Annotated in this window: 191 protein-coding genes, 2 tRNA genes, 1 pseudogene and 1 riboswitch; of the genes and pseudogenes, 76 read left to right on the forward strand and 118 right to left on the reverse strand. The window is 57.4% G+C overall.

Features of this window, described 5'->3' with window-relative positions; all coding sequences use genetic code 11:
- Positions 1-103 precede the first annotated feature (103 nt).
- Complete coding sequence (locus GOV88_RS14765) at positions 104-508, reverse strand: PaaI family thioesterase (RefSeq protein ID WP_171123645.1); 405 nt, start codon at positions 506-508, stop codon at positions 104-106.
- A gap of 388 nt (positions 509-896) precedes the next feature.
- On the opposite strand from GOV88_RS14765, the gene GOV88_RS14770 reads away from it, so the two are divergent.
- A complete protein-coding gene (locus tag GOV88_RS14770) occupies positions 897-1,103 on the forward strand; it encodes an AlpA family phage regulatory protein (protein ID WP_171123647.1) in 207 nt (68 codons plus the stop codon).
- Between the two features lie 195 nt (positions 1,104-1,298).
- Here the strand turns inward: GOV88_RS14770 and GOV88_RS14775 are convergent, their stop codons facing one another.
- Positions 1,299-2,135, reverse strand: coding sequence for a MobA/MobL family protein (locus tag GOV88_RS14775; protein ID WP_371808249.1), 837 nt, complete (start codon positions 2,133-2,135; stop codon positions 1,299-1,301).
- A 110-nt stretch (positions 2,136-2,245) separates the two neighbouring features.
- Between GOV88_RS14775 and GOV88_RS14780 the strand changes: the two genes are divergently transcribed.
- Complete coding sequence (locus tag GOV88_RS14780) at positions 2,246-2,473, forward strand: hypothetical protein (protein ID WP_171240914.1); 228 nt, start codon at positions 2,246-2,248, stop codon at positions 2,471-2,473.
- Between the two features lie 103 nt (positions 2,474-2,576).
- On the opposite strand, the gene GOV88_RS14785 is transcribed toward GOV88_RS14780, so the two are convergent.
- The 12 genes from GOV88_RS14785 to GOV88_RS14840 all read right to left on the reverse strand — a co-directional run bounded on the left by GOV88_RS14785 (position 2,577) and on the right by GOV88_RS14840 (position 16,858).
- Positions 2,577-4,358 carry a thiamine pyrophosphate-binding protein gene (locus GOV88_RS14785; RefSeq protein ID WP_171240915.1) on the reverse strand — a complete coding sequence of 594 codons (1,782 nt, stop codon included), beginning with the start codon at positions 4,356-4,358 and terminating at the stop codon, positions 2,577-2,579.
- Entirely contained in the window at positions 4,358-5,767 is a 1,410-nt protein-coding gene (locus GOV88_RS14790) for an aldehyde dehydrogenase family protein (protein ID WP_171240916.1), read from the reverse strand. The genes GOV88_RS14785 and GOV88_RS14790 overlap by 1 nt, the downstream gene beginning before the upstream one ends.
- Positions 5,748-6,662 (reverse strand): sugar phosphate isomerase/epimerase, encoded by a 915-nt coding sequence (locus GOV88_RS14795; RefSeq protein ID WP_171240917.1) that lies wholly within the window; start codon positions 6,660-6,662, stop codon positions 5,748-5,750. Before GOV88_RS14795 ends, GOV88_RS14790 begins: the two co-directional genes overlap by 20 nt.
- Before the next feature lie 154 nt (positions 6,663-6,816).
- Positions 6,817-8,007, reverse strand: coding sequence for a Gfo/Idh/MocA family protein (locus GOV88_RS14800; RefSeq protein WP_171240918.1), 1,191 nt, complete (start codon positions 8,005-8,007; stop codon positions 6,817-6,819).
- A complete protein-coding gene (locus GOV88_RS14805; RefSeq protein WP_171240919.1) occupies positions 8,000-8,674 on the reverse strand; it encodes a hypothetical protein in 675 nt (224 codons plus the stop codon). Before GOV88_RS14805 ends, GOV88_RS14800 begins: the two co-directional genes overlap by 8 nt.
- Positions 8,664-9,851 (reverse strand): Gfo/Idh/MocA family protein, encoded by a 1,188-nt coding sequence (locus GOV88_RS14810; RefSeq protein ID WP_254449242.1) that lies wholly within the window; start codon positions 9,849-9,851, stop codon positions 8,664-8,666. Before GOV88_RS14810 ends, GOV88_RS14805 begins: the two co-directional genes overlap by 11 nt.
- A complete protein-coding gene (locus tag GOV88_RS14815; RefSeq protein ID WP_170353336.1) occupies positions 9,841-10,668 on the reverse strand; it encodes a citryl-CoA lyase in 828 nt (275 codons plus the stop codon). Before GOV88_RS14815 ends, GOV88_RS14810 begins: the two co-directional genes overlap by 11 nt.
- Positions 10,665-12,590: a bifunctional sugar phosphate isomerase/epimerase/4-hydroxyphenylpyruvate dioxygenase family protein gene (locus tag GOV88_RS14820; protein WP_371808250.1), complete on the reverse strand. Its 1,926-nt coding sequence runs from the start codon at positions 12,588-12,590 to the stop codon at positions 10,665-10,667. Before GOV88_RS14820 ends, GOV88_RS14815 begins: the two co-directional genes overlap by 4 nt.
- Entirely contained in the window at positions 12,557-13,852 is a 1,296-nt protein-coding gene (locus GOV88_RS14825; protein WP_170328647.1) for a TRAP transporter large permease, read from the reverse strand. Before GOV88_RS14825 ends, GOV88_RS14820 begins: the two co-directional genes overlap by 34 nt.
- Positions 13,849-14,424: a TRAP transporter small permease gene (locus tag GOV88_RS14830; RefSeq protein WP_171125991.1), complete on the reverse strand. Its 576-nt coding sequence runs from the start codon at positions 14,422-14,424 to the stop codon at positions 13,849-13,851. The genes GOV88_RS14825 and GOV88_RS14830 overlap by 4 nt, the downstream gene beginning before the upstream one ends.
- Before the next feature lie 30 nt (positions 14,425-14,454).
- Positions 14,455-15,465, reverse strand: a complete 1,011-nt coding sequence (gene dctP / locus GOV88_RS14835; protein WP_170429695.1) for a TRAP transporter substrate-binding protein DctP — start codon at positions 15,463-15,465, stop codon at positions 14,455-14,457.
- Positions 15,466-15,565: 100 nt separating this feature from the next.
- Positions 15,566-16,858: a Gfo/Idh/MocA family protein gene (locus tag GOV88_RS14840; RefSeq protein ID WP_254449243.1), complete on the reverse strand. Its 1,293-nt coding sequence runs from the start codon at positions 16,856-16,858 to the stop codon at positions 15,566-15,568.
- On the opposite strand from GOV88_RS14840, the gene GOV88_RS14845 reads away from it, so the two are divergent.
- The gene (locus GOV88_RS14845) at positions 16,857-17,510 is read left to right on the forward strand and encodes a GntR family transcriptional regulator (protein WP_170353340.1); all 654 of its coding nucleotides are present in this window, start codon (positions 16,857-16,859) and stop codon (positions 17,508-17,510) included. The genes GOV88_RS14840 and GOV88_RS14845 overlap by 2 nt on opposite strands.
- A gap of 381 nt (positions 17,511-17,891) precedes the next feature.
- Here GOV88_RS14845 and GOV88_RS14850 read toward each other — a convergent pair whose 3' ends face one another.
- Positions 17,892-18,299 (reverse strand): ectoine synthase, encoded by a 408-nt coding sequence (locus tag GOV88_RS14850; protein ID WP_171240921.1) that lies wholly within the window; start codon positions 18,297-18,299, stop codon positions 17,892-17,894.
- Positions 18,300-18,316: 17 nt separating this feature from the next.
- Positions 18,317-19,066, reverse strand: coding sequence for an SDR family oxidoreductase (locus GOV88_RS14855; RefSeq protein WP_171240922.1), 750 nt, complete (start codon positions 19,064-19,066; stop codon positions 18,317-18,319).
- A gap of 118 nt (positions 19,067-19,184) precedes the next feature.
- On the opposite strand from GOV88_RS14855, the gene GOV88_RS14860 reads away from it, so the two are divergent.
- The 8 genes and pseudogenes from GOV88_RS14860 to GOV88_RS20370 form a co-directional block, all read left to right on the forward strand.
- Entirely contained in the window at positions 19,185-20,018 is an 834-nt protein-coding gene (locus GOV88_RS14860; protein ID WP_171240923.1) for a LysR substrate-binding domain-containing protein, read from the forward strand.
- Positions 20,019-20,156: 138 nt separating this feature from the next.
- Entirely contained in the window at positions 20,157-23,729 is a 3,573-nt protein-coding gene (locus GOV88_RS14865) for an AAA family ATPase (RefSeq protein WP_171240924.1), read from the forward strand.
- Positions 23,730-23,756: 27 nt separating this feature from the next.
- Complete coding sequence (locus GOV88_RS14870) at positions 23,757-24,014, forward strand: DUF4242 domain-containing protein (protein ID WP_171211291.1); 258 nt, start codon at positions 23,757-23,759, stop codon at positions 24,012-24,014.
- 114 nt (positions 24,015-24,128) lie between these two features.
- On the forward strand, positions 24,129-25,544 hold the full coding sequence (locus tag GOV88_RS14875) for an FAD-binding oxidoreductase (protein WP_171123677.1): 1,416 nt from the start codon (positions 24,129-24,131) through the stop codon (positions 25,542-25,544).
- 299 nt (positions 25,545-25,843) lie between these two features.
- Positions 25,844-27,109, forward strand: coding sequence for an amidohydrolase family protein (locus tag GOV88_RS14880; protein WP_371808251.1), 1,266 nt, complete (start codon positions 25,844-25,846; stop codon positions 27,107-27,109).
- A gap of 3 nt (positions 27,110-27,112) precedes the next feature.
- Positions 27,113-28,324, forward strand: coding sequence for a carbohydrate porin (locus tag GOV88_RS14885; protein WP_254449244.1), 1,212 nt, complete (start codon positions 27,113-27,115; stop codon positions 28,322-28,324).
- 28 nt (positions 28,325-28,352) lie between these two features.
- Positions 28,353-28,523 carry a hypothetical protein gene (locus GOV88_RS20360; protein ID WP_217358923.1) on the forward strand — a complete coding sequence of 57 codons (171 nt, stop codon included), beginning with the start codon at positions 28,353-28,355 and terminating at the stop codon, positions 28,521-28,523.
- 15 nt (positions 28,524-28,538) lie between these two features.
- Positions 28,539-29,594 (forward strand): annotated as a pseudogene (locus GOV88_RS20370) (dipeptidase); the annotation flags it as partial.
- Positions 29,595-29,602: 8 nt separating this feature from the next.
- Here GOV88_RS20370 and GOV88_RS14895 read toward each other — a convergent pair.
- A complete protein-coding gene (locus GOV88_RS14895) occupies positions 29,603-30,178 on the reverse strand; it encodes a DUF2796 domain-containing protein (RefSeq protein ID WP_371808252.1) in 576 nt (191 codons plus the stop codon).
- 203 nt (positions 30,179-30,381) lie between these two features.
- On the opposite strand from GOV88_RS14895, the gene GOV88_RS14900 reads away from it, so the two are divergent.
- The 10 genes from GOV88_RS14900 (at position 30,382) to speB (ending at position 41,420) form a co-directional block, all read left to right on the forward strand.
- Positions 30,382-31,653 carry an imelysin family protein gene (locus GOV88_RS14900; RefSeq protein WP_171240926.1) on the forward strand — a complete coding sequence of 424 codons (1,272 nt, stop codon included), beginning with the start codon at positions 30,382-30,384 and terminating at the stop codon, positions 31,651-31,653.
- Between the two features lie 133 nt (positions 31,654-31,786).
- The gene (locus GOV88_RS14905; RefSeq protein WP_171126224.1) at positions 31,787-32,080 is read left to right on the forward strand and encodes a bacterioferritin-associated ferredoxin; all 294 of its coding nucleotides are present in this window, start codon (positions 31,787-31,789) and stop codon (positions 32,078-32,080) included.
- The gene (bfr, locus tag GOV88_RS14910; protein ID WP_171123687.1) at positions 32,028-32,513 is read left to right on the forward strand and encodes a bacterioferritin; all 486 of its coding nucleotides are present in this window, start codon (positions 32,028-32,030) and stop codon (positions 32,511-32,513) included. Before GOV88_RS14905 ends, bfr begins: the two co-directional genes overlap by 53 nt.
- On the forward strand, positions 32,500-34,014 hold the full coding sequence (locus tag GOV88_RS14915; RefSeq protein ID WP_171240927.1) for a di-heme oxidoredictase family protein: 1,515 nt from the start codon (positions 32,500-32,502) through the stop codon (positions 34,012-34,014). The genes bfr and GOV88_RS14915 overlap by 14 nt, the downstream gene beginning before the upstream one ends.
- Entirely contained in the window at positions 34,014-35,024 is a 1,011-nt protein-coding gene (locus GOV88_RS14920) for an imelysin family protein (RefSeq protein ID WP_171240928.1), read from the forward strand. Before GOV88_RS14915 ends, GOV88_RS14920 begins: the two co-directional genes overlap by 1 nt.
- Before the next feature lie 3 nt (positions 35,025-35,027).
- Positions 35,028-36,110, forward strand: a complete 1,083-nt coding sequence (locus GOV88_RS14925; protein ID WP_171240929.1) for a DUF1513 domain-containing protein — start codon at positions 35,028-35,030, stop codon at positions 36,108-36,110.
- A gap of 101 nt (positions 36,111-36,211) precedes the next feature.
- Positions 36,212-38,101 carry a biosynthetic arginine decarboxylase gene (gene speA, locus GOV88_RS14930; protein ID WP_171240930.1) on the forward strand — a complete coding sequence of 630 codons (1,890 nt, stop codon included), beginning with the start codon at positions 36,212-36,214 and terminating at the stop codon, positions 38,099-38,101.
- A gap of 14 nt (positions 38,102-38,115) precedes the next feature.
- Positions 38,116-39,327: a saccharopine dehydrogenase family protein gene (locus tag GOV88_RS14935; protein ID WP_171240931.1), complete on the forward strand. Its 1,212-nt coding sequence runs from the start codon at positions 38,116-38,118 to the stop codon at positions 39,325-39,327.
- 84 nt (positions 39,328-39,411) lie between these two features.
- The gene (nspC, locus tag GOV88_RS14940; protein ID WP_171240932.1) at positions 39,412-40,581 is read left to right on the forward strand and encodes a carboxynorspermidine decarboxylase; all 1,170 of its coding nucleotides are present in this window, start codon (positions 39,412-39,414) and stop codon (positions 40,579-40,581) included.
- Positions 40,578-41,420 (forward strand): agmatinase, encoded by an 843-nt coding sequence (gene speB / locus GOV88_RS14945; RefSeq protein WP_171123701.1) that lies wholly within the window; start codon positions 40,578-40,580, stop codon positions 41,418-41,420. Before nspC ends, speB begins: the two co-directional genes overlap by 4 nt.
- Here the strand turns inward: speB and GOV88_RS14950 are convergent.
- A complete protein-coding gene (locus tag GOV88_RS14950) occupies positions 41,417-42,007 on the reverse strand; it encodes an HD domain-containing protein (RefSeq protein ID WP_171123703.1) in 591 nt (196 codons plus the stop codon). The two genes, speB and GOV88_RS14950, sit on opposite strands and share 4 nt — an antisense overlap.
- 100 nt (positions 42,008-42,107) lie before the next feature.
- On the opposite strand from GOV88_RS14950, the gene GOV88_RS14955 reads away from it, so the two are divergent.
- Positions 42,108-42,938 carry a LysR family transcriptional regulator gene (locus tag GOV88_RS14955; RefSeq protein WP_171240933.1) on the forward strand — a complete coding sequence of 277 codons (831 nt, stop codon included), beginning with the start codon at positions 42,108-42,110 and terminating at the stop codon, positions 42,936-42,938.
- On the opposite strand, the gene lptF is transcribed toward GOV88_RS14955, so the two are convergent.
- The 3 genes from lptF to GOV88_RS14970 form a co-directional block, all read right to left on the reverse strand.
- Entirely contained in the window at positions 42,935-44,074 is a 1,140-nt protein-coding gene (gene lptF / locus GOV88_RS14960; protein ID WP_171240934.1) for an LPS export ABC transporter permease LptF, read from the reverse strand. The genes GOV88_RS14955 and lptF overlap by 4 nt on opposite strands.
- A 91-nt stretch (positions 44,075-44,165) precedes the next feature.
- Positions 44,166-44,609, reverse strand: a complete 444-nt coding sequence (locus tag GOV88_RS14965; RefSeq protein ID WP_171123709.1) for a hypothetical protein — start codon at positions 44,607-44,609, stop codon at positions 44,166-44,168.
- A gap of 131 nt (positions 44,610-44,740) precedes the next feature.
- Positions 44,741-44,816 (reverse strand) — tRNA-Trp (locus GOV88_RS14970).
- Between the two features lie 142 nt (positions 44,817-44,958).
- On the opposite strand from GOV88_RS14970, the gene GOV88_RS14975 reads away from it, so the two are divergent.
- Positions 44,959-45,663, forward strand: coding sequence for a DUF374 domain-containing protein (locus GOV88_RS14975; RefSeq protein WP_171240935.1), 705 nt, complete (start codon positions 44,959-44,961; stop codon positions 45,661-45,663).
- On the opposite strand, the gene GOV88_RS14980 is transcribed toward GOV88_RS14975, so the two are convergent.
- The 5 genes from GOV88_RS14980 to GOV88_RS15000 form a co-directional block, all read right to left on the reverse strand.
- A complete protein-coding gene (locus GOV88_RS14980; RefSeq protein WP_170385336.1) occupies positions 45,660-45,905 on the reverse strand; it encodes a MoaD/ThiS family protein in 246 nt (81 codons plus the stop codon). The genes GOV88_RS14975 and GOV88_RS14980 overlap by 4 nt on opposite strands.
- Positions 45,898-48,153: a xanthine dehydrogenase family protein molybdopterin-binding subunit gene (locus tag GOV88_RS14985; RefSeq protein WP_171240936.1), complete on the reverse strand. Its 2,256-nt coding sequence runs from the start codon at positions 48,151-48,153 to the stop codon at positions 45,898-45,900. The genes GOV88_RS14980 and GOV88_RS14985 overlap by 8 nt, the downstream gene beginning before the upstream one ends.
- A complete protein-coding gene (locus GOV88_RS14990; RefSeq protein WP_171126237.1) occupies positions 48,153-48,632 on the reverse strand; it encodes a (2Fe-2S)-binding protein in 480 nt (159 codons plus the stop codon). Before GOV88_RS14990 ends, GOV88_RS14985 begins: the two co-directional genes overlap by 1 nt.
- Complete coding sequence (locus tag GOV88_RS14995; RefSeq protein WP_171240937.1) at positions 48,629-49,495, reverse strand: xanthine dehydrogenase family protein subunit M; 867 nt, start codon at positions 49,493-49,495, stop codon at positions 48,629-48,631. Before GOV88_RS14995 ends, GOV88_RS14990 begins: the two co-directional genes overlap by 4 nt.
- A 129-nt stretch (positions 49,496-49,624) precedes the next feature.
- The gene (locus tag GOV88_RS15000) at positions 49,625-52,837 is read right to left on the reverse strand and encodes a reductive dehalogenase (protein WP_171240938.1); all 3,213 of its coding nucleotides are present in this window, start codon (positions 52,835-52,837) and stop codon (positions 49,625-49,627) included.
- A 76-nt stretch (positions 52,838-52,913) separates the two neighbouring features.
- On the opposite strand from GOV88_RS15000, the gene GOV88_RS15005 reads away from it, so the two are divergent.
- Positions 52,914-53,816, forward strand: a complete 903-nt coding sequence (locus GOV88_RS15005; protein WP_171211274.1) for a LysR family transcriptional regulator — start codon at positions 52,914-52,916, stop codon at positions 53,814-53,816.
- Here GOV88_RS15005 and GOV88_RS15010 read toward each other — a convergent pair.
- Positions 53,807-54,658 (reverse strand): LysR substrate-binding domain-containing protein, encoded by an 852-nt coding sequence (locus GOV88_RS15010; RefSeq protein ID WP_171240939.1) that lies wholly within the window; start codon positions 54,656-54,658, stop codon positions 53,807-53,809. The two genes, GOV88_RS15005 and GOV88_RS15010, sit on opposite strands and share 10 nt — an antisense overlap.
- Positions 54,659-54,761: 103 nt before the next feature.
- Between GOV88_RS15010 and GOV88_RS15015 the strand changes: the two genes are divergently transcribed.
- On the forward strand, positions 54,762-55,463 hold the full coding sequence (locus GOV88_RS15015) for an SDR family oxidoreductase (RefSeq protein WP_171126242.1): 702 nt from the start codon (positions 54,762-54,764) through the stop codon (positions 55,461-55,463).
- A 2-nt stretch (positions 55,464-55,465) separates the two neighbouring features.
- Here GOV88_RS15015 and GOV88_RS15020 read toward each other — a convergent pair whose 3' ends face one another.
- Genes GOV88_RS15020 through GOV88_RS15030 form a run of 3 tightly spaced genes read right to left on the reverse strand, consistent with a single transcriptional unit; the run spans position 55,466 to position 60,001 of the window.
- Entirely contained in the window at positions 55,466-56,737 is a 1,272-nt protein-coding gene (locus GOV88_RS15020; RefSeq protein ID WP_371808165.1) for an NAD(P)/FAD-dependent oxidoreductase, read from the reverse strand.
- A 40-nt stretch (positions 56,738-56,777) separates the two neighbouring features.
- Complete coding sequence (locus GOV88_RS15025; RefSeq protein WP_171240940.1) at positions 56,778-57,812, reverse strand: ACP S-malonyltransferase; 1,035 nt, start codon at positions 57,810-57,812, stop codon at positions 56,778-56,780.
- Positions 57,809-60,001, reverse strand: a complete 2,193-nt coding sequence (locus tag GOV88_RS15030; RefSeq protein WP_171240941.1) for a dehydrogenase E1 component subunit alpha/beta — start codon at positions 59,999-60,001, stop codon at positions 57,809-57,811. Before GOV88_RS15030 ends, GOV88_RS15025 begins: the two co-directional genes overlap by 4 nt.
- Positions 60,002-60,238: 237 nt before the next feature.
- Between GOV88_RS15030 and GOV88_RS15035 the strand changes: the two genes are divergently transcribed.
- Positions 60,239-61,153, forward strand: a complete 915-nt coding sequence (locus tag GOV88_RS15035) for a LysR substrate-binding domain-containing protein (RefSeq protein ID WP_171240942.1) — start codon at positions 60,239-60,241, stop codon at positions 61,151-61,153.
- Positions 61,154-61,289: 136 nt separating this feature from the next.
- Here GOV88_RS15035 and GOV88_RS15040 read toward each other — a convergent pair whose 3' ends face one another.
- Both GOV88_RS15040 and GOV88_RS15045 read right to left on the reverse strand, forming a co-directional pair.
- The gene (locus GOV88_RS15040; protein WP_171240943.1) at positions 61,290-62,447 is read right to left on the reverse strand and encodes an acyl-CoA dehydrogenase family protein; all 1,158 of its coding nucleotides are present in this window, start codon (positions 62,445-62,447) and stop codon (positions 61,290-61,292) included.
- 113 nt (positions 62,448-62,560) lie between these two features.
- On the reverse strand, positions 62,561-63,127 hold the full coding sequence (locus tag GOV88_RS15045; protein ID WP_171240944.1) for a TetR/AcrR family transcriptional regulator: 567 nt from the start codon (positions 63,125-63,127) through the stop codon (positions 62,561-62,563).
- Positions 63,128-63,433: 306 nt separating this feature from the next.
- On the opposite strand from GOV88_RS15045, the gene GOV88_RS15050 reads away from it, so the two are divergent.
- The 6 genes from GOV88_RS15050 to GOV88_RS15075 all read left to right on the forward strand — a co-directional run bounded on the left by GOV88_RS15050 (position 63,434) and on the right by GOV88_RS15075 (position 71,840).
- Positions 63,434-63,898 carry a nuclear transport factor 2 family protein gene (locus GOV88_RS15050; protein WP_171240945.1) on the forward strand — a complete coding sequence of 155 codons (465 nt, stop codon included), beginning with the start codon at positions 63,434-63,436 and terminating at the stop codon, positions 63,896-63,898.
- Positions 63,899-63,910: 12 nt separating this feature from the next.
- Complete coding sequence (locus GOV88_RS15055) at positions 63,911-64,531, forward strand: pyridoxamine 5'-phosphate oxidase family protein (RefSeq protein WP_171240946.1); 621 nt, start codon at positions 63,911-63,913, stop codon at positions 64,529-64,531.
- A 327-nt stretch (positions 64,532-64,858) separates the two neighbouring features.
- Positions 64,859-67,333 (forward strand): heavy metal translocating P-type ATPase, encoded by a 2,475-nt coding sequence (locus GOV88_RS15060; protein ID WP_171240947.1) that lies wholly within the window; start codon positions 64,859-64,861, stop codon positions 67,331-67,333.
- Entirely contained in the window at positions 67,330-67,719 is a 390-nt protein-coding gene (gene cueR, locus GOV88_RS15065) for a Cu(I)-responsive transcriptional regulator (protein ID WP_171123737.1), read from the forward strand. The genes GOV88_RS15060 and cueR overlap by 4 nt, the downstream gene beginning before the upstream one ends.
- A 77-nt stretch (positions 67,720-67,796) precedes the next feature.
- Positions 67,797-68,669 carry an NAD(P)-dependent oxidoreductase gene (locus GOV88_RS15070; RefSeq protein WP_171240948.1) on the forward strand — a complete coding sequence of 291 codons (873 nt, stop codon included), beginning with the start codon at positions 67,797-67,799 and terminating at the stop codon, positions 68,667-68,669.
- Between the two features lie 105 nt (positions 68,670-68,774).
- Positions 68,775-71,840, forward strand: a complete 3,066-nt coding sequence (locus GOV88_RS15075) for an aminotransferase class III-fold pyridoxal phosphate-dependent enzyme (RefSeq protein WP_171240949.1) — start codon at positions 68,775-68,777, stop codon at positions 71,838-71,840.
- Positions 71,841-71,892: 52 nt separating this feature from the next.
- On the opposite strand, the gene GOV88_RS15080 is transcribed toward GOV88_RS15075, so the two are convergent.
- Both GOV88_RS15080 and hemP read right to left on the reverse strand, forming a co-directional pair.
- A complete protein-coding gene (locus tag GOV88_RS15080) occupies positions 71,893-72,369 on the reverse strand; it encodes a hypothetical protein (RefSeq protein ID WP_171240950.1) in 477 nt (158 codons plus the stop codon).
- Entirely contained in the window at positions 72,366-72,533 is a 168-nt protein-coding gene (hemP, locus tag GOV88_RS15085) for a hemin uptake protein HemP (protein WP_171126255.1), read from the reverse strand. Before hemP ends, GOV88_RS15080 begins: the two co-directional genes overlap by 4 nt.
- 220 nt (positions 72,534-72,753) lie before the next feature.
- On the opposite strand from hemP, the gene gph reads away from it, so the two are divergent.
- A complete protein-coding gene (gene gph, locus GOV88_RS15090) occupies positions 72,754-73,431 on the forward strand; it encodes a phosphoglycolate phosphatase (protein WP_171240951.1) in 678 nt (225 codons plus the stop codon).
- 269 nt (positions 73,432-73,700) lie between these two features.
- Here gph and GOV88_RS15095 read toward each other — a convergent pair whose 3' ends face one another.
- From GOV88_RS15095 to GOV88_RS15115, 5 genes are all read right to left on the reverse strand, one after another.
- Entirely contained in the window at positions 73,701-74,456 is a 756-nt protein-coding gene (locus GOV88_RS15095; RefSeq protein WP_171123749.1) for an ABC transporter ATP-binding protein, read from the reverse strand.
- Between the two features lie 9 nt (positions 74,457-74,465).
- On the reverse strand, positions 74,466-75,221 hold the full coding sequence (locus GOV88_RS15100; RefSeq protein ID WP_171123751.1) for an ABC transporter ATP-binding protein: 756 nt from the start codon (positions 75,219-75,221) through the stop codon (positions 74,466-74,468).
- Positions 75,222-75,233: 12 nt separating this feature from the next.
- Positions 75,234-76,439, reverse strand: a complete 1,206-nt coding sequence (locus GOV88_RS15105; RefSeq protein ID WP_171123753.1) for a branched-chain amino acid ABC transporter permease — start codon at positions 76,437-76,439, stop codon at positions 75,234-75,236.
- Between the two features lie 3 nt (positions 76,440-76,442).
- Positions 76,443-77,474, reverse strand: coding sequence for a branched-chain amino acid ABC transporter permease (locus GOV88_RS15110; RefSeq protein WP_171240952.1), 1,032 nt, complete (start codon positions 77,472-77,474; stop codon positions 76,443-76,445).
- A 105-nt stretch (positions 77,475-77,579) separates the two neighbouring features.
- On the reverse strand, positions 77,580-78,926 hold the full coding sequence (locus GOV88_RS15115) for a substrate-binding protein (RefSeq protein WP_171123757.1): 1,347 nt from the start codon (positions 78,924-78,926) through the stop codon (positions 77,580-77,582).
- A 669-nt stretch (positions 78,927-79,595) separates the two neighbouring features.
- Between GOV88_RS15115 and GOV88_RS15120 the strand changes: the two genes are divergently transcribed.
- Both GOV88_RS15120 and GOV88_RS15125 read left to right on the forward strand, forming a co-directional pair.
- Entirely contained in the window at positions 79,596-80,441 is an 846-nt protein-coding gene (locus GOV88_RS15120) for a LuxR family transcriptional regulator (protein WP_171240953.1), read from the forward strand.
- A complete protein-coding gene (locus tag GOV88_RS15125) occupies positions 80,441-80,932 on the forward strand; it encodes a prepilin peptidase (protein ID WP_171240954.1) in 492 nt (163 codons plus the stop codon). Before GOV88_RS15120 ends, GOV88_RS15125 begins: the two co-directional genes overlap by 1 nt.
- Positions 80,933-80,935: 3 nt before the next feature.
- Here the strand turns inward: GOV88_RS15125 and GOV88_RS15130 are convergent, their stop codons facing one another.
- From GOV88_RS15130 to urtA, 15 genes are all read right to left on the reverse strand, one after another.
- Positions 80,936-81,919 (reverse strand): type II secretion system F family protein, encoded by a 984-nt coding sequence (locus GOV88_RS15130; RefSeq protein WP_171240955.1) that lies wholly within the window; start codon positions 81,917-81,919, stop codon positions 80,936-80,938.
- A 12-nt stretch (positions 81,920-81,931) separates the two neighbouring features.
- Positions 81,932-82,960: a type II secretion system F family protein gene (locus GOV88_RS15135; RefSeq protein WP_171240956.1), complete on the reverse strand. Its 1,029-nt coding sequence runs from the start codon at positions 82,958-82,960 to the stop codon at positions 81,932-81,934.
- 11 nt (positions 82,961-82,971) lie between these two features.
- Complete coding sequence (locus tag GOV88_RS15140; protein ID WP_171126260.1) at positions 82,972-84,369, reverse strand: CpaF family protein; 1,398 nt, start codon at positions 84,367-84,369, stop codon at positions 82,972-82,974.
- Positions 84,370-84,418: 49 nt separating this feature from the next.
- Positions 84,419-85,621: an AAA family ATPase gene (locus GOV88_RS15145; RefSeq protein ID WP_171240957.1), complete on the reverse strand. Its 1,203-nt coding sequence runs from the start codon at positions 85,619-85,621 to the stop codon at positions 84,419-84,421.
- An 11-nt stretch (positions 85,622-85,632) separates the two neighbouring features.
- Positions 85,633-86,271, reverse strand: coding sequence for a TadE/TadG family type IV pilus assembly protein (locus GOV88_RS15150; protein ID WP_171240958.1), 639 nt, complete (start codon positions 86,269-86,271; stop codon positions 85,633-85,635).
- Positions 86,268-86,759: a TadE/TadG family type IV pilus assembly protein gene (locus tag GOV88_RS15155; RefSeq protein WP_171240959.1), complete on the reverse strand. Its 492-nt coding sequence runs from the start codon at positions 86,757-86,759 to the stop codon at positions 86,268-86,270. The genes GOV88_RS15150 and GOV88_RS15155 overlap by 4 nt, the downstream gene beginning before the upstream one ends.
- Positions 86,756-88,312 (reverse strand): Tad domain-containing protein, encoded by a 1,557-nt coding sequence (locus GOV88_RS15160; protein WP_171240960.1) that lies wholly within the window; start codon positions 88,310-88,312, stop codon positions 86,756-86,758. The genes GOV88_RS15155 and GOV88_RS15160 overlap by 4 nt, the downstream gene beginning before the upstream one ends.
- A gap of 27 nt (positions 88,313-88,339) precedes the next feature.
- Complete coding sequence (cpaB, locus tag GOV88_RS15165) at positions 88,340-89,191, reverse strand: Flp pilus assembly protein CpaB (protein ID WP_171240961.1); 852 nt, start codon at positions 89,189-89,191, stop codon at positions 88,340-88,342.
- 163 nt (positions 89,192-89,354) lie between these two features.
- Entirely contained in the window at positions 89,355-89,537 is a 183-nt protein-coding gene (locus GOV88_RS15170) for a Flp family type IVb pilin (protein ID WP_174834558.1), read from the reverse strand.
- A 54-nt stretch (positions 89,538-89,591) separates the two neighbouring features.
- Positions 89,592-89,774, reverse strand: coding sequence for a Flp family type IVb pilin (locus GOV88_RS15175; protein ID WP_174834559.1), 183 nt, complete (start codon positions 89,772-89,774; stop codon positions 89,592-89,594).
- A gap of 283 nt (positions 89,775-90,057) precedes the next feature.
- Positions 90,058-90,753 (reverse strand): urea ABC transporter ATP-binding subunit UrtE, encoded by a 696-nt coding sequence (gene urtE, locus GOV88_RS15180; RefSeq protein WP_171240962.1) that lies wholly within the window; start codon positions 90,751-90,753, stop codon positions 90,058-90,060.
- A gap of 3 nt (positions 90,754-90,756) precedes the next feature.
- Positions 90,757-91,497 carry an urea ABC transporter ATP-binding protein UrtD gene (gene urtD / locus GOV88_RS15185; RefSeq protein WP_171123781.1) on the reverse strand — a complete coding sequence of 247 codons (741 nt, stop codon included), beginning with the start codon at positions 91,495-91,497 and terminating at the stop codon, positions 90,757-90,759.
- Positions 91,494-92,723: an urea ABC transporter permease subunit UrtC gene (gene urtC, locus GOV88_RS15190; protein ID WP_171240963.1), complete on the reverse strand. Its 1,230-nt coding sequence runs from the start codon at positions 92,721-92,723 to the stop codon at positions 91,494-91,496. The genes urtD and urtC overlap by 4 nt, the downstream gene beginning before the upstream one ends.
- 3 nt (positions 92,724-92,726) lie before the next feature.
- Positions 92,727-94,679 (reverse strand): urea ABC transporter permease subunit UrtB, encoded by a 1,953-nt coding sequence (urtB, locus tag GOV88_RS15195; protein WP_171240964.1) that lies wholly within the window; start codon positions 94,677-94,679, stop codon positions 92,727-92,729.
- 61 nt (positions 94,680-94,740) lie between these two features.
- Positions 94,741-96,021 carry an urea ABC transporter substrate-binding protein gene (urtA, locus tag GOV88_RS15200; protein WP_171126269.1) on the reverse strand — a complete coding sequence of 427 codons (1,281 nt, stop codon included), beginning with the start codon at positions 96,019-96,021 and terminating at the stop codon, positions 94,741-94,743.
- Between the two features lie 398 nt (positions 96,022-96,419).
- Here urtA and GOV88_RS15205 point away from each other — a divergent pair, with 398 nt between their 5' ends.
- The 9 genes from GOV88_RS15205 to ureG all read left to right on the forward strand — a co-directional run bounded on the left by GOV88_RS15205 (position 96,420) and on the right by ureG (position 101,877).
- Positions 96,420-97,235, forward strand: coding sequence for an urease accessory protein UreD (locus GOV88_RS15205; RefSeq protein ID WP_371808253.1), 816 nt, complete (start codon positions 96,420-96,422; stop codon positions 97,233-97,235).
- Position 97,236: 1 nt separating this feature from the next.
- Entirely contained in the window at positions 97,237-97,539 is a 303-nt protein-coding gene (locus GOV88_RS15210) for an urease subunit gamma (RefSeq protein ID WP_152460019.1), read from the forward strand.
- Positions 97,540-97,554: 15 nt separating this feature from the next.
- Complete coding sequence (locus GOV88_RS15215; RefSeq protein WP_171123792.1) at positions 97,555-97,716, forward strand: peptidase M23; 162 nt, start codon at positions 97,555-97,557, stop codon at positions 97,714-97,716.
- The gene (locus GOV88_RS15220; protein ID WP_171123794.1) at positions 97,713-98,018 is read left to right on the forward strand and encodes an urease subunit beta; all 306 of its coding nucleotides are present in this window, start codon (positions 97,713-97,715) and stop codon (positions 98,016-98,018) included. The genes GOV88_RS15215 and GOV88_RS15220 overlap by 4 nt, the downstream gene beginning before the upstream one ends.
- Positions 98,018-99,778: an urease subunit alpha gene (gene ureC / locus GOV88_RS15225; RefSeq protein WP_171123796.1), complete on the forward strand. Its 1,761-nt coding sequence runs from the start codon at positions 98,018-98,020 to the stop codon at positions 99,776-99,778. The genes GOV88_RS15220 and ureC overlap by 1 nt, the downstream gene beginning before the upstream one ends.
- A 115-nt stretch (positions 99,779-99,893) precedes the next feature.
- Positions 99,894-100,118 (forward strand): hypothetical protein, encoded by a 225-nt coding sequence (locus GOV88_RS15230; protein WP_171123798.1) that lies wholly within the window; start codon positions 99,894-99,896, stop codon positions 100,116-100,118.
- A gap of 28 nt (positions 100,119-100,146) precedes the next feature.
- Positions 100,147-100,599 carry an urease accessory protein UreE gene (locus tag GOV88_RS15235; protein ID WP_171123801.1) on the forward strand — a complete coding sequence of 151 codons (453 nt, stop codon included), beginning with the start codon at positions 100,147-100,149 and terminating at the stop codon, positions 100,597-100,599.
- The gene (locus GOV88_RS15240; protein ID WP_254449246.1) at positions 100,565-101,236 is read left to right on the forward strand and encodes an urease accessory protein UreF; all 672 of its coding nucleotides are present in this window, start codon (positions 100,565-100,567) and stop codon (positions 101,234-101,236) included. Before GOV88_RS15235 ends, GOV88_RS15240 begins: the two co-directional genes overlap by 35 nt.
- Entirely contained in the window at positions 101,233-101,877 is a 645-nt protein-coding gene (ureG, locus tag GOV88_RS15245; RefSeq protein ID WP_171240965.1) for an urease accessory protein UreG, read from the forward strand. The genes GOV88_RS15240 and ureG overlap by 4 nt, the downstream gene beginning before the upstream one ends.
- Positions 101,878-101,950: 73 nt before the next feature.
- On the opposite strand, the gene GOV88_RS15250 is transcribed toward ureG, so the two are convergent.
- The 7 genes from GOV88_RS15250 to GOV88_RS15280 form a co-directional block, all read right to left on the reverse strand.
- Positions 101,951-102,964, reverse strand: coding sequence for an iron ABC transporter permease (locus GOV88_RS15250; protein ID WP_171240966.1), 1,014 nt, complete (start codon positions 102,962-102,964; stop codon positions 101,951-101,953).
- A 1-nt stretch (position 102,965) separates the two neighbouring features.
- Positions 102,966-103,913 (reverse strand): ABC transporter substrate-binding protein, encoded by a 948-nt coding sequence (locus GOV88_RS15255; RefSeq protein ID WP_171240967.1) that lies wholly within the window; start codon positions 103,911-103,913, stop codon positions 102,966-102,968.
- Positions 103,914-103,925: 12 nt separating this feature from the next.
- Positions 103,926-104,717, reverse strand: coding sequence for an ABC transporter ATP-binding protein (locus GOV88_RS15260; RefSeq protein WP_171123809.1), 792 nt, complete (start codon positions 104,715-104,717; stop codon positions 103,926-103,928).
- Positions 104,714-105,070 (reverse strand): DUF1636 family protein, encoded by a 357-nt coding sequence (locus tag GOV88_RS15265; protein ID WP_171240968.1) that lies wholly within the window; start codon positions 105,068-105,070, stop codon positions 104,714-104,716. The genes GOV88_RS15260 and GOV88_RS15265 overlap by 4 nt, the downstream gene beginning before the upstream one ends.
- 100 nt (positions 105,071-105,170) lie before the next feature.
- Positions 105,171-105,377, reverse strand: a riboswitch (cobalamin riboswitch).
- 94 nt (positions 105,378-105,471) lie between these two features.
- Positions 105,472-106,269, reverse strand: a complete 798-nt coding sequence (locus tag GOV88_RS15270; RefSeq protein WP_171240969.1) for an iron chelate uptake ABC transporter family permease subunit — start codon at positions 106,267-106,269, stop codon at positions 105,472-105,474.
- Positions 106,269-107,000 carry a metal ABC transporter ATP-binding protein gene (locus GOV88_RS15275; protein WP_171126275.1) on the reverse strand — a complete coding sequence of 244 codons (732 nt, stop codon included), beginning with the start codon at positions 106,998-107,000 and terminating at the stop codon, positions 106,269-106,271. The genes GOV88_RS15270 and GOV88_RS15275 overlap by 1 nt, the downstream gene beginning before the upstream one ends.
- Positions 107,001-107,002: 2 nt before the next feature.
- Positions 107,003-107,515, reverse strand: a complete 513-nt coding sequence (locus GOV88_RS15280; protein ID WP_171123816.1) for a Fur family transcriptional regulator — start codon at positions 107,513-107,515, stop codon at positions 107,003-107,005.
- A gap of 56 nt (positions 107,516-107,571) precedes the next feature.
- Between GOV88_RS15280 and GOV88_RS15285 the strand changes: the two genes are divergently transcribed.
- The 5 genes from GOV88_RS15285 to GOV88_RS15305 all read left to right on the forward strand — a co-directional run bounded on the left by GOV88_RS15285 (position 107,572) and on the right by GOV88_RS15305 (position 112,039).
- Positions 107,572-108,579 carry a zinc ABC transporter substrate-binding protein gene (locus GOV88_RS15285; RefSeq protein ID WP_171240970.1) on the forward strand — a complete coding sequence of 336 codons (1,008 nt, stop codon included), beginning with the start codon at positions 107,572-107,574 and terminating at the stop codon, positions 108,577-108,579.
- A gap of 303 nt (positions 108,580-108,882) precedes the next feature.
- Positions 108,883-110,097, forward strand: coding sequence for a GTP-binding protein (locus GOV88_RS15290; protein WP_171240971.1), 1,215 nt, complete (start codon positions 108,883-108,885; stop codon positions 110,095-110,097).
- Entirely contained in the window at positions 110,094-110,729 is a 636-nt protein-coding gene (locus GOV88_RS15295) for a DUF1826 domain-containing protein (RefSeq protein WP_171240972.1), read from the forward strand. The genes GOV88_RS15290 and GOV88_RS15295 overlap by 4 nt, the downstream gene beginning before the upstream one ends.
- Positions 110,729-110,986, forward strand: a complete 258-nt coding sequence (locus GOV88_RS15300; protein ID WP_171211237.1) for a DUF6525 family protein — start codon at positions 110,729-110,731, stop codon at positions 110,984-110,986. The genes GOV88_RS15295 and GOV88_RS15300 overlap by 1 nt, the downstream gene beginning before the upstream one ends.
- Positions 110,987-111,190: 204 nt before the next feature.
- Positions 111,191-112,039 carry a 1-acyl-sn-glycerol-3-phosphate acyltransferase gene (locus GOV88_RS15305; protein ID WP_171240973.1) on the forward strand — a complete coding sequence of 283 codons (849 nt, stop codon included), beginning with the start codon at positions 111,191-111,193 and terminating at the stop codon, positions 112,037-112,039.
- Positions 112,040-112,061: 22 nt separating this feature from the next.
- On the opposite strand, the gene GOV88_RS15310 is transcribed toward GOV88_RS15305, so the two are convergent.
- Positions 112,062-112,742: a GntR family transcriptional regulator gene (locus tag GOV88_RS15310; RefSeq protein WP_171240974.1), complete on the reverse strand. Its 681-nt coding sequence runs from the start codon at positions 112,740-112,742 to the stop codon at positions 112,062-112,064.
- Positions 112,743-112,852: 110 nt separating this feature from the next.
- Here GOV88_RS15310 and GOV88_RS15315 point away from each other — a divergent pair, with 110 nt between their 5' ends.
- The 5 genes from GOV88_RS15315 (at position 112,853) to GOV88_RS15335 (ending at position 117,328) form a co-directional block, all read left to right on the forward strand.
- A complete protein-coding gene (locus GOV88_RS15315) occupies positions 112,853-113,890 on the forward strand; it encodes an AbrB family transcriptional regulator (RefSeq protein WP_171241011.1) in 1,038 nt (345 codons plus the stop codon).
- A gap of 211 nt (positions 113,891-114,101) precedes the next feature.
- Positions 114,102-115,502 (forward strand): selenium-binding protein SBP56-related protein, encoded by a 1,401-nt coding sequence (locus tag GOV88_RS15320; protein ID WP_171123830.1) that lies wholly within the window; start codon positions 114,102-114,104, stop codon positions 115,500-115,502.
- A gap of 3 nt (positions 115,503-115,505) precedes the next feature.
- Positions 115,506-116,165: a hypothetical protein gene (locus GOV88_RS15325; protein WP_171240975.1), complete on the forward strand. Its 660-nt coding sequence runs from the start codon at positions 115,506-115,508 to the stop codon at positions 116,163-116,165.
- Between the two features lie 324 nt (positions 116,166-116,489).
- The gene (locus tag GOV88_RS15330; RefSeq protein WP_171123834.1) at positions 116,490-116,795 is read left to right on the forward strand and encodes a hypothetical protein; all 306 of its coding nucleotides are present in this window, start codon (positions 116,490-116,492) and stop codon (positions 116,793-116,795) included.
- Between the two features lie 359 nt (positions 116,796-117,154).
- A complete protein-coding gene (locus tag GOV88_RS15335) occupies positions 117,155-117,328 on the forward strand; it encodes a hypothetical protein (RefSeq protein WP_171123836.1) in 174 nt (57 codons plus the stop codon).
- A gap of 57 nt (positions 117,329-117,385) precedes the next feature.
- Here the strand turns inward: GOV88_RS15335 and GOV88_RS15340 are convergent, their stop codons facing one another.
- The 6 genes from GOV88_RS15340 to GOV88_RS15365 form a co-directional block, all read right to left on the reverse strand.
- Positions 117,386-118,693, reverse strand: a complete 1,308-nt coding sequence (locus tag GOV88_RS15340; RefSeq protein WP_171240976.1) for a TRAP transporter large permease — start codon at positions 118,691-118,693, stop codon at positions 117,386-117,388.
- Complete coding sequence (locus GOV88_RS15345) at positions 118,693-119,190, reverse strand: TRAP transporter small permease (protein WP_371808254.1); 498 nt, start codon at positions 119,188-119,190, stop codon at positions 118,693-118,695. Before GOV88_RS15345 ends, GOV88_RS15340 begins: the two co-directional genes overlap by 1 nt.
- A 66-nt stretch (positions 119,191-119,256) precedes the next feature.
- Positions 119,257-120,264 (reverse strand): TRAP transporter substrate-binding protein DctP, encoded by a 1,008-nt coding sequence (dctP, locus tag GOV88_RS15350; RefSeq protein WP_171241012.1) that lies wholly within the window; start codon positions 120,262-120,264, stop codon positions 119,257-119,259.
- 98 nt (positions 120,265-120,362) lie between these two features.
- A complete protein-coding gene (gene leuD, locus GOV88_RS15355; RefSeq protein ID WP_171240977.1) occupies positions 120,363-120,974 on the reverse strand; it encodes a 3-isopropylmalate dehydratase small subunit in 612 nt (203 codons plus the stop codon).
- Positions 120,974-122,380 carry a 3-isopropylmalate dehydratase large subunit gene (gene leuC, locus GOV88_RS15360; protein ID WP_171240978.1) on the reverse strand — a complete coding sequence of 469 codons (1,407 nt, stop codon included), beginning with the start codon at positions 122,378-122,380 and terminating at the stop codon, positions 120,974-120,976. The genes leuD and leuC overlap by 1 nt, the downstream gene beginning before the upstream one ends.
- The gene (locus tag GOV88_RS15365; RefSeq protein WP_171123847.1) at positions 122,377-123,180 is read right to left on the reverse strand and encodes a GntR family transcriptional regulator; all 804 of its coding nucleotides are present in this window, start codon (positions 123,178-123,180) and stop codon (positions 122,377-122,379) included. The genes leuC and GOV88_RS15365 overlap by 4 nt, the downstream gene beginning before the upstream one ends.
- Before the next feature lie 146 nt (positions 123,181-123,326).
- Here GOV88_RS15365 and GOV88_RS15370 point away from each other — a divergent pair, with 146 nt between their 5' ends.
- The 7 genes from GOV88_RS15370 to aspT all read left to right on the forward strand — a co-directional run bounded on the left by GOV88_RS15370 (position 123,327) and on the right by aspT (position 132,469).
- Positions 123,327-123,893, forward strand: coding sequence for a tautomerase family protein (locus GOV88_RS15370; RefSeq protein WP_171240979.1), 567 nt, complete (start codon positions 123,327-123,329; stop codon positions 123,891-123,893).
- Positions 123,890-125,584 (forward strand): hydantoinase B/oxoprolinase family protein, encoded by a 1,695-nt coding sequence (locus GOV88_RS15375; protein ID WP_171240980.1) that lies wholly within the window; start codon positions 123,890-123,892, stop codon positions 125,582-125,584. The genes GOV88_RS15370 and GOV88_RS15375 overlap by 4 nt, the downstream gene beginning before the upstream one ends.
- Positions 125,581-127,641 carry a hydantoinase/oxoprolinase family protein gene (locus GOV88_RS15380; RefSeq protein ID WP_171240981.1) on the forward strand — a complete coding sequence of 687 codons (2,061 nt, stop codon included), beginning with the start codon at positions 125,581-125,583 and terminating at the stop codon, positions 127,639-127,641. Before GOV88_RS15375 ends, GOV88_RS15380 begins: the two co-directional genes overlap by 4 nt.
- Positions 127,642-128,262, forward strand: a complete 621-nt coding sequence (locus tag GOV88_RS15385) for a cysteine hydrolase family protein (protein ID WP_171127123.1) — start codon at positions 127,642-127,644, stop codon at positions 128,260-128,262. It abuts the gene before it with no gap.
- The gene (locus GOV88_RS15390) at positions 128,259-129,125 is read left to right on the forward strand and encodes an oxaloacetate decarboxylase (RefSeq protein ID WP_171240982.1); all 867 of its coding nucleotides are present in this window, start codon (positions 128,259-128,261) and stop codon (positions 129,123-129,125) included. The genes GOV88_RS15385 and GOV88_RS15390 overlap by 4 nt, the downstream gene beginning before the upstream one ends.
- Positions 129,106-130,476, forward strand: a complete 1,371-nt coding sequence (locus GOV88_RS15395) for an FAD-dependent oxidoreductase (protein WP_171240983.1) — start codon at positions 129,106-129,108, stop codon at positions 130,474-130,476. The genes GOV88_RS15390 and GOV88_RS15395 overlap by 20 nt, the downstream gene beginning before the upstream one ends.
- A gap of 292 nt (positions 130,477-130,768) precedes the next feature.
- Positions 130,769-132,469, forward strand: coding sequence for an aspartate-alanine antiporter (aspT, locus tag GOV88_RS15400; RefSeq protein ID WP_171240984.1), 1,701 nt, complete (start codon positions 130,769-130,771; stop codon positions 132,467-132,469).
- Between the two features lie 260 nt (positions 132,470-132,729).
- Here the strand turns inward: aspT and GOV88_RS15405 are convergent.
- The 4 genes from GOV88_RS15405 to GOV88_RS15420 form a co-directional block, all read right to left on the reverse strand.
- Positions 132,730-132,806, reverse strand: a tRNA-Arg gene (locus tag GOV88_RS15405).
- A gap of 64 nt (positions 132,807-132,870) precedes the next feature.
- Positions 132,871-134,253 (reverse strand): HAMP domain-containing sensor histidine kinase, encoded by a 1,383-nt coding sequence (locus tag GOV88_RS15410; RefSeq protein WP_254428856.1) that lies wholly within the window; start codon positions 134,251-134,253, stop codon positions 132,871-132,873.
- Between the two features lie 18 nt (positions 134,254-134,271).
- Positions 134,272-135,690 carry an NAD(P)/FAD-dependent oxidoreductase gene (locus GOV88_RS15415; RefSeq protein ID WP_171240985.1) on the reverse strand — a complete coding sequence of 473 codons (1,419 nt, stop codon included), beginning with the start codon at positions 135,688-135,690 and terminating at the stop codon, positions 134,272-134,274.
- A gap of 4 nt (positions 135,691-135,694) precedes the next feature.
- Entirely contained in the window at positions 135,695-136,426 is a 732-nt protein-coding gene (locus GOV88_RS15420; RefSeq protein WP_171240986.1) for a TVP38/TMEM64 family protein, read from the reverse strand.
- 297 nt (positions 136,427-136,723) lie between these two features.
- Between GOV88_RS15420 and rpmH the strand changes: the two genes are divergently transcribed.
- From rpmH to GOV88_RS15480, 12 genes are all read left to right on the forward strand, one after another.
- Positions 136,724-136,858 (forward strand): 50S ribosomal protein L34, encoded by a 135-nt coding sequence (gene rpmH / locus GOV88_RS15425; protein ID WP_005980833.1) that lies wholly within the window; start codon positions 136,724-136,726, stop codon positions 136,856-136,858.
- A gap of 25 nt (positions 136,859-136,883) precedes the next feature.
- Positions 136,884-137,309: a ribonuclease P protein component gene (rnpA, locus tag GOV88_RS15430; protein WP_171126074.1), complete on the forward strand. Its 426-nt coding sequence runs from the start codon at positions 136,884-136,886 to the stop codon at positions 137,307-137,309.
- A complete protein-coding gene (yidD, locus tag GOV88_RS15435; protein WP_219635857.1) occupies positions 137,306-137,563 on the forward strand; it encodes a membrane protein insertion efficiency factor YidD in 258 nt (85 codons plus the stop codon). Before rnpA ends, yidD begins: the two co-directional genes overlap by 4 nt.
- A 56-nt stretch (positions 137,564-137,619) precedes the next feature.
- Positions 137,620-139,236, forward strand: a complete 1,617-nt coding sequence (locus GOV88_RS15440; RefSeq protein WP_171240987.1) for an acyl-CoA dehydrogenase family protein — start codon at positions 137,620-137,622, stop codon at positions 139,234-139,236.
- A 44-nt stretch (positions 139,237-139,280) separates the two neighbouring features.
- A complete protein-coding gene (gene ttcA / locus GOV88_RS15445; protein WP_171240988.1) occupies positions 139,281-140,174 on the forward strand; it encodes a tRNA 2-thiocytidine(32) synthetase TtcA in 894 nt (297 codons plus the stop codon).
- 43 nt (positions 140,175-140,217) lie between these two features.
- The gene (locus tag GOV88_RS15450) at positions 140,218-141,789 is read left to right on the forward strand and encodes a putative bifunctional diguanylate cyclase/phosphodiesterase (protein WP_371808255.1); all 1,572 of its coding nucleotides are present in this window, start codon (positions 140,218-140,220) and stop codon (positions 141,787-141,789) included.
- Positions 141,790-141,912: 123 nt separating this feature from the next.
- Positions 141,913-143,742: a membrane protein insertase YidC gene (gene yidC, locus GOV88_RS15455; RefSeq protein WP_171240989.1), complete on the forward strand. Its 1,830-nt coding sequence runs from the start codon at positions 141,913-141,915 to the stop codon at positions 143,740-143,742.
- A complete protein-coding gene (locus tag GOV88_RS15460) occupies positions 143,739-144,476 on the forward strand; it encodes an MOSC domain-containing protein (protein WP_171240990.1) in 738 nt (245 codons plus the stop codon). Before yidC ends, GOV88_RS15460 begins: the two co-directional genes overlap by 4 nt.
- Entirely contained in the window at positions 144,473-145,126 is a 654-nt protein-coding gene (yihA, locus tag GOV88_RS15465; RefSeq protein ID WP_171126065.1) for a ribosome biogenesis GTP-binding protein YihA/YsxC, read from the forward strand. Before GOV88_RS15460 ends, yihA begins: the two co-directional genes overlap by 4 nt.
- A 301-nt stretch (positions 145,127-145,427) precedes the next feature.
- Positions 145,428-146,291 (forward strand): acetylglutamate kinase, encoded by an 864-nt coding sequence (gene argB, locus GOV88_RS15470; RefSeq protein WP_171240991.1) that lies wholly within the window; start codon positions 145,428-145,430, stop codon positions 146,289-146,291.
- 18 nt (positions 146,292-146,309) lie between these two features.
- Complete coding sequence (locus tag GOV88_RS15475) at positions 146,310-146,996, forward strand: ferredoxin (protein ID WP_171240992.1); 687 nt, start codon at positions 146,310-146,312, stop codon at positions 146,994-146,996.
- Positions 146,993-147,490 carry a histidine phosphatase family protein gene (locus GOV88_RS15480; protein WP_171126060.1) on the forward strand — a complete coding sequence of 166 codons (498 nt, stop codon included), beginning with the start codon at positions 146,993-146,995 and terminating at the stop codon, positions 147,488-147,490. Before GOV88_RS15475 ends, GOV88_RS15480 begins: the two co-directional genes overlap by 4 nt.
- 46 nt (positions 147,491-147,536) lie before the next feature.
- Here GOV88_RS15480 and GOV88_RS15485 read toward each other — a convergent pair whose 3' ends face one another.
- The 20 genes from GOV88_RS15485 to GOV88_RS15580 all read right to left on the reverse strand — a co-directional run bounded on the left by GOV88_RS15485 (position 147,537) and on the right by GOV88_RS15580 (position 166,717).
- Positions 147,537-148,328 (reverse strand): amino acid ABC transporter ATP-binding protein, encoded by a 792-nt coding sequence (locus GOV88_RS15485; protein ID WP_269149813.1) that lies wholly within the window; start codon positions 148,326-148,328, stop codon positions 147,537-147,539.
- A 12-nt stretch (positions 148,329-148,340) separates the two neighbouring features.
- Positions 148,341-149,639, reverse strand: coding sequence for an amino acid ABC transporter permease (locus GOV88_RS15490; protein WP_171126058.1), 1,299 nt, complete (start codon positions 149,637-149,639; stop codon positions 148,341-148,343).
- 3 nt (positions 149,640-149,642) lie between these two features.
- Complete coding sequence (locus GOV88_RS15495; protein ID WP_171126056.1) at positions 149,643-150,875, reverse strand: amino acid ABC transporter permease; 1,233 nt, start codon at positions 150,873-150,875, stop codon at positions 149,643-149,645.
- Positions 150,876-151,000: 125 nt separating this feature from the next.
- Positions 151,001-152,017: an amino acid ABC transporter substrate-binding protein gene (locus GOV88_RS15500; protein WP_171126054.1), complete on the reverse strand. Its 1,017-nt coding sequence runs from the start codon at positions 152,015-152,017 to the stop codon at positions 151,001-151,003.
- A 207-nt stretch (positions 152,018-152,224) separates the two neighbouring features.
- Positions 152,225-152,932 (reverse strand): ATP12 family chaperone protein, encoded by a 708-nt coding sequence (locus tag GOV88_RS15505; protein ID WP_171240993.1) that lies wholly within the window; start codon positions 152,930-152,932, stop codon positions 152,225-152,227.
- A gap of 4 nt (positions 152,933-152,936) precedes the next feature.
- Positions 152,937-153,608: an HAD-IA family hydrolase gene (locus GOV88_RS15510; protein ID WP_171240994.1), complete on the reverse strand. Its 672-nt coding sequence runs from the start codon at positions 153,606-153,608 to the stop codon at positions 152,937-152,939.
- On the reverse strand, positions 153,605-154,648 hold the full coding sequence (locus GOV88_RS15515; protein ID WP_171240995.1) for an RluA family pseudouridine synthase: 1,044 nt from the start codon (positions 154,646-154,648) through the stop codon (positions 153,605-153,607). Before GOV88_RS15515 ends, GOV88_RS15510 begins: the two co-directional genes overlap by 4 nt.
- A 109-nt stretch (positions 154,649-154,757) precedes the next feature.
- Positions 154,758-156,071, reverse strand: coding sequence for a replication-associated recombination protein A (locus GOV88_RS15520; RefSeq protein ID WP_171126046.1), 1,314 nt, complete (start codon positions 156,069-156,071; stop codon positions 154,758-154,760).
- 4 nt (positions 156,072-156,075) lie between these two features.
- Entirely contained in the window at positions 156,076-157,461 is a 1,386-nt protein-coding gene (locus tag GOV88_RS15525) for a trypsin-like peptidase domain-containing protein (protein WP_171240996.1), read from the reverse strand.
- 137 nt (positions 157,462-157,598) lie between these two features.
- Positions 157,599-158,489, reverse strand: coding sequence for a DUF2950 family protein (locus GOV88_RS15530; protein ID WP_171240997.1), 891 nt, complete (start codon positions 158,487-158,489; stop codon positions 157,599-157,601).
- A 1-nt stretch (position 158,490) separates the two neighbouring features.
- A complete protein-coding gene (locus GOV88_RS15535) occupies positions 158,491-159,795 on the reverse strand; it encodes a DUF3300 domain-containing protein (protein ID WP_171240998.1) in 1,305 nt (434 codons plus the stop codon).
- Positions 159,796-159,927: 132 nt separating this feature from the next.
- Positions 159,928-160,350 carry a 50S ribosomal protein L17 gene (rplQ, locus tag GOV88_RS15540; protein ID WP_039538314.1) on the reverse strand — a complete coding sequence of 141 codons (423 nt, stop codon included), beginning with the start codon at positions 160,348-160,350 and terminating at the stop codon, positions 159,928-159,930.
- 117 nt (positions 160,351-160,467) lie between these two features.
- A complete protein-coding gene (locus GOV88_RS15545) occupies positions 160,468-161,484 on the reverse strand; it encodes a DNA-directed RNA polymerase subunit alpha (protein WP_058276312.1) in 1,017 nt (338 codons plus the stop codon).
- 115 nt (positions 161,485-161,599) lie between these two features.
- A complete protein-coding gene (rpsK, locus tag GOV88_RS15550) occupies positions 161,600-161,989 on the reverse strand; it encodes a 30S ribosomal protein S11 (RefSeq protein ID WP_008757289.1) in 390 nt (129 codons plus the stop codon).
- 15 nt (positions 161,990-162,004) lie between these two features.
- Positions 162,005-162,373 carry a 30S ribosomal protein S13 gene (gene rpsM, locus GOV88_RS15555; RefSeq protein WP_171126038.1) on the reverse strand — a complete coding sequence of 123 codons (369 nt, stop codon included), beginning with the start codon at positions 162,371-162,373 and terminating at the stop codon, positions 162,005-162,007.
- 208 nt (positions 162,374-162,581) lie between these two features.
- Positions 162,582-163,595, reverse strand: coding sequence for a DUF1214 domain-containing protein (locus GOV88_RS15560; protein WP_217358925.1), 1,014 nt, complete (start codon positions 163,593-163,595; stop codon positions 162,582-162,584).
- 80 nt (positions 163,596-163,675) lie between these two features.
- The gene (locus tag GOV88_RS15565; RefSeq protein WP_171126036.1) at positions 163,676-164,320 is read right to left on the reverse strand and encodes an adenylate kinase; all 645 of its coding nucleotides are present in this window, start codon (positions 164,318-164,320) and stop codon (positions 163,676-163,678) included.
- Entirely contained in the window at positions 164,317-165,681 is a 1,365-nt protein-coding gene (secY, locus tag GOV88_RS15570; RefSeq protein ID WP_171126034.1) for a preprotein translocase subunit SecY, read from the reverse strand. The genes GOV88_RS15565 and secY overlap by 4 nt, the downstream gene beginning before the upstream one ends.
- Before the next feature lie 109 nt (positions 165,682-165,790).
- Positions 165,791-166,264 carry a 50S ribosomal protein L15 gene (rplO, locus tag GOV88_RS15575; RefSeq protein ID WP_171127071.1) on the reverse strand — a complete coding sequence of 158 codons (474 nt, stop codon included), beginning with the start codon at positions 166,262-166,264 and terminating at the stop codon, positions 165,791-165,793.
- Positions 166,265-166,504: 240 nt separating this feature from the next.
- Positions 166,505-166,717, reverse strand: a complete 213-nt coding sequence (locus tag GOV88_RS15580; protein ID WP_171126031.1) for a DUF1127 domain-containing protein — start codon at positions 166,715-166,717, stop codon at positions 166,505-166,507.
- A gap of 443 nt (positions 166,718-167,160) precedes the next feature.
- Here GOV88_RS15580 and GOV88_RS15585 point away from each other — a divergent pair, with 443 nt between their 5' ends.
- A complete protein-coding gene (locus GOV88_RS15585) occupies positions 167,161-168,435 on the forward strand; it encodes an adenylate/guanylate cyclase domain-containing protein (RefSeq protein WP_171126029.1) in 1,275 nt (424 codons plus the stop codon).
- Positions 168,436-168,592: 157 nt separating this feature from the next.
- On the opposite strand, the gene rpmD is transcribed toward GOV88_RS15585, so the two are convergent.
- The 19 genes from rpmD to rplB form a co-directional block, all read right to left on the reverse strand.
- A complete protein-coding gene (gene rpmD / locus GOV88_RS15590) occupies positions 168,593-168,781 on the reverse strand; it encodes a 50S ribosomal protein L30 (RefSeq protein ID WP_074736195.1) in 189 nt (62 codons plus the stop codon).
- Between the two features lie 13 nt (positions 168,782-168,794).
- The gene (gene rpsE, locus GOV88_RS15595) at positions 168,795-169,358 is read right to left on the reverse strand and encodes a 30S ribosomal protein S5 (protein WP_170356677.1); all 564 of its coding nucleotides are present in this window, start codon (positions 169,356-169,358) and stop codon (positions 168,795-168,797) included.
- A 172-nt stretch (positions 169,359-169,530) separates the two neighbouring features.
- A complete protein-coding gene (gene rplR / locus GOV88_RS15600; protein WP_170356678.1) occupies positions 169,531-169,890 on the reverse strand; it encodes a 50S ribosomal protein L18 in 360 nt (119 codons plus the stop codon).
- Between the two features lie 11 nt (positions 169,891-169,901).
- Positions 169,902-170,435, reverse strand: a complete 534-nt coding sequence (rplF, locus tag GOV88_RS15605) for a 50S ribosomal protein L6 (protein ID WP_170373361.1) — start codon at positions 170,433-170,435, stop codon at positions 169,902-169,904.
- A gap of 11 nt (positions 170,436-170,446) precedes the next feature.
- Entirely contained in the window at positions 170,447-170,839 is a 393-nt protein-coding gene (gene rpsH, locus GOV88_RS15610; protein ID WP_155148687.1) for a 30S ribosomal protein S8, read from the reverse strand.
- Positions 170,840-170,852: 13 nt separating this feature from the next.
- Positions 170,853-171,158 (reverse strand): 30S ribosomal protein S14, encoded by a 306-nt coding sequence (gene rpsN / locus GOV88_RS15615; RefSeq protein WP_010437098.1) that lies wholly within the window; start codon positions 171,156-171,158, stop codon positions 170,853-170,855.
- Between the two features lie 19 nt (positions 171,159-171,177).
- Positions 171,178-171,738 carry a 50S ribosomal protein L5 gene (gene rplE / locus GOV88_RS15620; protein ID WP_171126026.1) on the reverse strand — a complete coding sequence of 187 codons (561 nt, stop codon included), beginning with the start codon at positions 171,736-171,738 and terminating at the stop codon, positions 171,178-171,180.
- Positions 171,731-172,042 (reverse strand): 50S ribosomal protein L24, encoded by a 312-nt coding sequence (gene rplX / locus GOV88_RS15625; protein WP_170356681.1) that lies wholly within the window; start codon positions 172,040-172,042, stop codon positions 171,731-171,733. The genes rplE and rplX overlap by 8 nt, the downstream gene beginning before the upstream one ends.
- Before the next feature lie 2 nt (positions 172,043-172,044).
- Positions 172,045-172,413, reverse strand: a complete 369-nt coding sequence (gene rplN / locus GOV88_RS15630; RefSeq protein WP_008757934.1) for a 50S ribosomal protein L14 — start codon at positions 172,411-172,413, stop codon at positions 172,045-172,047.
- 76 nt (positions 172,414-172,489) lie between these two features.
- Complete coding sequence (rpsQ, locus tag GOV88_RS15635) at positions 172,490-172,720, reverse strand: 30S ribosomal protein S17 (RefSeq protein ID WP_068340771.1); 231 nt, start codon at positions 172,718-172,720, stop codon at positions 172,490-172,492.
- A gap of 4 nt (positions 172,721-172,724) precedes the next feature.
- Positions 172,725-172,931: a 50S ribosomal protein L29 gene (gene rpmC / locus GOV88_RS15640; protein WP_010437082.1), complete on the reverse strand. Its 207-nt coding sequence runs from the start codon at positions 172,929-172,931 to the stop codon at positions 172,725-172,727.
- Between the two features lie 428 nt (positions 172,932-173,359).
- Entirely contained in the window at positions 173,360-173,980 is a 621-nt protein-coding gene (locus GOV88_RS15645) for a 2OG-Fe(II) oxygenase family protein (RefSeq protein ID WP_171126024.1), read from the reverse strand.
- A gap of 71 nt (positions 173,981-174,051) precedes the next feature.
- Positions 174,052-175,419: a sodium:proton antiporter gene (locus GOV88_RS15650; protein ID WP_174834560.1), complete on the reverse strand. Its 1,368-nt coding sequence runs from the start codon at positions 175,417-175,419 to the stop codon at positions 174,052-174,054.
- A 23-nt stretch (positions 175,420-175,442) separates the two neighbouring features.
- Positions 175,443-175,907, reverse strand: coding sequence for an HPP family protein (locus GOV88_RS15655; RefSeq protein WP_171126023.1), 465 nt, complete (start codon positions 175,905-175,907; stop codon positions 175,443-175,445).
- A gap of 305 nt (positions 175,908-176,212) precedes the next feature.
- Complete coding sequence (rplP, locus tag GOV88_RS15660) at positions 176,213-176,626, reverse strand: 50S ribosomal protein L16 (RefSeq protein ID WP_058283513.1); 414 nt, start codon at positions 176,624-176,626, stop codon at positions 176,213-176,215.
- A gap of 12 nt (positions 176,627-176,638) precedes the next feature.
- Positions 176,639-177,349, reverse strand: coding sequence for a 30S ribosomal protein S3 (rpsC, locus tag GOV88_RS15665; RefSeq protein WP_008758042.1), 711 nt, complete (start codon positions 177,347-177,349; stop codon positions 176,639-176,641).
- Positions 177,349-177,729, reverse strand: coding sequence for a 50S ribosomal protein L22 (gene rplV / locus GOV88_RS15670; RefSeq protein ID WP_039538267.1), 381 nt, complete (start codon positions 177,727-177,729; stop codon positions 177,349-177,351). The genes rpsC and rplV overlap by 1 nt, the downstream gene beginning before the upstream one ends.
- A gap of 3 nt (positions 177,730-177,732) precedes the next feature.
- Positions 177,733-178,011, reverse strand: a complete 279-nt coding sequence (gene rpsS, locus GOV88_RS15675; RefSeq protein WP_005980699.1) for a 30S ribosomal protein S19 — start codon at positions 178,009-178,011, stop codon at positions 177,733-177,735.
- 3 nt (positions 178,012-178,014) lie between these two features.
- Positions 178,015-178,857, reverse strand: a complete 843-nt coding sequence (gene rplB, locus GOV88_RS15680; protein WP_171126021.1) for a 50S ribosomal protein L2 — start codon at positions 178,855-178,857, stop codon at positions 178,015-178,017.
- A gap of 594 nt (positions 178,858-179,451) precedes the next feature.
- On the opposite strand from rplB, the gene GOV88_RS15685 reads away from it, so the two are divergent.
- Positions 179,452-179,745, forward strand: coding sequence for a hypothetical protein (locus GOV88_RS15685; RefSeq protein ID WP_171240999.1), 294 nt, complete (start codon positions 179,452-179,454; stop codon positions 179,743-179,745).
- The gene (locus GOV88_RS20505) at positions 179,735-180,148 is read left to right on the forward strand and encodes a hypothetical protein (RefSeq protein WP_171241000.1); all 414 of its coding nucleotides are present in this window, start codon (positions 179,735-179,737) and stop codon (positions 180,146-180,148) included. Before GOV88_RS15685 ends, GOV88_RS20505 begins: the two co-directional genes overlap by 11 nt.
- Positions 180,149-180,364: 216 nt before the next feature.
- Here the strand turns inward: GOV88_RS20505 and GOV88_RS15695 are convergent, their stop codons facing one another.
- The 7 genes from GOV88_RS15695 to GOV88_RS15725 all read right to left on the reverse strand — a co-directional run bounded on the left by GOV88_RS15695 (position 180,365) and on the right by GOV88_RS15725 (position 184,861).
- Positions 180,365-180,568: a hypothetical protein gene (locus tag GOV88_RS15695; protein WP_171126015.1), complete on the reverse strand. Its 204-nt coding sequence runs from the start codon at positions 180,566-180,568 to the stop codon at positions 180,365-180,367.
- A gap of 3 nt (positions 180,569-180,571) precedes the next feature.
- Positions 180,572-180,982, reverse strand: a complete 411-nt coding sequence (locus tag GOV88_RS15700; protein ID WP_171241001.1) for a hypothetical protein — start codon at positions 180,980-180,982, stop codon at positions 180,572-180,574.
- An 11-nt stretch (positions 180,983-180,993) separates the two neighbouring features.
- Entirely contained in the window at positions 180,994-181,290 is a 297-nt protein-coding gene (locus GOV88_RS15705) for a 50S ribosomal protein L23 (protein ID WP_008757532.1), read from the reverse strand.
- The gene (rplD, locus tag GOV88_RS15710; RefSeq protein ID WP_170694153.1) at positions 181,287-181,904 is read right to left on the reverse strand and encodes a 50S ribosomal protein L4; all 618 of its coding nucleotides are present in this window, start codon (positions 181,902-181,904) and stop codon (positions 181,287-181,289) included. Before rplD ends, GOV88_RS15705 begins: the two co-directional genes overlap by 4 nt.
- Positions 181,901-182,626, reverse strand: a complete 726-nt coding sequence (gene rplC, locus GOV88_RS15715; protein WP_171126011.1) for a 50S ribosomal protein L3 — start codon at positions 182,624-182,626, stop codon at positions 181,901-181,903. Before rplC ends, rplD begins: the two co-directional genes overlap by 4 nt.
- Positions 182,627-182,644: 18 nt before the next feature.
- Complete coding sequence (gene rpsJ / locus GOV88_RS15720) at positions 182,645-182,959, reverse strand: 30S ribosomal protein S10 (protein ID WP_008756422.1); 315 nt, start codon at positions 182,957-182,959, stop codon at positions 182,645-182,647.
- A 174-nt stretch (positions 182,960-183,133) separates the two neighbouring features.
- On the reverse strand, positions 183,134-184,861 hold the full coding sequence (locus GOV88_RS15725) for an amidohydrolase (RefSeq protein WP_371808256.1): 1,728 nt from the start codon (positions 184,859-184,861) through the stop codon (positions 183,134-183,136).
- Positions 184,862-185,213 lie beyond the last annotated feature (352 nt).

Consider the following 185,213-nt stretch of genomic DNA (forward strand, 5'->3'; position numbering starts at 1 on the left):
CAGATCCTCTCTTAGCTCAGGCGGCCATCTGTCCCAAAATCCCTGATAACGGACAAGATAAAAAGGCACCCGTCATACGAATGGCGGGTGCTCTCGGAGGCCTTCAACCTGCGCGCAAGTGGGTGGTTGTCATGTCGATCAACAGACGACCCGTCTCTCCGCGAACTTCGGTGCGAATGACAATGAGTTTACCACCGCGTTTGACCGTGGTGGATGTTGCGATCAGATCGCCCGTCCTTTCATTACCCGACAAGACTGTGTGAAGATCAACGGCGAGTGGAAAACCGGACCCGTCTTCACCAATGCTTTCCAAATCGCCGATTGCACAGAGGGTCGCTGCGATGTCGGCAAACCAGATCAAGGCACCAGCGTGCATTGTTCCGAACGGATTCTTCGCGGATTCGGTTACCGGCATCTTGGCAACCACGCGTTCGGGCTCGCGGCTTTCAATGTTAAAGCAGATTTCGCCTTTCCATTCATTCGCAGCCAGCTTTTCTCTGATGGTCATCCCTACACCCTCGATTTTCGGTGACGAGAGCAAGCTTGCATCTGGAACAACTGAACTCGACCCAGAACTTGCGCAATCGGGTTTTCGAAGCAACTGACGGAAGGTGTCGCAACCGGACATTGGGACATTCGCCGTGAAAGCCCGAAAGGTCTGTAGGGCCGCCGCTCTTCCTGAGCGCTGCGAAATTCTCATTCCTGCGCTATAGATTCTAACAGAAAATCCGACAAGCCTGCCATTCAGCAGACAAATCACAATTGCCAACACGTTTTGACGACATTGCGTTTTACTTTGCCGCTAAAAAAGTTGGCCGCCAAATTTCGGATTCTTGGCCTTTGTCCAATATCAGGCGCGCGGACCTCGCCGCGAACCTGACAATGGAGACCATACAGTGCCCTACGCCCTCGAAAACTCACTCCAAGATTCACTCGTCGATATCAAGACCGTCTGCGCGACTCTGTGCCGGTCACGCGCCAGCATATACCGTGACATCCAACGAGGTGATTTCCCGGAACCTATCAAACTGGGCGGTTCGTCTCGCTGGCGGATGTCGGACCTCAACAAGATCGTTGACCCTGACGCACCGATGGCGGCCTAAACTGCCCCGGCAAGAAAATCCCCACCTATGATCTAACTCCCAATATCCCACGCTCTGCCCCGCCTTGTCGGGGCTTTGTCGTTTCTGGTGGGGGGGGATTGGTGAATTTCCTGTTCGGGGGCCTCTGGGTGCAAGCGGCGTTGCCCCTCACGAGGCAAAAGCCGCGCCCGCAAAGTGTCGCGCAACATGATCAACTCACGATAAACCCGCCGAACACGACGCCTGCGGTGCATCGCCTGTCTTGGCCATCTCGGCATACGAACGAAGATCAACCCGCGCGTGGGAGCCAATCTTGCGCAGGGCCGCGTTGGTCCGCTTTTCCCATTCTCCGCGGATACGCTTGATTTCTCCGGGGCCTGAGGTTCTGTCGTCAAGAACACGCGTTTTCTCACCAAAATCGCCAGTGATCCTATCAACCTTCCGCGTCGTCATCAGGATGTGGGCGTGGAAATTCAGGTTGGTCTTCGATGGCTTGAAGAGCCTCTGCTCGTAGTCTTCTCGCGTCAGTTCGAGTTTGCCCGCACTGTGCAGTTTCTCTTCCTCAGGGCACAAGAAACGCGGCGCGTGAATGTCGGCTTGAACAGCAATGCCGTATTCATCGCGAAGCCAGAGGCAGAAGCCGCGGACAAGCCCAACCTGCTCGAGAAGCGGTAGCTCGCGTGGCAAGGATGGGCGCAGTTCGCGGATGACTCTTGCATTCCTTCGGCGCTCAGAATGTTCGGCTGCGTTCCAGAGCTCCTCGGCGTTTCCTGTCCAGTTGATCAATTCATGCGACAGGAGGCCACCCTTTCTGCCCGGCGAAAACCGTCGTCCAACCCGCGCATCCCGAAAGGTGGTGCGCGCGGTGTAAGCGGCGGATTTGACGGCGGAGCGACCGTCGGCCCGAGAATGCAGGATGACTTCGAGTCTGCTGGCGGGGTGTATCATGTAAAGGACATCGGGCCCCAACCCGATCTCCGCACAAAAAAGTCCGCGGCAGGCGCGCAGGCAAACCCCAAGTTTGCGTAACTGCGCGCATTGCCCAGCGGGCATGCGGACGGTCGCTCACACGGCGGCCTGGCGGACCTATGTTTTCACGCAAGGGGAGCGAAGTCGGGATCCAGGCCGCATTTCCTGTTCGACCACTGAAAAGGGAGGACGAAATGGCGGACCTGGATCAACAAATCGAACAGGCGCCCGCGAGGCTCAGGGACCTCCAGGCCCGGGCGAGCGTGCAACGGCGTCGCGATGAAACGCGCAAAAAGATTATCTATGGCGCTGCTGTTTTGAAGCTTCTCGAGGAAATTGAGAGAGACAAAGCTGATCGGTTGCTCAAGCTTCTGCACGAACGTATCTCACGCGACTCAGATCGAGAGCTGTTAGGGCTGTAAACCCAGTTAGATCTTCTTGAGGCACTGCACGCTCTCAGAAGGGTTGGCTGACTTGGGTCTATTGAAAGAAAAAAACTGGCGCGGCTTACCGCGCTCAGTATCGTCAGGTCGCGACGTGAGAAACATCCTTGTCCGGCGAATAAATGTCCAGGATGTTCCAATGACCGGTCGTTGGTGTCGGGTTGTTGATCATTGGCACATCCAGCACGGTTGGCTTGCCGCTGGCGATTGCCGCTTCCAATGCAGGCAACAACTCGTCAGCAGCGCTGAGTCTGTGCCCTTCCGCGCCGTAGGCTCGCGCTATGTCGGCATAGCCCGGTCCGTTTGTGGGTGCGGCGGCTGATCCGGGGAACGTGGTTCCATAGGTCAGACCGTAATGCGCCTTTTGCAGACCTGCTATGGTTCCGAAGGCATTGTTGTTCATGACCAGCCAGATAATGCCCAGATCGAGTTCGACGGCCGTTGCCAGCATCGACGGGTTTTGGCCGAAACCACCATCGCCAACAAGGCTGATCACCACACGATCAGGTGCTGCCAGTTTCGCGCCGATCGCACCCGGAGGACCGAAACCCATCGTCGCGAACCCACCCGGGGTCAGGATTGAACCCGGCGTCAAAATGTCAAACTGTTGCCCGACACCGTTCTTGTTCCACCCAACGTCAGTGGTGATGATGGCATCCTCGGGCAGTGCCTTGCGGGTATCTGCCAGAATACGCTCGGGCATCATCGGAAAGGCTGCTGAGGCCGCCATTTCCACGTTGTGCGCTTTGAAATCCGTTCGGAAGTCGGCGATCTTCTGTTCCAGAGCGGGGCGTTTGAAACCGTCCGGATACATCTCTCGGGCGACCCGGTTGAGGGCGCGCAAAGCGGCCTTGGCGTCAGCAACGACGCCGATCTCGGTGGGATAGTTCCGACCGATTTCCTGCGGTTCGATGTCGATATGGATGACCTTCGAGCCGGGAATGTTGAACGTATAGCCGGGATACCAGCTGGAACAATCGGCCTCTTTGAACCGGGTTCCCACCGCAAAGATGTAGTCCGCATTCAAGCAGGACTGGTTGACCAATTCGGTGCCCCAAAACCCGGTCATTCCCAGTACAAGCGGATGGTCGTCTCGCAACGCGCCTTTACCCATCAGGGAATGCGCGACTGGAAGGCCCATATGTTCAACAAATTCTCGCAACTCCTCGCTGGCCTGTGCCAGAAGAATACCACCCCCGACATAAGCGACTGGGTTTTCGGCTTTAGCCAACGCTTCGACAATCTCTCCCGCTGTCTCGTCGTCAACCGACGGTTTCTTGAGCGCGCGCGTGTTGTCGCGGATACGGTCGAAACTGTCCGAGGGGATCACCTCTGAAAAGATGTCCATGGGGACATTGACCAGTACCGGTCCGGGCTGGCCGCTTTCAGCGAGATGAAACGCCTTTTCCAGAATCTCGGCTATCAGGTCGGCGCGATCCACGCGCCAAGCGCGCTTCACGAAGGGTCGGTAAATCTCCCATTGGGCTGCGTCTGCATGCAGGTTCACTTCCTGATGCGGATGTTTACCGTAGTAATGCGTGGGAATGTCACCCGCGATCACGACCATCGGGATACAGTCCAGTGCGGCGTTGGCGACCCCGGTGGCGCAATTGGTCAGCCCCGGGGAGAGATGGGACAGCACCACCGAGGCCTTGCCCGTCACGCGGGCATATGCATCCGCCGCGTGGCTGGCGATTTGTTCGTGTCGTACTGTGACGAAATCGATAGGACTTTCCGCCAGCGCAGCCAGAACCGCAATATTCGTGTGCCCGCACAGGCCGAAAACGTGCTTGACCTCACGGCGTTCGAGAAAGTCAACGATATGTTCGGCAACGGTTTTGCCGTCCAGTTTCGCTCCGTCCATCACGCGACCTCCTGTCCGTAGAACTCACCGAACAGGTCCGGCTCCGAGGGGCGATCCTCAGGGATCGGACGACTGACCCAAGTGTAGTTCATCATGTGTTTCATGGTGACGTTTTCGTTGGTGATGTTGCCGCCCCAGATGCCACAGCCCAAGCTACTGGTCATAGGCATGCCATTGGTCCAGGCACCCGCATTGGCCTTGGACTGAGGCTGTCGCACCATCATACGGCTGACCGGAGCCAGACGCGCCAACCGGTCGATGTGATCGTCATTGTGGCTGTAGATGCCGCAGGAATGGCCCTTGCCCCCGGTGTTGTAGATCTGGCTGACCGTTTCCAGCGCATCATCGAACGTTTCGAAGTGATAAAGCGCCATCAGCGTGGTCAGTTTTTCCTTGGAGAACTTGTGCTGCGGGCCGATTTGCCCCTGGTTTTCAACCATCAGAAACTTGCGATCTTCGGGGATGCTAAAACCGGCGACCTTGGCCGTTTGCTGCGGCGGACAGGCGATGGTCGGAAATGTACGGTTTCCCTTTTCATCCCACATGGCCGCTTCGAGCATGGCCTTCTCTTCATCCGAACACAGGTAGCCGCCCTCGGCTTGCAGCGCCTTGATCATATCGTCGTAAACTGAGCGCTGGATGATGATGTTGCCGTCGGCCGAGCAGCCCGACCCAAAGTCGGAGGTCTTTGAAATGCGAGTGTTCTGCGCGGCGATGTCCAGATCGGCGGTTTCATCGATGACGATGGACGAATTGCCCGCGCCGACGCCATAGGCCGGACGCCCTGAGCTGTAGGCCGCTTTAACCATGGGCTTACCGCCAGTGGCCAAAGTCAAGTCGCAGATCTCCATCAGATGTTGCGTCAATGGGATCGAGGGTTTGCGAATGGATTGAAACAAGTCCTCGGGGGCACCGGCAGCACGACAAGCTGCACGCATAACCTCGACCATTTCGAAGGTCGTATGAGCGGTTCGCGGGTGCGGGCTGAAGATGACGGCATTCCGGGCGTTGGCGGCGGAAACGCCGGTCACCGGTGGTGTCATCGCTGGGTTAGTCATTGGGATCAGGGATGCGATGACGCCAGCAGGTTTGGCATATTTCACCAGACCTTTTTCCTCATCAACCTCGACGATGCCGGTCGAGGGTGTGCGCAAGACATCTCGCAGCACCATGTGAATCTTGAAGCGCTTCGCTGGGCGGCCTTCGCGATCTCCGATACCGCTCTCATCTACGCCTTGTTGAGCCAGACGCGTGAAGGTTTTCTCATTACCCGCATACCACGCAATGGCCTGAGACAGGCGGTCCAGCCTGTCCTGATCCCAATCCTCGATCTCGGCCATGGCGGCGCGGGCGCGTGCCAGCATATCTGCCGCCGTGTTGCGGTCGTTTTCAGTGAGCTCTTTGCCCATGATGATCCTCTTGGTGTTTTGGAATTGTAGCATCGGGCATACGACGCTGTGACCGCGCCTCGCCAAATGTTCGCTTGGCGTGGCTGAGACAGCGACGCGCGTGTTCTTCATATCCCAACTCGGCAACGCGGCTTTGGTTGGGCAGTTCGATGGAATAGTCGACGGGCGGCATCCGTTCGATGATGCCGGTGAAGTCAATCCAGCCTTCGCCGGGATAGAGCCGCGCATCGCGGGCCAACTGGATCATGCCCTCACGCGTATCCGCGATGCCAGGCAGGCAATCAGAGATATGCAGGAAATGAAACAGATCCGAGGGGACGTGTAGCAACTCTCCCAAATCCACGCGGCTGAGGTGCAGGTAGAGCGTATCGACCAGAATACCGCCGTTGGGCTGATCGGAGGCACGCACGATATCAAGCGCCTCATCCAGAGTGCGCAAGCGGGAGAAGCTTGGAAACTCAAGGTCCACTGTTAGCCCATACGGAGCCGCCAGTTCGCAGGTCTCAGAATAGACGTCGATCAGGAAGTCACGATCATCGCGGGTGTTGGTCCACGCGCTCATGATCATACGCTTGGCGCCCAGTTCCCCGCCAATCTCCAGCGACGGCTCGAAACTGCGCGGATCGACATCTTCTGTGATGCGCGCAAGTTCGACATCGAGGACTTTCAAGCCAGTGGTAGAGAGAGCAGTTTTGGTGGCATGCACCTGTGCCTTGTCGATTGGAGATTGAGTGAATTCACCGGGCACATGCATCGGAATGAAGCGGGGGCTGACGGCATCGTAACCGGCCCGCGCTGCGGTATAGACCAACTCGGGCGGCGTACAGCCAATCAGCGTCAGATGCGCCAAGGAATAGAGAGAGGGGCTTGCGCCAGCCTCTTCGGGTTTCACCATGAACGGCAGCTCCACGTGTCTGCGAATCTCAAATTCATCACACGTAGTAAAAAATATCTGATATTTTTTAAAATATCAACTTTTAATACTGAGCAGGAAATGAAAGCGCCCGGGCAACTGCCCGGGCGTGTTTTTCATTCTTGTTGGCAGAGCCTTAGAGAGTGACCCAGTCACCTCCGGACTGGTGAGAGCGCACGGAGGCTCCAATAAACCGGACGCCATCTGCACCTTGTTCGACACTGGGATAAGTAAGCCAATCATCCGGAACGGTAACGCCATCCCGACGCGCGGCTACGGCCATAGCAAATTCCGTATAGAGGTTGGCCCAGGCTTCGATAATCCCTTCTGGGAAGCCGCGCGCGGTCCGGATTAGACGTTCTGCGCCGGGGCCGATGCCATGCCCGTGACCTCGGCTGATGATACGATCCGGCTCACCGAACCGATTGAACTTCAGCTGTTCCGAATTCTCCAGGTCCCACTCGAGACCTCCTTCGTTCCCGAATATGCGCAACCGCAACCCTCCCCGATTCCCGGGGGCAAGGCGTGTCGCCATCAGGGTTCCCGGAACCTCGTTTTGATAGCGGGTGAACATGAATGCTGTGTCTTCCAAAGGCTTTGGCGCGCCGCAGACATGAAACTCAGCCCGTAGGTCGGTCAAGGGCAGGCCCGAGACAAAACTGGCGAGATGCGCGGCATGGGTGCCGATATCGCCGACACAGCTGGTCGGACCAGAAATCTTTGGGTCCAGCCGCCATTTGACGTGGGGCGCATCAGCCACATCATCGGGCGTCATCCAGTCTTGCATGAACTCGACGTGGATTTGGTTGATTTTACCGATGCCGCCTTCCGCCACGATTTGTTTGGCCTGACGGATTACTGGAAAACATGACATCGCATAGCCGACAGCAAAGATGTGTCCCGTGCGCGCGGTAATCTCCTCAATCCCTTCGGCCTCCGCGACTTCGTTGGTCAGGGGCTTATCGCACAGCACGTCAATGCCCGCCTCCAGAAAGGCTTTGGCCGCTTCGAAATGAACGTGGTTCGGGGTGGTGATCATGACGGCATCTACGCCATCCGGGCGCGCCGCCTCGGCCTGTGCCATCTCGTCGAACGACGCATAGCACCTGTCTGCCGGCAGGAACCACTCGGCCCCGCGCGCCTTGCTTCGCGCGGCGTCAGAACTGAGCGCTCCTGCGACGACCTCCCACCGGTCGGTCATCCGCGCGGCCGTTGCCTGCGTGACAGAGATCCGTCCGCCGCCGATAACGCCCAGCCGCAAACGGCGAGGCAACCGGGGGAATGGACCGTCAAAGTTCAGGTCTTCGGGTAAAAGTCTCTCAGCCATTCTGAACCTCCATTTCCGGGACCCGTACGCCTTCCGGCAGCATTTCCACCGCCATGAAAATGCTGGGGGTAATCGTCTCGTACTGATGCCAGGGATAGTTGCCTTCGGCGTCATACATCGGTTTGTGCGTCGTGCCGGGGGCCATGAATTCTTCGAGGTAAAGGGATTCAACATCCCGCTCACGGCATTGCTGCATTTTCCCAAAGCCTACGATTTGTGTATGCACTTCGCGAAACCCCGGTACCGGGCAGAACGGATGATCCTTGTGCAATCCGACATTCAGCGGCACCGAGCCGGAATGGTACATGGTCAGCCCAACGTTACCCACAAAGACCTTTGGGGACATGTAGTGGCTGACACCGCGTAAACGCTCCTCTTGGCGAACATCAAAAGCAGATGGCCATGTATCTTTCACCCATGCGAACAACTCGTTGTCATCGGCATGGGCGTCGAAATCGTGGACAATGACTGCACGTTCCACGCCGCTAAGCGTGCTGTCTTGCACGATCACAGAGGAAAGCGGTGCAATGGTCTGATCCTCGACAGAGAGATTTCGCCCCCCAAGGTTAAGGACGATGGCGCGACCCTCGATAGAAATTCTGCGCTCGTCAGTTATGTGCTGGACGCGAAAGAATGGCTGAGCAAAGTCGAGTGTCTCAATCGGCATGAACCAATTCCTTCCTCTCATCGTTAAGGAAATCGACCGGCAAAGGCTCCGGAGCCGCGCAACGGCTTTCTATCGTCTGATAGGCGCCAAATTTTGGTGCCCGTTCGATCGCGTCCATGACCTCGAAAACGTGGTAGGCGAGCGCTCCACTTGCGCGGGGTTGGCGTCCTTCTTGCGCCGCCAGGGCCAGATCCAAAAGGCCGAGCCCGCGGCTGTCTTCATTGAATCCATGTTTGTTTTTGACCACTTGCCAGTCCTCGCGACCTGTTGGACGGGGCTGATGAGACCAGCGCGAGGTGTCCCGCGTTTTCAGCCAAACATCCCCTTGAAAGATATTGGCACCATGAACCGGGTCTGGGTCTGGGATGCTGATGGTGCCTTTTTCACCGTAGATCTCGAACCGCGGCGTTTCGCTGTCCCAGACGTCGAAGCTCATGGTCATCGACCCTATAGCTCCGGAGGAGAACTGCAGCAGGCTAAGGGAGTGCGTGTCGACCTCGACGTCCATCCATTCGCCGTTGCGAGGGCCGTTTTCGATCATCCTTTTGTCGAAAGTGCATCGCGCCATTCCGGCGACCCGGTCAACCGGACCAAGGCAGCAAACCATGGCGGTCAGGTAATATGGCCCAAGGTCCAGCAAGGGCCCGCCACCGGCCTGGTAGTAGAAATCCGGGTTGGGATGGTGGCGTTCCGTCCCGTGGGTACCGACATGGGCAAAAACCCCTGTCGGTTTGCCAATGGCACCCTCATCGATCAAGCGCCGAACGGTTTGCCAACGACCGCCCAGAAATGTGTCGGGTGCGCAACCGACCAGTAGCTCCTTTTCAGAGGCCATGTGCAGAATCGTCTTACCATCCGTTCGATCCATAACCAGCGGCTTCTCGGAATAGACGTGCTTGCCCGCCTCCAACGCACGCAGGCTGATTTCGGCATGCGCCGCCGGAATTGTCAGATTCAGAACGCAGTCAATCGTCGGATCGTCAAACACCCCATCTGGCGCACAGGCCTTGGCGATACCGTATTGATCTGCCTTGGCGCGGCTTTCCGAAGGGTCAAGGCTTGCGCAAGCCACGACCTCAACGTTTGAGAATTTGGATAGTGTTTTTAGATAAATATCGCTGATACGACCACAGCCGATAAGGCCGACCCGGAAGGATTTCGATGTCTCACGTGTCATCATTCCTGTCTTCGTAGAGGGGTAAGTAATTAGGGGGCATCGGCCCTTTGTTGCGGCCACCCTGGTTCATCTGTTCCCAAGCGTGGGCGAGTATTCCGACCGAGCGGGACAGGCAGAACAGCCCTCGCGACAAGGGCGCAGGAAAGCCAAGTTCGCAGAAGATCACAGCTGTCGCGCCGTCAATATTCATAGCAATTGGCCGACCGCCTCGTTGACGACCGAGTTCGGCTTGAACCTCTTCTCCGATATCGGCAAACCGGCCAGAAACTGTGCCTTCTGCCGCCGCATCTCGAACAAGTTGCATCAATCGGGGTGCGCGTGGATCGACAGGTTTGTGAAACCTGTGACCAAAGCCCGAGACGATCTTGCCATAGGTCTCGCGCCAGCTGTCCAGACCGTCCTTCACTGCGTCATTCAACGATGCTCCGCAATCCATGCGAGCTGCGATATCATAGTACAGCTCTGCACACTGCTCTCCTGCCCCGCCGTGCACGTCGCCCAGCATGTTCACCGCAGTCGCCATCGCGTTATTGAGACCTACCCCGCAGGTGGCGGCCATACGCGCAGCCGCGATTGAGGGAGCCTGTGGGCCGTGATCCACGCCTGCGACCAAAGCGGCTTCGAACAGGCGCGCTTGCGCGTCGCTGGGTAGATCGCCCCGCACCATAAGCCAGATCATCTGCGGGAAAGATACGTTTCCGATCAGGTCCTCTATGGCGTTGCCACGAAAAGAGATCTGTCCGGGTTTCATGTCGATGATGGAGGTACGCCACCATTGGCGAACGGCGCGCTCATCGTCTGTCGTCTGCGCGGTCATTGCGTCTGCACCTCTTTCACCGGCTGAGTTTTGCTTTGCGCAGCAAGGCGAATGGGTGCATTGCGCGCGCCATAACCGGCATAGCCCATACGGCGTTCAACAATTTCGAAGAAGAAGCCGTTAAAGATGGGGCGGCTGTATATCTGAAAATACTCAGCACCCGCCGCCCGATCGTAGAGAATGTTCCCCCTGCGCAATTGGGCGACCAAATCGTCATCCAATCCGAATGTCGCTTGCAGATCAGCGTAGTAGTTCTCCGGGATGGACAGGCTGGGAAAGCCTGATTTGCGCAACTGATTCGACGTTTCAAAAATATCGTCCGACTGGAAGGCGATGTGCTGAACACCGGCCCCAAACCCATCTTCAAGGAATGACGCTGCCAGTGTTCTACGCCCAACGGCCCCGTTCAGGTTCAGGCGCACTTCGCCTTCGGGACTTTCGATAGCCTGGCTTTGCACGACACCGGACGGGTCGGCGACGTTCACGATAGGAGACTTTGCCATCTCAAAAGTTGAAATGTAGTAAAGCAGCCAACTTTGCATCTCATCGTGACGCATGGTCTGTGCCAGATGGTCGATACGGCGCAGACCGGCAGGCTGGGTCGCTTTGGTTTTGGCAACTGGCTCGAACTCGATGTCCCAAACTCGATGCAGATCGGATTTCTCATCTATGAAATGGACGACATTGCCGCCAACACCTCGGATGGCCGGGATGTCCAGTTCCCCGGTCCCCACCGGCTGTGAGAAATTCGGCGCGCCCAGCGCGGTCGCGCGCTGAACCGTCTGATCCGCGTCCTTGACGCGCAACCCCATGTCGCAGACCGAGGGGCCGTGGCCCAGAAATGCCGAATGTGCGAAGCCTTCCTTTTCGGTATTCACAACGATATTTATCGCGCCCTGCCGCCACAGCTCGACGGACTTGGATACGTGTTTTCGCTCCATTCGAAAACACATTGCTGACAACATATCTGCCAGCTGCGCGCCGCTTGTTTCGTCGGCTGTAAATTCGACGAATTCGAAGCCTGACGCATAGACGCGTTCCGGCAGGTTCCGGATGCCGAAGTCGGTTCCCGGCTCGGTCCGGGATACCTCATCCAGGAGGTTCACCAGCGACCTGTAGCTGTCTCGGGCCAGTGTTCGGCCACCGGGTTGAGGAGCTGCTTCGTTGACGCGTGCAACCGACCAAGGCCCTTTGTATCCGGCGCGGGACAACACGCGAACGAAGCCCGCAAGGTTCAGCGACCCAAGCCCCGGCAGAAGCCCAAAGTGCCGCTTGAGCCGACGTATATCCATCTCAAGCCGGGGTGCATCGGACAGTTGCACATGGACCAGCCGCTCTCCGGGAATGTCCCGAAGGCGGGCTGGTTTGGATCCGTCGGCAAGCGAGAAGAAGGAATTCAAAGCCAACCCCAGATTAGGGCTGTCGACAGCATCAACGACGCCTAACGCCTGTTCATCCGAGTGAATAAGATCCGACCATGGCAAGCCCATATAGGCCAGACGCATCCCCATTTCTTTAGCGATTTGGGCCGCCTCGCCAAGATCTGCGATTACCTGTTCTTCAGTTGCAGTGGCATCGACGTCGAAGGCAGACCCGATTAGCAGTAATTCCGTTCCCAACTCGGTCATCAGGTCGAGTTTGCGTTTCAGCCGATCAAAGGCGCGCTCACGTCCGGCTTCGGGCTGGCCTTCAAGATTATGGAAGGGTTGTAACAGGCATATCTTCAGGCCGAGGTCCGATGCAATCTTGCGGACTTGCGATGGCGGTCCGTCAAAAGCGGTCAAATCCGGTTCGTGTAATTCGACACCCCCGAATCCCGCGTCAGCGATAGCACTCAGCTTTTCAGCCAGATCACCGGGGATCGACGTTGTCGAAACCGACAGGCACATTATCCCTGATATCCAAACATACGCGGCAACCACAGGACCAGATCCGGCATCAGCATCATTATCACCAAGGCGAAGATGAGAACCGCGAGGAAGGCCCAGATTTCGGAGATGATTTCGCGCAGCGGAATGTCCGTCACGGCATTGATCACAAAGAGTAGAATGCCATAGGGCGGCGTGATCAAACCGATCATTGAGTTCACGACGACCAGCACTCCGAAATGCACCAGATCAATCCCGAGCGCTTCGCAGGTTGGAATGAACAGGGGCACGATCACCAGGATGATCGTTGTTGCGTCTAACACGCATCCCAGCGCGAGGATCAGCAGGTTTACGAGGATCAGGAATACAATCGGGCTAACATCCGAACCCTCCAGCAGTGCCGAGATCGACTGTGGAATCTGTTCCTGAATGACGATGAAGTTCAGAATGAACGCGCCACCAATGACCACCCCGACGGCGGCGGAGGAGCGCGCGCTGTCGACGAACACTTGATAAAGGCCACGGAAGGTCAGCGCGCGGTAGAACAACGCTGCCAGTAGCAGAGCGTAGAATGCAGCAACTGCGGCGGCTTCGGTCGGAGTGGTGACGCCGCCATATATACCGTACAGCAGGATTGCGGGCATCAGCAGTGCCGGAAAAGCGTTGGCGGTTTTAGCCGGCAATTCGCGCAGAGGAACAGGTTCTTCCAATGCAAAGTTCCGCTTTCCGGCCAGATAATAGTTCATCGCCATGAGGACGACGCCCATGATCAGGCCCGGAAGAATACCGGCCAGGAACAGCGACCCGATAGAGGCCTTGGAAACGAGCGCGTACAAAACCATCGGGATCGAGGGCGGAATGATCGGGCCAATCGTCGCCGACGCCGCCGTGATCGCGGCTGCGTAACCTCGGCTGTAGCGGCCATCCTTGGTCATCATCTCAATGATGATTTTACCGATCCCCGCGGCATCCGCGACGGCCGAGCCGGACATACCCGAAAAGATCAGAGACGCTACCACGTTGACGTGCCCGAGACCGCCCTTGAACCGACCAACAGCGGCGACGCAGAAGTTCAGCAGACGGTCCGTGATCGAGCCCGCGTTCATGATATTGGCGGCGACGATGAACAAAGGCACGGCAAGCAGGATCGTGCTTTTGTAGAAGCCCTGCAGGATCTTCTCGCCTGCGAGTGCTACGTCCAGCCCGGCCGTGCCCAGATACACCAATGAGGCCAAAAGGATGGAATATCCGATAGGTGTCCCGATGCCTGCCAAAAGAAAGAGAGCGAGCAGGCAGGAAAGAAGTTCAAAACTCATTTCTTAACTTCCTCGTCCCCTTCGACGTCGACACGGGGATGATCGTCAACGACGTTGTACCCAACGACCAGCTCCAACTCTGTCTTTGGTGGGCCATTGCGCATGACGTCGAAGAATAGCCACGCGTAGCGCGCTGCGACGACCAGCATGAATACCGCGTAAATCGAGAATACTGTGCGCAAAGGTATCTTCTCGCCGGAAAACGGATTGCGGACAGTCGATGTCTTGCGGATTTTCATCCAATCGATGTAGTCCCACGTCGGAAGGAAGCTGTAGAGCATACCGACCACGATCGCTGCGGCCGCCAGCATCGCAAAGACCTGCCGCACGCGCATCGGCACGGAAAGGTAGATGATGTCGAACTTCACGTGATCCCGTTCTCGCACTATGAAAGCGCAACTGAAGAAGATCACCCAGACCCACAGAATGCCGATGAGTTCAAGCGTCCATCCGGCGGGGGTAAAGAAGTACCGCAGAAGTATTTGTAGAAGGAAGATCAGGAAGATTGCCGCCAGCATCCCGCCGGCAATCGCTTCGGTCAGTCGGGAGAACCCCTTAATAAAGGCTTTCATTGTGGTTCTCCCTCCATTGTCTTACTGGGCTCAGTTGCCCAGAGCGTTGATCTGATCCAGAACGCCTTCGGGCCATGAGCCAGCGAACTCGCTGTCCAGATACATAGACTGTACCTGATCGCGGAACGCTGCCAGATCGGGTTCGTAGATCTCCATGCCCTGCTCTTTCAGGAAACTGACAAGATCCTCTTCTTTCTGAAGCTGCTTCTGACGGCCCGACTCAGCGGCTGCGTCCGCAGCTTCCTGAACCTTGGCTTGCTGTTCCGGCGTCAACCCGTCCCAAACTTCTTTGCCAATGGCGATGTAGTTCAAGTCGACCAAGTGCGATGTCAGGATGATCTGATTGGTCACTTCGTAAAACTTGGCATCAACCACGGTCGGCAATGGGTTGTCCTGACCGTCAACGGCACCGGTTGACAGAGCTGTGTAAACCTCTGAGAACGCCATTGGTGTCGGGGCGGCACCCAACGCTTTGCCAAGGAACTGCCACGCATCTGTGCCCGGCATCCGCAGGTTCACACCCTCCAGATCAGCCGGGGTGCTGACGGTCAGTTCATCCTTGGGTTGGCGCAGGTTCACCTGACGACGGCCCAGATACATGACCGACAGCAGTTTGACGCCCAGCTCTTCTTCGGCTTTTTGCTTGAAGGCATCCATCAAGGGATCGTTGAAGACAGCCACCTGATGCGCGGCGTCCTGGTGGACATAGCCTGCGGTAAAGATCGAAAACTCGGGGAAGAACTGTGCCAGTTCCTGCGCCGAGGTAATCGACATTTCCAGGTTACCCCGGCTGATGGCGTCCAACTCCGTACCTTGGGCGAAGATTGTGCCGTTATAGCTGGGCTCATAACTTGCGAAATCAGCGACCATGGGTGCGAAAACCTCGGCCATAGCGACCGAGCGCTGATCGGTCTCCGACCCTGATGTTGCGAGGCGAAGTTGGACTTTGTCTTCCGCCAGCGCACCACTTGTTGCGCTAAACAGAACACCGGTTGCGACCAGGGCTGATACAGCAGCCCGGCGGGTAAGTTTGGTAATCACTTTGCTCCTCCCTGAGACATCATGATGCTTCTTTTTTGCGATTCAGAGTTTTGACCTATTTTGGACATTTTGCAAGATTTTTTACAAAATATCTGATATTTTAGACTGCCGTCATACCTACCACTGGTGTTTTTTGTAAGTTTTTGATCCTGACCGTATCACCTGTTCTGCAGGAATTCTGAATAGCTTCAATAACTTGAAGCGTTCTGAAGCCTTCCCATCCAGACACAATCGGTTCTGCTTCGTGTCGAGCTACCTCAACAAAGTGCCTAAGCTGATTGACCAGAGGGTCAGACGCCCCCTTCTTCAGCGCGGTCGATGAGATTGGCGTCCACCAGTCCCTTTGCTCACTCTGGTAACTCCACAGGCGAAGATCGGGAACGGACAACGAACCATGAGAGCCACCTATCATGTAGCTACTCTCAGTGGTTGAAGGATAGATTGGATATTCCTGAGACGTCATCTCCCAGCTCCATGGAGCAACGATGCTGTCGGACACACTTATGGTCCCAATCGCCCCACTTTCGAACGTCAACAGAGCACCGGCAACATCTTCGTTGTCATAACCGCGCTTGGATACAGCCGACTGAGCCTGAACGGTCACGACTTCTCCGGCCAAATACCGCAGAAGATCGACGTCGTGGACCAGATTGACCGAGATGGGCCCTGCACCTGGTTTCTTTCGCCAGGGCGCAGCATCAAAATACTCGTCTGGCTTATAGAACCAGCAATTCGCATGGACAGCGCGCACATCTCCAATCTTCCCATCGGCTATGGCTTCCTTAGCCGACCGGATCAGAGGATTGTGTCGACGATGATGTCCGACCATCAGTGGCACATTGGCCTTCTCCGCTGCTTGAACAAGCTCAAGTGCAGCGGTGGCTTCTACGGCGATCGGTTTTTCGACAAGAACGGGACAACAATTTCGAACACACGTGAGGCCTTGTTCGACATGAAGCGTGGTAGGGGTCGCAAGAACAGCTCCGTCCGGCGCCTGGTCTGCAAACATTTCCTCAAGGGTCGCGTAACATGCGACTCCGTGCTCAACGGCGTAAGCACGACCGTCATCGCTGGGGTCGACCACCGCGACGAGATCAACATGGCGCAACGCTCGGATAGCGTCCGCGTGGCGGCGTCCAACAAGACCAATGCCGACAATGGCAATGCGAAAATTCTTAGACACTTTGTTTCCTTCCGGAGGGTCTGGAAAATCCCGAAACCGATGATTGCGATCGGGCTGCTTTGCCCAACTTGGCCACGACCGTATTGGGGTTTTCGCGATTCCGCAATAATGTATGATATTTTTACTTATACCATACATCAGTTTGGATTGCTGATGTCTCTGAAAAATGCTAATTGAACGAGGAAACTGATAATATCGGGTGAAACGCATGGCGAAACAGCCGTCTACGATAGGTGCAAGCACCTATCAGCGCATCAAGCGGGACATCATCTTCGGGGAGCTGCAGCCCGGCTCCAAACTGAAGCTGGACGCCTTGAAGGAACGCTACTCGGCAAGCCTTTCGACACTTCGTGAAACGCTGAACAGGCTCGCCAGCGACGGATTTGTCGAAGCTCCCGAGCAACGGGGTTTCCTGGTCACACCAGTATCACGAGAAGACCTGACCGAGATATCAGAGCTGCGAGTCCTGTTGGAATGCCACGCGTTGGAATTGTCCATTGCGAATGGCGACACGGATTGGGAAGGCAACCTCGTTGCCGCACACCACAAACTGCACCTGATGGAACAGCAGCTTCTCAAGGGCGACGAGTCCGAGAAAGAAACCTGGAAACGATATGATTGGGAGTTTCACCAAGCGATGATCGCGGCCTGCAACTCCAAAAACCTTCTGTCTCTGCACTCCATCATCTACGACAAGTACTTGCGGTATCAGATGCTTGTGCTGACTTATCGCGGCGAAGAGGCGGTCAAGGAGCACAAGGGCATGTTCGATGCCGCGCTGGCCAGAGACGCCGACACGGCGAAGAGGCTGTTGGAAGATCACATTCGAAATGGCCTCCAGCATACCTTGGAGGCTATGTAAGACGTTCCCCTTGCCGCAATAGCGACAGCCTTCAACGCAGAGCACCCCGGTGAAGGCGAATTTCTTTTGATCGAATTCGCCAGTCAGGGCACCGCTACGACAATTGACCTTTCGGCTTACCCCTTGAAGGTCACGGCACGCATATTTTACAGAGTGTTAATGTGTGGGGTTTGTGTCCAAGACGGACCTCCGCTACCATTATCCCCCTCATTTTCCGTTAGGTACGTGAACTTCCCGCCGTTGGTTTTGCGTGGAATGTGCACTGGGTGACAATCCGGATAACAGCAGATGAAAATTCACCTGCGAAATGTGTTGGGATTCGCTGCTCGGGCGTTGCATGAGTTGAAACTGCGCCGCACATCGCATCCTTGGTTGGGCTGTTCAGACCTCGCCGCCATCATCGTGATCCAAGGGCGCATAGCTTCCATCCTTGCGATGCACTTCCCGTCCACTTAGCGGCGGATTGAAAACGCAGACTAGCCGCAGGTCCGTGTCTGTCGCACGCACCACATGCCGGTCGTGTAGATCCAGCGCATACAGGGTGAATGGCTCAAGGGTGTGCCATGTGTCATCGTCAAACGCCCTGATCTGCCCTTTACCTTCGATACAATAGCACGCCTCGAAATGATGTTTATATTCAAGTTCAAGCGCAGCACCCTTTTTGATGATCGTGTCCGTCAGCGAAAACCCCAATCCGTCAGAGGCAAGCAGCAACCTTCGGCTGCTCCACCCCGGACCAGAGACGTCCCGATCTGTCTCAAGGATATCTGCAAGTGCTGTAACAATCATCTTTCTCCGCCTTTTTGCTATCGCACCGCCCGGTTCATTCCACCGTCGGACAGTATACTCTGACCATTGATATACCGCGCGGCGTCGCTGGCAAGAAACACGCAGGCCTGCCCGATTTCCTCAAAGGTAGCGGGCCGTTGGGCGGGGATTTCCCGACGGGCCCGATCGGACAGGTTCACATTCTCGCAGAATCCGGGCAGCAGGTTGTTCATGCGAATGTTGTGCCGGGCGTAACGATCACCATACAGCTTCGAGAAACTGTGCAAGGCACCGCGCAGCACGCTCATGGGGTAAGGCGCACGCGGCTCTACAGCGTTCATGGATGAGATATTGACGAATGCACCGCCGCCCTGCTCGATCAATATGGGCGTGAGGATGCGGGCAATTTTGACAACGTTCAGCACGTACATGTCCAAACTTTCGTGCCAAAGCGCATCGCTGAGCTCCAGCAGCGGCCCGTCAAAATCCGGATCGAATCCGACGGTTTTGATGGCTTCGGGCACCGTCCCACCGTGGCCCATATTACTGACGATCGCGTCAATCCGCCCGTACTTGCTTATGGTGTCGTCGATCATTGCTTGCAGATCATCGACATCCAGCACGGACCCCCTGCGTCCAATACCGCCAAGTTCCTCTGCCAGTTCAACCGAACGGTTAGATGGGGACATCAGCGAGACCTTGTAGCCGGCTTTCGCCATTTCAATGGCGCATCCCCGGCCGATACCTTGTCCGGTTCCCGTCATCAGGGCGACCTTAAGTTCGGGCATGATCTTTCCTTTCTTCAGGCAGACTACTTATGAGATTTACTCAATCGAAATCAGCCTAATTGCTGGAAAGGAAGCAGTACTATCGAGTTTTTGGTATCCTGATGTTAGATATTCTCACATGATTGAAAATCTCAGACACCTACGGGCCCTTCAAGCGTTTGATGAAACGGCGACCCATTCCAGCCTGACAAAGGCAGCGGATGTGCTGAACGTCACCCACGGGGCGATCAGCCGTCAAATCAAGCTACTGGAACTGCATCTTGGCGCGGTGCTTTTTCATCGTCGTCCCAATGGAGTCGAACTGACCAAGGCCGGGGAACGCTTGTATCAATCGACGCGAGGGGCGTTTTCCGCATTGCAACTGGGTGTGTCAGAGGTAAAGCGGATTCGTCATCGCCAGTCGATTACAGTGTCGTTGTCCACATCTCTGGCGCTCAAATGGCTTGTCCCATTGCTCAGTTCGTTTCAACAGGAGCATCCGGGTATCGCCCTGCTGCTGGACACAAATGACGCCTATGCGGACTTCGACAGGTCCGAGGTCGACATAGCCCTGCGTTTCGGCAAGCCCGGCTGGGGCGAGCTGTATCATGAGCAAATAAAGCAAGAAGAGTTGATTGTCGTCGCCGCGCCATCGCTTGTTGAAAAACAACGACGACCAATGCACGCCGAGGAGGTTGCTGACCTCCCGCTCTTGCACGACGCCTTCAACGTTGGATGGGAAAGTTGGGCTGCGCAGGTTGGGCTAAGCCCCGAGCGGATCAAGTCACAGAGTGTCAAATACGTGGATAGCGCCGTTTTGTTGGAGGCCGCTATTGACGGACAGGGCGTGGCCTTGGCAAGAAACCTGCTGGCCGCCAGAGACTTGGAACTTGGCCGACTAATCCGCCTGGATGACAGCAGCGTCCCACTGGACCGTGGGCTGTATTTCGTCTGTCGCCCCGGCGATCAGTAGCGGGTCACAGTGAGAATTTTCAAGAAATGGCTCATGTCGATTTGAGGATTTGCCTGTTGTACCGAAGTCAGCATCACCACCTACAGGTTCAGACTCGACGTTCTTGATTAGTATTCAACAACTCAGCATGATCCAAAGATGGGAGTTGGGATCGAAAATTGGCTGAACGGTCTTGGTCTGGACCAGTATGTTGACGCTTTTGTCCAGAATGACGTTGACGCGCGGGTCTTGCCACTTTTGACCGCGGAAGACCTGAAGGAATTAGGCGTCAGCCTCGGTCATCGCAAAATTCTGTTGGCGGCGATCTCTGATCTGACACCCGATGACGCGCCCGCGCCCAAGGCTGTGGACACGGACCCCATCGACCGGCCCACCCGATCAACCCCCGTGCCAGAAACATCGGACAGCGCAAGCCCGGTCGCCGAGCGACGCCACCTGACGGTTATGTTCGCTGACCTTGTTGGGTCGACCGAATTGACGAACCGGCTGGACCCAGAGGACATGCGGATCTTATTGCTGAACTATCAGGACGCAGTCGCAGGGGCCGTCAGTCGATATGGCGGGTACGTGGCGAAATATCTGGGCGACGGGCTTCTTGTATTCTTCGGCTGGCCGCGCGCCTACGAAGATCACGCCATTCGCGCGGTCAAGGCCGGGTTGGATGCGATCAACCGCGTCAGAGAGCTTCGAACACCTGATGGGGACCAACTGTCGGCACGGCTGGGCATCGCAAGCGGCGATGTCGTGGTCGGGAACACCGTCACCGAAAACACTTATGAGGAAGGCGCCATGACCGGCCCGATCCTCAATCTGGCGGCACGGATTCAGGAACATGCAAAACCAAATACGGTTGTCGTTCCCGAAGAAGAAACCGAAGCTGCCCTGCATCGTATCTTTGAGTTTGAAACGCTCGGGGAAGTGGATCTGAAAGGGTTCAAAGACCCCCGAACCTTGTTAGAGGTGGTGGCCGAACGCAGTGCCGAAAGCCGGTTCAAGGCCTCCCACGGGGACGAAAGCACCAGCGCCCTTATTGGGCGGGATTACGAAAAGGGCATCCTTCTACAATCGTGGCAAAGGGCCCGTAACGGACAGGGCGAGGTGGTTCTTCTGTCGGGCGAACCGGGCATTGGCAAATCCCGTCTGACAGAAGAGTTCCTGGCTGACTGCACGACGGATGATCAGGCAGACGTTATCCGGCTGAACTGTTCTCCATACCTGACCAGCAGTCCCTTCCATCCGGTCACGGAACGAATTTCCCAAGACGCAGGTGTCGAGCCCGATTTCGACGACAATCAAATTTTGGAACATGTGCGCGACATGCTCAGTTCGCGCCCCGGGCTGAATCTGGAAAAGGTTCTGCCGGTTTTCGCCGCTCTGGTTGCCCCGCGCAGTGCGCTGGCCCGACAGATTCTTGAATTGTCACCACAAGAACAACGCGACCTTACGATCCAAACTCTGATCAAGACGGTCAAGATACGGTCGAACGCACGACCCGTGATCCTGTGCGTGGAAGATGCGCATTGGATCGACCCTTCGACTCAGGCCCTGTTAGAGCGGTTCAAAACGATCTGTGCCGACCTACGCCTGATTATCCTGATTACCCACAGACCAGAATGGGAGTTGGGCAAGAGCGAAGGCGAAGCGCATGTTCAAACACTGAAATTGCGGCGCTTCGATTCCGCTCACGTCGCGAATTTAATCCGCAATATCTCGGGGGCAGAGCCTGATCAGAAGATGATCAATCTGATCATCGAAAAAACCGACGGCGTGCCGCTGTTTGTCGAGGAACTGACGCGCGCAATCCTAGAGGCCGGAGGTCAGGACAACGTCGCCATTCCCTCTTCGCTCAAGGGTGCTTTGATGGCCCGTCTGGACGCCGTTTCTCAAACCGCAAAGCGGGTTGCGCTGACGGGGTCGGTCATTGGCCGTGAGTTCGACCCGGTCTTGCTGGGCGCTGCCATGGGAGAAGACAAGTCAAGCGTTCAGACAAGTCTGGATGAGTTGTCCCGTACTGGCCTGATTTTCGAAAGCGGGCATAACCGTGGGCATTTTGTCTTTCGCCATGCCCTGATCCGCGACACGGCCTATCAATCCATGCTTGGCTCTACCCGGCGGCAACAACATGCAGATGTCGCACAGGCCCTGAATACGCTACGATCCGCCGAAATTGCACGCCGGCCCGAACTGGTCGCCCGCCATTTATCCGAGGCCGAGGACTGGGCCGCTGCTTTCGACAAGTGGCGCACAGCAACCGAAATGGCCCTTGCCCGGTCCGCCAGCCAAGAGGCAATGTCCAATGCGCGCGAGGCGCTTATGGCGGCCCAAAATATGGGCGCTGGGATCAGCGTGGAAACGATTGTCGGGCAGATTCTTGTTGGCAGAAGCTATGACAGCCTTGGCGAGTTGCCGGAAGGGATTGCGGTTCTCAAGAAGGCGTCAGACGCCGCCTGTCAGATTGGCGATATCGGATTGGCGGCGGATGCCGCCAACCATTTTGCGGATTCCTGCATGATGTCCAGCGAACGACACGCCGAAGCCATAGAGCTTTGCAGAGACGCTCTGGACGCCCTGCCGGAAGAAGATGAAACCCGCCGCTGCCGCCTGATAAGCCAGCTTGCACGGGCATATATCTTTGTCGGCCAATTAGCCGAGGGTTCCCGATATGGACAGCTTGCCATGGAGCTTTCAGCGAAACTTGGGGATCACAAGTCCCAGTTTTCGGTCATGATGATGCATTATGGCGCGCCCTTTGTCGCCAGAAAGGAAAGCGAAGCACGTAACTGGCGCGAGAACCTAGAAGCAATGCACAAAGTTGCCGAAAAGCTTGGCAGCATTGATCAGGGTCGCGACAGAACCCTAAGCCTGTTTGTGGGTGCGGAAATGGCAGATCGCCAGCTCATGGAGCACTCGCTTGAGTTGTTGACCGAAATATCCAGAAAGGACAATCACCTACAGCTTTACTGGGTGCAAAAACATGCGCGCGCAATGGTTGCCATAATGGACGGAGACTTTGAGGCGGCGGAGAAACACGCGACAGAAGCCGTCAAAATTGGCCGAAAGACGCATGGTGAGCATGTCGAAGGCGTCTATGGCGTTCAGATGTTCACGATCCGTCGCGAACAGAACCGATTGCACGAAGTGGCGCCAGTCATCAAGAAGCTGATGTCGGAAAGCCCCGGCGATGTCGCTTGGAAACCGGGGTTCGGGCTGATCGCAGCCGAGCTTGGGTACAAGGAACCGGCCGAACGTATTCTTAACGAAATGGCTGAAAACAATTTCGTTTTGCCGCCCGACGCGATGTATACGACGACCTTGTCCTACCTTTCTGACATCAGCGTCGCCGTCGAACACAAGCGGCACGCGGAAGCGCTTTTTGAAATTCTCAAACCCTACGAAGAGCTGACGATTACAGCAGGCGCAACCACGGTGTGTGCCGGTGCCGCAGCGCGGCGTCTGGGCAGCCTTGCCGCTTTGCTGGCGGATTGGGAGGCGGCCGAGCGCCTTTTCGAAAAGGCAATCGAGATCGACACGCGGATGGCCTCGGTCCCCTGGATTGCGCATAGCAAGGCGGCTTTTGCCTCGGCGCTGCGGCGTCGAGGGCGCGCGGCCGACATACGCCGGGCATTTCAACTGGAAGCGGAAGCGTTGGCAACGGCACAAAAATTAAGTATGGTTTCCCTTAGGTCAAAGCTTGAAGGAACTGCCGTTTGACCCCTTAAAAATGCTTGGGGGAGCATGATGCCAAGATACATTATCGAAAGAAATTTTGCAGAACAGCTTGATGTAACAAACGACGACAAGATCAAGATTAAAGAAATCAACGACGAAGAAGGGATCGAGTGGATTTTCTCGTTCCTCAGCGCGGATAAGCGAAAAACCTACTGCCTGTACGAAGCCCCGGACGAAGAAAGTTTGCGCAAGGCGGCCAAAAGGCTGAATATCCCAGCCGACGTCATTACGCCGGTCGACCGGATCGACCCCGGAATTTTTGCCTGAAGCCCAACCGTTCTCCTACGGATCAAAAATCACATCAATACCGGGAACAGGTGGATCTTCGATTACTGGGGCAGTAGCGCAAGAAACCTTTTATGCAAATGAAAGGTTATCCCAATGTTTGATTTGAAGTCGCTGCACGGCGATATGGTAACGGTTGATCAAGACGCGCTCGATGCCCTTAGCGCATCGCTCAGGGGGGGCGTTTATCTTCGCGGCAGCCCCGAATACGACGAAGCCAGAACGACCTGGAACAGTATGGTCGAGCGATACCCCGGTTTCGTGATCCGGGCCTTGGGCGCCAGCGATGTTCAGAAGGCGGTCAATTTCGTGCGCGATGCCGGGTTGGTGATGTCTGTCAGATCTGGCGGCCACCAGATTGCAGGTCACGCGGTTGCGGACGAAACAGTCATGCTGGACCTGTCGCATATGCGATCCGTCCACGTTGACCCGATTGCAAAATCTGCGCGGGTCGCTCCGGGTGCCCTGCTTGGCGATGTGGACCGCGAGACACAGGCCCACGGTCTTGTCGTTCCGACCGGTATCAACTCGACCACAGGGATAGCCGGACTTACGCTTGGCGGTGGCTTCGGCTGGACCACGCGGAAGTTCGGCATGACAATCGACAATCTGGTATCGGCTGAGGTTGTTACGGCAGAGGGCGAAATTGTCACCGCATCCGCCAGCAGTCACCCCGAGCTGTTCTGGGCGATCCGTGGGGGCGGCGGAAACTTTGGCGTCGTGACGTCCTTTGAGTTTCAATTGCATGACTTGGGGCCAGAGGTCCTGTCAGGCTTGATTGTGCATCCCATTGAAAACGCCCCTGCGCTGTTGGCAGAATATGCCAAAATCGCGGACACATCACCGGACGAGCTGACCGTCTGGAGCGTCATGCGAAAGGCCCCGCCATTACCCTTCCTGCCGGAAGAGTGGCACGGACGAGAAATCCTGATCTTTGCCGCCTGCTATGCCGGTGCAATGGAGGATGGCGAAAAGGCCGTCGCCGGGTTGCGCGCGTTGGGTGATCCGATTGTCGATGTTATCTCGCCGCATTCCTTCGTGGATTGGCAGGCTGCTTTCGATGCTCTTCTGACACCCGGCGCTCGAAATTATTGGAAAAGCCACGATTTCGAAACGTTGTCTTCGGATGCGATAACGGGATTGCTGGACGGCATTGCCACGCTTCCGGATCCGGCGTGCGAGGTGTTCATTGCCCATGTCGGGGGTGCGATGGCACGGGTTGGAGCAGATTCAACGGCCTATCCACAACGGTCGGCGCATTTCATCATGAATGTGCACACACGTTGGGAAGATCCCGCCAAGGACGCCGAATGCATCGACTGGGCGCGTACTCTGTATGACAGGATGCAGCCGCACGCGACCGGCAGCGCCTATGTGAACTTCATGCCCGAGGATGAGGCCGACCATATGGCTGGAGCCTACGGCGCGAACGGCAGCAAGCTGTCCAAAATCAAGGGCAAGTACGACCCCGGCAACCTGTTTAGGGTCAATCATAATATCCTGCCGACCTGAACGGCACAGGGTTATGCCATCCGACGGCGGCCCAAACACGGGTCGCCGTCAAGGGTGATCGAACCGTGACGCTCATTGTTCGACATACGCAAATGCGCCCTTTTCAAATCTTTGACACCGCGCGGGCATCCCCGTCATATTCAAAAATATGATAGAATAAGAATCAACTTGATCAGGAGGGATGGATACGGCTTTCCAAGATTAGCCTGCTCATAGCACTCGTTTTTTCGGGCGCTGCTTTTGCGCAGGACGCCACGCCCAAGCAAACGCTTTTCACCAACGTACATGTCTTCGACGGCGTGAATGAACAACGGGTCGAAAACGCAAACGTTCTGGTCGAAGGGAACCTGATCAAAGCTGTCTCGACCTCACAGATAGACGCGCCCAATGCCACTGTGATCGACGGTGAAGGCCGCACCCTGACGCCGGGGTTTATCGAAACGCACGCGCATCTGATGCTGATGGGGCCAAGCATTCCCGCGATGGAAGCCAATGCCACGTGGGAGGATTTCGGCATCCACGGCACGCGTATGGCCGAGATGTACCTGATGCAGGGCTTCACAACTGTACGGGACGCCGGAGGCGCGAATGGAGGGCTGCGCCGGGCCATTGATTCAGGGCAAATACTTGGTCCGCGTTACTATCCGTCAGGTGCGTTTCTCGGCACGCGGGGCGGACATGCGGATTTCGCCAGCTTTACCTCTCCACCCGGCGCGTCGACGAATTTCAGCCGCCTGAACATGGCACAGGAAGTTGACAGCGTTGCAGACGTTCAGAAATTTGGCCGGAACAACTTTCGGATGGGCGCGACGCAGTTGAAATATATGCAGTCGGGCGGCGTGGTGTCTGCCTTTGACCCGTGGCAACTGCTGGCCGGATCCCCCGAAGAAATTGAGGCCGCCGTGCAGGTTGCCAGTGAGTACGGCAGTTACGTCATGGCACATTCCTACCGGAAAGAGGCCATCATGAATGCGCTCAACGCGGGCGTCAAAAGCATCGAACACGGGTTTTCCTTTGATTGCGAAATCGCCGCACTGATGAACGAGAAAGGTGCCTACATCACGACCAACCTGACCGCATTCGACCCCGGCCTGTTGGAAATTCCCGCCGTTGCCAGCGTGCCGTCCAGCCTCGCCAAGGCCAAGTCTGCGTCCGAGACCTTTGCTGGCTATATCGACAACATGAAGGAATGTCCTGTCAAACGCGGGTTTCAGACCGACTGCGTCGGCTCGGTCGAAGCCTGTAATATCCAGATTGCCTATGAGAAGAAGCTCAACAACGATTTCTTCGGCCCCTTCGTGTCCATGACAACGCTGACCTCGACAGGTGGTGAGATCGTTGCCCTGTCCGGCGATTTCATGAATCCCTACCCTGCGGGCAAATTGGGTGTGATCGAAGAAGGCGCCTATGCCGACATCCTGCTGATCGACGGCAACCCGCTCAAGGATTTTTCCGTCGTTGGCACCGGTGATCAGTGGTTCGGCGCTGATCCGCGTCCCGAAAGCCCCGAGACCATTCGCCTGATCATGAAAGACGGGGTGATCTACAAGAATACGCTGGAGTAACGCTTGCCTATTCACTGGCCCGAGGGGTTCGGGACGATCAAAATGCTCGGCGCGTCACTGGCGTTCATGTCTTGCGGCACTGCAGCTCTGGCGCAGGGTTTGTCCGGGCCATCATCTGTCGGCGCAGAGCTTGAGCCCGGTGACGGGTTGACCGATCCGCAATACCGATCAGACTTTCCCCGCAGTATCGCGCCGAACTGGTTTGCGTGGAAAGATCGCCTTGCCGAGAATGGCTTTCGGTTCAACATCGACTATCTCGCACTTGGACAGACAACGAATGCTGATCTGGGCGAAGCCGAAGCCGCCGGAAGTATCGCGCGGTTCTATGGGAACTGGCAAGCAAGCGACCTTGGCTCGCTGACCTTCAAGATCGAAGATCGCCGCAGCTATACCGATGTCGCGCCGCAGTTTCTGGGACTAGACGGGGGGGCGCTGTCGATCACCGGCACCGCATTCAACGATAGCGGGCTTCTGCTGACCAATCTGTTCTGGACCCAGCGCGCCGAGAACGGCGCATGGACCCTGCAGGTCGGGCAAATCGACGTGACAGATTTCGTCGATATCTACGGGCTGGTCAGCCCCTATAGCGGCTTTCAAAACCTCGCCTTCAACACAAACCCCACGATCAACACCCCCAATCAGGGGCTGGGGATCGCCGGGGGGCTTAAACTCAACAACAACCTATACGCGGTGGCCAGCATCGCCGACGCCAACGCGGATCCGTCCGACCCGAATTTCAACGTGTTCAGCGACGGCAACCTCTTTAAGTCGTTAGAACTGGGCTATACCTCTGCCTTTGATCGTATCTACTTCGACAATGTCCACCTGACCCTTTGGCATGCAGACGCCGCAGAAGACGGCAGCCGCGCCGAAGACTACGGTGCCGCCTTTTCCGCAGCGTGGTTCGTTGGCAACACGTGGATGCCGTTCCTTCGCGCAGGTGCCTCTAAGGGAACGGCAGCTCTGTACGACCGATCCGTCTCGACCGGTATCGGGTATTATGGGCGCAACACGGACCTTGCCGGTCTGGGCCTGAACTGGGCCGAGGCGCGCGGCGTGGACGGGGATCAGATCACGCTCGAAGCGTTTTATCGGTTCTCGATTGCGCCGGGGCTGCAGATCACGCCGTCTGCCCAATTCATTTCCAACCCGCTGCTTAATCCCGATCAGGACAGCATCGCCCTGTTCAGCCTTCGCACGCGCATCGTCTTCTGACATCCGCCTATCCCAAAGGAGTATCCTGATGAACAAATTGATCGCCGCCGGTATTTTGGCTCTGTCTTTGGGTACCCCGATCCTTGCCAGCGAGGAAAGCAAAACCTGGGACGCATCTGATGAGGCCAAGCAGTTTGTTCAGGACACGATTGTTCTGGGTATGCTGGCCAGCCCCTATGGCACAGGTTGGACGGAATAGGACCAGCTTCACACCTATTTCGAACGCGCCCGAGACAACGGTATAACCGGGCACGAAATGACGCTTGCGGCGGCGGGCATGTCTTTTGAAGCGCTGCTTGAACAGCACTATCACTTTCGGGCGGCGATGGCCCAGCAGCCAGAGAACTACCTGATCGTGAACGAAACACGCGACATCGAAGCAGCCCATGCCCAAGGTAAGACGGCTGTGATCTGGAACAGTCAGACAGCCACGGCTCTGGACGGCGACCTGACGAAAATGGCGCTACTCAAGGACATGGGGATCAAAAGCATGATCCTTGCCTATAACGACATTTTCAGAACCGGTTCGGGGCAACTGGCGGCGTAAAACGGGCGTGACATTGGCCTGACGCCGTGGGGCAAGTCCGTCATCGACGAAATGGTGCGGTTTGGGATCTTACTGGACCTTAGCCATACCGGGTCAAAAACCGCCAATGATGCTATGGATTACATTGACGAGACCTATCCCGGCGTCCCGTATGTCTATACCCATTCGGTTCCTGCCGGGCTGTACAAAAACGCGCCAGAAGCCACCGCGCGCGGGTGCTATCGCGCGATCCCCGACGATGAAGCCCTGCGTGCCGCCAAGTCGGGCGGCTATGTCTCGCCCACATTTACGGAATGGATGATGGACGGCATCTGGCCCGAGGATATCTCACCCCAGCAAGCTGCGGACATGATCGACTATTACGTGCAACTGGTGGGCGTTGATCACGTGGGGATCGCCACGGACGACATGTTCTCACTCGAACTTGTGGTGCAATTCGCGACGGCCAATGCCAGCATGTATGACGACGGTGGTTACATGATTGACGCCTTCAACAAAGGCGCAACCGGCAACGGAGAGCTTGCCAAGATTTTGGCCGCCGTTACAGACGATCTGTGGGCGCGCGGTTACAGCAACGAGGACTTGGCGAAGATTTACGGCGGCAACAAGATGCGGGTCTATGCGCAGGTTTGGGAAGGCAAACCTCCGCAACAGTTCCTGCAGGAATACCCCGAACGCCTGCGCATGCGGCAGGAATTTCGGGATCTTTTCCATTCTCGCTGAACCGAAAGTCAGCGCGCGGGGGCTACGCTTAAAACCGGCGTTGTGCGGGTTACCTGCTGTGTGCTGATTCCTTCGGCTTCGGTGATTTTCACCGCCAATGTCTTGGCGCTTGGGAAACGATCAAAATACCGGAACTCGATTTCCCTTAACGCGTCCATGTTCTGACACCTGATCTCATAATCGGCGTGAAACTCAGAATTTTTGGCCTGATCTCTTTCTCCGCCCTTGTCGGAAATCACGCCAAAGCGTTTTCCCGGCAGTGTGACATTAGCCGAGGTTGCAAAGCACCTTGCACTGTCAGCCATGCGAAACAATTCCAGCGGGTCAGACAGGCGCGAGACTGCAATCGCCACACGTGTTTGGCTGTCTTGTTCGACACTCAATTGATCCATGATTTCCGAACCGGGGGCAGACAATGACAAAGTGATCTGCCATCCGAAATTGCTATATTCAGGCGGCCTGACCCGACCTGCCCATACGCTTTGGACTGCGTGGATGGCACGGCGATTGCGGTAATCAAGGCCAAAACTAAAACAAAAAACTTCTTTAACACGGCAACACCCAACCTGAGCTCTGCGCCTCAAAAATAAATCTGTATTACACCCCGTACAACCACAACACGAGCCCCCAAGACCCCACCAAATATGGGGAGTGCGCGGGCTTCGAGGAGGAAAATATCCGACAATAAAAGTCAGGTTGACATTGTTGACTATTTCACTCAGTTATCAATTAGCAAGCGTCGTGATGCCCGCCAAATACCGTTTCAGCAATGGAAGACTCTACCCCGATGACAAAGTTATTTGCCGCCACCAGCGTCCTGACCCTTACCGCAGCGACCGCGTTTGCCGCGGGCGATACTCATTCGAAATCCGATGTCCTGACCACTTATGCCGACATTGCCGAGGCGAAATACGAAGACAGCCTGATTGCAGCAAAGTCCCTGCAGAAGGCCGTGAACGCGCTGATCGCACAACCGTCAGATGCAACACTGAACGCTGCCCGGGCTGCATGGATCGCAGCGCGCGTGCCGTATCAGCAGACCGAAGTTTATCGTTTTGGAAATGCCATTGTCGACGATTGGGAAGGCAAGGTTAACGCGTGGCCGTTGGACGAAGGGCTGATCGACTATGTCGATGCGTCCTATGGCGGCCCGAGCGACGAAAACGAATTCGCTGCGCTAAACGTGATCGCCAATCCCAGCTTCGACCTTTCAGGCGAAACAATTGACGCCACCGAGATCACCCCGGCCCTTCTAAGTGATACTCTGCACGAAGCGGATGGGATCGAGGCCAATGTCGCGACCGGCTATCACGCCATTGAATTCCTGCTATGGGGTCAGGACCTGAACGGCCACGGTTCTGGCGCAGGAAACCGTCCTTTCACGGACTACGTGCAGGGCAATGCATGCACAGGCGGCAATTGCGACCGCCGCGCGCAGTACCTGAGTGCGGCCACCGACCTGCTGGTCAGCGATCTGGCTTGGATGGCCGATCAATGGAAAGAAGGCGGCGAAGCGCGGGCCGCTCTGGCCGTGGACGAAACCGCCGGTGTGTCTGCCATTCTGACCGGAATGGGTTCGCTGTCTTACGGTGAACAGGCAGGTGAGCGGATGCGCCTTGGCCTGATGCTGAACGATCCCGAGGAAGAGCATGATTGCTTTTCTGACAACACGCACAACAGCCATTACTATGACGGGCTTGGTATCCAGAATGTCTATCTGGGCAGCTACACCCGCATAGACGGCACCCCGGTCAGCGGTGCATCTCTCTCTGATCTGGTGTCGTCAAGCAATCCGAAACTGGACGCCGAGATGAAGATCAAGCTGGCGAACACAATGCAGGCGCTGGGGCGCTTGAAATCCACGGCTGAGGCCGGGTTTGCTTATGACCAGATGCTCGAGCGTGGCAACGAAGGCGGTGAACAACTGATCATGGGCGGCGTTAACGGTCTGGTCGATCAGACGAAGACGATCGAGCGGATCGTCACAGCTCTGGAACTGGACCAGATCGAGTTTGAAGGCTCGGACAGTCTGGACAACCCAAACGCTGTTTTCCAGTAACTCAAGCATTGCCGGAGGCGCGTCTTTTGCCACGCCTCCGGCATCCTTGATCCCGCAGACCCACCAGTTGACTCTGGACCAAAAGTAAATAACTTACTAATTAAGTAAGAAATATATCGAGCACCGAGTCGTTATGATCGTATGCCACTGCACAAATATAACGGATCACGACATCCAAACAGCGATTGACTGGATGCGCTCGGCTGATCCCTTCGCGGTCATCACGCCCGGAAAGATCTACCATGCCCTTGGAAAGTCTGCGGATTGTGGCGGTTGCATGCCGCTTTTCTTAGACACGATGCGGTCCAGCGACAAACTGGAAGTCCCAATGCAGCTTCGTGCGTTGCGCACCGATGCATCACAGGAGAATACGAATGAAGGGCGACCCAAAGGTCATAGAATATCTAAACAAGTCTCTGCGGCATGAGTTGACGGCCGTTAGCCAGTACTGGCTTCACTATCGTCTGCAGGAAGACTGGGGTCTTGGTCACATGGCCAAGAAAAGCCGCGAGGAAAGCATCGAAGAGATGGGGCATGCGGACAAGCTGGTCGAGCGGATCATCTTTCTTGGCGGCCATCCAAACCTTCAGAAACTGGACCCTTTACGCATCGGGCAAACCCCAAAGGAAACACTCGAATGCGACCTGGCGGCAGAGATCGACGCCAGGGCCCTCTACAAGGAAGCGCGCGAATATTGTCAGAGCGCCGGGGACTACGTCACCATGTCTCTGTTTGAAGGATTACTGGCCGATGAAGAAGGGCATATTGATTTTCTTGAAACGCAGCTTGATCTGTTTGAAAGGATCGGCGAGGCCAATTATGCACACCTCAACGCATCGAAAATGGATGAAGGCGAGTAAGCTTTCGTTTGCGGTGGCGGCCGTTTGTGCGACGACCCCATCCCTGTCGGCCGAATTACAGGACCTGCACTTAAACGTCATCCCCACCACCGAAGACGAAAAATCCCGGATTGCGGCTGTCACGGCTACTCCGTTGGATTTCGACGCCCCACAACGGTTTGAAGAACTACCTGCGGGTGCAGCAACCGTGCGCCTGCGCACCGACGCGGATGCGTTTTCCCAACCGTCCGGCAATCTGGAATTCGCCCAGGAACTTGACTTCAAAGTCGGCAATGGGCTGTTCAAAAAAATCTGGGTCTCATCGCCGTCCTCCACCCTGGCTTCGGATGGGTTGGGGCCGCTATACAACGCGCGCTCGTGTCAACGCTGCCACCTCAAGGACGGTCGGGGGCACACGCCGAATGGGCCGGATGACAACGCCATTTCGATGTATCTGCGTGTGTCGATCCCCGGCGGGGATCCGATACAGGAGATCAAAGACTACATCGCCACACAGCCCGAGCCGAACTACGGCGGACAGATGCAGGACCTGTCCCTGCTCGGTCACCCGGCGGAATACAGGTTGGACATCACTTACGAGGACGTGCCCATAAAGCTTTCGGGCGATGAAACTGTCGTCTTGCGCAAACCAACGTATAAGGCCGCTGATCTGGGCTATGGCCCTCTGCACCCCGATGCGATGCTCAGCCCGCGTGTCGCACCGCAGATGATCGGGTTGGGACTGCTTGAGGCGATCCCCGTCGATGACCTGCTCGCCAAGGCTGACCCCGACGATGCAGATGGCGATGGTATTTCGGGCCGACCGAATATCATCTGGTCGATCGAATATGGCGCGCCGATGATGGGCCGCTTTGGGCATAAGGCTGGTATGCCGACGATTGCGCAGCAATCCGCTGCGGCCTTTGCCGGGGACATCGGAATTTCAAGTCCCCTGTACCCGGCAGCGTATGGGGACTGCACTGAATTGCAGGCAGAGTGTGTAAGCGCCCCGCACGGAGACGGTGACGATCGCACGTTTGAAATACACCAGCAGGGCATGGATCTGGTCGTTTTCTACAGCCGCAATCTGGGTGTGCCAGAGCGTCGTGACGTGGACGATGCCGAAGTTTTGCGCGGCAAGCGCGTGTTTCACGACAGCGGGTGCGCCGCGTGCCACACGCCATCACACGTCACGCACCGGCTGGAAGACCGGCCCGAGCATAGTTTCCAATTGATCTGGCCCTATACCGACCTGTTACTGCACGACATGGGCGAGGGTCTTGCCGACAACCGTCCCGAGTCCCGCGCGACAGGCCGCGAGTGGCGTACACCGCCGTTGTGGGGAATTGGCCTGACGGAGCAGGTTTCGGGGCATACCCAGTTCCTGCACGACGGTCGCGCGCAATCGCTGCTGGAAGCTATCCTGTGGCATGGCGGCGAAGCTCAGGTGGCACGCGACAAGGTTGTCACGCTGCCCAAGGCGGACCGTGCGGCCCTCATCCGGTTTTTGGAGAGCCTGTAGTGCGTGCCGTTCTACTCGCTTGCGCTCTGATGACCCCTTTGCCCGCAACAGCTCAGGACCGAGGGCCGATCCTGACGGACGTGGTCGAAGGGCACATCCTGCCCGGCAATGCGCGTTTGTCCAAGGCAACCGGCGCACTTAGCAGCGCGGCGCAAGGGGATTGCGCAGCCACATCCCCCGAATTGCGCGCGGCTTATCATGCTGCTTTTGATCGCTGGATTACAGTAAGTCATTTGCGGTTCGGTCCCTCCGAGACCGACAACCGGGCCTTTGCGCTGGCGTTCTGGCCCGATACTAAAGGGTTCACAACCAAGGCGCTGTCAGGTCTGATCGCAGTTCGGGATTCCGCCTTCGAAACGCCCGAAGGATTTGCTGAGACGTCAGTCGCCGGGCGCGGTTTCTTTGCGCTGGAGATGATGCTGTACGACCCCGCCTTCATGGAAACCGAAGACGAGCCGTACCGATGCGCCCTTGTTCAAGCAATCGCAGTCGACATCAATCACAACGCCAATGCGATTGATGCGGATTGGGTGTCATACGCAAGTCAAATCACCAAACCCGGAGGCCAAAGCGCATTCCGCTCGGACAATGAAGCCATGCAAGAGCTGTACAAGGCGCTTGTCACGGGGTTGGAATTCACGGCCAACACCCGCCTCGGGCGGCCATTAGGAGCGTTCGACCGCCCCCGGCCCAAGCGTGCCGAGGCGCGGCGATCTGAACGCTCGTTGCGCCATGTCGAACTGTCCCTGATCGCATTGTGGGATCTTGCGGCGCGATTGTCGTCTGATCACCCCGAGATTGACACCGATCTGGCCGAAGCGTTCGAAAAGGCCATCGATCGCGCGCAGCGTTTGGATGATCCGAGGCTTGCGGGCATCGCGACACCTCAGGGGCGATTGCGGGTTGAAGCTCTGCAACAGTCGATCAACGACATCCGGTCGGTTGCCACTACTGACCTTGGCCCGACATTGGGTATCAACGCCGGGTTCAACGCATTAGATGGTGATTAAGGTATGACCAGCCGCCGCCGATTTCTGGCAGGACTGGCTGCGGCTAGCCTTGCCCCCACCCAAGGATGGGCGGCCGTCGGTGCGCCCGACTATCTGGCCGCCGCCCTGTTTCCTGATGGATCACACCGTTTGGTCGGTTTGTTGGCGGATGGAAGTATTCTGTTCTCACTGATCTTGCCCGCCCGAGGCCACGCCGCCGCCGCGCACCCCCATCGCCCGCAGGCTGTTGCCTTCGCGCGGCGACCGGGGACCTTTACCGTGATCATCGACTGCACAACAGGTGCGCAAACCGCGGCGTTAAACGCGCCTGACGGCAGACACTTCTACGGTCACGGCGCATTTTCACAGGATGGCACCCGACTATTCACAACAGAAAATGACTACGAAGCCGGAGAAGGCGTGATCGGTGTCTGGGAGACGGCACAATATACTCGGTTGGGCGAGTTTCCGTCAGGGGGAACCGGCCCCCATGACATTCGCCTTATGGCGGACGGGAAAACACTGGTCATCGCCAACGGAGGGATTGAAACGCACCCCGACACCGGCCGCACCAAGCTGAACCTGCCGGTCATGCAGCCGAACCTCACCTATCTGGACCTCGACGGCTCCATGCTTGAACAGGCCGAATTGCCGCCGGGGCTGCGCCAGAACTCGATCCGTCATCTGGCGGTCCGGCCTGACGGGCTGATTGGGTTTGCGACCCAATGGCAGGGTCAAACCATTGAACACCCGCCCCTGCTTGGCCTGCACAGACCGGGCGACGAAATCCGCTTATTATCCGCCCCGAATGCGTATCAAAGCAGGTTGCAAGGCTATGCCGGCAGCATCGCTTTTTCCGGCGATGGTGCATCGGTCGCGATCACCTGTCCCCGCGGAAACGCTTTGCACCAATTTCGTGTCGAGGACGGTCAATTGATAGGTGCTTTCGAACTGGATGACGTCTGCGGACTTGGCACCGGCGGAGACGGGTTTGTGTACACCACAGGCACCGGCGCGGTTGGAACGCTGGGCGCGACGGTCAAAACGTCGGCCCGGCAGGACTGCCAATGGGACAACCACCTGATCCCCGTGGGACGTCCGGCGTAATTTGGGCAAATCCACCCCTTAGATTACACTTGGAAGAATCAAACAGCTACCGTATTGGCGGGCGAAACACCGGCTCCCCTCTGAGTTAAGGACTGACTCGATTGAAACAGACGCCCGACGCACCGCATTCCATCTACGGGGTTGATAAATGGGGCAAAGACCTGATCGAGGTGACGAAGCAGGGTGAAATCGGTCTGCGCAATCCGCTCGCTCCCGACGCTGCCGCGATCAGCCTGCCCGGGATTCTGGCCGATCTGGATGATCGGGGGATCAAAGCCCCGATGCTGCTGCGGGTTTCCTCTTATCTGGAACATGAAATTGCGCATCTGAACGAAAGCTTCCGCGACGCCATTGCGCGCGTGGGCTACAAAGGCTCCTATCGCGGCGTCTTTCCGATCAAGGTGAACCAGCAAGCGCAGGTCGTCGACCGCATCGTCGAGTTCGGTAAGAAGTACAATTACGGGCTTGAGGCCGGATCAAAACCCGAACTGGTTGTGGCGCTGGCGCATCGCCTTGCGCCTGAGGCGTTGATTGTCTGCAATGGCGTCAAAGATGCCGAGTTCATCCAACTGGCCATCCTCAGCCGCAAGATCGGCTTTAATACCGTGATCGTTCTGGAAAGCCCGAAAGAGGCCGACACAGTGATCAAGGTCTATAACGAGCTGGGCATCGAACCGCTGATCGGCGTGCGGGTGAAGCTGACCAACCAGATCAGCGGCAAATGGGAAGAAAGCTCAGGCGACCGCTCGGCCTTTGGCATGAACACTGACCAACTTGTCGCAGCGGTGGACAAACTGCGCGACGCGGGGCTGTTGCATTGCTTGAAACTGCAACACTCGCATCTGGGCAGTCAGGTACAGGACGTCAACGACGTGCGCCGTGCTGTGGGCGAAGCGTGTCGCTACTACACCGAACTCACGCGCGAAGGCGTGCCGATGACCCATCTGGACCTCGGCGGCGGCATGGGCGTGGATTACACGGGCGAGAAGAAAGCCGCCGAGAACTCGATCAACTACACGGTCGAGGAATACTGCGCCAACGTGGTCGAAACCGTGGCTTATGCCATGGATGAGGCCGAGATCGCCCACCCAACGCTTGTCACCGAAAGCGGGCGGGCCGTGGTGGCTACATCCTCGATGCTGGTGTTCAATGTGTTGGAAAGCACGCTCTACGACGCCCCAACCGGCCCCGAGGTTGAACCCGACGATCATCACATGGTCGCTGACCTCGCAGCCGTTCACGGATACCTCAGCAAAACCCGCCTACAGGAATGCTGGAACGACGCCACATTCTATCGCAACGAACTGCGCGCGCTGTTCAGACGCGGCTATGTCGACCTGCGCCAGATGGCGCGCGCTGAACGAATCTACCTGTCGCTCATGGCCCGCCTCAAGGCGCTGGCCGCAAGCGATGATCTGGACACGGATGTGGATGACCAGCTTGAGAAAGTCGCCGATATCTACCACTGCAACTTCTCTCTGTTCCAATCCCTGCCCGATGTCTGGGCCATCGACCAGCTACACCCGATCGTGCCGTTGCAGGGCCTGAACAAAACGCCCGACCGGCGCGCTGTCCTGTCAGACATCACCTGCGACAGCGATGGCAAGATCGACCAGTTCATTCTGGCCGACGGTGTCTCACCCAGCCTGCCGGTGCATTCGCTGCCGGATGAGGGCGAGTACTTCATGGGCGTCTTTTTCGTCGGCGCCTATCAGGAAACGCTTGGCGATCTGCACAACCTCTTTGGCGACACCAACGTCGTCACCATCGACCTGCGCGCCGATGGCGGCTTCGACCTGCTGCATGAACAAGAGGGCGACACGATCAGCCAGGTCCTGTCCTATGTCGAATTCGACCCGCAAGACTGCGTCGCCGCTTTCCGCAAAATGGTGGACGAGGCGATCTCGACCGGTACTCTGCAAGCCAAGGACCGCAAAACCCTGATGAGCGCCTATCGCGACTCGATCAACGGCTACACCTATTACGAATAAGAAGGAGACAGACCATGGGCAAAACACTGGTTGTCGGCGCCGGCGGCGTATCCCACGCAGCCGTGCACAAAATGGCGATGAATTCAGATATATTCACCGAAATCACGCTGGCCAGCCGCACGAAATCGAAATGCGATGCCATCGCAGCGGCCGTCAAGGATCGCGTTGGCGTGGATATCAAGACCGCCGAACTGGACGCCTACAAGGTCGAAGATACGGTCAAACTGATCAAGGAAACCGGTGCTGAAATCCTTGTGAACCTCGCCCTGCCCTATCAGGATCTGGTGCTGATGGATGCGTGCCTCGAGGCCGGAATCCACTATCTCGATACCGCGAACTACGAGCCCGAGGATGAGGCCAAGTTCGAATACCACTGGCAATGGGCCTATCAGGAGCGGTTCAAAGCGGCGGGCCTGACCGCCATCCTCGGCTCGGGCTTTGATCCGGGCGTGACATCCGTGTTCGCCAAATGGCTGAAGAAACACAAGCTGGAGACAATCCGCCAGATCGACGTTCTGGATGCCAATGGCGGCAGCAACGATCAGGAATTCGCCACCAACTTCAACCCCGAAATCAACCTGCGCGAAGTGCTGGCCGAGGTCCGCCACTGGGAAGGTGGCGAATGGAAACACTCCCCCGCCATGACCCACAAGGTCGAGTTCGACTTCCCCGCCATCGGCCCCAAAAACATGTACCTGATGTATCACGAGGAACTGGAGTCACTCAGCACCCACTTCCCCGAAATCGAGCGCGCCCGATTCTGGATGACCTTCGGCGACGCCTATATCATGCACGCCAAGGTACTGGAAAATGTCGGCATGACCCGCATCGACCCGGTGATGCATGACGGCAAGGAAATCATACCTATCCAGTTCCTGAAAACCCTTCTGCCCGATCCCGGCGATCTGGGCGCGGAAACCAAGGGCAAAGCCTGCATCGGCGACATCGCCACAGGTCAGGCCAAGGATGGCTCGGGCGAGAAGACCTTTTACATCTACAACATCTGCGACCATGAGGAATGCTACGCTGAGGTCGGCTCCCAGGCCGTCAGCTACACCACTGGCGTCCCCGCCATGATCGGCGCGGCACAAGTGCTGAAAGGCAACTGGCGCGAACGCGGCGTGTGGAACATGGAACAACTCGACCCGGATGACTTCATGGACATGCTGAACAATCACGGCCTCCCGTGGCAAGTCCACGAACTCGACGGCCCAGTCGAGTTCTAGATCCGGAACTTCATCTGGCCAAAAATATCCCGGGGGGTCCGGGGGGCTGGCCCCCCGGCCTCTCCACAATCGGAGACGCCTGACATGTCCGACATGATGACCACCCAAGCCGGCGACGCCGGTGCCTTCCGTAATTTCGATCTTAACCGCGTCCCCACCCCTTGCTTCGTGGTCGACGAAAAAGCCGTCGAACGAAACCTGACCATCCTCTCAGACATCGGCACCCGGTCAGGCGCGCATGTTCTCAGCGCGCTCAAGGCGTTTTCGATGTTCTCTCTGGCCCCGCTGGTGCGCCAGCACCTTGGTGGCACCTGCGCCAGCGGCATCTACGAAGCGCGTCTGGGCCGCGAGGAATATGGTGGCGAGGTCGCAACCTTCTGCGCCGGGTACAAGGACGCGGATATCGACGAGATCCTGTCGCTGTCGGACCACATCATCTTCAACTCTCCAGCGCAAAAGGATCGGTTTCTGAGCAAGGCCGAAAGCGCCAAAGTTCAGGTCGGCCTGCGCATCAACCCAGAACATTCCGAAGGCGAGATACCCAAATACGACCCCTGCGCGCCCTGCTCGCGCCTTGGCACACCGGTCAGTCAACTGACCGCCGAAACCTTGAACGGGGTTGATGGCCTGCACATGCACACGCTCTGCGAACAGGGGTTCGAACCGCTGCAACGCACGTGGGCTGCAATCGAACATAAGCTCAAACCCTTCCTCAGCCAACTCAAATGGCTGAACCTCGGCGGCGGGCACCATATTACCCGCAACGATTACGACCGCGGCGGGCTGGTGGGTTTCATCAAAGCCATCCGCACCGAATACAATATCGACATCTACCTCGAGCCCGGCGAGGCAGTCGCCTTGGACGCGGGTATTCTGGTCGGAGAGATCCTCGACCTGCCGACCAATGGCATGAGTCTTGCGATCACCGATATCTCGGCCACCTGCCACATGCCCGACGTGATCGAAGCCCCCTATCGCCCCGCCCTGATGGACGAGGCCGCAACAGGCCATACCTACCGTCTGGGTGGCCCCTCATGCCTCGCGGGCGACGTGATCGGCGACTACACGTGGGACAAGCCGCTGGAAATCGGCCAGCGTTTTGCCTTCCTCGATCAAGCGCATTATTCGATGGTCAAGACCAACACGTTCAACGGCGTTCCCCTGCCCACCATCGCCCTGTGGAATAGCGATACGGACGACCTGAAAATCATCCGGCAATTCGGCTATGACGACTTCAAAGAGAGACTCTCATGAGCATCTTCCTCGACAGCGAACTCACCGCCGCGGAACGCAGCGAATCCGCCCGCTTTCGCGTGATCCCCGTGCCGCTCGAACGCACCGTGTCTTATGGCGCGGGCACGGCCAAGGGCCCCGAAGCCATCATCGAGGCCAGCAATGAGTTGGAGCGCATTACCGGCCATGCCGAACCCTGCGTCGAGGGGATCTTTACCGAACCCCCGCTGGACTGCGACGGCCCGCTGCCCAAGGTGATGGAACGGCTGGCCCAACGCACCGAGGCCGCCATCCGCGCAGACAAGGTGCCGGTGACGCTGGGCGGGGAGCATTCGCTCAGTTACGGCGCGGTAATGGGCGTGGCACGGGCGCTTAACCAACCCATAGGGATCGTGCAGATCGACGCCCACGCCGATTTGCGCAACGCGTATCAGGGCGAGAAACACTCTCACGCGTCGGTTATGCACCTGCTGGCCGAGCAAGGCGTCAAACTGGCCCAATTCGGCGTCCGCGCCTTTTCCACCGAAGAAGCCCAAAGCCGTCTGAAAAACCACGTCTTCCACGTGGATGCCGAGGAGTTGGTCACCGGCAATATCCACGCGGTCAACCTGCCCGAGGATTTTCCCGAACTGGTCTATGTCAGCTTTGACGTAGACGGTCTGGACCCGTCGCTGATGCCCGCCACCGGCACCCCGGTTCCGGGCGGGCTTGGATATTACCAAGCCCTGCGCCTGGTCGAACACGCCCTGAAGGGCCGCAAATGCGTAGGCTTCGACGTGGTCGAGCTGGCCCCCGACGGCAATGCAGCGTGGGATTTTACCGCGGCACAAATCGTCTATCGACTGATGGCAGCCTGTTAACCCTCGGACGTTTCATTCAGTTCCATGTGCCCTTCACCCTTGCTCAGGACGCGGCGCAACATAGGCTCAAAGAACTCCAACGGTTTGGTCGGATAGTCCGGGTCAAACGCCTTCTGATCGTATTCGTGGCAGAAATAGCGGCAGTCCTCCCAGTACGGGCTGTCGCGGTACTTGTCGCGGGCATTACGATCTCCGCCCCAATGATGATTGTAGTAATACCCTTGAAAGACACAGTGATGTTTCAAAATCCAATAGGTCTTTTCGCTGACATAAGGCTTCATCATTGCGGCTGATAACTCACCATGATTGTAGGGGGACAGAATATCGCCAGTGTCATGGATCAAGGCCGCTACGACCAATTCCTCATCCGCGCCATCCTCATAGGCGCGGGTCGCGGCCTGAAGACTGTGCTGGTAGCGATTCACCGGATAAGGCGTCCAATCTTCGTCCAGCGAGCGGATCGCATCCAGAATTCGGTCGGGCAGAGCGGCGTTATAGGCCTCTTCATATTCGATGACGGCATCCCAGTCGGCTTTGGTCGCCTCCTCGAAACTGGTCCAGGTGGGTTTGTGGCTTTTGTCCAGCATCGCGCGGTCCTTTGGCTGATTTGTTCAGCGAGGATAGCGCAAACTGCTTGCCCAAAAAAATGAATTGATTTTATCACATCAATCAAAAAATACTTTCAATATGCAAATCAAAGCCCTTGAGACCTTTCTATGCGTTGCCGAGTCAGGAGGCTTTCACGCGGCGGCCCGCAAGCTGAACATCACCCAGACGGCTGTCAGCGCCCGTATCCGATTGATCGAAGAAGAAACCGGAAAGCCCCTATTCACACGCGGTGCCGGGGGTACAAGGCTGACAGAATTCGGACGCCAATTCCGACCCTATGCGGAACAGATGCTGTCGCTTTGGTCCTTTGCATCCCGCGATCTGCCTGCACAAACACAGAACCGGATCGCTTTGCGGTTAGGTGCGCAACTCAGCATTTGGGACCCCTTGCTGGTCGACCTCGCGGTGCGCTTTGAACAGCGTCTTGGGCAAATTCTGCTGACGCTGAATTATGATCACGATCTGAACATGGTCGACGCCGTGGCGACCCATGTACTTGACGCTGCGCTGACACATGAAAAACCAACAGATGCGCGGGTTGAGTGTAAGGAACTTGTCCCAGAACGGTTGATATTGGTTCAGGCAACAACCAACCTGCACGATCCCGTATTCGTTAATCTGGAATTGGGCGAGGTCTATCAGGATCACATTCGGTCAATCGCGCGACAGGCGTCGACTCAATCGGTCTTTCTGGGAAACTGCATGATGGCCCTGCGCTATATCCTCAAGAGGGGCGGAACCGGCTATTTCCCCGAATATCTCGTTGCTGAGTATTTACACGCTGGCGATCTATGCCGCGTGATCGGTTCGCGCGACCTTTTGCTGCCTGTTTACCTGATCGCCCGGAAGAACAGCCCTGCCCTGGAAAGTGTTCTGGGGTGCGTGACAGACCTTAGAGGAGCAAGCTAGGCCGCAGTCGGCATTGGTGTCGCATTTCGTCGTCTGGTCCGCAAAAGCGGGCGTCCTGCGATCAACAGAAACACGCATGAAATCAAGATGCCCAAAATCGCTGGTAGGTAAAGCAATATCCACAGATCCGGATCGTCGATCACGACAGGTGACACAAATCCCCGAACGCCCTCGAGCAGAACCAGAATCGTAAACGCCCCGAAAATCTGCGGCCACAGCCCGAACCTTGAGAAACTTCCCAACATCAAAGTGGCATATCCGGCCATCGCGACCGCCACGCATATGGCAATCCACGAAAACCTCTGATGCAGTTCGTCGATCAACTCACCTTCGCTGAACTCCCCTGCCGCGATAATCTTGTCCCGGCTTTGCAAAAGCTCGAGGGTGGGAATGGCTTCGAGACTGCGATTCTTTATCCGGTTGGTGTTTGTCATCCCAGAGATGTCATAAGACGCGTCCTCAAACAGGGTCGAAGACAGCGTTCGCCCATCTTTGGTCAACCGCAAAGCGACCCCGTCCACCATCACAAGGTGTATCCCCTCGCCACTATTGACCAGATAGGCGGTTTTGCTTGAGTAGCTGACCGGATTATCCTCATCCCGACGGTCAGAGACGAACACCTCGTACAGCGTCCCGTCCAGGTCAATCCGCCCGATATAAACCGTCACACCAACCGCGGGGTGCATAAACTCACCCTCATTCAATAGCTGGGCGGTGACATCGCCTGCGACCTCGGCCTGACGTCGTTCAAGCTGATCAACGGACGCGGGGCGCAGGAACACACTGATCGCAGCCATCATCAGCCCGGTTATCAGCCCAAACAGAAACACGGCGCGCGCCAACCGCCACGGGCTGGACCCGGTGGCCAACATGACCGTAAGTTCGCTTTCCCGGCTCAGACGATTGGTGGCATAGACGGCGGCGGCGAACACCGCCATCGGCATCACGGTTCGTATCAGGGTGGGAAGGGTCAGGGCGGTAAATTCCAGAAACACCATTGCCGACTGCCCGCCGCTGATCACGCGGTCAAATAGGCTGACCGACCGGGTGATCCAGAATACACCCACCAGAACCAGGGTGAAAAAGCCGAACAGAATCAGCAGTTGCCGCAGGAAATAGCCATCGAAGCGCGACATGAGACTCCATCCGTCTGATCAAGTTCCCGCCGACAGTATTGTATTCGGAAAGCCGTGGAAACCGCGTTTGGACACTCGGCTGAATTTTACCTCAATCCGGCAGCAAGTGAATTGTCAGATAGCACAAAAGCTGAAAACCACCCTGAACCATATGGTTTTCTTCCAGATCGAATTTCATGACTGTCTGGTCAGACAGAAAGAACGCAAGCCACAGGCCAATTGACACCACAAAGGCCGTATCCACGCGTTTGATCCAAAGCTTCTTGTTCTGGTAAGGCGTTGCAACTGCGATCAAAAACAGCAAGGCCGCAATCAAAGCCCAAGCGATGATACCGACAAACAAGGCGATATCCACGGCCGGAGTCGCTCCGAACTGCTCAAGTGTTTTTTGCAGGAACGGATAGTTGTGCCCATCGAACCACGGCGTAGACGTGTACCCAAGAAGCTCCAGACCACCGACAAAGTCGGTGAGGAACGCAAAAGCCCACCATACGAACCAGAACGCAACAAGGCTTTGTTTAAAGAAAATACGCATGGATTGCCCCCAAAACAGCAAAAACTCATCAAGAACGCGACCAACACTACTTGATTTGCTGAAAATTTAGAAACTCCGGTCAGAATGCTACGGTGCCGACGGCACAGGCTCGCCTGAGATTTTGATGGAAATGGCAGGGGCAGCAGGGTTCGAACCCGCGACCTACGGTTTTGGAGACCGTCGCTCTACCAACTGAGCTATACCCCTAAGGTGCGCCTCAGATATGCCAGCCGCGCGGCGGACTCAAGAGGCTTTTTGAGATTCAGCCACAGTTATGTATTTCACAAACAAGTTGCGCGCGGCGTTGAGTTCTATAAGACACATTTTCGCCAACAGAAGGACGCCTGACGTGAACCTCCGCAAGAAAATTGCCGACAGCGAAGCCGTTCTGAACTGGGCGGCCCGGCGGATCGCAAGCTATATCCGGATGGTCAACCGCAATACCAAGTGGCAACGTATCGGGTACGAAGAACTTGACCAACTGGCCGATCAAGGCGAACCGGTCATCGTTGTTCTGTGGCATCAGCGACTGGCGCAGTCGCCCTATTTCTTTCCATTGGACAAGGGTCGCATCTGTTCGATCACCTCGTCGGCACGTGCAGGCAGCATGGTAGGCCGGGTGCAGAAACTGTTCGGCATGGACACGATTGCCATGTCCAGCCACAAGCGCCACGTCGCCTTGTCGCGCGAGGTTCTTGGAAAGATGAAACAGGGTATCTCGATCGGGATCGCCGCCGATGGTCCGCGTGGGCCTGAACGCGTATCTTCAACCGTGCCCCTGATCTGGGCGCGCACGTCGGGCAAACGGGTCTTTGGCATCACATTCTCAGCCAAACACGGAAGCGAGGCTGGAACCTGGGATCGCCTACTGATGCCGCGCCCGTGGCGGAACGAAGGCGTCTTTTTGTGCCGCGAATGGACGGATCCCGTTCCGCGCAAAGCGACCGAAGACCAGATCGAAGCGCTGCGCCTCAGCCTTGAAAAACATATGAACGACATCACAGCCGAGGCTGACCGGATGGTTGGGCGCGAGCCGTGGTCGCCGAAGGGCTAACCGCCCCTCAGCCTTTGCATCAGATAGATTTCGCTGCCTTCAGGGATCGGCTCGGTCAGACCGCTGGCTACAACGCGCCCGTCAATCGCGATGGACACGCCGGCATCTATCGGCCCTTGAAGCTGAGGATGTAGCCGCACCAGTTCCTGTAGCAGCTCACCCGTGGTTTTGGCATCGACCTCCACCACCTGCTGGCCCCCGGTCAAAGACCGAAGACCAGACCAGAGGTGAACCTCAACCATTGTTCCTAAGCGCGGCCAGAATGCGCGGCGGGGACATCGGCAGTTGCTTCATTCGAACGCCCGCCGCTTGCGATACCGCATTTGCGATAGCGGCCAGAGGCGGCACGATTCCTGTTTCACCCACTCCGCGCACGCCGAACGGGTGGCCAGGGTTGGGGACTTCGACAATCACCGTGTCGATCATGGGCAGGTCACTGGCGACGGGGATGCGATAGTCAAGGAAGATCGAGTTTTGCAGCCGACCATCCTCGCCATAGATATATTCCTCGTTCAGCGCCCAACCGATCCCTTGTGCAGCGCCACCTTGGTACTGGCCTTCCACATAGGTCGGGTGGATAGCCTTGCCCGCGTCCTGAATGACCGTATAGCGCGTGATGCTGGTCTTACCCGTTTCCGGGTCAACTTCGGCATCCACAATATGCGTGCCGAAGGATACACCTGCACCTTCGGGCGTCGCCTCGAAATGGCCCGAGATCGGCCCCCCGGTGCTGCCCATATTGGCCGTGATATCAGCCAGTGGCATCGGATCGAAATCTCCGGCATTGGGGCCAGACGGGACAGCGCAACCGTTTTCCCATTTTACCGCGTCCACGGGGATGCCCCACTTGGCCGCCGCGCGTTCGCTCAGTTTCTCAACCGCATGGCGCGCCGCTTTGATGGTCGCCAGACCGCTGGCATAGGTCACGCGTGAACCGTGGCTGACATCGTTATAGCCCAGCGTCGCCGTATCCGCGATTGTCACACGGATGTTTTCATAAGGGATACCAAGCACTTCGGCCGCCATCAGCGCCATCGACGCGCGCGAGCCACCAATATCCGGCGTCCCCACCATCAACTGCGCCGAGCCGTCCTCGGACAGGGCCAGCGACACGCTTGTCTCGCCGCCGTGGTTGAACCAGAACCCGCAGGAAATCCCGCGCCCCTGCCCTGGATTCAGTGGGGCCGAATAATGCGGATGCGCCTTGGCCGCTTCCAGCGTTTCAACCAGACCGATCCGCTGATAGCGCGGGCCATAGCTGGCCTTGGTCCCTTCATGGGCCGCGTTTTTCAGGCGTACATCGACCGGGTCCAGACCCAGCTTCTTGCACAGCTCGTCAATCACCGACTCAACGGCAAACGCGCCCATTGGCGCACCCGGCGCGCGATAGGCCGCCTGTTTCGGACGGTTGGCCATGACGTCATAGCCGATCTGCTTGACGTTGGTCAGGTTGTAAGGCGCAAAGGCGCACATGGCGGTCATGTCGCCGGGCGCGCCCGGGAATGCCCCACCCTGCAAGCGGAACACACCCTGCGCGGCAGAGATTGTGCCGTCCTTCTTCATCCCGATTTTGATATCCATCGACGCCGAAGCTGTCGGACCGGTCGCCCGGAACACCTCGGATCGGGTCATCACAACTTTAACGGGCCGGTTGGCCTTGCGGCTGAGTGCCAGCGCGACAGGTTCGATGAATACCGTTGTCTTGCCACCGAAACCGCCTCCGATCTCGGATGCGGTGACGCGCAATTGCGAGGTTTCGATGCCCAAAAGCGCCGCACAGGTTTTTTGCGCGATCCAGTGGCCTTGAGTGGTACACCACAGCTCACCCTTGCCGTCAGTGCCCAGCATCCCCAGACAGGCATGCGGTTCGATATAGCCCTGATGGGTGGCTTCGGTGACGAAACTGTCTTCGATCACCAGATCTGCCTCGGCGAACCCGGCCTCGACATCGCCATGGCCGCTTTCGTGATAACGCACGACGTTGGGATGCATCCCCTCGGGCACGGAATAATCCGCAGCCCCTTCGCGGATGACCGGCGCATCCGGGGCCATCGCCTTGTCCACGTCAGTGACGTGGGGCAGAACCTCGTACTCGACCTCGATCAGTTTCAACGCGTCGCGCGCGGCCAGAGCCGATGTCGCCGCAACAGCCGCAACTGCGTGCCCGTCATACAGCGCCTTTTCCCCCGCCATGACGTTTTCCAGCACATTCCAGAACTCACCTTCCAGGCCGGGCATGAACGGCACTTCGGCGAAATCGGCGCGGGTGACGACGGCTTTGACGTCCTTCAACGCCTCAGCTTTGGACGCGTCGATCTTCACAATCCGCGCATGGGCATGGGGCGAGCGCAGGATCGCACCGTGCAGCATCCCCGGGGCTGACATGTCCGCGCCAAACTTGGCCCGGCCCGTGACCTTGTCCAACCCGTCTGGGCGGTTCGGGCGAGTGCCGACAAAGGTAAATTCTGTCTTACGATCGTCCAGAGCCATTACGACGCCTCCCGCAATTCTTCTGCCGTTTCCATCACGGCGCGAATGATCTTGTCATAACCGGTGCAGCGGCAAAGGTTGCCTGCAAGCCAGTACCTGGTTTCTTCCTCGGTCGGGTTGGGGTTCTTTTCCAGCAGCGACTTGGCCGCCACCAGAATGCCCGGTGTGCAGATGCCACATTGCAGGGCGGCATGGTCGATGAACTTCTGCTGTAACGGGTGCAGCACGTCACCATCCGCGATACCTTCGACGGTTTCGATCTGCTTACCCTCGGCCTCGGCACCCAACATCAGGCACGAACAGACCAAACGGCCATCGACGGTGACGGAACACGCGCCGCAGTCGCCGGTTCCGCAGCCCTCTTTCGCGCCGGTCAGGTTCAGCTTGTCGCGCAGACAGTCCAACAAGGTTTCACGGGGGTCGCACAGAAAATCGACCTCATCCCCGTTCACGGTGGTGGATACGTGGAGCTTACTCATGCTTTTTCTCCCTTCGCGCGGGCATAGGCGATTTTCGCGGCACGTTTGGCCAGAACGCCAGCGACCTCGGTGCGGAATGCGATCGTCCCGCGTTTATCGTCAATCGGGTTGCAGGCTGCAGAGGCCGCTGCCGCCAGCGCATCCAGCGCCGCGTCGTCCAGCGTGCTGCCGATGATGGCTTTGGCGCAATCTTCAACTAGCAGGACGGTGGGGGCGACCGCGCCCAGCGACACACGCGCCTCGACCACAGTATCGCCATCCAGACGCAGGCTGACACCTACGCCGACCACGGCGATATCCATCTCGGTGCGCGGAATGAACCGCAGATAGGCGTCGCCCGCGTTGTCCCCGCGCACAGGGATATTCACGGCTGAGACAACCTCGCCCTTGGCCAGCGACGTTTTGCCGGGGCCGGTGGGGATGTCTTCGACCGCCACCTCGCGCTCACCTTCGGGGCCGATGACCGTCACAGTCACGCCTGCCGCAACCATCGCAGGCACCGAATCCGCCGCCGGAGAACCATTGCACAAGTTGCCGGTCAGCGTTGCGCGGCCCTGCACCTGCGTGGATCCGATCAAATCCATCGCCTCAACCACGCCGGGCCAGTCGCGGCCAAGCTCGGGGTGTTCGCTCATCTCGGCGCCGGTGGCGGCAACGCCCAGCGTCCAGCTTCCATCAGCGTTGCGGGTTATGTCGCTGACACCGTCGATTTTCTTGATGTCGATCAGCGTGTCGGGCGTGACCAATTCCGAGCGCAACTGCACCAGAACATCCGTTCCGCCAGCCAGAAAGCGGGTAACGCCCGTTGCGTTTGCAGCCAGAGCCGACGCCTCGGCGAAACTGGCGGGGCTGTGATAATCCATGAAAATACCTCGCACCTGTTGATCAGGATTCACTGGGGTTCGCAGGGGACGTTAGTGCAGCACCGCCCCGGCGTCCATGGCTGGAACGACCAAATTTTGCGATTCAAAATGTCATTTCTGAACTTCCGATCAGAGGTCGATCTCGATCACACCATCTTTTTGCGCAGCTCGGCTTTGGCAAAGGATGATCGCCCCCTCGCGCTGCTTGTTGGACAAAACGAAATCACGGTGTTCGACCTCACCCGAGACCACGCCGCATTTACAGACCCCGCAGATGCCGTCAGCGCATTTCACATCCACGTGTATACCCGCCTCATTCAACACCTGCGCGGCGTCCTTGTTTGCGGGCACAGTCAGATCGCGGCCCGACTTGGCCAGCCGCAAGGTGAATTCGTGATTCTCGTATTCGGGTTGTTCGGGGACCGAGAAATACTCCAGATGCCGCGCCTCATCGGGAAAGTCCTGACGCTCAGCCGCCTGCATCACCCCGTCCATGAACCGATCCGGTCCGCAGGTATAGACATGCCAACCGTCCTGATAGCCTTTCAAGATCACATCCAGGTCGGCGCGCGTGCCTTCGTCCGAGAAATGATAATGCACATGATCCGCCCAAGGCATCCCCGCCAAGTCTTCCAGATACCCGGCCCCGGCGCGGGTGCTGGCGGAATAATGCAGTTCGAACGGTTTGCCCAAGGCGTGCAACCGATGGGCGAAGGCTATCATCGGCGTTATTCCGATTCCGCCGCCCATCAGAAAACTCTTGGTCGCGCCTTCGTCCAGTTCAAAATGGTTGATGGGTTTCGAGATGAAGACCTTGCGCCCCTCGTTGAAAATCCGGTGCAGCAGGGCCGAGCCGCCGCGCCCGTCATCCTCGCGCAGCACACCGATCTGATAGGTCATGCGGTCGGACGGGTCGCCGGACATGGAATACTGCCGCAGGAATTCCGGCGCGACCAGAACGTCCAGATGCGCGCCAGCAGTCCATTCCGGCAAAGGCGAGCCGTCCAGAGTAGAGAATTCGTACTTGGTCACATCTGCCGTCATCTTACCGACCTTCGTTAGTTCAACCCGCATCACCGGAGCATCGCCCGCGATCGCATAGCGGTGAATCACCGACATATCACCCGCAGCTTTGCGGTCCTTGTATTCATCTGCGGTCACCATTGCCTGATACGCGGCGATCCCGGCCTCACGGTCCATGGCAAAGGGATAGGGCCAGGGATGCGGCGCAAGGTAGGCGGGGTAGACCGCAAGCGTCTGGTCTTCGTATTTCAGATCAAGATCGGTTTGCAGGTCTCGTCGGTTCAACGGATGCTCGGTCGGGCGGTAAGCGCCGTCCGATTGCACTTCGATGTCCCACCACCATTTCTTGATGTCGTTCAGGCCGCCATTGCCGACAGTGTCATCCAGTTTCGCCAACGCGGGCGCGGCCTGAGGGATGTTCATCGCGGCCCATCGGAACGGACGCTCTTTGAAGATTCCCTCTAGGTTCCACGGGCAGGTCTTCATGCACCGCCCGCACATTGCACCGCCCGGCGTGGTCACGCGGTAGGTGGCGCATTTCTGGCTGTCGGATTTCCAGATTTCATAGCCGTTGAACATCAGCTTTGGCCCGGCGGTGATCGCGCCCGAGGGACATTCGCGGGCGCATTTGTTGCAAGACTCGCAAAAGGTTTGCAGGCCGAAATCAATCGGCTTGTCATGGGCCATCGGCATATCCGTTGTCACCGCACCGGACTTCAGGCGCGGCCCAAGGTAGGGATTCAGGATCACCTCTCCGATCCGGCTGACCTCACCCAACCCGGACAACAACAGGAGGGGCGGTTGCAGCACCTCACCATCCATTACCGTATGCGCGCGGGCCTTGTACCCGAGGTTACGGATCTGCTGCGCGATCACTCCACCCAGAAGCGAGAACCGCAGATAGGCGCGCATCGACTGCGCGACGCTGATCCAGTCATCGCCGCTGGCGCCCTCCATCGTTTCATAGCCTTGGTCGATGATCATGCTGATGGCTTGGTCGTGGGGCGGATTGATCTCCTCGCCCGTCGCATCATGGGAGTACCACGCCCACTCGGGGCAGCGGCTAAGGCCCACCGCATCAACGCCCAGAAAATACGTGGCCGCCTTGATATTCGCGGCATTGCGTGCGGTATCGGTTGGTGGCGAAGTGTCCGCGCTTTCCCCATCCTGCAACAACACAAACGCGCCCAGCGCGCGGCGTTGCGCGAAACTGGGGGCCGCTTTGCGAACGTAATAACCGCCTTTCGCCGCGTCCTGCAGGTTTTTCCCCATGTCGCCGAATTGTGCCCGTGCGAACATGTCAGCGCGTTTGGGGACGCGGGCGACGTTTTCTTCGTCAATATACGTGGTGGGCGCGTCGACCCGCTTGAGTTTTTCAAACGGATGCGCCCCATCCACATAGCGCCGTTTGGCATAAGCGTCGCGATTCAGCGCGTTCTTGGCAAACCCCGTACCCAGCCACCAAGCGGGGCCTTGGGTGTGAAACCACGGCTGCCGGGCCATCGGCGCCAATGGCAGATCATGCGCGATCTCCATCTCGGTCGTCACGGCAGCCAGCCCGAACCGTTTGCCCAGCCATGGGGCAACGACCTCTCCGTCCTCGACCGAACACAGGCCCGCCGCGACGGCGAGCTTTCCCAGATCAACCTCGGACGACATGACCGTGTGCGCCCGCGCGTCAAACCCCAGAATGCGGATGTAATTGGCGATGACCACCGCGTTCTCGGTGGCCAGCAGACATGCGCGGTGGTCCTGCGCGTTCATGATCCAGTCGGACCCGGGTTCTTCCGGATTTGGGTCGCGGTTGTATTCGTACAGAAAGACAATCGCATGACGATGACGGTCCATGGGGCGCGGCTCGGCCTCCATGCTTTCCTTCAAATCGGCCATGATCAGGTCGATGCCGGACGCCAGCGTCTTGGTCTGGCGCGTCTTCAACGCATGGGCCAGACGGTCAATATCGGGGTTGCGGCGGGGTTCGGACAGCAATGCCTCGGCGGGAAGCGGACCGCAGCCCATCATGGATGCATCGTTGAAATATCCAAACGCCTTCAGGTGGTTGGCACGCTCTGTCGGATCTGTGGGTATCTCGGACGGCACCGGGTTCACGAACCCGTCGCGGGTCGCATCCATCATCGCCTGAAACTCACCCATCGCATTCACGATGCTTTCGGGCTGATTAGGGCGCTGGAAACTGAGAACCGGCATTTGACGGGCCCCAGACATATCTGGCATCGCGGTCTGCCGGGCCAGCCGTTCCAAAGGGTACGACCCCATATGTACCGACCTGTTCCTGTCCGAGAAAAAGCGGATCCCCATCGCGTGCCTCCTGTTTGCTCAACGTCATCTAAATCGTCATGGACCACCAATCCATTCATGAATTATCATAGACGGCATGAGCAAAATTGATTTCACTGACCTTGATGGCAAAGTTCTGCGCGTCTTTTTGACGATACTCGAGGAGAACTCGGTCTCAAAGGCTGCGGACCGAATGGGCGTTACGCAATCGGCGATCAGCCATACGCTGGCCAAGCTGAGGCAGGTTCTGGGAGACCCTTTGTTTGTTCGTTCAGGTCAAGGCCTGATACCGACCGAACGCGCCCTGTCCCTGAAAGAACCGGTGCAAGGCGTGCTTGATGGATTGCGGGCGCTGACCGACGATCGCCCGTTCGATCCGCTATCCGAGGAATTGCACGTTCAAATCGCCACAAACGACATGCCGCGAGAGTTGATCTTCCCCAAACTGCTCCGCTTGGTCCGTTCCGAAGGTATCAGACTGCGGCTTGGCTTTATTCCCTCGGGCGTACCGGATCCGGACCTGCTGCGCAGCGACCGGTGTCAGTTGATGCTGTCCCCATTGCCACCGGATGGGCCAGACATCTTTCAAAAGCGTGTCCTCAGCAGCCCGCTGATGATCTATTACGACGGAACCCGCCGCCAGCCGCCAACCGATTGGAAAACATATTGCGAAACCGAACATGTCGAGGTGCGGTTCACGGACGGGCGCAGTTCGCGCGCGGTCATGCGGGGTGTGGACCAAAACCAGATCAGGCCCGCCACGGTCACCTTACCCCATTTCAACGCCATCCCATCCTTTGTGAAAGGAAGCGACCTGATTTCAACCGACACGGCCTTGATGAGGCACGGTCCCCTCGCCGCGTTGGATTGCGCACCGTTACCGTTTCACTGTGAACCGGTCTCGATCTACATGGTCTGGCATCAGAGGTTTGCCAATGACCCCGCGCATCGCTGGTTGCGGGGACGAATAGAAAACATAGCGGCCACGCTTCACGATTGAGACAGCAGCCAGTTCTTCATCAACGCAACCAATTCGGGCTGCCGCGGTTTTGCCGGGCTGACAACATGGAACCCGAGGTCTTCGATCAGAACATCCGACAAGGGCCGTTCAAGCCGTCCCGATGCAAGTTCCGTCGCGACCAGAGGTTCATGTGCCAGTGCAATCCCCTGCCCCGAGGCAGCGGCGTCAATGGTCAGACTCGTCTGGCTGAAACTCATAACTCGAGGCTTGCCAACCAGCCCAAGGCGTTCAAGGAACAGCGGCCACAACCCATGCGTATCGTTCAGAAGAACGTGGTCCAAAAGGTCCGCTGGTCGCGTGATCTCCCCTGCCAATTCGGGGCTGCAGACCGGAACGAACGCATTTGAAAACAAAGGGGTTGATGTCAGGCCCGCCCCAAACGGCGCTCGTCCCTGCCGCACGGCGATGTCCACGCCGTCACCCTTGAAATCCGCCAGCCGTTCCCGCGCATCAATTTTCACCGAGATGTCGGGGTGCTTGTCTGTCAGATCTGGCAAACGCGGCACCAGCCATTTTGAAGCGAAGCTTGGTGTCACTGAAACAACAACTTGCTGATCGCTGGACAATTCATCCACGGCCTCTTCAATCAACCTGAACGCCCGGCGCAGTGGCGCATGAAAACGGCGACCCGCCTCGGTCAGCGCCAAACCGCGCGGCAGACGTTCAAACAGCTTTTCGGCCAATCGCGCCTCAAGCCCACGGACCTGTTGCGCCACGGCACCCTGAGTGACGCCAAGCTCCTCTGCTGCAAGCCGGAAATTCAAATGCCGGGCCGCAACTTCAAAGGCGTGGAGCGCGTTCAATGGGGGCAGGGCTGCCATTTGCTTATCCTGTAGTTTTTCTACAGCATAAAGACAGAAGAACTGATTGGTCAAACCACCAGTCAGAGCGCATCTTTAGAGCACTAGACATCGGAGGCTTGAGATGACGAAAGTAGCGCTAATTACAGCAGGCGGCAGCGGCATGGGGGCAGATTCTGCCCGCCGCTTGGCCGCCGACGGGTTCAAGGTGGGCATCCTGTCCTCGTCGGGCAAAGGCGAGGCATTGGCGCATGAACTGGGCGGGGTCGGCGTGACCGGGTCGAACCAGTCGACAGACGACCTGCAAAAACTGGTCGATGCAGCGATGGCCCATTGGGGACGCATAGATGTGCTTGTGAATTCCGCGGGGCACGGGCCGCGCGCGCCCATTCTGGATCTGACCGATGAAGACTGGCACACGGGAATGGATGTGTATTTCATGAACGCCGTCCGGCCAACGCGGCTGGTGACGCCGATCATGCAGGCGCAAGGCGGTGGCTCGATCATCAACATATCGACTTTTGCTGCGTTCGAGCCTGACCCCGTGTTTCCAACCTCGGGCGTGTTCCGCGCTGGCCTTGCCGCCTTCACCAAGCTGTATTCAGACAAATACGCCGCTGACAATATCCGCATGAACAACGTCCTGCCCGGCTTTATCGACAGCCTGCCCGAGAACGAGGATTTCCGCGCCCGCATTCCTATGGGCCGATATGGGCGCAGCTATGATGAGATCGCCTCGGTCGTTGCATTGCTTGCGTCAGAAGGCGGGGGTTACATCACGGGCCAAAACATACGCGTTGACGGCGGCATTACCCGGTCGGTCTGAATTCAGAACCGCGCTTTGACAAAATGAGTCAACGCCGCGCCGGTTTCAAAATAGGCGCGGCGCAGGCCGGTCCAGCTTTCGCAGTATTCCGACACCATCGGGACGGGCAAGAGATCGGGATCTTCGCGCAACAGGCTTTCGGCCACCAACCGGCCAAACACGGTTCCCGGCCCGATGCCTCGCCCGGAATACCCATGGACAGAAAGCGCGTTTGGGCCAATCTCGGTGATCTTCGGGATATGATCCGAGGTCATCGCGATCCGCCCATGCCAGCCCTCAGTCAACGGCAGGTCGGACAGTTGCGGGAACAGTTCGGACAATTTGCGCCGAATCCAGCGCCTGTGCGCTCCACTCCCCGCGTGTGAAAGATCACCCATCGCACCGATAATGAACCGATCATCCTGATCGACGCGGAATGAGGTCATGATCAACCCAGTATCCCAACACCCTTCTCCGCCCGGCAAAATGCTGGCCCGCAGGTTGTCCGACAAGGGGGCGGTGGAAAACTGGAAATAGTAGACGGGGACATAAGCCGGTGCCGACGCCGCAAGGCTTTGATGATAGGCGTTTGTGGCCTGAATCACGGCTTTGGCTCGCACTGAGCCTCGTTCCGTTTCAAGCACCCAGATATCCCCGCTACGGGTCAACGATTGAACCGGGCTGCGCGTGAAAACCTGCGCCCCGGCCTCGGACGCAGCCCGTGCAAGCCCGCGCACATAGCCCAGCGGCTGAATGGTTCCGGCCCGCGGGTCAAACAGTGATCCGTGGAAAGCCGCGCTGCCTGTGCGTTGGCGCGTCTGATCGGTGGATAACAACTCAACCGGCGCACCCACTGCGCGTTGCTGCGCGTAGCGGTTTTGCAGATCTTTCAAACCCGCACCGGAATGGGCGCAATGCACGGTTCCGTTGCGCACAGGTTCGCAATCAATCGCGTGCCGCTCGATCAGTTCAAAGACGTCGGCAGGTGCGACAGCAAGCAGGTTGATCAGGCGATCCCCTGACGCTGCCCCCAGATGTGCCCGGATATCCTCGGGTGGCAGCCACAATCCGGCATTTGCAAGACCCACATTGCGGCCTGACCCGCCATGCCCGATCTCTTGCGCCTCAAGCAAACAAACCGACGCCCCGGCACGCGCAGCGGTCAACGCCGCCGCGCAGCCGGTATACCCCCCGCCGATCACCGCAAGATCGACGGTCAGGGTATTTGTCAGCACAGTGCTTTCGACCCGTTCGCGGCAGGTCTGTTGCCAAAGGGACTGGTCATGGTCGCGCACGGGCTGCTCCTTGAAAATTGGTCGGATCATCCAGCTTGCATCAGCCGGTTGCAAGGGCCCTTTGGTCCTCGCGCCCCATGGCAAGAAGGACCGGTTGCGTGTCCTGCCGTTCCTGAAACGCGGCCTTGTCCTTCATCCCACGCCAATTCGCCTGCACCAGTGATTGCGCAACAGCACCGCTCAGCGTTGCGCCGGGACCGGTGACTATGAAAAGGTCAGGTGCGAATTCGCGGGCCGCCGTCTGTACGGAACGGGTGAAGTCGTAGGCCTCCGTCACCTGATGCCCCAACGTATAATCCCAAAGTTCCTGCGTATACGTAGCGCCCGGCCACCAAACCTTGCCCCGCCCGTCGATAAGGGGCCGGGTCGGTTGGCTGAAAAGTTCAACCCCTAGGCGCGACCGCCCCTTAGCGGCGACTGGCGCTTGCAGAGGTGTATGGAATGCGGCGTGGTTCGCCAGTCGCATTGGGAACTGATTTTGGACAACAGGCTGAGAGGTTTCAAAGGCCTTCAGCCCCACCTCATTGCCCGCCAGCACAAGCATACCCCCCAAGTCGATCGACAATGCCAGATCATGACCGTCGATCGCATTGATCCGCGCGACATCGGCCAGCAACTCCGCCTTGCGGACCGGATCGTTTTTCCATGTCTCATCCGTAAAGGGATAGACAAGCTGCCCGCCAATCAGGTGATCCTGCATCAACGTCCCCATGGTGTTCACGACGCGGAACCCGTTCTCGGGCGACAACGCACCCGCCACGGCCAGGGCGATATACCACCCCATCGAGTTCCCGGTGACAGCGACCACCTCGATATCGTCAGCCAGATCCAAGGCATCCGATAAGGATGCCGCATAGATCAAAGGCGAGGCGACATCCCCCCGCGAGTATTTGCTGACCGAAAAGCGCCCCGCGCCGTCCAGATCAGTTACCCGCTCTTGTCCGGCCTCAGCACGAAGATCGTCAAACCGGTGGAGCATGTCCATGCGGTCTGCGTGGTGGCGATGCAAATATCCCAACTCAGGCTTATTATAAGTGCCCCGCCCGGGGCAGATGACAACTGCGGTGCGGGTCATGATCGGCCTCCGGTCAGCTTGAGCGCAGCTTCAACGATGCTTTCTTCTGACGGTAAAGGCGCGGCATAGGCGGGGCCGGTCGCGATAAAGCAGTCCTCAGCAACGACCCGTGCGACAGGGGTATCGGCGCTGTTTTCGGCAAAAAAGGCCATCAACGCCTCGGACTGGCTTCCGGTCCGGCGGCATTCATCCATGATCAGGATATGTTTGCATCCCTTGGTCGCCGCGCGCAGCGCTTCTGCCGGTAGTGGCGCAAGCCAGCGCATATCAATGACACGAGGCTTTAGCCCAGCCGCCCGCAAAGCAGGCAGCGCCTTTTGCGACAGGTAGTGCCCGTTGCCATAGGTGACGATCGCCAGATCGGTCCCGTCACCGTGCACCCCGACCTCTCCAATCGCGATGCGTTGATCCGGCGAGGGATAGGTCGTCATCCACCCGGCATCCTGAGCTTCGTGCAGATCGCGCATGGGATACAGCGCGATAGGTTCCAGAAACACCACAACACGTTGTTCTTCCCGCGCCAGCCGCACGCATTCACGCAGCATCTGCGCAGCGTCCGATCCTGTCGAAGGGCAGGCGATAATCACCCCGGGAATATCGCGCAATACGGCCAGAGAGTTGTCGTTGTGGAAATGCCCCCCGAACCCTTTCTGATACCCCAGACCCGCAATCCGCAGAACCATCGGGTTCGAGAACTGGCCGTTCGAGAAAAACGGTAGGGTTGCCGCCTCGCCCCTGATCTGGTCTTCGGCATTGTGAAGATAGGCGAGGAACTGGATTTCGGGGATCGGGATGAACCCGTTATGCCCCATGCCGATTGCCAGCCCCAGAATTGATTGCTCGTCCAACAGCGTATCAATAACCCGATCCGGCCCGAACCGTTGTTGCAGCTTTTGCGTCACGCCATAGACGCCGCCCTTGCGACCGACATCTTCGCCCATACAGACAATCTCGCCATGCTCCAGCATCAAATCGGTCAGTGCCCAGTTAATCAGTCGGCTCATGGGTTGGGGATCGTCCATCGCGCGTAGATCGCTTCCAAACGCGCGCGTGCGTGCCTCGGCGCTTGGGCCATTGGTGGGCTTGCAGGCACGTGTTGGGGGAATCAGGCTTGCCATGACCTCAGCCGCGTCGGCCAGGTGCGGGCGCGAAGCGGCCTCGGCTGCGATACGCTCAGTTCGGGCGCAGGTGTCATTGTAAATCTTCAGCGCCTGATCGGGCGTCAGCGCGCCTGCCTGACCCAACAGTCGCACCGAATGCAGTAGAGGATCATTCGCTTCATCCGCTTCAACTTCGGACTTTGTCAAATAGGTCGTGGGCACGTCCGCCCCGGCATGACCATAAAGGCGCACAGTGCGCAGATGCAGAAACGCTGGCTTGCGCCGGGTTCGGACGTAGTCAGCAGCTTCTTTAGCCACGGCAAAAGTTTCAAAAATGTCCAAACCGTTGGCTTGGAAGTACTTTATCCCCGGTCGGTGCTGCATGGACGCCTGAATCCAACCGGTGGGCGTCTTCACCGAAATGCCGATCCCGTTATCCTCGCACACAAACAAAAGAGGCAACGGCGTTGACTGAACACTGGTCCAACCCGCCGTGTTGATCGCGCCCTGAGCTGTCGAATGGTTGGCCGACGCATCACCAAAGGAACACATCGCTATTCCATCTTCAGGCAGTTCCCGGTGTTCGGGATCGTGACGCCGTGCCGCGCCCAATGAATAGGCCGCGCCAACCGCCTTGGGCAGGTGGCTGGCAATCGTAGACGTCTGCGGCGGGATCATCAGCGCCTTGGACCCCAAGACCTTATGCCGCCCTCCCGATGTCGGCTCTTCTTTCGAGCAGGCAAAGCTTAGCAACATGTCCCACGCTATCTGCTGACCCGGCACTTGCTCGGACCGCGCAATTTGAAACGCCGCATCGCGGTAATGCAGGAACGCGATATCGGTCGGGCGCAATGCATGAGCCACCGCAGCCATCCCTTCGTGCCCCGAGGAGCCGATGGTATAGAACCCCTGCCCCGCCTTCTGCATCGCACGGCTGGTCCGGTCCAACGCCCGACTAAGCACCTGCGACCGAAACAGGGAAACCGCGTCTGTCTTGTTCAACCCCGGGCAAGGCAATGGGCCGTCTGGCAGATCCCCCTGTGCGACCCGGTTCAGAAAATTGTCGTGAACGATCTGAGCGCGATCCATCAGCGGCCTCATTCAAAAACTGTTTCGCAGCAGCATCCACGATGGGATACTCTCTTTGTCACAGGCTTCACACGGTTTTGGCAACGGAAAGTCGCCGTTGCACCTTGCACCGCCAACACATCCCATCCGGCCCGGCCCCAAGGCACCTTCGCCACAAGTGAACCCAGATCTCTGTATCGGACTGGCGCACACGAAAGGCCAGTGATATTCCATTCAAAAGGTATGAGGAAATATCATATGATTGCGCCTCGTCGGTTTCTGCCCTCGATCCCCTCGCTGCTGGCGCTTGAGGCCGTGGATCGTTTGGGAAGCGCCTCGGCCGCTGCCGAAGAACTGTCCCTGACCCAAAGCGCAATCAGTCGGCAGCTCAAGACTTTGGAAGAACAGTTGGGCGTCGACCTCATCCAACGCAGTCATATGCGGCTTCACTTGACGCCTGCGGCACAGGAATATGTTCAGGTGGCCCGCGCGACCTTGCATCAGTTGGCGCAGGCTTCGTTGAAACTAAAGGCCAACCCGACCGGCGGATCCCTGAACTTTTCGATACTGCCCGCGTTCGGAATGCACTGGTTGGCGCCACGCCTTCAGGACTTTGCCCGCAAGCACCCCGAGGTCACGGTGAACCTGAATACACGCCTGCGCCCCTTTGATTTTGACAGGGAACGCTTTGACGCCGCAATCCATTTCGGCCGCAAAGACTGGACCGGCGTCAACTACCTTCCCATCATGCGAGAAGACGTCCTGCCGGTCTGCGCGCCCGCGCTGCTACCCGACCAGAACGGCAACATCGAGTGGTTGCTGAAAGCGCCCCTTCTGCAATTGGAAACGCGCCCCGACGCGTGGGAGAAATGGTTCGCCGTTCAAGGGCACGAGGTTTCGGGCATTCAGGGAATGCTGTTTGACCAGTTCTCGACAATGTGCCAGGCAACCATTCATGGGCTGGGCGTTGCATTGCTGCCCAGCTATTTGGTTGATGATGACCTAAAGTCTGGACGACTGGCCCTTGCCTGGGACGGTCCGGGTTTCAGTCTGGGCGATTTCTACCTTGTTTGGCCGCAATCCAGAGCAGAGCCTGAGCCGCTCAAGTCATTCCGGCTCTGGCTGCAAGATCAGGTTGCGGTTTCAGATACCGACAGCTCTGACGCGGACTAAGCCAGCGCCGCCTTCAACTTAACTGCCAGTTGGCAACGCGCGCGGCAGGTGCGGGCAAGGCCCGCACCTGCCATGCCCAACGGGAGGAGGTGTTTCGACAGAAACATCGACGACGGGCGGGAAAGCCTCTTTCGATCTAGGTATCCAGCGAACGGGCGATCAATTCCTTCATAATCTCGTTGGTGCCACCGTAAATCATCTGAACCCGCGCGTCCGTGTAAAGGCGGGCAATGGGATACTCCATCATGAACCCGTAACCACCGAAAAGCTGAAGGCATTCATGCATGACTTCGTTTTGCGCCTCGGACCCCCAATATTTGGCCATGGACGCCGTCGCAGCGTCCAAAGTTCCTGCCTCCAACTTGGCAATACAATCGCTCACAAAGCTGCGCAGAATTTCGGCCTTGGTCTTGCACTCGGCTAGCTTGAAGCGGGTGTTCTGGAAATCCATGACACGCTGCCCAAAGGCTTTGCGTTCCTGCGTGTATTTCACCGTTTCGGCGATTGCGTAATCAATAGACCCCAGCGCGATGATAGCGATCGTCAGACGTTCCCACGGCAGTTGTTTCATCATCTGGTAGAAACCCTGCCCTTCTTCGGGCCCGATCAGGTTCGTCATCGGAACCTTCACGTCTTCAAAGAACAGCTCGGCCGTATCGTTGCCTTTCATACCCAGTTTTTTCAGGTTGCGCCCTTTGCGAAACCCTTCGGCGCCATCTGTTTCGACGGCGACCAGTGAAACTCCCTTGGAGCCCTCGGACTTGTCGGTTTTCGCCGCAACCAGAATAAGGTCGGCAGATTGCCCATTGGTGATGAAAATCTTAGAGCCATTCAGGCGATAGCAGTTCCCGTCCTTTTCTGCGGTTGTACGGATGGACTGAACGTCAGATCCCGCCCCAGGTTCGGTCATCGCCAATGCGCCAACCATTTCGCCAGAGGCCAGCTTGGGCAGCCACTTTTGTTTCTGCTCATCGCTTCCGTAGGCAGTAATATAGTGGGTCACGATGGACTGAATTCCATACCCCCAACCTGCGTCCCCATGTGAGGTTTGCGCATACATCGTGATCGCGTCAAACCCAATGTCGCCGCCAACGCCGCCGTATTCCTCGGGGATGGCACCCGCCATCAGCCCCATATCCCCGGCCTTGCGCCAGAATTCCCGGTTAACAACACCGTTGTCGTTCCACCGTTCGATATTCGGCACCAGTTCATCTGCCATAAATCGGCTCGCCATTTCAGCGAACATCTTGTGTTCTTCTGTCGCCCAAGCGGATGTAGCAGAAAACAGAGACATAGAGCGTCCTCCCAAAAACAAATTTTGCGCACCGTAATCTGCACCGACAAACGATCCAATGCGTGCAGAGACACACAACGCAACGTCATTTCAGGAATTCGAACAGGCCGAAACTAACTCAGCAACGCCGCTTCCAGAAGAACCTTTGCGGCGGCCTTGGCTTCGCGGGCCGGGTCGCAGGATTTGAGCAGAACCGCCGTTACGATGGCCCCTTCTTTCAGCAATAGAATCTGACAGGCAAGTGCCTCAGGGGCAGACGCGCCTGCCCTGCGTGCAAGATCGGTGAAATACTCCAACAGCAGGCGTTTATGTTCGGCCGCCTGAACATGGATCGGATGCGTCTTGTCCTGAAACTCTGCACCGGCCTTGATGAACATGCAGCCGCGAAATCCATCCTCTTCGAACCATTCGCCCAAGGCGTCGAAACTGGCGATCAACTGATCAGCCGGCGTGTCGGCAAGTTCTTCTATGCGACGCAGAAACCAGTTTCTAAAGTTCTCGTCCCGCAAACGCAGCGCAGCAAGGATCAATTCCTCTTTGGTTCGGAAATGCTTGTACATCGAGGTCTTGGACACGCCAGTTTCCACCACCAGTTTATCCATACCCGTGGCGTGGAATCCGTCTTGGTAAAAGACCTGCAGGGCCTTGCGGACCAGTTCATCTCGTTTGTTTGGGCGCATTTATTAGCTCAATCCTTGACTGATCTGTACATATTATTTTGATCTGAAAACTACAACCTCTTTCCAAATCTGCGGGGGAATATCTCAAATAACACAAGAACCTTACAATACAGCCCCAAGAAAAATATCGACGTGACACTTGACAAACATTACCGATCTGTACACCTTCAATTACAACATGTACCGATCAGTAAACCTTTGGAGCTTCCAGATGAGACGCCGTGCCAGCCCCTTCTCACCTCAGTATGTCCCCATTCTTCTGACCATCGCATTGCTTGCGGCCTCATTGACCTGAAAGGAACCAGAATGACACGCCCCCCTCTTCCCCCGTTCACGCAGGAAACCGCCATTCAAAAGATTCGGATGGCTGAAAACGGCTGGAACAGCCGCGATCCGGATGTCGTCACGCCCGCCTACACCGAAGACAGTCAATGGCGTAATCGCGCCGAGTTCATTACCGGCCATGCAGAAATCCACGCCTTTCTGACGCGAAAGTGGCGGAAAGAACTGGATTACCGATTGATCAAAGAACTTTGGGCACATTCAGACAGCCGGATTGCCGTGCGCTATGCGTATGAATGGCACGATGACAGCGGTCAGTGGTTCTGCTCATACGGGAACGAGAACTGGGAATTTGCTACTGATGGCCGGATGGCTAAACGTCATGCGTCATTGAATGATGTGCCGATTTCGGAAGAAGACCGGCTGTTTCACTGGCCCAGCGGCCCCCGGCCTGATGATCACCCCGGCCTGTCAGATCTCGGCCTGTAGAAAGGACAGCCCATGCCCCGTGCATTTTCCGAACTGATGTTCACGCCTGCCGTTCGCGCCCATCAGGAACGTATGGGTTCTGCCAAGACCTATGCCAAGTTTCTTGAGGGCGGCCCCCAGCAAGGTCATGAGATTGGCCCCGCAGAAAAAGCGTTTATCGAAGCCCGGGATGGGTTCTATCAATCCACGGTGTCCGAGACCGGCTGGCCTTATGTTCAGTATCGCGGTGGGCCTGCCGGATTTCTGAAAGTGTTTGGCCCGACAACGATTGGATACGCCGACTTTTCCGGCAACAAGCAGTATATTTCTCGTGGGAATCTGGACGGCAACGACCGGGTGGCCATGATCCTGATGGATTATGCAAACCAGCGCCGATTGAAGATTCTGGGGCGGGTCGCGTTCACCGAAGGCGAAGCCGCCGCAGCCAGCCTGTTTCCCGATGAAGCCGATGCTGTGGCAGAACGCGCCGTCATTATTCGGGTCGAGGGGCTGGATTGGAATTGCCCGCGCCACATCACACCACGTTTTACCGAGGCGGAACTGCGCCCCCACCTGAACACGCTTGGTCAACAACTGGCGCAGCTTCAGGCCAAAAACGAGAAACTGAAACAGCAACTGGCAAGCCGATCCTGAAACGGCTTGCCGGAAGTCCTGATTATGTTCTGTAAGCAAGGAAGCAGTTCATGCCGCGTTCCACGTTGAATTTCGCTTTTATTTGCCTGATTGGCTGTACCCTGTCGACCGGAGTTCTGATGCTAGGCTTTTTTGCATCTCCCGAAGCGGTGCGTTCTTCTCCTCCGGCTACCTACAACTCTTTGTTGCTGGAGCATCTCGCGAAGCGATAAGGCAGATGGGGCTTAATTCTTCTTCAAAATACACATATATCCACTCGCACCCCCTTGACCTTCCCGTGACTGGAACCCTCATTTAGAGGGTGAAAAGCACTTCGGGATGAGTCGGATGACTACACCGCAGAAAATTCAATTGAAAATCACCGGAATGGGGTGTGCGTCCTGCGTTGGTCGCGTTGAGGCTGCTCTGGATGACGTTCCGGGCGTCACATCGGCCGCGGTCAATTTTGCTACCGAAACCGCACAGGTCTCATTTTCCGGGCCAGTTGAGTCGCTGACACACGCGCTGGATCAGGCGGGCTATCCCACTGCTATTGCTCATACGACGCTGAATGTTTCCGGCATGAGCTGCGCCTCATGCGTGCGCAAGATCGAAGGGCTTTTGTCAGGTGATCCAGCCGTCGTTGAAGCGCAGGTCAATCTTGCGACTGAAACTGCGACGGCGACGTATGTGGACGGGGCAACCACCGCACAGGCGCTGGCGGACCTCTGTACCAAAGCGGGTTATCCAGCCCGTGTCGCGCAAGAGGACGGTGAAGCAAACCACAGCAAGGCGCAGGAAGCCAATTCGCTGACTCGCGCCACACTGTTTGCCGCAATGCTGGCGCTGCCCGTTTTTGTGCTGGAAATGGGCGGGCACATGATCCCAGCCTTTCATCATTTGGTTCACGCCACGATTGGAACTCAGACAAGCCACCTTATTCAGTTTGGCCTGACCACTCTTCTTCTGCTTGGACCGGGTCGGGTCTTTTACGCGAAAGGCATCCCTTCCTTGCTGCGCAGGTCCCCGGACATGAACGCGCTGGTCGCCATGGGAACCGGGGCGGCCTATTTGTATTCGGTTGTCGCGACTTTTGCGCCGGGCGCCTTGCCGGAAGGCAGCGCCAATGTCTATTTCGAAGCGGCATCCGTCATCGTCGTCCTGATCCTTCTGGGTCGCGCGATGGAGGCACGCGCAAAGGGGCGCACTGGTGCTGCGATCCAGAAGCTGATCGGCCTGCAACCCAAATCGGCCAGGGTGGAACGGGACGGCACAATGATCGACCGCCCGATCTCGGAGATTGTGGTGGGCGATATCCTTCAGATCAGACCAGGTGAGCGTGTTCCGGTGGACGCCGAAGTTCTGGAAGGCACGTCCTTCGTGGATGAAAGCATGATTACGGGTGAGCCGATCCCTGTTGGAAAATCCAAGGCGGATCAGGTCGTGGCTGGCACCATCAACGGCACTGGGGCGCTCCGGGTAAGGGCAGCGCGCGTTGGTGCCGATACTGTTCTAGCACAAGTCATTCGGATGGTTGAACAGGCGCAAGGTGCAAAATTACCTATACAGGGGCTGGTCGACCGTATCACCGCGTGGTTCGTGCCAGCGGTTATCGGTGTTGCAGCACTAACGATTGCGGCTTGGTTGATGTTTGGGCCTGCGCCCGCCTTGCCGATGGCCTTGGTCGCAGGTGTTTCGGTTCTGATCATTGCGTGCCCCTGCGCCATGGGGCTGGCAACACCGACGTCGATCATGGTGGGCACGGGCCGCGCAGCCGAATTGGGTGTTCTGTTTCGCAAGGGCGATGCTCTGCAACAGCTTCAGCAAGCCAAGGTCGTTGCGTTGGACAAGACCGGGACACTGACACAGGGACGCCCTGAACTTGAAACTATCGTGACGGCCAACGGGTTCGACAACGATCAAGCCTTACGGCTTGCGGCATCGGTTGAATCCCGATCCGAACACCCGATTGCAACTGCGATCACGCGCGCAGGGCCTGCGGTGCCGCCCGATGCGTCGGACTTCCAGTCACTGACAGGCTTGGGAGCTCGGGCCTTGGTTGACGGGCAAGAGATTATCATCGGGTCGCTCAGGCTAATGCGGCAGTACAACGTGGATGTGTCAGAGTTGAAACAGGACGCCGACCAGCGCGCGGCCGAGGGCGCAACCCCCTTGTTCCTGGCTGTCGACAGCAAGGCCGCCGCAATGATTGCAGTTTCAGACCCGCTCAAACCCGGCACTGCTGAGGCCCTTGGCAGGCTACATGCGATGGGGCTGACTCTGGCGATGGTCACCGGGGACAATAGCGGCACGGCGCAGTCGCTTGCCCGGAAACTTGGTATTGATCACGTGACGTCCGAGGTATTGCCGGACGGCAAACTGGCCGCGATCAATGACCTGCGCGACCAGTTTGGATCGCTGGCTTTTGTCGGGGATGGCATCAATGACGCCCCGGCGCTTGCAGCAGCGGATATTGGTATTGCGATTGGTACTGGAACCGACGTGGCCATTGAAACGGCGGATGTGGTGCTCATGTCAGGTGATCTGCGCGGTGTGGCGAACGCGATGGATATCAGCCGCCGCACCATGCGGAACATCCGGCAGAACCTGGGCTGGGCGTTTGGATATAACGTCTTGCTGATACCGGTTGCGGCAGGCGTGCTTTTTCCCTTTGGCGGGCCATTGCTGTCCCCAGCCTTGGCCGCCGGAGCAATGGCGCTTTCCAGTGTTTTCGTAGTCACAAATGCGCTGCGCCTGCGCCGGGTCCGGGCCACTTTGCCTGAAAGAGAGCACACAGAAACTCAGCAAACGGTGGCACCATGAATATCGGTGATGTTTCGACCCAGACCGGGTTACCCGCAAAGACGATCCGCTATTACGAAGACATCGGACTGGTCAAACCCCTGCGCGATGACAACGGGTACCGCCGGTTCCGCAGTCAGGACATACACAAGCTGAATTTTCTGGGCCGCGCCCGTGCATTGGGCTTTACGATCGAAGACTGCCGCACATTGATGGCCCTATACGAAGACGACACCCGCGCCAGTTCCGACGTCAAGAAGGTCGCGCGCGCGCATCTGGCCCAGGTCGAGGCCAAGATCGCTGACCTGAACGCCATGCGCGATACGTTGGGACACCTGATTGACGCATGTGCGGGTGATGATCGGCCCGACTGTCCAATCCTGCAAGATTTGGGAGGCAAAGCATAACACGGGGTTGCCCTTTGCACGCAGCTTTGGTTTGTCTCTGCTGAACGACCCAACCGGGCATGAGAGAGGATCACCAAATGGCAAAAGTCGCATTCCTTGGATTGGGTGTCATGGGCTACCCAATGGCCGGCCATCTGCAGGCCGCAGGTCACGACGTAACCGTCTACAACCGAACGCAAGCCAAGGCCGAAGCATGGGTTGCCCAGCATGGCGGTGCAATGGCCGCGACACCGCATGAGGCAGCCGAAGGTGCTGAGTTCGTCATGTCCTGCGTCGGAAATGACGACGACTTGCGCATGGTGTGCACCGGCGAAGATGGCGCGTTTCACGGGATGTCTGACGGTGCGATTTTTGTCGACCACACAACTGTTTCTGCCAAGGTGACGCGCGAGTTGTACGAGGCGGGCAAAACCCGTGGGATCGCCTTTGTCGATGCCCCGATCTCGGGCGGGCAGGCGGGGGCCGAAAACGGGGTCTTGTCAATCATGTGCGGCGGCGACCAGCTGGCCTATGACACGGTAGAGCCGATCATGCAGGTCTATTCCAAAATCTGCCGTCGGATCGGCGACAGCGGCGCGGGGCAGATGACGAAGATGTGCAACCAAATCGCCATCGCTGGTTTGGTTCAGGGCCTTAGTGAAGCGTTGCATTTTGCCGAAAAAGCCGGGCTGGACGGCCGGTCGGTGGTTGAGGTGATCAGCCAGGGCGCGGCAGGAAGCTGGCAGATGGCGAATAGGTACGAGACCATGCTGGACGACCATTTCGATCACGGCTTCGCTGTTGACTGGATGCGCAAGGATTTGGGCATCTGCCTGAGCACCGCAGATGAAACAGGTGCGTCTCTGCCTGTGACGGCTCTGGTTGATCAGTTCTACAAGGATGTGCAGAAACTGGGCGGCGGGCGCTGGGACACCTCGTCCCTGATCAAGCGTTTGCGCGCGTTGGGATGAAGCAAGGGGGCTGTCTGCCCCCTCTTGGGCCGCGGCCCAATTCACCCCCGAGGATATTTAGGGCCAGATGAAGAGGACCCCGCTGAACGCGGGACAGGAATTCGAATGAGCGACTTGATTGGTTTCTGGACAGGCGCATTGCGCCAGCATTGGGGTCTGGATGCGCGACTGACCCGTTTGGATGGCGAATACGACCTTAACTTTCTGGCGCAGGCGACAAATGGTCAGGACTATGTGCTCAAAGTCATGCGCGCCGGATGTGAGCAGGAACTCGTGGACCTTCAGGTCAAAGCTTTGGATCACATCGCGCACGTTGCGCCGGGATTGCCCTTTCCGAAGGTGATACAAGATCTTGAAGGTGTGGTACTGCCACAAATTGAAGATCAGGAAGGTGCGCCGCGTCTAGCGTGGCTGCTGGAACGCCTTCCGGGGCAATGTTACGCCAAGGCCGCGCCTAAATCCGAAGACCTGATACTCAGGCTGGGGCGCGTATTGGGGGCAACAGATCGCGCATTGGAAGGGTTTTCGCATAGCGGGTTGAACCGGGCCAGCTTCAAGTGGGACCTGACGCAGGCCGGCTGGATTTTGGAAAAGTTGGACGCGATTACGGACACCGCGCAGCGGGTGCTTTTGACAGAGATTTGCACCGAATTTACAGCGACCTCAGCTGCGCTTGCCACGTTGCCGAAACAGGCGATCCACAACGACGCCAATGATTACAACATTCTGGTCGAAGGCGATCTGGGTCAGCGCCAAAGCGTATCCGGGCTGATAGATTTGGGCGACATGTGTGCCGCCCCCCGCGTGTGCGATCTGGCGATTGCCGGGGCGTATATCGTTCTGGATCACCCTAGACCAGAACATGCGCTGGCCGCTTTGGTGCGCGGGTATCACGCGGCCAATCGTTTGCGTCCGGAAGAGGTTGACCTGATCTGGCCTTTGTTACGGATGCGGCTGGCGGTATCGGTTGTGAACTCGACCTTGATGGCGGCTGAAAACCCTGATGATCCGTATGTTACGATCAGTCAGGCCCCGGCGTGGCGGTTCCTGGAGAACAAGGCGGTGAATGGTGGCCTGATGTCTGCGCGGTTGCGTGTGGCCTGCGGGCTGCCTGTCACCGACGGCGCCGAGCATGTCCTTACCTATCTGCATGAGCATCGCGGACAGTTTGCCCCAATGTTCAGGCAAGACTTGACCGATGTGCTGATGGGGTCTTTGTCGGTGGAAAACTGTGTCTGGCCGCAGAATCCTTTCGACATGCCTTTGGCCGAGGCCGCGCGCGTGGGCGAGGAGTATGGTGAGGGCCCGTGGCTGGGTTATTACAACGAGCCGCGCCTGATCTATGCCGAGCCGGGATTCCGCAAGGGACCGTGGAAAGCGTCAGATCGGCGAACGGTACATCTGGCCGTGGATGTGTTTGCCCCGGTGGGCACCTTGCTACACGCACCGTTAAGCGGACGTGTTGAGGCGGTCGAGAACCGTGACGCCCATCTGGACTACGGCGGTGTGGTGATCCTGCATCATGAAACGCCCGAGGGGGATGCGTTCTATACGCTCTATGGTCATCTGGACCCCGAGGTGTGCGAGCGACTGAAACCTGGTGATCCCGTAGCTCAGGGCGCGGCATTCGCGCGTCTGGGGGATGCCAGCCAGAACGGCGGCTGGTCCCCACATGTGCATTTCCAGCTGGCGATGACCACGGACGGAATGCAGAATGATTGGCCAGGTGTTGGTGATCCCGATGAGATGGAGCTGTGGCACGCGGTTTGCCCGAACCCCGCAGCCCTGTTGAACCTGCCCGATGACAAGGTGTTCTATCGCCCGACAGACAAACAGGCGATCCTGAAGGGGCGGCACGAGCACTTTGGCGGCAATCTCAGCCTGACGTATGACGACCCGGTGATGCTGGTGCGCGGGTGGAAACACCACCTGTTCGATGAATGGGGGCGCCCTTACCTGGACGCCTATAACAACGTCCCCCATGTGGGCCACGCACATCCGCGAATTCAGGCGGTGGCGGCGGATCAGTTGCGGAGGATGAACTCGAACACCCGCTATCTGCACCCGGCACAGACCGCTTTTGCAGACAAGGTGCTGTCGAAACTGCCCGATCACTTTGAGGTCTGTTTTTTCGTCAATTCCGGCACCGAGGCCAATGAACTGGCCCTGCGGCTGGCGCGCGCGCATACCGGGGCCAAGGGGATCGTGACGCCGGATCACGGTTATCACGGCAATACGAATGCGGCGGTTGCGATCTCGGCCTACAAGTTCAACAAGCCCGGCGGCGTGGGTCAGGCGGATTGGGTCGAACTGGTCGAAGTGGCCGACGATTATCGCGGATCATTCAAGCGCGACGATCCCGGCCGCGCTACAAAGTTCGCGGATTTAGTGGACCCTGCGATTGCCGCTTTGCAGGACAAAGGGCACGGCGTTGCCGGTTTCATCGCCGAGACGTTCCCTTCGGTCGGGGGTCAGATCATCCCGCCCAAGGGTTATCTGCCCGCAGTCTATGAAAAAATCCGCGCCGCCGGAGGGGTGTGTATCGCCGACGAGGTGCAGACCGGGCTGGGCCGTCTGGGTGAGTATTACTTTGGCTTCGAGCATCAGGGCGCGCTGCCCGATATTGTGGTCATGGGCAAACCCATCGGCAACGGGCACCCTCTGGGTGTGTTGGTCACGACCAGGGAAATCGCGCAAAGCTTTGACAACGGGATCGAGTTCTTCTCGACCTTCGGTGGATCAACCTTGTCCTGCCGGATCGGGAAAGAGGTGTTGGACATCGTCGATGATGAGGGGTTGCAGGACAACGCCCGCGTGATGGGCGCGCGGCTGATGAACGGGCTGCGCGCGATTGAGGGTGATTTTGCCTGTGTCGGCGACGTGCGGGGCATGGGCCTGTTTCTGGGGGTCGAATTGATCAACCCCAACGGGTCCGAGGGCACCGAGATCTGCAAATACGTCAAGAACCGGATGCGCGATCACCGCATCCTGATCGGCAGCGAAGGGCCCAAGGACAACATCCTGAAAATCCGCCCGCCCCTGACGATCGAGGCGGATGACGTCGACATGATCCTGTGGACGCTGCGCGATGTGCTGTCCGAGGTGGGTGACTATGCCCCTGCCCCGGCCTGCGACCATGATCACCACCACGCCGGATGCGGCTGCTGTTGAGCCAGAAAAACCCCGGCGCGAGGAGCGTGCCGGGGTCTAACGCGCCCGCCACTTAGTGCAGCACGGTCGCTGGGGGTTGGTGGCCAGTCGTCGGCATGGGGACCGCTGACGTCATACGTCGCAGCGCCAGCCCCAGTTCTTCGGATAGCGAAGCCAAAGCCGGGGCAAAATCCGCCCGCACAATTAGCGATGCCATCATCATGGCATCCTCGCGTGCGCCTTCGGAGGCCGATGCGATCATCTGGGCAAAACAGTTTTCATCAGCACCCAGGCACGAGCATCCCAGCCCATGCCGGATCAAGGGCCGACGTCCATGATGGGCGCATAGGGAACACAACCTGTCCAATGTCATCATGGCCGCGTGTCCCATATCCGCGCCCAGCGCGATCTGAAGATCACTGGCCGCATCCACACGTGACTGACCGCCATCGCTCCATAAACGCAGGTACATTACGGCACCGGCCTCGATCGGGCTTAGATCCGACAGGCGACCGACGGGTGCCCCGCCGCGCGACGTTTTACTGTTCATTTTGTCAGGATCAACTTACCGGCGCGGGTGATGCGCAACGTATAGAGCTGATCACCCAGTTCGATATGCGCAAGATTGCCTCCCTTGGTCAGGTCTTCGGCCTTGTGCGAAGGCAACATGGACACAGCGTAGGACTGAGCGGGGTTTGGGGTCTGCATATTCATTAGGGCAACTCCAGAATATCTTGGCGCATGGCCGATTGTGTTCGCAATTCAAGTTTCTGGCTGGCCCGGTTCCGGGTTTGCTGACTGACTTGCCGATAATCTGATAAATTTACTCAGGTATGTCAAGAGGCATAATCGGATGCTTAATCGACCTTCCTCAATTGCAAGGCGCTCCGGTTGGAGATAGGTGTCTCGCGACGATCAAAAGGGGGATTTTTCGATGACCGCAACAATCATGTTCGACCTTGACGGCACGCTTGTCGACAGCATCCCCGACATCGCTGCCGCGGCGAACAAGATGCTGCAGGACACCGACACAGCGCCCTTGCCACAGGACACGATCAAACAGTTTGTCGGTAACGGCCTTCCGAAACTGGTCGAACGGGTGATCCTGCACTGCGGTCTTCCCTTAGCGCACCACGCGGACCTGACGCAAAAAATGCTGGCATACTACAATGCGGCCTCCAGCGACCGGACCGTTCCTTATCCCGGCGTTGCCGAAGCCCTGGCAGAACTGCAAGAAATGGGGTGCGTCCTTGGCGTATGCACCAACAAACCCGAGGCCCCTGCCCGACACATTCTAAGCGCACTTAAGCTGGATCGTCATTTTGACACCGTGTTCGGAGGAGATACGCTGCTGGTCCGCAAGCCGGACCCTGCCCATTTGAACGCAAGCTTTGATGCTGTTAAATCCGCTGGTCCGCGCCTTTATGTCGGCGACAGTGAAGTCGACGCCGAAACAGCGCAGCGGGCAAAGGTGCCGTTCCTGTTGTTTACGGAAGGGTATCGAAAAACACCAATTTCGGAAATTCCACATTCGCGCGCCTACGACCACGCCAGTGAATTGGCCGCGCTTGTAGTTGACGTGCTGGACGAGATGGGCCAACCGACCTCGTGAAAGCGAGGGGCCAGCATAGGGGGTAAGTCGCCAGCCCCTCAGGGGAAAAGTGGTAATGTCCGCGGTTATTCCTTGGATAAGCCCGTGTTAACCACTTACGCTGGGGCAAGATATAGGGGGTTTCCCGTAGTCCCCTTTAACCTCCTGTTAGTTCAAAACTTTTAAGCGAAAATTTCGTAAGAAGCAGCCGTTTCGCCAAAAGAAAAATGGCGGAATGAAAAACCCATCCCGCCATAACAGAACTGAACAATTTTTCCGTTCGGCCTGTGTCAGATGGCCAGATACTCTTCGCGCAGTTGGGAGTTCTCAAGCACCTCGCTGGCGGTGCCGTCAAAAACGATGCTGCCCGTATCCAGAATGATAGCTCGATCCGCCAGTTCCAACGCTCGCACAGCGTTCTGTTCGACGATGATCGTTGTCATGCCTTGCTGTTTGACGTGGACCAGCGTCTTTTCGATCTCATCCACGATCACCGGAGCCAACCCCTCGTAAGGCTCGTCCAGCAACAATACCTTGATGTCGCGGGCCAGGGCCCGCGCGATCGACAGCATCTGCTGCTCACCACCCGACAGGGTCACGCCCTCTTGCTTGCGGCGCTCACCCAGACGGGGAAACAACTCGTAAAGCCGCTCTAGTGACCACCCGATCGGAGGCGCGATCTGGGCTAATTGCAGATTTTCCTCGACCGTGAGGCCGGGGATGATCCGCCGGTCCTCGGGCACCAGACCCAGGCCCGCGGCCGCCGCTTCGTAGCTGGTCATGTTGTGCAGCGGTTGATGATCCAGCCAGATTTCGCCATGGCGCACGTCAGGCTCACCCACCCGTGCAATCGAGCGCAGGGTCGAGGTCTTGCCCGCTCCGTTCCGGCCGAGCAGAGCCAAAATCTCGCCCTCATGCACGTTAAAGCTGACACCTTGCACGATGTAGCTTTCGCCATAGTAGGAATGCATGTCCCACACCGACAGGAAGGCAGGCGCGGTGGTGGCCATATTCGCGTTTTTTGAAAAGTCAGGTTTCTCGTTCATAGCTTTTCCTTACGCAGCCTCGCCCAGATAGGCTTCGCGGACCTTGGGGTTACCGCGAATATTCTCCGGAGTGTCCTCGACCAGTGGCGTCCCCTGCGCCAGAACGGTGATCCGCTCGGCCAGACTGAAGACCACATGCATATCGTGTTCGATGATGGCGATGGTGATATCGCGTTCATCCTTGATCTGTTTCAGCAGGTCGATCGTGTTGTTCGTATCGGCCCGCGCCATGCCCGCCGTGGGTTCATCCAGCAGCAGCAGACGCGGGTTCTGGCTGAGGCACATGCCGATCTCAAGCCGCCGTTTATCTCCGCGTGACAAGGATGCGGCGTGCATCTCGCGTTTGTCGGCCATGTTCATCTCTTCCAGCATGGCTTCGGCCTGTTCGACGATGTCCTTCTCATTGGCAATCGTTTCATAGGCGTGCATCCGAAACGCACCATCCCGCATGGCAAAGATCGGGATCAGCATGTTCTCCATCACCGTCAATTCGCCAAAGATCTCGGGCGTCTGGAAAACGCGACTGATGCCCATCTGATTGATCTGGTACGGTTCAAGCCCCAGGACCGAGTTGTTGTCGAACAGAACCGACCCGGTATCCGGCATCAGCTTGCCCACCAGACAGTTCAGCAGCGTCGACTTGCCCGCACCGTTTGGCCCGATGATGGCGTGAACCGAGTTTTCCTCGACGTTCAGGTTCACATCCGTCAGCGCCTTGAGGCCACCAAAGCGTTTACTGACGTCTTTTACTCGCAGAATTGCCATGATCGCCCTCCTTTATTCCGCTGGCTCAGTCTTGCCCGACGGTGCATCGTCGGTGCCTGATTTTTTGCGCTTGAACCATTTCATCAGGCGCTGCCCACCTTCTACAAGGCCACCCGGCAGATAGATAACGACAAGCATGAACAGGATACCCAGGGTCAGGTGCCAGCCTTTTCCGATGAAAGGGTGGATTAGGAACACAACGGCGTCTTCCAGACCGTCAGGCAGGAAAGCGAACCAACTGTGCAGGACGTTGTCGTTGATCTTCGAGAAGATGTTCTCGAAATACTTGATGAAGCCCGCGCCCAGAACCGGGCCGATCAGCGTACCGGTACCACCAAGGATGGTCATCAGAACAACCTCGCCCGAGGCTGTCCACTGCATCCGTTCCGCCCCGGCCAGCGGGTCCATCGCAGCCATCAGGCCACCGGCCAGACCAGCATACATGCCCGAGATCACAAAGGCCGCCAATGTATATGGCTTGGAGTTCAGACCGGTATAGTTCATCCGCTGCTGGTTTGACTTTACCGCCCGCAGCATCATGCCAAAGGGCGAACGGAAGATGCGGATTGCCAGATAGAACACCACCATCATGACAATTGCACACAGGTAGTAACCTGCGTTGAAGTCAAAGCTCCAGGCGCCCACATCCAGCGTATAGGTCGCCCGCATGGGCAGGCCGAACAAATGCGGCAGGTCCGGCGCATTGGCGCCCTGCAGAATTTGCGGATCATCCGCATAGACCTGAAGGCCGGTTTCACCATTGGTCAGGTTGAACTTGGGGTTCGACAGCACCGAATAGGCCAGAGCAAAGCTCATCTGTGCAAAGGCCAACGTCAGGATCGAGAAGTAGATACCCGAACGCCGCAGGCTGACAAAGCCAATCAGAAGCGAGAACAACCCGGCGACGACGACACTCAGCGCGATGGCCGGAATGACATTATAGCTGAGCAGTTTGAACATCCAAACGGCCGAATAGGATCCCACGCCCAGAAAGGCCGCGTGGCCAAAGGACAGATACCCGGTCAGGCCAAACAGGATGTTGAAGCCAATGGCAAAAATGCCAAAGATCACAAAACGCTGCATCAGGTCAGGGTAGCCCGCGTTGAACTGCGCCATGGCGCTGTCCGACGGGAATGGGTTCAGGATGAAGGGGGCCAGCAGCGTCAGGATGCCGACGATGATCAGCAGGCTGGTGTCTTTTTTGTTCAGTCCCAACATTGATTATTCCTCCATCACGCCTTTGCGCCCCATCAGACCGCGCGGTCGCGTCAGCAGCACGATAATGGCGACAAGGTAGATGATGATCTGGTTGATGCCCGGTATCGTGGTCGTGGCCCAAGTAGTCGAGGCAAAGCTTTCAAGAATGCCCAACAGGAACCCGGCCAGCACCGCTCCGGGCAGCGATCCCATGCCGCCCACAACAACCACAACGAAGCTGAGCACAAGGAAATCCATACCCATGTGATAATTCGGCGGGTTAAGCGGCCCGTACATCACACCAGCCAATCCTGCCACCGCGGCGGCGATGCCGAACATGATGGTAAAGCGACGGTCAATATTGATGCCCAGCAAACCCACGGTTTCGCGATCCGCCATGCCCGCCCGAACGACCATACCAAAGGTCGTGAATTGCAGGAATGAGAACACAGCGCCAATTATGGCTACGGCAAATCCGAAATAGACCAGACGCCAGATCGGGTAGATGATCGCGTTCGGATCGAAGCCGATCATGGTGCCCAGATCAACCGAACCGCTCAGCGCGTCAGGTGGCGGGGTCTGGATCGGGTTGGCACCGAAGAAATACTTGACGATCTCTTGCAGAACAATGGCAAGGCCAAAGGTCACCAGGATCTGGTCTGCATGAGGGCGCTTGTAGAAATGTTTGATCAGACCACGCTCCATCAAGTATCCGACCAACAGCATGATCGGGATCGCAAACAGGATCGCCAGGGGAACGGACCAGTCGATGATGGTCGCTCCGACCTCGGGCCCGAACCACGCCTGAACATAGGGGGTTTCCACTTTCAGCGGATTACCCAGAAAATCGGTCTGGGTTTCGTCAAGGGTTACGAAGCTCAGGTTCATGAGCTTTTGCAGGGTAACGGCGCAGAAAGCCCCGATCATGAACAGCGCCCCGTGCGCAAAGTTCACAACCCCTAGCGTTCCGAAAATCAGCGTCAGCCCCAGCGCGATAAGCGCATAGGCCGACCCTTTGTCCAGACCGTTCAGAATTTGCAATAGGATGGCGTCCATTGGCCCCACCTCGAGATTGGTCAGCGTAGATTGAGTGGCTTAGCAGGCCATCATGCCTGCCGAAAATGTCTGGCCGCCGTCAGGCAGCCAGACCATTACCTCAGGTTATGCGCCCGGGTTGCACTGACCCAGTTCGCCACCGGCGAACATTGGGTGCTCGGGATCGTATTCGACCTGCGCACGTGGCGTGATCTCAACGATTTCCAGCGTGTCATACGCGTTGGTCGGGTTTTCATTACCCCGCACAACCAGCACGTCTTTGAAGCACTGGTGGTCGGCACCGCGATACCAGGTCGGGCCGTTGCCCAAGCCGTCGAACTCGAAATCTTCCAGAGCTTCGACAACACCGCAGGGATTGAAGGTCCCCGCACGCTCACAGGCATCCGCATAAAGCAGGGTCTGCGCATAGCAAGTCTGGGCCGAGTTTGATGGCGGTTTGCCATACTTCTCGCCAAAGGACTTCACGAAGGCCTTGGTGCCTTCATCCTGCAACTGCCAGTTCCAGTTCATCGAACCCAGAACGCCCTTGATGTTCTCGCCCGCACCGGCGGCCATCAGTTCGGAATAAAGCGGCACGACGATCTTGAAGTCCTTGCCGTTGGCAACCTTGTCGAGCAGGCCGAACTGGATCGCGTTGGTCAGCGAGTTCACCATGTTGCCGCCGTAGTGGTTCAGAACCAGCACGTCCGCGCCCGAGTTCAGAACCGGAGCGATATAGGACGAGAAGTCTGTCGACGCGAGTGGTGTTTTCACCGTGTTGACCGTTTCCCATCCCAGAGCTTCGGTCGAAGCGACGATCGACTCTTCCTGGGTCCAGCCCCAGTTGTAGTCAGCCGTCAGGTGATAGGCGCGGCGCTCGTTGCCCATCTCTGCCGCCAGCACCGGTGCAAGGGCTGCACCTGACATATAGGCGTTGAAGAAGTGGCGGAAGCCGTTGGCCTTCTTGTCCTTGCCGGTGGTGTCATTGGCATGGGTCAGACCCGCCATAAAGATCACGCCCGCTTCCTGGCACAGGCCCTGAACCGCAACGGCCACGCCCGAGGACGAACCGCCATTGATCATCACCGCGCCGTCTTTTTCGATCATCGACTTGGCCGATGCGCGTGCGGCGTCCGACTTGGTCTGCGTATCGCCGGTGACGAACTCGACCTTCTTGCCAAGGATACCGTTCCCCTTCAGGGCCTTGGACGAAAACGTGTTCAAACAGCCTCCGTCGCCTTCGCCGTTCAGATGCTCAACCGCCAGTTGCTGCGCGAGCAACTCGTCATTACCTTCTTCGGCGTAAGGACCTGTTTGTGGGACGTTGAATCCCAAAGTGACAGAGGACCCTGTCGGTTCGTTGGTGTAGGCAGCAGCCGACGAAGCGGTAAAGATCGTAGGCAGGGCCAGACCGGTTCCCGCAACGGCACCGGACTTCAGCACGCCGCGGCGTGTGACAGATTTATTGGTCATTAATTCCTCCCATTTCCCATTTTCCGCCCTCTGGCTCCTCTTCCATCGGACGAAATCGCATTTCTGCGTGCAGTAAGTATGGTGGCGCTTCTGAAAAATTCACAACAACCCATTAATTTCGAAGGAATCTTATGTAAACAAATACACAGAAACGAGAATGTTTTGTAACTGTTTTGATACCAGTGATCGTTAGGCTCTATTTTCATTCAATTAAATAGTAAAAATGCTCACCCTCGGCATTCAGGCCCATCCCGATATTTCTGCAAACCATGAGTCCATACTTACTGAAATACCCCTCCACGAAGTACCAGGTTGATACTTGCAGGCCGAATGCCTCGCATAAACCCACACGCGTAACATCGCTCTGATATGGCAGTCGACGGCCATCAACCCGACTCAAAGACTCTTCTGACACCAGCACAAAACGGCTGGAATTGCCTCTGCTTTCCGGCCCAATCCCAGACACAGTGAAAGGTTAAACGACGCATTGTCGTCGCAACGGCGACTAATTAGTCACAACTTCCAAACGATACCCTCGAATTAGTTAAAAATTAATTTTCGGTTCATTTTCAAGTGATATTTCTGGTAGGCCGAGCAGAATCGGTAAAAGTGAAAAGACTTTATAAATCATTAACCTGTAGTTTTTTACGAGTAACGGAACGGTGTGACATGAATGGGGGGAAAGCTCATCGCGGAGTGTGGCTGCCTAACACGCTTCACGCAAGAGCCATCATAAATTTCATTCACTGGAGCCAAGGTGGTCTGGTATTAGACGCCGCGCTTAAAGGCATTGTTGAAGCCTTCGGTGCAGAATGCGGCGTGATCAGCCGGCTCTGGCTCAACAAGGGGGCGCATCGCGTTGCCGCCCGTGCGGACACGCGTGATCCCGCCGTCAGCCGCCCGCTGTTCTTGTCCTTTGCCAACGATGCATTGGGCCCTTTCCGCAACATGCCGAAACGGGCATCCGTTTTCAGCCTGCGTGAGGATGGTGAAGATCCCAGCGATTTGTCACCCGTCCTTGTCGATTGGGTAACTCATCGCAAGATTAAGGACATTCTGTTTGTCTGCCTGGATCACCAAGGGGGCGAGATCGACTTTCTGGAGCTGCATTTCGGGCAAACCCCCGAACCTGGTTTCAAGGAAGCCATTGAACAGATCGCTCCGCAGCTTTCAGAAACCTACCAAAGCCGTCGACCGGGTTTGGTCACCGAAGCTTTGTCGCGCCAAACAGTGTCGACAATTCGGAAAAGCACAACGGACACTCCAATCCTAAGCACAGGAAACCCGGCTGGGTTGACCCGCGCTGAATGGCGCGTATGCGCGCTGGTTTCGCGCGGCATTTCTCCGCAAGGAATCGGCACAGAGCTTGGAATTGGGCCAGCAACTGTTAGAACGCATCTGAAGCATATCTATTCGAAAACAGGTCTGGATAACTTTCACATGCTGGCAAGACGTTTGGTTTCAGTCGAAGAACGCGAAGCACTGCACGGAAAGCAGCATCAGGCAAGGGCTTGATGCCAGACACCGACTGGCAAAATTGGCTGGCATTGTGGCTGTTCGCACCGCTGTTCGTCGCAATGGCCTGGACGGATTTCACCCAACTTCGGATTCCAAATACCTACTGCATTGTGGGCCTGATCCTGTTTGTGGCTGCCGCACCCTTTCTGGCATGGAACGAGCTTCTTTTGCGCTTGCTGATCGCGGGGGCGTGCTTTGTGATCTGTTTCGGTCTGTTTGCCATCAACTGGCTTGGCGGGGGGGACGCCAAGATGCTACCCATCGTCTTTCTTGCTGTTCCTTCGACCCAGACACCGAACTACCTGTTCTTGTTTGCGGCCGCGATGGCGGTCGGTCTGGTTGGCATGGCCTTGTTCCGCCGTCTTGCGCGCGATACTTCCCCTCGTTTCAAGTCGACCGCCCAATCACGTGAGTTTCCAATGGGCATCGCAATCGGGTCGGCAGGATTAGTGCTGATCGCCATATCAGTCGCGGAACTGACCGGTTAACGATCAGTTCCCGAACGTTTCAGCATAGCGGATAAAGATCGGCGTCAGGATTAGGCCAGCGATTGCTGGCAGCATCAGGAAGGCCATCACACCCGACATTTTCACCGGCAGTTTGTTCGCCATTTCCTGCGCCCGCAATTCGCGCAACTCGCGCATCTCTTCGGCGTATGTGTTCAGTGCTGCCGCAAGCGGCACACCGAATCTTGTCGACTGAAGGACAACGCTTACGAAGGAACTCATCTCTTCGATACCGGTGCGACGGGCCATGCGCATGAGGGCTGTGTCACGGTCGCGACCGGCCTGAATTTCACTGAGCGCAATCAGGATTTCTTCGGACATTTCGGGCGAAACCAGCTGCATTTCCACAGCGACCTTCAGAAGGGCCTGATCAAAGCCCATTCCTGCTTCGACGCCGATCTGAAGAAGATCCAGCATGTTGGGAAAGGCATTTTCCATGAGCCGCTTACGCTCTTTGATGCGCGCGTTCATCCAGTACTGGGGGCCAAAGAAACCAATCGCGCACAAAATGGCGACATTACGGATGATTTCCATCAAGTCCAAGCTTGACATATATTTGCCGATGGAATTACCGACACTGTTCGCCGGCTGCCAGTTCAGCAACAGGATGAACAGCAAAGGCAGTGACGTGGCCAACATCAACCGCAGGAAATAATACCCCGCAATCGCGTTCTTTCCCCGAAAACCCGATTTCGCCAGAACCTGCCCAACTTCGAAGCGCTCACTGGCATCGCTTGGGATCAGGGCCGCGCTCAACCCTACCGGAGCCTCGCCTTCGAGGTCATTGGTTGTTGTACGGGCCAGGTTTTGACGCTGACGGCTCGGCATCATACGTTCGGCCGCTGTGGAGCGTTCGCTTAGCGACGACGAAATTCCCAGAAAAGCGATAATGGCACCAACAGCAACAAGGCCAAGGATCAAGGCTTGTGTTGCCCAGCCACCATCCAAAAGTGAACTAATAAATTCCATCGTAAATGCTCCTTATATCCGGAAATTCACGAGCTTGAACATCACGAAGGCATTGAGAACGACTGCCACCGCAATGACGCTCATTGCCGGCCAAAACGCCGGAGCGTCCATTACATCGCCATAATATGAAGGCGTAATAATCGTCATGAATACTGCGATCAGAACCGGAATAGCTGACAGAATATAAGCAGTCATCCGTCCTTCGGCCGAAATCGCCTTGATCTTGCGGCGCAAAGACATGCGCGCACGGATAACGCGGGACAGTGTGCGAAGAATACCCGCAAGGTCGCCCCCCGTGCCGTGCTGCATCATCAGCGCAACGGCCAGGTATTGAACGTCTTCTTCGTCAATACGGTCGGCCATTGCCTTCATGGCCGTCGTCAATTCTTCGCCAAAGGCCACTTGGTCAACGACAAGGCCAAATTCTGTTCCGATGGGATCCGGCATTTCTTCGGCGACGCTTTGCAAGGTCGCGTTCAGCGGGTGCCCCACCTTCAACCCGCGCGACATCAGGTCCAGCGCATCGGGCAGTTGCTTGATCAAGGCAGCTTTACGCTGACGGAGCGTGGCGCCCAAAGCAACAAGCGGCCCGATCAGAAAAACCAAAGCAGAAATCGGAACTACCTGCAGGGGGTTAGCCACCATCGACCCGCCGATCGCACAAATCAGAAACGCTGCGACGCAGGCCAACAGAAATACTTCGGGAACCATGTTCAAACCAGACGCCTTGAGCGCGGCAGGCAAATCGCCGACAAAAGGAAACTTCCGCAGCAGCGGTCTGGCTTCCTGCGGTTTCAGCAGGTTCAGAACGTCTTCTCCGGTTGAACCCTGGTTCAACATCTGAACGCGACGATTGATCGCCTCTTCGCGGTTTTCACCGCGCTTCAGAAACTGCCGTATTCCTTCAAAGGCAATAAGCGCACCCAGGAAAATGGCCAGTGCCATAACCAACTGGGCGTCAAACCCGGCCACTTCCAACTCTGGGCCTAAAATGGCGTTGATGTCGATGTCTGCAAAGAAAGCCCGAATTTGCTCAAACATAGCCGACCTCCTTAGTTGAATTGGACCGAAGACAAGTCCACGCCGGCCGCGGCCAAAACATCGCTGGATTTGGGGCGAATGCCGGTTGCAACGAACTTACCCAGTACCTTGCCGTTTTCGTCCTTGCCTTGACGCTTGAAGACAAAGATGTCCTGCATGGTCACGACGTCTGCTTCCATACCGGTAACTTCGGCAATGGACGTTACACGACGGGTGCCGTCAGACATACGGTTCAGCTGCAGCACAAAGTTGATGGCCGACGCGATGGTTGACCGGATCGCCGTGTGCGGCAGCTCCATCCCACCCATCTGAACCATCTGCTCGACCCGCGCCAAAGCGTCTCGGGGCGTGTTGGCGTGAACTGTGGTCATCGATCCGTCGTGACCTGTGTTCATCGCTTGCAGCATGTCAAAGGCTTCCGAGCCGCGAACCTCGCCCACCACGATACGGTCGGGACGCATCCGAAGCGCGTTGCGAACCAGATCACGCTGCGCCACCGCACCAGTTCCGTCCAGACCTGCCGGGCGAGTTTCCATGCGCAGGACGTGTTCCTGCTGCAGTTGCAGTTCCGCGGCGTCTTCGATCGTTACGATGCGTTCGCGAGCACCGATATAGGATGACAAAGCGTTCAGCATGGTCGTTTTGCCCGAACCGGTACCGCCCGAGATCAAGACGTTCATCTTGGCTTCGACCAGCCCGCGCAACAGGGCCGCAGCACTGTCATTCAGGGCTTCGTTCTGAACAAGACGCTGCATCGTCAGCGGAACGCGTGCAAACTTCCGAATTGACAGCGCCGGGCCGTCCAGCGCACAGGGGCGGATGATCGCATTGACCCGGCTGCCATCCTCCAGACGCGCGTCCACCCAGGGCTGGCGTTCGTCAATACGGCGACCCACGCGGCTGACGATTTTGTCGATAATTCTGAGCAGGTGACGTTCATCACGGAACCGGGCCGACGTTTTTTCAAGAATACCGGCACGTTCCACGAAAATCTGTTCATGCCCGTTGACCAGGATATCGTTGATCGTTGGATCGGCCAGCAGCGGTTCAAGAGGACCAAGCCCCAGAACCTCATGCATCAGTTCCTCGACCAGTTGCTTGACCTCTTCGCTGCGCATCGCGCGACCTTCGGCACGAAGAAGTTCCGTTGCGTGTTTCCCAATCTCGCCGCGAAGCGTTTCTTCTTCGACCTTGTCGATGACGGCCAGATTCAGCTTATCCAGCAACGAGTTATGCATCCGCGCCTTCAGATCAATGCGTTCCAGCTCCATTGCTTGCTGGTTCGCCTTTTTCTCAGCATCAAAAGCTGCAATATCGGACAGGTTGTCGGCAACCTGCTTCGTGTCCAAAGCCACAATCTTGGCTGCGCCAGAAGATGTGCGACCTGTTCTGTCAAATTCACGAAACATATTCCAAACCCTTATTACTTGTTAATTCACGTCTACAGATGGCGACCGATCACTTACCGGCACGAGGCGGCATTGCGATACGGGTTTCATCTGCCAGCTTCTTGATGGCGCGCGTCGCAGGTGCCCGGTTTGAGACCTCCTGCAGCGGGATGCCGCGATCAACGGATTCACGCACTGTGCGATCATCCTTTGGCACCCAATAGGCAAAGTCTTTTTCCAGCAGTTTCGACGCTGCTCGATGGTGCGCGGCGGGGAACAGCGGCTTCTTCTCAAGGCTGGCGACAAGCTGAATATCAATCGCCGGATTTTCGGCTTGATAGAAGTCCATCAGTTTACGGGCGGACCGAACCGATGGAACCGCGACGTCCGTGACCAGGTACAACCGGTCTGCCTGAGCAAGAACAGGTGTGATCCACTCGACCAGAGCACGAGGCAAATCCACGACGACATAGTCATGGGTGCGCCGCAGGCTATCAAGAATGGCCGAGATTTGCTCTTCCTTGATTGCAGACAGCGGCCCATAGCGCGACGGCGCGGCCAGAACGTCTACGCCACAGGGCGCTTTCACCATGGCCTGTTCCAGAAACGCACTGTCAGGGATGCTTTCTTCCATAGCCATCCGCCACATCGCGTCACTTTCTTCGACGTCCATCAGGGCCGCGATGGACCCGAACTGGAAGTCAAGATCGACGACGGCGACGTCGTTCGCGGCCTTTTTCTTGAAAAAACCTTCCTTGCACTGCAGTTCGTTGGCCATATTCGCGGCAACAAGCGAAGACCCTACCCCTCCTCGGGACTTCGCTACGGCAATGACCTTGCCAAGAGTCGCCTGACCGCCCCAAACGGCGGGCAACTGAGCCTGGCGGCGGGCACGGATTGCGTCTACCTGAGGAACGATTTCTTCGTTAATCGCCTTACGGGGCAGAACATCATCTACGCCCAGCTTCGTGAGCTGACGCGCCTTTTCAAGCGGCAGGTCTTCAGGGGCCAGAGCGATAATGATTGCGTTCGGCATCCGGGCATCGCAGATGGATTGCGCGGTCTCAAGCATGGTGTCCGAATTCTCGTCCACGTCGAAAAGCACAACATCATGCAGCGCGGTCAGCGAGACGGCCGATCCGTTGGCACCCTCGACCGTGTCCTTCTGACCGGTGAACGTGCAGTTATCCTGACTGGCCAGGGATCCTTCGATCGCCGAATAGATTTGTTCGTCAGGCGAAATTAACAATACTGAAATCTGCTTAGCACTCATTATCTTTCTCCTTACTCTACCGCCCCGACAGCCAGATCTTCGGCAGGTACCGAAGTGCTCATGGCGGGAAGGGAAATACTGTTTGGGGTATTGGAAGTGACCCCGGGGTTTCCGGCTGCCAAGGCAGCCAGTCCTGCCAAAGGCATCACGAAATTGAAGTCGACATTAATGAGATCTGCTGTGACAACCGGCGTATAGGGTCCACCGAGGAATCCAAGCCGAGAGTCATGCGAATAAGTGAACTGAACATTGGTTGCCGTCGTTCCAGGCGGAAGCAACGGGCCGATCTCGTCCCAGATACGCGCGCCATAGGCCGTCGACGTGTCCAACGTGCACGGAGCCGGAAGGTTGGGGACCGCACAGATATTCCCGCTGCGGCACAGCGTTCCAAATCGTGTGTCACCCGGCGCAGTTCCAGACAGGTCATGCGACGCAGGCAGCGCGCCACATTGAGGCGGACCGACGGTTGCCAGTCTCGCGGCGGTATGCATCGCTTTCTGCGCAGCCGTTGTTGACCAATACAGGCGACCGTAGTCGATGACGCCAAAAATCAGGAACAGGAATATTGGAATGACGATGGCCAATTCGACCAATGCCGCGCCACGGTCCTGTCGGCCAAGCAACCTTGCGATATGGGCTAGCTGTCTCATACGCCGTACACCCTGCTTTGATCCGAAATCACGGTGGTAATGGATGTCAGCGAGTCGCCGAACCACCCGAAAACCCCACCAAAGATAAAGTCGATCTCAACCTCGGCCGAAACTTCGACGATAGACGCCGGGTTGACCCGATAGGTTCCTACACGGGGGATACAGGTCGGGGTGACATCCACGACAGTCGTCCCACCCGGCATGATCGACGAGCCACCCAACTGGTTGGTGACGATAGTGGTCGCAAGCGTGTCATAGGTCCCGACGGTTCCGGCATTACACAAGTCAAGCGGAGCAATGCGGGCAATCATGCGGGACGCATCCCGAACACCACCTGCCGTCGCCTGATGGATCCAGGTGATCCGGCCGCCTTCGATAATAACCGCGATGAACAGCAGCAGGACCGGAAGGATGATGGCAAACTCGACCATCGGCGCGCCTGACTCACAGCGCTTGAGCCGCGTGATATGAGCGATCAGGCGTTTCACCGGTACAACCTCACGACGTCGCGGAAGATTCCGTCGTCTTCGTTGCCGCCCAGACCGTCACCACCGACCTGGCTGACAACTTCCAAATAGATGTCAAAGTCAGTACCGGCCGAGTTCGCCAAAGGCTGGATCAGGAAGCCTTTTACGTATTCCTTTACAGGCACATCCGTCGCGCGACCTTGTATATTATTCGCAGCACAGTCGATGGCAGCAAGAATAAAGGTCCGACGGTCAGGATCGGTATTCGCAGGCGTATTACACTGCGGAATACCTCTTTCGCTGCGACCTTCCAGAATATTGCCGCCGCTAAACTTTGCGATTTCGTCCAGATACATCTGGTAGCGCGTCGTTCCCGCTGGCTCTGCAATGAGTCCATTCGCGATCGAAGGATGCGGAGTCAGATCATTGTTGGGACCGTTGCCATAGTTCATGTCCAGGTAAGCCGCTTTACCATTCGTCCAGTTTCCATCGCCAAAGCGACCACCGTCACCGCTTGCAAAGCTGCAGGAATTATCGGCAAAGCAATCATCCGGCGGGAACGGCATAGTGTCAGTCGACAGCGTTGGTTGGCCACTGATGCAGCTATTGCCGCCACCATTTCCGTTGCCATTACCGTTGCCGCCAGACCGAACCCAACCAGAAATGACCTGAGGGCCGGGCGCATAGGCCGGATCGTTTTTCTTGTTGTTCAAAGTTGAGGTGAAGTAATCAAAGCGCGAATTGTAGATCGCACCGCCAATCCCCTGACGCTGACCCGGCTCGGTATCAACGCCACGCTGCGCGATGCACCGACCCTTGTTGCCCTCGGCCGCGATCAGACAAATGTAAAGATTGGAACCGTTCAGACCGGCACAGGGCCCAAGCGGGTTAACCCCATAGTCCGTCGGATCAAGAAAGCCAAAGTTACCGGGGCCCCAGGGCGCATTATTCCCGCCGGTGCGTAATTTGATGGTTGATCCAACAACCGCAGGATTGCTGGCAGACCAACCCGGAGGAATGCAGAACATCAGCGGAGTCACGTCACAGGCGTAAGACGTGTACCCTGCAATCGCCTGGGCACCGACCTGTTCATTGGGAGTCGCTGCACCGACCAAAGATGCCAGCGCACGAGCAAACGGGATGAATACAGTTCTTGGGGTCGCTGTCACTTCAACCATGACAGCCAAAGCCGGGTCGGTCGTGACAAAGCTGTCTACGGCATCATCGTCGTCAGGATCTGCTGCCGGGGTCGGCAAACCTGTCAGGAAACGAAGCGAGAAATCCGCCGCCGAATCCAGGGATTTATCACCATCGGCAAAGAACTGTTTGTCCGCAATCATCGCACCAGCCGCATTTGTAGCACGTGTGATTGAATCTGCGTTTCCGTCCAGCTCTCCGGCGGCGGCCAAGGCTACGTGGTCGGCGTAGGCCTGAAGGTCAGTTTGCGTCGACGCCATACGTCCAAGGTCAAAGGTCAAAGCGGCAAATCCGATGATCATGGCCAGACATAGGGCCGCAAAGACCAGGATGGTTCCGTCTTCTTCTTTCCTGAAAGTACGTAACGAGAACATCATTAACCCTCCGGACAAATTCGACGCGCCTTAATTCACGGTGCTGGACGTATCAGTGACAGGTGTCTCTTCTTCTGTAGTGTTGTTTACGACCGGAACCTCTTGGACGTCCGTAATGCCGCGGCGTACCTTCACCACAGGCTGCGGCGTGCCGTCATCAACCGGTGACTTTTCAAGCAGGATGTCGCTCAGGCGCACGGTTTCCAGCGGCTTGTCGTCCAGTTCATCCAGCGACCGCAAAGACAGGCTCAGCTGTCCGGCTTTCTGCGCCAGCGCCAGGCGTTGGCTTTCATCCGGTGTCACTTCGACCGTTACGGTGCGGGCAATTCCTGGCTGGTCTAATTCTTCATCGGTTTTCTGGTCAACGCCGACAACTCGGATGTTTTGCAGGATGGTCAGGGCGCGCAGAGTATCGTCGCTGCCGCGTGTCAGTACGATGTCGACAAAATCGCCGGGGGTGACGAAGCCACCAACGCCGGTCTGCGCGTTGACGTTGATCGCCATAGCACGATTGCCTTCACTAAGCGTCTGAACAATGGTGACTTTTTCACCAAATTCCGAAACTTTGGATGCCAGCAGAAGTTCTCCCTGCGCCAGGGCACGCTTCGCGCGGCGCGGCTCGCCGCCTGGTGTGGGAACAACATCGTCGAAACTTGTAAATACGCCTGGCGGAACAGAGTCGGCCGGCCAATCAATCGTAGTAAGCTTGTATCTTTCGATCGGGCTACCGAAGGCGATGTTATCCGCCACGGCGACGACACTAACGATGGTGGTGTCGACAGCCGCTGCTTGGTTTCTTTCAAGCTGGTCTTGGGCCCAGAATACTGCGCCCCCCGCCAAGGCGACCCCGAAGACTGTCATCAAAAATGATTTAACTCGCATTTTGCCCTCCAATTTCCGAAGTCGGCTTTGGCAGTCAGATTTGGGCGAATTGCTGTGTAACTTTACAAAACGGTAATCAAACTGACGCTACTGATTAAGTTGGGCGCTACCCCCCGCTAAAAGCGCGGGGGTTAGCTGTTTTAAGAACTCAGGCCGCCCAGAGTTAGCGCTGAGTGATCGCTACCCCGGCGTCCGAGTAGTTCGAGTTCGTGTTGTCAGCCAGTGTGGTCAAGAATGTGCCACCTGCGATAATCGCAACCAGCAGAGCAACTCCGTATTCCACCAAGGTTGCACCGCGCTCGTCTTTGCGCAGCTTCAGGAAAATCTTGCGAATAGAATTAGACATGTTTTTCTCCAGAAAAGATATGGTTGTGCAGCCAGCGCACAGGATTCACGCGACTTAGCGGGTTTGAATCGCCGAAGTAGCGTCGCTAAAGTTCGAGTTCGTGTTGTCAGCCAGTGTGGTCAGGAAAGTACCACCGGCGATAATCGCAACCAGCAGTGCAACACCATATTCCACCAAGGTTGCGCCGCGCTCGTCTTTGCGCAGCTTCAGGAAAATTTTGCGAATGGAATTCGACATAACTTTTACTCCAGACTGTTTTACCAACGTGCGAAATCCGCACACACGAGGCAGACATCCCCGTTAACAAATGGTTACCAAGCGGAAAGCTGCCAAACCTCCCCACAAACGCAAAAGTTTTCCCGTATAACGGGAATTTTTTGTCGTTTGGGGCAGATTTGTGTCCTAAATTCGGCCTCAGTCAGGTGAGTCGCGCCATGATTCTTAAGGATTCTTTAATGCGATCACAAAAAATCCCGCCTCACATACGCAAGGCGGGACAGAAAAATAAAATCTATTTAGTTTAGACAGTTACACCCTGAAGGACTTGCTCACGCGACAGATCCAGCCTGCTGCCCTTCATCAGGATTTCACCACGCCTCAGCACGACAAAGCGGTCAGCAAGGTCATAAGCAAAGTCAAAATACTGTTCGACCAACACAATTGCCATTTCACCTTTGGAGCGAAGGTGGCGAATGACTTCTCCAATCTGTTGGATGATATTTGGCTGAATGCCTTCGGTCGGCTCATCCAGCAGCAGCAGCTTTGGTTTGGTGATCAAAGCGCGTGCGATTGCCAGTTGCTGCTGTTGCCCACCGGACAGATCACCCCCCCGGCGATTCTGCATCTGTCTGAGCACTGGGAACAGCTCGAAAATTTCATCGGGAATGTGATGTTCGGTTTTTGGAAGGCAGGCGAATCCGGTCTCCAGGTTCTCACGCACGGTCAGCAATGGGAAAATCTCTCGGCCTTGCGGGACATACGCCACACCTTTCCATGCCATGCGATGCGCAGGCAGGATGCCCAGCTCCTCTCCGTTCAGCACCATTTGCCCGCCGGATCGTGGGTGCGTCCCCGAGATCGCCTTGATCAGGCTGGTCTTGCCAACACCATTGGTGCCCATCACGCAGGTCACCTCGCCTTGTGCAGCCAGCATCGAGATGCCGTTCAAAATTTGCGAATGCCCGTAATGCAGGGTCAGATCGTTAAGTGTCAGCATCGCCTAGCGCCCCAGATAGACGTCGATGACGTCCTGATTTGATGTCACGTGGTCCAAAGACCCCTCGGCCAGAACCGCGCCTTCGTGCAGGACCGTGACCTTGCAGTTCAAACGGCGCACAAATTCCATATCGTGTTCCACCACCACCACGGCACGGGTTTTCGCGGCCTGCACCAGCAGGTCGGTAGTATGCTCACGTTCCTGCGGCGTCATCCCGGCGGCGGGCTCATCGACCAGCAGCAGGCGCGGTTCCTGCGCCAGAAGCATGCCGATCTCAAGCCATTGCTTCTGTCCGTGGCTGAGTTCGCCGGATTTGCGGGTCAGTTCATCTTTCAAGCCGATCTCGGCGGCCAGTTCTTCGACCTTGTCCAGATCAACCGTTGAAGGGCGATAGAACAGCACGCCCAACCACCCGCGTTTGTTCTTCAACGCCATCAGCAGGTTTTCCTGCACCGTCTGATCTTCGAACACGGTGGGTTTCTGGAACTTCCGCCCGATGCCTGCCTGCGCGATTTTCGCCTCGCTCATCCGCAGCAGGGACACGGATTTCTCGCCCCAGATCACGCGGCCCTCGTCAGGGCGGGTCTTGCCGGTGACGATATCCATGAAGGTGGTTTTGCCCGCCCCGTTCGGACCGATCACGGCACGCAGTTCCGCGTTGCCGATCTGAAAGGACAGGTTGTTGATGGCACGGAACCCGTCGAAAGTGACAGAAACGCCGCTGACCTCTAGCAGAGTGCTCATTCCGTGGCCTCCTTTTCGCGTAGTGCGCTTTCATCAGGCCCAAGGTCCGCGCCGTGGCGCTGTGGCGCGCGACGGTTGGTCCAGAGGTCGAACAGCCCCCCGATCCCTTGCGGGGCGAACAGCGTGACCAGCACAAAGGACACGCCCAGCAGCACCTGCCACCAGTCGACCCATTTGATCGTGTAGAACCCCAGCGGGATATCCGACGCCTGCCCGCCGGTGAACCATGTGCTGAGCAGGCTGACGAAAGCCGCACCAATGACTGCGCCGTAAAGGCGGCCGCGCCCACCGATGGCGACCCAGACAGCCAGATAGATCGAGGCGATGGGGGCCATTTCCTCTGGGTTGATGATGCCCGCTTGCGGGTAATAAAGCGCGCCCGCGATGGCTGCGATGCAGGCGGTCAGGGTGAAGACGGCCAGCTTATAGACCTCGACCGAGTATCCAAGGAACCGCACCCGCGCCTCGTTATCGCGGATACCGCGGATGACCGAGCCAAACTTGCCCGACACGACCCAAGCGGCCAGCATGTATCCTAGCCCCAAGGCCAGTGCCGAGGCCCAGAGGAACCAAATCGACACCACGTCCTGCGAGGCCGTGACGCCGGGCAGGTTCTGAAGACCCGACAGGCCGTTGTTGCCACGCAACCCGCTGTCGTTCTGGAACAGGTACAGCGCCAGCGCCAAAGTCATCGCTTGGGTCAGAATCGACAGGTACACGCCCGTCACCCGGCTGCGGAATGCCAACCAGCCGAAGATCAGCGCCAGCAGGCCGGGCACCAGCACGACCAGCGCCAGTTGCAGGAACAAACTGTCCGAAAAGGCCCAGATCAGTGGGAACTCGGACGATCCGACCACGCCGAAGATTTGCGTGCCGATGGCGTCCACGACCTCGGCTGAGGTTGGCGGGATATCAGCCTGCGATAGCGACTCGACCACGATCAGGCGGGTGCGTTCGTACATTAGCCACATGCCGATCATGTAGCCGCCCAGCCCGAAAAAGGCGAAATGGCCGAGGGACAGGATACCGGTAAAGCCCCAAACCAGATCCATTGCGACGGCGATCAGGCACAGGCACAGGGTCTTGCCCAGCGTCTTGACGAAACTGGTCGAGATCACGCCGATCCCGAACCCTTCGGACAGGACAGTTACGCCCAAAGTGAACAGGGACAGGATGGCCAGAAAGACCAGCACCGAGGGATTCTTTGCGACAAAGCTGCGTTCCATGGCTCAATCCCCCGCCGCGCGGCCTTTGAGGGCGATGATGCCCCTTGGCCGGAACTGAATGAAAATGATGATGAAGATGATCATGTAGGTCTGCGCGGCGAGGGTGTTCGACGGGTTCATCCACTCGATCCCTTTTTGCAGGAAGCCGATCATGCCAGCGCCCGCCAGTGCGCCCCAGATGTTGCCGACACCGCCAACGACCACGGTCATGAAGCTCTGCACGATATAGTCGCTGCCCAGATCGGACGTGACTTTGGCGAACAACCCAATCGCAACGCCCGCAATCCCGGCGATGCCCGAGCCCAAGCCGAAGGTCAGCATATTCACCCGCCCTGGATTGATCCCCATCGACCCGGCCATACGCGGATTCTGCGTCACCGCGCGCATCTCAAGCCCAAGCCGGGTACGCTTCATGATGTAAAGGAACAGCCCCAAAAAGATCATCGCCAGCACAAAGATCGCGATACGGATATAGCTGATCGAGACCACATCGTTCAGCACCCATGCTCCGTCCAGCCAGCCGGGCGCGGTCAGCGGGCGCGCCTGCGTGCCAAAGATGTTCTTGGCCAATTGCTGTAGCGCGATCGAGATGCCGAAGGTTGCCAGCAGCGTTTCCAGCGGACGGGAATAGAGCCAGCGGATCACCAACCGCTCCATCGCGACGCCCATGGCGAAGGTGACGGCAAAGGCCATCGGGATGGCGACGATGATTGACAGCGTATGGTCGGGGATGAACTGCTGCACCACGTAGCCGGTATAGGCGCCCATCATGATGAACTCACCATGGGCCATGTTGATCACGCCCATCACGCCGAAGGTGATGGCCAGACCGATGGCCGCGAGGAAATAGATCGACGCCAGCGAGATCGCGTCCAGCGTCAAATCGAGCGTCTGGTTCAGGCCGACCTTCAGCTCGATCTTCTCCAGCGCTTGCGCGGCGGCGGAGGTCACTTCGGGCGACGGCTCTGCGTAGGTTTCAAAGAACACATGTGCGCCCAGCGCGGCGTCGATATCGGCCTCAGTGACCAGCGCAGGAACAAGTCCGGTTTCTGCCAGCGCCGCATAAGCCTGTGCGCGGGTGGCGTCTGTATTCAGTTGCGCGACAGGGACGTCGCCGACGCGGCCACCGTCGATATGAGCAGCCAGTGCAGAGCGGATATCGTCCGGTGAAATGCGCGGGGCGGCCAGATCGCTGACAACCAGCAGGTCATAGGCCGCATCTCGTGAAAGTACGTCTGATCCGGGCTCCAGCACGGTCGCTATATTCTCATCCGAGGGCAATTCCGCAGCCGTCTGCAATCTGGTCACGACCAGAGGATTCAGCGCTGCGCGGACATCCACGTCCAGATCGCCGGACATGTCCTCAATCGCGGCAACGCGCGCTGCATTGTCTTCGTCATAACCAATGGTCAGCAACCGCTCCAGCCGCTGTTTCTGCGCCTTCAACGCCTCGTCGGGTTCATCTTCAATCGACGCGCGCAGGGGGGCCAGCAAGGCCCCTTCAGGATCACGTTGTATAGATTGCAACGCGGCCGCGCGTTTCGCACGGTCCGGGTCGGTCAGTTGGAATTGCACCAAGGCCGTCCCGATCATTGCGCGGATACCACTATTGGGCTTCAATTGTTTCAGGTCAGATTTCTCGTACGTGCCAACAACTTCGCCGGTGTCGAAATCGGTCAGCTCATAAGAACGTCCCTCACCCTTTTTACCGGCAAAGAACAGACCATCCGACTTGCGCATCCACACATTCTTGGCGGCCCAAGTCTCAAGCATCACCTGCGCCTGAGGCAAACCACTGCTGGCAATCGCGTCAATCGCAGGTCCGATCGTCTTGCGTGAGCTTTTGGCGATGATCTCCTGATGCTCTTGCAGGATCGGTTGCAGACCGCCCTCTTGCGCGTTGGCAGTCAGGCAGGCGCACAGAATTGCGAGGCCCGCAAGGAATAGTCGTAACATGTAGAGAAACCCGAGGTGTCTTATGGGCAAGGCGGGCGATCACACCCGCCTTGCATCTGGTTTAGTAGTTCGACAGCGTCTGAACGCAGGTCTTGGTCTCGGTGTTGTACATACCGCAGCCCAGCTCTTTCCAATCCGAGATCAGAACCGCCGATTCTGGCAGGAAGTCTGTCCAGGCATCACCCGGCACAACCTCGGTTTCGCTGATGATGTCGAACTGACCGTCTTCCTGAATCTCACCGATCAGAACCGGTTTCGCCAAGTGGTGGTTCGGCAGCATAACCGCCGTGCCGCCAGTCAGGTTCGGGAACTCCTGCCCGTACATCGCGGCGCGTACGTCGTCGACCTCGGTCGAGCCAGCCTCAGTTGCGGCGTTCACCCACATGTTGAAACCGATATAGTGCGCCTCCATCGGGTCATTGGTCACACGCTCGTCACCCATGGTGGCTTTCCATGTTTCAACGAATTCAGCGTTGGCTTCGGTATCGGCCGACTGGAAATAGTTCCACGCGGCCAGGTGACCGACCAGGTTCGCGGTATCCAGACCCGACAGTTCTTCTTCACCGACCGAGAAGGCCACGACAGGAATGTCATCCGCCGAAACGCCCGCAGCGGCCAGTTCTTTGTAGAAGCCGATATTCGCGTCGCCATTGATGGTCGAGATCACACCGACTTTCTTGCCATCCGCGCCCAGCGCGACAACGTCCGCCACGATCTTGGACCAGTCAGAATGACCGAACGGAGTGTAGTTGACGAAGATATCCTCGTCCGCGATGCCTTTACCCTTCAGGTAGCTTTCCAGAATGTTGTTGGTGGTACGCGGGTACACATAGTCGGTGCCCAGCAGCGCGAATTTCTCGACGCCCAGCTCATCCAGGAAATAGTCAGTCGCAGGGATCGCCTGCTGGTTCGGCGCGGCGCCGGTATAGAAGACGTTTTTCGAGGATTCCTCGCCCTCATACTGAACAGGGTAGAACAGCAGGCCGTTCAGCTCTTCGATCACCGGCAGAACCGACTTACGGCTGACCGACGTCCAGTTGCCAAAGATCACATCCACCTCATGTACGGTCAGCAGCTCGCGCGCTTTTTCCGCAAACAGCGGCCAGTCGGATGCGGGGTCAACGACCACGGCCTCAAGCTGTTTGCCCAGCAGGCCACCCTTGGCGTTTTGCTGGTCGATCAGCATCAGCATGGTGTCTTTCAGCGTGGTTTCCGAAATCGCCATGGTGCCCGACAGCGAGTGCAATACACCGACTTTGATCGTGTCTTCAGCAGACAGTGCAGCGGTCGCCATGGCGGCAAAGACAAGTGATCCGGCGAGCGTGGATTTGAGAGATGTCATATGATTCTCCTGGGCGGGGCCGGGAGAGAGGGCTTGCGCAGACGCGCACTCTTCTTCTACCTGATCCCCGCAACTGTTGTTGCGTTCCGTGTGGCGGTTGTGTCCGAGGTCCAATTCGCGCAGCCGTCACACACCCCCGGGTCGTCTCCTCGGCGGGCACCCATACGGTTTCTGCATCGCCGAGAATTTAGCAAATGCAGGGCCCATCATTTTTCACAATCCGCCGTATCTGCCTGTTTTTTGACCAGCCGCCTGAGGTCACGCCCAAAAATTAATCACGTACTGCGGAAAACCGACGAAAACCGACGTCGAAGAATAGAGTTCCGGCGCGCAAACGTTGAAACAAGCAGCATAACTTCTGGTTCCGCAGGTGCGCCATTACTCAACATGCCTCCATATTGCCCAAGCAAGACGCGATGCCGCCGCGCGCGAAGGGCGCGATTCGGCTAAGTGCAAAGCAATTGGGCGAAAAGTCGGTATTGGACGGTTTTCGCCAATCGGGGTCATTTAAGTGCCTGTTTCCCCGAACCGACGGGAACGCGCTGGACGCGGTGCTGCTGAACACCGCTGGCGGCATCACGGGCGGGGACGCATTCCGCTTTAGCGGCCACGCGGGCGATGGCACGACCCTGACCCTGACCACCCAAGCCTGCGAACGCGCGTACAAGGCCAAACCCGGCCCGTCAGGTCAGATCGTGAACCATCTCAGCGTCGCTCCGGGCGCGCGGCTGAACTGGCTACCGCAGGAAACCATTCTGTTCGACGGCAGCGCGCTGGATCGCCGGTTGCAGATCGACCTTGCCCCGGATGCCACCGCCCTGATGGTCGAACCCCTGATCTTTGGTCGCATGGCGATGGGCGAGACCCTGACCAATATCCGCCTGCGAGACCGAATTGAGATCGCTCGTGATGGCGCACCTCTGTTTATGGACGCGATGCAGTTCGACGGTGATCTGCACGCCCACCTGGCCAAGACACATATCGCGGGCGGTGCGGGGGCGATGGCGCTGGTCGCCTTTGCCTCACCCACTGCCGAGGGTCAGATCGGCCCTATCCGCGCGATGCTGCCCTCCACCGCAGGAGCCTCGCTGATCCAAAGCGATCTGCTGGTGATCCGGGTGCTTGCCGAAGACAGCTTTACCCTCCGTCGAACACTGATGCCGGTGCTGCGGCGGCTGAACAATGACACGCTTCCCCGATGCTGGATGATCTGACATGAACCTGACCCCCCGTGAAAAAGACAAACTGCTGGTCGCCATGGCCGCCGAGGTCGCCCGCAAGCGATTGGCCCGAGGCGTCAAGCTGAACCACCCCGAGGCGATCGCGCTGATCACCGACGCGGTGGTCGAAGGCGCGCGCGATGGGCGCTCGGTTGCCGATATGATGCAGGCCGGAGCCGAAGTGATCACCCGCGCGCAATGCATGGAAGGTGTGCCCGAGATGATCCACGAAGTTCAGGTCGAAGCCACCTTCCCTGATGGCACCAAACTGGTGACCGTCCACAACCCTATTCGCTAAGAAAGGAACACTAACATGACCCGTATGCTTTTCCCCGCCCTGATCCTTGCTGGCCCTGCGGCAGCCCATAACGGAACACATATCCATGCGCATGGCTCGGATTACGCCACTCTGGGCGTTGGTCTGGCCGTTGTCGCGCTGGCCGCCTTCGCGTTGATGGTAAAGCTGAACAAATGATCCCAGGCGAGCTGTTCCCGGCCAAGGGCGAGATCACCCTTAACGCAAGTGCCTCAGCCATCACCCTGATGGTCGCCAATACTGGTGACCGCCCGGTTCAGGTCGGCTCGCACTATCATTTCGCCGAAACCAACCCAGCGCTGGATTTCGACCGCGCCGCCGCACACGGGCTGCGTCTGGACATCGCCCCCGGCACCGCCGTCCGGTTCGAGCCCGGTCAGGCGCGCGAGGTCTCGCTGATCCCCATCGGGGGCGCGCGTAAGATCTATGGGTTCAATCAAAAGGTCATGGGGTCGCTCTGATGCCAGCAACAATCAAACGCTCTGACTATGCCGCCATGTTCGGCCCCACCACCGGCGACAGGCTGCGGTTGGCTGATACCGATCTGGTGATCGAGGTTGAACGCGACCTGACCGCCGAACGCGCGGGTGCCGCTGCTACCGGGGGCGCCGGCGACAACGCGCTGCTTTACGGCGAAGAGGTCAAGTTCGGCGGTGGCAAGGTGATCCGCGACGGGATGGGGCAGTCTCAGGCCACGCGGGCCGAAGGGGCCGTGGACACGGTCATCACCAATGCGCTGATCGTGGATCACTCGGGCATCTACAAGGCGGATGTAGGCCTGAAAGACGGGCGCATCGCCAAGATCGGCAAGGCCGGGAACCCCGACACGCAACCCGGCGTCGATATCATCATCGGCCCCGGCACCGAGGCTATTGCGGGCGAAGGGCGTATCCTGACCGCCGGGGGTTTCGACAGCCATATCCATTTTATCTGCCCACAACAGATCGAGGATGCGCTGCATTCCGGCCTGACCACCATGCTGGGCGGCGGCACTGGCCCTGCGCATGGGACGCTGGCCACCACCTGCACGCCAGGACCGTGGCATATCGGGCGGATGTTGCAGGCCGCCGACGCGTTTCCGATGAACCTGGCCTTTGCGGGCAAGGGCAACGCCTCGCTGCCCGCCGCGCTGGAGGAGCAGATCAACGCGGGCGCCTGCGCCCTGAAACTACACGAGGATTGGGGCACCACCCCTGCCGCTATCGACTGCTGCCTGACGGTGGCCGACGCGATGGACGTGCAGGTCATGATCCACACCGACACGCTGAACGAATCCGGTTTTGTCGAGAACACCGTGGGGGCCATGAAAGGCCGGACGATTCACGCCTTCCACACCGAAGGCGCAGGCGGTGGTCACGCCCCCGATATCATCAAGATCTGCGGCGAGAACCACGTTCTGCCGTCTTCGACCAACCCGACGCGCCCCTTCACCGTGAACACTGTCGAAGAGCATCTGGATATGCTGATGGTGTGCCACCACCTCGACAAATCCATCCCCGAGGATGTGGCCTTTGCCGAAAGTCGCATCCGGCGCGAGACGATCGCGGCCGAGGATATCCTGCACGACATGGGCGCGTTCAGCATCATCGCCTCGGACAGTCAGGCTATGGGCCGTGTGGGTGAGGTTCTAATCCGCACATGGCAGACCGCCGACAAAATGAAGAAACAGCGCGGCCGCCTGCCCGAGGAAACTGGCGAGAACGATAATATGCGCGTGCGCCGCTATATCGCCAAATACACCATCAACCCGGCGATAGCCCACGGCCTGAGCCATCAGATCGGCAGCATCGAAGAAGGCAAGCGCGCCGACCTGGTGCTGTGGAACCCGGCCTTTTTCGGGGTCAAGCCCGAGATGGTTCTGCTGGGCGGCACCATCGCCTGCGCGCAGATGGGCGACCCCAATGCCTCGATCCCGACACCGCAGCCGGTCTATAGCCGTCCGATGTTCGGGGCCTATGGGCGTTCGGTCGAACATTCGGCGATCACTTTTGTCTCGGGCGCGGCGCAGGCTGCGGGAGTTGGTGATACACTGGGGTTGGCCAAGCAAACCGTCGCGGTGCAAAACACCCGCAATATCGGCAAAAGCGACCTGTTGCTGAACAACGCCACGCCGCAGGTCGAGGTTGACCCCGAAACCTATGAGGTCCGCGCCGATGGCGAGTTGCTGACCTGCCAACCCGCCGAGGTTCTGCCCATGGCGCAACGCTATTTCATGTTCTGAGACATGCTGCGTTGCAGCATATGCAACGCAGCCATGACCAAACATCTACTACAAAACGAGGCCGACATGACACATCATGAAGACCAAGGGAGGACCAACAAGTTTGAAGGTCCACATGGCACATTCAGCACCGCAAACCACCCCGCGCGTTTCGCTACCCGGACTGATCGCATCCTTCGGGACGTCGATCTATTCGTTTCTTATCCGGATGGCAGACGCACAAACGCGCGTTCAGCAGATCAGATTTCTTCAATCCCTCAGCGACGAAGACTTGCGCAAGCTCGGGTTGACACGCGACCGGATCCCACACCGCGTCTTCGCGGATTCAATCTGGCTTTGACCGGGCTTTTGGCAGGGGGGGCAACTGCATGACAGCTCTTCTCTGCACGGCACGGCAGTATTCCGACCATACGCATGGTGACCCCGCCGACCACCTGTCACTGACTTATGAAGATCGCTTTCTGCGCCGCAAGGTGCTGACCTGTGAAAGCGGTGAGCAGATTCTGATTGATCTGTCACAAACAACCTCGCTAGATCATGGCGGTGCCCTGATCCTTGACGACGGGCGCGAGGTCGAAATCCAGGCCGCGCCAGAAGCGTTGCTGGAAGTCACGGCCCCCGACCTGACCCGCATCGCGTGGCATATCGGCAACCGCCACACACCCTGTCAGGTCGAAGCGGACCGCCTGCTGATCCAAATCGACCACGTCATCCGCGACATGTTGCTGAAAATCGGCGCAACGGTGCGTGAGGTTCAGGAACCCTTTACCCCCGAAGGTGGTGCTTATGGCCACGGCAGGACCCATGGCCACGCCCACTGACACAGATATCCTGACGCTGACCCAATGGCTCTCGCCTGCTTATCCGGTGGGAGGGTTCGCGTATTCACACGGTCTGGAATGGGCGATCGAGTGCGGCAGCGTTGCCAACGCCGCCGACACAAAGGAGTGGGTTGCCGATGTGATCGAATACGGCTCTGGCCGGAATGATTGCATATTTCTTTCAGCCGCGTATTCGGCACAGACCACCACCTCCTTGTCCGAGGTGGATCAGGCTGCGCGCGCATTCTGCGCCTCGTCCGAGCGGTTGATGGAAACTCGACTGCTGGGAGAGGCGTTTTGCGGCATAACCGCAGATGTCTGGGCGGTGGAGCTGGGCACCCTGACCTACCCGGTCGCCGTGGGATACGCTGCACAGCGACAGGGCTTGCCGCTCGCCCTGACGGCCCAGATGTACCTGCAGGCCTTCATGTCCAATCTGGTCGCGTGTGCGACGCGTTTGGTACCGTTGGGTCAAACCGAAGGGCAGCGGATGATCCGCGATCTAACGCCTTTGTGTCAGCATGTGGCGACGGGCGCTGTGACCTTGGGGCTGGATGATCTGGGGTCGACGGCGTTTCTGACAGATGTCGCGTCGATGAAACACGAAACTCAATATTCAAGGATGTTCCGAACATGAGCAAAATGAACGGCCCCCTGCGCGTGGGCATCGGTGGTCCTGTTGGCGCAGGCAAGACAACTCTGACCGCCGCCCTGTCCGAAGCGCTGCGCGACAGGGTATCCGTTGGCGTGATCACCAACGACATCTACACCCGCGAAGATGCCGAGGCGCTGATGCAGATGCAAATCCTGCCGCAGGACCGGATCATCGGCGTCGAAACCGGCGGCTGCCCGCATACGGCCATTCGCGAGGATGCCTCGATCAACCTTGCGGCTGTTGCCGAGATGCAGGCGCGTCACCCCGACGTCGAGGTCGTTCTGATCGAAAGCGGTGGCGACAACTTGTCTGCCACGTTCAGCCCGGAACTGGCGGACGTTACGCTCTATGTGATCGACGTGGCCGCGGGTGAAGAGATTCCGCGCAAAGGCGGTCCTGCGATCACCAAATCGGACGTCCTGATCATCAACAAGACCGATCTGGCCCCGCATGTTGGCGCGTCGCTGGAGGTGATGGACCGAGACGCGACGAAGATGCGCAACGGTCGCCCATTCGTGTTCACTTCGCTGCGGCATCGCAAGGGCGTGGATCAGGTCGTTGACCTGCTGGCGCAAATCGGGGGGCTGAATATTCCCGTCGCCGTGACCGAGGGGGCCGCCTAGCGCAGCCCCCTGGCAATGGAAGCTCATCGCGAGATTGCAGGCAAACTTTTCGACCTAGACAAAAGTGCCTTCGTCACTTCGTGTCCCTTGCTGTTTTAAACAACAAAAGAAAAACAAAAACCGACCCGATCGAGGTGGTAACAATACCCACTGGCAGTTCCTGAGGCGCAAGCAACAGGCGGCTGAGGATATCTGAACCGGTCAGCAAAGCCGCCCCGACGATGGCGGCAGCGGGCACAAGACGGTTGTGCAGAGGCCCAGCGATCCCACGTGCGATATGGGGCACCATGAGCCCGACAAAACCGATAACCCCCGCAACCGAAACAAAAACGGCGGTCGCTAGTGCCGCTACAAAAAACATGCGGAACCTCAATGCCTGTACCGGAACGCCCAGCGTCGCTGCCGTCAAGTCGCCGGTCAAAAGCGCATCCAGCCAGCGACTGCGCCACAGGGTATACATCAAGATCAGAAACATCCCGGCGCAGACCAGCGGAAATGTCTCCCATCGGGCCAGACCCAGTCCACCCAGCATCCAGAAGATGACCGAGTGCGCGGCGCGACTGTCGCCCGCAAATATCAGATAGTTCGTGATCGCCGAAAACAGAAACGAAACTGCCAACCCCGCCAGGATCAGCTTTTCCGGCGCACTGGTGCGCAACCCGTGAACCAGTGCCAGCACAATTCCCGACGCGACAAGCCCGCCACAAAATGCAGCCAGCGGCAGCGTCCAGAATCCCAGGATGTCGCCGGTCACCGTAATGACGAAAACCGCACCCGCCGCCGCACCCGACGAAAGGCCGAACAGGAAGGGATCAGCCAAGTCGTTGCGTGTTGTGGTCTGAAGCACTACGCCGACAACGCCCAGCCCTGCACCGATCACGGCCGCAAACAATGCACGCGGCAAGCGAAGGTCAAAGACAATGCGGTGCAGCGGCGACACCTCGCCATCCGCCATGCCGGTGCCCAGCATCACCGCATCCAACGCAACCGCGGCTGGAATTTGCGTCGTGCCGTAAATGGTCGAAACCAGCAAAAGGGCGGCCACAACAACCGCCCCAAGCAAGAGTGTCAGGCCAAAACGGCCCATATTAGTTCAGGCCCGGGTGCATCGCGTCGGCCATTTTCGAAATCGCCGCGATATTTGCGGGTCCGGGGGTCAGTTCTTCGTAACGTAGGCCAATCCAGCGCTCGTTCCTTACCGCGTCGGTCTGCGACATCACGGGGTGTTCCTGCAGAAACTTGAACGTGTCCTCCGCGCCGTTGCCGGTCTGATAATCCAGCAGCACAAGAAATTCGGGGTTCGAAGCTGCCACAGCTTCCCACGAGGTGCGGCCCCAGCTTGTGTCCATGTCATGAGTGACATTCGCACCACCAGCTGCAGCGATCATCGCGTCAGGGATGGCGAATTTACCTGCGGTAAAGGGCGCGTCGGCTGGTCCATCCAGCAGGAAAACACGGGGTTTTGGCAGGTCCGCAGTCTGCGCCTGGATCGCTGCCAGTTCCTCTTTCCAGCCGGAAACCAGAGCCTCGGCCTTGTCTTCAACATGCATGACCTCGCCCAGACGAAGCACATCATCAAACAACAGGTCCATGCTGGCCTCGGGACGCTCCTTGTCCAGATGCACACAGCTTTCCGTTAGGATCATTGTCTTGATGCCAAAGGGTTCCAGCGTGTCGGGCGTCACGTCGCCCCCCGGCTTCATCCCATAGTACCAACCCGCGAAGAACAGGTCAGGCTCTACCGCCACAAGGTTCTCAACAGTTGGGTATTTCGGCGCAAGCTCGGGGATGTCACCGCGCAGCGTGTCAAACTCGGGGCTGGTCTTGTACCAGCCGGTGATGCCGGTCAGACCCACGATCTTGTCCTGCAGACCCAACGCAAAGGCCATGTCGGTCATGTTCATATCATGCACAACCAGACGCTCGGGCTGGGTGTCGAACACCAGCGGCGCACCGCAATTATCAACCGTGACTTCGTGCGCGACGGCACCACCTGCCAAAACGGTGGTCAACGCCACAGACAAGATCTGTTTCATTCAGAAATATTCCTATTCATAAGTTGTTATCGAGGTTTTTCGGATATCCAGCGCCGGGATCACGCGCCCTTCGTGGTGAAAGCACAGGTAATCGACGCCAAACGTGTCACTAACCCTGTCCGGGGTCAGCACATCGGCGACCAGCCCAAAACCAGTCAGCCGTGTATCTTTCATCAATGCCACATGAGTGGCAAATTCTGGGATCATCACCAGATCATGCAGGATCATCACCACAGTGATTCCCAGTTCAGCGACCAGCGACAGCATCCGCCCCTTCGTGTCTGGATCCAGATGGTTGGTGGGTTCGTCCAGAAACAAAAGCGTAGGATTCTGGGCCAAAGCACGGGCGATATGCGCGCGCTGGCGTTCCCCCCCGGACAGAACGGCCATCTTTTTTTCGGCCAAAGCACTAAGCCCGGTGAGGCTCAGGATTCTGACCAGATCCGCGGCGTGTTCCTCGGCAGAGCGGTCTGCACGGATCGGAATCTGGCCCAGCGCCACATAATCCCGCAACAGCAACCTGCCATCCGGGAACTCCTGCTGACTGACCACGGCGATCGTCCGCGCCCGATCCCGTGCGGACATCTGTTTCAGGCTGCGTCCGTTGACCAGAACATCACCCTGATTCACCTCGTGCGCGCCGCATAACAGATTCAAAAGCGTCGTCTTGCCTGCCCCGTTGGGCCCGGCAATTGCAAGGATTGCGCCTTCGCATAATGTGAATGAGACCCCCTGCAGCAGTATATCGCCACTAAGAACCTGATGGGTCAGATCACGCGCAACCAAAATAGCTGGGTTGGTCATGGACACAGCCCTTTTTGAATTTGGGGCATGCGGGACAGTGTCTTTGTGAACAGTTTTTCCGGACGCTCGGTCGCATTGGTCCAGCCATCTGCGCTGTTTTGGTATTGGTGGGCAAACTCAGTCAGTGCCTGGATATCCTGCGTATCAAGAATGTCACCAAAAAGGTACTGTGCTTTATCGACTGCCTGAAATCCAACAGTCACAGGCCGCGCGCATCCAGCCATGCAATCGACCATGCGGATGGAAAAACCATTTGGCAAACGATCGAACAGCGCGTCGGACAAGCCCTGCGCGTGGGCCTCTCCCTGGCACGTTTTGCAGATGAGAAGAAAATGGTCAGGCGCTGACGGCATGGGTTCCTCCGCCAGCTTCAAAGCGCGGGCAGACAGTGTCGGAAATGTAAACACGATGTGCTCGTGCCATCAAAGCCTCCTTTCAGGACGCCCCGCCCCGAGTTGGTTAACATTTGATGGCAGGTCTCCTGACTTGCGGGTCGATGCTCGGCCATCCTTCCCGGCACTTGGGCCAGTGGGTTGTTGGCGTCGCTCACCGCTTACAGTTGCGGGGGCAGTCACGGACTTGGCGCAAAATGGCGGCCTCACCGTATTCCCTTTTCATCCCTTGGGCGCACCATCGGGAACCATCATCCGAACGAGTGCCCGAGATCACATGTCAGGTCAACGACAATATTGTGGTAGCCAATCAATTTTTGGCAGACGCAAAACCCCATTGACCAATCCAAAGTATAATTGTCCTACACCCCGCTTCGCGACCGCCATCCCGTGAGGCTGAAACCGGCAAACAAAACCGCGGCCACGCAGACGATTGAGGGACCCGCCGGTGTGTCAAACACATAAGCTGAGCGCAGTCCTGCCACGGCCGCGAAAGCCCCGATTGCCGCGGCAATCAATGCCATCGTTTCCGGAGATCGCGCCAGGCTGCGCGCGGCCGCCGCCGGAATGATCAGCATCGCGGCAATGAGCAACACGCCTACAACTTTGATCGCGACAGCAACCGTAACCGCCAGTGACAAAGTCAGGATCAACTGCTCGCGCTTGGGGTCGAACCCGGTGGCGTAGGCCAATTCTTCGTTCAGCGTAGCGGTCAGCAGTTGCGACCATCGCCATACGATCAACGCGACGACCAGCGCGGCCCCGCCCCAGATCACGACAAGATCGGTGCGCGAAACTGACAGTATGTCACCAAAAAGATAGGCCATCAGGTCGATGCGAATGCCCGACAAAAACGACACCGCGACAAGGCCAAAGGCAAGCGACGAATGCGCCATAACTCCAAGAAGGGTATCCATGGCATAACCGCGACCGGACAGCAATGTGACGGCCAACGCCATGATAAGCGCGACAACCAATGCGCCCAGAAAGACCGACATCTGGAAAGCCAGCGACAGCGCAACACCCAGGATCGCAGCATGAGCGGTGGCATCGCCAAAGTAAGCCATACGCCGCCAGACCACAAAACACCCAAGGGGGGCGGCTGCAATTGCCACGCCAATACCGGCGAGCGTTGCCCGCGTCATAAAATCATCAAGCATTATTCTGCCGCTTCGTGAGAGTGGTCGTGGTTGTGATCATGTTCGTGGCGATACAGGGCAAGCGCGCCACCGGTGCCTGTTCCAAACAGGGCGCGGTATTCTGGTGCCGAAGCAACCACGGCAGGCGACCCCTCGCAGCAGACATGACCATTGAGGCAGATCACCCTGTCCGAAGCACTCATCACAACGTGCAGCTCGTGGCTGATCATCAGGATGGCGCAACCGGTTTCCTGTCTCACCGCCTCGATCTGCTGGTAAAAACTGGCCGAGCCTCGCTGGTCTAGACCTTGCGTGGCTTCGTCCAGCAAAAGGATGTCGGGACGATTGATCAAAGCCCGCGCCAGCAATACGCGCTGAAACTGGCCCCCGGACAGTTGGGACATCTGGCGCTTCAAAAGATCCGGCACACCTGCCGCCGCCAGCGCCGCAGCGCAGTCATCTTTTGAAACACGGTGCGTCAGACGCATGAACCTTGCAACCGAGATCGGCAATGTCGGGTCAACATGCAGTTTTTGCGGCACATAGCCGATTTTCAGCCCAGGCTTCCGGGAAACATGGCCAGCAGAGGGATTTGTCGCACCGATGATGGCCCTAAGCAGACTGGTTTTGCCCGATCCGTTCGGGCCAACGATGGTGACGATCTCACCTGCCTCAATCGCCATATCCACATTTTGCAGAACGGTGTTCGCACCGTACCTTACGCTGAGTTTTTCAACGGTGATCAGGGTCATTTCTACGCCTTTTCGGTGCAGTCGGGGCAAAGCCCTTCGGCTTCTACAACCGTTCGTTCAATTTCGAAACCCGCCGCGCGTGCTGCAGCCCCCAAAACACCTTTGGCCGGAGTGGATTGCGCCTCGGCCACGGCGTCGCATTTTCGGCAGATCATGAAGGCCGGCGAATGAGAGGCCCCCGGGTGAGAACAGGCAACAAAGGCGTTCAGTCGCTCAATCTTATGCACGAACCCATTCTGAGCAAGAAAGTCGAGCGCACGATAGGCCACCGGAGGCTGTGACCCAAAGCCTTCCTCGCGCAATCGGTCGAGTATCGCGTACGCGCCCAGCGCGCGATGCTCTTGCAACAGCATTTCCAGAACCCTGCGACGGACTGGCGTCAGACGCAGTCCTTCTTCCTTGCACCGGTTTTCCGCTGCGGACAGCCCGGCCGCAACGCAAGTCTTGTGGTCATGCTTTTGGAACCCAACCGGGGCCGTATCTCCGGTTATTTCGGGTTGCGTATCACTTGTCATGTTATTCCATATCATGTATGTCGCTCGCAATGTTATAAAATCACACAGAGGGTCTGATGTCCAGAAAGCTTCTCCCACTATCTATCACCGCTGCATTCATGGGCGGAACGGCCTTGGCGGATGTACCCAATGTCGCGGTCGACATCGCGCCAGTTCACTCGCTTGTGGCACGGGTTATGGAAGGTGTCGGAACGCCCGACCTGATCATCTCACAGGGTGCCTCGCCGCACGAATACAATCTGCGCCCCTCAGAAGCTGCTGCGCTGCAAGACGCCAACTTGGTTTTTTGGATGGGTGAAGACCTGACACCGTGGATGGAAGGGGCCGTCGAGACCCTTGCTGACAGCGCAACCGTCACGACCCTGTTGGAAACGGATGGAACTATTCTTCTGAATTTCCGTGAGAACGCCCTGTTTGAAGCCCACGATCATGACGATCACGCCAAACATGACGGCCATGACGACCATGCTGAAGCCAAAGGTCATGACGATGAACATGCCCATGATGATCATGACCACGAGGGGCATGACGACCACGATGGTCACGCGCATGGGGACCATGACCCGCACGCCTGGTTGTCGCCAGAGAACGCAAATACGTGGCTGAATGTGATCGCCGCTCAACTATCTGCGGCTGATCCGGACAACGCCGGTACGTATTTCGCAAATTCTGCGGCGGCGCGCGAAGAAATGGCGGCCCTGTCTGCTGAGATCGCCGAAACGCTCGAGCCGGTCCGAGGAGGCAGCTTTGTCGTCTTCCACGATGCCTACCAGTATTTTGAAAATGCGTTTGATTTTCCCGCCTCTGGCGCCATTTCGATTGGTGATGCATCCGACCCAAGCCCGGCCCGCATTGCTGAAATTCAGGCGCGCATCAAGGACGAAGGCGTGAAATGCGTTCTGGCCGAACCGCAGTTCAATCCTGGGATCGTCGAGGTTGTGATGGATGGTGCCGACGCCAATACCGCAGTGATCGACCCGCTCGGCTCTGATCTTGAGCCCGGAGCGGCGCTTTACTCCCAAGTCATTCGCAACATGGCGCAAACACTGGCCGATTGCCTTTGATCCCCTGCCCGGCCGAAGTTCAAAATTCGGCCGGGCTGAACGTCAGCGGCATCGCAAGTGAGTGTTTGCCCAAGTTCCGAGTGATCGCGATCCGCTGACGTTTTCAAATTCGCCCTAAAACCGAACGAAAGACCTACGGCCCTAGCCCCAATCCGCAAACATCCACGAGGCGCTTGTGGTTTACATTTTCATATCGTTATGTTATTACATTTCATTATCTAAATTACGACCTCCCACCCCACGCCAACATGTTGCGAACCCGTCGCCCCATACCCACCACGAAAGAAGAAGTGTTTTTAAGCTATGACTGATACCCGCCTTCCCGTTACTGTCCTGTCCGGTTTTCTTGGAGCCGGCAAAACAACCCTGCTGAACCGGGTTCTCAATAATCGTGAAGGCCGGCGTGTCGCCGCCATCGTTAATGACATGTCCGAAGTGAACATCGACGCCGATTTGATCCGGGCCGAAACGGAACTCAGCCGGACCGATGAAACTCTGGTTGAAATGTCAAATGGCTGTATCTGCTGCACCCTGCGCGATGATCTTCTGGCCGAGGTCCGGCGACTGGCTGCGGAAGGTCGGTTTGATTATCTCCTGATTGAATCCACTGGTATCTCAGAACCCCTGCCCGTCGCGGCGACTTTTGATTTTCGCGATGAAGACGGCAAAAGCCTGTCTGACGTGGCCCGCCTTGACACGATGGTCACCGTGGTTGACGCGGTGAATCTGCTTAACGACTACTCCAGCCACGACTTCCTTCACCACCGTGGCGAGACCCTTGGCGACGAGGACGATCGCACTCTGGTGCATCTACTGACCGACCAGATCGAATTTGCCGACGTTGTCATCCTGAACAAGGTTGCTGATGCCGGGCCCGAACGCACCGATGCAGCGCGCAAGATCATCCGTAGCCTCAATGCGGATGCAAAAATCATCGAAACGAACCAATCCGAGGTTTCCAGTGTTGCCATTCTGGACACTGGCCTTTTCGATTTCGAAAAGGCGCATCAGCACCCCATGTGGGTCAAGGAGCTTTATGGGTTTGCCGACCACGTGCCGGAAACCGAAGAGTATGGCGTTTCGTCCTATGTTTTTCGCGCCAGACAACCCTTTGAGCCCCAGAAAATCCTGGTGCTGCTGAATGGCAATTTGCCCGGTGTGATCCGGGCGAAAGGTCATTTCTGGATTGCAACCCGTCCCGAGTGGGTGGCTGAGTTTTCCCTTGCTGGCGCTCTGTCCAGCGTGAAGCCAATCGGAACTTGGTGGGCGTCCGTGCCCGATACCAGATGGCCTGATCACCCGTCAGTGCTTGACTACATCAAACAACACTGGGTCGAGCCTTGGGGTGATCGGCGGCAAGCGATTGTGTTTATCGGTGCAGGTATCGACTGGCCATCCCTCAAATCCCGTCTTGAATCCTGCCTGCTATCTCAGGCCGCTGCACCCGGGCCGGATGCCCTTCCATCTGACTTGCCTGACCCGTTTCCGCTGTGGCACCGAGTGGAGGATGCCGCATGACCTATCATCGCACCGACCTGAACGGCGCAGCCGTCGGAGTGGGCGTATCGGATAAGCCGGACGGATTGGCCAAAATCGAAATGCCGGGGTGCGCGGCGACTATCTGGCGCCGTCAACTTGCGCCGGAATTTCAGGCATGGATCAACACCCTGGACCCATCGCATCTGCCCAAAGCGCGGCTAGTCCTACGCCCTCAGGCCGTTCCGGACGCCCTGAGTCACTTGTGCAACATGGCGGGGATGGACGAAGGTGCAGAACGCACTTGGTTAGAGGATGACATCTCAGACCTCGCCACGCGGTTTGCCGAGATGATGCGCGCACCCTATCTTCGACTTCGCCTAGACGCGATCAACACCAATGCCTGCAGGAAATTCCACATAGATGCCTTATACGCGCGCCTGATCTGCACCTATCGCGGGACAGGCACGCAATACGGTGTTTCAAGGGATGGCCTTGACCCAGACCGCGTGTTTACCGTGGCAACCGGTGCCCCCATAGTTATGCGTGGCACGCTTTGGCCACAGAACCCTCCGTCAGGGTTACTGCATCGCTCGCCACCAATTGCGGGAACAGGTGAGACCCGCCTTGTTCTGGTGCTCGATCCCATTTTTGACATCGAAGAAGACGTCTGATGCCGCGAAATCTTGGCCAGACGAAACTCAGAAAGCGACGCCGCGCCGAAAATCCGATGCGCGAGTTTGACCGCCTGCCTCCGGTCTTGCGTGCGTGGGTATCTCAGGCCGCGTTGCCTTGGCGTCCACGATCAGTCCTTCGTGCCTATCAGAAAGCGCTGGCCCATACAGGTGATCATGGCCGTGCCCTAGAGGAACTGGGCCGCCTTGAAGCCTTGCAACTTGCCAAAGATAGCAAAGGCGCAGCATTAGCATGATATGTTTGGACCTCACCGAAAACGATCTGAAAGGGCAACTTCCTCGCCCGTCAAACCAGCCCCCATAATCTCACGGTGTCCGGAGTTAAACAGCCTGTAGACTGTCGCAAGGTTGTGCAGTTGAACCGAATACGTGTAAGCGTCGTGATCACGACACTACAATGATTTGGGCGCGCCTTGGGCAACGACAATAATGATAATCCGGTGGATGACTTACTGCGCGCCCGTCTGCGCATTCCAGTTGGAGCAGACTTTAGGTTAAGGGTCTTGCGGTACCTGATGGAGGGCGTTGACTGGATCAACCGCACCACGACTGGTCAGGCTTTCTTTGCCCTGAAAGAAACCGAAGAGATATTGTCGGAGCTTGGTGAACGCACCGGGCCAGAGTTGGTGCGCGCGGTTTTGCAGATGAACCACGGAACCACGATACGCGCGCACGGGCTTGAGAATATTCCGACCCAAGGCCCGGTCGTCATCGCCTCGACCCATCCGATCGGGACCTTCGATTTTCTTGCCCATGCGGGGGCATTGCAGGACCATCGCGCGGACCTGAAGGTTGTCGCCGGGCGCGAAGCTGAAAGGTTTTTGGGCCGCGATCTGATCGTCCCGGTGGATCTGGATCAAAAGGACAGGGTTTTGACGGCCCGACAGACCCGTGCCGGAATGTTGCAACACCTTAAGAAAGACGGCGCCCTGCTCGTGTTCGGCTCTGGCCGGGTTCCGTATTTGAAAGGTGACCGTCTGGTCGAACCTCCCTGGAGGACCGGGGTAACCCGTGTTTCAGCAGAGGCCGAGGCGCCAATCGTTCCCGCATCGGCAAACATGCGCAACTCTCGGCACTACTACCGGACGCGCCGTCTGGCTGGGGTCCTGAGTGGGGGCAACGACGAGTTTGGGCGCAAAGTCGCGTCTCTGCGATACGTGTCAGAGCTGATTGCTAAGCTTGGCGGCTCATTTGATGTCTATTACGGCCCGGTTCAGCAAGCAGGCACCGCACCCGACATTCTGAAAAGACTGTCCGAAGGGTTGGTTCCCGACCTCTATGACCAATAGTGGCGCTTAGCTTTTCCCGGCCTTATAAATCCTGGTCCTTTGCCCGGTCGCGCTCCTGCAGCGCGCGGATGCGCATTCGTTGCGCCGCCTGGATATGAGCGCGCATTTCAGATTCTGCCGCAGCACCGTCGCGCGCTTTCAACGCGACCATTATGCGCCGGTGTTCCGCCACGGCTGACGCGGCCCGTTCACTGTCCAAAAGCTGTGAGGGTCCCAGAATCAACAACGCCTTCTGCAAGGACAATGTGGATTTCGTCAGAAATCTGTTCTTTGCCGCATCCAACAACGTGGCGTGGAAAATCTTGTTGATCCGCACGGCATCCGGCCCTGTGCCTGCCTCGGCCAGCCGGTCATTGAGAACGTCCAGCTCATCCAACTCAATGTCAGAGGCAGCGCGCGCAGCAAGTCGCGCCGCAGTCCCTTCAAGCACTGCGCGCATCTCATACAGCTCCATCACTTCGGCATAGTCGAGGCTGCGGACCGTCGCGCCCAGACGCGGAACATGCGTAACCAGCCCATCCGCCTCTAGCTGTCGGATCGCTTCCCGCACAGGGGTGCGGCTGACGCCCAGCCGTTCCGACAGCTCTATCTCGCGCAGACGATCCCCCGGCAGCAAAGCCCCTTCACGAATTTCATCCAGCAGGGGTTGATAAGCGGAGCTGCCCTGCGGTCCGGGCTTAATCTGATCGTCCTGAATGCTCATAACGCCTATACTTGCATGTTGCGTCCAATTGTATACATATGGATACAAAACGAGTCAATGCCGATGGAACACGAGAGTTGGCCAATCAAGACATTTTTCATTCTCTGCTGATGAAGCGGTCCGTGACCGCTGGCCTTGCGGTTCTGGGCACAGGGGTCTTTTGGGCATTAGGGCTGCCGCTGCCGTTTTTGTTCGGCCCGATGACAGCTTGCCTGATGGCTGCTCTGGCCCATGCGCCGATGGAAGGCTTCGGACAAGTTTCGGTTGCGGCGCGGACAATTCTGGGTGTTGCAGTCGGCGCGTCGATCACCCCCAGCCTGTTTGCCGAACTGCCCAAAATGGCGGCCTCGATCATGCTGATCCCGTTGTTCATCCTCCTGATCGCCCTGATTGGTGTGCCGTTCTTTCGCAAGCTATGGGGGTTTGACACCACAACCGCATTCTATGCCGCCATGCCCGGCGGCCTTCAGGACATGATCATTTTCGGCACCGAAGCCGGGGCCAACCCGCGTACCTTGTCCCTGATCCACGGTACGCGCGTTCTGATCATCGTGACGTTGGCCCCTATTTTCCTGGCAGTTTTCTACGATGCGGACCTGACAAACCCCATTGGGCAACCCGCCAGCGAGCTACCCATTCACGAGGTTCTGCTAATGGTTCTGGCCGCGGTTGTAGGCTGGAAAGGGGGTGAGAGGATTGGGTTGTTCGGCGCGTCCATTCTGGGCCCCATGATTTTGACAGCCGCGTTGTCGTTGGGTGATTTCATACACTCGCGCCCCCCACGCGAGGCTATCTTGGCGGCGCAGTTCTTTATCGGCTGCACCATCGGGGTGAAATTCGTTGGCGTCACTTGGCGAGAGCTTCAGCGCGTTGTCGCCGCCGGTTTCGCCTATGTCGTAGTGCTTGCGGTCTTGGCGGCAGGGTTCACAGCCATCGTTACCACTTTGGGCCTGGGGCGTCCGGTCGAAGCATTCCTTGCTTTCGCACCCGGCGGGCAGGCGGAAATGACGGTGCTGGCGATTGTATCAGGCGCGGATCTGGGGTTTGTCATCACGCACCACCTGACGCGAATTGTGCTGGTCATCATTGGCGCACCGATTGCCGCAAACCTAATCCTGCGACTGTCCAAACCGAAGGACCACCCCTGATTTGTAGTCGTTTCGCCTTGGGTCAGCACTTGGTTCAGTGGGTCTGCCGGGTGCCGAGATTTTCAGGCTTAAACAACAAGCCAATTAACGGGGTCGGGCATTGGCCGCCGCCACAGATTTAACGAATCTCGTTTATGTGGCATTCTCTGGATTGGGCGCTAATAGGCCAACCAATTTTGGCCATGCGCCCGCGCTTTGGGAGGAGCCAGATATGAACCTAAGACCTGATCCCACTTTTCACGCAACCCCTAAACTTGCGATGGAGGCTCCGGCGGAAACGCTGGCCTTTACATTGATGCTCAGCCCTGACGGTTCGAAACCGGATGGGTTAGCAGTTATCGACGTTGATCCGAATTCCAAAACCTACAGCAAGATTGTTCACAAACTCATTATGCCCAACAAAGGTGATGAGTTTCATCATTTCGGGTGGAACGCTTGCTCGTCTGCGCTGTCCCCCCTGACCGGGCACGCCTTCCTTGAGCGCAGGTACCTGATCATTCCCGGCATTCGATCCTCACGCATCTACGTGATCGACGTTAAAGAGCCGCTCAAGGCGAAAATCCACAAGATCATCGAACCCGAAGAGGTGTTTGCCAAGACAGGATACTCGCGCCCGCATACAATCCATTGCGGCCCCGAAGGTATCTATGTCTCGACGCTTGGGGGTGGTGGCAAAGACGGCACAGACGGACCACCCGGCATTTTCATCATGGATTGTGAAAGCTTCGAAATCCTCGGCCGATACGAAATGGACCGGGGTGAGCAAACCAAGCACTACGACTTCTGGTGGAACCTTCCGCGCGATTACATGGTGAGCTCGGAATGGGGCCTGCCCCCACAATTCGAAAACGGGATCGTGGCCGAGGATTTACTGTCCAACAAATACGGTCACAAAATTCACTTCTGGAACCTGCGCGAACGCCGCAACGTCCAGACCATCGACCTTGGCGAAAACCACCAGATGGCGCTGGAAATCCGGCCTGCGCATGATCCGGCAAAAGATTATGGGTTCTGCGGGGTCGTTGTGGATACGACCAACCTGCAGGGTTCGATTTTCACGTGGTGGCAGAAGGACGATGGCACGTTCGAGGCGAAGAAAACGATCACGATCGACCCCCGGCCAGAAAAGGCCGAAAACCTTCCACCCCTGTTGCAGGGGTTCGAGGCCGTGCCGCCATTGGTAACCGACATCGACCTGAGCCTGGATGACAAGTACCTTTACGTCGCATGTTGGGGTCAGGGTGAAATGCACCAATATGATGTATCCGACCCAATGAAACCCAAACTGACTGGCAAGGTCGAGCTGGGCGGGATTGCGCGTGGGACGAAACACCCCAACGGCAAGGCTTTTGCCTATGGTCCACAGATGGTCGAAATCAGTCGTGACGGCAAGCGGGTCTACTGGACCAATTCGTTGTATTCGACATGGGACGACCAGTTCTACCCCGATGACGAGGGCGGCCAGATGGTGATGGCCAATGTCGGCGAAAATGGCGGTTTGGAGCTGGACAAAGACTTCTATGTTACTTTTCCAAAGGGGTATCGCAGCCACCAGATCCGCCTAGAGGGCGGCGATTGTTCAACCGACAGTTTCTGCTACCCGTCTGTCTGACACGTGGACGGATTAGATACGGCAGCAGCCCTTTGGTGGGCTGTTGTCGCTTCGGGCATATATCACGGGGTCAACCCCGGTATGGGTTGGCCCTTGGCGGTGTCTGCGGCACTGATGGACAAAAGCGGCAACAGTCTGCTCAAGGCGCTGCTCGCCTTGGCAACCGGGCATCTTCTGGCGATGGCCGCGATACTGTTTCCCTTTACCGCATTGCTGTTTCTGGCCGAGTGGCAGCGAGAAATCCAGATTGCCGCGTCGTGCCTTGTGATTGGCCTGGGCCTTTACCTGCTTTTCAATCGCCGCCACCCGCGCTTCCTTGCGCGCGTGCCTCCGACAAGGCTTGTGCTGTGGTCATTTCTGGCTGCGATGGCGCATGGAGCAGGCCTGATGCTGGTTCCGATCTATCTGGGAATCTGCCGAACAGTTGCCACTAATGCAGGTCACGCAGCCGCGTCTGACCTGATGACCGGAAATGCCGGAATTGCGGTTGCTGTTGCCCTTGCCCACACCTTAGCCATGACTATTTCCGGCGGCCTGCTTGCCTTTGGCGTCTATCATTGGCTAGGCCTCAGGTTTCTGTCGAAAAGCTGGTTCAATCTGGATCTGGTTTGGGCACTAAGCCTGATCCTAGTGGGGACATTGTCGCTGATATTCACCCACTAAGCTGCCCAACCTTTGGCAGCTCAGCGATCGGAACTTGGTATGGTTCGCTGCGGAGATGAGCGAATGCCTTGCCATCCCGATGATCAAAAACGGATTTATGGCGTCTCGACCTTCGCGGGCTGAAAACACCGGGCGCAGTTTCTACTTTGTCCGTTCAACAGATTAACGGTTGAATTCGTGGTTGGCTGGGTTTTGGAAACAAGCCCAAATTAACGGCTTTGGACAAAGCGCATCCTGAGGTAAGTTATGGCCAGTTGTAAGATTTTCAGTTTTCGCGTTTTTTGGCCGTGTGCGTAACGCCTTGAGACAGAAAGGATTTTTCGTTTGAAGCACAAATTCAAGATACTGACAGGATTGGCGGTGCTGTCTTTCGTCTGCGCCTTCTTGTTTCAATTGCATCGCGCCTTTACAGACCCAGAGCTGGCCCTGGGTACAAGATGCAAAATCATGTGGCACGACGCAGGGTATCGAATTCCGTTTCGCAGAACCGAAGAACGTCACATCAGCCACGAAGGATTCCTGATCAGCATCGGGTTACAAGACCCTTCGGGAACTGAATTGGATCCCGGTTTTTGCGCATATGATCCGTTCTCGGACACTCTGACATTGGTTGAGATGCGCAATGGCTAAGTTCCACGGGCGAACATCGCAGGCTTCATCCGTTTTGGTTGACTAAGGGGGGGCACCGCAACGGCTGTGAGTGCGTGGTACGTTAGCTGCGGGCCGCACCCCCTTATCCTACCGAACTCCCCTCAGCGGACGATATCGCCACGCCATCCGGCAGGATTGCCGAATATGTGGCTGATGCCCGGCGATATGGCTTGCGCCCTGCCGCCAAATTTATACGCAGTTTTGCCAACACCGGTGCGTATGGGCGCGGCGTGATTAGACGGGAACTCATATAATTTTGGCGCAACCTCGCAAGCCTCAGGCGACCGGACGAACCACTTAACAATAAGTGAAGTGACAAACGCAAAGAGGATATCGAGATGAACAAAAGACCGTCGTTATCGTTGCTTATTGTCTTGGCTGTAACCGGCATTGCGTCAGCCATAGGGGGCCCCTTTGTCGGAGTTTCAGCATTTTTTGGCATCGTCCTGATAAGCGCCATCATCGTCGGTGGACGCGCAGAGAAACGCAGCCTTGCGGCCCAACGCGCCTGACGACCCGTGCAGAACCATACATCGTACGTTTGTGGCGGCTTACTGGTCGTGGCAGCCTCATAAGCTAGGCAGAAACAATGCCAAGCCGGGGAACGCGATCAGTAGAACCACCAACAAGATCGAGCAGAAAATAAACGGGAAAGCTGATGTATAGATTTCGCGCATTGTGGTACCCGGCGGCGCGACGCCTTTCATAACAAACAGCAACAACCCGAATGGCGGGGTGGTGAAGCTGATTTCAAGCGAAAGCAACATGATCAGGCCGAACCAGATCGGATCGAACCCAAGCGTCTGCGCCAGTGGAAAGAAGATTGGCACGGTCAGCAACATGATCGAGATCTGCTCCATGAACATGCCAAGCAGCAGCAAGACAGCGAACATCACGGTCAGCATGGCCAGCGGGGCAAGTTCAAATGCGATGGCCCAGTTCACCAATCCTCGTGACGCTCCGGAAAATGCCAAAAGCTGACTGAACGTGGCCGAGCCAAAGACAATCAGATAGGCCATCAGTGTAACCTTGAGGGCACCGATGACCGACTTTTTGATCGCCTCCCACGAGAGGCAGCGGAATATGGCGGCCAGGATCAACACGCCCAATGCGCCAAATGCTGCGGCCTCGGACGGGGTGACAAAACCTTTAATCATCAAGATGATGATCACGACCATGACGCCAACCATCGGCACGACCTCGGTCATGAGCAGTTTCAGGCGGTATCCCAAAGACATAGGCTCCACGTCGTAGGCCGGAGCCGCGTTGGGGTCCAACCGTGTTTGGAGCCAGATCGTACCAATGTAAAAGAAGGCGAGTATCAGGCCCGGAATAACGCCCGCGATCAGCAAGGCCGCCACGTCTATCTGTGCGAGCGTGGCCAGAAGAACGGCAAGCGCCGAAGGCGGTATGATGATCGCCAAGCCACCCGTTCCCAATATTGGTCCAATGCTCATATACGACTTGTAACCGCGGCGGTTCATTTCAGGCACCATCAGCGACCCCAAAAGCGCGGTTGAGCCCATTGACGACCCCGACAACGTGGAAAACGCGGTGCCGCCCAGAACCGTTACGTAGCTCAGCCGCCCTGGCAGGCGGCCCAACAGCTTATCTATCGCGCTGAACATGCGCCCACCTAACCCGGTGTGAAAGAAGATCTCTCCCATCAACAGAAACAGCGGGATTGGCATCAGCGCATATTTGGTCAACGCGCCCAGCCCGTTGTTGAGCAGTTGCGTAACCCCCCGTTCACCCCCCATGAAAATCCAGGCGCCCAGAATGTTGGCCGCAAGAAACGCCAGCGCAACAGGCATTCCAATGGCCATCAGGAACACTATTGACCCAAGCAGCAGGGCAAGCGCTTCGTACCATTCCATTATTCGTGTATCCCTGCTTCTCCGCTGTGCATCAGCTCGGGTCCGAAGACAAAGCGCGAAAATTCAACCGCCATCATTCCAAACGAAAGCGGAAAGGCGATCGTCAGCATCCATCGGGGGAAATAGTAAGCGCGGGTGTCATAGTCCCCGCGTTCGATATTCGTCAGGACCAAGTCGGCCCCTTGCCAGGCAAGGATGAGGCAGACCAGTACACAGGCGGCAGCCACCGAACGGCTGACAATCCGGCGCAAACCAATCGGCAGCGCCGCTGTCACCAGTTCGATGTGGACATGGCCCTTTTCCCGTACCAGCCAAGGCGCGCCCAGCATGGTCATGTACAACAGCCCGTATTCTGCAGACGTAAACAGCCAAGCAAAGGGTTGCAGCCCGGCATTTCGCATCAGAACTGACGTGATGACGGATAGCATCAGCCAAACCAGCAAAAGACCAGCGATTATGGCCATGCCAAACAGCACTGCGTCATAGATCCTTTTCATCATCCCGCCTGCTTTGCCCCAAAAATGTTATAGGCCCGTCCAACCAGAACGGGCCTGTCTTTGGACTTAGTTTGCAGCGTCGAGATCGTAGAACAGCTCGATCAGGCGATCATAGTTATCAGTGCCGCCGGGCTGTTCGGCCATCAGACCTTTCATACGCTCCCACGTCTTTTCGCGGGCCGCTGCAAGGTAGTTTGCCTTTGCTTCCCCTTCCAGACTGACAACTGTCATTCCCGCTGCATCAAGGGCCGCAAAGTCTTCGTCGCGTTTGCTGCGAAGGGCTTCAACACTGTCTATTTCGTGTTGGATCGCGACGTCTTGCAGGATCGTGCGCGCTTCTTCAGACAACGAGTTCCAACGGTCGAGGTTCACGATGACGCCAAGATCGGTCGAGAAGAAGCATGGCTCGATACGAAAGTTCAGGAACTCGTTCCATTTCAGGTCAATCAGGCCAATCTGGGTCCAGCCCGTCGCATCAACAACACCACGTTGCAGCGCCGAGTAAACCTCGCCAGTTGGCAGGTCGATCACCTGTGCGCCAAGGTAGTTGGTGAAAAAGGCGTTGTAGACGTTGTTGCCGCGCAGCTTCAGCCCTTCGACTTCCAGATTGCCGTCGGCATCAAAGCTGGGCTCGTTACGGGTCCAAAGGTTGTAGCAGACGCCGCTGTCGAACCAACCAAGGTACTTCAGGCCCATTTTGTCCTGATGAATTTGGTCGATCAGTTCTGTTCCGCCATTTTCGCGGGTTTCAATAGCGGTCAGGTTCGAGGCGACCATCGCGTCTTTCTCGGGCAGTGCGCCACCATAGAACGAGCCCGGCGTATATACCATGTCGACGACACCGTCGCGAACCGCATCGGGTTGTTGGAACATGCCAATGGCTTCCGGACCGCCGCGCACGTCTATCTGGATGACTCCTTTGCCCGCTTCGTTAACTTTGTCGACAAAGTCCAGAAAGCTTTGGGTGTAAATCAGCGTTTCGGGAAAGGCGTGAACGGCCGAGATGGTTTCTTCGGCTTTGGCCGTTCCGGCGACGATTACGGCCCCTGCCAACAGGGCAGCCAATGAGTTCATTTTCATAAGTCTTCCTCCACTTGTTGAAGGGGCATTTTTTGGTCTCACCCCATTTCAGGCCGCTTGGCCCGTATTGCGCCGTCTTCACGCGACGTGTCCTAATTCGGTTTGTTCGGCCACGCCCAAGGGGCGGCCTTGTTGCGGTTTTTCCTATGCGCGCCGATTGCCTGCATATGCTGCCGGGTCAGGTCGATGTCGTCCCAGCCGTTGATCAGTTTCACACGCCATCCTTCGTCCAGCTCAAAGGTCACCGTAATGTCCCCGAGGGTCAGTCGGCTTGCGGGCAAATCAATCGAAACCTGGGCCGGGGCATCCTTCAACGCGTGCTGTAGCTGCATCACCTTCTGGGCATCGACCTGCGCAGGCAGCAGGCCGTTGTTGATCGCATTGTTGGCGAAGATGTCACCGAAACTGGGCGCGATGACCGCGCGAATGCCCGCATCGACGAGCGCATAAACCGCAGCCTCACGCGACGACCCGCTGCCAAAGTTATGCCCGGCGACCAGAATACTGATCCCTTCGTGACGGTTCAGCGGAAATTCTGCCGTCAGTTGTTCGTCATCGTCCCGCCGCATGTCGTGCAGCAGATACTGGCCATATCCCTCGCTGCGTGGGGCCGACATGAAACGCGCCGGGATCAATTGATCCGTGTCGATATTGTCGATCGCCAGCGCCAAGGCGTGCCCCTTTTGTGTGCTCCAACCAGCCATTATGCCGCCCTGCCCTGAATAAGCGGCCTGACATCTGTGATTGTGCCCGTTACGGCCGCTGCGGCAACCATCGCCGGGGACATCAGATGCGTTCGCGCACCGCGTCCCTGACGCCCACGGAAATTGCGGTTGGTCGAGGATGCGCAGCGCTTACCCTCGGCCACAACGTCGCCATTCATGCCGACGCACATTGAACAACCCGACGCGGCCCACTCCAACCCGGCATCTTGGAAAATCCTGTTCAACCCTTCGGCTTCGGCCTGTGCCTTGACACGTTCCGATCCGGGCACAACAAGCCCCGGTACGCGCGCGCGGCGCCCTGACAAAACCAAAGCAGCCTCGCGAAGGTCTTCAATGCGCCCATTCGTACACGAGCCGATAAAAACCTGATCTACAGGGATACCGTCCAAGGGTTGCCCCGGTGCCAATCCCATGTAATCCAATGCTTCACGCGCCAAGTTTGACGTGGCTGGATCGCTGGGGTCCGGAGCGGGAATATTGGCCGTTATTGGCAGGGCCTGCTCTGGGCTGGTGCCCCAAGTGACAGTTGGCGAAATGTCAGCCGCGCCCAGGGTGATATCGCGGTCAAAAACAGCCTCTTTGTCCGTGACCAGACCGCGCCACACCTGTCGCGCGCTTTGCAGGTCTGCCCCCGAAGGTGCGTACTCGCGCCCTTCGAGATAGGCAAACGTGACCTCGTCAGGTGCGACCATGCCAAACCGCGCCCCACCTTCGATTGAGAGGTTGCACAGAGTCATTCGCCCCTCCATCGACAGATCTCGGATCGTTTGCCCTGCGTATTCAATCGCATGACCCTGCGCACCGCCGCTGCCCAGTTGCGCGATCCAGTTCAGGGCAATGTCCTTGGCCGTTACACCAAACCCTAAACGACCTTCGACATTAATGCGCATCGCCTTGGGTTTGCGCTGCCAGACCGTCTGCGTCGCCAGCACATGCGCAACCTCGGTCGCCCCGATCCCGAACGCCAGCGCACCAAATGCTCCGTGAGTGGATGTGTGGCTGTCCCCGCAATTGATAAGCAGTCCGGGCAAAGTCAGGCCCAACTCGGGCCCAATCACGTGAACGATGCCCTGCGAAGGGTCGCTCAGATCGAAAATCCTGAGGTTGTGAGCCGACGCATTGTTTCGCAGGGTTTCGATCATCCGGGCAATCTTTGGATCGGCAATCCGTTCCCGGCTTCGTGTGGGCGCGTAATGATCTGCCACCGCAAAGGTGAGGGCTGGTTCAGCCACAGGCAGGCCGCGCTCGGCCAGCTTGGCAAAGGCATGATGCGACCCTTCATGTACAAAGTGTCGATCCACCCAAAGCAGCGACACACCATCCTCGCGCCTCAGAACCTCATGCGAGGCCCAGAGTTTGTCGAGCATGGTGCGCGGTGCGTTCACTTCCCGACCTCCTCGCTGCGTCCGATCGCAGGTTCCCAATGCCGGGCCGAGCCGGTTCCCACACGCGCCAAGGGCATCTCGAGCCGAAACATGTCAGAGCGATAGAGGCCGGAAAGATATTCGACCCCATTGCCTTCAACGTCCCGAACGATCCGCTTGAGCGACAACAGAGCCGAGCCGACAGCGATGCCCAATGCGTCGGCCACATCAGGCCCCGCCAAGGTCGCCGAAACGGTTTGATGCGCTTCCTCGATCTGCACGCCGCTGCGCTCCAGCAGTTTGAAAAGCGGTGTCGTTGCGAGGTCACTTTCCGAATAGTTCTGCGCAATCGAAGCGGGTACGTAGGTCGTCAGATGTGAAAACGGAACATCATCAGTCAGGCGCACGCGCGTAGCGATCTGCACCTGCTGGTCACTCGGCAGCCCCATGGCCGATGCCACCACCTCCGGCGCCTTGCCGTATGAAAAGGACAAAAGCCGCGCGGTGGTGCTGTGCCCCATTTCAACCAGTTGCGGCATCAGCGTGTTGAAGTCCATCGCAGCAGGTGCCCCAAGGGTGGATTGGCCCGAAACCCGGGTGCCGCTACCTGCCTGACGTTCTATCAGACCATTTCGAGAAAGCGCGTCCAGCGCCCGCCGAATTGTGACACGCGAGACCCCGAATTTTTCAGCCAACCGCTGTTCACCGGGCAAAGTTTCCCCTGACGCAAGCTGCCCTTCGGTGATCTGATCATGCAGATGCAGATAGACGCGTTGCGCCTTGGTCCCGTCCGGAAGATTGGCCGCGTTGATCTTGTTCACCCGATGATTCCCCTTTCACAGCGCCTCCAATCGTAGAACCGGAACTCTAAAAAGCAAGCTTTAGTATTATTACAACTCGAAAAATAGTCTTACAATTATTTTCAAACCTGTATTACAGATAATACAACAACCGGAGGAGCTTTTGCATGCCGATTGTCGAATTGCATGTGATCAAGGGCTATAGCGCACAAGAAAAACAACGACTTGGCGTGGCGCTGACCAATGCAGTGCGATTCGTAGTGCCTGCCGCGCCAGAGCTTGTGACCGTCGTGATCCACGACATATCCGATCAAAACTACTATCGTGGCGGCAAGGTTCGGCAGCCCGCCCGGGCGAAAGACGACCCCGAACATATCGTGCGTGCGTTTCTATCCGATATGGGCGAAGGCGCGGTTGAAAGCGCGCGCAAAAGGCTAAGCCCGGACTTCGTGATGCAATTTCCCGGAACCGCGCCCAGGCGTGATCTGGGGGATCTCGGAAACTGGGCAGCCACCCGGTATCGCCGCATCGCAAAAACCTACGACGGGTTCGACGCGATGCAAGGCGATGGCGACGCTGCGATCGTTTATTGCAGGGGTACGTTATCCGGTGAATGGACTGATGGTTCACCATTCGAAGGCATCCGCTTTACTGACCGGTTCGAGATACAGAACGATTTGATCACACGCCAGGATGTCTGGAACGATATCGCAGAAACAAGGGCGCAGGCATGAGCGAAATTGACCCTATCACCCTTTCTGTTCTTGCAGGCCGCATGGAGCAGATCGCCGACGAAATGGACGCTACCCTGTTTCGGGCGGCTTTCAACCCGATCATTGCCGAAGCGCATGACGCCAGTCATGGGCTTTATTCTGCGACGACAGGCGACACTCTGGTTCAGGGCAAATCCGGTTTGCCGATCTTTGTGGGGGTGATGTCCTTTGCGGTGAAAGCAGTGATCGAAAAGGCAGCCTCGGACGGCGATCTGGAAGACGGTGATATCTATATCTTCAACGATGCGCATATCGGCGGCACGCATTTGTCCGACATGCGTCTGGTGCGTCCCTATTTCCGCGATGGCACGTTGTTCTGCTATCTCGCGTCGGTTGGGCATTGGCATGATGTGGGCGGCGCTGTACCCGGAAACTATAACCCGGCTGCGACCGAAGTTTTTCAGGAAGCCTTCGTTCTGCCGCCTGTTAAGCTGGCGCGCAAGGGCGAGATAAATCAGGACATAATCGACATTCTTCTACGGAATTCCCGCCTGCCTCAATCGGCGATGGGTGATTTGAACGGGCAACTGGGCGCTTTGGATCTTGGGGTCCGGAGAATGGACGAGCTGCTGGACGAGTACGAGGCTGACACGGTCTCAGCCGCACTTGCGGCGCTCAGCGATCGGGCCGAAGCTCTGATGCGATCCGAGTTGCAGGAACTGCCGGACGGCCGGTGGGAGACCGAGGATTTCCTCGATAATGACGGGATCACAGATGAGCCGCTTCGCATCAATCTGGCGCTTGAGATCAAGGGCGATCAAATGGTGCTGGATTTCACGGGTTCGTCCCCGCAATGCGCCGGGCCTGTGAACATTGCCCTGCCGACGACCGTTGCGACCGCCTATGTGGCAATCAAACACGTCTTCCCGGCGCTGCCTGCCAACGCCGGGGTAATGCGCCCCATCGACGTCATCGTGCCCGAAGACAGCCTGTTGTCGGCCAAGTTCCCTGCCCCGACAGGTGGATACACGGAAACTATTCTACGGATGATCGACGTGGTCTTCTCGGCCTTTGCCAACGCCGCACCTAATCGGGTTGTCGCCAATGCCTATGGGACAATCAATGCGCTTTCCATTGCTGGGAAACGCTCAAACGGGCAGCCATGGGTGATGTTCAGCTTTTACGGTGGGGGACACGGCGGCTCGGTCGAAAGCGATGGGTTGAACCACGGCAACGCTCCGATCTCAACGGCGACGATCCCGCCGATGGAAATTCTAGAAGCCGCCTATCCGGTCATGTTCCGTCAATGGGCTTTGCGCCCTGACAGTGCAGGTGCAGGCACCCATAGGGGCGGGCTTGGGGCCATCTATGAGATTGAAGTAATTGAAGAAAATGGCGCTCAGGCTTTTCTGTTTGGCGAACGCGGCAAGTTCGCCCCAAAGGGGATCGCCCAAGGCGGCGACGGGGCCATGAATGTCTTCACCTATGAACAGGACGATGGGTGGAAGGCACCGCCCCTGGTTTCAAAAATGAGAGGGATCGAATTGAAGCAAGGACAAGCGGTGCGCCTAGAGACACCCGGCGGCGGGGGTTATGGCGCTGCGGGTCGCCGTTCACCCGAAGCGATCGCTCGGGACGTGGCACGCGGACATGTAAGCGCCGAACAGGCGGATCAGGACTATGGCCCCGCATGGCGCGAGGTGGCACCATGAGCGGGCGTATGATCGGTGTGGACGTTGGCGGCACGTTCACGGATGTCTTTGTTCTGAACGAAGCGGACGGCAGCGCAACCGTCGCCAAAGTTCCCACCACACGCCCGGATCAGTCGGGCGGGTTTCTCGACGGGATCGGGCGCGAGGTGGAAGACCTATCCGAGATCTCTGTTGTCGTACATGGCACCACAGCGGGCACGAATGCTCTGCTGGAACGCAAAGGTGCCAGAACGGGCGTTATCTGCACCGAGGGCTTGCGGGACGTGTTGGAGATGCGCCGCAGGGATCGGCCGCGCACTTGGGGGCTGCGCGGTGATTTCGAACCCGTTGTGGATCGTCGCGACCGTCTGGAGGTGCCGGAACGCACGCTTGCGGACGGCACCATTCGCACGCCGGTTGATTTGGACGCCGTGCGCAAAGCGGCAAAGCAATTGCTTGAACAAGGGTGCGAAGCTGTGGCGATCCTGTTCGCCAATGCCTATGCCAACCCAGATAACGAAGCCGCTGCTGTCGCGGCCATACGCGAAATCTGGCCAAATCCACATGTGTCGGCCTCGTCAGAAATCCTGCCGGAAATCCGTGAATTCGAACGATTTTCAACCACGGCACTGAACGCCTATCTGCAACCCGAGGTTTCGGGCTATTTGACCCGCTTGGAAAACGCCCTGCGATCCGGCGGATTCGATGGTGAGTTCATGATTGTGCAATCCAATGGCGGCGTCATGGGGGTCAACACCGCGTCCCGCCTTCCAGTGCGGACGGCGCTGTCTGGCCCCGCAGCCGGTGTGATTGCGTCAGGCTACATCGCGCAATCGGCGGGCTTTGACAACGTCATCACCGGGGACATGGGCGGCACCAGCTTTGATGTTTCGTTGATCTCACAAGGGCAGACGATGCTGTCGGCCCAGACCTCCATTGATTTCGGGATGGTTGTGCGCAACCCGATGATCGAAATAACGACCATCGGCGCGGGAGGCGGGTCGATAGCGTGGGTCGACAAGGGCGGATTACTGAACATCGGCCCTGAAAGCGCAGGATCAAATCCCGGCCCGGTCGCCTACGGCCTTGGCAATGATCGCCCGACGGTAACGGATGCCAATGTCGTGCTGGGTCGTATCGACCCGGACAACCCGATTGGTGGCAAACTGGAGAGGCTGGACGTAGAGGCCGCTGGCAAGGCCATTGATATTCACGTCGGCGAACCTTTGGGTTTGACGAGGCTTGAGGCGGCCGAGGCCATTTTGCGTGTTGCCAATTCACGTATGGCTGGGGCGATCCGGCTTGTAAGCATCGAGCGCGGCTTTGACCCCAAGCGTTTTGCCTTCATGCCGTTCGGCGGTGGCGGCGCGTTGCATGCCGGGGCAATGCTGGCCGAAGTGGGGATCGCCCGCGCCATCGTTCCACGTTATCCCGGCGTCACCTCGGCACTGGGCTGCGTGATCGCGGATATGCGGCAGGACTTCGTTCAGACCATCAACACATTGGTCGCGCAGTTAGACAAAGCTGCTTTGGGCGCGTTCATGCAAGAACACGTGGATCAGGGAATGGCGCTTCTTGATGCCTCACGGACGACGTTCGACAGGCGTGAGATTTCATTCGAGCTGGACATGGCCTATGTGGGTCAAACGCATACCGTACCGGTTCCGCTGACTGTGAAGATGACAGACGGCAAGGTGACCGCGCCCGGCAAAGCCGATATCGAACAAGCCTTTGATACGGCTTATCACGCCACTTATGGAAGACTGCTGAAAAACGGTGTGCGACGCATCCTGAACCTGCGCAGCGCGGTTACGGGCAAGCGGCCGAAATTCGATCTTTCGTCCCTTGCCCCGGCAACGGAAGGCAGCATTGCGCCCTCGTCGACGCGCAAAGTTCATTTTGGCAATACCTGGCATGACACGGCCATTTATGATCGCTTGTCTTTACCGGTTGGCACTGCAATCAAAGGGCCAGCCATTTTGACCCAACCGGACACGACCGTTCTGATCGAACCGGATTTTCAAGGACGCGTAGACTCCTTTGGCAACACGATCATCGAACCACTGGGGGAGGACTGAATGAGCGAACCAGAAACCTGGGACCCGCGCAAAACGGCGCTGCTGACCATCGACCTTCAGAACGACTTTATCCATCCTAAAGGTGCCTATGGCCGGGCAGGCCAGTCAGCACAAGAAATCGCGGCACTTCCCGAACGCATCGCCCCCTTGGCGCGAAAACTGCAAGCCGCTGGCGGGTGCTATTTTTCAGCGCAATTTACACTTGTGCCGGACCGCAACGGCGAGCCGTTGATTGCTCCGCATCTGAAGAAGTTGCGCCCGTTTCTGACCAAAGGCGACTTCGCGCCGGGCGGATTTGGTCACAGTCTGGTCGATACCCTGCAACCTTGCGATTTCGTAATCGAAAAGGTTGCCTACTCGGCCTTCTACCAGACGCGGCTGGAATATCTGATGCGCGCTTTGGGTATCGAAAACCTGATCGTCGGGGGCATCGTGACCAATGGCGGCGTGGCCTCAACTCTTCGAGATGCCCATTTGCGGGATATCGACACCGTTATGCTGACAGATGGGTGCGCCGCATTTCGGCAAGAGGTTCACGATGCAACGCTCCTGTCGTTGGGCACTGTTACACACCAGCGAAGTTGCGATCACATGATGAACTGGCTGGAGGGAGCCAAATGAGCCTTAAGTCCCGCCTGAAAAAGAAAGAAATTCTTGTCGCCCCCGGCGTGTATGACGGCTTGACCGCATCTCTGGCTGAAAAAGCTGGTTTCGAGGCGCTGTATCTAAGCGGTGCAGCCGTTGCCTACACGCGGTTGGGCCGCCCCGATATCGGACTGTCCACCGCGTCTGAGATGGCAGACACCATGACCCTGATCGCAGATCGGGTCTCTTTACCTGTTATCATCGACGCTGACACCGGCTTTGGTAACGCGCTCAATGCCCAGCGAACCATGCGCCTGTATGAACGCGCCGGCGCATCTGCGCTTCAAATCGAAGACCAGACCTATCCAAAACGCTGCGGGCATCTGTCGGACAAGTCGCTTATCCCCGCGCAGGAAATGGCTGGGAAAATCGCAGCGATGGCCGACGCGCGCGCCAATAGTGACACCCTGATCATTGCCCGAACAGATGCCATCGCCGTCGAGGGATATCAGGCCGCCACCGACCGCGCGGAAATCTATCTGGAGGCTGGTGCAGATGTTCTGTTCCTCGAGGCCCCTCAAAGCCGCGAACAACTTACATCCATCGCCGATCAATTTGCCCCGCGAGTCCCCCTTTTGGCGAACATGGTCGAAGGCGGCGCGACCCCGATACTTGGCGCCAACGATCTTGAGGCACAGGGATATTCCATCGTCATTTTCCCCGGAGGGATTGTCCGGGCTTTGGCCAAAACCGCTCAGGCATACTATCAAAGTCTGGCTGTCAACGGCTCAAACAAGCCCTTTGCCCAGAACATGTTCGACTTCGGCGGTCTGAACGAAGTCATCGGAACTGCTGAGATGCTGGAAGCTGGGGCCCGCTATGATGACACCCAAGGTTGAGAGCGTTCCGCCGGACCGGTTCGATCTGACGACCGGCACGCTGATCATCGGCGCGGGGGCTTGTGGTCTGGTCGCCGCCCTGTCGGCATCGGAGACTGGACAGGATGTGCTGGTCATTGAGGCCGATCCAGTTCCAAGCGGTTCAACCGCGTTGTCCGCCGGGTTGATCCCGGCTGCGGGCACAAAGCTTCAACGGGCTGCAGGGATCACGGATGATGCCGCACTTTTTGCGCGTGATATCCAGACAAAGGCACATGGCGAAAACGAGCAGGCTCTGGTCGATCTGTTGGCCAGCAACGCCGCCGAAGTCATCGACTGGCTGTCTGAACGCCACGCCCTGCCCTTTTCGGTTGTCGCGGATTTCGACTATCCCGGTCACTCGCGCCGCCGGATGCACGGGCTGCCGTCACGGTCGGGCCAAGAACTGATCGACGCCCTGCGCAGCACTTGCGAGCGTGAAGGTTTAGACATCATATGCAATCGACGGGCGGTAACGCTGTATCGGGATCAAGACCGGATCTTGGGTGTTGCCGTGACTGGCCCGGACGAAACCGTTGAAACCATTGCATGTGATCGGCTTATTCTTGCCTGCAACGGTTTCGGTGGCAATCGCGCCTTAGTGTCCGCGCATATGCCCCAGATCGAAGAGGCGCTCTGGTTCGGGCACAGCGGCAACCGGGGCGAGGCTATCGTTTGGGGGGAAGGGCTTGGTGCAGGACTTCTGAACTTAAGCGCCTATCAGGGTCACGGAAATGTCGCTCACCCTCATGGGATATTGATTACGTGGGCGGTGATCACCGAAGGCGGTGTACAGGTGAACCGCAATGGCCACCGTTTCTGGAACGAAGCGCAGGGCTATTCGGAAGCCGCCCGTGCGGTTCTGGCGCAGCCCGGCGCAGAGGCTTTCGCCATTTTCGACGACCGTATCGCAGCGATTGCGCGCCAGTTCGAGGATTTCAAGCGCGCAGAAGATTCAGGGGCAATTCAATCCGCTGAATCCATCGAAGACCTGTCAAAAGCACTGGGTTTGCCGTCTGCGGCTTTGGAGCAAACCATTCACGACATTCCTACCGGTCACACGGATGAATTTGGCAGGCCCTTTAACCAGCTGCCTTTAGCACCGCCTTACAAAGGCGTTCGCGTCACTGGCGCTTTGTTTCACACCCAAGGTGGATTGCGGGTCGATTCCTATGCACGTGTTCTCAAAGCTGACGGTACTAGATTCGCCAACCTCTACGCAGGCGGCGGCGCGGCTGTTGGCGTGTCTGGCAAAGGGGACAGCGGGTATCTTTCCGGAAATGGTTTGTTGGGTGCCGTTGTGCTAGGTCGAATTGCGGGCCGGATCGCTTAATATCAGGCTTTGCACCTGAATATTCCGATCATTTCTACCTGTAGGCAGGAATGCAGCCTCGTCGTATTTCGGATTTGGAGGCAAAACTAAAACGCCAATTTGAATGACAAACGAATTTACCTTTCAAAATAAGACGTTTCCGTTTCTTCCGTTTTCATCTGTTCTTGATGCAAGCTCATTCTAGGTGTTTTATCCACATGACGCTGGTCGTCATAATTTGCCAGTCGTCATAATAGTTACGCTATGTATCTTGAGCAAAACGGACCATTTGAACGACCCAGGAGATTTCATAATGGAATTGATTACTGAACAGCTACGGGCATTTCCGATCATGGCGCTGTTTCTTTGCCTGGGCCTTGGATACGGTCTTGGAAAGTTTCGGGTTGGCAAATTCGAACTGGGTGGCATCGCCGGAACCCTTCTGGTGGCAGTTTTTGTGGGCCAGATCGGTGGCATCAACCTAAGTCCCGACGTTCAGAACGTTTTCTTTTCGCTCTTTATTTTTATGGTTGGCTACAATGGCGGGCCTCAGTTTTTTGCGGCTCTGAACCGAACCGCCCTCACGAAACTTCTGGCCGCGTTTATGATGACGCTTTGGGGGCTGTTCTTTGTCATCGTCGTCGCACGATTAGCTGGGTTGGACAAAGGCTTGGCCGCCGGGTTGGCCGCCGGAGGGCTGACCCAATCCGCAATCATTGGCACCGCAGGAAACGCGATAGACCTATTAGGGTTGGCCGCGGACGAGGCTGAAAAGCTGAAAACCAACATCGCCGTCGGGTATTCGGTGACTTACATCTTTGGCTCGATCGGCCCAATTTTGGCGGTAAGCGCTATTCCAATCATAATGCGCGTCAACCTGAGGCAAGAGGCAATCAAGCTTGCTCAGAAACTCAGCGGCGGGGGCCGCAAACTAGAAGAAGGCGAGTTTCTTCCGATGAACCGCTTCGATGCCCGCGCTTATCGAGTAAATGCGGATGCCTCGGTTTCCGGCCAATCGGTCAAAGCGATCGAAGGCGCCTATAACGGTGATCTGATCGTCGAAAAGCTGCTGCACGATGGGGTCCCGGTGGACCCGACCCCTGAAATTGTTGTGTCGGCAGGCGACGTTATTGTCGTATCTGGCCTGGTCACAACCCTGACCCAGTTCGAGGGCACCGCAAGCGGTGAGATTGGCGAATTCCCGCCCGAACTGACCGTTGTCGAAGAACGCCGCAATGTCGTTGTCACCAATCGCAAGTTGGCGGGCAAGACTCTGGCCGAAATCCGCGAAGCCCTAACCGTGGATCAACGCCGCGGTGTTCATATCTCAAAGATCACGCGGGTTGGTCACGACGTACCGGTTCTGCAAAACACCGTGATTCAAGCAGGCGACGAAATCAGCATTGTCGGCCACAAGGACGACCTTAACAGAGTGGCTAAAGAGGCTGGATATGTTCCCCCTTCGGCTTCGGTCACCAATTTCATCGCGCTGGGGATCGGTGTGGCGGTCGGCTATTTGATCGGTGAGATCAGTTTTGTCATTGCAGGGACAAAAGTCGCGCTTGGCTCGGGCCTCGGCTGTCTCGTGACCGGGCTGATCATCGGATATCTGCGTGTTCGACAACCCAAGATTGGCGGTATCAACCAAGGGGCTGCGAATTTTCTGCAGAGCTTTGGTTTGGCAGTTTTCGTCGGGGTCGTTGGTCTGAACGCTGGAAAACCCGCTTTGGAAGCGATTCAACAATATGGCGTCATACTGCTGTTGTTGGGTGTTGTCGTCACTCTGATGCCCATGATCGTTCAGTTCCCGATCAATTATTACTTCCTGCGGATTAAAAACCCGATCGAGGCCTGCGCTGTCGTGACAGGATCACGCTCGGGCAACCCCGGTTTTGCCACGCTGTTAGAAAAGGCCGGGAACTCGACCCCTACACCAGCATTCACCATGACCTATGCGGTTGCGAACATTTTCCTGACGCTATGGGGGCCGCTGGTCGTCGCGTTTGTGCCGTAGGTTACAAAGGCAAGATCACGATGTTTGACCCCACAGGGTCGGCATCGCCCTCGGACCATTACATCTCGGACTCATCTGGGGTTGGGTATGAAGACAAAACTCTGAACTGCAACGTCTTGGGCCATGCAATTACCACTCAACAGGTACAAACTGGGATAGTCGTGAAAATCCAACAAGCCCCGCTCGCGCGGCAAAAGCCGTAAATCACACAGTCTAAAAGAACTCTGTGCAGATCATCGCAGTTTGAGGAAATCACCAAGTGGCGGACCGAGGAGGATTCGAACCCCCGACCCCTTGATTCGTAGTCAAGTACTCTATCCAGCTGAGCTATCGGTCCGCGTTGGTGAGGCGCTATGTAGACCCGGTATTCGGGACGTGCAAGTCGATTCTGCAAAAATAATTCAAAAAGTACCACCGCCCCGTGGAAGCCTTATTTCGAACCTTGTTCCGTCAGGGCCGGTTTCGGCAAGAACCAGATCGCCGCCGTGCCCACGCACCAGTTCCTGCGAGATCGCAAGCCCAAGACCAGAGCCACCTTTACGCACCCCTCCCTGAAACGGGGTAAACAGGTTTTCGCGCGCCTTCGGCGGCAAACCGGGGCCTGTGTCCTTCACCTCAAGGTACCAATTGGCCTCATCCTCATAGCCGGAAATCGTGATATTCCCGGGTTTCGCTGACGCGACCAGCGCCTGACGCGCGTTGCGAACCAGATTCATGATGACGCGGAACATCTGTTCGGGATCAGCGCGCGCCACAAGATCCTCTGGCACCTCGTTAAGGATTTGCACACAGCCCCCAGTAACGGACAGCAATTCGCTGGAGACAACGTCATCTGCCACGTCATGCAACGGCACCATCGTCAGCGTAGGTGCCGGCTCTTCGGCGCGACCAAAGGCCAATGTGCTTTCGCACAGGGAAACCGCGCGAGTGATCGAATTCACCAGTTTAGGCGCCATACGCCGCACCAACGGGTCATCGCTTGCTTCGATCCGGTCTGTAAAAAGCTGCGCCGACGTGAGGATGTTGCGAAGATCGTGGCTGACCTTGGCCACCGCTCCGCCCAGTTGCGCAAGACGCTCGCGTTGCTTCAGGGCTTGGGTCAGCTCTTTCTGCAACTGTTCCAGTGCTTCTTCTGCCTCGCGCAGTTCGGTCACTTTCGAGTTGGGCGAGATGATTCCCCGCGCATCCTCGGGCGCGCCAGCATAGCGCTGCATGTAACCTACGACGCTTTTGATTGGCTTCACCAGAACCACGCGCACAGCCAGAAACAGAAAAAACGCCGTGATAATCGAAATTACGAAAGACAGCCCCAGAATACGCAGCCCGTAATCTGTCATCGCCATGCGCAGCGGTTCGCTGTCTGTTGTGACTTCGATCAGCAAGCCCGCGTCTTTCACTGGCTCACCTATCACGCGGATCACCTCGTTCTCAGGGGTAAACAGCCGGGCCACAGCGTCACGGATCAAAATCCATGGGGTCGCGTCGCGCAGATCGTAGGTGTTGGTGATCCGATCAGGGATAGGAGAAGACAGCATCAACTGCCGCACCTCATCGCGGCGCAGCACCACGTTATAGACACCCGCATTGGCCAGCAGCTCAGCCTCAAGATCATCAGCCAGCATGTCGTCGGCCAACAGCGCCAGGGATGCGATCTGGGCGCGTTCAAGACGGTTTAGCAGGAAATCCTCGCGGAAACGCGCGATCGAGGGGACAAAGATCAAAATCTCGGCCAACATGACGAAGACCGTGGTCAGGATCAGAAATCGGCCTGACAGAGAATTCAATCTGCTCTCCCTTCCCGGTCAGGGCAGCCAGCGCTGGACGAACCTGACCACTTGTTTAACCGTCTGATTCTCAAACAGCCTTGGCGAGAAATAGGCACCCGCCACCCGTTTGTTAAGTTCTCCGATCGTCGGATAGGGCGAAACCATCGCGGCGATCTGTCCCATCTTGAGGTTATTGGCCAATGCCAGAGACCACAAGTTGATCAACTCTCCCGCCTGATGCCCAACGATTGTCGCACCGACCGGGCGGCCTTTTACGACCATGACCTTAATGAAACCTTTAGTTTTGCGTTCGGAAATGGCGCGGTCGTTATGGTGATAGTCAAAGCGCGCGATTTCCACCTTGTCGCCATGCTGCGCGCGGGCCTGAGCCTCGGTCAGGCCGACCTGAGCCAGTTCAGGATCGGTATAGGTGGCCCAGGGGATATGCGCCGTTTGCGCCTTGGAGGGCAGGCCAAAGAGGGCCGAGCGGATGATGATGCCCGCGTGATAGCCCGCCACATGGGTAAACTGCAGCCCACCCGCCACATCACCAATGGCGTAGACCTTTTTGTTGGTTGTGCGCAGCGCGTCATCCACCTTGATACCGGTGCGCGTGGGTTCGATCCCAGCCGCCTCAAGGTTCAGCCGGTCGGTATTGGCCTTGCGCCCTGCGGCCAGCAACAGGTGCGAGCCCGCATAGATCTGGCCGGTTTCGGTTACAACTTCGACCTTCCCGTCCGCGCCGCGAATCTGGGCGACCATGGCCTGTTCGTGGATCTCGACGCCCTCAGCACGCAATGTGTCCAGCACGATCGCCGCCGCCTCGGGGTTGTCCTTGCCCAGCGCCTGCATCCCTTCGATCACAGTGACCTTGCAGCCCAGACGAATATGGGCCTGCGCCATCTCCATCCCGATGGGGCCGCCGCCGATGATCAGCAGATGCTCGGGCTTGTCGCGCAGGTCAAAGATCGTCTCGTTAGTATAATACGGCACCTGATCCAAACCAGGGATCGGCGGCACCAACGGCGACGAGCCGGTGGCGATCACCACCCGCCGCGCGGTGATCAGGTGGTCGCCCGCCTGTACCTGCGTGGGCGAGATGAACTGACCATATTCGCGGATCACTTTGACGCCAAAGCCTTCGAACCGCTCCTGACTGTCCATCGGCTCAATCTGCGCGATCACGTCATGCACGTGGTCCTTGGCGGCGGCATAGTCCACCTGCGGCACCACATCCGCCACGCCCAGCGCCGAGGCATGAGCCTGCCCAAAAGCCGCCTTGCCACTGGCGATCAGCGCTTTGGACGGCACGCAGCCAAAGTTCAGGCAGTCGCCGCCCATCTTGTGACCTTCCAGCAAGATGACGTCCGCACCCATCTGGCTGGCACCGGCGGCCACAGACAAGCCACCCGACCCGGCGCCGATCACCAGGATATCTGTCTTCAGCTCTTGCATGGGGTCAGGCGTCCTTTTTACCACGTATCGCTTTGATAACTATCGGCAAAGCCGCTAGTACACACAAGCCGATGATCGGGCCAATCACGAAAGGCTCCCACAGCAGCGACACATCCGGCGTCTCGCCCCGGTCAAACACGCCGCCCAGACCGACACCAATCCAAGTATAGACGATGCCCCCGGGGATGATGCCCAGCGCAGTGGTGATCAGGAAGTTGCGGAATTTGACGCCCACCAGCGCGGGCACCAGATTGGCCACGAAAAACGGTACCACCGGCACAAGGCGCAGCAGGAACAAGACCGAGACTTCATTCTCGCGCAGCCCATCCTTCAGCTTTTTAACAGTACCTTCCGATGATTCCAGACGTGCGGTCAGGGTTTCCCCAAGCCCCCAGCGTGCTGCCAGAAAGATTGCGCAGGCGCCGATGGTCGCGGCAAAGACGTTGAAGACCGTGCCTGCAAGCAGGCCGAACAAGAACCCTCCTGTCATCGAAGCCACCGCCGCTCCGGGCAACGAAAATGCAACGATCACGATATAGATCGCGACAAACGCACCGGCCATGGCCCAAAAATGGCTGTCACGCCATTCCAGCAACGCCTCGCGGTTGTCACGCAACGTTTCAAAGGTCAGGTAATCGCCCAGTGCGAAAAACCCCACCGTGGCCACAGCAAGAATCACCAGCAAAGGAATATGCCGCGTAAGCCCAGCGCGGGGGGCCTGCGTTGTGTCGCTCATGAGGCTGTCCGATTTTGTACGTTTCATCTTGCCCCCAACATGCGACGTCTGGCAGTTCGACAACAGGTACCTCACGCTGCGTTGATGTTAACCGTAGGGAATGTGAGGGTTTGAGGCAGTAAAACCCCCAAATTGAAACCTTTCGGGTTGCGCGGCTACAGAATTGTTGCAAAAGGCGTGAAAACCCCCACCTAGGGGTTTGACTTACCCCCCGCTACCCAGTAGAGGACGGGCTTCGAACACTAGGGCCAGGCGAATCCGCGCCGCACCCGACCGCTATAGATTGGAGACGGAGCGATGAAACGCACCTATCAGCCTTCGAACCTGGTTCGCAAACGCCGCCACGGTTTCCGCGCGCGCATGGCCACCAAGGCCGGCCGCAAGATCCTGAATGCACGTCGCGCACGCGGCCGCAAATCGCTGAGCGCATAAACCGCTCACCGATCAGGTTATGAACATGACGCCGCCGGAGGCCCCTGAGGATGGTAACAACCAACCGAGGGTGAAGCCCCCGGCGGCGTCCGTTTGCGCGCCTGAAACTCTCATCATCCTCAAAAAACGGTCCGATTTCCTGAAAGCCGCCCGCGCGCGCAGGCAGGGGACACCGTCGATGATGGTTCAGGCCCGAAAGCGCGCCGATGACGAAGCGGACGGTATTCGCGTCGGCTTTACCTGCTCCAAGAAAGTTGGCAATGCCGTGGCACGCAATCGCGCCAAGCGAAGACTGCGCGAGGCGGCACGTGCGGTCCTGCCGGACAATGGGGAAAGCGGTTGGGACTATGTCCTTATAGGTCGCGCCGAGGTCACCGCAGGACGCCCCTATGACGCGCTTCTGGGCGATTTGCGATACGCGCTGCGCAAAATTCACAGCGCGAAGACGTGACGCTGCTTTCCCATATCCTCGCCCTGCCCATCCGGATCTATCGTTTGGTCTTCAGCCCTTGGGTCGGTTTTAACTGCCGGTATCAACCAACCTGTTCGGCCTATGCCCTTGAAGCGTTGGAAAAGCACGGGCCGGTCAAGGGAACTTGGCTGACCATCCGGCGCATCGGGCGCTGCCACCCTTGGGGCGGGGATGGTTATGATCCCGTACCGGGCTGTTCGGACTGTGAACGCTCTTCCCACGACCCGCAGTAACACTTGACCCGTTCCGATCCGCGCTGAACAGTTGCCCTATTCAGCCGGAGGCCCAAATGACATCCCAGGCGCGTCACACTCTGCCCACGCATGACGTCGTGAACCAACCTCCTTTGCGCGGTGACAGCGACCTTTGGGTGGCTGATCCTGTTCTCCAAAACCTTCTGCACAATTTTGGTGGGCGCGCCGACCCGGTATTGACCTATGGTGACATACTGGGCCGCGCCAAAACGCGGGAATTGGGGCGCGAGGCCAATCGACACCCGCCGGAACTAATGCTGTTCGATCAAGGCGGCCGTCGCATCGACGAAGTCAGGTTCCATCCCGCGTATCACCAGATGATGCAGATCAGCCAAGCCGCTGGCTACGCAGCGTTGGCCTGGGACGGACAGCCCGGTGGCCACACCACCCATGCGGCAATGGTATATATGGCCAGTCAGGTCGAGCCCGGACATTGCTGCCCTCTGACAATGACCTATGCCGCAATTCCTGCGATCGAAGCTGACGCACACTTGGCTTCGATCTGGCGCCCAAAACTGTCCGCCTTCGACTACGACGGGACGATCAACCCCATTTCCGACAAAAGCAGCGCCACGCTGGGCATGGCAATGACCGAGAAACAGGGCGGCTCGGATGTGCGGGCCAACACAACAACCGCTACAAGGGACGGCGATCACTGGCGATTGCGCGGGCATAAGTGGTTCTGCTCGGCCCCAATGTCGGACGGATTCCTGACCTTGGCGCAGGCTTCGGGCGGCTTGACCTGTTTCCTTGTTCCCCGCTGGTTAGAAGGCCAGCGCAATGCGATTCATCTGATGCGCCTGAAAGACAAGCTGGGGAACAAGGCGAACGCTTCTTCCGAAATCGAATACCACGACGCGCTCGCTTATCAGCTTGGTGACGAAGGGTCCGGAATACGCACGATTCTGGAAATGGTGCATCACACCCGGCTGGACACCGCCATCGCCCCGGCCGGATTGATGCGCGCCGCGTTGACCGAAGCCCACCACTGGGTCTTGCATCGTAGTGCTTTTCAGCGTCGGCTGATCGACCAACCGTTGATGCGCGCCGTCCTTGCCGATCTGGTGCTGGACTGGGAGGGCGCATTGACGCTGGGATTGCGTGTCGCCCAAGCGTTTGATGGCACCTCTGCCGAGGATCGCGCCTTTGCCCGCATCGGCGTCGCACTGGCCAAGTTCCTGAACAACAAACGCTGTCCCGTCGTCGCTGTTGAAGCTATGGAGATTCTGGGCGGTATGGGATACGTCGAAGACAACCCCCTGCCGATGATCTACCGCGAAGCCTCCCTGAACGGGATTTGGGAAGGGTCGGGGAACGTGATCTGCCTCGACATACTCCGAACTTTGACGCAAGAGCCGCTGGCCGCCGAGGTTCTGCAAGCGGAACTGAACGCCGCAACGGGTGCGGATCGGGAATACGACGCCGCGCTAAAGGCACATCGCGACCGCTGGCCGGGCATCCCCCCCGAAACCGAGGCGCGCTGGTTCGCCGAACGCACAGCGCTTTTGCTGACCGCGTCCCAGTTGCTGAGACACGCGCCCGGTCCCGTGGCCGATGGTTTTGTCGCCACCAGAATCGCCGAACACAGCGGTCGGATCGCGGGATCGGTCGCAGGTCTGGACACAAACGCGCTGCTGGGGCGCTTGGGATGACCCGGCCACTTGCCGGGTTCCGTCAACTATTGTAGGGGCTGCGCATGTTTGACGAAGCTGACGATATCCACCCGCTCTTTGCCGGTGCGCCCTCGACCACCGAGTTCAAGAAGCTGCGCAAGCGCATCGTGCGCCAGACCCGCGAGGCGATCGAGCAGTACGGGATGATAAGTCCGTCAGCCCACGACAAGGATGGCAAACCCCCTCGTTGGCTGGTCTGCCTGTCGGGCGGCAAGGACAGCTATACGCTTCTGGCGGTGCTGTATGAGTTGAAGTGGCGTGGCCTGCTGCCGGTTGATCTGCTAGCGTGCAATCTGGATCAAGGTCAGCCGGGCTTTCCCGCCACTGTTCTTCCTGAATTTCTGGAACGGATGGGTGTTCCCCACCGGATCGAATATCAGGACACATACTCTGTCGTGATGGACAAAGTTCCGCAGGGCCAGACGTATTGCGCACTATGTTCACGCCTGCGCCGGGGCAACCTGTATCGTATCGCGCGCGAAGAGGGGTGCTCGGCCATTGTTCTGGGCCATCACCGCGACGATATCCTTGAGACGTTCTTTATGAACCTGTTCCACGGCGGACGTTTGGCGACGATGCCGCCTAAACTGGTGAATGAGGAAGGCGATCTGTTTGTCTTCCGCCCTCTGGCCCATGTGGCCGAGGCAGATTGCGAGAAATTCGCCAATGCAATGAGCTATCCCATCATCCCCTGTGACCTGTGCGGCAGTCAGGACGGGCTGCAACGTCAGCAGGTAAAACAGATTCTGGATCAATGGGAAAAGAACAGCCCCGGACGCAGACAGGTGATGTTCCGCGCGCTGACCAATGCAAGGCCCTCGCACCTGCTGGACCCAAAGCTGTTCGATTTCGAAGGTCTGAGCCTGAACACTGACAAAAAGGACGAAATTGAGGACAAAATTCCTCAGTTGCGTTAACGACTGACTCAGATAGGTTTTCTACGGTTACCCTGAGCGTGCGATGCCCAAGGGAAAGGCCGGAAACCTGATGTGGAAACATGTCTCTGTTAACAGAGCTCTCGATTTTCTGGCCACCGTGTTCAGCGGACCATCCGTTCTGGCATTCGCGCCGGCGATCTGCCTTGCTGCGTTTTGGATAGGCGGAGAGCGTACGCTTGTTCTCGTGGCCCTCATTCTACCTGTATTGATCGCCGCAATCATGGTGCTTGTCCGCAAGGTCCAACCCGATTCCACCGATTTGAACGCAGCCAGCGGCCTGATGGCCATTGATATGTTCGCCGCAGAGATGGAAGGCTTTTTTGAGGCCAGCCGAAACATGCAGCAGGACTCTGCCTGCATGATTGTCGCACTGGACGGGTTTGCCGACATTTTAGACCTGCATGGTCAGGCGGCGGCAAATCATTTGGCAGAACAGTTCTGTGACCGTGTCCTGTCGTCGATTCGCACGCATGACATCACGACAAGACTGGATCAGAACTCGGTCGCAATCGGCTTGCGCCCGTCCAGTCATCTGGATCTTGAAGCGTGCATTCAAATGTCTGGCCGCATTCAGGCCGCCATAGAGGAACCGATCAGCGTAAACGGTGCCAGCATTTATGTTTCCTGTTCCATCGGCTTCTGCCTTTTGTCCAGCGTGAAGGAAGACGGGTTCGACTACTGGATCGACGCAACGAACGCAGCCTTGAGCGAGGCGCAGCGAAACGGACCATCAACGATCCGTGCCTATTCCAGCGAAACCCGCCGCAGGTCGCGCACCCGTGCAAACCTGCGCAAAGAATTCGAGGCTGCGCTGGACAGCGGTGAAATCCGCCCATGGTTTCAACCTCAGATATCCACAGACACCGGCAAGGTAACTGGATTCGAGGCCCTTGCCCGGTGGGAGCATCCCCAAAAGGGCGTCATCGGCCCGCAGGTGTTTTTGCCCTTTGCCGAGCAAACCGAATTGATGGAGCGATTTGGGCAGGCTATGCGCCACCACGCCTTCGCGGCGATGCAGAAATGGGATCACGCCGGGATCGGTGTGCCCCGGATCGGCATCAATATCTCGTCCGACGAATTGCGCGACCCTGCCCAGATGGATCGGCTGAAATGGGAACTGGATCAGCATGACCTTACCCCTGACAGGCTCGCGGTAGAGATCCTTGAGACCGTGTTTTCCCGGCACCCCGATGACGTGATTACCCGAAATGTAATCGGTCTATCCAGCTTGGGTTGCTGCATTGATCTGGATGATTTCGGCACCGGCCATGCGTCGATCGCGTCTATCAAACGCTTTGACGTATCCCGGATCAAAATCGACCGCTCATTCGTGGCCAAAGCCGACAAGGATGCCAGCCAGCAGCAAATGGTCAGCGCGATTCTGACGATGGCGGAAAGGTTGAACGTGGAAACTCTGGCAGAAGGTGTGGAAACCCCCGGGGAACATGCATTGATGGCACAATTGGGCTGCAATCACGTTCAGGGGTTCGGTATCGGTAAGCCGATGCCGTTTGAAAAAACTCTGGATTGGATGACTGCGCACTGGAACAAGGTTGGGGGTGTACCCAGGATCGGGCGTCAGGCGGGATCATAAACGCGAAATTACGCCACAAAAGCCTTATACGCGACTATAGCAAGGGCGATTCCGCTTGACCTTTGGGGCTGCACTCTGTTGAACCCACCGGGTGTGTTTCACTGCTTAAGGTGGCTGTCCCAGATGGACGATCAGAATAAGAATCTCATCCTCGCAACCGCGCTCAGTTTCCTCGTGATCCTCGTTTGGTTCGTGCTCTTCCCGCCGCCTGAGCAGGCCACGTCACCGGAACAGGCCGAAATCAGCGCGACCGAGGCCAATGAGGTTCAAACCCCCAGCGCCACAGGAACCGGCACTGTAGGCGAAGCAACCGCTGCGGCCGAAGAAACACTGCCCGACGCACAGGCCCCGCGGGTTCAGATCGACACGCCCCGTTTGGAGGGCAGCCTGTCCCTGTCGGGTGGGCGCATCGACGAGCTGTATCTGAAGGACTACAAGGTCTCGATCGAAGAAGGCGCTCCGATTGTCGAGCTTCTGTCACCGGTCGGATCTGAGTCCGCCTATTACGCCCTTTATGGCTGGGCACCGGGTGCAGGTGTCGCCGGCACGGATGTGCCCGGTCCGAACACAGAGTGGTCCCTGGAACAAGGTGAAACTCTTGGCGTAGACTCTCCTGTCACGCTGAAGTGGGACAATGGAAACGGCCTGACCTTCCGCCGCACAATTGCGGTGGACGAGAACTATATGTTCGAGGTCACCCAGTCCGTTGAAAACAACACCCAAGCCGAAGTCGGCATGGCCCCTTACGGTATTCTGGCCCGTCACGGTATCGGCGAGGATGGTGATCTGCCCGGTCTCAAAAACTTCTTCATCCTGCATGAAGGCGTGATGGTCATGGCCGACGGAGTTCTGGACGAGATCGACTATGGCGATGTCCGTGATTTTGACATTGACCCCAACGAACGCGCGCAGGCCGAGGTGTTTCAGGTCAAAGAAGGCGGCTGGGTCGGCTTCACCGATCACTATTGGATGACCACCCTGATCCCCGAGGAAGGCTCGGCCTTCAAGGCCGCCGCGAAATACGACGCGCGTCGCAAAATCTATCAGACCGAGACGGTTCTGCCGACACTCACAGTGGCTCCCGGCTCAACCGAACAGATAACCACGCAGCTTTTTGCTGGTGCAAAGGAATGGGAAACCATTCGGGAATATCAGGCTGACGGCGTTCAGAAGTTCATCGACAGCATCGACTGGGGCTGGTTCTACTTCCTGACCAAGCCGATCTTCTGGCTGCTGCACAACATCAACGCGCTGATCGGCAACATGGGTTGGTCCATTATCGGCCTGACCCTGATCATCAAGGCAATCCTGTTCCCGCTGGCGTTCAAATCTTACGTCTCGATGGCGAAGATGAAGGAACTGCAGCCGCAGATGGAGGCCCTGAAAGAAGCCGCTGGCGACGACCGCCAGAAAATGCAGCAAGGCATGATGGAGCTCTACAAGAAGGAAAAGGTGAACCCTGCCGCGGGTTGTCTGCCGATCCTGATGCAGATCCCGATCTTCTTCTCGCTGTATAAGGTAATCTTCGTCACGATCGAATTGCGTCAGGCCCCGTGGTTTGGCCCCTTCCAGGACCTGAGCGCACCTGACCCAACCTCGATCATGAACCTGTTTGGCCTGCTGCCTTGGGGTGGCCCGCAGCCAGACACGCTGATGGCGCTGATCTTCATCGGTATCCTGCCGCTGTTGCTGGGTATCTCGATGTGGCTGCAGCAAAAGTTGAATCCAGCGCCAACCGATCCGACGCAAGCAATGATCTTTGCCTGGATGCCATGGGTGTTCATGTTCATGCTGGGCAGCTTTGCCAGCGGGCTGGTGGTCTACTGGATCGCGAACAACACGATCACCTTCACCCAGCAATACCTGATCATGAGAAGCCAGGGTTATAAGCCCGACGTGTTCGGCAATATCAAATCCAGCTTCAAGCGCGCACCAAAGACGGATGACAAATGAGCGCAGAAGTAACCAGCCTCTGGCGGCATCCGATCAAAAGCCACGGCCATGAAGCTGTGGAAACCGTAACACTGAGCCCCGGGCAGACCATGCCCGGGGATCGTGTTTGGGCAATCGCCCATGAGGCGTCCAAAGCGGACGGTTCGGAATGGGCGCCCTGCGCGAATTTCAGTCGTGGTGCCAAGGCCCCTCAATTGATGGCAATCACGGCGAAACTGTCAGGTGATACGGTGGCACTCAGCCACCCACAGCGCCCAGACCTGAGTTTCCAGCCGGACGCAGAACAAGATGCGTTCCTTGATTGGGTAAAACCATTGATGCCCGCTGACCGCGCCGCGTCTGCACGTATTGTTCGCGTACCCGGGCGGGGAATGACCGACAGTGACCTCCCATCCGTCAGCCTGTGCAACATGGCCTCGCACAGAGCGGTCGAGCAGAAACTGGGCAAAGACCTGTCGATCAGGCGCTGGCGCGGCAATATCTGGTTCAACGGCCTGCCCCTGTGGGAAGAGTTCGAATGGTTGGGTCGCGAGGTTCAGATCGGACAGGCCGTGTTCCACGTGCGTGAGCGGATCACACGCTGTCTGGCCACAACCGCAAACCCGGATACCGGTGAACGCGACGCGGACACTTTAGGCGCGTTGAACCGTTGGAACCACCAGGATTTCGGCGTTTACGCCGAGGTGATCCGAGGTGGAGAGGTAAAAACCGGCGATACGGTGCAAGTGCTATGACAACGCTTCCCTTCCCCCTTGCCGAGACACCCGACGAATTCGCGCTGGAGCGCGGGCGCAAGCTGTTTGCCGGGTCCTCGGAATTCGTCAAAGGCGTTGTGGCGATGAATGGCCTGCCTGCCCCGGATCGGCTGGAGGTCTGCTTTGCTGGCCGTTCCAATGTCGGCAAGTCCAGCCTGATCAACGCGCTGACCGGGACCAAGGGTCTGGCCCGCGCCTCGAACACGCCGGGCCGGACACAAGAGATCAACTTTTTCACCCAAGGCCCCGAGCTGTATCTGGTTGATTTGCCCGGCTATGGCTATGCCAACGCGCCGCTCAAGGTGGTGGAAAAGTGGCAGCGGCTTCTGAAACAGTACCTAAGCGGCCGTCAGACCCTGCGCCGGGCTTTTGTTCTTATTGATTCCCGCCATGGGGTAAAACCCGTCGACGCCGAGATCATGAAGTTGCTGGACACCAGCGCCGTGACGTTTCAATGCGTGCTGACCAAAGCTGACAAGGTCAAAGCCAAGGATCGGGAAAAGGTCTTGGATCAAGTGCGCAGTGCATTGTCCAAACATCCCGCCGCCTTCCCGGAAATCGTGTTGACCTCATCCGAAAAGGGCGACGGGATCGAAACGCTGCGCGCGATTATTGCCGGGCTGGAGTAGCGACGCAGAATCGCGCAGCGCTTCATCGGTAGTTGGTACAGGTATTGCAGCCCGCTTCCCATTTATCCCACGTACCACCTAAACCCGGCGCGAAGAAATTCACGCCGGAACTCTTCCCTTTTGCCGTGAGGTTGGACGCCAGACTTCTCGCACCCACCTCTTGGGGCTTGCTGGCAACGCTGCGGTGAACGCCGCGTTTTGCCGGGCGTCGGATTTGCAGGCCGGTCAACCTATGGCACCCACAACAGCGATCTTGGCTTACGCGTCCAAAACGCCTAACACGAGGGGAAGAGGACAAGACATGAAGACAAGAGATATGAACCGGGACTGGATCGCTACTGCTGCAACTCTGAACAGCGCATTGCCATATCTGCAGCGCTATGATTGCGCGGTCGTCGTTATCAAACTTGGCGGTCATGCCATGGGCAGCGATGAGGCCATGGAAAGCTTTGCCCGCGACGTCGTGCTGATGCGTCAGGTCGGTGTGAACCCTGTGATCGTCCATGGCGGCGGACCGATGATCAACGCAATGCTGAAACAGTTGGATATCCAGTCCGAGTTTGTGGGCGGCAAACGCGTGACGGACAAGGCCACCGTAGAAGTGGTCGAAATGGTTCTGTCAGGGCTGGTCAACAAACGCATCGTTCAGGCCATCAACGGTCAGGGCGGCACAGCCGTTGGCCTGTCGGGCAAGGACGCCAATCTAATTGTCTGTGACCAAGCCGATCCCGCGTTGGGATTTGTCGGCGCTCCGGCGCAGATGAACCCTAAAATACTCCACGATTTGTTCGCACATGATGTGATTCCCGTAATTGCCCCCTTGGGCGCGGGTCGCGAAGGTGAAACTTTTAACATCAATGGTGACACGGCAGCGGGAGCGATTGCCTCGGCCCTGAAGGCGGATCGCCTTTTGCTGTTGACCGATGTGTCCGGCGTCAAGAACGCAGCCGGCGAGGTGGTGACAGAACTCAAGGCCGGCCAAATCCGCGAGATGACGATGGATGGCACGATTGCGGGCGGCATGATCCCCAAGACTGAAACCGCGCTGGACGCGCTGCACAGCGGTGTCCGGGCGGTGGTTATTCTGGATGGGCGCGCGCGCAATGCCGTGCTGCTTGAACTGTTTACCGAGCACGGCGCGGGGTCGCTGATCCGGCCCGACTAATCCCAATGCGGAGGTCCCATGACCGGGCAGTCCACCCCCCTCACTTACGCTCCGGCCATTAGTTATGGCTGGGTCGGGCGTGTTGCGCATCAAGCTGGCCTGATTGTCATGGGCGCGACCCATCCTCGTAAAAGCGGTGCCAAGGGACTGGACGGGGGCACACTGGTTCTATTGGGCGCGGGTTCGGCCTTTTGGACGGTGCTGAAAACCTCGCTCGAGTGGCAAGGCCCTGATCCAGTGGATCGCTGGTCTGCGCGCGTCATTGGCCAAATGGCGCAGGAATTGGGCGGGCAAGCCCATTTTCCCTTTGGCGGACCGCCTTACGCCCCGTTCATAGACTGGGCGCTGAAGTCACAACGCACCTTCAGCAGCCCGGTTGGGGCGTTGGTTCATGACACGGTTGGCATGATGATTTCGTACCGTGGCGCGCTGCATTTCCCGCAAGAGTTCAACATCCCCGAAGTCACAACCGCTTCGCCCTGCGTCGAATGCCCGGCACCCTGCACGACGACCTGTCCGGTCGGTGCGCTGAATAGTCAGGATTTCTATGATGTTGCCGCGTGCCATGCCCATCTATCAACCGAAGAAGGCCTGACCTGCATGACGGGCGGTTGTCTCGCGCGCCTGTCCTGCCCGATCAGCGTCGGGGCCGACCAGGACCCCGAGCAATCCGCCCATCACATGAGGGCGTTTCACCCCGCATGACCTTGACCCTGATCCTGACACGACACGCGAAGTCCAGTTGGGGCAACCCGATGCTTGACGATCACGCCCGTCCTTTGAACAAGCGCGGAAGTAAATCCGCCCCTGCTATCGCCACATGGCTGCGCGACAATGGGTGGCTTCCCGACGAAGTGCTCAGCTCAACCTCGGCCCGCACGCGTGAGACATGGGATCGGATGGGTTTGCAGGCAGACAAGGTTTGCTTTCATCGGCGTCTTTATCATGCTGCACCCGAAGACATGTTGACCCAACTTGCTGGTGCAACAGAACCCACGGTCCTGATGCTGGGTCACAATCCGGGCATTGGCGATTTTGCCCAGCGGATCGTTGGCAAAGCACCAAACCACCCCCGGTTTCAGGATTATCCCACCTGTGCCACGGCTGTGATTCAATTCAACATCTCAGACTGGGCCAATATCAAATGGCAGAGCGGGGTTGTTCTGGATTTCACCACACCGCGCGAGCTGTTGGAATAGAAAAAGGCGAGGCCAAAGCCCCGCCCTTTCCCTGACTCCAACCGGATCAGTGCCCCAGGATTTGGCTGAGGAAAAGCTTGGTCCGTTCACTTTGAGGGTTGTTGAAGAACTCTTCCGGTTCATTCTGTTCCACGATCTGGCCAGCATCCATAAAGATCACACGGTTGGCGACCTGACGGGCAAAGCCCATCTCGTGCGTGACGCACAGCATGGTCATGCCTTCCTCGGCCAGTTCGATCATGGTGTCGAGCACCTCTTTGATCATCTCGGGGTCCAGCGCCGATGTCGGTTCATCGAACAACATAATCCGAGGCATCATGCAGAGCGAGCGGGCAATCGCCACACGCTGCTGCTGACCACCCGAAAGCTGGCCGGGATATTTCAGCGCCTGATCGGGGATTTTCACCTTTTCCAGGAAATGCATCGCGCGCTCTTCGGCCTCTTTCTTGGGCGTCTTGCGCACCCAGATCGGGGCCAGCGTGCAGTTCTCCAGGATGGTCAGATGCGGGAACAGATTGAAGTGCTGGAACACCATGCCAACCTCGGACCGGATTTTGTCGATGTTCTTCAGGTCATTCGACAGTTCGGTCCCGTCTACGACGATCGTGCCCTGCTGGTGTTCTTCCAGCGCGTTCAGGCAGCGGATCAGGGTGGACTTACCCGAGCCCGACGGCCCCGCGATCACGATCCGCTCGCCCTGATTGACGGTCAGATTGATGTCGCGCAGCACGTGGAAGGACCCGTACCACTTATTCATGCCGTTGATTTCGATGGCGACCTCGTCGCTCACCTGCATCTTCGAGCGGTCGATTTCGCGTTCTACTGCAAGTTCAGACATGTGTTGAACTCCTTAGTGATGATCCGTGGCAAGGCGACGCTCGAGCCACTGGGAATATTGAGAGATGCCGTAACAGACGACGAAGAACAGAAGCGCGGCAAAGCCCAGAAGCTCCCAATAGACGCCGTTCCATTCGGTTGACGCCAGGATGGGGCCCCGGATCATGCCCACCAGATCGAACATCGAGATGACCGAAACCAGTGTGGTGTCCTTGAACAGGCCAACGGCCACGTTCACGATACCGGGGATCGAGATCTTCAGAGCCTGTGGCAGGATGATCAGCCGCATCGCCTGCGGGTAATCCAAGCCAAGACTGTCTGCTGCCTCGTACTGTCCGCGCGGAAGCGCTGCCAGACCGCCGCGGATCACCTCGGCGATATAGGCGGCCGAGAACATGGTAATCATGATCACAACGCGCAGGAACAGGTCGACCGTGCTGTCAGGCGGGAAGAAATAGGCCAGCATCACCGAAGCCACGAACAGCAGCGTGATCAGTGGCACGCCGCGGATGAATTCGATGAAGATGACACAGACCCACTTGATCAGCGGCATATCGGACTGACGGCCCAGAGCCAATGCAATGCCCAAAGGCAGGGACAGCGACACACAGGTCACGCCCAGCATCAGGTTCAGCATAAAGCCACCCAGATCACGGCTGGGAACAGCCGAAAGCAGCGCGCCCTCGTTGGCATCATCGGGAATCAGCGCCCCGCCGATATTCCACACAACCAGCGCCACAACGATGCCCCCAAAGAACCCGGCTGCAAAACTGTTCTTGCCGAATTTCTGAAACACCACGGCGGCTGCGACACAGCCCAGCAGTGCCACGATGGGGACCATGATGGTTCCGCCCCAGATCAGCCAGAACGCAACGAACGGGTACACCGCTGTAAACAGCAGCAACTTGCGCGGCAGGTCGAAGAACAGCACGGGTGCCACCGCGACCAACATCAGCAAGAAGGCCAGGTTCGGGCGCCAATAGGCATCGTCAGGGTATTTGAACCCATAGATCAACTGGTGCCAGCGCTCGGTCAGAACCGCGAAACAGGCTCCGGTCTTGCCGTCCAGAATCTCACGGCATTGCGCCAATGAATCCGCGTTCCATACACCATTCAAAATCCACGGAAGCGTGTTCTTGAGCAGCACATAGATCAACAGGATCGACAAAACCGTCAGGATGGTATTCGCCACGCCCGAGAAGAGATTCTCGCGCAGCCACTTGATGATACCGGTCTGGTTTGCTGGCGGAGGCGATGGCGGGATTGTGCCATCAGCGACAAAGGCGATCGGGTTTGTTGTTTGATCAGCCATAACTCAGCGCTCCTTCAACTTGACGGATGCGTTGTAGATGTTCATCGCCATCGAAATCAGCAGCGAGGCCGTCAGATAGAACAGCATCAGCAGCAGGACGCATTCGATTGCTCGACCGGTCTGGTTCAGCGTGATGCCGCCCAGCGTGGCCGTGATATCCGCATAGCCCACAGCAATCGCCAGTGACGAGTTCTTGGTGATGTTCAGATATTGCGAGATCAACGGCGGGATGATGACCCGCAGCGCCTGCGGCAAGATCACAAGGTTCATGATCCGTCCAGGACGCAGGCCCAGCGCAGCCGCAGCTTCGGTCTGACCCTTCGAAATCGCCTGAATACCAGCACGTACGTTTTCTGCGATGAAGGCACCCGTATAGATGGATAGAGCAAACCACAGCGCGATCAGCGGACCGCCAACCTTGATACCCCCGCTGAAGTTAAAGCCCTTGAGCGCGGGAACTTCCCATGTCAGGCCCATCAAAACCATCAGCAGCGCAAACGGCACCAGCCATACGGCCAGTTTCACAAGACCGGTTTTTGGACGCTCACCCGTCTGTTCCTGCTTCAGCGTGGCGCGCTTTTCAATTTCACGAGTTGCAAACCATGAGCCCACCAGTACTGCAATGACCAACAGCCAATTCAGGAACGTCGCGCCAAACAGACCATTCGCAAACTCGGGGCGCGGAATGTAAACGCCTCGGTTGGTAAATGCGAACAGATCAAACAACATGCTGGATGTCGGGTTATCCCCGCGAAATTCCCGCGGACCCGGCAAAACCGCCGTCATGATCGTGAAGATGATGATGATCCAGATCAGAACCGGAATATTCCGGAAAATCTCGACGTAAACCGCCATCAGCTTGGACACCAGCCAGTTATTGGACAGGCGCAAAACCCCGGCGATCACACCAAACACAGTTGCGGTGATACAGGCCAGAAACGCGACCAAAAGCGTGTTGAGAATACCGACAACAGCCGCACGTCCGTGCGAGGACTGGCTGTCATATTCGATCAAACGCTGGTTGATGTCGTACCCGGACGGATCGCCCAGGAAGGAATACGAGATGTTGAGGCCTGCGGCCCTGAGGTTCTGGATCAGGTTGTTGCCCAGATACCAGATACTTAGCGCAATAACGATCGCCGCGATCACCTGGAACGTCAATGATCTGTAGCGGGTATCGTTTATGAGCATCGACAACCGAAAATCTGCTTTCGGCGGGTCAGTCATAGTCGACATATTTTGGGATCCCCGTGCTTTTCGGGTGCTTCCTTCCCGGCGAGGTTTTCCCCGCTCCTGAGCAGCCCGTAGCATTCTGTTATGGAAAAAGGGCGCAGGTTAACCCGCGCCCTTTTCTGTGGATTTTAGCGGAACGGCGGCGAGTACAGCAGACCGCCGTCGGTCCATTGTGCGTTCAAGCCACGTGCCAGACCGATCGGAGTTTCCTCACCGATGTTCTTGGCAAAGACTTCGCCATAGTTACCACCGGATTTGATCGCCTTCATAGCCCAGTCAGCGTCCAGACCCAGCATCTCGCCCAGCGTACCTTCGGTACCCAGCAGGCGATTGACTTCAGGGTTGTCGGTGCCAGCGGCCATCTCGTCGATATTTGCCGAGGTCACGCCCAGCTCTTCAGCCGAGACCAGTGCGTTCAGAGTCCAACGGACAACGTCGCCCCACTCGTGATCGCCGTGACGGACCAGCGGGCCCAGCGGCTCTTTCGAGATGATTTCGGGCAGCAGGACGTGGTCACCGGGGTTTTCGAACGTGGCGCGGGTTGCGGCCAGGCCCGATGCGTCGGTGGTGTAAACGTCACACGCACCAGCCAGGTACTGCTGCTGCGCTTCAGCGTTGGTTTCGATCGGAACCGGCTCGTAGCTGATGTTGTTCGAGCGGAAGAAGTCCGCCAGGTTCAGCTCGGTGGTGGTGCCGGTCTGGATGCAGACGGTCGCGCCGTCCAGTTCTTTGGCCGAGCTTACGCCCAGTGCCTTGGGAACCATGAAGCCTTGACCATCGTAGTAGTTCACGCCCACGAATTCGAACTTCAGGTCGACGTCGCGGCTGAAGGTCCAGGTGGTGTTACGGGCCAGCATGTCGATCTCGCCTGAAGCCAGCGCGGTAAAGCGTGTCTTACCGGTGGTCGGAACGAATTCAACGGCGCTTGCGTCGCCCAGAACGGCTGCAGCAACTGCGCGGCACAGCGAGACGTCAAAGCCCTGCCATTCGCCATTCGCGTCGGGTGCGGCAAAGCCAACCAGACCGGTGGTCACACCGCAGTTCAGCTTACCGCGCGCTTTGACATCATCGACAGTCCCCGCTGCCGCTGCGCCTGCAGCAAGGCCGGCAACGGTTGCCACGCCCAAGATTACGGATTTTTTCATTTTTACCTCTTCCTGATTTTCCGCCCCGACTCTGGGACGGTTCTGTCCGGCACCTTTGGTACCAGAAAGGTTTCCCCAAAGGTGTCTCCCCTTTAGTGGGCTTGAGTTTGGGCGCATTCATAAACAAACGTCAAGGGTCGGATCAGCGAAAACGATGGTTCATCTTACAGATGTTCGGCACAGCGGCGGATTTTCAGGCGTAAGAGCTCAAACCGAGAGGTCGAAGAACCTTTTGGCGTGTAGAAATGCAGCCCTTTTGACTTCGGAGGCGGCGTGGGCCTCGTCGTCATGACCCCATTGTTCGATTTGCCACAACTCGTCCAACCTTGAGATTTGCCAGATATCCTCGGCAGAGCGCCAGTCCGCAGCGGCTGCAAACCCCAGCACCAGCGACCCGGACAGGCTGACCAAGTCGTGGAAAGCGGCAAGCTGGAAGTTATTGAAATCATGGACACGTTGGCGCAATTCGTGCAAAACCGATGCGTCCTGGGGCTGATGCAAAACACCGGCGACCGGCAGCAAACGCGCCGTGAGCGCCTCGGCCGCCCAATCCAATGCCGGGTCCCACTGTTCGGCCTGCCGTTGCTGCAACTCCTGCGGGTGCGTGGCGCGATAGCATAACAGGTCCGAATCGCCGTAATCGGCCAGCATGTCCGCAACTTCGGCGTGCTGATGCTGGACCTTGTCGATGGCTGCGTTCGCCGAACGGGTAAACGGCATCGTGGTCGGGTCTACTTCTTTTTCCTGCGCGTTCCACTCGGCAGCGATTTCCTGCGCCAGGGCTTGAGTGGGCACGATCAACCCTACCTTGGCCGGCGTTTTGACGCGCCGACCATCCAATTCCACAGTAAACCCGCCTTCTGCGTCAACAACCGCGCTTTCGGTCCAGAATCGTTTCGGTTTCCAATCGCTCATCACTTCAGGTCCAGATTTGATCCAGCGCGCCCGGCAACTGGTCGAAGGTTTCGATTATGGTCGTTGCGGCATCAAGTGCAGGGCGCGTATGATACCCCCATGTCACACCGATGGCGGGGACACCGGCAGCAGCGGCCATATCCATGTCAAACCGGGTATCGCCGATCATGACCGTATTCACCGCCTCAACGCCCGTTTCGGCCCGGGCCGTGTCAATCATCGACGGATGCGGTTTCGAAGGGTGGTGATCGGCTACTTGCCGCGTAACAAAATAACCTTGCAACTCGTGCCCTTCGATCAGCGCATCCAAGCCGCGCTGAGATTTCCCGGTTGCAACGCCCAGCAAGACCTCGGGGATGGCGTGCAGCGCTTCGATTGCCTCTCGCGCACCAGGATAAAGCGGCGACCCTGCCATGCCCTGTTCCAGCCGATGCGCATGATAGGCTTGCTTATACCCTTCGACCAACCGCGCCTGATCCGCATCAGACTGAAGCGGCGCAAGCTGTGCGATGGCTTTGGGCAGCGACAGGCCAACGATGGACAAAATCGCCTTGCGATCAGGCACCGGCAGGGACAGCGCGTCAAAACTGGCGGTCATCGCGCCGACGATACTGCCCTGACTGTCGACAAGGGTGCCGTCCACGTCGAACAGCGCCAAACGCAAGGGTGCGCTCATTGCAGCTCCTCGAACGGGTCGTCGGCGGCCAGATCCTCGGTCCAGCCTAAGGTATCCCAGCTGTGTTTCATGTGGTCCGGCAAGGGGGCTTTTACGGTGATCGTCTTGCGTGTCACCGGGTGCTGGAACGACGCTTGCCGCGCATGCAGGTGCAGCTTTTTGCTGATGATCCCGCCCAGTTGTGCGCCCCAACCGTCACCGAGGTTTTCCTGACCCGAACCGCCATATTTACCGTCACCGATAATCGGATGACCGATCGCGGCCATATGTGCCCGCAACTGATGCGTTCGACCGGTAATCGGCTCCATGGCCACCCACGCGGCGCGCCCTGCCACCCGGTAAAGAGTGGCATAGAGCGTATGCGCGCGTTTCGCACCCGGTGTATCGTTGACCTCATTCAGGTGAACGGCGACCATCTTTTCGCCTTCGCCCTGCTTTCCATGGCCCGACGCCTTGACCAGACCAGTCTTGATTTCGCCCAGATACGGCGTCGGCACCCCGGCCACCAACGCCCAATAAATCTTACGCGTGTCGCGGTGGCGGAAGGCTGCGGTCAGGCCCTTGGCGGCTTCGCGTGTGCGTGCCATCAGTAGAACGCCGGAGGTGTCCTTATCCAACCGATGAACCAAACGCGGATTTTCGTCATAGCCAAACCTCAGTGCTTCGGACAGGCTGTCCACATGGCGGGTTTGGCCGCTGCCGCCCTGCACAGGCAAGCCATGGGGTTTGTTCAACGCCAGCACGTGATCGTCGCGGTAAATCACGCAGGATTGGATCATCTTGGCGTCCGCGTCGGAAACCCGGCGTTTGACTTCGGCCGGTTTGTGATCAACGTCGGGCAGAGGGGGGACACGCACAACTTGTCCAGCCTCAAGCCGGGTCGAGGCTTTGACCCGGCCACCTTCCACACGCAATTCACCCTTGCGGCACATCTTCTCGATACGGCCCTGACTGACATGTGGGAACAGACGGCGCAGCCAGCGATCCAACCGCTGGTCTCCGTCACCTTCTGCCACGGTGATCATCTGTACGCCGCTCATGCCAATATCCCCTGCGCCGCGCGGTGATCCCGCGCGAAATGCGTATCATTCAGTGCCATAGAAAACATGCGCGTCTGTGGCGTGCCCAACCGCAAGAGTCAAGCGGGCGTTAGCCGTTGCGTTGCGCGCGAAGCTTGGCGAAATATTCCAGTCGCTTTTTCAACTCGCGCTCGAAACCGCGTTCGACAGGTTGATAGAGATCAGGCCGCTGCATGCCGTCCGGAAAATAATTCTGACCGGAAAACCCATCTTCGGCATCGTGGTCATAAGCATAGCCCGCGCCATAGCCCTGATCCTTCATCAGGGATGTTGGGGCATTCAGAATGTGCTTGGGCGGGGGCTCGCTGCCGGATTGTTTGGCCAACCGCATGGCGGCCTTGTACCCTACATAAGCGCCGTTCGATTTGGGCGCCAAGGCCAGATAGACCAGCGCCTGTGCCAAGGCCAATTCCCCCTCCGGGCTGCCAAGACGTTCATAGGTTTCCCATGATTGCAGGCATATCGCCTGAGCCTGCGGGTCAGCCAACCCGATATCTTCAACCGCCATCCGGGTGATACGGCGCGCCAGATATCTAGGATCCTCGCCCCCCGTCAGCATCCGCGCAAACCAGTACAAAGCCGCGTCGGGGTCGGACCCCCGCACGGATTTGTGCAGCGCCGAGATCAGGTTGTAGTGCTCATCACCGGACTTGTCGTATTTTGCGGCCCGACGCATCAGCCTTGTGGACAAGGCACCCGGGTCCAGCGGCGCATCAACCTGCCATGCCGCAACCTGTTCGATCAGATTCAACAAAGCCCGACCATCGCCATCCGCCATTTCCTGAAGCGCTTCACGGGCAGTACCCGTCAGAGGCAATGCCCGGTCCAATTCTTTTTCGGCACGTTGGGTCAGATGCTCCAGATCAGACAGGCTCAGACGCTCAAGCACCAGAACCTGCGATCGGCTCAGAAGGGCGGCGTTCAGTTCGAAAGAGGGATTTTCGGTCGTGGCCCCGACCAACAGGATCGTTCCGTCCTCCATATGCGGAAGAAACCCATCCTGCTGCGCCTTGTTGAACCGATGAATCTCATCCACGAACAAAAGCGTGCCCTGCCCGTTCTGACGCCGTATCTTCGCGGCCTCGAACACTTTTTTCAGATCCGGAACGCCGGTAAATATTGCGCTGATCTGAACAAAATGCAGGTCCGTTTCCTGCGCAAGCAACCGCGCGATTGTGGTTTTTCCAACACCCGGCGGCCCCCAGAATATCAGGCTCGACAAACTACCTGACGCCAGCATGACGCCCAACGGCGCGTCCGGGCCCAGAACCTGCTGCTGCCCAATCACCTCGGACAGTGCTTGCGGCCGCAGGCGATCCGCAAGTGGCCGGTGGGGGCTTGTTGTGGGCTGCTGAGTGGCCCCGGTATCGAACAGATCGCTCATTGCGTCACAACCGGAACCGCAAAGACACGGTGCGTCCACCGCGCAGGATGTCGAACTGCAGCCTGCGGCCCGGATCAGTTAGCGCGTCGACCAGATCGTTGGGATGCTGAATGTCCTGACCGTTGACGCTGTTGACCACATCGCCCGCACGCAGACCGGACCGCCCGCCATAAGGGCCGGCATCAACCACGACGACCCCGGTCTGTGACAACAGCAAACCCATCCGTGAAATCACTGCCGGATTGATGCGCGACACCTCTAAACCGGGCATGACCGTTTGATCATCCAGCGTAGTTTCGTCGGCTGATGGTGTTTCCGGGGCTTTGATCAGCGCGATCTCAATCTCTTCGCTGCTGTCGCCGCGCAACAGGGTAAGAACCGATGTTCCGCCAACACCCGCGACAGACATCCGAAACTTCATCTCGGCGGGTGAGTTCACCTCATCCCCGTCAACATGGGTCACGACGTCACCAACACGCAATCCAGCCTCGGCCAAAGGACTCAGTCCGTGCAGGTCCGAGATCACGACGCCCTGCGGGATGACAAGCCCCAGAGACTCGGCGATATCGGCGCTCATATGCTGCCCGGCCATCCCTGCCCATGGGCTTACAAAGCTGTCATTGCCGGACTGCGCTTGCCGCAGAAACTCGGCCACCAGATTAGCAGGGATGGCAAAGCCGATGCCGTTCGACCCGCCGGATCGCGTCAGGATAGACGTATTGATCCCGATAAGGTTCCCGTTCACGTCGATCAATGCGCCGCCCGAGTTGCCGGGATTGATCGCAGCATCCGTCTGAATGAAGTAGCCCCGCGCATTGCCCGTCGCAGTACCCGTGCGCGCCAGCCCTGAAATAATCCCCGACGAAACGGTCTGCCCTACCCCAAACGGGTTTCCGATGGCCAAAGCCAGCTCTCCGACCTCGACCTGATCGGAATCGCGCATCTGAAGGTATGGCAGGTCCGTCGCATCCTCCAGCCGCAGAATGGCGATGTCACTTTCCTTGTCACCTAATACAACCTGCGCCGAGTATTCGCGGCGGTCTGTTGCCACGACACGAATCTCGGTTGCCATTCCGACGACATGGTAATTCGACACCACGTAGCCATCGTCTGACAGGATCACACCGGACCCCAATGAGTTCTGGACCCGTTGACGAGGCTCCGAGAATCCGCGGCCGAAAAAGTCCTGAAAGAACGGGTCAGAAAACAGGGTGTTCGCACGCCCCTGACGGATGATCTTGGCATAGATATTCACGACAGCCGGCGACGCCTGCTTCACGACCGGCGCAAATCCCAATGAGATTTCGGCCTGTGACTTGGGAACACGGGTTTCTGCCGCAGCAAAAGACGCGCACGCTATGAAAAGTGCGAAAAGGGACGGGCGGAGCATTGTTTCCTCGACCTGCAAATCTCAGATGGATATGCGGCTCCGTGCGCCGTAATGCAAGCGCCGACGCACGAAGATGGCGGCTTCGGTGCCTGGGCTGAACGTTAGAAAAGGACGCCTCGGCGTTCACTGGTGGCGCGTCATTCTATCGGTGACCAATCTGGGCCGGGATCATAGGCTTCGATATCTGCGCTTAGGTCCAGCGTTTCCGGCCCCAAGTCAGCCTCGTATACGATCCCGTTTTCGCCCACTAGGAACGAGTGAATGCCCGTCTTGCCATAATCCGCCGGAACCGCGAGCATCGCGTGACCGGCCACGAATCTGTCGCCGACCATATAAGAATAAGCGCCACCGGGGGCACTTGGCCCCTGCCCCTGCAAGATCGTGTAATAGTAGCCAAGAAACGGCTCGGCGTCGTAATCCGCTTCGCCGTCGCTCCATCCGGATGCCGCGGCCCTTGCAAGGGCTGCACCGACAAAACTGTCCTCATCCGGCCAGAATAGCCCGTTGCGCGCGCCCGGATCGGCAATGATGTTGCGTGCAAATTCCATGACACCGTCGCCGTCGTGATCGACCAGCCGGAACGCCGCCTGCAGATCAACATAGGCTTCGAGCAGGTCGATCACTTCCAGCTCGTTCAGGCCAATCTCACGCGCGGCGACTTCTTCAGCGCCCACTTCGATGTCGAATTGCCAAGCCTCTGCGCTGCGCAGGATCGGGATAGGGAAAGGCCAGCTATCCTCGCCCAAGAGGATCACAACCCCGTCGTTTTCAGGCTGAAAGCGATAGCCCTCGGCGTACATGGCCAGCACCTCACGCCGCCTTTGCTTGTCCTCAGCAGGATCGCCAGAGCCAATCAGATCTTCGGCTTCAGGCCCAAAAATGTCCAGAAGGGCATTGTGATCATCCGACCTGAGAGCATCCACAAACGCGTCCAGCGCCGACTGAGGCGTGTCAAATCGCGCGCCCTCGGACATTGCCAGACCAGCAGATGCGAGAAGAAAGAATACAGAAACAACCGCTTTGCGCATATTACCTTCTCCGTGCTCCCTTGGCCGCGTGTCCACGTTTCGACGCGCTTTTGGCCCTGTTACCAGAGGATTTCTTTTTCATGGCCGCGCCCTTGGCAGCAGATGGCTTCCGCTGAGTCGTCGCCGGTTTCTTGGCCTGAGGTTTCTTGACGCTTTGTGGCTTCTGCTTGACCGGTTTCTTGGCAGCGTCCGGCCTTTGCTTAGTGCGGTCAATGGCCTGCTGCTTGGCGGCGGCCCTGTCCCCGTCCACGTTGCCACGGTTCACCTTCGGCAGTTGCTTGTCGCCGCCACGGTTGGCCAAAGCACTTCCGGCGACAGCTCCGGCACCAGCGCCGGCAGCGGCGCGATCACGACTGATATCCGCCGCACCGGATTCCCGGCTTAGCTTGGCTCGCAGTTCATCCGTCCGCCCGTCCGGTCGGTTGACAGGTAAATCGCCGCGCCCGCCTTCAGGCCTTTTGTGATCCGATATCTTGTCGCGCGCCTGTTCTTTCCGCTCGGGGTCCGGAGTCCAACCGATATCCGTCCGGTCGCCCCGGTCAATCTCATTACCGATATTGATATTACCATCCACATCAATGTCGATGTCGGGGTTTCTGACGATGGGTTGACCGTTCCATCCACCACAATTCCGGCAGCCCCAGTAGTCATTCCAATCGTCATCGTCGTCAAAGATTTCGTCAATCAGGGCAACGGCCCCAAATGTCAGCAGCGCGGTTCCGATCACGTCCCCGGTCGAGGGACCGGTGTAGACGGTCTGCGGATCATATTGCGGGACATAAACCGTTTCCGTGTTCGTCGGCGTGATCACTACCGTTTCGTCTTCGGTCACCTCGACGGTTTGTTCCGGCCCCGAGACCAGCGCGCCACTGTCAATCGCCTGATCCCGCATGACCTGTACGGCGTCCATCACATCATCGGACTGAGCCAGCATTGCCGTCCCCATAGTCTCGGTCCAGTCGATATGCGTAGCCATCTGCCCTACAACTTCGGGGAAGGCCGTTGCCAGTACGCTGACGGAAGGATCCCATCCCATGGCGTCGATCTCTGACTCCAGCTCTGTTGGATCGCGATCGGCGTTGTCCAGCAGGAACCGCTCGGCCTTAACGATCTCCAACGGTTGGGTGGCCGCCACGAAAATCTGGATGAGTAACGTGTCGGGATACAGCGCAACCGGCGCGACCAGCGTTTGCAGTTCGGCGTCGGTCAACAGGGTATCGTCGGTCTGCGCATCCTGAGATGCCTCCTGCGCAAACATAGAAACCGGTGCGCAAAACCCGAGTAAAAGGACAAGATATCTAAACATATTGCGATCCTTCAATTGAACCAAGGATCGCCCAAGTTAATGATTCTGGCAACAAAACCGCTTTTTGGCCGCCAAAACGAAAAAACCCCCACGCCTGTAGCGCAGGGGTTTCGTTCAGAAAGACGGGCTTTCTTATTCTTCGTCTGCGGCTTCTTCAGCAGCAACGCGGGCTTTGTCAGCCGCGCCTTTGGCGTCGACGTCACGATCAACGAATTCGATGATCGCCATCGGTGCCATGTCGCCATAGCGGAAGCCAGCTTTCAGGATGCGGACATAACCGCCCTGACGCTCGGCATAGCGGGGGCCCAGAACTTCGAACAGCTTTGCGACGTCCTTGTCTTCTTTCAGCTGTGCTGCGGCCTGACGGCGGGCGTGCAGGTCGCCGCGCTTGCCCAGAGTGACCAGCTTTTCGATGATCGGGCGCAGTTCTTTCGCCTTGGGCAGAGTTGTTTTGATTTGCTCATGCTCGATGAGCGAGCCAGCCATGTTCGCAAACAGAGCCTTACGGTGCTCATGAGTACGGTTCAGGCGGCGGTAACCACGTGCGTGACGCATTTTTCAATTCCTATCTTGCGTTTTGCTTTGTCTGGCCGGCGATGCGTGTCACCGGCTCTCCTTGGAGCGGAAGTGCCCATTTTGTCCCCGGCAGCCCGGGCATTGGGGAAGACGCGCTTAAAACGCGTCTTCGAATTTCTTCGCCAGATCTTCGATGTTATCGGGCGGCCAGTCCTCGACATCCATGCCGAGGTGCAGACCCATGCCGGACAGCACTTCTTTGATCTCGTTCAGCGACTTGCGGCCGAAGTTCGGGGTGCGCAGCATCTCGGCTTCGGTCTTCTGGATCAGGTCGCCGATATAGACGATGTTGTCGTTCTTCAGGCAGTTTGCCGAACGGACCGACAGTTCCAGCTCGTCTACTTTCTTCAGCAGCAGCGGGTTGAACTCCAGACCATCGTCCTCGTCCTGGCGGCCAGCCGATTCCGGCTCGTCGAAGTTGACGAAGATCGACAGTTGATCCTGCAGGATACGAGCGGCAAAGGCCAACGCATCTTCCGGCGTGATCGAACCGTCGGTTTCGATCTTCAGGGTCAGCTTGTCATAGTCCAGAACCTGACCTTCACGGGTCGGCTGAACGTCGTAGGCGACCTTCTTGACCGGCGAATAGATCGCGTCGATTGGGATCAGACCGATAGGCGCGTCTTCCGGCTTGTTCTTCTCAGCCGAGACATAGCCCTTACCGGTGTTGACGGTCAGTTCCATGAACAGGTCGGCGCCATCGTCCAGGTGGCAGATGACGTGATCGCGGTTCAGAACCTCGATGCCGGCGCTTTCGCTGATGTCGCCAGCGGTGACAACGGCTGGGCCTTTAGCATTGATCGACAGGCGCTTGGGGCCTTCGACTTCCATGCGCAGGGCAACCTGCTTGAGGTTCAGGATGATGTCGGTGACGTCTTCGCGGACACCTGCGACCGATGAGAACTCATGCAGAACGTTGTCGATCTGAACGCTGGTGATGGCCGCACCTTGCAGGCTGCTCATCAGAACGCGGCGCAGCGCGTTGCCCAGTGTCAAACCAAAGCCACGCTCCAGCGGTTCAGCGACCAGAGTCGCCTGACGCGCGGGGTCGTTGCCCGGTTTGCCTTCCAGTTGGGTCGGCTTGATCAATTCTGCCCAATTCTTGTGGATCATGTAATCCCTCCATTCCTGTCCGCGCCCCATGACCAACAAGGTGCAGACGCCCGAGGTTCAAAATGACGTGCTGGGGCCGTGCAAAAACACTGGCCCCAGCTCAATTCAAAATCGCTTAGACGCGGCGACGCTTCGGCGGGCGGCAGCCGTTGTGAGCAATCGGAGTCACGTCGCGGATCGACGTGATGTTGAAGCCCACGGCAGCCAGCGCACGCAGAGCCGATTCACGACCCGAACCGGGGCCCTGAACTTCGACTTCCAGCGTCTTGACGCCATGTTCCTGCGCCTTCTTGCCTGCATCTTCTGCAGCCATCTGAGCGGCGTAAGGTGTCGATTTCCGCGAGCCTTTGAAGCCCATGGTACCGGCAGACGACCACGAAATGGCGTTGCCCTGTACGTCCGAGATCAGGATCTTGGTGTTGTTGAAGGTCGAGTTCACATGGGCAACGCCCGATGCGATGTTCTTACGCTCTTTGCGCTTAACGCGAGTCTTGTCACGTGCCATCAGTCAGACCCTCCCTTATTTCTTCTTACCAGCAATGGCCTTTGCGGGGCCTTTGCGAGTACGAGCATTGGTGTGGGTACGCTGACCGCGAACCGGCAGGTTGCGGCGGTGACGCAGACCGCGATAGCAGCCCAGGTCCATCAGGCGCTTGACGTTCATCTGAACTTCGCGGCGCAGATCGCCTTCGACGGTGAAGTTTTCGTCAATGAATTCGCGAATTTTCAGAACTTCGGCATCGGACAGTTCATTGACGCGACGGGTCGCTTCAATGCCCACAGCGTCGCAGATCGCTTTGGCCGAAGTGTTGCCGATTCCGGTGATATATGTGAGGGCGATAGGTACCCGCTTTGCAGTCGGGATGTTTACGCCGGCAATACGTGCCACGTGTCACTTTCCTTTTCGTTGCGGTTCCGTAGCTCCAGAACCTTTTTTCACAACGCCTAACCGTGGCAGTGTCGCCAGAGGGCTCAGCATTTTATGATATGATCATGTGAACGGATTGCCCGCACACAATTCGATTCTCTTCCGAGATAGCGTCCAATAGTGTTGCGCGACCCGCGCGTCAAGCGCAGATCGCATATTGATCCCGAATTCATTCCGCAGGCTCGATTTCGGGGAAGGTCCAGGTCCCGTCAATCACTTCTGGCGCTGGTTGGTACAGGCGCACAGCATAGTTCCAGCCCTCCATGATCGGCAAGCAGTTCACACGGCCGTCTTCGCATTCACCGAAGTGCACGGTCAACGATCTATCCGGGTTGCGGTCGCCCGTCACCGAGTTGATCACATAGACACCTAGATCGTTCTCTTCAAAGAATCCGGCCGAGTTATACAGACTGACGGACCAGAATGCGCCAACCGGAACCTTGGCCGGAACGTCCAGCTTATACGCCCCCAACGCCAGACCCGGATCGACGTTCAGATAAAAGGCCTGTGCCTCTGGCAAGCCACCCCAGCCAAACCCTGTTCCCAGCAGGTGCCGCACAGGGTCAACCTCGTCTTTCGCGCCGAATGTGCCAGTGCTGTCGGGAGAAAACCGCGCCAGTTCCAGCACCGCGCTCAACACCTTGTCAAAAGCATCTTTATCGTAATGCGCTTCGTCAAAAGGTCGCGCGGAATTGGCCTGAAGCGTAACCCCGTCCTGCAACGCGATCACTTCGGCAACATCCTCGGGATCCTCCGAGTTGACAAGATACCGAAACAGGAGCGCCACATAAGGCGTATCGAACTGATCAACAGTCAGCTCATAAGTACCGCCGCCCAGAAACACATCATTGACGTAGTGATCCTGATTGACCACCTGAACCGACACGTACCGATCACCGGATTCCGGCACAGTCAACACCGCCCCGTCCGAGATATCCACCACCGACATACTATACAGCGTATCGCGGTTCATGCGGATAGTCGGCTGCATATCCAAGGGCGTCGGCCCGCGCACATGAAACAAAGCATTCACAGCGCCCGAATTTTCAAGATATTTGCGAAACTCGATATCTGTTGCAGCGCGGACAAAATTGTCGACGTTGACCGGCGTTGTATCCGCCAACGCGCCAAGGGCCAAACTGGTCAAACCCGATGCGACCGAGAGCATTCTGAGCAATTTCATCAAATCCATCTCCCAAAAAAATGCGCGCGTTGGCAAAGGTGATACCTCGGCAAACACACGCATTCAATTAATTAGAGATGTTACCTTAGGACACCTGCGATCGCGCCCTGAACCTCATCAATTTCGCCCAAACCATCGACCCAGGACAGGTTGCCCTTGGCATGGTAATAGCCGATCAGCATCGAGGTCTTCTTGTAGTATTCCATCAGACGGGTCTTGAGGCTTTCCTCATTGTCGTCCGCGCGGCGTTTAAAGTCATTTTGCTTGCCGCAGTTGGTGCATTTCCCATCTGCCGGGATCGGTTTGGTGATGTCGTTATAGACCTCACCGCAACCAGCACAGGTCGACCGGGCCGTGATCCGCGCGACCAGAGCGTCATCGTTGACCTCCATCGCGATGACAGCATCCAGAGACTCACCCGTGCTGTCCAGCAACTCACCCAGCGCGTCAGCCTGGGCCAACGTGCGCGGGAAACCGTCAAAGATGAAACCACCTTTGGCACCCTGCTCCAGTTTTTCGCGGATCAGACCAATCACGATCTCATCCGTGACCAACTCACCCTTGGCCATCACTTCGGCCACGCGGTTGCCCATCTCGGTGCCGCTGTCCTTGGCCTCGCGCAGCATGTCGCCGGTGCTCAGCTGGACCATGCCGCGTGTTTCCACCAAGTGGCGCGCCTGCGTCCCTTTACCTGCCCCCGGGGGGCCCAACAAAATAATGTTCATCGACGAGCGGGTCCCTTCCTGCCGCGTTTCTTACCTTTACCGCGCAACTGGGACTTTTCAATAAGCCCTTCGTACTGGTGCGCCAGCAGGTGGCTCTGGACCTGTTGGATCGTGTCCATGGTCACAGAGACGATAATCAGAACCGAGGTGCCGCCGAAATAGAACGGGATGGCGAACTGGTTCCGCAGAATTTCAGGCAGCAAACACACCGCCGCCAGATACGCCGAACCCAGAACCAGAACGCGGTTGACCACATATTCCAAATATTCAGCGGTTTTCTTGCCCGGACGGATACCCGGAACAAAGCCATTCTGCTTTTTCAGGTTATCCGCCACATCGTCCGGTTTGAACGAAACGTTGAACGTATAGAAATAGGCAAAGAACACGATCATCGAAGCGAAGAACAACAGGTACAAAGGTTGTCCGGGGCCAAAGTTGGCCAGCAGCCATGACATGATCGGCCCGTTGGTTGCACCTGACGAAAAGGTCGAGATGGTCACCGGCAGAAGCAACAACGAGCTGGCAAAGATCGCCGGGATCACGCCTGCCGGGTTTACCTTGACCGGAAGGTGGCTGGAGCCGCCCTCATAGATCTTCATACCGGCCTGACGGCGCGGGTATTGAATGTGGATCTTACGCAAGGCGCGCTCCATGAATACCACAAAGGTAATCACGGCAATCACCATCACGATCACACCGATGATCACTGCAGGGCTGATCGCGCCCGAGCGGCCCGAGGCAAAGAACTGCGCCAGAGCAGCCGGAACTTCGGCAATGATGCCCACGAAGATAATCAGAGAGATACCGTTGCCGATGCCGCGTGCGGTGATCTGTTCACCCAGCCACATCAGGAACATCGTACCACCGACCAGCGTGATCATGGTCGACAGACGGAAGAACAGGCCCGGATCGGTTGCCAGATCGCCCGATTCCAGTGAAACGGCCAGACCATAAGCCTGTACGGTGGCCAGTGCCACGGTGCCGAAACGGGTATATTGGTTGATCTTCTTGCGCCCCTGCTCGCCCTCTTTCTTGAGCTGTTCGAGCGCGGGAACCATAGATGTCAGCAGCTGCACGATGATCGAGGCTGAAATGTAGGGCATAATGCCAAGGGCAAAGATACCCATCCGCCCAAGCGCCCCGCCGGTGAACATCGAAACCATGCCGCCGATGCCCTGCCCCGCTTGCTCCATGAACTCGCGCAATGCTTGGCCGTCGATGCCCGGAACCGGAATGAAGGTGCCCAGACGATAGACGATCAGCAATGCAAGCGTGAACAAGATGCGGTTGCGCAGATCGGTGGCTTTACCAAGGGCAGACCAGCTTGTGTTGGCTGCCATTTGTTCTGCTGCTGATACCATAAATCGGTCTCTCTTATGAAAACACCGCCCGGAACCGTTTTCCGGCTCGGGCGGCGTCTTGGAAAACTCTGAGGTCTATGTAAGCGGGTCTTGGCCCGCTCACAAGCGCTTACTCTACCGCAGCGGCTTTTGTGACCTTAAGTGAGCCGCCCGCTTTCTCAACTGCTTCAACAGCAGACTTCGAAGCGCCGGTGACTTCCAGGTTCACTTTGGCGCTGATTTCACCTTTGGCCAGAACGCGGACACCGTCCAGCTTTCGACGAACCAGACCGGATTCAACCAGTACATCTTCGGTGATCGCAGCTTTAGCGTCCAGTTTGCCGGCATCGACGAATTTCTGGATCAGGCCCAGGTTGATAACGGCGAATTCCTTACGGTTCGGCTTGTTGAAGCCACGCTTGGGCAGGCGTTGGTACAGCGGCATCTGGCCACCTTCGTAGCCATTGATGGCCACACCCGAACGGGATTTCTGGCCTTTGATACCACGGCCACCCATTTTACCCTTGCCAGAACCGGGACCACGGCCAACGCGGGTCCGTTTCGGTGCAGCGCCGGGATTATCGCGCAATTCGTGCAGTTTCATATCGCTTCTCCTAAGCCGGATGTGACCCCCGAAGCGTGATGGGCCAAACACGGCGTTTCTTGGTTTTGATTCTCGTGGACGCAATGCCACCGGGGCGGGTTACAGCGTCGCGTTGCAGGATGCAAGTTTTGTTGTCCCCAATGTTCAAGATTTCGGGAAAAACAAACAAGCTCGCCCCCTAAAACCCAAAAGAGACGCCAATTGGCGCCTCTGGGTCAGGTCAACGGTCTGATCAGTTTATCAGCAGTAGACATGCTTTTGAGCGATATCGCGGATATCGCACCGACGCACACCGATATCGTTTAACTCACGGTCCGACAGGCTTTGCAGCTCTGAATAGGTGCGGTTGTACTCGGCACGCAGGGTATAAGCCTCTTTGATGCGAGCGACGAGCGTTGCGATGCGGGCGTTCAGGCCAAAGCCTTCGCGGGTGTATGTTGCAGTATTTGCCATAGTTCATTTCCTTTCTAAGCCCGAAGCGAATTCCCCGGGATAATGATTGCGTTCCTGTTTGGGACACGGCTCAGATAAGGAGGGCGGGTATCGCTAACAACGGATGTTTCGGTCTATCCGCTATGCGTTGGGGGAATGGCGAAACAGGAGTATGTACACCGCTTAACGCGATGAATGTCCACTTGGCGGAAGGAAGCGGCCGTTAGTTGCACCGCTGCACAGGACATTGGAGGGAGTACTTTAGAGTTGAATAGTAACGTTTCTCTATCGACTGTTTCGCCTGGCACATTTTCGTAGCTCGAAAAATTGACGGGCTTTGGCCAATATTGCGAGCGAATGCGCGTGAAAATTTGCAAACCCATCGCTGGAGAATTGAGTGTTCGAAGACAAACCGAATGACACGAGCCTTCGGCTGTAACAAGATGATGGTGGAGGTGTAAGGTATGGCGGATGTTTTCGACCGCATTGCAGATTGGCTGCAAAAGCTGGCCTTTTTTGATGCTGATCTTGGTGGACTAGTCGAGCAGTTAAGTAACAGGCTGATCGATGGTGGCGTGCCGGTCACGCGTGTTTCCTTGGGCCGTCTGATGATGCACCCTGTAATTGGATTACTCGATGCAACGTGGGATGCATCGAACCATCGAATTGAATGGACCGTTCTTCCACGCAGTTCTGTAACGGCTGATCTCTTCGACAAAGCACCCTTCGGAGAGAATTCGAAATTGGCCAATGAGATTGCGAAACAGCACTTTAATGAGGAAGTTTGGGACTTGGCGGACGGACTTACCAACGGCACAATCAAGTTTCCTTTCATGCGAGCAAATCTGACTGACCAAGCGACCCGTGACAAATTTCCGCTATTCCGAAAACTCGCTGAAGCAGGTGTCACCGACTATGTCGTATGCAGTGCACCATTCGGCAATCGTACCGTTGTCTTTGACGGAAAGATGGAGTGGGCTTTGGGCGCGTCAGTGTCTTTTGCTACAAAGCGTCGTTCTGGCTTCACAGATCGTGAGGTAGATGGTCTGTCGCGGCTATCTTTACCTTTGCTTGGTGCAGCGCGTGTACTGTCAGAGCAGTTCTTGGCAGCTGAGTTGATGGAGGTCTATCTAGGCAAGTTGTCCGGGCGATCCGTACTGAACGGTCAAATAGCCCGGGGAGATGTCAGCATAATTGACTGTGCTCTATTGTTCAGCGATATGCGCGGCTCTACGGCTTTGAGCCAGCGCTTGTCTTCGGAAAAATATGTCGCGACGGTTAACCAATTCTTCGATTGTGTCGGTGGGGCGGTACACGATCACGGCGGAGAGGTTCTTAAATTCGTTGGCGATGGGTTGCTTGCGATCTTTCCTTTTGATGGTCAACGAAGACTACCCGAAGACATGTGCGAAGCAGCCCTGTCCGCGGCACGTGAAGCGTTCCAAAGGAATGAAGAACTTGATCCATCAGACCGTGCTGAATTTGGGGTTGGATTGCACACTGGGGCGGCTGTCTACGGGAATGTTGGCACTGAAAAGCGTTTGGATTTTACGGTAACTGGCCCATCAGTCGCGATAGCCAGCAGGTTAGAGGGCCTGACGCGAAAATTGGAGGCGCGGCTTTTAGCAACGGGTGATTTTGTGAACTTGGTATCTGAAGAGCCGAAAAAATTGGGGCGGCATTCTTTGCGGGGTTTTGAGGAAGACTTAGAAGTCTTTTCTTACGAAATTTTCACATAACGCTGAATTGTGTTAGGCGAATGGCAATCATTCGTTTAGGCGCGGGTACTGGAATGAAACCGGTCAGCTTTGACCTCAAAGCGGGCAAACATGATCGTAAGCATGAAAAAAGCCCCCGCAAACAGCGGGGGCCTTTCAATTCTAAAAGAGGCTGCGCTTAGCCGCGCTCTTCGATGATCTCAACCAGATGCGGGATCTTGTTGACCATGCCGCGAACCGAAGGCGTATCCTCCAGCTCACGGGTGCGGTGCATCTTGTTCAGGCCCAGACCGATCAGGGTTGCGCGCTGTTCGGCGGGGCGGCGGATCGGGGAGCCGATCTGCTTGACGACAATGGTTTTTGCCATGGTACGCTACTCCTTACGCTTCGGCTTCAGCCGGTGCTTCGTCCCGCTTGGGCAGGATGTCGGCAACTTTTTTACCACGACGTGCGGCAACCGAACGCGGGCTCTGCTCTTTCTGCAGGCCGTTGATGGTGGCGCGGATCATGTTGTACGGGTTCTGCGAGCCCAGCGACTTGGACACAACGTCCTTCACGCCCAGCATTTCGAACACAGCACGCATCGGACCACCGGCGATGATACCAGTACCTTCAGGTGCGGTGCGCATAACCACTTTACCAGCGCCGTGACGGCCCTCGATGTCGTGGTGCAGAGTACGACCTTCGCGCAGCTGCACGCGGATCATCTGACGCTTGGCTTGTTCAGTCGCCTTGCGGATGGCCTCAGGTACTTCTTTCGCTTTACCTTTGCCAAAGCCCACGCGGCCTTTCTGATCGCCGACAACCACCAGAGCGGCGAAGCCAAAGCGCTTACCACCTTTTACGGTTTTCGACACGCGGTTGATTGCGACCAGACGATCTGCAAATTCCGGTGCTTCTTCACGGTCGCGGCCACGGCCCCGACGGTTTTCACGTTCTGCCATTTGGCATCCCTTTTCTCATATGGCGTTTGTGACGCCGTTTTCTTCAATCGAAGTGAGCGTGAACGCCCCCCGATCATCGAGGCGAGATAACCCGCCTTCAGGTGCCGAAGCCGGGCTGAAGCCCGGCCTACAGCGATGTCGTAGGCAGGCCGGGCCTCAGCCCGGCGCACCATCAGATCTTCAAACCACCTTCACGCGCGGCGTCGGCAACTGCCTTCACCTTGCCGTGGAACAGGAAGCCACCACGATCGAAATAAGCCTCTTCGACGCCTGCCTTCTTGGCACGCTCGGCGATGGCCGCGCCCACTTTGGTGGCCGCTTCGACGTTGTTCTTGCCAACAACACCCAGATCTTTTTCCAGGGTCGAGGCTGCGGCCAGGGTCACGCCACGAACGTCGTCGATCAGCTGAACGCTGATGTTCTTGTTCGAACGGTGAACCGACAGGCGTACGCGGCCCGCGTTGACTTTGCGAAGTTTGTTCCGAACGCGCAGGCGGCGCTTCAGAAACAGGGTTCTTTTGCTGTTTGCCATTGTCTGCGTCCTTACTTCTTCTTGCCTTCCTTGCGGAAGATGAACTCGCCCTTGTAGCGGATGCCCTTGCCTTTGTACGGCTCGGGACGGCGCCATTCGCGAATTTTGGCCGCGACTTCGCCCACCTGCTGCTGGTCGATACCTTCCACAACGATTTCGGTCTGCTTCGGCGCGGTGATGGTCACACCTTCCGGAGCAGTGAAATCAACATCGTGGCTATAGCCCAGGTTCAGCTTCAGGGTGTTGCCCTGCATCTGAGCCCGGTAACCAACACCCTGGATCTCCAGCTCTTTTTTGAAGCCTTCGGTCACACCGGTTACCAGGTTGGCAACCATGGTGCGGCTCATGCCCCACTGCTGGCGGGCACGCTTGGACATGCCACGGGGGTCGATTTTGACCACGTTGTCTTCAACCGACAGCGTCACGTCGTCGGTGGCGGTGAAGCTACGGGTGCCTTTCGGACCTTTGACTTCGATGGTCTGACCCGACACAGAGGCAGTAACGCCGCTGGGCAGCTCGACCGGTTTTTTACCAATACGAGACATTGCAGACCTCCTTAGAAGACGGTGCAGAGCACTTCGCCGCCAACATTGTTGGAGCGAGCGTTTGCGTCCGACATCACACCTTTCGGAGTGCTGACAATCGACACGCCCAGACCCTGACGGACCTGCGGGATGTCATTGACGCCCATGTAGACGCGACGGCCAGGTTTCGAAACCCGCTTCAGTTCGCGAATGACAGGGGTGCCTTCGTAGTATTTCAGGCTGATTTCGATGGCCGGATGACCGTTTTCACCGGTCGTGTTTTCGTAGCCACGGATGTAACCTTCGTCCGCCAGCACGTCCAGAACCCAACCGCGCAGTTTGGATGCGGGTGTGGAAACGGTGGACTTGCCGCGCATTTGCGCGTTGCGGATACGGGTGAGCATATCGCCGATAGGATCATTCATATCTATGTCTCCCTTACCAGCTCGATTTCACCATGCCGGGGATCTGACCAGCAGAACCCAGCTCGCGCAGCGCGATACGGCTGACCTTCAGCTTACGGTAGTAAGCGTGGGGACGACCGGTCAGCTGACAACGGTTGTGCAGACGGGTAGCCGAGCTGTTGCGCGGCAGTTTCGCCAGTTTCAGACGCGCCTTGAAACGCTCTTCCATCGGCTTGCTCTCGTCATTCGCGATTTCTTTCAGCTCGGCACGCTTTGCGGCATATTTGGCCACCAGGCGTTCGCGCTTCTTCTCGCGTTCGATCATTGCTTTCTTAGCCATGTCTCAATCCTCCCGGCGCTTACGCGTTGAACGGCATGTTGAACGCTTTCAACAATGCCTTTGCTTCAGCGTCGGTTTTCGCTGTGGTGGCAATTACGATATCCAGGCCCCAGACCTCGTCGACCTTGTCGAAATCGATTTCCGGGAACACGATGTGCTCTTTCATGCCCATGGCAAAGTTGCCCTGACCATCGAAAGACGGCTTAACACCGCGGAAGTCACGAATACGCGGCATCGCGATTGTGATCAGACGATCCAGGAATTCGTACATCCGGTCACCGCGCAGGGTCACTTTCGCGCCCAGCGGCATGTCTTCACGGACGCGGAAACCCGCGATCGACTTCTTCGCCTTGGTTGCAACAGCCTGTTGGCCAGCAATTGCAGTCAGATCTTCGACAGCAGCTTTCGCTTTCTTCGAGTCCTTGACCGCCTCAGCACCACAACCGATGTTCAGAACGATTTTGTCCAGCTTGGGCAGCTGCATGTCGTTCTTGTAGCCGAACTCTTCTTTCAGAGCGGCACGGATGGTCTCAACGTACTGAGCTTTCAGACGCGGGGTGTAGGTTGCGGAATCAAGCATCGATCACGTCCCCTGTGGTCTTGGCGAAGCGGACCTTCTTGTCACCTTCCATGCGGAAGCCAACGCGGGTTGCTTTGCCGTTCTTGTCCAGCAGCGCCAGATTCGACAGTTGGATCGGGTTTGCCTGGGGCAGACGACCACCTTGCGAAGTTTGCGACTGACGGGTGTGACGGATGGCAATGTTGATGCCTTCGACAACAGCTTTACCGGCTTTGGGATCAACCGAGGAAATGGTTCCCTCTTTGCCCTTGTCCTTGCCGGCCAGCACGACGACCTTGTCGCCTTTGCGGAGTTTAGCAGCCATGATTACAGCACCTCCGGAGCCAGCGAGATGATTTTCATGAAGTTCTTGCCGCGCAGTTCACGAACAACGGGGCCAAAGATACGTGTACCGACTGGCTCGTTGTTGTTGTTCAGGATGACGGCGGCGTTGCGATCGAAACGGATCGCGGTGCCGTCTTCGCGACGGACTTCCTTGGCGGTGCGTACGACGACGGCCTTACGGACGTCCCCTTTCTTTACGCGGCCGCGCGGGATGGCTTCCTTCACCGAGACGACAATGATGTCGCCGACGGAGGCGTATTTACGCTTGGAACCACCCAGGACCTTGATGCACTGAACTCGGCGTGCGCCGGAGTTGTCAGCGACATCCAGATTGGTCTGCATCTGGATCATGTGGTTTCTCCCGACCTGTGGGGGCTGGTCTAGTTAGATCCCCCAGGGTTTCGACAAATGGGAAAATCCCGGAAACTTACGCTTCCAGAACTTCCCAACGTTTCGTCTTCGATTTCGGCGCGCATTCGATGATGCGGACTGTGTCGCCGACCTTGAAGGCGTTCTTTTCATCGTGAGCCCGGTATTTCTTGGACTTACGGATGGTTTTCTTCAGAACCGGATGCGTAAAGCGGCGCTCGACGGATACGGTTACGGTCTGTTCGTTGGCGTCGCTGGTCACGGTGCCTTGCAGGATACGCTTGGGCATCTGATTACTCCTCGGATGCCGCTGCAGCGGCCTTTTCGTTCAGAATGGTTTTGACACGGGCAGCATTGCGGCGAGCCGCTTTGATACCAGCAGTGTTTTCCAGCTGACCGGTTGCCTGTTGAAAGCGCAGGTTAAAGCTTTCTTTCTTCAGGTTGGCCAGTTCCTCGCGGAGCTGGTCCGGGGTCTTGTCACGCAGTTCTTGGGCGTTCATCGCCTTTTTCCTTTGCTCAAAACACCAGAAGGCCCCCTGACAGGGTCACCTTGGACCTGGTGGATGAATGATAGACATACGAATCGCCCGACAACGCCGGGAGATCGCAGGATGCCGCCGTATAAGGGTTTGGGGGGTGCGTGGCAAGAGGAAGTTTGGCGGAGCTGCGTTAAGTTATCACGATCTAAATTGATCAGCCCGCGCACGCCTTAAAGGCCGCCCACGAGACATAGAGTGCCACAGTCAATATCATCACCCATAAACCAACTTCAAATCTTGGCAAAAGATGCAGATGCGACCGCCACAAGGCTGCCAAAAGGCTCTCTTTGAATTTCCATCCAGAGCGGCGCAAAGTGATCAAGTAAAGAACGAGAAACCCACCCCAGAAAAACGGCGAACCAGCACTCACGGCCTCGCCGATGCAGGAGTCACTCCCACTTGTAGTTAAAGCTGACACTGATCCGCTCTTCCTCGGCCATGTTCATCGGCACCTCGTGGCGCAACCAGCTTTCCCACAGCAACACGTCCCCGACTTGCGGCTTCATGTAAATGAACGGCTGCAAATCCCGCCGACCACCTTTGATCCGCGTCGGCGCAGCCATCATGCGACCCGAACGCGGGTCTTCCAGTTTCAGCGCGCTCGCCCCTTCGGGCATCGCCACATAGGTTGTGCCCGAGATGACGCTGTGCGGGTGCAAATGGCTGGAGTGCATGCCGCCCTCAGGAAGGATGTTGATCCACAGGTCTTCCAGCTTTAGCTCACCCTCGCCCAGATCAAACTCTAGATCCTTGGCAAAGGACGCCACGTGCTGATCCAATGCGGCGACCAGATCGGCAAAGATCGGGAACCGCCATGGTAGGTCGGTAAGCGAGGCGTAACTTGTATAGCCGGGATAGCCGTTTTCCTCGCACCATTCCTGCCCGGCCTCATCATCCTCGGCGATGACAATGCACGAGCTTTCCAACTCCTCCGCGTCGATCTTGGGATCGAACTCGGACAAGGTTGCGCGATAGAGACGGGTAACGAAGAGTGATTCAATCTGTGCCATGTCCCGGCTATAGCCCAGCCGGGACGCAAGCGCGAGACCAGCCGCCCCAGAAAAGCGGCTGGTCGGGTGCCTTAAAAAAAGTAGCGCAGCCAGATATAGACGTTGGCGATCATCAGGGTCAGGATCATGATCGGAAAGGCCATGATCGCGAATTTGACAAAACCGATCGGCTGTTTGGCTTTCTCGGCAAAGGCCGCAACGGTCAGGTTCGCGCTGGCGCCCAACAGGGTCCCGTTGCCACCCAAACAGGCACCCAGAGCCAGCGACCACCACAGCGACTCGATCGCATCCGGGCCGCCGAATGTGTCAGCGGTGGATTCAATCAGCGGGATCATCGTGGCAACAAAAGGGATGTTGTCCAGAATTGCCGACAGAATGCCCGACGCCCAGAAGATGAAGAACGCGGTCCACATCATGTCACCTTCGGTCAGTTCCAGCACCTTCTGGCCGAAGAACTCCAGCAGCCCCACATGCTCGACACCTGCGACAATCACGAACAAGCCACCGAAGAAGAAAATCGTGATCCATTCGACCTCACCAAAAATATGGTGCACGGACTCGGATTGCTCTTCACCGCTTTGGTGACCGTAGGCCAACAACATCAACAACCCAGCCCCAGCCAGCGCGGAAGTCCCCGGTTGGATGCCGTAACCATGGCCAAGCGTAAAGCCCAGAAGAACCAGCGCCAGAACAGACAGGGATTTGATCATCAGGCGAACGTCCGTGATCGCCTCGTCTTCGTTGAACCGCATGATCTTTTCGCTGGCCGACTTGGGAATGGCGGTCAGAGTACGCCGGTTCATCAGGTAAATGATCCCGGTCAGCACAACCAGACAGATGGCTGATATCGGCGCCAGGTTCACCACGAATTCATTGAAACTGAGCCCGGCGGCCGAGCCGATGATGATGTTGGGCGGGTCACCGATCAGGGTCGCCGTCCCTCCAACATTCGACGCCAGAATTTCGGCGAAGAAAAACGGAAATACAGGCGTATCCAGCGCGTCCGTGATCAGCAAGGTTATCGGGGCAATCAGCAGAACGGTCGTCACGTTGTCCAGCAGAGCAGAGAAGACCGCGGTAATCAGGGTCAGCATGATCAGGATACCCGTAGGGTTGGCCTTGACCACCTTGGCCGCCTTGATTGCGACGTACTGAAACAAGCCGCACTTACTGGTGATACCCACAATCACCATCATGCCGATCAACAGGGCCAGGGTGTTGGCGTCCACCCCTTCCACGGCCTGTTCTTGATTAAGGATGCCAAAAAGCACCATCAATGACGCCCCCAGCATGGCCAAAATTGCGCGATTAACTTTTTCGGAAATCAGGACAGCATAAACAGCAATCAGAATACCGGTGGCGATCCAAAGGGGATCAATTCCCAACAGTTGAGGGACAGAGAACGCGTGTTCTCCGTGCGAAACGGAATGGTTGGTCAAGGGTCTGATCCGGTATTTAGGGGTTAACTTAGCGCGTGTTCAATCAGCGAATTGGGGCTGACTGTGCCCACAAAATGATTGGTATCGGGCTCAACAAGGAAGACGTGGCGCTTGAATTTGTGGATCAGGAAAATGCCTTCCATGACCGGAGTGTCTGGCGCGGTCACTGGAATATTTGCGGGTTCAGACATGTGATCCCCGACCCGTTCTTCGTTCAGACGCTTAATCTGCTCTCCGAAGTCCTCTTTGGTCAGGTCCATGAAGCTGAGATTTGCGATCGGCACACGGGCCGTTTCAGAGCTGACGCCAATCCGTGCGGCTTGAGGCAAGATCATCTTGATGAGCGTTGGAGCGGTAAACACGCCCTGAAAGCTTCCGTCGTCGGAAACCACAGGCAGGAACCGGGCCCGGCTGTCGCGAATGATCTCGAACGCCTTTGCGACGGTATCATCGGGATGGATTGTCTTCTGAATTTCTGGGGGGACCATGACGTCCCTGCAAGTAAGGCCCATTCGTGCTCTCGGTCTTTCAACGGGGTGGCAAAGCCAGGATATCATACGCGCTCAAACCAAGTTGAGGGATTGAACTGCCCAAGCTTTGATCGGGAATAAGTGTGGGGACTTCTTTTCACCAGATCAGGGGATTTTCCACCCCTGAGCTGCATGATTTTTGCAATGCCGTTATTGAATTTCGGAAACAACACACTGGTCGCTCATCGCAAACAGCTAAAACGAAAAAGGCCCCCGCCGAGTGTTCGGCAGGGGCCATGTTCTTTGGGGTCTCCCCAGACTGTTTACCAGTCTTCGCGAACCACGACGCGGGTCTTGATCGGCAGCTTCATCGCGGCCAGGCGCAGGGCCTCGCGGGCGATGTCGTCATTGACGCCATCGATCTCGAACATCACGCGGCCAGGCTTGACTTTGCAGGCCCAGCGGTCGACCGAACCCTTACCTTTACCCATACGAACTTCGATCGGCTTGGCCGTGACCGGAGTGTCGGGGAAGATGCGGATCCAAACACGACCCTGACGCTTCATGTGGCGCGTCATGGCACGACGTGCAGCTTCGATCTGGCGTGCGGTTACACGCTCAGGCTCAAGAGCCTTCAGGCCGTAGGTGCCAAAGTTCAGATCAGAGCCACCTTTGGCGAGACCCTTGATCCGGCCTTTGTGCATCTTGCGGAATTTAGTACGCTTTGGTTGAAGCATATCTTTCCCTCCTTAGCGACGACCGCCACCAGCACCACGAGGTGCAGGGCCGTCCTGGAGTTCCTGTGCTTTACGGTCACGTGCCTGCGGATCGTGCTCCATGATCTCACCTTTGAAGATCCAGACCTTGATCCCGATGATCCCGTAGGGGGTCATCGCTTCGGCATGTGCGTAATCGATGTCGGCACGCAGGGTGTGCAGAGGCACGCGGCCTTCGCGGTACCACTCGGTCCGTGCGATTTCGGCGCCGCCCAGACGACCAGCGACGTTCACCCGGATACCCAGGGCGCCCATGCGCATGGCGTTCTGAACCGAGCGCTTCATGGCGCGACGGAACGAAACACGACGTTCCAGCTGCTGAGCGATGGACTCGGCAACCAGCTGCGCGTCTAGCTCGGGCTTGCGCACTTCGACGATGTTCAGGTGCAGTTCGCTGTCGGTCATACGAGCAAGCTTTTTGCGCAGAACTTCGATGTCCGCACCTTTCTTGCCGATGATGACACCGGGACGTGCGGTGTGGATCGTAACGCGGCACTTCTTGTGCGGACGTTCGATGATCACACGGGCAACACCGGCCTGCTTGCACTCTTTGTTAATGAACTCACGGATTTTGAGGTCTTCCAGCAGAAGATCACCGTAGTCCTTGGTGTCGGCGTACCAGCGGCTATCCCAGGTGCGGTTGACCTGTAGGCGCATGCCGATCGGATTTACTTTATGACCCATTAGGCTTGCTCCTCAACTTGACGCACCTTGATGGTGATCTCCGAGAACGGCTTCATGATCTTGCCGAAACGACCACGGGCACGCGGACGACCGCGCTTCATGACCAGGTTCTTGCCAACCCATGCTTCGGCGACGATCAGCTCGTCAACGTCCAGGTTGTGGTTGTTTTCAGCATTCGCGATTGCGGACTGCAGGCACTTCTTGACGTCCTGCGCGACACGCTTGTTGCTGAAAGTCAGGTCGGTCAGAGCCTTCTCAACTTTCTTGCCGCGGATCATTTGCGCAACCAGGTTCAGTTTCTGCGGGCTGGTGCGAAGCATACGGGTTTTCGCCATTGCTTCGTTTTCAGCCACGCGGCGGGGGTTCTTTTCCTTGCCCATGACTTACTTCCGCTTCGCTTTTTTGTCTGCGGCGTGGCCATAATAGGTACGGGTCGGCGAGTATTCACCGAACTTCTGACCGATCATGTCTTCCGAGACGTTGACGGGAATGTGCTTCTGGCCGTTGTACACACCAAAGGTCAGACCCACGAACTGGGGCAGAATGGTGGAACGACGCGACCAGATTTTGATGACTTCGTTGCGGCCCGACTCGCGCGCTGCTTCGGCTTTTTTCAGCACGTAAGCATCGACGAAAGGACCCTTCCAAACAGAGCGAGACATAGATTAACGTCCCTTCTTCTTGGCGTGCCGCGAGCGGATGATCAGCTTCTGGGACGCTTTGTTCTTGTTGCGGGTACGCTTACCCTTGGTGTCCTTACCCCACGGTGTAACCGGCGTACGGCCACCCGAGGTACGACCTTCACCACCACCGTGCGGGTGATCGATCGGGTTCATTGCAACACCACGAACCGACGGACGAACGCCCTTGTGGCGCATACGACCGGCTTTACCGAGGTTTTGGTTGCTGTTGTCGGGGTTGGACACGGCACCAACGGTGGCCATGCATTCCTGACGGACAAGACGCAGTTCACCCGAGCTCAGACGGATCTGAGCGTAGCCGCCATCGCGGCCAACGAATTGCGCGTAAGTACCGGCCGCACGTGCGATCTGACCGCCTTTGCCAGGCTTCATCTCGATGTTGTGGACGATGGTACCAATGGGCATGCCCGAGAACGGCATTGCGTTGCCCGGCTTGATGTCGGCTTTTGCCGACGAGATGACCTTGTCACCAACAGCCAGACGCTGCGGAGCCAGGATATATGCCTGCTCGCCGTCTTCGTATTTTACCAGTGCGATGAATGCGGTCCGGTTCGGGTCATATTCGATCCGCTCGACGGTTGCCGCGACATCAACTTTGTTCCGTTTGAAGTCAACGATCCGGTAGAGACGCTTTGCGCCACCGCCGCGGCGGCGTGAAGTGATCCGTCCGGTGTTGTTCCGGCCGCCCGATTTGGTCAAACCCTCAGTGAGAGACTTGACCGGACGTCCTTTCCAAAGCTCCGAACGGTCGATCAGCACCAGCCCGCGCTGGCCCGGCGTCGTCGGCTTGTACGACTTGAGTGCCATGCTTTCTGTCTTCCGTTTAGCAAGTGCAGGGGATTTCCCCGCTATGTGATAGGCCCCCGTAGGTGCCAAGGGTATAGGGCCCCGAAGGTCCCCGGTTACAAATATCCGAGGCCCCGGAACGAATCCGAGGCCGCAAGATTGGGAGCGTTTAACAGGGTTGGGGGTGGGTGTCTATAGCATAAGGCAGATTTCTAATCTGGTCGCCTAAAACATGCTCAGGCAACTTTTCGCGTCAGTGGAAACAAGTCTCTTATATCGTATTAATAACAGCGATGTCATTTCCAAACTATCGGAGACCTGGCCGCCAATGTAGTTGGCCAAGTGCTTCATGATTGATCGGCAACGCCAATTGCGGGAGGTCATTGTCGTATCTACGCCATCAACGACAGCCGCTTGGGTGCTTACGCTTCACATCCAATGTTCATTATATTCAGTTTTCCTGATCTGTATTAACGAAATCAGCAGACATAAAGCCTTCAGTTCTAGACCGGAGTCATTTCTGCGGAGGAGATCATGTCTTGTAAGTCTATTTCTGTAGCTTTAGCCCTTATATGCGGACTTGCGTCAGCGTCATGCACCGGATTGAGTTACGCCATGGAAACCTATGGCGAAGTCAAGCCAGTGAATTTTGACGCCTATGGGCGAACCTGGCGGGTTTTTGACAAATCGGAAAGCGGTTTGATTATGCTGACACCAAGCGTAGGCGACGCCGCAATTGCCGGCGCAGCCGAGGGTGCAACATTGGGCTTGGCTGGCAGCATGGATGCAACTCAGTTGGTCTTTCAGTCTGCTGCCAAAGATTATCTCGCGTCTACTGGTCGGAATTGCCAGATTCTGGCAGCTCGCTTAGTGGTGGACCCTCAGTGGGAGTTTTCCTATGCGTGCTGAGTTAGAGTTGGCAATGTTTTCACCAAAAAGAGAACGCAATGCGTCTCTCAGTATTCGGAATATCGGCATAATACTTTGTTCTTCTGCGGTAATCTCAGCCTGCGCTGAACAACCTAGCTCGATCATACCAGTCGCGATGGGCGATGTTTACGCGAATGTACCTTGCAACAAGGCGAGAGAGCTCTATCAAAAAGAAACTGCAAAAGTCCCTGGGTTGATTGCTGGGCAAAAACAGGCCGTTACAGGTGACGCAGTAGGAGTATTTTTGATTGGTGTTCCGGTTTCCAGCCTCTCAGGTGATGATCTGGAAGGTGAAATTGCCGTTACTAAAGGCAAAATTGCTGCCCTTGCAGTGCGGCTCGATGTTTGCGGAACACCGCCACCCGCAATCGTCTGGGACTGATTTGAACGCGAGTGTTTAGAGCCTATTACATGGCTCCATTCGCTCAAAGTTTTGTGCCCCGCTCAAAACCTGTACAATCAGCTTGGATACCCGTTCACCAAACCGAGTCTTCTCTGGAAACCAGATGAAGGGAGAAATTGTATTACTAAGTTGTAGCCCTGTTCCAGATTAAAATAAGTTCCTGCACAACACCACTAGAGCTGCCAAATCTAATACTCACCCCAAAGAACGCCTGCGGCAAAGCGGCTCGGCTTCCACCGCGATCCGCTGTTTAAGTTTGATATGCCCCAGCACCTCGCGAAAGGCGCGGTGTTTGGGTTTGCCTTCCAGATAATCCGCCAGTTTGAGCAGGTTGATCTGGTGTTTCGAAATCAACGCCTCGATCCGCTGCACCGCGTCGTCCAACTCATAGTGATCCACGTACTAACAGGCCACTTGCGTGGGTGTCAGCAGGCAGTAGTCTTGAGGGCGTTTTTCAGTATAGCGTGCGATGTCGAAGGGCGACGCGCCGAGAGCATGAAACTTGGGGATGTGCACGCGCATATCGGCCTCGGCGTGCTCCAAAACCGTCCCCGAGGTATGGTGGAACCCGAGCGGACCAAGTTTGCCGACCACGTGCTTGCGCATCGCCGGAGAGACCATGTCCACATCCGCCCGGTCGTATTTCAGATCATCGAAGACCGACAGAAGCCCTAGCTTCTCATCTGTGATCTGGAAATAGGGCCCGGCGCTGAACGCCCGCATCTGCTCCAGCACCTGCGCCCGCACAGTTTCAGGGTCTGAAACGAAATCGGCCCCGGCGGGTTGAACCGCCGAGGCCGTGAATAGTCGCACTAAGCGTCCGATCAGAGACCGGTGCTCACGTCGATGGTGTTCCCCTCTTCGAGGGTCACATATGCTTTTTTGACGTCTTTCCGACGACCCAGCTGGCCGCGGAACCGCTTGACCTTGCCCTTGGTCACGGTGGTGTTCACCGCTTTGACCTTCACACCAAACAGCGCCTCAACGGCCTCTTTGATCTGGGGCTTGTTGCTGTCGATCGCCACTTCAAAGACAACCGCGCCGTTTTCGGACGCCATGGTCGACTTTTCAGTAATGATCGGCTTGCGGATCACGTCGTAATGTTCTGCCTTCGCGCTCATTTCAGACGAGCCTCCAGTGCTTCGACAGCCGCTTTGGTGAGCACCAGGGTGTCACGCTTGAGGATGTCATAGACGTTTGCGCCCATCGACGGCAGGATATCCAGACCTTCGATGTTCTTGGACGCTTTCAGGAACCCTTCGTTCACGGTCGCGCCGTCGATGACCAGAGCGCGTTTCCAGCCCAGGTTTGCAACCTGTTTGGCCAGAGCGGCAGTCTTGCCTTCGGCTTCGGCGTTCTCGATCACAACCAGCTCACCTGCTTTGGCTTTGGCCGACAGAGCGTGGCGCAGGCCAAGCTTGCGGAACTTCTTCGGCAGGTCGTGGCCATGCGAACGCGGGGTCGGGCCTTTGTAGATACCACCCTTGCGGAAGATCGGCGCGTTACGGTCACCATGGCGTGCGCCACCGGTGCCCTTCTGGCGATAGATCTTCTTGGTCGAGTAGCTGGTTTCCGAGCGGGTCTTCACCTTGTGGGTGCCAGCCTGCGCGTTGTTGCGCTGCCAACGGACCACACGGTGCAGGATGTCCGCGCGCGGCTCGAGGCCGAACAGGTCAGCATCCAGCTCGATGTTGCCGGCTTTGCCGCCGTCCAGTTTGATTACATCAAGTTTCATGCTTCACCACCTTCCGCGGGAGCTTCTTCCGCAGGTGCTTCAGTTGCGGCACCTTTTACGGCTGCCGGGAAAGGCAGGCCTTCGGGTGCTTTCTTCTTGACGGCGTCCTTGACGGTGACCCAGCCCGATTTCGGTCCGGGAACGGCGCCTTTGATGAAGACCAGGTTCCGGTCGGCGTCGGTTTTGACGACTTCCAGGTTCTGGGTGGTTACACGGGCAGCACCCATGTGACCGGCCATCTTCTTGCCTTTGAAAACCTTGCCCGGATCCTGACACTGACCGGTCGAACCGTGCGAACGGTGGCTGATCGAAACACCGTGCGAGGCGCGCAGACCACCGAAGTTGTGGCGCTTCATCGCACCGGCAAAGCCTTTACCGATCGAGGTGCCCGAAACGTCAACTTTCTGACCTTCCAGGAAGTGTTCTGCCGAAATCTCGGCGCCCACTTCGATCAGGCCGTCTTCGGAGACGCGGAACTCGGCCAGCTTACGCTTAGGCTCAACCTTGGCAGCGGCATAGTGACCGCGCATGGCTTTCGAGGTGCGTTTTGCCTTGGCAGCACCGGCGCCCAGCTGAACAGCGGTGTAGCCGTCTTTGTCAGCGGTACGCTGTGCAACAACCTGCAGGTTGTCCAGGTGGAGAACGGTCACAGGGATCTGCTTGCCGTCTTCCATGAACAGGCGGGTCATGCCGACTTTTTTTGCGATAATACCAGAGCGCATAATCTATACCCTCCGATCTTACGACTGCAGCTTGATCTCGACGTCCACACCAGCAGCGAGGTCGAGCTTCATCAGCGCGTCAACGGTCTGGGGGGTCGGATCAACGATGTCGAGCAGACGCTTGTGCGTACGGATCTCGAACTGGTCGCGGGATTTCTTGTCAACGTGAGGGCCACGGAGAACCGTGAACTTCTCAATCTTGTTCGGCAGCGGGATCGGGCCGCGCACGTTCGCGCCGGTCCGCTTGGCAGTGTTGACGATCTCTTGCGTGCTGGCATCCAGAACGCGATAGTCAAATGCCTTCAGCCGAATACGGATGTTTTGGCTTTGCATATTAACAGCCTTTTTTAGGCGTTGAGGTTGAGAGGAGGACAGACGCGCATCGCCAACCCTCTTCGAACCCAAAAGGCGGGAATCACCCCGCCTTGACGTTCTTATTGAGAACTCGCGCGTATTAGTGGGGTTGGTGCGGTTTGGCAAGAGGCAAACGCCATAAAGACAACCCTCTTATTGATCGTCAGACATGCGGTTGCTTAACCATGGATCTTCAACCTTCATGCCTTGATAAACTGCGTGCAGGAAAAGATGAGCAATCACAGGGTCATTTGAAAATGGCGAGAATTGCAGGTTGCCTTCTTTGACTTCCTCTACGGCTTCATAGACGACCTCGTCGCCCTTTACCGTCAAGAGCACTTTGAGTTCGGCCAATGTCTCTGGGTCAACTGCCGTGGGATCGTCTGACAAGATTACAAAATCTGCCACTTTCCCCATTTCGATCGAGCCTTTTTCGTTCTCCTCGAAATGCTGCCAGGCGGGCCAGATTGTCATGGCTTTCAAGGCGGTCATGACACTAACCCTTTGATGCGGGCCCAAAATGTCGCCGGACCGAGTGCGCCGGGTGACGGTTGCGGCCAGGACCCGCATACTGTCCGGAAAGGCCACCGGGGCATCATGATGCGTGCCAAACATCATGTCACGCTCGCGCAGCCACCCGGTCGGCGAGATGTTGTCCGCATTCACCGGCCCAACCGTGTGGTCCCGGTGCCAGTCGCCCCAATAGAATGTGTGCATCGGGAACAGGGATGGGAAAACACCCAACCGCTTAAAGCTTGCGACCTGATCCTCCCTTAGAAACTGCCCGTGAATAAGAACTGGGCGGTTACCGGGGTCGCCATACTTGATCTGCGCTTCTTCTAAGGCCGCAATAAGCATGTCAGATGCGCCTTCGCCATTGGAATGAACGAGAATTTGGAAACCGTTCTCAAAACACCAGTTCACCGCGTCTTGGAGTTGCTCCATCGTGATGGCGGCGTATCCCGCATACCCGGGAACATAGTTCCCTACCGGATCGTAATAGGGTCGATCCCTCAATGCTGTGAACCCCTGAGGCGAGCCGTCAATCGTAAGCTTGCAGCCCCCGACCCGGACACGGTTTTCATAGTTCCTAGACGTGTTCGCGCCGATAAAATCCCGCGCCTCAAGAACATCCGGAAACGCGACTACGTCAATGGGAAGCCCGTCTTCGGCGGCAACCTTCCTCAGAACCTCGACAATTTCGCCAGATGAGCGACCTTCTTGTCCGGTCGTATACCCAAATTTGGCCCAAAGCTGTGTGCCCGCTTTGGCAAATTCTGCCAGACCATCTTCACCCAGATTTCCCAACATGGGTACAAGGACCGAAAAGAAAGCGTACTCTTCCAGCACACCGTTCGGCTCACCAGTCTCGTCACGTTGAATTACACCGCCCGGAGGAGCCTCGGAAGCGGCAGTGATGCCAGCCAGTTCCAAGGCTTTTGAATTCGCGACACCCAAGTGCCCGGATTGATGAACGATTATGACAGGAAATTCCTCAGAAACCTGGTCCAGCTCTTGCCGTGTTGGGTGGCGAAGCTCCTTTAGCTGGGCATTGTCGTAGCCGAAGCCAATGATCATTTTAACCTGTTCGACAGCCTGCGCATTCTCGTCGGCCCAACTTGAAAGCGTGGATTGCAGACTTGCGATATCAACCACCTCTCCATCCGGCGGCGCGAGAAGGTTCGCAGACAAAGCCTGCAAGCCCCCCATGACGACATGCCCATGGCTGTCGACGAAACCCGGAAGCATCGCCCGCCCTTCCAAGTCGAAGGTTTCGGTTGCGCTCCCTTGATGGGCCGACACATCAGAAAGCGCTCCCACCGCAAGAATGCGCCCATCTTTGACTGCGACAGCTTCGGCTGACGGAGCCGCGTCGTTCATCGTAACGATTGGTCCCCCGAGATAAATCCTATCCGCGGTTTCTTGCGAGGATGCCGAGGTAGATAAGCAAGCAACAGCCGCGACAAGACAAACTGAACGAGCCGAGAAAAGCATCTTATGACCTCTTTTTAATTGCAATTTGTTAATAAGAATGAAGCTAGCACCTCAGGTAGCTTAGGCAAAAAAGAAAAAGGCCGCTCCTTTGGGAGCGGCCTTTCTTAATTCATAACCGAGTTGCTCTCGGCAGATTTTCCTTTGGAAAATCGCCTGTCGCAACCAGGCGCGACAAGCGCGCCCTATTCGATGATTTTCGACACAACGCCGGCGCCAACGGTACGGCCGCCTTCACGGA

The sequence above is a fragment of the Ruegeria sp. HKCCA5491 genome (assembly GCF_013034565.1).
Lineage (GTDB): Bacteria > Pseudomonadota > Alphaproteobacteria > Rhodobacterales > Rhodobacteraceae > Ruegeria.

What these genes read in the sequence shown, in the direction of transcription:
- GOV88_RS15230 (WP_171123798.1), top strand. Translation starts at nt 99,894, where the DNA reads ATGGCACATTCAGCACCGCAAACCACCCCGCGCGTTTCGCTACCCGGA.
- GOV88_RS15125 (WP_171240954.1), top strand. Translation starts at nt 80,441, where the DNA reads ATGCCAGACACCGACTGGCAAAATTGGCTGGCATTGTGGCTGTTCGCA.
- dctP (WP_171241012.1), bottom strand. Translation starts at nt 120,264, where the DNA reads ATGAACTCATTGGCTGCCCTGTTGGCAGGGGCCGTAATCGTCGCCGGA.
- GOV88_RS15685 (WP_171240999.1), top strand. Translation starts at nt 179,452, where the DNA reads ATGGAAACCTATGGCGAAGTCAAGCCAGTGAATTTTGACGCCTATGGG.
- rpsN (WP_010437098.1), bottom strand. Translation starts at nt 171,158, where the DNA reads ATGGCTAAGAAAGCAATGATCGAACGCGAGAAGAAGCGCGAACGCCTG.
- GOV88_RS15380 (WP_171240981.1), top strand. Translation starts at nt 125,581, where the DNA reads ATGAGCGGGCGTATGATCGGTGTGGACGTTGGCGGCACGTTCACGGAT.
- GOV88_RS14790 (WP_171240916.1), bottom strand. Translation starts at nt 5,767, where the DNA reads ATGGGCAAAGAGCTCACTGAAAACGACCGCAACACGGCGGCAGATATG.
- GOV88_RS15515 (WP_171240995.1), bottom strand. Translation starts at nt 154,648, where the DNA reads ATGAGCGGCGTACAGATGATCACCGTGGCAGAAGGTGACGGAGACCAG.
- GOV88_RS15030 (WP_171240941.1), bottom strand. Translation starts at nt 60,001, where the DNA reads ATGGATCGCGCTCAGATCGTTCACGACAATTTTCTGAACCGGGTCGCA.
- urtC (WP_171240963.1), bottom strand. Translation starts at nt 92,723, where the DNA reads ATGGAACGCAGCTTTGTCGCAAAGAATCCCTCGGTGCTGGTCTTTCTG.
- GOV88_RS15565 (WP_171126036.1), bottom strand. Translation starts at nt 164,320, where the DNA reads ATGAACATTATTTTGTTGGGCCCCCCGGGGGCAGGTAAAGGGACGCAG.
- GOV88_RS15050 (WP_171240945.1), top strand. Translation starts at nt 63,434, where the DNA reads ATGACACGCCCCCCTCTTCCCCCGTTCACGCAGGAAACCGCCATTCAA.
- GOV88_RS15310 (WP_171240974.1), bottom strand. Translation starts at nt 112,742, where the DNA reads ATGAGCATTCAGGACGATCAGATTAAGCCCGGACCGCAGGGCAGCTCC.
- GOV88_RS15215 (WP_171123792.1), top strand. Translation starts at nt 97,555, where the DNA reads ATGACCCGTATGCTTTTCCCCGCCCTGATCCTTGCTGGCCCTGCGGCA.
- GOV88_RS14795 (WP_171240917.1), bottom strand. Translation starts at nt 6,662, where the DNA reads ATGGTGAAACCCGAAGAGGCTGGCGCAAGCCCCTCTCTCTATTCCTTG.
- GOV88_RS15160 (WP_171240960.1), bottom strand. Translation starts at nt 88,312, where the DNA reads ATGATGTTCTCGTTACGTACTTTCAGGAAAGAAGAAGACGGAACCATC.
- GOV88_RS15335 (WP_171123836.1), top strand. Translation starts at nt 117,155, where the DNA reads ATGAACAAAAGACCGTCGTTATCGTTGCTTATTGTCTTGGCTGTAACC.
- GOV88_RS14780 (WP_171240914.1), top strand. Translation starts at nt 2,246, where the DNA reads ATGGCGGACCTGGATCAACAAATCGAACAGGCGCCCGCGAGGCTCAGG.
- cpaB (WP_171240961.1), bottom strand. Translation starts at nt 89,191, where the DNA reads ATGCGAGTTAAATCATTTTTGATGACAGTCTTCGGGGTCGCCTTGGCG.
- GOV88_RS15210 (WP_152460019.1), top strand. Translation starts at nt 97,237, where the DNA reads ATGAACCTGACCCCCCGTGAAAAAGACAAACTGCTGGTCGCCATGGCC.
- GOV88_RS14935 (WP_171240931.1), top strand. Translation starts at nt 38,116, where the DNA reads ATGGGCAAAACACTGGTTGTCGGCGCCGGCGGCGTATCCCACGCAGCC.
- GOV88_RS14830 (WP_171125991.1), bottom strand. Translation starts at nt 14,424, where the DNA reads ATGAAAGCCTTTATTAAGGGGTTCTCCCGACTGACCGAAGCGATTGCC.
- rpsC (WP_008758042.1), bottom strand. Translation starts at nt 177,349, where the DNA reads ATGGGTCATAAAGTAAATCCGATCGGCATGCGCCTACAGGTCAACCGC.
- GOV88_RS14815 (WP_170353336.1), bottom strand. Translation starts at nt 10,668, where the DNA reads ATGACCGCGCAGACGACAGACGATGAGCGCGCCGTTCGCCAATGGTGG.
- rpsS (WP_005980699.1), bottom strand. Translation starts at nt 178,011, where the DNA reads ATGTCTCGCTCTGTTTGGAAGGGTCCTTTCGTCGATGCTTACGTGCTG.
- rplV (WP_039538267.1), bottom strand. Translation starts at nt 177,729, where the DNA reads ATGGGCAAGGAAAAGAACCCCCGCCGCGTGGCTGAAAACGAAGCAATG.
- GOV88_RS15485 (WP_269149813.1), bottom strand. Translation starts at nt 148,328, where the DNA reads ATGTCTGAACTTGCAGTAGAACGCGAAATCGACCGCTCGAAGATGCAG.
- GOV88_RS15390 (WP_171240982.1), top strand. Translation starts at nt 128,259, where the DNA reads ATGAGCCTTAAGTCCCGCCTGAAAAAGAAAGAAATTCTTGTCGCCCCC.
- GOV88_RS15375 (WP_171240980.1), top strand. Translation starts at nt 123,890, where the DNA reads ATGAGCGAAATTGACCCTATCACCCTTTCTGTTCTTGCAGGCCGCATG.
- rplC (WP_171126011.1), bottom strand. Translation starts at nt 182,626, where the DNA reads ATGCGCTCTGGTATTATCGCAAAAAAAGTCGGCATGACCCGCCTGTTC.
- GOV88_RS15075 (WP_171240949.1), top strand. Translation starts at nt 68,775, where the DNA reads ATGAGCGACTTGATTGGTTTCTGGACAGGCGCATTGCGCCAGCATTGG.
- GOV88_RS15255 (WP_171240967.1), bottom strand. Translation starts at nt 103,913, where the DNA reads ATGAAACAGATCTTGTCTGTGGCGTTGACCACCGTTTTGGCAGGTGGT.
- GOV88_RS15300 (WP_171211237.1), top strand. Translation starts at nt 110,729, where the DNA reads ATGCCGCGAAATCTTGGCCAGACGAAACTCAGAAAGCGACGCCGCGCC.
- GOV88_RS15560 (WP_217358925.1), bottom strand. Translation starts at nt 163,595, where the DNA reads ATGAAATTGCTCAGAATGCTCTCGGTCGCATCGGGTTTGACCAGTTTG.
- GOV88_RS20360 (WP_217358923.1), top strand. Translation starts at nt 28,353, where the DNA reads ATGAACAAATTGATCGCCGCCGGTATTTTGGCTCTGTCTTTGGGTACC.
- GOV88_RS15140 (WP_171126260.1), bottom strand. Translation starts at nt 84,369, where the DNA reads ATGTTTCGTGAATTTGACAGAACAGGTCGCACATCTTCTGGCGCAGCC.
- urtD (WP_171123781.1), bottom strand. Translation starts at nt 91,497, where the DNA reads ATGAGCACTCTGCTAGAGGTCAGCGGCGTTTCTGTCACTTTCGACGGG.
- GOV88_RS15645 (WP_171126024.1), bottom strand. Translation starts at nt 173,980, where the DNA reads ATGGCACAGATTGAATCACTCTTCGTTACCCGTCTCTATCGCGCAACC.
- GOV88_RS20505 (WP_171241000.1), top strand. Translation starts at nt 179,735, where the DNA reads ATGCGTGCTGAGTTAGAGTTGGCAATGTTTTCACCAAAAAGAGAACGC.
- GOV88_RS14765 (WP_171123645.1), bottom strand. Translation starts at nt 508, where the DNA reads ATGACCATCAGAGAAAAGCTGGCTGCGAATGAATGGAAAGGCGAAATC.
- speB (WP_171123701.1), top strand. Translation starts at nt 40,578, where the DNA reads ATGAGCATCTTCCTCGACAGCGAACTCACCGCCGCGGAACGCAGCGAA.
- rpsK (WP_008757289.1), bottom strand. Translation starts at nt 161,989, where the DNA reads ATGGCACGTGACAAGACTCGCGTTAAGCGCAAAGAGCGTAAGAACATC.
- ureC (WP_171123796.1), top strand. Translation starts at nt 98,018, where the DNA reads ATGCCAGCAACAATCAAACGCTCTGACTATGCCGCCATGTTCGGCCCC.
- GOV88_RS14965 (WP_171123709.1), bottom strand. Translation starts at nt 44,609, where the DNA reads ATGCGTATTTTCTTTAAACAAAGCCTTGTTGCGTTCTGGTTCGTATGG.
- GOV88_RS15440 (WP_171240987.1), top strand. Translation starts at nt 137,620, where the DNA reads ATGACATCCCAGGCGCGTCACACTCTGCCCACGCATGACGTCGTGAAC.
- GOV88_RS15655 (WP_171126023.1), bottom strand. Translation starts at nt 175,907, where the DNA reads ATGGTCCCCCCAGAAATTCAGAAGACAATCCATCCCGATGATACCGTC.
- GOV88_RS15035 (WP_171240942.1), top strand. Translation starts at nt 60,239, where the DNA reads ATGATTGCGCCTCGTCGGTTTCTGCCCTCGATCCCCTCGCTGCTGGCG.
- GOV88_RS15100 (WP_171123751.1), bottom strand. Translation starts at nt 75,221, where the DNA reads ATGGCAATTCTGCGAGTAAAAGACGTCAGTAAACGCTTTGGTGGCCTC.
- GOV88_RS15015 (WP_171126242.1), top strand. Translation starts at nt 54,762, where the DNA reads ATGACGAAAGTAGCGCTAATTACAGCAGGCGGCAGCGGCATGGGGGCA.
- GOV88_RS15320 (WP_171123830.1), top strand. Translation starts at nt 114,102, where the DNA reads ATGAACCTAAGACCTGATCCCACTTTTCACGCAACCCCTAAACTTGCG.
- GOV88_RS15000 (WP_171240938.1), bottom strand. Translation starts at nt 52,837, where the DNA reads ATGGGGATCCGCTTTTTCTCGGACAGGAACAGGTCGGTACATATGGGG.
- GOV88_RS15130 (WP_171240955.1), bottom strand. Translation starts at nt 81,919, where the DNA reads ATGGAATTTATTAGTTCACTTTTGGATGGTGGCTGGGCAACACAAGCC.
- urtA (WP_171126269.1), bottom strand. Translation starts at nt 96,021, where the DNA reads ATGACATCTCTCAAATCCACGCTCGCCGGATCACTTGTCTTTGCCGCC.
- GOV88_RS15345 (WP_371808254.1), bottom strand. Translation starts at nt 119,190, where the DNA reads ATGAAAAGGATCTATGACGCAGTGCTGTTTGGCATGGCCATAATCGCT.
- GOV88_RS15240 (WP_254449246.1), top strand. Translation starts at nt 100,565, where the DNA reads ATGGCCACGGCAGGACCCATGGCCACGCCCACTGACACAGATATCCTG.
- yidC (WP_171240989.1), top strand. Translation starts at nt 141,913, where the DNA reads ATGGACGATCAGAATAAGAATCTCATCCTCGCAACCGCGCTCAGTTTC.
- GOV88_RS15520 (WP_171126046.1), bottom strand. Translation starts at nt 156,071, where the DNA reads ATGAGCGATCTGTTCGATACCGGGGCCACTCAGCAGCCCACAACAAGC.
- GOV88_RS15490 (WP_171126058.1), bottom strand. Translation starts at nt 149,639, where the DNA reads ATGGCTGATCAAACAACAAACCCGATCGCCTTTGTCGCTGATGGCACA.
- GOV88_RS15025 (WP_171240940.1), bottom strand. Translation starts at nt 57,812, where the DNA reads ATGACCCGCACCGCAGTTGTCATCTGCCCCGGGCGGGGCACTTATAAT.
- GOV88_RS15250 (WP_171240966.1), bottom strand. Translation starts at nt 102,964, where the DNA reads ATGGGCCGTTTTGGCCTGACACTCTTGCTTGGGGCGGTTGTTGTGGCC.
- GOV88_RS15295 (WP_171240972.1), top strand. Translation starts at nt 110,094, where the DNA reads ATGACCTATCATCGCACCGACCTGAACGGCGCAGCCGTCGGAGTGGGC.
- GOV88_RS15115 (WP_171123757.1), bottom strand. Translation starts at nt 78,926, where the DNA reads ATGACCAATAAATCTGTCACACGCCGCGGCGTGCTGAAGTCCGGTGCC.
- GOV88_RS15385 (WP_171127123.1), top strand. Translation starts at nt 127,642, where the DNA reads ATGAGCGAACCAGAAACCTGGGACCCGCGCAAAACGGCGCTGCTGACC.
- rplN (WP_008757934.1), bottom strand. Translation starts at nt 172,413, where the DNA reads ATGATCCAGATGCAGACCAATCTGGATGTCGCTGACAACTCCGGCGCA.
- rplX (WP_170356681.1), bottom strand. Translation starts at nt 172,042, where the DNA reads ATGGCTGCTAAACTCCGCAAAGGCGACAAGGTCGTCGTGCTGGCCGGC.
- GOV88_RS15275 (WP_171126275.1), bottom strand. Translation starts at nt 107,000, where the DNA reads ATGACCCTGATCACCGTTGAAAAACTCAGCGTAAGGTACGGTGCGAAC.
- GOV88_RS15545 (WP_058276312.1), bottom strand. Translation starts at nt 161,484, where the DNA reads ATGATCCACAAGAATTGGGCAGAATTGATCAAGCCGACCCAACTGGAA.
- GOV88_RS15415 (WP_171240985.1), bottom strand. Translation starts at nt 135,690, where the DNA reads ATGCAAGAGCTGAAGACAGATATCCTGGTGATCGGCGCCGGGTCGGGT.
- gph (WP_171240951.1), top strand. Translation starts at nt 72,754, where the DNA reads ATGACCGCAACAATCATGTTCGACCTTGACGGCACGCTTGTCGACAGC.
- GOV88_RS15265 (WP_171240968.1), bottom strand. Translation starts at nt 105,070, where the DNA reads ATGCCGTCAGCGCCTGACCATTTTCTTCTCATCTGCAAAACGTGCCAG.
- GOV88_RS14905 (WP_171126224.1), top strand. Translation starts at nt 31,787, where the DNA reads ATGATCGTATGCCACTGCACAAATATAACGGATCACGACATCCAAACA.
- GOV88_RS15110 (WP_171240952.1), bottom strand. Translation starts at nt 77,474, where the DNA reads ATGGACGCCATCCTATTGCAAATTCTGAACGGTCTGGACAAAGGGTCG.
- GOV88_RS14775 (WP_371808249.1), bottom strand. Translation starts at nt 2,135, where the DNA reads ATGCCCGCTGGGCAATGCGCGCAGTTACGCAAACTTGGGGTTTGCCTG.
- GOV88_RS14855 (WP_171240922.1), bottom strand. Translation starts at nt 19,066, where the DNA reads ATGCCCGAACTTAAGGTCGCCCTGATGACGGGAACCGGACAAGGTATC.
- GOV88_RS14915 (WP_171240927.1), top strand. Translation starts at nt 32,500, where the DNA reads ATGAAGGCGAGTAAGCTTTCGTTTGCGGTGGCGGCCGTTTGTGCGACG.
- GOV88_RS15095 (WP_171123749.1), bottom strand. Translation starts at nt 74,456, where the DNA reads ATGAACGAGAAACCTGACTTTTCAAAAAACGCGAATATGGCCACCACC.
- GOV88_RS15055 (WP_171240946.1), top strand. Translation starts at nt 63,911, where the DNA reads ATGCCCCGTGCATTTTCCGAACTGATGTTCACGCCTGCCGTTCGCGCC.
- lptF (WP_171240934.1), bottom strand. Translation starts at nt 44,074, where the DNA reads ATGTCGCGCTTCGATGGCTATTTCCTGCGGCAACTGCTGATTCTGTTC.
- GOV88_RS15315 (WP_171241011.1), top strand. Translation starts at nt 112,853, where the DNA reads ATGAAGCGGTCCGTGACCGCTGGCCTTGCGGTTCTGGGCACAGGGGTC.
- cueR (WP_171123737.1), top strand. Translation starts at nt 67,330, where the DNA reads ATGAATATCGGTGATGTTTCGACCCAGACCGGGTTACCCGCAAAGACG.
- GOV88_RS15585 (WP_171126029.1), top strand. Translation starts at nt 167,161, where the DNA reads ATGGCGGATGTTTTCGACCGCATTGCAGATTGGCTGCAAAAGCTGGCC.
- GOV88_RS15150 (WP_171240958.1), bottom strand. Translation starts at nt 86,271, where the DNA reads ATGAGACAGCTAGCCCATATCGCAAGGTTGCTTGGCCGACAGGACCGT.
- GOV88_RS15500 (WP_171126054.1), bottom strand. Translation starts at nt 152,017, where the DNA reads ATGAAAAAATCCGTAATCTTGGGCGTGGCAACCGTTGCCGGCCTTGCT.
- GOV88_RS14980 (WP_170385336.1), bottom strand. Translation starts at nt 45,905, where the DNA reads ATGGTTGAGGTTCACCTCTGGTCTGGTCTTCGGTCTTTGACCGGGGGC.
- GOV88_RS14850 (WP_171240921.1), bottom strand. Translation starts at nt 18,299, where the DNA reads ATGATTGTTACAGCACTTGCAGATATCCTTGAGACAGATCGGGACGTC.
- GOV88_RS15420 (WP_171240986.1), bottom strand. Translation starts at nt 136,426, where the DNA reads ATGAGCGACACAACGCAGGCCCCCCGCGCTGGGCTTACGCGGCATATT.
- rplP (WP_058283513.1), bottom strand. Translation starts at nt 176,626, where the DNA reads ATGCTTCAACCAAAGCGTACTAAATTCCGCAAGATGCACAAAGGCCGG.
- nspC (WP_171240932.1), top strand. Translation starts at nt 39,412, where the DNA reads ATGTCCGACATGATGACCACCCAAGCCGGCGACGCCGGTGCCTTCCGT.
- rnpA (WP_171126074.1), top strand. Translation starts at nt 136,884, where the DNA reads ATGACGCCGCCGGAGGCCCCTGAGGATGGTAACAACCAACCGAGGGTG.
- GOV88_RS15045 (WP_171240944.1), bottom strand. Translation starts at nt 63,127, where the DNA reads ATGCGCCCAAACAAACGAGATGAACTGGTCCGCAAGGCCCTGCAGGTC.
- GOV88_RS15220 (WP_171123794.1), top strand. Translation starts at nt 97,713, where the DNA reads ATGATCCCAGGCGAGCTGTTCCCGGCCAAGGGCGAGATCACCCTTAAC.
- rplF (WP_170373361.1), bottom strand. Translation starts at nt 170,435, where the DNA reads ATGTCTCGTATTGGTAAAAAACCGGTCGAGCTGCCCAGCGGCGTTACT.
- GOV88_RS15395 (WP_171240983.1), top strand. Translation starts at nt 129,106, where the DNA reads ATGATGACACCCAAGGTTGAGAGCGTTCCGCCGGACCGGTTCGATCTG.
- GOV88_RS15135 (WP_171240956.1), bottom strand. Translation starts at nt 82,960, where the DNA reads ATGTTTGAGCAAATTCGGGCTTTCTTTGCAGACATCGACATCAACGCC.
- GOV88_RS14995 (WP_171240937.1), bottom strand. Translation starts at nt 49,495, where the DNA reads ATGGATTATCACAGCCCCGCCAGTTTCGCCGAGGCGTCGGCTCTGGCT.
- GOV88_RS15705 (WP_008757532.1), bottom strand. Translation starts at nt 181,290, where the DNA reads ATGAGCGCGAAGGCAGAACATTACGACGTGATCCGCAAGCCGATCATT.
- GOV88_RS15450 (WP_371808255.1), top strand. Translation starts at nt 140,218, where the DNA reads ATGCCCAAGGGAAAGGCCGGAAACCTGATGTGGAAACATGTCTCTGTT.
- GOV88_RS14990 (WP_171126237.1), bottom strand. Translation starts at nt 48,632, where the DNA reads ATGAGTAAGCTCCACGTATCCACCACCGTGAACGGGGATGAGGTCGAT.
- GOV88_RS15145 (WP_171240957.1), bottom strand. Translation starts at nt 85,621, where the DNA reads ATGAGTGCTAAGCAGATTTCAGTATTGTTAATTTCGCCTGACGAACAA.
- GOV88_RS15270 (WP_171240969.1), bottom strand. Translation starts at nt 106,269, where the DNA reads ATGCTTGATGATTTTATGACGCGGGCAACGCTCGCCGGTATTGGCGTG.
- urtB (WP_171240964.1), bottom strand. Translation starts at nt 94,679, where the DNA reads ATGTTACGACTATTCCTTGCGGGCCTCGCAATTCTGTGCGCCTGCCTG.
- rpmC (WP_010437082.1), bottom strand. Translation starts at nt 172,931, where the DNA reads ATGAACGCCCAAGAACTGCGTGACAAGACCCCGGACCAGCTCCGCGAG.
- aspT (WP_171240984.1), top strand. Translation starts at nt 130,769, where the DNA reads ATGGAATTGATTACTGAACAGCTACGGGCATTTCCGATCATGGCGCTG.
- GOV88_RS15725 (WP_371808256.1), bottom strand. Translation starts at nt 184,861, where the DNA reads ATGAACGACGCGGCTCCGTCAGCCGAAGCTGTCGCAGTCAAAGATGGG.
- GOV88_RS15505 (WP_171240993.1), bottom strand. Translation starts at nt 152,932, where the DNA reads ATGAGCGATTGGAAACCGAAACGATTCTGGACCGAAAGCGCGGTTGTT.
- GOV88_RS14985 (WP_171240936.1), bottom strand. Translation starts at nt 48,153, where the DNA reads ATGGCTCTGGACGATCGTAAGACAGAATTTACCTTTGTCGGCACTCGC.
- GOV88_RS14805 (WP_171240919.1), bottom strand. Translation starts at nt 8,674, where the DNA reads ATGCCGATTGAGACACTCGACTTTGCTCAGCCATTCTTTCGCGTCCAG.
- rpmH (WP_005980833.1), top strand. Translation starts at nt 136,724, where the DNA reads ATGAAACGCACCTATCAGCCTTCGAACCTGGTTCGCAAACGCCGCCAC.
- hemP (WP_171126255.1), bottom strand. Translation starts at nt 72,533, where the DNA reads ATGAATATGCAGACCCCAAACCCCGCTCAGTCCTACGCTGTGTCCATG.
- GOV88_RS15530 (WP_171240997.1), bottom strand. Translation starts at nt 158,489, where the DNA reads ATGCGCAAAGCGGTTGTTTCTGTATTCTTTCTTCTCGCATCTGCTGGT.
- GOV88_RS15475 (WP_171240992.1), top strand. Translation starts at nt 146,310, where the DNA reads ATGACCGGGCAGTCCACCCCCCTCACTTACGCTCCGGCCATTAGTTAT.
- GOV88_RS14800 (WP_171240918.1), bottom strand. Translation starts at nt 8,007, where the DNA reads ATGGCTGAGAGACTTTTACCCGAAGACCTGAACTTTGACGGTCCATTC.
- rplB (WP_171126021.1), bottom strand. Translation starts at nt 178,857, where the DNA reads ATGGCACTCAAGTCGTACAAGCCGACGACGCCGGGCCAGCGCGGGCTG.
- ttcA (WP_171240988.1), top strand. Translation starts at nt 139,281, where the DNA reads ATGTTTGACGAAGCTGACGATATCCACCCGCTCTTTGCCGGTGCGCCC.
- GOV88_RS14860 (WP_171240923.1), top strand. Translation starts at nt 19,185, where the DNA reads ATGATTGAAAATCTCAGACACCTACGGGCCCTTCAAGCGTTTGATGAA.
- rplE (WP_171126026.1), bottom strand. Translation starts at nt 171,738, where the DNA reads ATGCTTGATTCCGCAACCTACACCCCGCGTCTGAAAGCTCAGTACGTT.
- GOV88_RS14845 (WP_170353340.1), top strand. Translation starts at nt 16,857, where the DNA reads ATGGCGAAACAGCCGTCTACGATAGGTGCAAGCACCTATCAGCGCATC.
- GOV88_RS15080 (WP_171240950.1), bottom strand. Translation starts at nt 72,369, where the DNA reads ATGAACAGTAAAACGTCGCGCGGCGGGGCACCCGTCGGTCGCCTGTCG.
- GOV88_RS15235 (WP_171123801.1), top strand. Translation starts at nt 100,147, where the DNA reads ATGACAGCTCTTCTCTGCACGGCACGGCAGTATTCCGACCATACGCAT.
- bfr (WP_171123687.1), top strand. Translation starts at nt 32,028, where the DNA reads ATGAAGGGCGACCCAAAGGTCATAGAATATCTAAACAAGTCTCTGCGG.
- GOV88_RS15580 (WP_171126031.1), bottom strand. Translation starts at nt 166,717, where the DNA reads ATGGCAAATACTGCAACATACACCCGCGAAGGCTTTGGCCTGAACGCC.
- ureG (WP_171240965.1), top strand. Translation starts at nt 101,233, where the DNA reads ATGAGCAAAATGAACGGCCCCCTGCGCGTGGGCATCGGTGGTCCTGTT.
- GOV88_RS14875 (WP_171123677.1), top strand. Translation starts at nt 24,129, where the DNA reads ATGTTTGATTTGAAGTCGCTGCACGGCGATATGGTAACGGTTGATCAA.
- GOV88_RS15040 (WP_171240943.1), bottom strand. Translation starts at nt 62,447, where the DNA reads ATGTCTCTGTTTTCTGCTACATCCGCTTGGGCGACAGAAGAACACAAG.
- GOV88_RS15480 (WP_171126060.1), top strand. Translation starts at nt 146,993, where the DNA reads ATGACCTTGACCCTGATCCTGACACGACACGCGAAGTCCAGTTGGGGC.
- GOV88_RS14810 (WP_254449242.1), bottom strand. Translation starts at nt 9,851, where the DNA reads ATGACACGTGAGACATCGAAATCCTTCCGGGTCGGCCTTATCGGCTGT.
- GOV88_RS15285 (WP_171240970.1), top strand. Translation starts at nt 107,572, where the DNA reads ATGTCCAGAAAGCTTCTCCCACTATCTATCACCGCTGCATTCATGGGC.
- GOV88_RS15510 (WP_171240994.1), bottom strand. Translation starts at nt 153,608, where the DNA reads ATGAGCGCACCCTTGCGTTTGGCGCTGTTCGACGTGGACGGCACCCTT.
- GOV88_RS15535 (WP_171240998.1), bottom strand. Translation starts at nt 159,795, where the DNA reads ATGTTTAGATATCTTGTCCTTTTACTCGGGTTTTGCGCACCGGTTTCT.
- GOV88_RS15290 (WP_171240971.1), top strand. Translation starts at nt 108,883, where the DNA reads ATGACTGATACCCGCCTTCCCGTTACTGTCCTGTCCGGTTTTCTTGGA.
- urtE (WP_171240962.1), bottom strand. Translation starts at nt 90,753, where the DNA reads ATGCTGACACTTAACGATCTGACCCTGCATTACGGGCATTCGCAAATT.
- GOV88_RS15105 (WP_171123753.1), bottom strand. Translation starts at nt 76,439, where the DNA reads ATGTTGGGACTGAACAAAAAAGACACCAGCCTGCTGATCATCGTCGGC.
- secY (WP_171126034.1), bottom strand. Translation starts at nt 165,681, where the DNA reads ATGGTATCAGCAGCAGAACAAATGGCAGCCAACACAAGCTGGTCTGCC.
- rpsH (WP_155148687.1), bottom strand. Translation starts at nt 170,839, where the DNA reads ATGAATGATCCTATCGGCGATATGCTCACCCGTATCCGCAACGCGCAA.
- rpsJ (WP_008756422.1), bottom strand. Translation starts at nt 182,959, where the DNA reads ATGCAAAGCCAAAACATCCGTATTCGGCTGAAGGCATTTGACTATCGC.
- GOV88_RS15370 (WP_171240979.1), top strand. Translation starts at nt 123,327, where the DNA reads ATGCCGATTGTCGAATTGCATGTGATCAAGGGCTATAGCGCACAAGAA.
- GOV88_RS15495 (WP_171126056.1), bottom strand. Translation starts at nt 150,875, where the DNA reads ATGTCGACTATGACTGACCCGCCGAAAGCAGATTTTCGGTTGTCGATG.
- rplR (WP_170356678.1), bottom strand. Translation starts at nt 169,890, where the DNA reads ATGGCAAACAGCAAAAGAACCCTGTTTCTGAAGCGCCGCCTGCGCGTT.
- GOV88_RS14825 (WP_170328647.1), bottom strand. Translation starts at nt 13,852, where the DNA reads ATGAGTTTTGAACTTCTTTCCTGCCTGCTCGCTCTCTTTCTTTTGGCA.
- GOV88_RS15060 (WP_171240947.1), top strand. Translation starts at nt 64,859, where the DNA reads ATGACTACACCGCAGAAAATTCAATTGAAAATCACCGGAATGGGGTGT.
- GOV88_RS15280 (WP_171123816.1), bottom strand. Translation starts at nt 107,515, where the DNA reads ATGACAAGTGATACGCAACCCGAAATAACCGGAGATACGGCCCCGGTT.
- argB (WP_171240991.1), top strand. Translation starts at nt 145,428, where the DNA reads ATGAAGACAAGAGATATGAACCGGGACTGGATCGCTACTGCTGCAACT.
- GOV88_RS15340 (WP_171240976.1), bottom strand. Translation starts at nt 118,693, where the DNA reads ATGGAATGGTACGAAGCGCTTGCCCTGCTGCTTGGGTCAATAGTGTTC.
- leuD (WP_171240977.1), bottom strand. Translation starts at nt 120,974, where the DNA reads ATGGCTGGTTGGAGCACACAAAAGGGGCACGCCTTGGCGCTGGCGATC.
- rpsE (WP_170356677.1), bottom strand. Translation starts at nt 169,358, where the DNA reads ATGGCAGAACGTGAAAACCGTCGGGGCCGTGGCCGCGACCGTGAAGAA.
- rpmD (WP_074736195.1), bottom strand. Translation starts at nt 168,781, where the DNA reads ATGGCAAAAACCATTGTCGTCAAGCAGATCGGCTCCCCGATCCGCCGC.
- GOV88_RS15005 (WP_171211274.1), top strand. Translation starts at nt 52,914, where the DNA reads ATGAGCAAAATTGATTTCACTGACCTTGATGGCAAAGTTCTGCGCGTC.
- GOV88_RS14865 (WP_171240924.1), top strand. Translation starts at nt 20,157, where the DNA reads ATGGGAGTTGGGATCGAAAATTGGCTGAACGGTCTTGGTCTGGACCAG.
- GOV88_RS15525 (WP_171240996.1), bottom strand. Translation starts at nt 157,461, where the DNA reads ATGCTCCGCCCGTCCCTTTTCGCACTTTTCATAGCGTGCGCGTCTTTT.
- GOV88_RS14785 (WP_171240915.1), bottom strand. Translation starts at nt 4,358, where the DNA reads ATGGACGGAGCGAAACTGGACGGCAAAACCGTTGCCGAACATATCGTT.
- GOV88_RS14870 (WP_171211291.1), top strand. Translation starts at nt 23,757, where the DNA reads ATGCCAAGATACATTATCGAAAGAAATTTTGCAGAACAGCTTGATGTA.
- GOV88_RS15120 (WP_171240953.1), top strand. Translation starts at nt 79,596, where the DNA reads ATGAATGGGGGGAAAGCTCATCGCGGAGTGTGGCTGCCTAACACGCTT.
- GOV88_RS14925 (WP_171240929.1), top strand. Translation starts at nt 35,028, where the DNA reads ATGACCAGCCGCCGCCGATTTCTGGCAGGACTGGCTGCGGCTAGCCTT.
- GOV88_RS15175 (WP_174834559.1), bottom strand. Translation starts at nt 89,774, where the DNA reads ATGTCGAATTCCATTCGCAAAATTTTCCTGAAGCTGCGCAAAGACGAG.
- GOV88_RS15170 (WP_174834558.1), bottom strand. Translation starts at nt 89,537, where the DNA reads ATGTCTAATTCTATTCGCAAGATTTTCCTGAAGCTGCGCAAAGACGAG.
- rpsQ (WP_068340771.1), bottom strand. Translation starts at nt 172,720, where the DNA reads ATGCCCAAGCGTATCCTGCAAGGCACCGTGACCAGCGACGCCAACGAA.
- GOV88_RS14955 (WP_171240933.1), top strand. Translation starts at nt 42,108, where the DNA reads ATGCAAATCAAAGCCCTTGAGACCTTTCTATGCGTTGCCGAGTCAGGA.
- GOV88_RS14900 (WP_171240926.1), top strand. Translation starts at nt 30,382, where the DNA reads ATGACAAAGTTATTTGCCGCCACCAGCGTCCTGACCCTTACCGCAGCG.
- rplD (WP_170694153.1), bottom strand. Translation starts at nt 181,904, where the DNA reads ATGAAACTTGATGTAATCAAACTGGACGGCGGCAAAGCCGGCAACATC.
- GOV88_RS14950 (WP_171123703.1), bottom strand. Translation starts at nt 42,007, where the DNA reads ATGCTGGACAAAAGCCACAAACCCACCTGGACCAGTTTCGAGGAGGCG.
- rplQ (WP_039538314.1), bottom strand. Translation starts at nt 160,350, where the DNA reads ATGCGTCACGCACGTGGTTACCGCCGCCTGAACCGTACTCATGAGCAC.
- GOV88_RS15070 (WP_171240948.1), top strand. Translation starts at nt 67,797, where the DNA reads ATGGCAAAAGTCGCATTCCTTGGATTGGGTGTCATGGGCTACCCAATG.
- GOV88_RS15010 (WP_171240939.1), bottom strand. Translation starts at nt 54,658, where the DNA reads ATGGCAGCCCTGCCCCCATTGAACGCGCTCCACGCCTTTGAAGTTGCG.
- GOV88_RS14840 (WP_254449243.1), bottom strand. Translation starts at nt 16,858, where the DNA reads ATGCGTTTCACCCGATATTATCAGTTTCCTCGTTCAATTAGCATTTTT.
- GOV88_RS15460 (WP_171240990.1), top strand. Translation starts at nt 143,739, where the DNA reads ATGAGCGCAGAAGTAACCAGCCTCTGGCGGCATCCGATCAAAAGCCAC.
- GOV88_RS15260 (WP_171123809.1), bottom strand. Translation starts at nt 104,717, where the DNA reads ATGACCAACCCAGCTATTTTGGTTGCGCGTGATCTGACCCATCAGGTT.
- rplO (WP_171127071.1), bottom strand. Translation starts at nt 166,264, where the DNA reads ATGAAACTGCACGAATTGCGCGATAATCCCGGCGCTGCACCGAAACGG.
- yihA (WP_171126065.1), top strand. Translation starts at nt 144,473, where the DNA reads ATGACAACGCTTCCCTTCCCCCTTGCCGAGACACCCGACGAATTCGCG.